231 protein-coding genes and 1 pseudogene (1 of these 232 cut by a window edge) are annotated in these 230,686 nt (G+C 37.8%); 118 read left to right on the top strand and 114 right to left on the bottom strand.

Features of this window, described 5'->3' with window-relative positions:
• The 4 genes in view from CH354_RS15110 to CH354_RS15095 are tightly spaced (at most 15 nt apart) and all read right to left on the bottom strand, a layout consistent with a single transcriptional unit that may run on beyond the window.
• On the bottom strand, positions 1–672 hold the 5' portion of the coding sequence (locus CH354_RS15110; protein ID WP_100727729.1) for a hypothetical protein. 615 nt of this gene lie to the left of the window's left edge; the window shows 672 of its 1,287 coding nt (coding positions 1–672); the start codon lies at positions 670–672; the stop codon falls past the left edge of the window.
• Between the two features lie 15 nt (positions 673–687).
• On the bottom strand, positions 688–1,275 hold the full coding sequence (locus CH354_RS15105; RefSeq protein ID WP_100727728.1) for an LIMLP_18675 family protein: 588 nt from the start codon (positions 1,273–1,275) through the stop codon (positions 688–690).
• Positions 1,272–2,366, bottom strand: coding sequence for a glycosyltransferase family 4 protein (locus CH354_RS15100; RefSeq protein ID WP_207762715.1), 1,095 nt, complete (start codon positions 2,364–2,366; stop codon positions 1,272–1,274). Before CH354_RS15100 ends, CH354_RS15105 begins: the two co-directional genes overlap by 4 nt.
• Positions 2,344–3,636, bottom strand: coding sequence for a glycosyltransferase family 87 protein (locus tag CH354_RS15095; RefSeq protein ID WP_100727727.1), 1,293 nt, complete (start codon positions 3,634–3,636; stop codon positions 2,344–2,346). The genes CH354_RS15100 and CH354_RS15095 overlap by 23 nt, the downstream gene beginning before the upstream one ends.
• Before the next feature lie 63 nt (positions 3,637–3,699).
• Between CH354_RS15095 and queA the strand changes: the two genes are divergently transcribed.
• From queA to pnuC, 7 genes are all read left to right on the top strand, one after another.
• The gene (gene queA / locus CH354_RS15090; protein ID WP_100721496.1) at positions 3,700–4,740 is read left to right on the top strand and encodes a tRNA preQ1(34) S-adenosylmethionine ribosyltransferase-isomerase QueA; all 1,041 of its coding nucleotides are present in this window, start codon (positions 3,700–3,702) and stop codon (positions 4,738–4,740) included.
• Between the two features lie 52 nt (positions 4,741–4,792).
• Entirely contained in the window at positions 4,793–5,812 is a 1,020-nt protein-coding gene (locus CH354_RS15085; RefSeq protein ID WP_100727726.1) for a hypothetical protein, read from the top strand.
• Positions 5,772–6,302: a FlgO family outer membrane protein gene (locus CH354_RS15080; RefSeq protein ID WP_100721499.1), complete on the top strand. Its 531-nt coding sequence runs from the start codon at positions 5,772–5,774 to the stop codon at positions 6,300–6,302. Before CH354_RS15085 ends, CH354_RS15080 begins: the two co-directional genes overlap by 41 nt.
• A 109-nt stretch (positions 6,303–6,411) precedes the next feature.
• Positions 6,412–8,667, top strand: a complete 2,256-nt coding sequence (locus CH354_RS15075) for an aconitate hydratase (protein ID WP_100727725.1) — start codon at positions 6,412–6,414, stop codon at positions 8,665–8,667.
• Between the two features lie 52 nt (positions 8,668–8,719).
• A complete protein-coding gene (locus tag CH354_RS15070) occupies positions 8,720–9,925 on the top strand; it encodes a hypothetical protein (protein ID WP_100727724.1) in 1,206 nt (401 codons plus the stop codon).
• Positions 9,925–10,602: a class I SAM-dependent methyltransferase gene (locus CH354_RS15065; protein WP_100727723.1), complete on the top strand. Its 678-nt coding sequence runs from the start codon at positions 9,925–9,927 to the stop codon at positions 10,600–10,602. The genes CH354_RS15070 and CH354_RS15065 overlap by 1 nt, the downstream gene beginning before the upstream one ends.
• Before the next feature lie 43 nt (positions 10,603–10,645).
• The gene (pnuC, locus tag CH354_RS15060; protein ID WP_100727722.1) at positions 10,646–11,323 is read left to right on the top strand and encodes a nicotinamide riboside transporter PnuC; all 678 of its coding nucleotides are present in this window, start codon (positions 10,646–10,648) and stop codon (positions 11,321–11,323) included.
• Between the two features lie 68 nt (positions 11,324–11,391).
• Here pnuC and CH354_RS15055 read toward each other — a convergent pair whose 3' ends face one another.
• The 9 genes from CH354_RS15055 to CH354_RS15015 all read right to left on the bottom strand — a co-directional run bounded on the left by CH354_RS15055 (position 11,392) and on the right by CH354_RS15015 (position 15,676).
• On the bottom strand, positions 11,392–11,769 hold the full coding sequence (locus CH354_RS15055; RefSeq protein WP_100727721.1) for a DoxX family protein: 378 nt from the start codon (positions 11,767–11,769) through the stop codon (positions 11,392–11,394).
• Positions 11,770–11,866: 97 nt separating this feature from the next.
• Positions 11,867–12,469, bottom strand: coding sequence for a YdeI/OmpD-associated family protein (locus CH354_RS15050; RefSeq protein ID WP_100727720.1), 603 nt, complete (start codon positions 12,467–12,469; stop codon positions 11,867–11,869).
• Positions 12,470–12,500: 31 nt separating this feature from the next.
• Positions 12,501–12,962: an SRPBCC family protein gene (locus CH354_RS15045; protein WP_100727719.1), complete on the bottom strand. Its 462-nt coding sequence runs from the start codon at positions 12,960–12,962 to the stop codon at positions 12,501–12,503.
• A 58-nt stretch (positions 12,963–13,020) separates the two neighbouring features.
• Positions 13,021–13,344: an ArsR/SmtB family transcription factor gene (locus tag CH354_RS15040; RefSeq protein ID WP_100727718.1), complete on the bottom strand. Its 324-nt coding sequence runs from the start codon at positions 13,342–13,344 to the stop codon at positions 13,021–13,023.
• Positions 13,345–13,697: 353 nt separating this feature from the next.
• Positions 13,698–14,027, bottom strand: coding sequence for a divalent-cation tolerance protein CutA (gene cutA, locus CH354_RS15035; RefSeq protein ID WP_100727716.1), 330 nt, complete (start codon positions 14,025–14,027; stop codon positions 13,698–13,700).
• A 46-nt stretch (positions 14,028–14,073) separates the two neighbouring features.
• The gene (locus tag CH354_RS15030; RefSeq protein WP_100727715.1) at positions 14,074–14,319 is read right to left on the bottom strand and encodes a hypothetical protein; all 246 of its coding nucleotides are present in this window, start codon (positions 14,317–14,319) and stop codon (positions 14,074–14,076) included.
• A gap of 5 nt (positions 14,320–14,324) precedes the next feature.
• The gene (locus tag CH354_RS15025) at positions 14,325–14,657 is read right to left on the bottom strand and encodes an LBF_4227 family protein (protein ID WP_100727714.1); all 333 of its coding nucleotides are present in this window, start codon (positions 14,655–14,657) and stop codon (positions 14,325–14,327) included.
• Positions 14,658–14,942, bottom strand: coding sequence for a DUF883 family protein (locus CH354_RS15020; RefSeq protein ID WP_100720452.1), 285 nt, complete (start codon positions 14,940–14,942; stop codon positions 14,658–14,660).
• A gap of 8 nt (positions 14,943–14,950) precedes the next feature.
• Positions 14,951–15,676, bottom strand: coding sequence for a response regulator transcription factor (locus tag CH354_RS15015; RefSeq protein ID WP_012476707.1), 726 nt, complete (start codon positions 15,674–15,676; stop codon positions 14,951–14,953).
• A gap of 58 nt (positions 15,677–15,734) precedes the next feature.
• Between CH354_RS15015 and CH354_RS15010 the strand changes: the two genes are divergently transcribed.
• Positions 15,735–16,151 (top strand): DUF4279 domain-containing protein, encoded by a 417-nt coding sequence (locus CH354_RS15010; protein WP_100727713.1) that lies wholly within the window; start codon positions 15,735–15,737, stop codon positions 16,149–16,151.
• Here CH354_RS15010 and CH354_RS15005 read toward each other — a convergent pair.
• The gene (locus CH354_RS15005; RefSeq protein WP_100727712.1) at positions 16,120–16,479 is read right to left on the bottom strand and encodes a hypothetical protein; all 360 of its coding nucleotides are present in this window, start codon (positions 16,477–16,479) and stop codon (positions 16,120–16,122) included. The genes CH354_RS15010 and CH354_RS15005 overlap by 32 nt on opposite strands.
• Positions 16,480–16,491: 12 nt before the next feature.
• Between CH354_RS15005 and CH354_RS15000 the strand changes: the two genes are divergently transcribed.
• Positions 16,492–17,463 carry an amino acid--tRNA ligase-related protein gene (locus CH354_RS15000; protein WP_100727711.1) on the top strand — a complete coding sequence of 324 codons (972 nt, stop codon included), beginning with the start codon at positions 16,492–16,494 and terminating at the stop codon, positions 17,461–17,463.
• Between the two features lie 5 nt (positions 17,464–17,468).
• On the opposite strand, the gene CH354_RS14995 is transcribed toward CH354_RS15000, so the two are convergent.
• Positions 17,469–17,861: an LA_2478/LA_2722/LA_4182 family protein gene (locus CH354_RS14995; RefSeq protein WP_100727710.1), complete on the bottom strand. Its 393-nt coding sequence runs from the start codon at positions 17,859–17,861 to the stop codon at positions 17,469–17,471.
• A 90-nt stretch (positions 17,862–17,951) separates the two neighbouring features.
• Between CH354_RS14995 and CH354_RS14990 the strand changes: the two genes are divergently transcribed.
• From CH354_RS14990 to CH354_RS14965, 6 genes are all read left to right on the top strand, one after another.
• Positions 17,952–18,536 carry a DUF6935 domain-containing protein gene (locus tag CH354_RS14990; protein ID WP_100727765.1) on the top strand — a complete coding sequence of 195 codons (585 nt, stop codon included), beginning with the start codon at positions 17,952–17,954 and terminating at the stop codon, positions 18,534–18,536.
• Entirely contained in the window at positions 18,537–19,349 is an 813-nt protein-coding gene (locus CH354_RS14985; protein ID WP_100727709.1) for a ZIP family metal transporter, read from the top strand.
• Positions 19,350–19,354: 5 nt separating this feature from the next.
• A complete protein-coding gene (locus CH354_RS14980) occupies positions 19,355–19,960 on the top strand; it encodes an LBF_2127 family putative lipoprotein (protein ID WP_125172476.1) in 606 nt (201 codons plus the stop codon).
• Positions 19,927–20,244, top strand: coding sequence for a hypothetical protein (locus tag CH354_RS18480; RefSeq protein ID WP_243396110.1), 318 nt, complete (start codon positions 19,927–19,929; stop codon positions 20,242–20,244). The genes CH354_RS14980 and CH354_RS18480 overlap by 34 nt, the downstream gene beginning before the upstream one ends.
• 306 nt (positions 20,245–20,550) lie before the next feature.
• On the top strand, positions 20,551–20,841 hold the full coding sequence (locus CH354_RS14970; RefSeq protein ID WP_243396109.1) for a hypothetical protein: 291 nt from the start codon (positions 20,551–20,553) through the stop codon (positions 20,839–20,841).
• Positions 20,841–21,245 carry a hypothetical protein gene (locus CH354_RS14965; RefSeq protein WP_100715837.1) on the top strand — a complete coding sequence of 135 codons (405 nt, stop codon included), beginning with the start codon at positions 20,841–20,843 and terminating at the stop codon, positions 21,243–21,245. The genes CH354_RS14970 and CH354_RS14965 overlap by 1 nt, the downstream gene beginning before the upstream one ends.
• A 146-nt stretch (positions 21,246–21,391) precedes the next feature.
• On the opposite strand, the gene CH354_RS14960 is transcribed toward CH354_RS14965, so the two are convergent.
• Both CH354_RS14960 and CH354_RS14955 read right to left on the bottom strand, forming a co-directional pair.
• The gene (locus tag CH354_RS14960; RefSeq protein ID WP_100727707.1) at positions 21,392–23,146 is read right to left on the bottom strand and encodes an alginate export family protein; all 1,755 of its coding nucleotides are present in this window, start codon (positions 23,144–23,146) and stop codon (positions 21,392–21,394) included.
• 399 nt (positions 23,147–23,545) lie between these two features.
• Positions 23,546–24,568 (bottom strand): zinc-dependent alcohol dehydrogenase family protein, encoded by a 1,023-nt coding sequence (locus tag CH354_RS14955; protein ID WP_100727706.1) that lies wholly within the window; start codon positions 24,566–24,568, stop codon positions 23,546–23,548.
• Positions 24,569–24,660: 92 nt separating this feature from the next.
• On the opposite strand from CH354_RS14955, the gene CH354_RS14950 reads away from it, so the two are divergent.
• From CH354_RS14950 to CH354_RS14940, 3 genes are read left to right on the top strand one after another with little or no spacing between them, the layout of a single operon-like run.
• Positions 24,661–25,470 (top strand): SDR family NAD(P)-dependent oxidoreductase, encoded by an 810-nt coding sequence (locus CH354_RS14950; RefSeq protein WP_100727705.1) that lies wholly within the window; start codon positions 24,661–24,663, stop codon positions 25,468–25,470.
• A 34-nt stretch (positions 25,471–25,504) separates the two neighbouring features.
• Positions 25,505–26,323, top strand: a complete 819-nt coding sequence (locus CH354_RS14945; protein WP_100727704.1) for a DUF1295 domain-containing protein — start codon at positions 25,505–25,507, stop codon at positions 26,321–26,323.
• 17 nt (positions 26,324–26,340) lie between these two features.
• Positions 26,341–27,411, top strand: coding sequence for an SAM-dependent methyltransferase (locus tag CH354_RS14940; RefSeq protein ID WP_100727703.1), 1,071 nt, complete (start codon positions 26,341–26,343; stop codon positions 27,409–27,411).
• On the opposite strand, the gene CH354_RS14935 is transcribed toward CH354_RS14940, so the two are convergent.
• Together CH354_RS14935 and CH354_RS14930 are read right to left on the bottom strand one after the other, a co-directional pair.
• Entirely contained in the window at positions 27,390–28,988 is a 1,599-nt protein-coding gene (locus CH354_RS14935) for a DEAD/DEAH box helicase (RefSeq protein WP_100716043.1), read from the bottom strand. The two genes, CH354_RS14940 and CH354_RS14935, sit on opposite strands and share 22 nt — an antisense overlap.
• 69 nt (positions 28,989–29,057) lie before the next feature.
• The gene (locus CH354_RS14930; RefSeq protein ID WP_100727702.1) at positions 29,058–30,719 is read right to left on the bottom strand and encodes a hybrid sensor histidine kinase/response regulator; all 1,662 of its coding nucleotides are present in this window, start codon (positions 30,717–30,719) and stop codon (positions 29,058–29,060) included.
• A gap of 68 nt (positions 30,720–30,787) precedes the next feature.
• Between CH354_RS14930 and msrB the strand changes: the two genes are divergently transcribed.
• Positions 30,788–31,315: a peptide-methionine (R)-S-oxide reductase MsrB gene (gene msrB / locus CH354_RS14925; RefSeq protein WP_100727701.1), complete on the top strand. Its 528-nt coding sequence runs from the start codon at positions 30,788–30,790 to the stop codon at positions 31,313–31,315.
• Between the two features lie 3 nt (positions 31,316–31,318).
• Here msrB and CH354_RS14920 read toward each other — a convergent pair whose 3' ends face one another.
• The 4 genes from CH354_RS14920 to CH354_RS14905 form a co-directional block, all read right to left on the bottom strand.
• Positions 31,319–32,104: a hypothetical protein gene (locus tag CH354_RS14920; protein ID WP_100715845.1), complete on the bottom strand. Its 786-nt coding sequence runs from the start codon at positions 32,102–32,104 to the stop codon at positions 31,319–31,321.
• A gap of 3 nt (positions 32,105–32,107) precedes the next feature.
• The gene (locus tag CH354_RS14915) at positions 32,108–32,314 is read right to left on the bottom strand and encodes a hypothetical protein (protein WP_004787999.1); all 207 of its coding nucleotides are present in this window, start codon (positions 32,312–32,314) and stop codon (positions 32,108–32,110) included.
• An 83-nt stretch (positions 32,315–32,397) separates the two neighbouring features.
• On the bottom strand, positions 32,398–32,955 hold the full coding sequence (locus CH354_RS14910; RefSeq protein ID WP_100727700.1) for a hypothetical protein: 558 nt from the start codon (positions 32,953–32,955) through the stop codon (positions 32,398–32,400).
• Positions 32,939–34,003 (bottom strand): KamA family radical SAM protein, encoded by a 1,065-nt coding sequence (locus CH354_RS14905; protein WP_100727699.1) that lies wholly within the window; start codon positions 34,001–34,003, stop codon positions 32,939–32,941. Before CH354_RS14905 ends, CH354_RS14910 begins: the two co-directional genes overlap by 17 nt.
• Positions 34,004–34,071: 68 nt before the next feature.
• Here CH354_RS14905 and efp point away from each other — a divergent pair, with 68 nt between their 5' ends.
• From efp to CH354_RS14880, 5 genes are read left to right on the top strand one after another with little or no spacing between them, the layout of a single operon-like run.
• The gene (efp, locus tag CH354_RS14900) at positions 34,072–34,638 is read left to right on the top strand and encodes an elongation factor P (RefSeq protein ID WP_100715848.1); all 567 of its coding nucleotides are present in this window, start codon (positions 34,072–34,074) and stop codon (positions 34,636–34,638) included.
• Between the two features lie 2 nt (positions 34,639–34,640).
• Positions 34,641–35,270 (top strand): methylthioribulose 1-phosphate dehydratase, encoded by a 630-nt coding sequence (gene mtnB, locus CH354_RS14895; protein ID WP_100727698.1) that lies wholly within the window; start codon positions 34,641–34,643, stop codon positions 35,268–35,270.
• Complete coding sequence (locus CH354_RS14890; protein WP_100727697.1) at positions 35,267–35,989, top strand: SDR family oxidoreductase; 723 nt, start codon at positions 35,267–35,269, stop codon at positions 35,987–35,989. The genes mtnB and CH354_RS14890 overlap by 4 nt, the downstream gene beginning before the upstream one ends.
• Before the next feature lie 5 nt (positions 35,990–35,994).
• A complete protein-coding gene (locus CH354_RS14885) occupies positions 35,995–36,732 on the top strand; it encodes an SDR family NAD(P)-dependent oxidoreductase (RefSeq protein WP_100715851.1) in 738 nt (245 codons plus the stop codon).
• 3 nt (positions 36,733–36,735) lie between these two features.
• Positions 36,736–38,550 carry a hypothetical protein gene (locus CH354_RS14880; RefSeq protein WP_100727696.1) on the top strand — a complete coding sequence of 605 codons (1,815 nt, stop codon included), beginning with the start codon at positions 36,736–36,738 and terminating at the stop codon, positions 38,548–38,550.
• Between the two features lie 3 nt (positions 38,551–38,553).
• On the opposite strand, the gene CH354_RS14875 is transcribed toward CH354_RS14880, so the two are convergent.
• The 4 genes from CH354_RS14875 to CH354_RS14860 form a co-directional block, all read right to left on the bottom strand.
• Positions 38,554–39,513, bottom strand: a complete 960-nt coding sequence (locus CH354_RS14875; RefSeq protein ID WP_100727695.1) for a magnesium transporter CorA family protein — start codon at positions 39,511–39,513, stop codon at positions 38,554–38,556.
• On the bottom strand, positions 39,513–41,294 hold the full coding sequence (locus tag CH354_RS14870) for a M61 family metallopeptidase (RefSeq protein ID WP_100727694.1): 1,782 nt from the start codon (positions 41,292–41,294) through the stop codon (positions 39,513–39,515). The genes CH354_RS14875 and CH354_RS14870 overlap by 1 nt, the downstream gene beginning before the upstream one ends.
• Before the next feature lie 268 nt (positions 41,295–41,562).
• Positions 41,563–43,638, bottom strand: coding sequence for a methyl-accepting chemotaxis protein (locus CH354_RS14865; protein ID WP_100727693.1), 2,076 nt, complete (start codon positions 43,636–43,638; stop codon positions 41,563–41,565).
• Between the two features lie 50 nt (positions 43,639–43,688).
• The gene (locus tag CH354_RS14860; protein ID WP_100727692.1) at positions 43,689–44,045 is read right to left on the bottom strand and encodes a VOC family protein; all 357 of its coding nucleotides are present in this window, start codon (positions 44,043–44,045) and stop codon (positions 43,689–43,691) included.
• 66 nt (positions 44,046–44,111) lie between these two features.
• On the opposite strand from CH354_RS14860, the gene CH354_RS14855 reads away from it, so the two are divergent.
• Complete coding sequence (locus CH354_RS14855) at positions 44,112–44,390, top strand: TIGR04454 family lipoprotein (RefSeq protein WP_012476661.1); 279 nt, start codon at positions 44,112–44,114, stop codon at positions 44,388–44,390.
• A gap of 37 nt (positions 44,391–44,427) precedes the next feature.
• Here the strand turns inward: CH354_RS14855 and CH354_RS14850 are convergent, their stop codons facing one another.
• A complete protein-coding gene (locus tag CH354_RS14850) occupies positions 44,428–44,703 on the bottom strand; it encodes a hypothetical protein (RefSeq protein ID WP_100727691.1) in 276 nt (91 codons plus the stop codon).
• Between the two features lie 44 nt (positions 44,704–44,747).
• Here CH354_RS14850 and CH354_RS14845 point away from each other — a divergent pair, with 44 nt between their 5' ends.
• The 11 genes from CH354_RS14845 to CH354_RS14795 all read left to right on the top strand — a co-directional run bounded on the left by CH354_RS14845 (position 44,748) and on the right by CH354_RS14795 (position 58,665).
• A complete protein-coding gene (locus CH354_RS14845) occupies positions 44,748–45,668 on the top strand; it encodes a DMT family transporter (protein WP_100715858.1) in 921 nt (306 codons plus the stop codon).
• Positions 45,669–45,721: 53 nt separating this feature from the next.
• The gene (locus CH354_RS14840) at positions 45,722–46,849 is read left to right on the top strand and encodes an Lsa36 family surface (lipo)protein (protein ID WP_100715859.1); all 1,128 of its coding nucleotides are present in this window, start codon (positions 45,722–45,724) and stop codon (positions 46,847–46,849) included.
• Positions 46,850–46,923: 74 nt separating this feature from the next.
• On the top strand, positions 46,924–49,464 hold the full coding sequence (locus CH354_RS14835; protein ID WP_100727690.1) for a methyl-accepting chemotaxis protein: 2,541 nt from the start codon (positions 46,924–46,926) through the stop codon (positions 49,462–49,464).
• Positions 49,465–49,561: 97 nt separating this feature from the next.
• Positions 49,562–50,524, top strand: a complete 963-nt coding sequence (locus CH354_RS14830; RefSeq protein WP_100727689.1) for an ArsR/SmtB family transcription factor — start codon at positions 49,562–49,564, stop codon at positions 50,522–50,524.
• Between the two features lie 9 nt (positions 50,525–50,533).
• Positions 50,534–51,853: an adenosylhomocysteinase gene (gene ahcY / locus CH354_RS14825; protein WP_100727688.1), complete on the top strand. Its 1,320-nt coding sequence runs from the start codon at positions 50,534–50,536 to the stop codon at positions 51,851–51,853.
• Between the two features lie 48 nt (positions 51,854–51,901).
• Entirely contained in the window at positions 51,902–52,201 is a 300-nt protein-coding gene (locus tag CH354_RS14820) for a ferredoxin family protein (protein ID WP_002980754.1), read from the top strand.
• A gap of 78 nt (positions 52,202–52,279) precedes the next feature.
• The gene (gene metH, locus CH354_RS14815) at positions 52,280–55,996 is read left to right on the top strand and encodes a methionine synthase (RefSeq protein WP_100727687.1); all 3,717 of its coding nucleotides are present in this window, start codon (positions 52,280–52,282) and stop codon (positions 55,994–55,996) included.
• 68 nt (positions 55,997–56,064) lie between these two features.
• Positions 56,065–56,457 carry a hypothetical protein gene (locus CH354_RS14810; protein WP_100727686.1) on the top strand — a complete coding sequence of 131 codons (393 nt, stop codon included), beginning with the start codon at positions 56,065–56,067 and terminating at the stop codon, positions 56,455–56,457.
• Between the two features lie 70 nt (positions 56,458–56,527).
• The gene (locus CH354_RS14805; RefSeq protein WP_100727685.1) at positions 56,528–56,908 is read left to right on the top strand and encodes a hypothetical protein; all 381 of its coding nucleotides are present in this window, start codon (positions 56,528–56,530) and stop codon (positions 56,906–56,908) included.
• A gap of 253 nt (positions 56,909–57,161) precedes the next feature.
• Positions 57,162–57,905 (top strand): methylenetetrahydrofolate reductase, encoded by a 744-nt coding sequence (locus tag CH354_RS14800; RefSeq protein WP_100727684.1) that lies wholly within the window; start codon positions 57,162–57,164, stop codon positions 57,903–57,905.
• A gap of 139 nt (positions 57,906–58,044) precedes the next feature.
• A complete protein-coding gene (locus tag CH354_RS14795) occupies positions 58,045–58,665 on the top strand; it encodes a hypothetical protein (RefSeq protein ID WP_100729037.1) in 621 nt (206 codons plus the stop codon).
• A 237-nt stretch (positions 58,666–58,902) separates the two neighbouring features.
• Here CH354_RS14795 and CH354_RS14790 read toward each other — a convergent pair whose 3' ends face one another.
• Positions 58,903–59,727 carry a hypothetical protein gene (locus CH354_RS14790; protein ID WP_100727949.1) on the bottom strand — a complete coding sequence of 275 codons (825 nt, stop codon included), beginning with the start codon at positions 59,725–59,727 and terminating at the stop codon, positions 58,903–58,905.
• A gap of 84 nt (positions 59,728–59,811) precedes the next feature.
• On the opposite strand from CH354_RS14790, the gene CH354_RS14785 reads away from it, so the two are divergent.
• Positions 59,812–61,119, top strand: a complete 1,308-nt coding sequence (locus CH354_RS14785) for an ATP-dependent 6-phosphofructokinase (protein WP_100727948.1) — start codon at positions 59,812–59,814, stop codon at positions 61,117–61,119.
• A 10-nt stretch (positions 61,120–61,129) separates the two neighbouring features.
• Here CH354_RS14785 and CH354_RS14780 read toward each other — a convergent pair whose 3' ends face one another.
• From CH354_RS14780 to argB, 3 genes are read right to left on the bottom strand one after another with little or no spacing between them, the layout of a single operon-like run.
• The gene (locus tag CH354_RS14780) at positions 61,130–61,720 is read right to left on the bottom strand and encodes a hypothetical protein (protein ID WP_100715872.1); all 591 of its coding nucleotides are present in this window, start codon (positions 61,718–61,720) and stop codon (positions 61,130–61,132) included.
• A 16-nt stretch (positions 61,721–61,736) separates the two neighbouring features.
• Positions 61,737–63,482 (bottom strand): SpoIIE family protein phosphatase, encoded by a 1,746-nt coding sequence (locus CH354_RS14775; RefSeq protein WP_100727947.1) that lies wholly within the window; start codon positions 63,480–63,482, stop codon positions 61,737–61,739.
• 6 nt (positions 63,483–63,488) lie between these two features.
• The gene (gene argB, locus CH354_RS14770) at positions 63,489–64,367 is read right to left on the bottom strand and encodes an acetylglutamate kinase (protein WP_100715874.1); all 879 of its coding nucleotides are present in this window, start codon (positions 64,365–64,367) and stop codon (positions 63,489–63,491) included.
• 20 nt (positions 64,368–64,387) lie between these two features.
• Here argB and CH354_RS14765 point away from each other — a divergent pair, with 20 nt between their 5' ends.
• Entirely contained in the window at positions 64,388–65,203 is an 816-nt protein-coding gene (locus CH354_RS14765) for a carbon-nitrogen hydrolase family protein (RefSeq protein ID WP_100727946.1), read from the top strand.
• On the opposite strand, the gene CH354_RS14760 is transcribed toward CH354_RS14765, so the two are convergent.
• A complete protein-coding gene (locus tag CH354_RS14760; RefSeq protein ID WP_100715876.1) occupies positions 65,200–66,093 on the bottom strand; it encodes an alpha/beta fold hydrolase in 894 nt (297 codons plus the stop codon). The genes CH354_RS14765 and CH354_RS14760 overlap by 4 nt on opposite strands.
• Before the next feature lie 8 nt (positions 66,094–66,101).
• Positions 66,102–67,232 carry an alanine racemase gene (gene alr, locus CH354_RS14755; RefSeq protein ID WP_100727945.1) on the bottom strand — a complete coding sequence of 377 codons (1,131 nt, stop codon included), beginning with the start codon at positions 67,230–67,232 and terminating at the stop codon, positions 66,102–66,104.
• Between the two features lie 55 nt (positions 67,233–67,287).
• Here alr and CH354_RS14750 point away from each other — a divergent pair, with 55 nt between their 5' ends.
• From CH354_RS14750 to CH354_RS14730, 5 genes are all read left to right on the top strand, one after another.
• Complete coding sequence (locus CH354_RS14750) at positions 67,288–68,487, top strand: aminotransferase class V-fold PLP-dependent enzyme (RefSeq protein ID WP_100715878.1); 1,200 nt, start codon at positions 67,288–67,290, stop codon at positions 68,485–68,487.
• Positions 68,488–68,496: 9 nt separating this feature from the next.
• A complete protein-coding gene (locus CH354_RS14745) occupies positions 68,497–69,441 on the top strand; it encodes a bile acid:sodium symporter family protein (RefSeq protein WP_100727944.1) in 945 nt (314 codons plus the stop codon).
• A gap of 34 nt (positions 69,442–69,475) precedes the next feature.
• Complete coding sequence (gene rpmG / locus CH354_RS14740; RefSeq protein ID WP_100715880.1) at positions 69,476–69,637, top strand: 50S ribosomal protein L33; 162 nt, start codon at positions 69,476–69,478, stop codon at positions 69,635–69,637.
• An 8-nt stretch (positions 69,638–69,645) separates the two neighbouring features.
• Positions 69,646–70,110, top strand: a complete 465-nt coding sequence (locus CH354_RS14735; RefSeq protein ID WP_012476636.1) for a TraR/DksA family transcriptional regulator — start codon at positions 69,646–69,648, stop codon at positions 70,108–70,110.
• Between the two features lie 143 nt (positions 70,111–70,253).
• A complete protein-coding gene (locus CH354_RS14730; RefSeq protein WP_100728848.1) occupies positions 70,254–72,332 on the top strand; it encodes a hypothetical protein in 2,079 nt (692 codons plus the stop codon).
• Positions 72,333–72,356: 24 nt separating this feature from the next.
• Here CH354_RS14730 and CH354_RS14725 read toward each other — a convergent pair whose 3' ends face one another.
• Together CH354_RS14725 and CH354_RS14720 are read right to left on the bottom strand one after the other, a co-directional pair.
• Entirely contained in the window at positions 72,357–72,851 is a 495-nt protein-coding gene (locus CH354_RS14725) for a DUF4442 domain-containing protein (RefSeq protein ID WP_100715882.1), read from the bottom strand.
• A gap of 42 nt (positions 72,852–72,893) precedes the next feature.
• Positions 72,894–74,129, bottom strand: coding sequence for a methyl-accepting chemotaxis protein (locus CH354_RS14720; RefSeq protein WP_100727942.1), 1,236 nt, complete (start codon positions 74,127–74,129; stop codon positions 72,894–72,896).
• A gap of 75 nt (positions 74,130–74,204) precedes the next feature.
• On the opposite strand from CH354_RS14720, the gene CH354_RS14715 reads away from it, so the two are divergent.
• Together CH354_RS14715 and CH354_RS14710 are read left to right on the top strand one after the other, a co-directional pair.
• Positions 74,205–74,609 carry a hypothetical protein gene (locus tag CH354_RS14715; protein WP_100715884.1) on the top strand — a complete coding sequence of 135 codons (405 nt, stop codon included), beginning with the start codon at positions 74,205–74,207 and terminating at the stop codon, positions 74,607–74,609.
• Between the two features lie 26 nt (positions 74,610–74,635).
• On the top strand, positions 74,636–75,007 hold the full coding sequence (locus CH354_RS14710) for a PAS domain-containing protein (RefSeq protein WP_100727941.1): 372 nt from the start codon (positions 74,636–74,638) through the stop codon (positions 75,005–75,007).
• A 59-nt stretch (positions 75,008–75,066) separates the two neighbouring features.
• Here CH354_RS14710 and CH354_RS14705 read toward each other — a convergent pair whose 3' ends face one another.
• The 3 genes from CH354_RS14705 to CH354_RS14695 all read right to left on the bottom strand — a co-directional run bounded on the left by CH354_RS14705 (position 75,067) and on the right by CH354_RS14695 (position 79,210).
• Positions 75,067–76,482, bottom strand: a complete 1,416-nt coding sequence (locus tag CH354_RS14705) for an AMP-binding protein (RefSeq protein ID WP_100727940.1) — start codon at positions 76,480–76,482, stop codon at positions 75,067–75,069.
• Between the two features lie 64 nt (positions 76,483–76,546).
• The gene (locus tag CH354_RS14700; RefSeq protein ID WP_100727939.1) at positions 76,547–78,310 is read right to left on the bottom strand and encodes an LruC domain-containing protein; all 1,764 of its coding nucleotides are present in this window, start codon (positions 78,308–78,310) and stop codon (positions 76,547–76,549) included.
• Positions 78,311–78,478: 168 nt separating this feature from the next.
• Positions 78,479–79,210, bottom strand: coding sequence for a ubiquinone/menaquinone biosynthesis methyltransferase (locus tag CH354_RS14695; protein WP_100727959.1), 732 nt, complete (start codon positions 79,208–79,210; stop codon positions 78,479–78,481).
• A 16-nt stretch (positions 79,211–79,226) separates the two neighbouring features.
• On the opposite strand from CH354_RS14695, the gene CH354_RS14690 reads away from it, so the two are divergent.
• Together CH354_RS14690 and CH354_RS14685 are read left to right on the top strand one after the other, a co-directional pair.
• Positions 79,227–79,691, top strand: coding sequence for a MotA/TolQ/ExbB proton channel family protein (locus tag CH354_RS14690; protein ID WP_100716044.1), 465 nt, complete (start codon positions 79,227–79,229; stop codon positions 79,689–79,691).
• Positions 79,688–80,083, top strand: a complete 396-nt coding sequence (locus CH354_RS14685; protein WP_100727938.1) for an ExbD/TolR family protein — start codon at positions 79,688–79,690, stop codon at positions 80,081–80,083. The genes CH354_RS14690 and CH354_RS14685 overlap by 4 nt, the downstream gene beginning before the upstream one ends.
• 3 nt (positions 80,084–80,086) lie before the next feature.
• Here the strand turns inward: CH354_RS14685 and CH354_RS14680 are convergent, their stop codons facing one another.
• Both CH354_RS14680 and CH354_RS14675 read right to left on the bottom strand, forming a co-directional pair.
• Positions 80,087–82,081, bottom strand: coding sequence for a PAS domain-containing sensor histidine kinase (locus CH354_RS14680; RefSeq protein ID WP_100727937.1), 1,995 nt, complete (start codon positions 82,079–82,081; stop codon positions 80,087–80,089).
• Complete coding sequence (locus tag CH354_RS14675; RefSeq protein WP_100727936.1) at positions 82,078–83,211, bottom strand: PP2C family protein-serine/threonine phosphatase; 1,134 nt, start codon at positions 83,209–83,211, stop codon at positions 82,078–82,080. Before CH354_RS14675 ends, CH354_RS14680 begins: the two co-directional genes overlap by 4 nt.
• 73 nt (positions 83,212–83,284) lie before the next feature.
• Between CH354_RS14675 and dinB the strand changes: the two genes are divergently transcribed.
• The 3 genes from dinB (at position 83,285) to CH354_RS14660 (ending at position 85,894) form a co-directional block, all read left to right on the top strand.
• A complete protein-coding gene (dinB, locus tag CH354_RS14670; RefSeq protein ID WP_100727935.1) occupies positions 83,285–84,361 on the top strand; it encodes a DNA polymerase IV in 1,077 nt (358 codons plus the stop codon).
• A 3-nt stretch (positions 84,362–84,364) separates the two neighbouring features.
• Positions 84,365–85,066: an alpha/beta hydrolase gene (locus tag CH354_RS14665; RefSeq protein ID WP_100766527.1), complete on the top strand. Its 702-nt coding sequence runs from the start codon at positions 84,365–84,367 to the stop codon at positions 85,064–85,066.
• A gap of 69 nt (positions 85,067–85,135) precedes the next feature.
• Positions 85,136–85,894 carry a DUF547 domain-containing protein gene (locus CH354_RS14660; RefSeq protein WP_100716045.1) on the top strand — a complete coding sequence of 253 codons (759 nt, stop codon included), beginning with the start codon at positions 85,136–85,138 and terminating at the stop codon, positions 85,892–85,894.
• A gap of 65 nt (positions 85,895–85,959) precedes the next feature.
• Here the strand turns inward: CH354_RS14660 and CH354_RS14655 are convergent, their stop codons facing one another.
• From CH354_RS14655 to CH354_RS14645, 3 genes are all read right to left on the bottom strand, one after another.
• The gene (locus CH354_RS14655) at positions 85,960–86,376 is read right to left on the bottom strand and encodes an OsmC family protein (RefSeq protein WP_100727933.1); all 417 of its coding nucleotides are present in this window, start codon (positions 86,374–86,376) and stop codon (positions 85,960–85,962) included.
• 45 nt (positions 86,377–86,421) lie between these two features.
• Complete coding sequence (locus CH354_RS14650; RefSeq protein WP_100715895.1) at positions 86,422–87,057, bottom strand: peroxiredoxin; 636 nt, start codon at positions 87,055–87,057, stop codon at positions 86,422–86,424.
• Between the two features lie 121 nt (positions 87,058–87,178).
• On the bottom strand, positions 87,179–89,950 hold the full coding sequence (locus CH354_RS14645; RefSeq protein WP_100727958.1) for an adenylate/guanylate cyclase domain-containing protein: 2,772 nt from the start codon (positions 89,948–89,950) through the stop codon (positions 87,179–87,181).
• Between the two features lie 177 nt (positions 89,951–90,127).
• On the opposite strand from CH354_RS14645, the gene sthA reads away from it, so the two are divergent.
• The 5 genes from sthA to CH354_RS14620 all read left to right on the top strand — a co-directional run bounded on the left by sthA (position 90,128) and on the right by CH354_RS14620 (position 94,532).
• Positions 90,128–91,531, top strand: coding sequence for a Si-specific NAD(P)(+) transhydrogenase (sthA, locus tag CH354_RS14640; RefSeq protein WP_100727932.1), 1,404 nt, complete (start codon positions 90,128–90,130; stop codon positions 91,529–91,531).
• Between the two features lie 123 nt (positions 91,532–91,654).
• Positions 91,655–92,152 carry an RNA polymerase sigma factor gene (locus CH354_RS14635; protein WP_100715897.1) on the top strand — a complete coding sequence of 166 codons (498 nt, stop codon included), beginning with the start codon at positions 91,655–91,657 and terminating at the stop codon, positions 92,150–92,152.
• Between the two features lie 5 nt (positions 92,153–92,157).
• A complete protein-coding gene (locus tag CH354_RS14630; RefSeq protein ID WP_100727931.1) occupies positions 92,158–93,198 on the top strand; it encodes a FecR family protein in 1,041 nt (346 codons plus the stop codon).
• 80 nt (positions 93,199–93,278) lie between these two features.
• Complete coding sequence (locus CH354_RS14625) at positions 93,279–93,830, top strand: methyl-accepting chemotaxis protein (RefSeq protein ID WP_100715899.1); 552 nt, start codon at positions 93,279–93,281, stop codon at positions 93,828–93,830.
• Between the two features lie 309 nt (positions 93,831–94,139).
• A complete protein-coding gene (locus CH354_RS14620; RefSeq protein ID WP_100727930.1) occupies positions 94,140–94,532 on the top strand; it encodes a TIGR04452 family lipoprotein in 393 nt (130 codons plus the stop codon).
• Positions 94,533–94,999: 467 nt separating this feature from the next.
• Here the strand turns inward: CH354_RS14620 and CH354_RS14615 are convergent, their stop codons facing one another.
• From CH354_RS14615 to CH354_RS14600, 4 genes are all read right to left on the bottom strand, one after another.
• The gene (locus CH354_RS14615; protein WP_100727929.1) at positions 95,000–95,272 is read right to left on the bottom strand and encodes a hypothetical protein; all 273 of its coding nucleotides are present in this window, start codon (positions 95,270–95,272) and stop codon (positions 95,000–95,002) included.
• A 24-nt stretch (positions 95,273–95,296) separates the two neighbouring features.
• Positions 95,297–95,596, bottom strand: a complete 300-nt coding sequence (locus CH354_RS14610) for a hypothetical protein (RefSeq protein ID WP_100727928.1) — start codon at positions 95,594–95,596, stop codon at positions 95,297–95,299.
• A 61-nt stretch (positions 95,597–95,657) separates the two neighbouring features.
• Positions 95,658–97,709 carry a S8 family serine peptidase gene (locus CH354_RS14605; protein ID WP_100727927.1) on the bottom strand — a complete coding sequence of 684 codons (2,052 nt, stop codon included), beginning with the start codon at positions 97,707–97,709 and terminating at the stop codon, positions 95,658–95,660.
• Between the two features lie 21 nt (positions 97,710–97,730).
• A complete protein-coding gene (locus CH354_RS14600) occupies positions 97,731–99,278 on the bottom strand; it encodes a choice-of-anchor D domain-containing protein (RefSeq protein WP_322113185.1) in 1,548 nt (515 codons plus the stop codon).
• A gap of 266 nt (positions 99,279–99,544) precedes the next feature.
• Between CH354_RS14600 and CH354_RS14595 the strand changes: the two genes are divergently transcribed.
• Entirely contained in the window at positions 99,545–100,285 is a 741-nt protein-coding gene (locus tag CH354_RS14595; protein WP_243396106.1) for a lysoplasmalogenase family protein, read from the top strand.
• On the opposite strand, the gene CH354_RS14590 is transcribed toward CH354_RS14595, so the two are convergent.
• Positions 100,282–101,148, bottom strand: a complete 867-nt coding sequence (locus CH354_RS14590; protein ID WP_100727925.1) for a methylated-DNA--[protein]-cysteine S-methyltransferase — start codon at positions 101,146–101,148, stop codon at positions 100,282–100,284. The two genes, CH354_RS14595 and CH354_RS14590, sit on opposite strands and share 4 nt — an antisense overlap.
• Before the next feature lie 122 nt (positions 101,149–101,270).
• On the opposite strand from CH354_RS14590, the gene hrpB reads away from it, so the two are divergent.
• A complete protein-coding gene (hrpB, locus tag CH354_RS14585; protein ID WP_100727956.1) occupies positions 101,271–103,736 on the top strand; it encodes an ATP-dependent helicase HrpB in 2,466 nt (821 codons plus the stop codon).
• On the opposite strand, the gene CH354_RS14580 is transcribed toward hrpB, so the two are convergent.
• A complete protein-coding gene (locus CH354_RS14580; protein ID WP_100727924.1) occupies positions 103,718–104,203 on the bottom strand; it encodes a hypothetical protein in 486 nt (161 codons plus the stop codon). The genes hrpB and CH354_RS14580 overlap by 19 nt on opposite strands.
• Positions 104,204–104,286: 83 nt before the next feature.
• Between CH354_RS14580 and CH354_RS14575 the strand changes: the two genes are divergently transcribed.
• The 5 genes from CH354_RS14575 (at position 104,287) to CH354_RS14555 (ending at position 109,843) form a co-directional block, all read left to right on the top strand.
• Positions 104,287–106,170, top strand: coding sequence for a polysaccharide biosynthesis protein (locus CH354_RS14575; RefSeq protein WP_207762726.1), 1,884 nt, complete (start codon positions 104,287–104,289; stop codon positions 106,168–106,170).
• A complete protein-coding gene (locus CH354_RS14570; protein ID WP_100715912.1) occupies positions 106,167–106,625 on the top strand; it encodes a ClpXP protease specificity-enhancing factor SspB in 459 nt (152 codons plus the stop codon). The genes CH354_RS14575 and CH354_RS14570 overlap by 4 nt, the downstream gene beginning before the upstream one ends.
• The gene (locus tag CH354_RS14565; RefSeq protein WP_100727923.1) at positions 106,622–108,238 is read left to right on the top strand and encodes a permease; all 1,617 of its coding nucleotides are present in this window, start codon (positions 106,622–106,624) and stop codon (positions 108,236–108,238) included. Before CH354_RS14570 ends, CH354_RS14565 begins: the two co-directional genes overlap by 4 nt.
• Before the next feature lie 87 nt (positions 108,239–108,325).
• Positions 108,326–109,216: a protease HtpX gene (gene htpX / locus CH354_RS14560; protein ID WP_100715914.1), complete on the top strand. Its 891-nt coding sequence runs from the start codon at positions 108,326–108,328 to the stop codon at positions 109,214–109,216.
• Between the two features lie 93 nt (positions 109,217–109,309).
• On the top strand, positions 109,310–109,843 hold the full coding sequence (locus tag CH354_RS14555) for an adenine phosphoribosyltransferase (RefSeq protein ID WP_100715915.1): 534 nt from the start codon (positions 109,310–109,312) through the stop codon (positions 109,841–109,843).
• A gap of 28 nt (positions 109,844–109,871) precedes the next feature.
• Here CH354_RS14555 and CH354_RS14550 read toward each other — a convergent pair whose 3' ends face one another.
• Entirely contained in the window at positions 109,872–110,909 is a 1,038-nt protein-coding gene (locus tag CH354_RS14550) for an ATP-binding protein (RefSeq protein ID WP_100716048.1), read from the bottom strand.
• Between the two features lie 31 nt (positions 110,910–110,940).
• Here CH354_RS14550 and CH354_RS14545 point away from each other — a divergent pair, with 31 nt between their 5' ends.
• Both CH354_RS14545 and CH354_RS14540 read left to right on the top strand, forming a co-directional pair.
• The gene (locus CH354_RS14545) at positions 110,941–112,488 is read left to right on the top strand and encodes a S1C family serine protease (RefSeq protein ID WP_100715916.1); all 1,548 of its coding nucleotides are present in this window, start codon (positions 110,941–110,943) and stop codon (positions 112,486–112,488) included.
• Complete coding sequence (locus CH354_RS14540; RefSeq protein ID WP_100727922.1) at positions 112,489–113,961, top strand: PDZ domain-containing protein; 1,473 nt, start codon at positions 112,489–112,491, stop codon at positions 113,959–113,961.
• On the opposite strand, the gene CH354_RS14535 is transcribed toward CH354_RS14540, so the two are convergent.
• From CH354_RS14535 to CH354_RS14510, 6 genes are read right to left on the bottom strand one after another with little or no spacing between them, the layout of a single operon-like run.
• Positions 113,958–115,172, bottom strand: a complete 1,215-nt coding sequence (locus CH354_RS14535) for an AZOBR_p60025 family cell surface glycopolymer formation protein (protein ID WP_100727921.1) — start codon at positions 115,170–115,172, stop codon at positions 113,958–113,960. The two genes, CH354_RS14540 and CH354_RS14535, sit on opposite strands and share 4 nt — an antisense overlap.
• A 21-nt stretch (positions 115,173–115,193) precedes the next feature.
• Positions 115,194–116,759, bottom strand: a complete 1,566-nt coding sequence (locus CH354_RS14530; RefSeq protein ID WP_243396105.1) for a hypothetical protein — start codon at positions 116,757–116,759, stop codon at positions 115,194–115,196.
• Entirely contained in the window at positions 116,732–117,454 is a 723-nt protein-coding gene (locus tag CH354_RS14525) for a glycosyltransferase (RefSeq protein ID WP_100727920.1), read from the bottom strand. Before CH354_RS14525 ends, CH354_RS14530 begins: the two co-directional genes overlap by 28 nt.
• 1 nt (position 117,455) lies before the next feature.
• Positions 117,456–118,496 carry an NAD-dependent epimerase/dehydratase family protein gene (locus CH354_RS14520; RefSeq protein ID WP_100715920.1) on the bottom strand — a complete coding sequence of 347 codons (1,041 nt, stop codon included), beginning with the start codon at positions 118,494–118,496 and terminating at the stop codon, positions 117,456–117,458.
• Positions 118,486–119,961: a sugar phosphate nucleotidyltransferase gene (locus CH354_RS14515; protein WP_100727919.1), complete on the bottom strand. Its 1,476-nt coding sequence runs from the start codon at positions 119,959–119,961 to the stop codon at positions 118,486–118,488. Before CH354_RS14515 ends, CH354_RS14520 begins: the two co-directional genes overlap by 11 nt.
• Positions 119,962–119,995: 34 nt before the next feature.
• Positions 119,996–120,646: a hypothetical protein gene (locus CH354_RS14510; protein ID WP_243396104.1), complete on the bottom strand. Its 651-nt coding sequence runs from the start codon at positions 120,644–120,646 to the stop codon at positions 119,996–119,998.
• Between CH354_RS14510 and CH354_RS14505 the strand changes: the two genes are divergently transcribed.
• Entirely contained in the window at positions 120,638–122,146 is a 1,509-nt protein-coding gene (locus CH354_RS14505) for a peptidase MA family protein (protein WP_207762725.1), read from the top strand. The two genes, CH354_RS14510 and CH354_RS14505, sit on opposite strands and share 9 nt — an antisense overlap.
• On the opposite strand, the gene CH354_RS14500 is transcribed toward CH354_RS14505, so the two are convergent.
• From CH354_RS14500 to speE, 11 genes are all read right to left on the bottom strand, one after another.
• A complete protein-coding gene (locus CH354_RS14500; protein ID WP_243396103.1) occupies positions 122,100–123,113 on the bottom strand; it encodes a DUF1574 domain-containing protein in 1,014 nt (337 codons plus the stop codon). The two genes, CH354_RS14505 and CH354_RS14500, sit on opposite strands and share 47 nt — an antisense overlap.
• Before the next feature lie 131 nt (positions 123,114–123,244).
• Complete coding sequence (locus CH354_RS14495; protein ID WP_100715923.1) at positions 123,245–123,607, bottom strand: protein kinase family protein; 363 nt, start codon at positions 123,605–123,607, stop codon at positions 123,245–123,247.
• 58 nt (positions 123,608–123,665) lie between these two features.
• Positions 123,666–124,112: an SRPBCC family protein gene (locus CH354_RS14490; RefSeq protein WP_100715924.1), complete on the bottom strand. Its 447-nt coding sequence runs from the start codon at positions 124,110–124,112 to the stop codon at positions 123,666–123,668.
• Between the two features lie 103 nt (positions 124,113–124,215).
• Positions 124,216–125,529, bottom strand: a complete 1,314-nt coding sequence (locus CH354_RS14485) for an SAM-dependent methyltransferase (protein WP_207762724.1) — start codon at positions 125,527–125,529, stop codon at positions 124,216–124,218.
• Positions 125,486–126,289: a DUF1365 domain-containing protein gene (locus CH354_RS14480; RefSeq protein ID WP_100727951.1), complete on the bottom strand. Its 804-nt coding sequence runs from the start codon at positions 126,287–126,289 to the stop codon at positions 125,486–125,488. The genes CH354_RS14485 and CH354_RS14480 overlap by 44 nt, the downstream gene beginning before the upstream one ends.
• A gap of 8 nt (positions 126,290–126,297) precedes the next feature.
• Complete coding sequence (locus CH354_RS14475) at positions 126,298–127,569, bottom strand: NAD(P)/FAD-dependent oxidoreductase (protein WP_100766526.1); 1,272 nt, start codon at positions 127,567–127,569, stop codon at positions 126,298–126,300.
• A 26-nt stretch (positions 127,570–127,595) separates the two neighbouring features.
• Positions 127,596–128,414: an orotidine-5'-phosphate decarboxylase gene (gene pyrF / locus CH354_RS14470; RefSeq protein ID WP_100766525.1), complete on the bottom strand. Its 819-nt coding sequence runs from the start codon at positions 128,412–128,414 to the stop codon at positions 127,596–127,598.
• Positions 128,411–129,289, bottom strand: coding sequence for a hypothetical protein (locus CH354_RS14465; protein WP_100766524.1), 879 nt, complete (start codon positions 129,287–129,289; stop codon positions 128,411–128,413). The genes pyrF and CH354_RS14465 overlap by 4 nt, the downstream gene beginning before the upstream one ends.
• Positions 129,286–130,011 carry a hypothetical protein gene (locus CH354_RS14460; protein ID WP_100727915.1) on the bottom strand — a complete coding sequence of 242 codons (726 nt, stop codon included), beginning with the start codon at positions 130,009–130,011 and terminating at the stop codon, positions 129,286–129,288. Before CH354_RS14460 ends, CH354_RS14465 begins: the two co-directional genes overlap by 4 nt.
• Complete coding sequence (locus tag CH354_RS14455) at positions 130,001–131,197, bottom strand: hypothetical protein (protein WP_243396102.1); 1,197 nt, start codon at positions 131,195–131,197, stop codon at positions 130,001–130,003. Before CH354_RS14455 ends, CH354_RS14460 begins: the two co-directional genes overlap by 11 nt.
• Positions 131,198–131,266: 69 nt before the next feature.
• Positions 131,267–132,112 carry a polyamine aminopropyltransferase gene (speE, locus tag CH354_RS14450; protein ID WP_100727913.1) on the bottom strand — a complete coding sequence of 282 codons (846 nt, stop codon included), beginning with the start codon at positions 132,110–132,112 and terminating at the stop codon, positions 131,267–131,269.
• A gap of 140 nt (positions 132,113–132,252) precedes the next feature.
• Between speE and CH354_RS14445 the strand changes: the two genes are divergently transcribed.
• Both CH354_RS14445 and CH354_RS14440 read left to right on the top strand, forming a co-directional pair.
• Entirely contained in the window at positions 132,253–132,702 is a 450-nt protein-coding gene (locus CH354_RS14445) for a hypothetical protein (RefSeq protein ID WP_100727912.1), read from the top strand.
• A gap of 71 nt (positions 132,703–132,773) precedes the next feature.
• Positions 132,774–133,163 (top strand): DUF302 domain-containing protein, encoded by a 390-nt coding sequence (locus CH354_RS14440; RefSeq protein ID WP_100727911.1) that lies wholly within the window; start codon positions 132,774–132,776, stop codon positions 133,161–133,163.
• Between the two features lie 21 nt (positions 133,164–133,184).
• Here the strand turns inward: CH354_RS14440 and CH354_RS14435 are convergent, their stop codons facing one another.
• The 8 genes from CH354_RS14435 to CH354_RS14400 all read right to left on the bottom strand — a co-directional run bounded on the left by CH354_RS14435 (position 133,185) and on the right by CH354_RS14400 (position 139,427).
• Positions 133,185–133,415: a hypothetical protein gene (locus CH354_RS14435; protein WP_100727910.1), complete on the bottom strand. Its 231-nt coding sequence runs from the start codon at positions 133,413–133,415 to the stop codon at positions 133,185–133,187.
• Positions 133,416–133,427: 12 nt separating this feature from the next.
• Entirely contained in the window at positions 133,428–134,096 is a 669-nt protein-coding gene (locus CH354_RS14430) for a YdcF family protein (protein WP_100727909.1), read from the bottom strand.
• A 628-nt stretch (positions 134,097–134,724) separates the two neighbouring features.
• Positions 134,725–135,366 (bottom strand): HAD family hydrolase, encoded by a 642-nt coding sequence (locus tag CH354_RS14425; RefSeq protein WP_100727908.1) that lies wholly within the window; start codon positions 135,364–135,366, stop codon positions 134,725–134,727.
• 216 nt (positions 135,367–135,582) lie between these two features.
• Complete coding sequence (locus CH354_RS14420) at positions 135,583–136,467, bottom strand: LA_2444/LA_4059 family outer membrane protein (protein WP_100728372.1); 885 nt, start codon at positions 136,465–136,467, stop codon at positions 135,583–135,585.
• Positions 136,468–136,561: 94 nt separating this feature from the next.
• Positions 136,562–137,464: a DMT family transporter gene (locus tag CH354_RS14415; RefSeq protein WP_338092391.1), complete on the bottom strand. Its 903-nt coding sequence runs from the start codon at positions 137,462–137,464 to the stop codon at positions 136,562–136,564.
• Between the two features lie 7 nt (positions 137,465–137,471).
• Positions 137,472–137,954: a DUF2505 family protein gene (locus CH354_RS14410; RefSeq protein ID WP_100727997.1), complete on the bottom strand. Its 483-nt coding sequence runs from the start codon at positions 137,952–137,954 to the stop codon at positions 137,472–137,474.
• A complete protein-coding gene (locus CH354_RS14405; protein WP_100727996.1) occupies positions 137,954–138,700 on the bottom strand; it encodes a ferritin-like domain-containing protein in 747 nt (248 codons plus the stop codon). The genes CH354_RS14410 and CH354_RS14405 overlap by 1 nt, the downstream gene beginning before the upstream one ends.
• A gap of 58 nt (positions 138,701–138,758) precedes the next feature.
• On the bottom strand, positions 138,759–139,427 hold the full coding sequence (locus CH354_RS14400; RefSeq protein WP_100727995.1) for a lysoplasmalogenase: 669 nt from the start codon (positions 139,425–139,427) through the stop codon (positions 138,759–138,761).
• A gap of 66 nt (positions 139,428–139,493) precedes the next feature.
• Here CH354_RS14400 and CH354_RS14395 point away from each other — a divergent pair, with 66 nt between their 5' ends.
• The 4 genes from CH354_RS14395 (at position 139,494) to meaB (ending at position 145,017) form a co-directional block, all read left to right on the top strand.
• The gene (locus CH354_RS14395) at positions 139,494–139,802 is read left to right on the top strand and encodes a hypothetical protein (RefSeq protein WP_238761418.1); all 309 of its coding nucleotides are present in this window, start codon (positions 139,494–139,496) and stop codon (positions 139,800–139,802) included.
• Between the two features lies 1 nt (position 139,803).
• Positions 139,804–141,624 (top strand): methylmalonyl-CoA mutase family protein, encoded by a 1,821-nt coding sequence (locus tag CH354_RS14390; protein WP_100727994.1) that lies wholly within the window; start codon positions 139,804–139,806, stop codon positions 141,622–141,624.
• Complete coding sequence (gene scpA / locus CH354_RS14385) at positions 141,617–143,755, top strand: methylmalonyl-CoA mutase (RefSeq protein WP_100715937.1); 2,139 nt, start codon at positions 141,617–141,619, stop codon at positions 143,753–143,755. The genes CH354_RS14390 and scpA overlap by 8 nt, the downstream gene beginning before the upstream one ends.
• 146 nt (positions 143,756–143,901) lie before the next feature.
• Complete coding sequence (meaB, locus tag CH354_RS14380) at positions 143,902–145,017, top strand: methylmalonyl Co-A mutase-associated GTPase MeaB (RefSeq protein WP_100727993.1); 1,116 nt, start codon at positions 143,902–143,904, stop codon at positions 145,015–145,017.
• 289 nt (positions 145,018–145,306) lie between these two features.
• On the opposite strand, the gene CH354_RS14375 is transcribed toward meaB, so the two are convergent.
• From CH354_RS14375 to CH354_RS14355, 5 genes are all read right to left on the bottom strand, one after another.
• Positions 145,307–145,969 (bottom strand): response regulator transcription factor, encoded by a 663-nt coding sequence (locus CH354_RS14375; RefSeq protein ID WP_100715939.1) that lies wholly within the window; start codon positions 145,967–145,969, stop codon positions 145,307–145,309.
• Positions 145,966–147,174: a sensor histidine kinase gene (locus CH354_RS14370; protein WP_243396101.1), complete on the bottom strand. Its 1,209-nt coding sequence runs from the start codon at positions 147,172–147,174 to the stop codon at positions 145,966–145,968. Before CH354_RS14370 ends, CH354_RS14375 begins: the two co-directional genes overlap by 4 nt.
• Positions 147,175–147,246: 72 nt before the next feature.
• Positions 147,247–147,609 carry a PilZ domain-containing protein gene (locus CH354_RS14365; RefSeq protein WP_100715941.1) on the bottom strand — a complete coding sequence of 121 codons (363 nt, stop codon included), beginning with the start codon at positions 147,607–147,609 and terminating at the stop codon, positions 147,247–147,249.
• Positions 147,610–147,689: 80 nt separating this feature from the next.
• Complete coding sequence (locus tag CH354_RS14360) at positions 147,690–150,893, bottom strand: efflux RND transporter permease subunit (protein ID WP_100715942.1); 3,204 nt, start codon at positions 150,891–150,893, stop codon at positions 147,690–147,692.
• A gap of 12 nt (positions 150,894–150,905) precedes the next feature.
• Positions 150,906–152,768: a hypothetical protein gene (locus CH354_RS14355; RefSeq protein WP_243396100.1), complete on the bottom strand. Its 1,863-nt coding sequence runs from the start codon at positions 152,766–152,768 to the stop codon at positions 150,906–150,908.
• Between the two features lie 124 nt (positions 152,769–152,892).
• Here CH354_RS14355 and CH354_RS14350 point away from each other — a divergent pair, with 124 nt between their 5' ends.
• The 3 genes from CH354_RS14350 to CH354_RS14340 are packed head-to-tail and all read left to right on the top strand — an operon-like array spanning position 152,893 to position 156,618.
• Positions 152,893–153,552: a MotA/TolQ/ExbB proton channel family protein gene (locus CH354_RS14350; protein ID WP_100727990.1), complete on the top strand. Its 660-nt coding sequence runs from the start codon at positions 152,893–152,895 to the stop codon at positions 153,550–153,552.
• An 11-nt stretch (positions 153,553–153,563) separates the two neighbouring features.
• Positions 153,564–154,205, top strand: coding sequence for an energy transducer TonB (locus CH354_RS14345; RefSeq protein WP_100727989.1), 642 nt, complete (start codon positions 153,564–153,566; stop codon positions 154,203–154,205).
• A 1-nt stretch (position 154,206) separates the two neighbouring features.
• On the top strand, positions 154,207–156,618 hold the full coding sequence (locus tag CH354_RS14340; RefSeq protein ID WP_100727988.1) for a fibronectin type III domain-containing protein: 2,412 nt from the start codon (positions 154,207–154,209) through the stop codon (positions 156,616–156,618).
• Positions 156,619–156,655: 37 nt separating this feature from the next.
• Here CH354_RS14340 and CH354_RS14335 read toward each other — a convergent pair whose 3' ends face one another.
• A complete protein-coding gene (locus tag CH354_RS14335) occupies positions 156,656–157,063 on the bottom strand; it encodes an acyl-CoA thioesterase (RefSeq protein WP_100728000.1) in 408 nt (135 codons plus the stop codon).
• Between the two features lie 122 nt (positions 157,064–157,185).
• Between CH354_RS14335 and CH354_RS14330 the strand changes: the two genes are divergently transcribed.
• Positions 157,186–157,776 carry a TetR/AcrR family transcriptional regulator gene (locus CH354_RS14330; protein ID WP_100727987.1) on the top strand — a complete coding sequence of 197 codons (591 nt, stop codon included), beginning with the start codon at positions 157,186–157,188 and terminating at the stop codon, positions 157,774–157,776.
• Here the strand turns inward: CH354_RS14330 and CH354_RS18550 are convergent.
• The 3 genes from CH354_RS18550 to CH354_RS14315 are packed head-to-tail and all read right to left on the bottom strand — an operon-like array spanning position 157,766 to position 159,799.
• On the bottom strand, positions 157,766–158,023 hold the full coding sequence (locus CH354_RS18550; protein WP_100727986.1) for an LA_0364 family Cys-rich lipoprotein: 258 nt from the start codon (positions 158,021–158,023) through the stop codon (positions 157,766–157,768). The two genes, CH354_RS14330 and CH354_RS18550, sit on opposite strands and share 11 nt — an antisense overlap.
• Positions 158,020–159,432 (bottom strand): UTP--glucose-1-phosphate uridylyltransferase, encoded by a 1,413-nt coding sequence (locus tag CH354_RS14320; RefSeq protein WP_100727985.1) that lies wholly within the window; start codon positions 159,430–159,432, stop codon positions 158,020–158,022. The genes CH354_RS18550 and CH354_RS14320 overlap by 4 nt, the downstream gene beginning before the upstream one ends.
• 1 nt (position 159,433) lies before the next feature.
• Positions 159,434–159,799 carry a hypothetical protein gene (locus CH354_RS14315; RefSeq protein WP_100727984.1) on the bottom strand — a complete coding sequence of 122 codons (366 nt, stop codon included), beginning with the start codon at positions 159,797–159,799 and terminating at the stop codon, positions 159,434–159,436.
• Positions 159,800–159,911: 112 nt separating this feature from the next.
• Between CH354_RS14315 and CH354_RS14310 the strand changes: the two genes are divergently transcribed.
• Positions 159,912–160,787: an esterase/lipase family protein gene (locus CH354_RS14310; RefSeq protein ID WP_100727983.1), complete on the top strand. Its 876-nt coding sequence runs from the start codon at positions 159,912–159,914 to the stop codon at positions 160,785–160,787.
• Between the two features lie 63 nt (positions 160,788–160,850).
• Here CH354_RS14310 and CH354_RS14305 read toward each other — a convergent pair whose 3' ends face one another.
• The 3 genes from CH354_RS14305 to CH354_RS14295 form a co-directional block, all read right to left on the bottom strand.
• Complete coding sequence (locus CH354_RS14305) at positions 160,851–161,294, bottom strand: four-helix bundle copper-binding protein (RefSeq protein WP_100727982.1); 444 nt, start codon at positions 161,292–161,294, stop codon at positions 160,851–160,853.
• A gap of 67 nt (positions 161,295–161,361) precedes the next feature.
• Positions 161,362–161,739, bottom strand: coding sequence for a hypothetical protein (locus CH354_RS14300; RefSeq protein WP_100727981.1), 378 nt, complete (start codon positions 161,737–161,739; stop codon positions 161,362–161,364).
• 50 nt (positions 161,740–161,789) lie between these two features.
• Positions 161,790–163,013: a TraB/GumN family protein gene (locus CH354_RS14295; protein WP_100727980.1), complete on the bottom strand. Its 1,224-nt coding sequence runs from the start codon at positions 163,011–163,013 to the stop codon at positions 161,790–161,792.
• A 60-nt stretch (positions 163,014–163,073) separates the two neighbouring features.
• On the opposite strand from CH354_RS14295, the gene CH354_RS14290 reads away from it, so the two are divergent.
• Genes CH354_RS14290 through CH354_RS14280 form a run of 3 tightly spaced genes read left to right on the top strand, consistent with a single transcriptional unit; the run spans position 163,074 to position 164,998 of the window.
• Positions 163,074–163,577 (top strand): chemotaxis protein CheD, encoded by a 504-nt coding sequence (locus tag CH354_RS14290; protein WP_100715954.1) that lies wholly within the window; start codon positions 163,074–163,076, stop codon positions 163,575–163,577.
• Positions 163,578–163,582: 5 nt separating this feature from the next.
• Positions 163,583–164,437, top strand: a complete 855-nt coding sequence (locus CH354_RS14285; protein WP_100715955.1) for an HDOD domain-containing protein — start codon at positions 163,583–163,585, stop codon at positions 164,435–164,437.
• 24 nt (positions 164,438–164,461) lie between these two features.
• On the top strand, positions 164,462–164,998 hold the full coding sequence (locus CH354_RS14280) for a shikimate kinase (RefSeq protein ID WP_100715956.1): 537 nt from the start codon (positions 164,462–164,464) through the stop codon (positions 164,996–164,998).
• A 145-nt stretch (positions 164,999–165,143) separates the two neighbouring features.
• Here the strand turns inward: CH354_RS14280 and CH354_RS14275 are convergent, their stop codons facing one another.
• Positions 165,144–166,094 carry a TPM domain-containing protein gene (locus CH354_RS14275; RefSeq protein WP_100727999.1) on the bottom strand — a complete coding sequence of 317 codons (951 nt, stop codon included), beginning with the start codon at positions 166,092–166,094 and terminating at the stop codon, positions 165,144–165,146.
• A 46-nt stretch (positions 166,095–166,140) separates the two neighbouring features.
• Between CH354_RS14275 and CH354_RS14270 the strand changes: the two genes are divergently transcribed.
• From CH354_RS14270 to CH354_RS14205, 13 genes are all read left to right on the top strand, one after another.
• Complete coding sequence (locus tag CH354_RS14270) at positions 166,141–167,328, top strand: hypothetical protein (protein WP_100727979.1); 1,188 nt, start codon at positions 166,141–166,143, stop codon at positions 167,326–167,328.
• Between the two features lie 175 nt (positions 167,329–167,503).
• Positions 167,504–172,081, top strand: a complete 4,578-nt coding sequence (gene gltB / locus CH354_RS14265) for a glutamate synthase large subunit (protein WP_100728365.1) — start codon at positions 167,504–167,506, stop codon at positions 172,079–172,081.
• Complete coding sequence (locus CH354_RS14260; protein ID WP_100727977.1) at positions 172,074–173,516, top strand: glutamate synthase subunit beta; 1,443 nt, start codon at positions 172,074–172,076, stop codon at positions 173,514–173,516. The genes gltB and CH354_RS14260 overlap by 8 nt, the downstream gene beginning before the upstream one ends.
• A 214-nt stretch (positions 173,517–173,730) precedes the next feature.
• Positions 173,731–174,699, top strand: a complete 969-nt coding sequence (locus CH354_RS14250) for an LA_0442/LA_0875 N-terminal domain-containing protein (RefSeq protein ID WP_100727975.1) — start codon at positions 173,731–173,733, stop codon at positions 174,697–174,699.
• Positions 174,700–174,888: 189 nt separating this feature from the next.
• Positions 174,889–176,319 carry a cytochrome-c oxidase, cbb3-type subunit I gene (gene ccoN / locus CH354_RS14245; protein WP_100715962.1) on the top strand — a complete coding sequence of 477 codons (1,431 nt, stop codon included), beginning with the start codon at positions 174,889–174,891 and terminating at the stop codon, positions 176,317–176,319.
• Positions 176,319–177,014: a cytochrome-c oxidase, cbb3-type subunit II gene (gene ccoO, locus CH354_RS14240; RefSeq protein ID WP_100715963.1), complete on the top strand. Its 696-nt coding sequence runs from the start codon at positions 176,319–176,321 to the stop codon at positions 177,012–177,014. The genes ccoN and ccoO overlap by 1 nt, the downstream gene beginning before the upstream one ends.
• Before the next feature lie 4 nt (positions 177,015–177,018).
• Complete coding sequence (locus tag CH354_RS14235; protein WP_100715964.1) at positions 177,019–177,168, top strand: CcoQ/FixQ family Cbb3-type cytochrome c oxidase assembly chaperone; 150 nt, start codon at positions 177,019–177,021, stop codon at positions 177,166–177,168.
• A 5-nt stretch (positions 177,169–177,173) separates the two neighbouring features.
• On the top strand, positions 177,174–177,704 hold the full coding sequence (locus CH354_RS14230; RefSeq protein WP_100715965.1) for a c-type cytochrome: 531 nt from the start codon (positions 177,174–177,176) through the stop codon (positions 177,702–177,704).
• Positions 177,705–177,706: 2 nt separating this feature from the next.
• The gene (gene ccoG, locus CH354_RS14225) at positions 177,707–179,026 is read left to right on the top strand and encodes a cytochrome c oxidase accessory protein CcoG (protein ID WP_100727974.1); all 1,320 of its coding nucleotides are present in this window, start codon (positions 177,707–177,709) and stop codon (positions 179,024–179,026) included.
• Positions 179,027–179,028: 2 nt separating this feature from the next.
• Positions 179,029–179,517, top strand: coding sequence for a FixH family protein (locus CH354_RS14220; protein WP_100727973.1), 489 nt, complete (start codon positions 179,029–179,031; stop codon positions 179,515–179,517).
• Positions 179,514–181,976: a heavy metal translocating P-type ATPase gene (locus tag CH354_RS14215; protein ID WP_100727972.1), complete on the top strand. Its 2,463-nt coding sequence runs from the start codon at positions 179,514–179,516 to the stop codon at positions 181,974–181,976. Before CH354_RS14220 ends, CH354_RS14215 begins: the two co-directional genes overlap by 4 nt.
• Positions 181,958–182,173, top strand: coding sequence for a cbb3-type cytochrome oxidase assembly protein (locus tag CH354_RS14210; RefSeq protein ID WP_100727971.1), 216 nt, complete (start codon positions 181,958–181,960; stop codon positions 182,171–182,173). Before CH354_RS14215 ends, CH354_RS14210 begins: the two co-directional genes overlap by 19 nt.
• On the top strand, positions 182,151–182,840 hold the full coding sequence (locus tag CH354_RS14205) for a sulfite exporter TauE/SafE family protein (protein ID WP_100727970.1): 690 nt from the start codon (positions 182,151–182,153) through the stop codon (positions 182,838–182,840). Before CH354_RS14210 ends, CH354_RS14205 begins: the two co-directional genes overlap by 23 nt.
• Before the next feature lie 3 nt (positions 182,841–182,843).
• Here CH354_RS14205 and CH354_RS14200 read toward each other — a convergent pair whose 3' ends face one another.
• From CH354_RS14200 to CH354_RS14170, 7 genes are all read right to left on the bottom strand, one after another.
• A complete protein-coding gene (locus CH354_RS14200) occupies positions 182,844–183,170 on the bottom strand; it encodes a hypothetical protein (RefSeq protein ID WP_243396099.1) in 327 nt (108 codons plus the stop codon).
• A 105-nt stretch (positions 183,171–183,275) separates the two neighbouring features.
• Positions 183,276–183,539, bottom strand: coding sequence for a hypothetical protein (locus CH354_RS14195; protein WP_100727969.1), 264 nt, complete (start codon positions 183,537–183,539; stop codon positions 183,276–183,278).
• Positions 183,520–184,044 (bottom strand): RNA polymerase sigma factor, encoded by a 525-nt coding sequence (locus CH354_RS14190; RefSeq protein ID WP_100727968.1) that lies wholly within the window; start codon positions 184,042–184,044, stop codon positions 183,520–183,522. Before CH354_RS14190 ends, CH354_RS14195 begins: the two co-directional genes overlap by 20 nt.
• A 3-nt stretch (positions 184,045–184,047) precedes the next feature.
• On the bottom strand, positions 184,048–184,500 hold the full coding sequence (locus tag CH354_RS14185) for a Spy/CpxP family protein refolding chaperone (protein ID WP_100727967.1): 453 nt from the start codon (positions 184,498–184,500) through the stop codon (positions 184,048–184,050).
• A 94-nt stretch (positions 184,501–184,594) separates the two neighbouring features.
• Positions 184,595–184,975 carry a TIGR04452 family lipoprotein gene (locus tag CH354_RS14180; protein WP_100727966.1) on the bottom strand — a complete coding sequence of 127 codons (381 nt, stop codon included), beginning with the start codon at positions 184,973–184,975 and terminating at the stop codon, positions 184,595–184,597.
• A gap of 91 nt (positions 184,976–185,066) precedes the next feature.
• The gene (locus tag CH354_RS14175; RefSeq protein WP_100727965.1) at positions 185,067–185,747 is read right to left on the bottom strand and encodes an SH3 domain-containing protein; all 681 of its coding nucleotides are present in this window, start codon (positions 185,745–185,747) and stop codon (positions 185,067–185,069) included.
• A 37-nt stretch (positions 185,748–185,784) separates the two neighbouring features.
• Positions 185,785–186,132: a hypothetical protein gene (locus CH354_RS14170; RefSeq protein WP_420843834.1), complete on the bottom strand. Its 348-nt coding sequence runs from the start codon at positions 186,130–186,132 to the stop codon at positions 185,785–185,787.
• Between the two features lie 71 nt (positions 186,133–186,203).
• On the opposite strand from CH354_RS14170, the gene CH354_RS14165 reads away from it, so the two are divergent.
• The 3 genes from CH354_RS14165 (at position 186,204) to CH354_RS14155 (ending at position 188,749) form a co-directional block, all read left to right on the top strand.
• Positions 186,204–187,610, top strand: a complete 1,407-nt coding sequence (locus CH354_RS14165) for an aspartate ammonia-lyase (RefSeq protein WP_100727963.1) — start codon at positions 186,204–186,206, stop codon at positions 187,608–187,610.
• Between the two features lie 74 nt (positions 187,611–187,684).
• On the top strand, positions 187,685–188,080 hold the full coding sequence (locus CH354_RS14160; RefSeq protein WP_165780374.1) for a response regulator: 396 nt from the start codon (positions 187,685–187,687) through the stop codon (positions 188,078–188,080).
• Between the two features lie 42 nt (positions 188,081–188,122).
• Positions 188,123–188,749, top strand: coding sequence for a lytic transglycosylase domain-containing protein (locus CH354_RS14155; protein WP_100727961.1), 627 nt, complete (start codon positions 188,123–188,125; stop codon positions 188,747–188,749).
• 9 nt (positions 188,750–188,758) lie between these two features.
• Here CH354_RS14155 and CH354_RS14150 read toward each other — a convergent pair whose 3' ends face one another.
• Entirely contained in the window at positions 188,759–190,090 is a 1,332-nt protein-coding gene (locus CH354_RS14150) for a hypothetical protein (protein ID WP_100727960.1), read from the bottom strand.
• Between the two features lie 101 nt (positions 190,091–190,191).
• On the opposite strand from CH354_RS14150, the gene CH354_RS14145 reads away from it, so the two are divergent.
• Complete coding sequence (locus tag CH354_RS14145; protein WP_100715980.1) at positions 190,192–192,210, top strand: protein meaA; 2,019 nt, start codon at positions 190,192–190,194, stop codon at positions 192,208–192,210.
• Between the two features lie 94 nt (positions 192,211–192,304).
• Positions 192,305–193,306, top strand: coding sequence for a P-loop NTPase family protein (locus CH354_RS14140; RefSeq protein WP_239671094.1), 1,002 nt, complete (start codon positions 192,305–192,307; stop codon positions 193,304–193,306).
• Here CH354_RS14140 and CH354_RS14135 read toward each other — a convergent pair.
• The 7 genes from CH354_RS14135 to CH354_RS14105 form a co-directional block, all read right to left on the bottom strand.
• Positions 193,303–193,737, bottom strand: coding sequence for an acyl-CoA thioesterase (locus CH354_RS14135; protein ID WP_100715981.1), 435 nt, complete (start codon positions 193,735–193,737; stop codon positions 193,303–193,305). The two genes, CH354_RS14140 and CH354_RS14135, sit on opposite strands and share 4 nt — an antisense overlap.
• On the bottom strand, positions 193,738–195,378 hold the full coding sequence (locus tag CH354_RS14130) for a glycerol-3-phosphate dehydrogenase/oxidase (protein WP_100715982.1): 1,641 nt from the start codon (positions 195,376–195,378) through the stop codon (positions 193,738–193,740).
• A gap of 4 nt (positions 195,379–195,382) precedes the next feature.
• Complete coding sequence (locus CH354_RS14125) at positions 195,383–196,312, bottom strand: diacylglycerol/lipid kinase family protein (RefSeq protein WP_239671095.1); 930 nt, start codon at positions 196,310–196,312, stop codon at positions 195,383–195,385.
• A complete protein-coding gene (locus CH354_RS14120; protein ID WP_100715984.1) occupies positions 196,309–196,950 on the bottom strand; it encodes a TetR/AcrR family transcriptional regulator in 642 nt (213 codons plus the stop codon). The genes CH354_RS14125 and CH354_RS14120 overlap by 4 nt, the downstream gene beginning before the upstream one ends.
• A complete protein-coding gene (locus tag CH354_RS14115; RefSeq protein WP_100715985.1) occupies positions 196,950–198,566 on the bottom strand; it encodes an FAD-binding oxidoreductase in 1,617 nt (538 codons plus the stop codon). Before CH354_RS14115 ends, CH354_RS14120 begins: the two co-directional genes overlap by 1 nt.
• Before the next feature lie 85 nt (positions 198,567–198,651).
• Positions 198,652–199,104 carry a VanZ family protein gene (locus CH354_RS14110; RefSeq protein WP_100715986.1) on the bottom strand — a complete coding sequence of 151 codons (453 nt, stop codon included), beginning with the start codon at positions 199,102–199,104 and terminating at the stop codon, positions 198,652–198,654.
• 41 nt (positions 199,105–199,145) lie between these two features.
• On the bottom strand, positions 199,146–199,451 hold the full coding sequence (locus tag CH354_RS14105) for an HU family DNA-binding protein (RefSeq protein ID WP_004788037.1): 306 nt from the start codon (positions 199,449–199,451) through the stop codon (positions 199,146–199,148).
• A gap of 177 nt (positions 199,452–199,628) precedes the next feature.
• Between CH354_RS14105 and CH354_RS14100 the strand changes: the two genes are divergently transcribed.
• Positions 199,629–200,906: an STAS domain-containing protein gene (locus CH354_RS14100; protein WP_100715987.1), complete on the top strand. Its 1,278-nt coding sequence runs from the start codon at positions 199,629–199,631 to the stop codon at positions 200,904–200,906.
• A 457-nt stretch (positions 200,907–201,363) separates the two neighbouring features.
• Here the strand turns inward: CH354_RS14100 and CH354_RS14090 are convergent, their stop codons facing one another.
• Positions 201,364–201,891, bottom strand: a complete 528-nt coding sequence (locus CH354_RS14090) for a hypothetical protein (RefSeq protein ID WP_100716060.1) — start codon at positions 201,889–201,891, stop codon at positions 201,364–201,366.
• A gap of 87 nt (positions 201,892–201,978) precedes the next feature.
• Between CH354_RS14090 and CH354_RS14085 the strand changes: the two genes are divergently transcribed.
• Positions 201,979–203,481, top strand: coding sequence for an HDOD domain-containing protein (locus CH354_RS14085; RefSeq protein ID WP_100715989.1), 1,503 nt, complete (start codon positions 201,979–201,981; stop codon positions 203,479–203,481).
• Positions 203,482–203,483: 2 nt separating this feature from the next.
• Positions 203,484–203,735: a hypothetical protein gene (locus CH354_RS14080; RefSeq protein WP_100715990.1), complete on the top strand. Its 252-nt coding sequence runs from the start codon at positions 203,484–203,486 to the stop codon at positions 203,733–203,735.
• Positions 203,736–203,746: 11 nt separating this feature from the next.
• Here the strand turns inward: CH354_RS14080 and CH354_RS14075 are convergent, their stop codons facing one another.
• Complete coding sequence (locus tag CH354_RS14075; RefSeq protein ID WP_100715991.1) at positions 203,747–204,175, bottom strand: Crp/Fnr family transcriptional regulator; 429 nt, start codon at positions 204,173–204,175, stop codon at positions 203,747–203,749.
• 80 nt (positions 204,176–204,255) lie between these two features.
• On the opposite strand from CH354_RS14075, the gene CH354_RS14070 reads away from it, so the two are divergent.
• A complete protein-coding gene (locus tag CH354_RS14070) occupies positions 204,256–205,356 on the top strand; it encodes an acyltransferase family protein (RefSeq protein WP_239671096.1) in 1,101 nt (366 codons plus the stop codon).
• Here CH354_RS14070 and CH354_RS14065 read toward each other — a convergent pair.
• The 4 genes from CH354_RS14065 to CH354_RS14050 are packed head-to-tail and all read right to left on the bottom strand — an operon-like array spanning position 205,307 to position 208,172.
• Entirely contained in the window at positions 205,307–205,909 is a 603-nt protein-coding gene (locus CH354_RS14065) for an NADPH-dependent FMN reductase (RefSeq protein WP_100715992.1), read from the bottom strand. The two genes, CH354_RS14070 and CH354_RS14065, sit on opposite strands and share 50 nt — an antisense overlap.
• Positions 205,906–206,553, bottom strand: coding sequence for a DUF1569 domain-containing protein (locus CH354_RS14060; RefSeq protein WP_100716062.1), 648 nt, complete (start codon positions 206,551–206,553; stop codon positions 205,906–205,908). Before CH354_RS14060 ends, CH354_RS14065 begins: the two co-directional genes overlap by 4 nt.
• A 7-nt stretch (positions 206,554–206,560) precedes the next feature.
• Complete coding sequence (locus CH354_RS14055) at positions 206,561–207,271, bottom strand: ParB/RepB/Spo0J family partition protein (protein ID WP_100715993.1); 711 nt, start codon at positions 207,269–207,271, stop codon at positions 206,561–206,563.
• Positions 207,255–208,172 carry a ParA family protein gene (locus CH354_RS14050; RefSeq protein ID WP_100715994.1) on the bottom strand — a complete coding sequence of 306 codons (918 nt, stop codon included), beginning with the start codon at positions 208,170–208,172 and terminating at the stop codon, positions 207,255–207,257. The genes CH354_RS14055 and CH354_RS14050 overlap by 17 nt, the downstream gene beginning before the upstream one ends.
• 190 nt (positions 208,173–208,362) lie before the next feature.
• On the opposite strand from CH354_RS14050, the gene CH354_RS14045 reads away from it, so the two are divergent.
• Genes CH354_RS14045 through CH354_RS14030 form a run of 4 tightly spaced genes read left to right on the top strand, consistent with a single transcriptional unit; the run spans position 208,363 to position 211,851 of the window.
• The gene (locus CH354_RS14045) at positions 208,363–209,442 is read left to right on the top strand and encodes a putative porin (RefSeq protein ID WP_100715995.1); all 1,080 of its coding nucleotides are present in this window, start codon (positions 208,363–208,365) and stop codon (positions 209,440–209,442) included.
• Positions 209,429–210,103 carry a M48 family metallopeptidase gene (locus CH354_RS14040; RefSeq protein ID WP_100715996.1) on the top strand — a complete coding sequence of 225 codons (675 nt, stop codon included), beginning with the start codon at positions 209,429–209,431 and terminating at the stop codon, positions 210,101–210,103. Before CH354_RS14045 ends, CH354_RS14040 begins: the two co-directional genes overlap by 14 nt.
• Entirely contained in the window at positions 210,104–210,577 is a 474-nt protein-coding gene (locus CH354_RS14035) for a low molecular weight protein-tyrosine-phosphatase (protein WP_100715997.1), read from the top strand.
• A gap of 2 nt (positions 210,578–210,579) precedes the next feature.
• Complete coding sequence (locus CH354_RS14030) at positions 210,580–211,851, top strand: NAD(P)/FAD-dependent oxidoreductase (protein WP_100727763.1); 1,272 nt, start codon at positions 210,580–210,582, stop codon at positions 211,849–211,851.
• Here CH354_RS14030 and CH354_RS18370 read toward each other — a convergent pair.
• Both CH354_RS18370 and CH354_RS14020 read right to left on the bottom strand, forming a co-directional pair.
• Entirely contained in the window at positions 211,837–211,977 is a 141-nt protein-coding gene (locus tag CH354_RS18370; protein ID WP_165780367.1) for a hypothetical protein, read from the bottom strand. The genes CH354_RS14030 and CH354_RS18370 overlap by 15 nt on opposite strands.
• Before the next feature lie 116 nt (positions 211,978–212,093).
• Positions 212,094–212,375 (bottom strand): hypothetical protein, encoded by a 282-nt coding sequence (locus tag CH354_RS14020; protein WP_243396098.1) that lies wholly within the window; start codon positions 212,373–212,375, stop codon positions 212,094–212,096.
• A gap of 238 nt (positions 212,376–212,613) precedes the next feature.
• Between CH354_RS14020 and CH354_RS14015 the strand changes: the two genes are divergently transcribed.
• From CH354_RS14015 to CH354_RS13965, 11 genes are read left to right on the top strand one after another with little or no spacing between them, the layout of a single operon-like run.
• Entirely contained in the window at positions 212,614–213,471 is an 858-nt protein-coding gene (locus CH354_RS14015) for an alpha/beta fold hydrolase (protein ID WP_165780366.1), read from the top strand.
• On the top strand, positions 213,471–214,013 hold the full coding sequence (locus CH354_RS14010; protein WP_100716001.1) for a PaaI family thioesterase: 543 nt from the start codon (positions 213,471–213,473) through the stop codon (positions 214,011–214,013). Before CH354_RS14015 ends, CH354_RS14010 begins: the two co-directional genes overlap by 1 nt.
• Positions 214,010–215,329: an LIC20035 family adhesin gene (locus CH354_RS14005; protein WP_100716002.1), complete on the top strand. Its 1,320-nt coding sequence runs from the start codon at positions 214,010–214,012 to the stop codon at positions 215,327–215,329. Before CH354_RS14010 ends, CH354_RS14005 begins: the two co-directional genes overlap by 4 nt.
• The gene (locus CH354_RS14000; protein ID WP_100727760.1) at positions 215,320–216,300 is read left to right on the top strand and encodes an AAA family ATPase; all 981 of its coding nucleotides are present in this window, start codon (positions 215,320–215,322) and stop codon (positions 216,298–216,300) included. Before CH354_RS14005 ends, CH354_RS14000 begins: the two co-directional genes overlap by 10 nt.
• A 1-nt stretch (position 216,301) precedes the next feature.
• Positions 216,302–217,120: a DUF58 domain-containing protein gene (locus tag CH354_RS13995; RefSeq protein ID WP_100727759.1), complete on the top strand. Its 819-nt coding sequence runs from the start codon at positions 216,302–216,304 to the stop codon at positions 217,118–217,120.
• Positions 217,113–217,955, top strand: coding sequence for an LB_053 family protein (locus CH354_RS13990; RefSeq protein WP_100727758.1), 843 nt, complete (start codon positions 217,113–217,115; stop codon positions 217,953–217,955). The genes CH354_RS13995 and CH354_RS13990 overlap by 8 nt, the downstream gene beginning before the upstream one ends.
• A gap of 1 nt (position 217,956) precedes the next feature.
• Complete coding sequence (gene batA / locus CH354_RS13985; RefSeq protein WP_100727757.1) at positions 217,957–218,910, top strand: VWA domain-containing protein BatA; 954 nt, start codon at positions 217,957–217,959, stop codon at positions 218,908–218,910.
• Positions 218,910–220,559, top strand: a complete 1,650-nt coding sequence (gene batB / locus CH354_RS13980; protein ID WP_100727756.1) for a VWA domain-containing protein BatB — start codon at positions 218,910–218,912, stop codon at positions 220,557–220,559. Before batA ends, batB begins: the two co-directional genes overlap by 1 nt.
• Positions 220,543–222,108 carry a BatD family protein gene (locus CH354_RS13975; protein ID WP_100727755.1) on the top strand — a complete coding sequence of 522 codons (1,566 nt, stop codon included), beginning with the start codon at positions 220,543–220,545 and terminating at the stop codon, positions 222,106–222,108. The genes batB and CH354_RS13975 overlap by 17 nt, the downstream gene beginning before the upstream one ends.
• Positions 222,109–222,111: 3 nt before the next feature.
• Complete coding sequence (gene htpG, locus CH354_RS13970; protein ID WP_100727754.1) at positions 222,112–223,944, top strand: molecular chaperone HtpG; 1,833 nt, start codon at positions 222,112–222,114, stop codon at positions 223,942–223,944.
• 57 nt (positions 223,945–224,001) lie between these two features.
• A complete protein-coding gene (locus tag CH354_RS13965) occupies positions 224,002–226,326 on the top strand; it encodes an ATP-binding protein (RefSeq protein ID WP_100727753.1) in 2,325 nt (774 codons plus the stop codon).
• On the opposite strand, the gene CH354_RS13960 is transcribed toward CH354_RS13965, so the two are convergent.
• Positions 226,310–227,116: a hypothetical protein gene (locus tag CH354_RS13960; RefSeq protein WP_207764245.1), complete on the bottom strand. Its 807-nt coding sequence runs from the start codon at positions 227,114–227,116 to the stop codon at positions 226,310–226,312. The genes CH354_RS13965 and CH354_RS13960 overlap by 17 nt on opposite strands.
• A gap of 91 nt (positions 227,117–227,207) precedes the next feature.
• Between CH354_RS13960 and CH354_RS13955 the strand changes: the two genes are divergently transcribed.
• Both CH354_RS13955 and CH354_RS13950 read left to right on the top strand, forming a co-directional pair.
• Positions 227,208–228,371: an AZOBR_p60025 family cell surface glycopolymer formation protein gene (locus CH354_RS13955; protein ID WP_100727751.1), complete on the top strand. Its 1,164-nt coding sequence runs from the start codon at positions 227,208–227,210 to the stop codon at positions 228,369–228,371.
• Complete coding sequence (locus CH354_RS13950) at positions 228,368–229,195, top strand: 1,4-dihydroxy-6-naphtoate synthase (protein ID WP_100716013.1); 828 nt, start codon at positions 228,368–228,370, stop codon at positions 229,193–229,195. The genes CH354_RS13955 and CH354_RS13950 overlap by 4 nt, the downstream gene beginning before the upstream one ends.
• On the opposite strand, the pseudogene CH354_RS13945 reads toward CH354_RS13950, so the two are convergent.
• Positions 229,181–230,686 (bottom strand): annotated as a pseudogene (locus CH354_RS13945) (discoidin domain-containing protein); the annotation flags it as partial. The gene CH354_RS13950 and the pseudogene CH354_RS13945 sit on opposite strands and share 15 nt — an antisense overlap.

Raw genomic sequence — 230,686 nt, 5'->3', positions numbered from 1 at the left:
ACGTTTTAAGATGATGAATCCCACAAATAAATAGGAAATGATGGTTGCAGCGCCTAAACAAGTTAAGTAGATGAAAATAATTCTTAATTTTTTGCCGAGACTTCGGTTGGGAGACAAAAAGATTGCCATTGGCACCATTCCAAAATGGATCACATTAGATTGGTGGAAGTAAATGGAAAAAAGTTGAATCAACCACAAAATGGCTAAGTGTTTTTGATTTAATCCCTTTCGTAAGAAGTAAATGGTAAATAAGAATAATAAAGCCATCAAACAAGAATGGATGAGTGGCGTATCGTTGTGCAAACTGTAAAACCAAAATGCTTGGCTCACTTGGATGACCATCGCAAGTACGACAGCAAGAAAAAAATCTTTGTATAATTTATAATAAATCCAAATGAAAACACCCAAGAAAAAAAGAGAAAATGTCAATATTCTCAATCTTAAAAAAAACATAATGTCTGTTGTTGGGTAAATGGATCGTATCATTTTCCAATACAATAAACCGGAGGATTCAAATCCGAGATGGTGTGGGTTAAAAAAGGCAGATTCAATCCTATCTTTTTGGATGTTGAGTGCGTATACACATGAATCCCAATCAAAGGCTCTCGATAAAAACCTAAGGTGGAATAAAAACAGTCCTAAAAGGAGTAGGATAATAAAAAGTTTTTTCAAACTGAGTTTGCCTTCTTATCTTTTTAACAATCGATTGATGATGGTTTTATTTTTTTTATATGGGAAAAAATAAGGCGATGAAAAGATCTCTTTCCCATCTTTTTTCCAAACCATTCGATTGAGTCCTAAAAAATCTATTAGTCCTCCATGTTCATATGATAACGATAGACCTTCTGCATTTAACTGGTATTGGTTGAGTTTTTTGCCAAGTCCAGAATGGCCGATTTGCCAAACTTCGTTTTTGACAATGACAGTGCGCACATTCCACTTTGAAAGCAATCGACTAATATCAATTAATAGAGAAATGGAAATATAAAAGTAAACGAAAGCAGATAAATAGTGGTAATACCTGAGTTCATCTAAAAATGGGATTTTTAAAACTTTTGTGATTTCTAATACCCCAACAAACCAAAAGAAAAAATTTCCAAGGTAATGGATGTAAGGTAGGCTGAAATAAAAGAAGAGTGAAACACCTACAATCAAAACAAGAGATGGGATTGGATTTGTATACAATTCATCATAAAGTGAAGTACCAAAATAGATTGATTCTTTTTTGGATTTGTATTCTTTCCATTTTGAAAATAATCGTAGGATGGGTTTCATAAAAATAGTACCTCTTCAATTTTTTTAGCGGTTTCTTGCCATGTCCACTTCTTTGTTGGGAATATTGGCATTCTTTCTTTGGTGTTACCAGACATGATATGAAATGCATTTGCCCAAGCATTTGTATCTTTAGTAGGTATATATAAATCACACTGATCAGATAAAATTTCTTTGAAGACAGGAATGTCAGACGCAACACAACGTTTGCCTTCTAACATTGCTTCTAGTAGTGGAAGGCCGAAACCTTCATGTAAAGATGGGAAAAAAAATGCCTTACATGATTGGAAAGCAGAAGCCAAAGTGTTTTCATCTGGTTTTTCTATGAATTGGATTCCTTTGGCTTTAATCTCTGGATCATTTAACTTTTGGTACAGCAAATCACCTTCTTCTCCCCAACCTTTTCTTCCCATGATCAGGAGAGAATTTTTATCTTTTGGATATTTGGTTTTGAATTGTATAAATGCATCCACCAATCGATTGATATTTTTTCTCGGTTCTAATGTTCCCACTGTTAGGAAAAAATCTTTTGGGAATTTGATTTTTAAATTAGATCGGTTGGTTTTGATTTTTGTCACGCCAGGGTAAACAACAATGCATTTGTCTTTGCAGTTGGGCCGAAATTGAATGATTTCTTCTTTCGTGTTTTTGGATAAACAAAAAATAATATCAGCATTTTTTAATGTGATAGGAGATAACAATTTATGTTGCCAATAATTCCATTTCGCCATGGTTTCTGGAGCGGAAATAAAATTGAGATCATGGTAGTTTACGTAACTAGGAATTGGTAATTTAAAGATTGGCAACATTTGAATGGTGCCCCAAAATACTTCGATTTTGTTTTGTTTCAGCCTCTTTGGTAAAATGAAATTTAAATAGAGTGGGCCTGGGATAGATTTTGGTTCAACCACCAAATGTACGTTTGGGTATATTAAATCATTAAAAACAACATGGATGGGTTTGTTGCTAAAAAAATAAAATTCTTTGTCTTTATGTTTTGGTATGATTACCTTTAGGACTTCCGCCAAATAACGAGAATTCCCGGTAATGCCATAAGCAAGTGGTCTGGCATCAATTCCGATTTTTGTTTTCATTGAGTGCAAACCTAACAATATAAAAATACAACAAACTTGTAGAATAAAAAAGAATGGAAAACATGGAAAGGAAGGATTCGACTTTTTGACCGACAAAGGTTCTATGACTGAAAATTGGTAAACATAATACCAAAATTAAAAAATACAATTCCTTCGTTTCCATCTGCGTTGAAAAAACTTTGTTAAGTATAAAATAAACTGGGACCAAACAAATGATATAACTATGGATCCAACTGATCCCGCTAAAAAGAGCAGAGATTAAAAATAACAAAGAGATGATTGTCCATTTTTGGTTTGGTTTTCTCCACAAAATCAGTAATGGAATTCCATAAACAAAAATGAAAACCAATTGGATCAGTTTGAGAACAGAAACGGAAAGGTTTAAAAAAGGTAATCCGTAAGTAGGTTGGTTGATGAAATCAGCACCTGAAACAAAATACTTCGCAAGTGTTGAACTCAATGATTGGTTGTTTTTCCAGGAACGTAGTAGTGGATTGTTTAAAGCATTCCCAAGAATTTCAGTCATCCATTCTTTGGACATCTGGATTGTATAATCCCAATGATAAACCAATGGAAGGACATTCCATAGAACCAAACCAATCAAAAACCAGAAAATCCGACTGTATTTTTTTTCATAAACAAAAACAAAAAGAAAAACAAGGGGAGTGATTTTGATGCTCACTGCTAGTGCAAGTAAGAACCCACCTAAAAAATGATTTTTAACCAAAATAGATACCAATACAAGTAGTATGAGAAGGATCCCAACTTGGTTGTTTTGGATATGACTCTCAATGAATCGAAAATTAAAAAGGATCGTGAGGATTAGAATTAAATAGGGGAACTTTGTTCTTTGGAGATTTAACTCTTTGTTTTGAAAAAGAAGGTATACTAAGATAAGTAACGAAATCCAACTTAAAATCTCAAATGTAAGAGCAGCATTTGGTTCTGATAAGTAAGTGATCGGGATGAGTAAAAAGGAAAAAACGGGAGGGTAAATGTAGGTTGCCGTTTCATTTTGAAGGGCTAAGAGTAGGGGAAGATTTTCAGGCCGAAATAAATCTTCTGCTGTTTTGATTTTGGATTGGAGGTCAAAAGCAACATCGAATCGGTATAAATTATCTCCTGTGGCCCATCGTTCACTCGCATGGTAATAGTCCAAAAAATCAGATTTTTGGTGGGAACGATTCACTGAGGTGACTAAAAGGAACAAAAAAAGAACAGTGAGGATCCATTTCCCCTGTCTTTCCATTGGTTCTAAAAATTTCCACATAGTTCTCCTACCATTCCCAATATTTCTGGTTAATTGACAAGGTTTTCCTAAGGTGATTCCAAGATGGATTTTTTAGAAGAATTTGATTTTCATTTACCAGAAGAACAAATTGCTCGTTTCCCTGCTAAAAATCGAGATGAATCGAGGTTACTCCTTGTGGATCAATCGAAGGAATCATTTTGGGAGGCACCACATTTTCGCAACATCGGACAATGGTTACTCCCTGGTGATGTTTTAGTATTTAATGATACAAAAGTTTCGTATCGAAGAGTTTTTTTACAAGTGGAATCAGGGAGAATTCACGAATCCATTTTTTTGGAAACAGTGGATGATTCTTCGTTCGTTTGGACATGTATACTCAAAAATAGGGCAAAATTAAAGTTAGGTGATATCTTATGTCCTGTGGGATTCCCAAATTTTCAATTTCGTTATGATGGGAAAGAGGAAGAATTATCGTTACTTGTATCCGACAAAGAAATTTCAGATTCAGACTTTGAGATTTTTGGAACAATTCCAATCCCTCCCTATTTAAAACGAAAGGTCATTGAAGAAGATAAAATACGATACCAAACCATCTTTGCAAAAAAATCAGGTTCTGTTGCAGCGCCAACTGCGGGCCTTCATTTTACAGATACCTTAAAAGAGGAACTTGTCAAACAGGGAATTGAATTTGTACCAGTGAATCTCCAAGTAGGTTATGGGACATTCCGTCCATTGACCGCCGAACAATGGCAAACTAAAACCTTACACAAAGAGAAATATGAGATCACGGAAGAAACAGCGAATCGATTGAACCGCGCAAAAAAAGAAGGCCGTCGTATCATTGCCATCGGAACTACGTCTCTTCGTGTACTCGAAACTGTATTTGATTCTCAACAACAGAAATATAAGGTAGGTTTGGGTCAAACTGACATATTTTTGTCGCCAGGTGACAACATTAAATCCGTACAAGGACTGATCACAAACTTTCATTTACCAAAATCGAGTTTGTTATTACTCGTAAGTGCCTTTGCAAATAGTCGACTCGTGATGAATGTTTACCGGTATGCATTACAGAACCATTTTCGTTTTTACTCATATGGTGACTCTATGTTCTTATTTTAAAAATAGGTTTACATTCACTTTGGATTAGGAAATATGTTGATACAGTTTCTTTATGAACTCCCCTCAAGCTTCTGTTTTTGTTTCACTCATTTCTGGCTTTGGTCTTCTTGCAGTGGTCACTTTGACACCCATCCAAGAAAACCAAGTCAAAAAATTGGAAAACGCAACAAAACTGTCGTTAGCTGAAAAAAAAACTCTAAATTCTCAGACTGAATCTAATCCAAGTTTTTCCTATGCAAAACAATCTGAATTTTCAAGAGTCCCACGTGAGACCCTAGTATCTTTTTCACTAGAAACTCCTGCTGTTTCCTTTCGTCGCGGGGTTAAACGTAGCAATTTTTCTTACTCTTATTCGCGAATCGATTCTGATTTTTCTCCTGCCTTGTATTCGGCACTGGATGCAAAACAAAGTGGAGAACCCTCTTTATCTCAATTCATTTTAAATGCGCCATTGAACCCATCTGCGAGTTTGATTTTCCGCCAACTGGAAGCAAACAAACGTACGTTATATGATCCAAAATTACTTTTTGAATACCAAGGAAATTTTTCTGCCTCTCCCTTTCTTAAAGTACAAACTTCAGTTTATAATGTAAAAACAGATAACCCAGTGGTCTCGAGTGGAATTGATGGTGGTAAATTTTCTTTTTTTTTCGGCAGTGACAAAATCCAACTGAACCTTCGTTATAATTATGTGAACCAAAGACCAAATGCGTCCAATGGCCAACTTAGTTTTATTCCAGCACAAGACATTGCTTCACTCGGATTCATTTTCTTTTTGGGACCGAGCAAGAATTATTCACTCTATGTTGGTAACCAAATTTTTAATGTTTTTAATGACCCCTTGTTACAAGTGAGAGACCAAAATGGTCGTTCCCCCGAAACATTTTCGGCATCGTTTCGTGGGAAACACCCAGGCAAACTCAAAACTACTTTTTTTCTCAATTTTCAAAATCAATTTTATAAAGACGGTATGCTAGTAGGGGTTCCAGGTGGATATATGGTTGGGAATGCATTTAATGGGAAATCGTTTTATGAATATGTTACCTCACTTGGAATGGAAGTTGCGTTTTAATTTTATCCTTGTTTGTTTGATTTTAATTCCACTTAGCTCTTGTTATCTGGGAGAGGAAAGGGAATCCAAACCAAAAAAACCAACCACTCCTCCATTAGAACAACTTGCCACTTCTTTATCAGAGAAAGGATTTTATTTCCAACCAGAAAGACTTGTTGTCCTGACATTCCTAGACAATGAAGGGAAAAAAAGTCCCTATGGAGAAATCCTAGCAGAAAAACTCACTACGGAACTCGTGAAAAGAGACCGCTTTCAAATTTTAGATCGTTTGGCAAACCAAAAGGTATTAAAAGAAGCTGGCCTTAGTTTGGATTCTCCCACTGACACTGCCACCTTGCGTAAAATAGGTGAGGTTCTGAAACTAGATGTCATCATCACAGGAATTGTTACTCCTTACCAAGACGGAGTTTTTGTGAATACAAGGCTTATTGAAATCAAAACAGGTCTCATCCTAAAAGCGGATGAAGTTTATGTCCGAATTGACGGTTGATGCCCTTTCATTTCCCTAAAAGAACCAATTTTACTGATTTTAGCTTCTGTAGTTTAATTTTCGATTGATTCCCTTTTTTCCTACGGTCTGATAGGTATAAGAGGTTCAGATGGCATTTGATATAGAAATGATCGCGGCTCGTTATTCCAAAATGGAAGCGGCCATCACACAAGCCAGGAAGATTGTGGGTCGACCCCTCACTCTCACAGAGAAGATTTTATACAACCACCTTTGGGACGGAAATCCTACCAAAAGTTTTGGACGTGGTGCGGATTATGTTGACTTTGCTCCAGACCGAGTGGCGATGCAAGATGCAACAGCACAGATGGCCCTTTTGCAGTTTATGCAAGCAGGCCGAAAAAAAGTGGCAGTGCCTTCAACAGTACACTGTGACCACTTAATTACAGCAAAAGAAGAATCAGGCAAAGACCTTGGCATTGCTGTTACAGAGAACAAAGAAGTTTATGATTTTTTATCTTCCGTTTCCAATAAATACGGAATTGGTTTTTGGAAACCAGGTGCTGGGATCATCCACCAAGTTGTTTTAGAAAACTACGCATTCCCTGGTGGGATGATGATTGGAACTGACTCCCATACAGTGAACGCTGGTGGACTTGGGATGGTTGCAATCGGAGTTGGTGGGGCTGACGCTTGTGATGTGATGGCTGGACTCCCTTGGGAGCTCAAATGGCCAAAAGCAATTGGTGTCAAACTTACAGGTAAACTCAATGGTTGGACTTCTGCAAAAGACGTTATCTTAAAAGTGGCAGGGATCCTCACAGTCAAAGGGGGAACAGGTGCCATCGTAGAATACTTTGGTCCAGGTGCAGAAGCTCTTTCTTGTACAGGGAAAGGTACAATTTGTAACATGGGTGCTGAAATTGGAGCAACCACTTCCACATTTGGATATGATGCTTCTATGGAACGTTACTTACGTTCTACGAACAGAGCTGATGTGGCAGATCTTGCCAACAAATACAAAGCACACTTAACCGCTGACCCAGAAGTGTATGCTGACCCGGCAAAGTACTTTGACCAAGTGATCGAAATTGACCTCGACACACTTGAGCCATACGTAAATGGTCCTTTCACTCCAGACCTTGCGACTCCGATTTCCAAAATGAAAGAAGAAGCAGCAAAGAATGGATGGCCACTCAAAGTAGAAGTGGGTCTTATCGGATCTTGTACAAACTCATCGTATGAAGACATCTCTCGTGCGGCTTCCCTTGCCAAACAAGTGGCTTCTAAAGGTCTCAAAACCAAAGCAGAATTTACCATCACACCAGGTTCGGAACTTGTACGTTACACGATTGCACGTGATGGATTTATCGATACCTTCCACAAAATTGGTGCAAAAGTATTTTCGAATGCTTGTGGACCTTGTATTGGGATGTGGTCACGAGTGGGAGCAGAGAAAAAAGAAAAGAACACCATTGTTCACTCTTTCAATCGTAACTTCCAAGCACGCCAAGACGGAAACCCAAATACTTATGCTTTTGTGGCATCTCCAGAAATCACAACAGCACTTGCCATTGCAGGAGATTTAGGTTTTAACCCACTCACTGACACCCTTGTGAATGAAAAAGGAGAGAAGGTAAAACTTGATCCTCCTACAGGAGAAGAACTTCCTAACAAAGGTTTTGCGGTTGAAGATGCAGGTTATGTAGCTCCAGCAGCTGATGGATCCGGTGTACAAGTGATTGTAGACCCAAGTTCCACTAGACTCCAACTCCTCGCTCCTTTCAAAGCTTGGGAAGGAACAGACCTAAAAGGATTAAAACTTCTCATCAAAGCCAAAGGGAAATGTACAACTGACCATATTTCCATGGCAGGTCCTTGGTTGAAATTCCGAGGTCACTTGGATAATATTTCCAATAACCTCCTCATTGGTGCGACAAACTTCTTCAATGGCAAAACCAATGAAGTGAAAAACCAAGTTTCCGGAAACTACGAACCTGTCCCTCAAACCCAAAGAGCTTACAAAGCACAAGGGATTGGGTCCATTGTGGTGGGAGATGAAAACTATGGGGAAGGTTCTTCCCGCGAACACGCAGCGATGGAACCAAGGCATTTAGGTGTAAGAGCAGTGCTTGTAAAATCGTTTGCTCGTATCCACGAAACAAACTTAAAAAAACAAGGGATGCTTGCACTTACGTTTGCCAACAAAGATGATTACGATAAAATCCAAGAAGACGATTCAATCGACATCATCGGTCTCACTTCTTTCCAAGAAGGAAAACCACTCAGTTTGGTTCTCAATCATAAAGATGGAAAAAAAGATGAGATCCAAGTGAACCATACTTACAATGCGCAACAAATCGAATGGTTCAAAGCAGGTGCTGCTTTGAATTTGATGAAAGCGTAAAAATCTCGATGAAACACTTGCCAGAGTCATTTCTGGCAAGTCCTTCCTTTTCATGCCAACTCCTAATTCCAAAAAACATATAAATTCAAATACCGAAACCAATCCAAAAAAATCGAAGGGCTCCGTTGTACAGGAGACAATAGACGAATCCATCGTATGGACAGGGGAAGCTTCCAACCAAACAAAAGCACAAAAAGAATTTAACGACGCTCTTCGCAAACACAAAGAAACTTTAGAACGTTCCAAAGAAATAGAACCTTTATTCCAATTGGTGAACGAAACGTACTTAAACGTGGTTTTACCAGAATTGAACAAACAGAAACAATTGGAGCGGGAACGATTTGAACTGATGTGTTCCATCTTAATTGAAGAAAAATTATCTTTTGGCAAAATGCAAAGAGAGTTTTTACGTCGGTATTTACTTGAGATGTGTAATGATAATTTGACAGAAGACCCAGAATTTTATACTCCATTTCGAGACCAGTTAGAAACCAAATTTGAAACATTAGAACGGATACGTTACAAAAAACAAATGGAATCCCGTATCAAACAAACCTTTGGAATGGATATTGATTTGGATGATTTTAATCGCACCCAATTTGATTCAGACGAGGAAAGGGAATCGCACGAAGAAAAGTACAGAGACTTTCGGGAGAAATACGAAGAATACAGAGCAGATTATTTTCGAAAATCAAAGTCAGGATTCAAAGACAAAAAAAAATCCAAAGCACAGATGGATAAAGAAAAAAAACAATTGGAAGCAGAACGGTTGTTAAGTACAGACATCAATACTTTGTTCAAAAATTTAGCGAAACTCATCCATCCCGACAAAGAACAAGATCCTATCTTACGCGAAAAAAAAGCGAAACTGATGACCAAACTCTCTGGTGCCAGGGATAATATGAATATTGCTGAAATTTTAGAAATCAAACTCCAAGTAGATGAACTCATTCCTAACCAACAAACAGATGTATCGTTCCATGATACATCGATCAAACGATTTGTTGGGATTATCAAATCAAAAATCCGTGAATTAGAAGATTCCATACGACAAAGATTTTTTTCTCATCCTCTCATGGCAGATTTCCCATCGAGTAAAATCACAAAAGAATCATTGGATGTATACTTAAAACGCGTGAAGTTAGACAACCAAATGGTGACAAAAGCCTACCAAAAAGAAGTGGATTTGTTATCCAAAGAACCAAAGTACATTAAAGAGATGATTAAGGAACTGCAGAGTTTAGGAGTTCAATTCTAATGAAAGGTTTTTTAAAACAGAAACAAGCAGGACTTGGTAAAAATGGGAAAGAATTTGGAAGTGAATACTGGTCCGAAATTTATGGGAATGGTCTAGATGTAGACGGCTCTTATAATGCCAGACAACATGCTGACTATCTAAAATCTCTTTTCCAACTCATGGAAATTCCTGTTTATAAAATGGCCGACTTTGGATTTGGGAAGGGGATTTTACTTCGTGAGATGGTAAAAACCTTTTCGCCTGTGAAAGTGTATGCAGTAGATGCATCAAAAGAGGCTTTTGAAGAACTCAAAAAAAAAGATTGGGTCAAACGTTCTGATAAATTTCATATTTACCATGAATCATTGGAAACATTGGTTTTACCAAAATTGGAGAAGGAACCAGTGGAACTTGGGATTTGTAATTCCGTGATCCAATACTTACCTGATAATCAAATTCCATCCGTTTTAGAAAAAATGGCAAAGTATTGTAATTATTTATATTTTACCGTTCCAACAAATGTTGATTATGCGGTAATGAAAGAAGAAATGTCATTTGTTGACCCATATGCTTTTTCTAGGACCAAACAAAAATATAGAAAGTGGATATCAAGAGACTTCGAAATAGTAGGTTACAATCTATTACAAAGCAAATGGCTTGGTGAAAAAGGTTTTAAAGAAGATTTTTTTCGGATCTAATCCGATTCTGATTTTGTGAAAGAGTGTTCCGGAATAAAATAGTATGACAGAAATTCATCTCTTGGAACAATATTTATCCTTAGATTATGCAATTTTTACCATCCTTGGTTATCCCTTATCGTTATTAGAATTTTTAGGTACAACATCGGGTCTTGTGTGTGTGTACTTAGCATCCAGGAATCATATCCTCACTTGGCCCATTGGAATATTTAATTCCATTTGTTTTCTCTTTTTATTTTTCCAAATTCAATTGTATTCGGATATGTTGTTACAGGTTTATTTTTTTGGATCCAGCATTTATGGTTGGATCATTTGGAGGAAACGAACAGGACAATTTACGAAGATTGTATCACTCGGGAGAAACAAAAACCTGTTTGTGATTTTCCTTTTGATTGTGGGGACCTTGGGTCTTGGTTTTTTTACAAAACACTTACCAGTTTGGTTCCCAAATTTGTTTGTCAAACCACCTGATTATTTGTATTGGGATGCGTTTACAACAGTCACAAGTATCATTGCCAATTTACTCTTAGCCCAAAGAAAATTAGAATCTTGGTTTTTATGGGTGTTAGTGGATATTGTTTGTATTGTTTTGTATTCTCTAAAGAATATTCCTTTTGTGACCATCGAATATGTGATTTTCCTACTCATTGCGTTTTATGGTTCGTGGCATTGGTACAAGGAGTACCGAGAGAATCAAAAATCGACTTCTCTATCGATATGATTCGAAAACGATCAAACAGATACTGTATCTAATTGTTTGATCGTTTAGTGGATTTGAATTCTTTTGGTTTAGACTTTGATTTTGCGATTTTCTGGTCGTAAGTACCATGAAATCACAGTTAAACTTAATAGTAACAAAGATGGTAGAACTTCCGTTATGGGATGACCACAAACGATGTGTGAAATTGCCGCCCCAGACATGGCAAAGAAAAATCCTGCATAGGCCCATTCTTTGAGAAGTAAAAATTTTGGAACCAGTACTGCGATGACTCCAAGTAATTTCCAAACCCCTAAAAGGGTAAGAAAGTAGGTTGGGTATCCCAATTGGTTTATTTTTTCCACTTCTTCAGGAAGTTTCAATAGTTGGACGATGGCTGTGGAACTCATACCCAGGGATAACCAAAGGGTAAAGAACCAATATAGAATTTTGTTTGTTTTCTCCGACATATATGGTCTCCTAAATAAAAAATATAATCTTCAATTTTGATGGTTTCGGTATCCCGAAACAAAACCTGGTCCATCTATGATGTCCATTGGTATCCCTTTAATCGTTTAATCCTTTTCCATTTAAGATATGTGGGATATGTTTTGTGATTCTTTCTTCTCTTGTTTCTTTTCGTTTTGCAGAATTAAAGAAGAGTAAGTACCCTCTTTGTCTACCTGGAGTTAACTCTGAAAATGCGGTCTGTAATTTTGGATTTTGTTCCAATATTCGTAAAAACTCTTCTGGCACTTCAAACTCAGAAGTTTTTTTCAAGATGGGTTTTTTCCCAGTTTTTTCCAACTCGATTGCATCTTTCATAAATGCCTTAATCGTATTTTTTGATTTTGTAATTTGTTCTGCTGATTGGAAACGCATTTGCCTCGCAGCTTGTACGTTTTTTGTTTGTTGGATGAGAATTTTTTTGGAGTCTTTTAATAATGCACCTTTGAAAAATAAAATCGCAACGTATTCTTTGAATCCATGTAATAAAAATACATTTTGACCATTCAATGTGTAACAAGGTTGCCCCCATTTGATTTCCTCAAGGAGTTTGCTTTCGAGTGCAATGGAACGTAGGATTTGGAATTCTTTTTTCCAAGATTTTACTCCATCAAAAAAAGAATTTGGGTTTTTGGTGTCAGTTTTTTTTGGTTTTGGTTCCATTTCGTATAACCTATATTATGAATTAATCCGTTTACTGTTTCGTAATTGCTTGCAATCGGTTGTGGGCCATATTGATCCCTTGGGCAAATGGCATCTTCAGTAGTTTGTCTCTTTGTTCCACCGATTGGAATACAATTTGCATTGTGAGTTTGGATTTGTTTTCGGAAATCTTTTGGAAGGTAAAAAATTCAAGTTGGATCGGAAATCCTGTATTTTCCATTTCAAAGGTTCTCACAAAACTTTGGTCCTCCACAAGTTTCAGTAACACTCCATTGGCTCGAAAGAGTACATTCCCTTCAGGAGATTTTGTTTCAAATACATAACTCCCGTGGTTTCGTTTTTCAAATTGGATTACCTTGTTTCCCATCCATTGTTCGATGAGTTCGGGTTCTGTATGTGCCTTAAAAACGAGAGAGGTTGGTAAATCAAACTCACGTTCAATCGTTAACTCTTGTTTGCCGTCTTCTGCGATCACTTTTGTTTTCAGTTCCATTCCTAGTTCCTTACTCCCAAACAATTTGAATTTTGCCCATTTTGATTCAACATGTGTACTATGCCTTTGGTTTAAAACCTTTCATTACGGATTCCAGTTTGTTAAACCTGTCGTCCCAGAGTTTACGGAAGGGTTCGATGAAATGGGCAATTTCTTTCATCTTATGTGGGTTTAGATGGTAGTACATCTCACGGCCAATGGGTTCACGTTGTAACAATTCACATTCGGTTAAAATGAGTAGGTGTTTGGAAATGGTAGGCCGTTTGGAATCAAATTGGGAAGCAATCGCTCCCGCAGTCATGGACTGGGTGGCCACAAGGAGGAGGATGGCCCGTCTTGTGGGATCTGCAATTGCCTGAAATACATCTCTTCGTAAATCCATTGTGTAGCCATTTGACTAATCAATTATATGTAGTCATTTGGCAACACAATTTTTGCCTGTTTCCAATGCTAAATTTGGAAAATACGTTTTATCTCTGCGCCAGGGAAACGGAGGGCTTGGTCAGAGGAGGCGAATGCCTCCGAGGACGGGAGCGAACGCGGACCCCGGAGTGGCCCGGTCGATTTTTGCGTAAAGTTGATTGTGAGAAAATTGAATCCGAGGCGCCCACAATAAAGAAAAAACATGTCGAGATTGTGAGCACCACAAAGGAACTGTCCCTCGTTTTCGAAAGAAAGAATTCAAAACGATAAAAGATGGGCTTAAATACGAAAGTACCCCCGTGGACTTTTTTGTTAGCTATTCTTTTTGATTTTGTCGGCAACAAACGCTTTGTAGGCGGAGCTACCAAAACTCACATCCATCCGAATGATTTCTGGTGCAATGTACGGATGGTGTTTCATGATATATGCTTCGATCGCATCATACTTGTCAGCTTTTGCTTTGAGTAAAATTTTGTTTTCGGTATCAACTGTGATTTTACCTTCCCAAAGGTAAACCAGTTCGACTTCAGGGAAAATGGTTCCTGAGACGATGATCCCTTGTTCCAACATTTCAGAGATTTGTTCTTCCGCCATGTCGCGGTCGCCTATTGTGGTAAATACTAAAATTTCTTCCGATGCCATGTTGTCCTACTGTTGGTACTAGGATCGGATGTGGAAGGGCAAATCCTTATTCTTTTGGTGTGTCCTTTTGCAAATAACTTTGGATTCCATCTTTGGCTTTGTCTAAAATGCCAGATTCACGAAGGCTACGAACCACTCTTTGCCAGAATTTAACTTTGCCTTCCAATTCGATCCAACCAAGTGTTAAGTCCATTCGTTTGATTTTGAGTAACATCCTTAATTCGGACAAAGTCATATCTTTTGGGTCTTTGTCGAGGTAACGGTTGTGGTCTTGGAAGGGGTTAAATACCATACAAATTATTTACGGAAGACAAAGGATAAAAAGAGGATTGCAAAAACTAAAAATCCAAATCCAGTTCCGAAACTGGCAAGGATGGGATCTCCAGCGGCTAAAAACTTTTGGATACTTAGGAATATTCCGTACGAAGTGTACAGTAGACCAAGAAAGATAAGAAAAAGAGCAGTGAATACCCAAACCGTTTTTTTAACAAATTTTTGTACATAAAATTGTACGTTTTTTTGTAAATATATCACCATCACTTCGACGTATGATACAAGTTTGGCGATGAATTCTTCGAAGGTGGCTTTTAAACCACCTTTTTTGCGTTGTTTAGAGTGTTTTTGATCCAATTATTTCTTCTTAAAAAACCAACCAAGGGCAAGGCCAAGACCAAGTCCAACTCCAAAACCAATGACAGCTGCTTTTTGTGGATTTTCTTTTACATAGGAACCCACATTATCGATCACTTCTTTGGCACGAATGGATGCTTCTTCGCTTGCTTTTCCTAACTTTTGTTTGATGTCACTTACTTGTTCCATATACTTCTCCTTGGCTCTTTGTTCAATTTCCTTGGCTTTTTTCTCATACAACTTAATTTCGTCGATGAGGGACTTTTCTTTTTTCACTTCTTCCATAACGTATGTTAGTCTGGTACAACTATGTTTTCAAAATTGTCTGTGAAACGATATCCAATTCCCCAAATGGTTTCGATCCATTCTGGTTGTGCAGAATTTTTTTCCAGTTTGGAACGAATGCGTTTGATATGGCTATCAATCATCCTTTCAAAACCATCCCATTCCACTCCCCAAACTGATTCCAAAATCATTTCACGAGAAAATACTTTTCCTGGTGAACCAGCGAGTAGTTGTAAAATGTCAAATTCTTTACGGGAGATGTTGATGATGTTTTCGTTTAACGTAACACGACGACGAATGGAATCAATTTTTAAAGCACCACGAATGATTTCACCCGCTTGGCCCACATTTGGTTTGATTCCAATTTTTTTATCCCAACGTCTAAAAAAAACGTCAACACGAGTTTTGAGTTCCCGAACGGAAAAAGGTTTTGTGATGTAATCATCAGCACCTAACTCGAGTCCCATGATCCTATCAATTTCTTCCGTTCTGGCAGAAAGGATAAAAATTGGAGTACTTTCGTCTGATTTCCGAATGCTACGGCAAATTTCCATACCATCGATGTCTGGAAGTGAAAGGTCAAGAATCACTAAATCAGGATGATTGGATTTATAAAATTTCAATCCATCTTCGCCATTTTCAAAAACGGAGGTGGTGTAGTGAGCAGAATCGAGAGATTTCCGGATTAGGTTCCCGATGTCCGGATCGTCCTCAATTACCAAAATATTTTTCATGTTTTTCCCTTGAGTTCTTTCTCAATTTGGTTCTTGTAGTAGAAAAAAAAAGTAAAAAATGGAATCGGGAACACAAAGAGAACTAAAATCGTGGGCAATGTTTGCCATCACAGGAACAAGGCTACGACCCTTGGAAGTGACGGAAAAATTAGGCCTAACTCCCGACTATTACCATGGTGGGGATGTAAAAGACATCGAAAATATGACAATTCCGAGTCATTGGCAGCTCAATTCTAAGTTAGGACCTGAGTTCTCTGCCCAAGATCATATTTGGGACATTCTAAAAACACTGGGACCCGTTCGTAAAGAACTGAAAGAGTTCACAGAAAACTTTACTTCTACGATTTACGTCTCGGTTGAGTTTGCTTCTGAGTTTACCAAAGGGATCACACTCGACAGAAGGACGATGCTTTTGTTAGGTGAAATGGGAGTCGAATTAGAAATTATCCCTTGGGAACTCGGTGGGACTCCCTGAGGATTGCCTCGCTTGGGAATACCAATCGGATGAGTCCAAATCGTTTGAGGTAATGGTAACTGGATAGGGTGAGACCATTCAAAACCAAAACTCGTTTTTTCAATCGAAGGTCCCTTGCCATATTTAAGAGTTTGGTGAGAAGGGTAATGGGTAGATAGGGTAAATTGGAAAGGTCCATTTGGATATGGGATCTGGTTTGGAAAAATAACATATGCATCACAGAGTCCAATTCTTCTTCCATCTCCGCATGTACTTCTTTGGTGGAGATGACAATTTCATAGGCATTTTGGATTTCCCTTACATTTAGGTATTTTGTTTTTTTTGCCATCGGAGGTTAGGTTTGCACGTTCTACCAAAAGAGACACTCATTTTTCGTTCGAGAGTTTTACAAACCGTAAGAGAGATTCTCTCACGAAATGAATTTTTGGAAGTGGATACTCCCACTCTGAAGCCCATCGTTGGTATGGAACCATACCTCGATCCATTTGAAGTGCGTTCTCCCTCTGGAAAAGAAAAGGGTTATCTCATCACTTCTCCCGAGTACAGCTTAAAACAAATGATGGCTACGGGCCTACCTCGAATCTTTGAGTTGGCACACACTTACAGGTCAGGGGAAGTGGGAAGTTCGTACCATACAAAAGAGTTTCTCATGTTAGAACTCTATGCAGAAGGAATGGATGATGAAGTGCTTCTACACTTTATCGAAACATTTTTACGAGAACTGATTTTTACAGTTGGGATACCAAAACTCCACAACCAATTGTCCAAACCAGGATTTATCCGACGTTTTTCAGTACAGTCCGTGTTTCTCATCCACCTGGGGCATGGATTTGAAAAAGAAAATTTGATTCCAACGATCATCAAACAAAAGTTAACCTCTGCTTCCTTTGAGGAATTACAAACTTGGCAGTATGAAGATTTGTTCTTTTTGGTGTTTTTAAATTGTATCGAACCGAAACTAGGGGAAGGGATTGTCTTTTTGTACGATTACCCACCGGAATGTGCCGCTCTTGCCCGAATTGAGAAGGGAGTTGCCAAACGATTTGAAATTTATTGGGATGGACTCGAACTTGCGAATGCCTTTTATGAATTGAATGACCCAAACGAACAACGAAAACGATTTGCAGACGAACAAACGTTACGTGCCAAACTCGGAAAAGAAGTATTCCCAATGGATGAGGATTTTTTAGAGGCACTCGGAAATGGATTTCCCAATTGTTCGGGGATTTCCATTGGGATGGACAGACTCATCTTAAAACTTTTGGGGAAAAACGGACTCAGAGAAGTGAGCCCGTATTGGATGGAATTGTAAAAGTTTTATTCTTCTTCGGATTGGAACTTCTCACACGCTGGTGGGATTTTTCCTTCTTCTAATTCAGCACAGGAAAACGCTGCCATTTCCTTTGTGCATTGTTTCATGTCTTCTATGTCTTGTTTGGTGAGTTTTCTGGTTGGTTTTTCGTTACTTGGTTTTTGGCCTTCTACTATGTATTGTTTGTAACGAGATTCACAGACATTGCCATTCACAAATTGGGATTCAACCATCTTCCTTTGTTCTGGTGGAAGGTCTTTTAATTTTTCTTTCATACATTCCGAAGTTTTGGCACACATTTTTTTGGAAAGGGCTTGGAATTCTTTTGCGTCCTTTAATGTTTGTGAGGTGATGATGAAGGGGAAACATAAAAATAGGAAAAGAGAAATTTTTTTCATAAAAATAACATATCCCTTTTCGGCCGCTGGTAAAGAAAAAATTTAGAAAAAGGATTGCATCCAAAGGAAATCAAAGGAAGATTTTCGCCCATGAAACGAATTGTAACATTACTTCTAGTCTCGTTTACCGTATCCCTTGTGGCTCAAAATTTGACAGAACGAACACCTGTCAGTTTTTCCTCAGAACCAAGCACAATTGAAGAATTCAAATCCATCCAAGCGACAACCGCCACAACTCCAGAAGGTGGAGTTGCCATTTTAGTCCTTGCCATTTCTCTCTACGGAAAAAATCCAGAATTAGGAAGAAAGGCGGTGGTACTTTCTGTCATTTCCAAAAACAGACAAAAATCGAACAAACCAACAGCGATTGATGGAGTGGATTTAGGAGGAAGTGATTCCTATCTGCTTGGGCAACTTGACAAATACAAAATGTTACCAAATGGGTATTGGAAAGGAGCAGAACCGTCTAACGGGTATACGCCGAATCTCCCACTCACTGTCGAAACTTACACCAATCCTTATTCAGGGGAAGAGTCTTCCGGAAGGATCAAACTCTTTGTTGCCACAAAAGGTGCTTCCAGTTACCGTCCTGTGACTGTGGAAAAAGATTCAGACGGACTTTGGCGTGCCAAAGAAATGAGTTCATTGTATGTAGGGATGATGCCCGCCAAATAGATGTTTATCGATCTACTTTCACTCCATCCAGTGGTTTTGGCACTTCTTGCCACTGGGTTTACTTGGTTTTGTACAGCTTTTGGGGCTGGGTTTGTGTTTTTCTTTCGTACAGTGCCAAGGCCTGTATTTAATGCGATGCTTGGTTTTGCTTCGGGCATTATGATTGCTGCCAGTTTTTGGTCACTCTTACTCCCTTCTATAGAACTTTCGGAAAACGCTGGCGGGCCTGCTTGGTTCCATGTAAGCCTTGGGTTTTTGTCTGGTGGACTTTCTTTGTTTGGTCTCCACAAACTCCTTCCCCATTTACACGTTGGTTTGGAAGAAAACCGACTCGAAGGGGGGAAGTCATCTTTCCAGAGGAGTTTGTTACTCATCCTTGCCATCACTTTGCATAATATCCCGGAAGGGCTTGCGGTAGGTGTCGCCTTTGGCGCCTTAGGTGATGGATTTGCTTACGAAGCTCTTATGGCGGCAGTGGTGGTTGCCTTTGGAATTGGGATCCAAAATATCCCCGAAGGAGCTGCTGTTTCCATACCACTCCTTCGAGAAGGGTATAGTGCCAAAAAAAGTTTTTGGTATGGCCAACTTTCTGGTTTTGTGGAACCCATTGGTGGACTTCTCGGAGCGGCCCTTGTGTTTTATGTGGAAAGTATCCTTCCGTTTGCTCTTTCTTTTGCGGCAGGAGCCATGATCTTTGTGGTGGTGGAAGAACTGATTCCAGAATCACACACAGAAAAAGAAACAGAAATGTCTACACTCGGTGCGATGTTTGGATTTGTGCTCATGATGGCTTTGGATGTCGGATTAGGGTGAAGGTGATGATACAAATGTTAAATGGTAATCAAATTACAAGTAACCTGGTTTTCTTTCTTTTTATTTCCTGTGCGATTGATATCAAACAAGTTCCGCAACCCAGAGAATCAGAAAATACCATTTATCCTTTTATAAACCAAGCAGTTTACATTGGCAAGTTTGAAGTTTTTACTTCTGATAGTGTCAATTATACAAAGGCTTGGAAGTATACTTTTAAATCTATCCTAAAGAACAATCGAGTTAGCAACCAAGTGTTAGATGTCTCTACCGATCGAAATGTGAATGAGGAAATGGACAAGTACCTGATTGATATTGAGGTGTATCCAAATTTTGAATCAAACTTTAATATGTGGAAAACTTGGCCTGCATTTTGGCCATTAACAGGATACTGGCCAATACAAGTGCGTAACGCCACATACGAGGTAAAACTTTTATGTAAAATTTCGGTGAACGGTGTCACACGCACCAATATGGAAATCATCGAAAATGTGAAAAAAACGATAGAAATTTATGGATTTTATCGCACCAGTGAAATCGAATCCATGATTGAAGTTGCCAATTTGAAAGTAATGGACCGATGCGCAAAAGAAATCATAAATCATTTACAATAAATTTACTTTTGTTATTCGGAGCTTGTATCTCCATACCTGAAACTCCAAAAAATGACAAGGAAGAATGTGTTGCTCAGTATTTTCATGCGAAACGTCAAATGCGAGAAATTCAAATTGAAAATAGGAATTTTACGACAGCGATTTCAGCTATATCGTTTGGTGTTGGTTTTTGGACAGGCCCAGTTGGATTCACACCAATGTTGGTATTGCCATACACGCAGTATCAAAATAAAAAGGCAGCGGATTTGATTCAAAGTGAATATGAGTCCAATTATTGCAATTGATCATGAGTTTACTGTATGAGAGTCATTTTAATTCAATGTCTACATGGAATCAATCAGTGATTTTATACAGTATGATTACCCTGTTCGATCTCTCTCCCTCCTAACAAAAGAACTTCTTTCGCAATTTTAGATAACGCTTGTCAATGGGAATGCATTTTTTTACAATTGCCCTCTAACGACAGTTCTGTACAATGAATCGTGATTGAGAGTTTTATGAAATCTAAAATCGTTTTGAGTCTTCTATTCCTTCTCCTACAATGTGCTAATACTTCGTATTACCAAACTTAGGGAAAACAAAAAGTCCGTTTGAATGGGTATACCAAAGAAGAAGGATACCAAAAAATCCATTCCTTCAATTTTACCTACACAAGAGTGTATTTATTTTGGGGACTGTCCAATGTGAGGGACCAAACTTTGGATGAATTTTTCTCCGAAATCTACTTAAAATATCCCAATGCCCATGTTGGAGATTTAAAAATCACTGAGGAATATGAATTTATGGATGGGATTTACGATTTGATTACAGTCGGAATTGTTAGGCCTTATTCAGTCCACATTCGTGGAAATCTTTATGCGTCAAACAAAGGTGGCAACTAATGAAGTTTTCCTTTCACAAAATCGCACTTTTTTTACTATTTTGTTTTTCTATTTTCCTTACTGGTTGTGCAACTTACCGGTATGAACTGACAGATACCAAAATCCCTGTTAGTTTTTCCAATGAGCTTGAACCAAACGAAAAGTACCGACCTTTCCACATCGAAGTAAAACTCTCCTGGTATTTGTTTGATACGCAAGCCATCGACACACTCCAGTTAGATGAAATATTCCGAGAAGAACTCCCAAATGCCAAAAAAATTGTGAACCTTCGGATAGAGTCGAAAGAAAATGTTGCCGACTCTGTGATCCGAACGCTCACAACAGGAGCACAAGTTTTGTTTGCTTCTAACAGAGCTTTGTACTCTCGCCGAACCATCATTATAGAAGGTTTGGTTGTGGAATAGGTGGGTAAAAAGGATTATAAAAGAGAAGGATTGTATTTCGATATTCTTTTACTTATCCACCTTCGGTTAATGACCATCTTACATCATAATCTATGTAAGATGGTGAGTAGTTTTTTATCCTTTCTCCCGCTACCTAGATTTCTTTTTTAAAACTGTGCCGTTACCATTAGATACGCAAACTGTGCAGTTTTTGAAAACTGATTTGTATATACATTAGCATTTACGGTTCGGTCATTCACTTTGTTTTGGATCGCATCTCCCGCAAAAATCATACTGTACCCGCCTTCGATCAGAATGTTTTTGAAAGGAAGATTGTATTTTACATCCACTTCACGAAAGAGGGAACGACCTAACATAGAAACTGGTCGATTGTTCCCAGTACCATTTTCTGTCAACACTTGGCTTACATCGTATTGGTTATTGGCAATGGATTCAGTACTCGCACCCGATTTGGCATTTCCAACTAAGTCATACCAACTATCTTGTAATTTGTGTTTTTCGATGGCAAAATAATCGATTCGGAATGTTCCATAAGATTCAGTGGCATAACTTATATTCACAGATTTTGATTTCATATTCACCCAACTGACTTGGTCAGCCATTCCATAGAAAAAATGGTTTGTGTGAAAAAGGTTTTGGAAGGATGCAATTGAACCATCTGTGCGATTGGGATCACCACTACCCACATCATAAGCGACTCCCATTCTTACTTTAGAGATCGTATAACCAATGTCAGCACCAAAGGCGAAGGTTTTATAACGTTCTTTTTCGCGGTATAAATTTTGTTGGTATGTTGTACTCGTGAGTGGATCAACCAAACTCACATTGGTTTGGAAACTGTCCCACTTGGGAGTAATATTCCTACCTGTAGTCCCTGTTTGGGTAGCATATTCAAAGGAATAGTCAATTGCTTGAAGTGCTTTTTTACTGGCTTGCGTTTTGTTGGTAACTCGGATTCCATATGTATGGAGTACATCCCATCGTCCCGCACGTGTATTTGGATTTCCCACCTCTCCTGTGGTAAGGACAAGGGAATTGTTTGTGCGAAGGTATTCTTTTTGTAATCCCAAATAATACAGATCAATATGCAAATAATCAGATGGTTTGAGTGTATTGTAAAAACCTGTGAAGTACGAATCACCTAACTCTTGTCTTTGTGCATCGATTTTTGGCGTACACACTTTTGTGCCGTTGTATGGACAATCAAGGTAAGTATTGTATTGAGATTTTACTCCAAAATTGGTTGTATTACCTGCAATATCCGAATGGCGTTCGCTTACTGAGGTGACAAAAAGATGTGAAGAAAAGAATTTGTCTTCCCATTTGAAACGAAGTCCATCAAAACTCCTCCCAACATTTGTCCAATCAAGAGAACCCACCAATCGTTCATCACCATAACGCAAAATTTGACGACCAGCTTGTACGTGTAAGGGGAGACCAAAATTATTTTTACTCTCTATATACGCTTCTCTTACATCTGTACTTTGCCTTGTCCCATCATTGGCAGTTGCTATTCCCGTTAATGATCCTTTTTCAGCACCCCATAACCGGCTATCTTGGAACGTGACTTTGGCAATGACATCTTTTGTGAATTCTTTTTGGACAAAGAACTGTATCTTTTGTCCTGTAAAATCGACATTGTCATTTGTATTCCGATTAAAATCAAAATTATACTTCATCTCTGGTCGAAAACGAACAAGTGCACCAGCACTAAATCCATCTGACCAAGTGGGCGGAGGACTTGGTTTTGGTTCTTGGATGGGTTGAATGGAAGGACTTGGATTCGGACTGGGAGCAGTTGGACTTGTCCCATTCGGTTCCGTTGTGGGTGTTGTGGTTTGAGCAGAGATTGGATACCCAGTTGCCAAAAGGATTAAAAATAAAAAGAAAGATCTTCGCATGATTCATTATCAAAAGACCACTTGGGGTCTTCTCCTATGCGATTAGCGAATGCAAGAATCGTACAGATTGGAGGAAAAAAGTTTAAAAAATCTTTTTATCTAATAATATATGGACATTATGTACGTTTCTTTGGAATCTTTGGATTGGTTTGTTAAAAAGAACTCCAACAAAGAGTCTTTTCGTTCATCAAAATGTTCTAATTCACTCAATTATGTGTATGTCTTGTACGGATTGTAATGGTAGAAAATCCATCTCTTCACCGATGGATTGGCGTCTCAGGTGAAGGCGGGGAAGTAGCTAGGAAGTCCTCCGACAATTCTCTAAAAACACACCAATCTATAAATAGTTTGGTGTCTTCCAAGGATATGCTATTTTCTTACCTCACTTAAAAAACCCTCTCATTCCCAATTCACCACCACCTTTCCAAAATGTTTTCCCGTTTGCAGATACTCTAACGCTTCCGGAACTTCTTTCCAACCGAACACTTTGTCCACTACAGGCTTCATTTTGTTTTGTTCGATGGCTCGGTTCATACGCGTAAAGTCACTACGGTTTCCCACAATCACCCCTTGTACTTTCACACCTTGCATGAGGATGGGATAGAGTGATAAACTCGACTCACCACCGGCAAGGACACCGATGAGAGCAATGGTCCCGTAGGGTTTCACACTCATCATCGACTTTTGCATGGTGCCAGCACCACCCACTTCAATGATAAGATCAGCCCCTGCCATTTTGGTGTGTTTTCGGACATCCCGTTCCCAATTGGTCTTCGTGGCATAATTGATGGTTTCATCAGCACCTAAGGTTTTGGCCCGAGCCAATTTTTCGTCACTAGAGGAAGTGATGATGACACGAGCTCCCATCATCTTGGCAAATTGTAGGGCAAATAAAGAAACACCACCCGTGCCAAGGCAAAGTACGTCACTCCCAGGTTCGATCCCACCAAAATTCACTACTGCATTATAAGCAGTAAGACCAGCACATCCCAGTGTGGCCGCTTCTTTGTCTGTTAGATGGCTTGGGGTTGCGACCAGTCCTTCTTCGGAAAATTTTCCATAATGCGCCAAACACCCGTCATTTGGTCCACCTAAGGTTGAACGCAGATTGTCCATATTGGGTGCTCCATCGAACCACTTTTGGGCAAAGATGGGAAGGACTCGGTCTCCTTTTTTCCAGAGTGTGACCTCAGATCCAACAGCTTCCACAACACCAGCACCATCCGAACAAGGGATGAGTGGGAGTTTTTGCCTAGGGTTGTAAGTCCCAATCACCATTAAATAATCACGATAATTCAGTGAAGTCGCTGTTAGGCGAACAAGTACTTCTTTGGGTGCAAGTGTTTCCGGTATTTCACGTTCTGTTTCTTTTAAATTTTGGATCCCAAAATTGCCTTGGATTTCCCATACTTTGTTTCCCATCAAAACTCTACCCACTCAAATTGAAAATTCACTCGTCAGATACTCACCGCAGGTTTTCCTTTGTCGAGTGGGAATTGAAGGGAAAGGGTAGTATGAAAAAAGAATTTTGGAACGATACTGTCGTAATGATCACTGGTGCATCCAGTGGAATCGGAAAGGCCTTACTCGAAGAACTCGCTGTTTTCCCATGCCAATTGGTGCTTTTGGCAAGGCGAGCAGGAGACATCCCCGAACCAACGGCAAAACACAAAGACACAATCCTCCACAGGGTCACATGTGACTTATCCGACCCAAGTTCTGTACAAGATGCCATTGATTGGATCTCCAAACGAATCGAACGTGTGGATGTCCTGTTTAATAACGCAGGTATCACAGCCCATGGTCGGTTTGATTCCCTCTCGATGGAAGTGTACCAGAAGACCTTCGCTACCAATTTTTTTGGTCCCGTCCAGTTCATCAAAGGTCTCCTTCCCTTGGTGACAAGAGCCAAAGGCAATATTGTTACCACCTCAACTGTCTCTGCTTTGTATGGAGTGCCTGGGCGCGCTGCTTACTCAGCTTCCAAGTCAGCACTGCATGCGGCACTCGAATCCCTTCGCATTGAAAGTCTCGATTTGGGAATTGGTGTTTCACTCGTTTGTGTCCCTTATACGGACACGGCACTCCGCACTTCTGGTCTTGCTTCCGATGGGAAACTTCTCACCGAAGCTCCTGCCAAAGGCAAACGAAAGTCGGCTAAAGAAGTGGCCCATGTTCTCATGGAGGTTGCAAAGGACAAAGAAGCAAGGCTTGTGACGTTCAATTTGAGCGGTAAGTTTTTAGAATGGATGCGATTTTTCTCTCCCAAGTTTTTAGAAAAAATTCTCTATAAAAAACTCTACGACGACTTCAAAACACATTGAACCCCGTCTAAACCAAGGTAGAGGAAAAACCCACTTGGACAATATTTTAGTTCCGTATCTAACAGCTGTTATTTTTACATTTTGTTTTATGACTCTTATGTGGTTTTGGGGAAAAACCCGAGACAATTACGCTGTCATTGATGTGGGTTGGGGACTTGTGATTGCGGGTATCGCCACTGTCCTTTCTTATTTTGGAAAAGGGACTCTCGCTGCAAAATTAGTTGTCCTCATCCCAGTGTGGGTTTGGGCGATTCGGTTATCGGGGTTTTTGTATTTCACAAGGATCCGCACAAACCACCCAGAAGACAAACGTTATGCTGGGTTTCGGAAAGACTATGGAGACAAAGTCCATAGTAAAATGTTTACCAATGTTTTTTTATTACAAGGGGCTTTAGCACTTCTCTTATCATTTCCCTTTTACTTTGCCTCTCAGTGGAATTTGTTTCCGAATGTAGGATTATTTGGTCCGAATGGAACTCTGATGGTTTGGATTGGTTGGATTTTGTTTGTGTTTGGAGTCGTGGGGGAAACCATCGCGGACAAAGACTTACACAAATTCTTATCCGTTCAGGCAAACAAAGGTAAGGTGTGTAATGTGGGACTTTGGAAGTACACAAGACACCCCAATTACTTTTTTGAATGGGTGATTTGGCTTGGGATTGGAGTGATTCCCATCCTTTCCACACCAGAAGCAATGGCTTCTCTTTTCACTCCTGTCTTTATGTTTGTGTTGTTACGATTTGTATCCGGTGTCCCATTTGCTGAAAAATATTCACTTCAGTCGAAAGGAGATTTATTTCGCGAGTACATGCGCACCACAAACGCATTTTTCCCTTGGTTTCCAAAACAATAAATAAAAAAGGATAAAACATGAATTTCACTGATTCTAACAAAAAGGAAGAGTCATCTTCGTTTAGTATCAACTCACTTTTAGAAAAGGATATTTTCCCGGATTGGCTCATTCGTTTCCGTATCCGGCAGTTACTTGATCTCCGCATCAAACAAGAGCGTAAAGAAAATGCCACCGCACAACTAACGCATAAAATGAATTATGTGAATTCACTTAAAAATTCACCCATTGCAGTGCATACAGATGCAGCAAACGAACAACATTACGAAGTTCCAAGTGAATTTTTTACCTATGTGATGGGGCCGAGGATGAAATATTCATCTGGGTATTGGCCAACACTGGATACTAGTTTTGCCGAATCGGAAGAAGAGATGTTACGCATCACTGTGGAACGAGCTGAGATAAAAAATGGGATGCGTGTCCTAGATCTCGGTTGTGGTTGGGGTAGTATCTCTCTTTATATTGCTGAAAAATTTCCAAAATGTAAAGTAACAGGTGTTTCCAATTCCCGTACCCAAAAAGAATTCATCGACAAACGTGCCAAAGAACGAGGATTAAAAAACCTCACCATCATCACCAAAGACATGAATGAGTTCACCACAAAAGACAAGTTCGATCGCATTGTGTCTGTGGAAATGTTAGAACACATGAAAAACTATGAGAAACTCTTTGAAAAATTATCCAAGTTTCTTGTGGCAGATGGAAAGTTTTTTGTACACATCTTCACACATAAAGAATTTGCATATCCCTTTGAAGTGATTGATGAAACGGACTGGATGGCGAAGTATTTTTTTACAGGTGGGCAGATGCCATCTGATGATTTGTTTTTGTACTTCCAAAAGGACTTTCTCATTGAAAACCACTGGGTGGTCAATGGAACCCATTATGCAAGAACATCTGAAGCTTGGTATGAAAACATGATCGAAAACAAGGATAAACTAATGCCTATCCTTGCGAGTACTTACGGCGAAAAAGAAAAAACCAAATGGTTTGTCTATTGGAAAGTTTTCTTTCTCGCCTGTGCAGAGTTATGGGGTTATCGAAACGGAGAAGAGTGGTTTGTGAGCCACTACTTGTTTCGAAAACGCTGAGTTTTTTTCCCAGCCGCTTTTACATACACTCCACCTTCTTTTTTGGAAGAGGATGAGGTACTGGAACGGCGGCTACTTTCTCCACCACGTTCTTTTCTTTCTCCGCGGTCACTTCTTTCGCCACGTTCGCTACGATCACTGTTAGACCTTCCACCACGGTAACCACCGCGACTTCCCGATCCACCACCATCGTCACGACGACGTCTGCCACCACCAGAACCACCACCAGGAGGCATTTCGCTCCATTCCGCTGGGGTTTTTCCGATTTTTTCAGGCCCACTGATTTTCGCTTTATCGAGCATGTTGGAAAGGAGTTTTAAAGCCACAGAACGTTTGTCGTCTAACTTCAAAAGTTTTTCCAATACTTCTTCAGCATCGGCATGGATTTCGGTTTCGACAATTTTGTTCAGGAAATCTTCTTCTCGTCTTGCAAGTACTTCTTTTTTAGTTGGAAGTGCCGCAATCGTAAGGTTTGTTCCCGAAGTTCCTTTGAGGCGAAGTAGGGCTCTTGATTCTCTTGTGGTCACAAGAGTCACAGCCTTTCCTGATTTTCCAGCACGGCCAGTACGACCAATTCGGTGCGTATAACTTTCACTATCAAATGGAAGGTGGTAGTTGATCACAAGAGACAAATCTTTTACGTCAAGACCACGTGCTGCAACGTCAGTTGCCACAAGGATTTTCACTCGGCCATCATGTAGGCTTTTTAAAACTTGTTCTCTCTGTTTTTGGTTTAAGTCTCCATGAAGAGCCTCAACTGGATATCCTTTGAAACTTAGGGTTGCTTTTAGATCATCAGCTTCTTTTTTCGTTTTTGTGAAAATGATTGCCTTATATGGGTTCTCATAATCCAAAATGCGCACAACAGCAATTTCACGTTCTGCTTCATCGATTATGTAGTACACTTGTTCGATGTTTTTAGAAGATTTCTCTGTAGGAGCGATCTTTACGTGAGCAGGGTGTGTTTGGTATTTACTCGCCAATTTTTTAATTGGTTCGGGCATTGTTGCAGAAAATAATAATGTTTGGCGTTTGGTGGGAAGTAAGTTAAAGATGGATTCGATATCATCCATAAATCCCATATCAAGCATTTCATCTGCTTCGTCTAAAATCACCATTGATGGTTTGAAATTTTTAAGTTCCTTACCTTTTAATAGGTCAAGGAGTCTGCCAGGAGTTGCGACAGCAACTTGGGCACCTTTTGCCACTTGAGTGATTTGTTTAGAATAGGAACTACCGCCGTAAATCGTGGTGGTTTTGATTCCTAAATGTTTTCCCAGTTTGTACAATTCATCTGATACTTGCAATGCAAGTTCCCGAGTGGGTGTAAGGACAAGCACTTGCATGCCTTCTTCCACATTGATTCGGTTCAAACAGGGGAGTCCGTAAGCTGCAGTTTTTCCGGTTCCGGTCTGCGCTTGTGCGATTAAATCTTTTCCTTCCAATACGAGCGGAATCGCTTGTTTTTGGATAGGGCTTGGTGATTCGAAGCCTGCTTCAGTGATTCCTTGTAGTATTTCAGGACGTAATCCGAAGGATTGGAAGTCATTTCCAACTTCGGTGTCATTCTTAGTCATGGAAATAGGATACAATAAAAAAACGGCCTAAAAAAGAAAGGGAAAAACTACCATACCTCCCAAGGAACGTTACGGGTGTTTTTTGGCGATTTCTGCCAAATGGGAGTACAATTCTTCTTTTAAATAGGGTTTGGGCATAAAGTACTCGAACCCAGAGTTTAAAATATGTTCTTTTTCTTCTGGCATACAGAGACCTGTACAAGCAAACAAAATGGGTCTCGTTTTTTCGGAGGAAAGAGCCTTCGCAATCTCTGTTCCATGTTTTCCAGGCATCTCGATGTCAAGAAAGGCAATGTCAAATTGATCCGATCCTAAAATCCTTTCCGTTTCGATCCCGTTATTTGCCTCTACAATATCAAAAGGCAGTGGTTTTAAGTAATTTTTCAAAACCTTTCGGTTCAGTTCATTGTCATCTGCGATGAGAACTTTTTTGCGAGAGCTAAACTGGGGGAGATAAGAATCATTATGGTTTGTAAGATTTTTTTGTCCAGGTGATAATTCTTCCCGTTTCCAAACGGTAGGAATTTTGACTTTGAATGTACTACCTTCACCAACTTTAGATTCTACATTGATTTCTCCATTCATCTCCTCTAACGACAGTTTGACGATTGACAAACCCAGGCCAGAACCCGAAATTTCACAACCTTCAGGAACAAATTCATTGTATTTTTGGAAGAGTCGGTCTTTGATCTCTGGTGAAATCCCAGGGCCTGTGTCTTTGATTTCTATGATTAAATTGGCATTTTCATCTGCTTTTGTTTCTAAGTAAACATGACAATCAACAGAACCATGGTGAGTGAATTTGACAGCATTCGCTGTTAGGTTCCAAATGATTTTTTCTAATTTTCGTTTGTCAGAGAGTAGGTATACCGTTTCTGAAATTTCATTTTTCAACTGGAATTCTATTTTTTTTCGTTTGGTTTCTTGTTTGAAAAAATTATGGTACACTTCCAAACATTGGCTTAGATGGAACCATTCGTTATTTAAGACTGAGGCATTTTCTTCTAATCGAGATAACTCAATCGTATCGTTTACTAAATTGAGGATCACTTCACCTGCATTTTTGATATGGTCCACATAATGATGAATGGATTCTGGAATGGGTTGTTCCCGGATCATTTCCGACATTCCAAGAAGGGAATTTAAAGGATTACGAATGTCATGGCTAATGGCTGCGATAAAATCTCGTTTGGCAGCGTTTGCTCGTTCTGCTGATCTTTTTTCAATTTCAAGTTTGTCGCGGTCTTTGCGCATTTGCAAAAGTCGAACCGTTTGTTTTCCAAGAAGGCGTAACATCTGTAATTGTTCTTCGTTCAGTTCTCTTGGTTTGTTATCAATGACACAAAGAGTTCCCAATTTGATTTGGTCATCTAAGGCAAGTGGGATCCCTGCATAAAAAATCACATTGGGATCCCCATTCACGAGGGGATTGTTTTTGAATCGATTGTCACGTTTTGCATTGGGAATCACAAACAGTTCATCTCCCAAAATGGCATGGGAACAAAAGGCTAGGGAACGTGGAGTTTCCCTGGCTTTTAATCCATGGTGGGATTTGAACCATTGTCTGGTTTCATCAATGAGACTCACAAGAGAGATCGGAGCATCACAGATCATCGAAGCAAGTTTGGTAATTTCATCGAACATTTCCTCTTCAGGAGTGTCGAGAATCTCAAGGCCTTTTAGGGCGGAGAGTCTTGCGGCCTCATTTTTTGGCAAGGGAGCGATCTGCATAATCGTTTAGACGAAAGGATTTTCATATAAATGAAAGTAAAAATTCAAAATCTCATAGTCTAACTTCCATGAAACGAAATGTAGTGGTTTCTTCCCTTTCTGTCCTGGTTTTGACATTGTTCACTTCGTTCTGTTGTTCTCCAAAGGCTACAGAAAAGGCAAAAAAACCAGAAAATCCCGAGTTACGTAAAAAACTGACCGACCTTCAATACCGTGTAACACAAGAAGACGAAACAGAACCCCCTTTTCAAAATGAATACTGGAACAATCATGAAGATGGGATCTATGTCGACATCGTCTCCAAAGAACCACTTTTTAGTTCCAAGGACAAATTTGAATCAGGAACAGGATGGCCAAGTTTTACCAAACCACTTGTGAAATCCAATGTTGTCGAAATTGAAGACAATTCCTATGGAATGATACGAACAGAAGTTAGGTCAAAATTAGGAGATTCGCATTTGGGGCATGTATTTGATGATGGTCCAAAACCCACTGGCAAACGGTATTGTATGAATTCGGCTTCGATGGAATTTATACCCAAATCAAAACTGAAAGAAAGAGGGTATGATTCTTTTTTAAAAGAATTTAATCCGTAAAAATTATGCCCAAAGGTTCATCATAAACTCTTCGTCATTTCGTAATGAGATGAGTTTGTATTTGGTTTCGTGGATGTCTTCTCTCGAAACATCACGTTTCCAACGAATGTCAACTTTTAGTTTCCGCACTTTGGTTTGTAATTCGAGTAATTCCCAAATGGGAGCTTCTAATTCCTTTCTGTACAAATTGGTAAAGAGGGGAACAAGTTGGTCAGGGGTGTCCATTTTCAAAAGTTCAATATGAGTGAGGTCTTCGATATTTTGTAAGGCCCAAATGTGTAATGTGAGGGTTGTGATTCGTTCCAATTGGGCAATTTCATCTTTTACATTGCGTGTCACTTGTTGTTTGAAAAACCGAATGCGTTTTTCTAAGTACTGGATGAGGTCTGACTTTGGGATCTCACGTTCCTTCCATTTGTCCCAATCGGCTTTTAGGTCTTCAAAAATCCCTTCCCCAAAAAATACGGAGGATGCTTCGAGTAGTTGTACCGATCCCGGTTCTGAAATTTTCAGTCGGTGGCGAAGGGAATCGGCGTCCCCTGCAATCATGTTCACAGGGGCCACATCTTCTAATTTTTGTAAGGCTCTGGAAATGGAATCAATGAATTGTGACTTCATTTGGTCGGTCGAATGGGCCACTAGGTAAAAATTTAAATCGGAGTCATGGTGGTAATCCCCACGTTCTCTGGATCCATAAAATAGAATTTGGTAGGGTTTTGTGGATGGGATGAGTTCAAGTTCATCCAAGACCTGTGCATAGAGATTGGGGTTTAGTGCTTCAAATTCCATATTTCATTCAAAGTATAATTTCATTCGAGATAGGTTTTCCAATATGGCTTTAAAAGCACGATCGCGTTCTTCTTTGCCTGGGAAAGGGAGTGACTTTACATTGTTTAAGTCTTGGTAAATGATTTCGATAGAAGGTTGGTTTGGATTTTTTTTGATCGATGCAACATAGTCCAAATTGATCACTTCCGATTCGCCAAGTTTTAACCACATAAAATTTCTCCTCAAAGCCTAACGGTGGCTTTCCATTTGCCTAATCTTTTTTTATCAAAATTCTCCTCTTTCGGAAAAATCGACTAGTACACTTCCAAGGACCCAAGGATCAGGTTGTGAAAAGATTTTGCTAATTCTTTGGGTGAATCTGTTTTTTTTGTGGAAGATTCAAAAACGAGTAAAAAACCATTGTGGATTCCTTCCCATCGGAGGTAAAACTCTCCCTCTGGCATATGATACACTTGGACACTACATTTTTTTGGACCCCAAACAAAATAAGATACTTCGGGATTTTGTGTTTCGTCTTTGAAAAAATAACGGAACTGGGATTGGTTTTCTCTGTCCGTGGAAGACAACCGTAACCATATAAATTCATTTGTCTCGGAAAATAAAATTTTGTATTGGTTCCCGGTTCCAAAAAGGGAAGTGGATTCTTTCAGTTCAAAATTTTCTTTGTTCACCCAGACGGCATGGTAGGTTAGTCGTAGTTCCTTTGTTAGTGGAAGATTTTGTTTTGGTTCTTTTAATGTTTGGTTCTGTTTATCTTCTTTCGGAATCACAACAGGACTTGTTGATTTGCAATCTCCAAACATAAGATGGATCAAAATCAAAAAGAAAAATGGTTTAATGGCCCACTTCATATTCATCTCCTAAATAATTTTGAAAGAGGTATCCATTCTCTGTTTTTTTTTGTAAATACTTCGGTGATAATAAAACTTTTCCACCACCACCAGTTAGGTCTTTTACATAATTAGGGATTGTGATCCCTGAGTGGTGGCCACGAAGTTTACGATAAATCTCTATCCCTTTTTCCATAGGTACAACAAAATCAGAACTTCCAAAAACTTCATCACATTGGTGGAGGTAATAAGGTTTGATTCCGATGGATATCAGTTTGTAATTTAAGTCAGATAAAATTTCAGCGTCATCATTAATTCCAGATAACAAAACGGATTGGTTAAAAACGGATACATGCCCTTCTTTAATCATTCGCATAACATAAAATTTCGTTTCTTCTGAAATTTCATTGGGATGGTTAAAATGAGTGACCATGTAAAGTGGGAAGTGTTTGGAAAACACAGAATTTAAACTTTCGGTGAGCCGCATGGGCATGGTCACTGGGTGACGAGTGTGGATTCGGATTTGGTTCAAATGAGGGATTTGTTTGAGTTCCGAAAGCAGTGTATCCAAAGTCGAATCAGAAAGGGTGAGTGGGTCACCTCCAGAGAGGATCACTTCCCGGAGTTTAGTTTGTGTGCGAAAGTAATCCAAAGCTTTTCCCCATTCCATACGATTGGGAGTTTCTTCTGGATCGGAGACCTTTCGTTTCCGTGTACAAAAACGGCAGTACACCGCACAAACATGAGAGATGTACCAGATCGCACGGTCAGGGTAACGGTGGGTCACACCTTTCACAGGCATATGTGTTTCCTCAGCTAGCGGGTCATCAGTTTCATTGGGTTTGCGAACTAGTTCCCCCGCCCGAGGTAGGATTTGTTTGCGGATAGGACAATGGGGGTTGTTTTTGTCCAATTGTTGTAAATAATAGGGAGTGACTGCAAATTGGAACCTTTCATAGGCGCGTGCAAAGGAATCCCTTTCTTCCTCTGTGAGAGTGATTTCTTTTTCCAAATCCGCTAAGGTAGTGATGCGGTTTTGCAATTGCCATTTCCAATCGGACCAAGTCATGACTTATGACCATACTTCGGTTGACACTATGCCAAGTCCCTCGGATTTTGTTTACGAGTAACGAAATTATGAACTTAGGCATTACAGAAGTAAAAAAAGGGATGATCCTCAAGATTGAGAATGAGCTTTATTCCGTCGTCAAAACAGAATTTGTGAACCCAGGAAAGGGTTCTGCTTTTATCCGCACCAAACTCAAAAACATTGTCCGTGATTCTTCCATTGAAAGAACCTTCAAAGCAGCAGAGAAATTGGAAAGTGTGGATTTGGAACGTCGTAAGATGCAGTATTGTTACGCAGACGGTGACCAAATCATTTTTATGGACGTCAACGATTACGAACAGATCCCTGTTTCAAAAGACTATGTGGAAGACATCCTTCCCTTTATGAAAGAAGAAACACCAGTGGAAGTTTCTTTTTATAATGACAAACCAATTGGAGTCACACCTCCGAACTTTGCTATTTTGGAAGTGACTTACGCAGAAGACGGATTAAAAGGTGACACCACTGGTCTAGCTCTCAAACGAGTGACTGTAGAAACGGGTGGCGAAGTCCAAGTACCGATCTTTATCAAACAAGGGGATACGGTGAAAATCGATCTTCGTGATTTGAGTTACGTGGAGCGCGTTAACAAATAGATTTGGATTTGATCACTTCTTTACAGGAAATCACCAATCTTTCCCATCTCTATTATTCACGGCAGTGGATGTTCGCCACTGCTGGGAATCTCTCTACCCGAGACAACCAAACCCACAACCAATTTTGGATCACGGCTTCTGGCAAACACAAAGGAGAACTAAAAGATTCCGATTTTGTTTGTGTATCGACAATAGATGGTAGTCTTGTCCAAGCAAACGATGGATTAAAACCATCAGCAGAAACATCCATCCACCAAGTATTGTATTCTCAGATGCCTGACGTTGGATCCTGTCTCCATGTCCACACGATTGATTCCAACTTACTGGAGTTTGGTGTTGGAAAAGAAGAAGGATTCAAAGAGATACCCCTTCCTCCCATCGAAATCATCAAGGCTTTTGGGATTTGGGACGAAAAACCGAACCTGACAATGCCCGTTTTTTATAACCACACACATGTTCCCACCATTGCAAATGAAATCAAACGATACTTTCAAAACCATGGGATTCCCAAAGTTCCCTTCCTTCTCATTGAAGGCCATGGCCCAACAGTTTGGGGGAAAACGATCGCAGAAGCCAACAAACACTTAGAAGCCGTTCATTTCCTTTTGCAGGTGATGGCACGTAGGATATGACAAATAAGACCCACGTTTTTATTTTCGGAATTGGTTCTGGAATTGGTGAGGGTCTTTACAATCGATTCCAAAAAGAAAAGGATCCAAACAGTCTTGTATTTGGATTTTCTAGAAAAGGGAAAAAAGAATTATCCACTTTTTCCTTGGAATCATCTGGAACCTATCAGTTTGATGCAAAAGACAACCAAACATTTGTTCAATTTGAATCATTGTTAAATGGTTTGTTTGATGGAAAACCCAAAAATTCTGTTTCAATACTCGTATACTTTGCATTAGGTGATGGAGTCTTTGGTCCAGTTTCGGAACTTTCCGATGTAGATTTACAGTCACATTTGGATTTAAATGTTGTTTCCCTTCTTAAACTTTCCCGCAGTTTTGCGAAACATTTACCAAAATGTTCCGAATCTACCTTTGTATTTTTAGGATCCACTGCTGGAAAACAAGGGTTCCCCGAATCTGCTCTTTATTGTGCTTCCAAACATGCTGTCCTTGGGATCTGCCGGGCCTTACGCGAAGAATGGAAACCATTTGGATCGAAGGTGGTCCATGTAAGCCTTGGGGCGGTCGCAACCGAGATTTGGGACACAAGACCAACATTTGACAAGAAAGACATGATTTCAGTTTCGGACATTTCCGAGTATTTGTGGTGTATTTCGCAGTTGCCAAAATCTATCTTTGTGGATGACTTATCCATTACCCCAAAGAAAGGAATTTTATAGGTCCGATGGAACTCAAGGAATCGATTGTTCTTGTGACAGGTGGCAGTGGCGGGATTGGACGTGAGATCGTGAGAACCTTAGTCCTTGCGGGGTTTTCCGTCTGGAATCTCGACAAAGTTCGTCCGAAAGAACCCATTTTACAAGAGACCTACCGAGAAGTGGACCTATCCGAAACACCTTTTGTGGTCGAAAGGAGTTTGTCCAAAATCCTTATGGAATCTTCCGATATGGGAGAGATTTATGGAATCGTTCATACAGCAGGTTTTGGTGGACCTTATCATCCAATCACGGAAGTATCCATTGAAGAGTGGGAATCCATTTTTCGTATCAATCTCACGAGTTTGTATCTGCTTTCTAAAATTGTACTTCCTATCTTTAAAAAATTAAAATTTGGAAGGATTGTCGCCATTGCATCTTCTTTGTCCATTGTAGGTTCTGGAAATTCGGTTGCTTATTCTGCCTCCAAACATGGATTAGTTGGATTTATCAAATCAATTGCAGATGAATGGGGTAAATTTGGAATCACTGCCAATGCGATTAGTCCAGGATATGTAGATACAAATATGGGTATCCAAGAAGACCAAGTTTCTGATCATAAATCAAAAATCATCAACCAAACACCTGTAAAACGAATCGCAGATCCTTCAGAAATCGCTCGTGTTGTAAATTTTCTTTTGCAAAAAGAATCTGGTTATATCACTGGAGCCAATTGGACCGTTGATGGTGGAATCACAGCCATTTAATTTATGAGAATTTCTCCTCCACACGATCATTTTTTACAACTCACTACCAAAGAAAATTTGGGAAGGTCTTCTGGTATCATCTTACAAAAAGAAGCACTTTCCATCATGAAGACTGTAGAAGCCCAAAGTTCCAGAGAAAATATTGAAGCGGGTCATTTGTTTCGTCCTACAGATTCAAATTTTGAAAAACTCAAAATGGATAGAGAAACGGCCCTCGACCAAATGTGGGAACTTATCGACTATGGGCTCACAACACAACTGTTTGAGATCAAATATGATGCTGATTTAGGTGAGTTACGTCTAGTTCCTTTTTTAGTTGGATTGCCTGGTGGTATGCCTCTTGAGGAACCTTATAAACTATTGATTGGACGTTCAACAGAACATCTATACGAATACATTCAAAACAAGCGGATTTTAACAGAAGATACCTGGCGTAATGTTTTAAACAAACTAGCTGATATTGATTACAAAGAAGAAGAAGGACCAGGCGACGAACTAGACCGTTTACTTGATCCCAAACAATTTCCTCTCCAACCTTCAGCAGAAATGTTAAAACGTTCTCGGGGTCTCATCATTGATGAATTGGCAAAAGAATCAAAGGTAATTGTATTACCTCATATTGGTTTTTATTTTTTACCCGAATCCGAAGCATCTAATTTTTTGAATATTGCAAATGAGTATTTGATGACAAAGGTCGAACCACTTGCCAAAGCATTTGATTCCGAAATTCGATTGGCTCTCGATCGATTGTTTGCACCAGGTTCCGGTGATGTGGAAATCAATGAAGTCGAAATCATTCGAGCCAAAGTTGATACTTTGTATGAATTCAAAGAGATCCTTAAAGAAAATGGATTTTATGCTTTTATTCATAACCTAAAAAAAGTAACAGAAATTGCAGTAAAATTTGCAGAGTTAGAAAAGAAGAAGGAAGTTGATCGATTATTAAAAGTCTACATGAAAATGTTAGACAGCCAATTTGATTTTGATTCAAGACTTCTTCGAATCAATTTAGAAAAAGATGATGAACACAATTTGGTGATCGTTGATTTACTTCGCAAAAACCCAAAAGTTTTATCAGCGGAATGGCATGATGCTGATTCTAAAATAGCTGTATTTGTTAATAATAACCAAAACAATATCAAAGAAATTAATACATTAATTTACCAAAATTATCGATTTACCACCGAACATATCTTATATTTAAAGGCAATTTTAGAATTAAATGAAAAGGAACTCAAACCCATCTTCAAAGATGAAGAGTTTGTGAAGACCTATGGTAAAAACCTACAGGCGGTTTATTTTAATTATATACCTTGGTTTTATAAATTATTCTATTTTTTAGGAATCACACCTATCGTAAACTCTGGTTATGCGAAAGCTAAATCAATTTTAACTTTTTTGCAAATGGACCGCCAGTTTTTATACCAAAAACGTAGGGAAAACTTCTTTAAGAAAAAACTAAGAGAAAGAGAAGAACGAATTGAGAAAGAGAAAAAACAACAGTTAAAAAAAGCTCTTGTGTCTGCGCTTTCAGATGCGTATTTTAATAAAAATTGTTTACCCTCTGTGGATTGGCTTGGAATGAACTATCCTGCTTTTTCTGCAGAAACATTGGAAAAAATGATTCCTGATTTTGCTTTTTTATCCACAACAGGGAAGTCCATTAAACCTCATTCTGTGATACTATTCCCGAATTCTCCTGAATTTGATTCTTTGAACAAAAAACTGAAAGATTTACTCAATCAATGGATCCGTGGCGAAATTGATTCACCACAGGAAGACCCAGAATTATTAGCTCAAATTCGAAGTTTGGTTTAAAAATTAATACCAACGTTTGATTCTAAAATAAACTAACATCAGTAAACCGAGAAGTCCCATTGCAGCAATGGCTGAGATAAAACCATATTCCCATTCCAATGTAGGCATATGTCTAAAATTCATTCCATAAATTCCAGCAACAAGAGACATCGGTAACATAATAGCAGTCATAATCGTTAGAATTTTCATGATTTCATTGGTTTTTCTTGTAGAGATGGCAATATGAGCTTCTAGTGCTGATGAAATAGATTCAATATTGCTATCCACAAGTTCTAAAATGCGAATCGAATGGTCACGTACGTCACGAAAAAAAGCATCTGCTTCATCACTAAAAAAACTATTTTTGATTTTTTCTAAATCTTCCAAAACTTCTTTGTTTTGTAACATTCCTTTTTTGATTGAAAGTAAACTTGATCGTAGACTATACACGTTACTGATATCCAAAGACTTTGCATTGCTAAAAATTTGATCTTCAAAATGTTCGATACGTTCTTCAATTTTTTGTGTGATTGCTAAAGTGTGATCCGTCTCTATATCCAATATTTTATGTACGATAAACTCATATCCTTTGGATAAAACTTTATTATTTGTTTTCCAGTCCTCAATCATATTCCCTATACTGTCTCGATAGTCCAAGGTGAGGGAAATGATTTGGTTTGGAGTTAGGATAAAGTTAAAATTTTTCTGTGTGAGTTGGTTCCGTTCGAAATGGAATCCTCGGAAAATAAAGAATATATAATTGGGAAATTTTTCTAATTTGATACGGCTATTTGGATTTAGAATGTCCTCAATTGTCAATTGGTGGATATTGTGTTTCTGGAATAAAAATGTGAGTTTTTCTTCGTTTTCGGCTGTTAAATGAATCCAATGTTTTGGATGTTTATGAGACAAGGGGAGTGGGGTATCTAATAATACTTCTTCCTTTGAAGAGGGAGTTAGGATGTAATTAAATATAGCAGGCATTAGACAATGTTCCTTAAAAAATATTCTCTGAGTTCTTTTTTTTCAGCACTACAATCTTCCGAGACCACGAATTTTCTTGTTTTGTACAAACCAGAAGCAGTCACCATCGTTTCTTTGATTTTTCCAGCTCTGGAAAGGATCAAATGGAACTTTTCACCTGGTCTTAGGTTTTTTTCCAATTTTTGCAGAATTGAATTATTTGCCCGTTTTCCATTTATCGCTAATATTTCATCATCTAACATTAAATCGATGGATTCGTTGTTTGATTTATGAAGAATTTTTTGAACATAAAGGTTCCCGTTTTTTTCTTTTGTTTTAAACCCAGTATCACCAATTAAATCAGTTTGAATCCGATGGATTCCGATATGGTCTAAATAAACATCTACTGGAATTGGTTTTGGGGTTTCAAGATATTCGTTAAATTCTAATTTTAAATCGACACCCGTAACTTCTTTTGCAACATCAAAAAACTCTTGTTTGGTGAATCCTCGTTGTTTTTCTTTTACAAAAATGTCGTTTAGTTTATGGAATAAATGTCTGATTGTTTTTTTTTCTTTAGATTCCTGTAATAAAAATAAATTCATACATAAAGCAAGGACTCCACCTTTTGTATAATAAGAAACGGTTATATTATGACTATTCCCATTCCTTTTATAATATTTTGTCCATGCTGTGAAAGAGGACTCTTCTAAACTCATCCAAAAATCAGCATCATTGTCCTCCAATGAAAAAATATCAGACTGTAGTTTGCTTAAATATTCCTCTAAATTTAAGAAACCTGCGTGGTATAAAAAATAAGCATCGTAAAAGCTTGTAAAACCTTCTGCAATCCAAAGTTCACGCGTTAAGTTTGGTTTCTGGTAATCAAATGGACCAAGAGCGATAGGACGAATACGTTTGATATTCCAAAGGTGAAAGTATTCGTGGGATAAGAGTTCTAATAATCGTTTGTATTCCTCATCATCATGAATGAGTTCAGGATTAAAATAATTGATACTGGATGCTTTGTGTTCTAATCCACCATAAGCTGGTAAACTTAAATTCAAAACAAATAAGTAGTACTGATTGGGGCTTTCCTGCATCCATTGGATTTGTGTTTCAGTGATTTTTTGTAAATCGTTAGAGAGTTTTGTTTTGAAGTCAAATGAGACGTCTCCTTCGATGAGTAATTCATGTTTGGTGGTGCCAGCTGTAAAAAATACTGAGTTTTTTTTGCTAAGATGGAATGGTGAATCAAAAAGTTCATCAAAATGATTGGAATAAAATTTATGAAAATTATTCTCATCTCTTGGTAAACTTGTGTAAATATTTGGGAAAATTTCAGAGACTTTAAACTCCACTGTGGTTGGTGTATCCAACCTACCTTCTGGGTACAAAAAAAGAGCAGGTGGGTTAATGAATCCAAATTCAGTTTCTAAGTAGTTGGTTCTGACAGTAAAATCTTCAAAAGCATAAATGATATAAGTGATTTCAAATTTTGGAGGGAGGTTGTTTAATTTCCATCGGTGTAAGTCCACCATTTCCCAATCAATGGGTTCATGGTTGTTAGGGTTTATGGCTTCAAATTTATGTAAGTGGGTAACATAATCGCGAATCATATAAGACCCAGGAGTCCAATTTGGCAAACAAAAACTAATTTGATTTAGATTGGTTTCAACGGTCAATCGCACTTGGTAATAATGTTTGTATAAGTCAAATACGCTAACTTCAAATTGTAATTGCAGTGATGGCTTAGACTCTATCTCCGAGGAGATTGTTTTCCCTTCTAACTCTTTTCCCATAGTACACTATCTTGTTTTATTTTAGTTTTAATCAAATGTTTTCTTGACCAAAAATCTGAAGAGTACTAGAAAAGGCTTAGCTAAGGTATAAGCAAAGGAGGTGGTCCATTTGGATAGTAGTTGTTACAACAAAAGATTTTTGACCCGCGAGGTGGCTGGGCAATAACGCCTGTGCTTTGTTGCAAAACCGACCAGACACAGTCTTTCCAAGTTCCGAATGGGTGGTCTCCTTCGGGCTATTTGCAGTCGCTTGGAAAGTACTTCTTCTTTACACTTCTTTTTCGATCCGAAAGGTTTTTAATAACTCATCTAAAGTATTTGTCACCTGTCCCAATCTTTCTGCATTTTCTGCCATAGAAGAAGATTGGTCTGAAAGTACCTGAGATCCATTTGAAATATTAATTGTCATATTGGCCAATTCGTTGGTTGCTCTTTGTTGTTCTTCTGTAGAAAGTTGGATCGACTTAACTTGTTCTGTGATTTCAACCACTTCTGTGTAAATACTTTCCGTGCGTGAACTTTGGTCTTCTATGAGAGGACCAATTTCATTGGAAGAGATGAAGATGAGTGACACTTCATCTGTGATTTTTTTTAATACTTCCACCAACCTTTCCACTTGTTGGTTCCCACGTTCAATAGAGTCCAATGCCTCTTCGGAAAGTGTATTAATTTGGGATACCGATTCTGCAGATTGGCTTGCTAACTTTGTGATCTCTTCTGCCACCACAGCAAATCCTTTCCCTGATTCACCTGCCCTTGCAGCTTCAATCGCAGCATTTAATGCAAGTAAACCTGTGCGTTTTGCAATATCTGAGATTACATTCGAAAAAGCAGTGATGGTTTTGGATTTTTCTTGGATTTCTCTGATTGCTAGAGATGTTTCCTTTGCCATCGAACGACCTTCTTCTGCATTCTGATTGGCTCGAACGGAAATTTCTCCAAACGTATTCACTTTTTCTAATATTTTTTTCATTAGGTTTTGGATGTCACCTAACGATTGGTGAATGGTTTCTGTATTTTCAACAGCACTTAATACATTGCTATGGATTGTTTCAGAAGAAGCATTTAACTCTTCTACTGTGGCACTTGCTTCTTCGGAAGAGGCTGCTTGGTTTTGGGCTAAATCAGTCAGTTCTGTGATTGTATTTTGAATTTTTTCAGTTGTTTCGCTAATTTTGCCAGATGATTTTTGTGCAATCCGAATTAGTTTTCGCAAGTGTTCGATCATTTGGTTTAAAGTAACCATGATACTACCCAATTCATCCATCTGGTCAATTTGGATGAGGTGCCTTAAATCCCCTGAAGCTACTTTTGTGGTAGATGCATTGATGGATTGGATACGTCGATCCACTAACTTTTGGAAACTAAAGTAAATTGATAAAATGGAAAGAGTGACTCCTAAGATCCCAAGTCCAATGGTCACAATGATGATGGAATTGAGAGTGGATTGGATTTGGGATTTGGGGACAGAAATACGGGCAAACCAAGGATCGTTTTTTTCTATAATGGAGATGGGAACTGCCACATGGAAGTAATCATTAAATTCGTAAATGTTTGTATCATTGTTTTTGATTCGATCATAAAAATAGGGATCTGCTGCTGATCGAAAATCTAATCCTTCTGAAAGGTGGGTAAACCCATCATATAAAACCAAATGATTGTCTGAGATCAGAGTGATTTTGCCTTCCCCATCCGCAAATTTTAGTGAATCTAAATAGGATTTAATAGTTGTTAGACTTATGTCAATTCCTGCAATCCCTATGAATTTCCCATTTCGTAAAATTGGTTCCATGATGGAAACAATGAACATGTCGGTTTTTCCAACCTTATATATGTAAGGTGATGTGATACTGGTTTGTAAGGTGGATTTTGGTTTTTGGTAAAATTCTCCCTGAATGGGATCATCAACATTCTTCAATGGTTCAGAGAATAGTTTATCTCCATCTCGGAAGATATAGGGAATGAATCTACCTGTTCCATCATGGTCTTTTGTGTTTTTATAAAGTGAATCTTTCCCATCAAATGCATTGGGTTCAAAACCACAATACGTCGCAAAAGCAATGTCGTTTTCTTTGTTTAATGATTTAAGATAATTGATTGCATCTGCCCTAGAAATGATATTCCCATTGTCGTAGGATTTACGAAAGGCGAATGTTTTTTTCATAGGTGACTTGAGAGTGTTCGATATGTCACTTGTAACTTTGGAGGAAATGTATTTTGTATCTTCTTCTAAATTATGTTGTAATGTAGATCTAACAACCATCGAAAGGACAATCATGATCCCTGCAATGATGATAGAGATGACAGCCAACGATATCAATATGATTTTCTTTTTGATCGACATAGTTTCCCTACAATCAGGTGACGATTAAAATAGTTTTGGAAATTGTTTTCTCAACTCATTTCTAAAGAAGGTGGAAATTTTTCTGGGTAGGTACTAACACCTAGTCCATTCCCATCGGGATCTTGAAAATACATTGTAAAGTCTGTACGCGAAACGATGGTGATGGATGCCAAAAATTCCCTCCATTCGGCTTCTTTTGAAATTCCCAATGCAAACACCAGGTTTTTGGGTGATTCCCTTTTCCCATCTTCCAACATCAAGAGAATGGAACCAAATTGGATCCAGACAGAACGAATGGATCCGGATTCATAAAAATGTTCTTTTATGAGCTTAGAACCTGGAACCTTCAGATAAAAGGCAGCCAAATGGCTTGGATGGGTTGTTCCTATGGCAATGTGATGGATCATTTTTTTGTTTTCAAATCCCTTTGTAAAAAAGAAACTATCAGGAAATCTATTTCATCGGAGTTTTTCATGAAAAAATCTCTTATCCTTGCGCTCGCTCTCGGGCTATTTTTGGCGAATTGTAAATCCAAAGTGTATACCCAAGAAGAGTGTGAATCTGCGCTTGCAAGTACTTTCACTCAAATTGAGGAAGAAGCTAAAAAGAACCCAGCAGCAGCTCCCGTTCTTGCAGGTTTACAACAAGGCAAACAAAAAATGATCGACCAGTGTATGGAAGGAAAATTTGATCCAAACTGCTTAAAAAATGCTCCAGGAATCGCTGGCATTATGGGCTGTGTCAAAAAATAATTCGCTACCATTACCGGGAGTTTCGATTCCCGGTACCTCACTTTTCTTCTAAAACTTCAAACCCTTTTTTATCCGTATAACAACCGTGAGTTCTGTACGGTCCATCTTCGAAAAAACGAATTTGTTGTGCATAACGTTTTCCTTCCCACAAACATCGTTTGCAAACAAAAGGCATAATGGCCCAATCCTCACATTCTTCTGGACGAAACGTTGGGAAGACACGTAACAATGGTTTGGATATTTCCTCATTTTGATCGGAAAAAACGGAAACACTTCCCAATAGAAAAATCAAAAAAACCAAATACCGGATCATCCATTTAAACTATCGGGATTTTCACAGATTTCCAGGATGGATTTGTGAAAGAAAATACAAATGTAGAATGGAAAGGGGTGGCGTTTGTTTTAATTGGAGCGTTACTTTTTAGCGCCAAAGCGGTAGTTGTTAAATTGACCTATCGTTATGAAATCTCTGCCATTGGATCCTTATTTTTTCGGATGTTATTTGCCTTCCCATTTCTTTTGTGGATGGCATGGTCCGCTGAGAAAGAAACCGATAAACCTTCCTTAACAAAAAAAGACTATTGGAATGTACTCCTTATGGGAGTGGTAGGTTATTATCTTGCTAGTTTGTTTGACTTTGTTGGACTCAAATTCATTAGCGCTGGTCTTGAACGAATCATTTTATTCATTTATCCAACTCTCGTTGTCATTTTATCTTTTTTGTTTTTGAAAAAGAAAATTCACGTTAGGGAAATTTTTTCACTCATTCTGACATATACAGGTGTATCATTGGCATTTGGTCAAGATGTACAATTGGGATCACCTAAGGACGTTAGTTTAGGTGCTTTTTTTATCTTACTTTCAGCGTTAACATATGCGATTTATCTTATGGGGAGTGGGTCCATCATACCTAGGTTAGGTGCAAAAAGATTTACGGCATGGGCACTTATCATTTCTTCCATCGTAGTGTTCCTTCACTTTCTAATTTTTGGAACGTACAAAGAACTCATCCAACCAATCTCATTTTATCTATTGGCCTTTTTTATGGGAACTGTGAACACCGTTGTTCCTGCCGTTTTTGTGTCAGAGGGGATCAAACGTGTGGGAAGTAAAACAGCAGCAATTGTTGGATCCATTGGACCAATGTCGACTTTATTTTTAGCGTATTGGTTATTGGATGAACCAATCACCATCCTACATAGTATTGGAACATTGTTTGTTCTTACAGGTGTTTTTTGGATTAGTACGGGAAAAAAACCAAAAGAAGTCTCTGTTTGAGAGAGAAAATTACTTTCCAATTGTTGATTCAGAGTAGAGAATAAAGGATCTATATGAAATTTAGAATCGTTTTCCTTTCCACAGTTTTGGTCACCTTGTTTGCACAAACGGAACTATCTGCCCAATTTACCTGCGAAGGAACAGCTTGTAGTTTTTTGCCTTCACAACTCACAGAAACAGGAAATGCCACACTTAAAAAATTCGAGAAGGGTTATCTCGACGAAGTATTAAAAACAAATTTAGAAGCAGGTTTTTTGGCCAATGTAGGAGCAAGTAACATTGGAACAGGTACTGTCCGCCGTATCCAAATTGGTGTGAGTGCATCTGCTGCTGGTTATAAAAAAGACGATATCCAAATCCAAGATGATTTAATCAAATACCCAAAACTTCCGAATGTTGGTGGAGCTGTCATACCGTCCATCCACTTGGACATCAACCCAGGTTGGTTACTCGGAACTGATGATGGTAGTTTCCTTCGTCGATTTGGAATTTTTTTGCATGGAATGAATGTTGCTGTCACACAAGACCAACTCCAAACTGCATCGAATAACAAAAATTATGAGGGAAGGATCGCCGTACGCTCGTATGGTGGTATGCTTCGTTACCAACTGGTCGAAAAAGAAGGGTTTTTAATGAACCTCATTACTTGGAATGGGATCAATGTGGGAGTGGGGCATCATGTGATGGAACAGAACATGAGTCTCAGTTATTTGGAAGGGAAAGCCGCTCAAATTGAATTCCAAGGTGTAAAGGGAAAATGGGGTGGTGACACGAATTTTCTTTTTAACACAAAGGTGCAAACAACCAATGTGGACTTACGTACTGGGATTGGACTCTTTTGGGTAGCAAACTTAATCGTGGGGGGAGGTTACAGTTGGAATTCTGGGCATAATTCTGCTTCTCTCTCTCGTAGAGGCCCTTTCATCATTTCAGCCAACCAAGATTTGCCATTGGAACTTCCTAGAGAATACCAGACAGTCCTTGACCAACAACTCCTTGCCCAAAATCCAAATGCCACTCTTGGTTTTCGTGCCAGTGGAGAATCCAATTCGAAACGAGGGATTGGGTATGGGATTGTGGGTTTGGAATTGGACTTGTTCATGCTCAAAGTCATCGCCGAGGGATTGTATGGTGGCAAAGACCTCTACTCAGCAAATTTAGGACTCAAACTCTCATTTTAGAAAACTTCGGGGAAAACCATAAAACCTTGCCGTACTTCGTATCCTATTTACGATATGCTAAGGTCTAAGTTTCAATGAATTTGTTCAAACGTTACAAACGTTCTTTCATCATGGCTTCCCAAGTATTTTCCTTGGGAGTCGTGGTTCCAATTGGGATTGCTCTCATTTTATTTTATGTCGATTTAAGTTCCACTCAGATTAAGACCTTCTTGGGGGCGTCTGTCTTAGCAGCCCTCATCACGTTACTGCTTCCTAGTTTTATTTTCCCGAAAAAACTAGAGTCCATCAAAAAAGGTTTACTCGAACTAGAGTCCCAGTCGGAAAAAAATCCAGAAACGTATACAAAAGTATGGGATACCATTGCGAGAATGCCAGTGATTGGTGCTGCTGTTGGTGCATCTCAGTGGGCACTTGCCATCCCCATCGTTTTTATTCCCGTATTGTACTTACCTGAAACAAGTAAATCGGATGGGTTTTATATTATATGCAGTTTGATTCTCACTGCACTTCTCAATATCATCATCTCATTTGTATTTTTAGAGAAAGCATCTCACATCGTACTCGATGATGATATCTTCCAATCAGAACTCAATGATCGAATCACTCCTTATTATCGTAATTTAAAAAATACCGTACCTGTTATGTTTTCCTTTATGGTAATGGTACTCTCCATATTCCTTTTGATTTATTCTTTTAATGTGAATGCAAAGGCATTGGAGAAAGCGTTTTCAAACCAATTGTATAATTTTAACCAAAGTAATGAAGCAGGGATTAATGTTTATTTTGAAGCAGTCGAAAATACGTTAAAAGACGTTGCTTCTTTGCCATCCATCAAACAGGCACTAGAAACACGAAATTATAAATTAGCGGTGCCTGCTTTGGAAAAAGCTTATGGTGATACGCAATTACTCCTTGAAAATGCTTTTATAGCATCATTTGAGGAAGGAATTCCAATTGTTGCTTCTGGACTTCCTGGCGGAGCAAGTGTTGGTTACAAACTTGTGGCCAATCCCGAAGTTGCCGAAAACATCAAAGCCTCCAAAGAAGGTAAGTCACATGTTGGGGTTGCTGTAAAATCACCATTTAACGGTCAGATTGTGATCATGATCACAACACCCGTAAAAAATGCAAATGGAACTGTTGTTGGATTTGTTGGAATGCCTTTTTTAGTTGGAAAGGCAATGGAATCTTTCTTGAAAAATGTAAAAATTGGGTCCACTGGTTATTCGTTTTTACTCGATCGAGATTCCACAATGGTTTACCATCCCAATCCAAAATACCTAATGAGTAGTTTTAAAGGTTCCGAATTTGAAAAGCTTGCTATGAATGCTGGAGAAACGGATTCCTTTCGTAACCCTTGGGAGGGTTCAACATTTTTACTCCGAAGAAAAGTCAGCACTAAGTATGGATTACAGTTTTTTTCTACCATAGATCTCAAAGAAATTGAAGTAGAAAGTTTGTCTTCTTTGCGTGGTTTAACTGTTATTAGTTTAATTGGATCGATAGTCATCGCACTTTCCATTTATATGTTGTTTTCTGCAAGGTTCCATCCGATGAAAACAATTGGGAAGGTTTTACAAAATGTAGAAGTGGGAGATTTACGAACCAAAGTAAAGTTGGAATCTTCCGATGAATTTGCTCGCCTTTCTCGTGGACTAAATGCAACACTCAAACAAATCATTGAAGTAGTTGGTTCCAACCAAGCATTCTCTGAAGATTTGGCTTCCTCCGCGGAACAAATGTCAGCATCGCTGAATATGTTGTCATCGAATGCGCAAACACAAGCTGCTTCTGCTGAAGAAATCTCTGCTTCCATTGAAGAAATTTCTGCTGCTGTTCAAAATGTTGATGCCCAAGCAGAAGACCAGTTCCGCAAAGTTGATTTTTTGAAAGCAAAAATGGCAGAACTTTCGAGTCTCATTGAAGCTACCGGCAAACAAGTGGGAAAGGCATCACAGGATGTGAATCAAATTTCCGAGGAAGCAAAATTAGGACAATCATCACTTGATTCGATGCGGAATTCCATTTCCAAAATCAGCAATAGTTCGGAAGAAATTGGAAGTGTGATCGAAATCATTAATAATATTTCAGAGCAAATCAACTTACTTGCGTTAAACGCTGCTATTGAAGCAGCAAGAGCGGGGGTATATGGTCGTGGCTTTGCTGTGGTTGCAGATGAAATTGGGAAACTCGCCGAAAAAACTGCCATTTCAATCAATGACATAGGTGAACTCATCCAAGCAAACGAAAAGGAAATTGAAAGTGGTCGAGACACGATTGAAACCACCATCTCTCTCATCCAAAGGATCATCCAGGGTGTGACTTCGTTTGATGAAATGACGGACACCATTGAAAAAAGCACCAAAGAACAGCTCATCATCAACCAAAAGGTAGGGGAAGAGGTGGACAAGGTGAACCAAATCAGCCAGGCGATCCGACTCTCCATGGAAGAACAAAAAAATGCGATTGGGGAGGTTGCCCAAGCTATTTTTAGCATCAATGACCTCACCCAAGGGACTGCCGCAGGCCTGGAAGAAATGACTGCGACTGCCAACGGGATCGCAAACTTAGCGGAAACCCTAAAAAGAAAGATCAACTTCTTTAAAATCTCTTAGATTCCCCCGAAAACTGTCCCCATTTTTGGGGGCAGTGCATTTTTTGGTTGCTTAGAATCTACATATCAAGATTTCTTGATATGTAGATATCTTGGAAATGGCAACAGAAACCCTTCAATCCATCCGCAGTGCCTCACAAATCCTTGCAGCCACGAAAGCGATTTCTGATGAAACGAGGATTCGGATCCTCCATATCTTAAGTTTTGGGGCATTTTCCGTGAATGAAGTGGTGGAAATTTTGGGTATGGGCCAATCACGGATCTCCCGCCATTTAAAAATCCTGACGGAAGCAGGGCTTATCGGTTCGAGGCGCGAAGGCAGTCTGGTTTACAGTTTTTTACCAGATGAAGAGGGATTTGGATTCAAATTCCCATTAGAGCTCACCAAATTATTGTTATCTTATAAAGAAGAACTTCCCTCCAGAGAAAAGGACCAAAAAATGGTTCATCAAATTTTAGAAGCTCGTGAAAAAAAATCGAAATCATTTTTTGATGGAGTTGCTGAGAGTTGGGAAAAATTACAGGAAGAAACCTTACACCCAAAACTCTATCGTTCATGGATTTTACAAGAGTTACCTGTTTGCGAAAACATTGTCGACTTGGGATGTGGGCCTGGGGGTCTTATTCCTTTTTTATTGAATAAAGCAAAACATGTTACGGGAGTTGATAACTCTTCCCGTATGATTGAAAATGCATCCATTCATTTTGCAAAAAATCCAAGTGTGAGTCTAATCCAAACACCTATGGAACATTTGCCACTTTCATCTAACTCCTGCGATGCGGTAGTAGCATCTATGGTTATGCATCATATTTCTCATCCACCTACAGTCTTAGAAGAGATTGTCCGTGTATTAAAACCTGGTGGCGTTTTGTGTATTGTCGATTTAGAGAGACACAATGCGGAATACATGAGAGATAATTTTGCGGATTTATGGCTTGGGTTTGAACCAGAATTATTTGAATCATGGTTATCGAATGCAGGTTTTAAAGTCGAATCCATTGGAGAAATCCAAACAGAATCAAGTTTTAAAATTTTAACAATCAAAGCAACAAAGGAATAAGGAAACAAAATGTCCACAGCAACTGAAACAAAATCGGAACGATTGCCATATAAAGTGAAGGATATCTCTCTTGCAGAATGGGGAAGAGAAGAAATCATTTTGGCAGAAAAAGAAATGCCAGGTCTTATGGCTCTTCGTAAAGAATTCGGAACTTCTAAACCACTCAAAGGTGCAAGAATTTGCGGATCTCTTCACATGACAATCCAAACAGCGGTTCTCATTGAAACCTTGAGCGCATTAGGTGCTGACATTCGTTGGTCCTCTTGTAACATTTTTTCAACACAAGACCATGCTGCAGCCGCTATTGCAAAAGCAGGTATCCCTGTATTCGCATGGAAAGGCGAAACGGAAGAAGAATACTGGTGGTGTATTGAACAAACACTATTTTTTGATGGTGGCAAAGGTCCAAACATGATCCTAGATGATGGACATGACCTAACACATTTTATCCATGAAAAATACCCACAACTACTTGCAGACATCAAGGGTGTTTCTGAAGAAACAACTACAGGTGTGATTGCACTTCATAAAAAATTAAAAGCGGGAACTTTAAAAATCCCTGCAATCAACGTAAACGACTCTGTCACAAAATCAAAGTTTGATAACCTTTATGGTTGCCGTGAGTCACTTGCTGATGGAATCAAACGTGCAACAGACGTGATGCTTGCTGGAAAAGTAGCTCTTGTTTGTGGATACGGAGACGTTGGAAAAGGTTCTGCAGCATCCCTTCGTAACTTTGGAGCACGTGTGATCGTTACTGAAATCGATCCTATTTGTGCACTCCAAGCAGTGATGGAAGGATACCAAGTGCTTCGCGTGGAAGATGTGATTGAAAACGCAGACATCGTTGTGACTGCAACTGGAAATGATGATATCATTACTCTTGAACATATGAAAGCGATGAAAGACGGAGCAATCCTTTGTAACATTGGTCACTTTGACACAGAAATTCAAATGTCACGTTTGAATTCTGAAAAAGGTGTTATTAAAAAAGAAATTAAACCCCAAGTAGACAAATACACTTTCCCAAATGGTAAATCCATCATCGTTCTTGCGGAAGGTCGTCTTGTGAACTTAGGTTGTGCAACAGGCCATCCATCATTTGTGATGTCTAGTTCCTTTACGAACCAAGTTTTGGCTCAAATTGAACTTTATACTACGAAATATGAGTTGGGTGTGTATCGCCTTCCAAAACACTTGGATGAAAAGGTAGCTGCACTTCATTTGGAGCAGTTGGGTGTTCGTTTGACAAAACTCACTCAAAAACAAGCTGATTACATCAGTGTTCCTTTAGAAGGTCCTTACAAACCGGACCATTACCGCTACTAAAAATATTGCCCTTTTTGGTGAATCTGAAAAGGGCTTTGGGAGTTTCTCATGGCGTATGTTGTAACTGAAATTTGCGTTGATTGTAAATACACGAGTTGTGCTGCAGTTTGTCCTGTTGAAGCTTTTCACGAAGCTCCGGACACTTTGTACATTGATCCAGATACTTGTATTGATTGTAATGCCTGCCAATACGAGTGCCCGATTGATGCGATTTTTCCGGACTATGATGTTCCTGAAAAACACAAACCGTCAATTGAAGTGAACGCAAAAGAAGCAAATAAATTCCCGGTAATCGTAACAACAAAACCACCACTCAAAGGTGCAAAATGTTCCGACCCGAGTAAATAATTAACCTTGTGGGTGGATTATGAAAGTAATCGCCCACTTTTATTTTAATCTACTGATCTAATTATATACATAAATATTATGAAATTTGAATATACCAATCCTTCTTCTAAAACCCTCTTAAAGTTACTCAAGGAAAAAATCTTAGTTTTAGATGGTGCCATGGGAACCATGATCCAAAGGCACTCACTTGAGGAGGATGATTTCCGTGGTGACAGGTTTAAGGATTGGCCTGTTTCGATTAAAGGAAATAATGATGTTCTTGCGATCACAAGACCAGATATCATTGAATCTGTCCACTTAGAGTATTTGGAAGCTGGTGCGGATATTATCGAAACCAATACCTTTAGTTCCAACATTGTCTCACAAGCAGACTACAAAATGGAATCTGCAGTAAGGGACTTAAACCTAGCAGCCGTTCAGTGCGCAAAAAATGCAGTCGAAAAATTCAAAGCAAAAACTGGGAAAACAGATGTTTTTATTGCAGGTTCGATTGGACCAACTGTCAAAACAGCATCTCTCTCTCCTGATGTAAATAACCCTGCATTTCGTGCTGTCACCTTTGATGAATTAGTTGATTGTTTCCATGAACAGGTATCTGCATTACTCGATGGTTGTGTGGATTTATTATTACCAGAAACCAATATCGATACTTTGAATCTAAAGGCATGTATCTATGCCATTGAAAAGGTATTTGAAGAACGAAACATTCGTATCCCAGTGGTCCTATCGGTTACCATTACCGATGCATCTGGTAGAACCCTTTCTGGTCAAACGGGTGAAGCGTTTTACATTTCCATCAAACATGCAAAACCACTTGCTGTTGGAATCAACTGTGCGCTCGGTGCAGGTGAGATGCGTCCTTATATTGAAGAAATATCTCGTGTTGCTGATTGTTATGTATCTTGTTACCCAAATGCAGGCCTTCCAAACGCATTTGGTGGGTATGACCAAACACCAGAAGAATTTGGTGGTTGGATGAAAAATTTCGGTGAAGCAGGATTTTTAAACATCGTTGGTGGTTGTTGTGGTACCACACCTGCTCACATCCGTGCTGCAAAAGAAGCCGTTAGTTCGATCAAACCTCGTTCCTTAAAAGAACAACCAAAACTCAGTGCCTTTGCGGGACTCGAACCTCTTAAGCTTACCAAAGACCAAGGGTTTATCAACGTTGGGGAAAGAAATAACGTCACAGGTTCTCCGAAGTTCAAAAAACTCATCTTAGATGGAAATTTTGAAGAAGCAGTACAGGTTGCCTTACAACAAGTACAAGCTGGTGCCAATATCATTGACATTAACTTTGATGAGGCGCTTCTCGATGGAGAAGCTTCGATGACAAAGTTTTTGAATTTAATCGCAGGGGAGCCGGACATTGCCCGTGTTCCTTTTATGGTTGATTCCTCCAAATGGTCAGTTCTCCTTGCAGGACTTAAGTGTATCCAAGGGAAACCCATCGTAAACTCAATCTCCCTTAAAGAAGGGGAAGAAGTATTTTTAAACCATGCACGCACTATCCAAAGATTTGGTGCGGCAGCAATTGTAATGGCTTTCGACGAACAAGGACAGGCGGCAACCAAAGATGACAAAGTCAGAATTTGTAAACGTGCTTATGACTTACTTGTTTCGAAGTTAGACTTTGAACCTACGGATATTATATTTGATCCAAACATCCTTACGGTTGCAACAGGGATTGAAGAACATAATAATTATGCTGTCGATTTTATCGAAGCGACTCGTGAGATTAAAAAGGTTTGCCCAGGTGCGAAGGTATCTGGTGGACTTAGTAATATTTCCTTTTCTTTCCGGGGGAATAACCCTGTTAGGGAAGCGATGCATTCCGCCTTTTTGTACCATGCTATCCAAGCAGGAATGGACATGGCAATTGTCAATGCAGGGATGTTAGAAGTTTACGAAGAAATTCCGAAAGACTTACTCGAGTTAGTGGAAGATGTTTTACTGAATCGAAGACCAGATGCGACTGAACGATTGATCGATGCTGCTGGAAGTTTCCATGGTGAAGCAAAAGTTCAAAAAAAGGATGATGTTTGGCGCAGTGGATCAGTAGAAGAAAGACTCACACATGCTCTAGTGAAAGGGATCGACGAATTTGTAACCCAAGATACAGAGGAAGCAAGGAAAAGTTTAGCAAAACCTCTTGATGTCATCGAAGGCCCTCTCATGAACGGGATGAAGGTGGTAGGGGAACTTTTTGGTGCTGGTAAAATGTTTTTGCCACAAGTGGTAAAAAGTGCGCGGGTAATGAAAAAGGCTGTCGCATACCTCATGCCATTTATGGAAGAGGAAAAACGAAATCAAAAAGACGAAAGTAAACAAGCAAAATTCCTCATCGCTACTGTAAAAGGTGATGTTCATGATATTGGGAAAAATATTGTGGGTGTGGTACTCGCATGTAACAATTATGAGGTGATTGATCTTGGTGTCATGGTACCTTGCGAAAAAATATTGGAAACTGCCAAAAAAGAAAATGTAGCAGCCATTGGCTTATCTGGTCTTATCACACCATCTCTAGATGAAATGGTTTATGTGGCAAAAGAAATGGAACGATTGGAGTTTAAGGTACCTCTTCTCATCGGTGGTGCTACCACTTCTCCTGCCCATACGGCGGTGAAAATTGCTGAACAATACTCACAACCTGTATTACATGTGATGGATGCGTCTCGTGTAGTGAATGTGATGAATAGTGTCTTAAATCCTCAAACATCAAAAGAGTATGCGAAAACCATCACGGAAGAACAAGCTCGGATTCGCGAAGAGTTTTATTCCAGAGAAAGTGAGCGTAATATCCTTCCAATTGCGGATGCCATCAAAAACAAATTTGTAGCAGATTGGGATTCTTACACTCCACCAAAGCCAAGTTTTACGGGCGTAAAGGTTATTGAAAATGTTACATTAAATGACTTGTTACCATTCATTGACTGGTCACCTTTCTTTTTGGCTTGGGAATTAAAAGGGCGTTTCCCTCAAATTTTGAAAGACCCAGTGATTGGTAAAGAAGCCACTTCCTTGTACAATGATGCCCAAAGTATCTTAAAAGAAATGTTGGAAAATCCAAACCTCAAACCGAGAGCTGTTGTCGGTATGTTCCCAGCTGTTTCCCATGGGGAGATGGTGGAAATTTTTGAAGATGAAACCAAACAAAAATCATTGGGATTTTACCCAATGTTACGCCAACAAACAACAAAAATGTCAAACCAGCCTAACTATAGTTTGGCGGATTTTATCGCTCCAAAAGAAACTAACAAAAATGATTATATTGGTTATTTTGCAGTCACAGCAGGCCACGGTATTGAAGAATTAGCAAAAACCTATGAAGTGAAACATGATGACTACAATTCGATTTTAGTGAAAGCATTAGCGGATCGTTTTGCAGAAGCTTTTGCGGAATACATGCACCATAAAATGCGAGAAGAGTGGGGTTTTGGAAAAGACGAAAATTTAACCACTGAAGATTTGATCCGTGAAAAGTATCGTGGGATTCGTCCTGCACCTGGTTATCCTGCTTGTCCAGACCATACAGAAAAACGCAAAATTTGGAAACTTTTGGATGTCGAAAAAAATGCAGGCATCAAACTCACTGAATCTTGTGCAATGTGGCCTGCAAGTAGTGTGAGTGGGTATTACTTTTCACACCCTGAAGCGCGTTATTTTGCAATTGGGAAAATCAACGAAGACCAAGTAGAACCTTACGCTAAAATGAAAGAAATGGAAAAATCTGAAGTGGAACGTTGGTTGTCTCCGATTCTAAACTACGACCCATCCAGGAAGTCTAAAGGATAAAACCTCATACAAATGATTGTTATATTCTAACAATCATTTGTGATGGATGGGCTAAAATGGAGATCACTATGGTAGATTCAAAATCTTCTCACGCGCATGGATGGAAATCAGTAACAAAAGGGAAACTTTCTTCAGGGTTTCCTTTTCATCCAAAACTTGCCGAGTGGCTTTCCACCTACACAACCATTCCCAAAGAGGCGGAATTGGAAATCTTAGAAGTCAGTTGTGGGGAAGTAAGTTGTCCGACTGAAGAAACCTTGATTGTATGGAAAGAACAGAGAGAACCATTCATTCCTTCTTCACTTCCACTTGGAACACAGAATGAAGAAGTTTCGTCTAACGAAGATTCTATGCCAATCTACCAAAGTCATCAATTTCGTATTTCACGTAAAAAAGAGAATATTTCCAAAATGGATGTGGATTTATCTTGGAAACGGTTTGTACAAAGTCCGAATTTCTGAAGAGATGACACTTTTTGCATTGACTTTCGATTTCAGAAATTAGTATAAAAACCAAAATAGGAGATTTAACTTGAAACAATTTACTTTTATAACCATTGGTATTTTAGCTCTATCAATCATGCACTGCGCCACAGCAAGAGTTGTTAATTCCAGGCCAGGTGAAGGTGGAACCGTGGCACTTACACAAGGGTTATTAAAATCAGCAGAAGCCAAAGAAGAGGCAAATCGATTCATGGCAACCAACTGCGGAACAAAACAAGTTAAAATTCTGCAAGAAGGTGAAGTTGTAGTAGGAAGTACAACGAATGTAAATCAAAATACAAATATGAATGCGCAACGAAATAATAATGGTTTTGCAAAATCAAATACAAATGTTGCGATTCATTCAACCCAAACATCGAACACTAGAAACGTTACGGAATGGCAGATTGAATATGCTTGCCAAGAATAATTCAATTTTTCATTTTAAGATTCTTTTTTGAAAAGGTATACGTAAGTGATCTCTCTAATTTTGAATATGATTGAAATTTTAGAGATTGAATGAAAAGTTCCTTTAATAGAATAGGATAGCAAGTGCGTATAACTTTAATTAACATTTTTGCTACCTATTTTAAGCTAATTTCGAGTTTTAGGAATGTAGATTTTTAAAATTTGTTTAGGATTAAGTAAAGAAGTCATTTTCTGAAATTCCCATAAGACATGTTATGAATCAAATCCTATTAGAAGTTGTTCCACGTGATGTATCTATTGTATTACAGGAAGTAGGATTTGTAAAAAATAACTTTCACCAAATCACAGGCATTAACATTCCCGATTTGTTACGTTTTGAAAATAGAAGTTGGGATGTTGCATCCGTGGTTCGACCAGTTTTCCCTAATGTCATTCCACACATTCGTGCGATTGATTTTGACTTAGACAATTGTGAATCTTTGGTAAAAACTCTCCAACAACTCCAAATTGCCTCAGTGGTTGTGATCAAAGGTGATCCACCGACTGATATGTCAAAACAAGTTTACCCAACAACATCGGTTAAACTCATTAAAAAACTAAAAAAAGAAATACAACACCTGAAAGTGTATGCCGCCATTGACCAGTACCGCGTTGGAATCAAAGACGAATTTGACTACATAGAAATGAAGAAAGATGCAGGAGCCGATGGATTTTTGACACAACCTTTTTTTGATATGAGACTTGTTGATATATTCTCTGAAAAACTGAAAGGGACAGAAGTATACATCGGTGTAAGTCCCGTGGTCACTGAAAAATCACAAAGTTATTGGGAATCAAGGAATCGTGCTTATTTTCCAAAAGAGTTTCGTCCGAGTTTGGAATGGAATGTGAAGTTTGCAAAGGACGTACTCACATATTGTTCAGCGAATGGAATGAATGCGTATCTCATGCCAATCCGTATCAATTTGGAAGAGTACTTACGTCGGATTTTTGATTGAGAAAGTCGAAGTGGATCTATTTTATGATTTTCCGTTAAAATATCACGGTAAGAAATACACTTACTTTTAATTTTATTGGACAAATCTGCAAAGGAAATTGAATATCATAAATTACCCGTAAAAAGCATCAGGAATTAAAATGAAAAAATTAAATATTCTTTTCTTTATCTTAATAACACTTGTTTTGAGTCACTGCATCACATATCCTAAAAATGATTTTCCGATTTACAACCCTGCAAAAATTGATAAGAAAATTTCTGGGATTAATTTCGTAGTTTCCTATAAACCTTATGATGCATTTGGTAATCTCTATAAGATAAATCAAAATGTTCACCTTGCTAATAGACAAGCTTTTACTCAAATTATTTCTAATTGTAATTGTATGAAAGATTTTAATTTATACATTGAAGGATTAGATGATCTTAGCGAATTAAAAGGCAAAAATTTAGTTAGAATTGAAATAACTACTAAACCAATCATCAATGCCAAATTTATAACTTCAACTTTTCTATTTGCAATAACTGCATTCCTTTTCCCTACAATCGATGACATTTATGCTAAGACCGAATTTATCGCATATAGCCAAGGTAAGGAAATTAAAAGATATACTTATGAAAATGAAATTGTTGAAATAAGAGGCCTTTTAATATTATTTGTTAGACCCTTTACAGAAAATAATTATATTACAAATTTAAATGTTCCTGATAATTTTTTGAACGACATTTATAGAGATAAACTCTACCCAATGGAATTAAAGTAAGATAATTAAATCGATCTTTAACTTTTTTCTAATGTTTTAATCAAAATCGCAAAACATTAGTTTAATGCCAACTCCCAGAAATATTGGCACTTCAGTTTATCAAAGTGTCAATAGATGCTGAAATCCTTCCCCTATAGGAAGTCGTTTCATTCTTACCAATCAATTTGGAAAGTTTGGAATTAAAGAAACGATTGAGTTCCGATAGATTTTTGGAAGGGGGGTTGGAATTTTGTCCCTTTACTGGTTCGTACGACTAGGAGTGACTGGCATATAGTACTTGAGGCCTAAGTTTCCTTGGATCTCTGGAGCCCAAAGTTCGTCGAGTGTGCGACCTGCTTCTCTCGCATTGATGGGAACTTTCACCATACCTTCAAACGTAATATTGCTATTGGAAATACTGATCCCTGGAGTCACATACACTTGCCTTCCTACGAAGTTTGTACGCGAAGGTTCCTGTGCACGGATAGAAGTGTTAAAACGATTGGTGTAATCAGATGATTCAAACCTGTGCAATTCAGAAAGTTGTAAAAACAATTCCCAACGTGAATTTTTAATAAAGGAAAATAGATTCCTGTTGAGTCGGTATTTGATTCGCACTTTTGACTCTGCTACATCTACATACCCATTGGATCCTTGGTTGAGTGACATACCAATGCTTAGTCCTAAATCAAGTGTGAATCCATTTCGATAGTACACATAAGTTACATTCGGTTGGTATGATAAAAGAGTCGCATTGGAACGTTCTGGCCTCACATCAAAATTCCCTTCAGGATTTCGGTAAGGGTTTGAGGTAGAAAAGGGGATCACGGGAGAAAAAATCTGAATCCCAGCCATAGGGTCATTCGATTTAGAAAAATCAGAATTGGATCCTAATTCGAGTTCCTTAGGGAAACGAAAGGGGATTAGTATCGCCAAATTTCCGTTATGTGAATTGCCAACTTGGAAAAGGGACGAACGAGGATCAGTAAAGGAATAACTAGAAAAAAACGGAAGTCCTTGTGCTAAAATGGTGACACTCGCCATACAGACGAGAAAGGAGATGAGAACTATCTTTTTTAGCATCTAAAAGCATTTCTGCCTGATTTTCCTTTGTTTGGCAATGAAATTTGCTTTCTTCTCTGTCTTTTTTTGTTATAAGTGAGACCGATGAATCAAAACGATACGAAAGTAGAACAATTTGGACCTTGCACCATCCCAAACCCAGCGGGTTATGATTATTGGACAGTGGACAATTCCGTTGTCCTGTTCCAAACCATCTTTTCTGGAGCAGAAGATGCCAAAAAAACGGTTGAGACAAGCCCTGTATTTTTTGAACAAGCTGGCCCAAAAGAAAAAATCTACTTTAAACCAGAAGAGGTCACAGCAGGCATCGTGACTTGTGGTGGGCTTTGCCCAGGCATCAATGATGTGATTCGTGCTCTTGTGATGGAATTACACTATCGTTACAAAGTTCCGAGGATCCTTGGATTTCCATTTGGGTATGAAGGTCTTGTGAAAAAGTTCGGTCACAGACCAATTGAACTCACACCTGATAAAGTGGCTCATATCATGAATTTTGGTGGATCCATACTAGGTTCGTCACGTGGGAACCAAAAGATCGAAGAGATGGTGGATACATTATTTTTATATGGAGTGAAGATGTTGTTTTGTATTGGTGGAGATGGGACTCTCAGAGGTGCCCAGGCCATCCAAGAAGAAGTAAGAAAACGAAAAGAAGACATCGCCATTGTTGGGATTCCAAAAACCATAGACAACGATATCAATTATGTCCAAAAAACGTTTGGGTTTTCGACTGCATTTAGTAAGGCGGTGGAAGCAGTCAACTGTGCACATGAAGAGGCCAAAGGGGCACCGAATGGAATTGGCCTTGTGAAACTGATGGGTCGACACTCTGGGTTCATTGCCGTGAACTCTGCTTTGGCTTCTAAAAATGTGAACTTCGTCCTGATCCCAGAACAAGATTTTGATTTAGAAGGTGAAGGTGCATTTTTACCTGTTTTGAAAGAGAGAGTGCAACGACGAGGGCATGCTGTTGTTATCATCGCTGAAGGAGCGGGACAAAAGTACTTTGAGGACAAAGGTGAAAAGGACCTATCAGGGAATAAAAAACTCGCGGACGTTGGTGTGTTTATGAAAGAGAAAATCACCGAGTACTTCAAAAAAGAAGGTGTGGCTCTCAATCTTAAGTACATCGATCCAAGTTATATCATTCGTTCTGTTCCTGCCAATGCTGAGGATTCCGTATTTTGTGGCTTCCTTGCACAAAACGCAGTGCATGCCGCTTTTGCAGGTCGTACTGGTTGTGTTGTGGGGATTTGGAACAATGTATTCACTGTGATGCCAATCTCACTTGCGATTGCAGAACGAAAGGTGTTACGACCGGAACGGAGTACATTATGGAGAGCACTCCTTGCTTCCACAGGGCAACCAAATACCATGAAGGCGAATGGCTGAAGGTATCCCTTCAGCTATTCTCTACTTTTTTTTGGAACTTGAGGATATTGTCCCTGATCTCTTCTTCTTTTTTGTGAAGTTCCTTTAGAAACTCGGTATCCAAAATCATTTCTGGTTTTTTGATGAACTTACTTTCATCATAATTGTCAATTTCGTATAACAGATCTTCAATGTTTGATTCCACTTTGACCAAACTTTGGATCGATTCCACTACCTTTTTATTCACAAATAGGATTTCTTTGAATCGTAATATATAATGTTGGAATCTGTTTTCGCGGATCATGGCTTGCCTTTGCATTTCCTTGACCACTTCGCGTTCTTTTAATACTTCTTTTTTTTCGACAAGGATTTGGTTTTTGAAGATACGGATTAAGTTTTCCGTCTCTAATTTATAATTTTCAAAACTACTATTGTGGTTGTTTTGAAGGTCTTCCATTTGTTTGCGAAATTCTTTTTCTCGCAATCTGTCTTGTTCTTTGCGTAATTTGTCAGATGTTTGGAGTGCGTTTTTAACTCGTGTTTCAATTACAGCATCTAACATCGCTTTGTGCAGTTTGTCCAATCGGAGAAACACTGCCATTGCATATAGAATGCGTCTCATAAATTCTCCTTTATCTTTAGTTTAGACGGATGATAAAGAGAGAAAGGTCATCATGTGGTTCCGCTTCTCCCACAAATTCACTTACTTTTTGTAAGATTGCTTGCCGAATGACTTCTGGTGGGTCGTTGATATGAGATAGAATCACAGACTCAAGTCTCTCTTCTGAAAAGAGTTCTTCTTTCATATTCATCGCTTCTGTCACACCATCGGTATATAGTACTAATAAATCACCAGGCATATAGCTCACTGTATGTTCCGAAAATTCGCATTTGCTAATTCCCATCGGTTGGCCTTTGCCTGATAAGTGTTGGATTTTATGGTGTTTTTTGCGATAGATGATTTGTAAATTATGACCAGCAGAGGAATAGGTTAATTCTTTTTTTGTCATGTTGATACGTACAAGCATCGCTGTGACAAACATTAGGAAACCAGATTTATCTTGTAAGACTTCATTTGCATTGAAAAGTGCCTCACTCGTAGAAGTTGTTTTCGAAACTTCCTGTTGTAACACTGTTTTGGAAAATTCCATGAAGAGTGCTGCTGGAGTTCCTTTTCCAGAAACATCTGCGATGATGACTGATACTTCTTCTTTTCCATGTACCACCATATCATAAAAGTCTCCACCAATTTCACGTGAGGCTTGGTAGTAAGTATCAAATTCGAGAAGTGAGTATTGCTTGGGAATGATTGGCAGTGAGTGTTTTTGGATCATGGCAGCGACTTGCATGTCACGATCGATGTTTTTCAAACGTTCACTTTGGATCTTCACTTGTAATGCTGTATAGGCTTCACCGACTTGATTTGTCAGAGTACGAAGGATTCGAATGTCCATTTCGTCAAAACGAGTACGAGATGTTTTGTCCGAAACAACAAGAGAACCTAACCATTCTTTGTTTTTTAGAATGGGAAGTAAAATCATACTGTGTTGGAAGAGACCCCTATGAGTGAGTTGCATCCCTTGTGGTGAATTGGCAGTAATGACCTTAAACCCTTTAAACATCCAATCTGATTTATCATTGAAGAGAAGTCCGACCACATCTTCGTCTTGGATTTGATCGGAAAACCCCTTGGACTTGGATCTTGGTAATCCTCGTTTTTCAATCTTTTCAAAGTTGAGACAAACTCGGTCTACTTGTAACACTTCGGAAATTGTTTTGACGGCAAGGTCCATAAATTCATCTGAACTTTGGATATTGGCAAGTGCTTGTGAAATTTGGAAAAGGCAATTGAGTTCGTTGGCTCTTAAATTTAAATTATCAATCAGAAGACGGTTTTTGACAGCAATGGCTGCTAAGTTTGAAAGGTAACGTAGGATTTTGATATCGGTTTGGGTGAAGTCACGATTGTCGAGTGAGTTGACTGCCTCGAGTACACCTTGTACTTCACCTTGAGCTATCATTGGCACACAAATTAAATTTCGAGTTACATAGCCAACTTTTTGGTCAATTGCTTTGAAGATCCTCGGGTCATTTGCTGCATCGTTTACGATTTCTGGTTGTAGTGTTTCGAGCACCATACCCGCAATACCCTTCCCCCTAGGAACTGTTAAGTGGGCAAGAGATTCTTCTTTTAAACCACTAGTTGTATTAAAGACAAGTTGGTCATTTTCTTTGTCGTAGAGGAGTAGGGAGGAACCTTCCGTATGTAACACATCACGAGTGATCCCCATAATTTCACTGAGAAGGGTGTTTAGATCTTCTTGTGAATTGATTCGACTCGTTATATCTGAAATCAGACTTAATGTTAAAAGTTTCGTAGGCATCCAAATCTATCCTTGTTCGATCAAACTTCCTATCCCTTGGTTAGTCAAAATTTCAATTAAGACGGAATGGGGCACTCGACCATCAATGATGTGGGCTCGTTTGACTCCAGAATCAATCGCACCCAAACAACACTCTACTTTTGGTATCATGCCACCAGAGATCTGTCCAGTTTTTATGTAACCATGAATGTCGACTTTTTTGAGTCCCGTTACCAATTGGCCATCAATCAAGATTCCAGGTGTGTCTGTGAGTAAAATGAGTTTGTCTGCATGGAGTGCCTGTGCAATTGCTCCCGCCATGGTGTCGGCATTGATGTTGAGAGTTTGGCCTTCTTTTGACATGGCAACTGGGGATATGATCGGAATAAAACCTTCACGTTGTAAGGTGAGAATGATATTGGGATCAACGGAAGTGATTTCTCCCACAAGACCTAGATCTACTTTTTGGGTTTTCCCATCTTCGGATTCCACTTCCATCAGGTATTTTTCTGCAATGGCAAGACCACCATCTTTCCCCGAAAGACCAACAGGTTTTCCTCCTTTTTCTTGGATGAGGGATACAATTTGTTTGTTTACTTTTCCCGTAAGAACCATCTCTACCACTTCCATAGTGGCCTCATCCGTCACACGATGGCCTCGGATGAATTGGGTATTGAGATTTAATGATTTGATGAGAGAATTGATTTCAGGGCCACCACCATGTACCACCACAGGATTAATGCCTAAATACTTGAGTAAAACAATGTCTTCTGCAAAGGAAGCTTTGAGTTCTTCCTCCACCATGGCTGCTCCACCATATTTGATGACGATGGTTTTTCCAGAATATTTGATCAAATAAGGAAGTGCTTCTAAGATATGATTGATTTTTTCTGATTGGTGGTCCATAAAAGTCCTCATTTATGATAATGAATTTTAAAGCCGCCGTTGTGCAAGTCACAAGTACAGCAAGAGTTTCAAATAACCTAACCAAGTGTAGGCAACTTGTGGAAGGTGCGGCTAAGGCCGGTGCCAAAGTCATAGGTCTTCCTGAAAATTTTTCCTTTATGGGAAGTGAATCGGAAAAACAAAACCTTCTTGGCCAAATTGAGGAAGAAACCTTTTCCTTTTTAAAAGATACCGCGATGGACCTTGGGATTTATCTTTTGGGAGGAGGATTCCCCACAAAAGCACCTACAGGAAAAGTGTTCAACACGGCGGTCATTGTAAATCCCAAAGGTGAGGAAGTGTTCCGTTACCATAAGGTGCATCTCTTTGATGCAGTTGTGGGGGATGGATTCCCATACAAAGAATCCAATCACACCGAAGCAGGAGAAAAAGTCCCCGAAGTGATTCCTACAGAATATGGCAACATCTCCTCTGCCATTTGTTACGACCTAAGGTTCCCCGAACTTTTCCGTGCCTTATCCAAACAAGGTGTTGATTTGTGTTTTTTACCAGCGGCATTTACAGTGCCAACAGGAGAAGCCCATTGGCATGTTCTCCTTCGGGCAAGGGCCATCGAAAACTTGATGTATGTTTTGGCTCCAGGCCAGACAGGAACACATGATCCTCATGGCAAACGAAAGACCTTTGGCCACTCACTCATCATCTCTCCATGGGGAGAGATTTTATCGGAGCTCGATTCCGAAGAAGGATTTGCCATCGCCGAGATCGAAATGGATCGATTGTCTGAGATCCGTTCTACTTTACCGAGTTTGCACCACCGAAGGTTTGGGATTTAGAAAAAAGATTTCTTTGTAGCAGAAGATTTTTTCATCAAAAGAAAGTCCTTCATCACTTTCTCAGCTGCTTTTTGTTTTTCCATGTGTACAAAGTGTCCGCATTCCGAAAACAGTACAGCTTTTACATGAGGTGTCGTTCTTTCTAATTCCATCACATCCTTACCTGGAATGATAGGATCTTCTTCCCCACGCATGATGAGTGTTGGCACTTGGTTCCCAAATACGATAGGTCGTATGTCTGTACGGTCGAGCATCTCTAGGATCATGAGGATTTGCCTTGGGTTCAAACATTCAAATTGTGGGTTGTATTCTTTTAAGAATTGTTTGATGTCTTCTCTTGCATGGAATGCACTTGAATCATATACCCCATAGGAAAAACCAATCTGTAAGGCTTTTGGTAATGATTTCCCAATCTTAAAACCAAGGTCAAAAAATGTACCTAAATTGGCACGTAGTCCCATCACTCCAATTTTTAAGATACCTGGCACAGGACCATGTACATAAGGAGCAATGGCGATCACTTGTTTGATGCGTTGTGGGAAAAGGGACGCAATGGCAAGGACTGCCATTCCACCTGTGGAATGGCCAACGAGTGTGATGTCTTTTTCTCCTGCAGACGCCCAAATCCCTTGTGCCTGTGTTTCTAAAAAATCCTGGAGCGTAAGGCCTTTTTTTTGGTCAAAAATTTCAGCTGGGTAATGACCAACTAAGTCGAGTTCAATGACATCGCCCAATTGGCGAAAAAAAGGAATATTGAGTCCCCAATACCCTGCGGCAGAACACCATCCTCCAACGAGGACAATGGTTTCCTTGGATTTTGGATTCAGGGATTTATGCCGAACGTATGTTAGTCTGTGGTTTTTCCAATTATATGTTTGTCTTTCTGACATATGGTCCTCTAGTCTTCAATGATACGAGGGAAGGATCCCAAAATTTTAGTCACTACTTCATAGTTGATGGTTCCAGTCCATGTGGCATGGTCATCTGCCGAGATCACTTCATTCCCTGACTTACCTAAAATCACAACGTCGTCTCCAATTTTTGCCTCTGGAATATGAGTGATGTCAAGCATACTCATGTTCATACAAATTCTACCTAAAATTTTAGCTCGTTCACCATGAATTAGCATGTAACCATGGTTAGATAATTTTCTGTCTAGACCTTCATAGTACCCAACAGGTACAACAGCAAGCCTTGTTTCATGAGTGGTTTTGAATGTGGATCCATACCCCACAAAGGTTCCTGGGTTTAGGTTTTGGATATGTTGGATTTGTGTTTTCCAACTGAGAGCCGGTTTTAACATCCCCACATCTTTTTTCATGAGAGATAGTGAAAGTTTGGTTTCAAGACTTGGCCAAAGTCCATAAAGAGAAATCCCAACTCTTACCAAGTCCATTCGTGCTTCTGAAAATAACATTGCGGATGCAGAAGAGGCACAGTGACAAATGAGATCGATAAACCCATGTTTTGCGAAAGTGTCAATTGTATCTTGAAACCTTCCCAGTTGCAACATGGAATAACTATGTTCAGTAAAATCTTCCGTACTCGCAAAATGGGTAGCAATCCCAGAAAGAGGGAGTTTTTTTTCTGCAATTTCTTTGGCGAGGACTTCCGCATTCTGGAAGGGGATTCCCAAACGGCTCATCCCGGTATCCACCTTTAAATGGATTTTGGGAGTGGGGGAAAGTTTGGCCAAAATTTCCATTTCTTCCACACGAGAAACCATCACCCAAAAGTTTTCATCTGCAAGTTCTGCTTTTCTTTCCTGTAAATTGGGAATACTTCCCATGATAAGGATGGTCGCTTTGGCAAACACTCGGCGAATGGAAATCGCTTCTTCCAGTGAATTAACACCCAAATAATCAGCACCTGCGTCAAGGGCAATGGATGCGGTAGCAAGTAACCCATGTCCGTATGCATTGGATTTTATAATGGCAGTGAATTTTGTTTTGGAACCAATGAGTTTGCGAAAAAGAGCAATGTTGTGGCTAAAGGCAGAACGAGAGAGGTAAATCCGAGAAGATTGCACGGTCCCATTTTTTTTTACTTTTCTCTTCTGTCGCTTCAGATATTTCTATTTTTACATGTCTGAATCTCCATCTGTTTTCCCTTCCTTCCCAAAATTTTCCAACTGGAAAGGTATTTCCGAGTATTTCCCTGTACAAAAAGAATCGGTTTGGTTGAACTATTGTGGTACCACCCCTGTTTCGACCTATGCCATTGAAATGATGAATGTGTACTTACAAGAGTATGCAAAAATGGGAATCTTCACTCCAAATTTTTCGGAACCTTATATCAAAAAAGAAATTCGAGGGTATCTTTCAGAAATTTTACACTGTGACCCCACAGAGATTGGTATTGTACATAACACCAGTGAGGGGATGAATTTTTATTCTCATAGCATCCAAATTCCTAAAGGGAATCGGATTTTGGTTTTGGAGAACGAATACCCAAGTAATGTGTATCCTTGGGAACATTGGCAAAACAAAGGTGTCACATTAGGTTTTGTCAAAGTAGGGAACACTCCCAATGAATTTTTAGAAAACCTAAAACTAGAACTCGAAAAAAAGGATGTTTATATCCTTAGTATATCACCTGTTCATTGGTGTACGGGAGTTGTGTTTGATATGGAAAGTGTTTCCGCCTTATGTGAAAGTTTCGGAACCAAACTTGTGATTGATGGAAGCCAAGCCGTTGGTCATATCCCACTCAATTTTTCCAAAATCAAAGTTTCCTTTTGTGCGTTTGCAGCGTGGAAATGGTTACTTGGTCCTTTGGGATTAGGTGTTATTTACATTTCAAAAGAAGAATCGAAAGGATTCCAATTGGTATTCAAAGGACAAGCAAGTGTTGTGAACGATTCTAATTATTTTCCGTACCGAGACGAATGGAAACCAGCTGCCGAACAATTTGAACAAAGTACCATCAATTTTAACGATTGGATTTATTTTTTTGCTTCCCTCAAAATGTTGTCCACTCTTGGGTTCTCACGTGTCCAGGAAAGAATTTATGAAGTAGCAGGGATGCTAAAAGACATGTTACACGAGTTAGGATTTACATTGGAATCTGATGCTTTCCCCGATGTGAAAACAGGAATCCTTGCCATCACGGGACACAAAGATCCTAAAAAATTCCAGCCAGAAGCCATCCAAGCCCATCTCAAACAAAATGGAATCATCACAGCAGTTCGCCTGGGTCGACTCAGAATGGCACCTCATATTGGAATTGAAGAAGAACATGTAAATCGAGTAAAAACCCATTTACAATCTTATTTGCAAAAGTAATCAGAACTTGTGTTAACGAATCTCTCAAAACAAATCGTAAATGCATTTCCAATAGTTTTACTTGGAATTGCAGGGATAGGGTTTCTGGAGCCAGAAAAAATTTCTTGGTTTAAGGGGCCTTGGATCACCTATAGTTTAGGCCTCATTATGCTTGGTATGGGACTTTCTTTGGAAGTGGATGATTTTCTAAGGATCTTCAAACAACCCAAACCAATTCTTATCGGGACTATCTTACAGTACACCATCATGCCTTTGTTAGGTTATTCTCTTGGATATTGGTTTCACTTACCTGAAGCTTTCGCTGTCGGACTGATCCTTGTATCGTGTTGCCCTGGCGGAACTGCATCCAATGTCATTACCTTTCTTGCCAAGGCCAATGTTCCACTCAGTGTCACTCTGACATCTGTGTCGACGATCCTTGGTATCGTATTCACTCCTATGTTGGTTGCCTTTTTTATCGGCAGTCGTTTGGAGATAGACCGCTTAGGACTTGTTCTCACTACCTTCCAAGTGATCCTTGTGCCTGTAGGCATTGGACTTTTTCTTAAATCTTTTTTCCCAAAAGCAACAGAGAAAACAAAAGATATTTTTCCCGTACTTTCTGTACTCCTCATTGCGATGATTGTTGCTTCCATCATCGCAAGTGGGAAGGAGACAATCATCACATCTGACTACCGAATTTTTTTAGCAGTGATTTGTTTGCATTTAGGTGGTTTTGGACTGGGTGGTTTCTTTGCTTGGATCCTAACTCGTGATGCAAAAATCTCCCAAACCATTTCCATCGAAGTGGGGATGCAAAATTCAGGGCTCGGGGCAGTCCTTGCCAAGACCCATTTTATCGATCCAAACACGGCAATTCCTAGTGCTCTTTCGAGTCTCACACATTCACTTCTCGGAAGTCTCTTTGCCAGCTATTTTCGGAAGGAATTGAAAAAACCCGCTATTGTCGATTGACTATATATGGGGTCGGTACGTCATGGCATAAATTATGAGAGAAATCATAAAACTAACCTGTGTCCCATGTGCGATACCTGGGCGGTCAAATTACTTCCAGACTAAAAACAAGAAGACAAAGTCGGAAAAACTTGTGACAAAAAAATATTGCAAATTTTGCAAAGCACACACGGATCACAAGGAATCCAAAGTCTAAGGAATAAGATGCCTAAACCAGCTGCAAAATCCTCCGCCGAGAAGGGAGTCGACAAGAAGTTCATCGAAGAGGTGCGAGAGCTCCTTCAAGAGAAAAAAGAATCTCTTCTCATCAAACTCAACCAGTGGGAAGATACAAGTTCTCCTTCTGGCCTCAAGGAAATGGGAGATATTGCAGACATCGCATCCGAACTCAATTCAGAAGCCCTCACTTCTGTTTTGACTGAAAACGAAATTGAGACTCTACGTGAGATCGAACTCGCTTTAGAGAAAATTGAAAACGGAACCTATGGTATCTGCGAAGGGACAAAGAAAAAAATCCCCCTTGCCAGACTCAAAGCCATCCCGTGGACACGATTCACTGTAGAATTCGCGGAACAAATGGCAAAAAGCCGTAACCGCGCCGGTGGTTACCGAATGGATTCCCTTTCGGCATACCCCACAACTGGAATGGATGTAGATTCTCTCGACTAGAGAGAATCCTCTGATTTTGTCCAACACCAATCTTAGAAGTTTTCCCTTAAAGCCTTCTTCCTTTTTGTTTCCCTAGATCGAATTCTCTTTTTCATCCGAAAATACAATTGATTCGCCATACCACTCCTTAAACTCTTTCTATCGTGAGTTTTTTAGAAAGGCTTCGTTCTTTACCAATCCTTGACTTAGTATTTTTTGTTGGTGCCAGTATTCTCGTTTGGAACTTACACCGGTATGTAGAGCCTGTCCCCCAAGTTCTCTTTTATCCTTCCTTTTTCTTTCAGTTTTCCTTTGGTTTTTTCCCACAATTGTACCAAAGGAAGTGGGGAAGGGTTTTGACAAGTTTATCGGCAATCACTCTTGTTAGACTTCCTTTCTTATCGGGAATACCAATGGTGGGTTCTTACCAATTAGTGGGTCTTCTCCTTGGTTCCATCCTTGGGATTTGGGTCCGAGAAACCTTGCTCGTGTTACTTGGTCGCAATGAAACAGCATTACCAAAACAATCAGAACAAATCATTACTGATTGGATGATTCGAAATCCAACGGGAAAATCAAATTTACCTATTTGGTATTCTACCTATTTTGGATTTTTATTTTTTATCTTCTGTTTAACTATTTTGTGTTTTTTAGAATACCAAGGAATGGGGATTTTTACAGGACTTGGTATCCAAGAATATTTGTATTATCCAAAACTTTCTTCAAGAGAAGCCATGGGGCTTTCATGTAAAATACTTGTTCCGCTAACACTTGTAATTTTGTATTTTTTTTCAGAAGAACGTTCTATGCCAACTCCATCAAAGGATAGTTTATCAGAACAAATTCGATTTGGACTTTTTTTAGGTTTTGGAATCAATCTTTTGGTGATGTGTATCCAGTCCATTTGGAGTTTGGAATTTTTTTCACAAGGAACCCATTTAAGTGTAAGTGCAGGTCGAACAACTGGTTTATTCCAAGACTCAGGATCTGCTTCTTGGCTTGTTCCAGTAATTGGTTTTTTATGGATGACAAAGTTAACTCATATTTGGCGAAAATCAAAAGAAAGGTTTAGTTTACTATTATTAATTCTATCATTTTTCCTTCTCACATTGCTCGGATTAAAACAAGGAAAGGCTTTTTGGGTGATTTGGAGTTTATTCGTTTCAGTTGGATTCATCCAACTCACAACAGATTTATGGATTGTATCATCTAAAACTAAAATTTTCACACGAATTGGATTGTATTTCGTTTTGCCAGTGTTAGGTAGTTTGGCATTATATGGTATTAGTCTCGTACCAAAACAATGGGATCTTGTCATTTTAGCAAAACGATTTATGTTATTTCTAAAATCATTCCCAAATTCTCCAACTTTAGCCTTCCAACAATTGGATTTAGTTCGGTATGAACTCATCAAAGTAGCGAATTTGGGAATTCAGGAAAACCTTTGGATGGGAAATGGAATTGGATCTTTTCCCTTGTATTTACTTTCCCCAGAACAAAATGGTTCCAATGCTAACATTCCCTTTGTTGACTTCCCACCTACATTTTACCATTGGATGTTGTATGAATTAGGCATCCTTGGTTCCATAGTCTTTCTTTTTTATATCGGGATTTTCCTTTGGGAAAGAGGGCTTTGGAAACAAGGAATTTTACTTCTGATCCCATTTTTATTTGGAGTCCAAATTCAAAATTCGGATGGTGCCTTTTTGTGTTTTTATCTCATTCTTTTAGGGGAAAAAGGAACTGGTTTTTCTCCCAGTTTTGATAAATTTAGGAAAACGATTTGGTTTTCTCCCTTACTCCTCATCTTGTCAATCGGTCTTCCTTTAAACTATAGTTTGTTCCATTCACAGAAATTTTTAACCTATGGAATTGGATCTGAATTTCGTAAAAATGAAATCAAAGACTATCAAATCGCATATACAATTCCTCCCGTATCACCTAACTATGAATATGAATTTCATGGAAAAATTTGGGAATGGAAATTGGTGGATGTAAATGTTTCCCGTAGTGGCCGAATCTTCTTGGAAACAAACTCCAAATCCTCTCTTGTTGGAATTAATTTTTTAAATGTAGAAAGAAATCAGATCAAACAGGAATTATTTACGGAGGCTAAGTCTGGTTATGTTTGGTCTGGAGATGCTCCTAAAGGTGCAACATACATTCAAATCCATACCAGATCTAAATTGGAATTTCGATTACCAAAATCCCAATTTGATGGTTTAGGTCGCTTTCAGTTCTAATGTAAGAAAATTCATTCACTGTGCTTAGGTGAGCCTGCGGATGTACAAATCCTTGGTAATTTTAGCCACAGTTTTTCCATCTTCACCCACAACGAGAGCCTCATAGGTTCGGATTGTTTTTTTCTCCTTTTGTAAGAGATTTTTGATTTCTGCAAATTCAGAGTCGGGTAAGTGAAACGTTGCAGTAACAGTGCCTTCACCTGGTTTGACAAAATCGATTTTGGCTCCTTTGTCCCATACCATATAGTCTTTTCCTAAATTCATCATCAGTAAGAACATAAAAAAAGGATCACACATAGAATATAAGGAACCACCAAAATGGGTTCCTACATAATTTGTATTGGAGAGGATGAGTGGCATGGAAACAACCATAGTGTTTCGATCAATGAGTTTTGGTAGAATGTTTGCCCCTTCATACGGTTTGAACATTCGGAATGCCTGTTCAAAACCATAGGTTTCTTCTAAAAATTTCCAAAGGGGATGAACTTTGTATTCGAGTAATATCTCTCTATTTCTCATTCACCCAGTATTCAAAATTTAGAACAATCGGTCTATCTATTTTCAAGTAGTTCCCATCATCATCTTATCTGTGACAGAATGGATGTCTTTGACTTGTGATTTTAAAATTTCAGTTGTTTTTAGGATCACTTGTTGCGCAGAACGTATCTCTTCACATTCATTTTGGATTGTATTGGATAAGGATTGGATTTCGTCTAGATTGGAGTTGATCGTAACAATCTCACCATAAACTTCACCAGAAGTATCTCGCACACGTTCTGCAACATCATCTAGAGTTTTTGCTTTGGAAAGGATAGCACCACCCCTTGACTTTAATTCTTGGATGGATTGTACAACTTCCGCGATTGTTCCATGAACAACATGAATTTCCGAAGCGATGAATTGAAAGGCATCTCCCGACTCTATCCCTAATTTTTCTGCCTTTTTGTAATCATTCACATTTTCGTTTAAGATTTTCGAAATCTGTTTTGCATTGTTTGCCGTCATTGTGGATAAATTTTTAATTTCATCGGCGATGACTGTAAATCCTTTCCCTTCGGAACCAGAGTGAGTTGCTTCAATGGCCGCATTGATAGCAAGTAAGTTCGTTTGTTTGGAAACTCCATTGATGAAGTCGATAAGTTTTAGAATATTCCCAGAAGACTCACTGATCTTTTGGATTGTAAAATTAGTATCATTTACTTTTTTTCTTCCATCCGTACTTAAGTTTACTAAATTTTCCATTGTTTCATTTCTGCTTTGGATCTCAGCGATGACAACATTCACAATATCAAACATGATATTGATTTCTTCGGATGTTTTACCCACTGCGTCCATGAGTTTTACTTCTTCTGAGGCAAGTTGGGAAACTATCTGATACACTCGATCAATATCACTTCCTGTCGTTTGGATTTTAGCGTTTAATTCAATGATATGATTTCCTATGGCATCCAGTCTTTTTTGTAAATCAGAACATGTGTCAGTTAAAGACTCGGAATATTCATGGATATCAATTCCATATCCGGAAAGCAAAAGAACAGGATCAGTCGCTAAATGATTTGAGACCAAATCTTTCTTTAGAATATTTTTATTTTGGATCATTCGAAAAATAGAAAATACGAATGTAACAAAAACTAACAAACCACCAAAAAATAGGCTTGGTATTGGGAGTAGTCCGTAAATGGATTGATACCCAAACATACCTGCAAGGAGGAGAAAAAGAGCTAAACTGATAGAATCATTCCAAACCAAACGAGAGTAGAGTCTCTCTTTTTCACTGAAGATATTCTGTTGTGGCATTGGTTTCCCTAATTTTTTGTTGGATTCATTTTTTTTGGCGCAATTTACCCAAAAAATACATCTAATGGTTAGACTATGATATTCACTAAAAGGGAAATTGAAGAACACTACCCGCTTTCGGAACGTTTGCGTTTGGAGAAAGCGAAATCACAAAATTCCGTCATTTATTGGATCAATGAATTGGTCCGTAGTCAAGTCAGAGGGGCTGAGGACGTGACAAGCCTCATCGAAGTCACAAAAGATTTGGTGATGCAAGTGGAAGACTTATATGCAGAAAAGGAAAATTCTGTGACGAATGCGACAGGGAATCCGTCAAATTCTATAGAGTCTGATTCCATTGAAGAACAGATCTCTGATTTATATGCGGAAAAGGAAATGTTGTTAAAGGAAACAAAAACCCATTCTATTTCTGAGGTGATTGCACTCATCCGAGGAATGGAAGAACAACTCAATTCGATGTATTCAGAATACGAAACATAAAACACATTCGGACAGGAACGAAATTAATGAGCAAATTTATAGACCCAAGTATTTTAGGTAAACTCGGAACCCTTAGCCAATCGGAAGCAGATGCATACCCATTTGGAATTGTGAAGGTAGATGAATCAGGTAAAATTTTACTCTACAATCAATATGAATCCCAACTTGCCAACGTTCCCATTCAAACAGCAGTAGGTAAAAACTTTTTCACTGAAGTTGCCATTTGTACCAATAACCGTATTTTTTACGGTAGATTCAAGGAAGGTATGATTTCGGGTGATTTGGACATCGCTTTTAATTATGTATTTACTTACAAAATGAAACCTACCAATGTGGTGATCCATCTGTATCATGACAACGCTACAAACTCAAATTGGATTTTTGTAAAACTAAGATAAATAAGAATCCAATCTTATTGGTAACGATCGGGGAGGGACAATTCTTTCCCCATTTGTTTTCATTCTAATAAATACAGTTTTTCCCTGACATATTCTTCTAACCCAGACAAACTGAAGAAATAACCAGTTTGTTTATCTTCTTCTGGGATCGGATGGCCAATTTTTTTTTCCAATTTTAAAACGAGTTCGCTGAAGAGGATGGAATCCATCCCACAGTCATAAATGAAGTGTTGGTCTGGTTTTGGAACTGATCCCAATATTGATTTGAGTATTTCAGGGATTGTTGTTTCCGAATTGATGGTTTGAATGTTTTTTCCTTTTTCTTTTAGTGATTGGAGCCTAAGGAATTCTTCAAAACACAAACTTGTGATTTTGGAATAGTCAGTTTTCCCGTTTGGTAATTTTGGAATTTCTTTTTGTTTCACAATCACCCTTGGCACATGACTACTTGGGAGTTCACTCCGTAATGTCTTGTAGATGGTATCGATGGGTAATGAAGAGTTCGTAAATAATCCAATTGTATCACCTGTTTCATGATTCACTGGCACACAAAAAAATTGACCTTCGAGTCCTAAACCAAGAATCTCTGATTCAATTCGGTCCAATGACACTCGTTTCCCTTTGTGTTTGATAATCCGATCTTTCCTTCCTAAAAGATAAAAACCAAGTTCTGAATATTCTCCTAAATCCCCTGTTGCATAATATGAATTAGGTGGTAAAGAAGATAATACCCATTCACTGGATTGTAAGGAATAATATTGTTTTGAAACAAATGGACTTTTTACGAAAAGTTCCTCGTTTTCCTCTGAGCTTTGGAATTGAAATTCTACATTTGGCAAAAATTGGAATCTGTTTTGCCTGAGTGGGTCACGGTAACCCATTCCACCTGTTTCAGTGGACCCATAGATCTCAAGGATCGAAATCTCTGATTTTTCTCTCAGTTCCCGAGCAAGAGGTACTGGAAATTTCATCCCAGATACGATGGCTCGTTTAGGAAGTTGGTGCCCTTGTGATAATGCTAATTGTAACTGGGGGGCAGATGTAATGCAGAGAGTTGATTGCGAAGTTGTGAATCTATCCCCAAATACAATGGGTAAACCCAATTGTTTTGGAAGTAAAAATCCCCAAAGGAGTCCGTAGAGATGGCAAAAGGGGACTTGGACTTGGATTTCCTTGATCCCATTTAATAAACTTTGGATGTCTCTTTCGTTTGCCCAAACTTCAAGTTCTGATTGGATTTCATCCCACTCTTTCCATACTATTTTTGGGACTCCAGTGGATCCGGATGTCACTAAGCTAAACGAACGGTGGTTTGGTGTCTCTAAGACGGGAAGGGGGAATTGTTGGAATTGAGTTTCTAATTTCGTTCCTTTCCAAAGAGGATCCACAAGGATCGGATGGTGGGAATCTAGGTCTTTGAAAAAATTGCCAGATAAAAAGTAATCTTTGTCAGCGAACCGTAAAAGAGAGGCCATAAAACAAAAATCCTCCCCCCGTGGTTTCGGAGGAAGGATTTCTTTTGTTTAGGTAGAATTGTTTTTAAGCGGCTTTTGGATTTCCCATTTTACGTTTCATGAGAAAACCTAACGCAGCTCCTACGACGATGAGACTTGCTGATACTTCAAACGCATTCTTACGTACCGCTTTGATGAGGTAAGCAGTAAATCCGTTGTCTGTATAAAAATCACTCACTCTTACTACATAGGATGGACGGTTTGGTGCAGGGATTTGGTCGATATGTAAGTACCAATCTTTGTGAGCAACACCATTGGAATTCATCCAAGAGTTAAAGAAGATGTAACCAGAAGTAGATGGTTTGCGAATGTCAGCACCTTCTGTTGGGTGGTTGAAGACACCTGGAACGATGATGGCCCAAGGGAAACCATTTTTATCGAGGAAGGAATCTTTTCCTTTTGCATCTTTGAAGTAACCTGGACGGAAAATTTGTCTGAAAACACCGTCAGTTTTTTGGTTGATCGCAAGGAAGTAGTTTAGGTGTCCCCCAACTAAGTTCTTAGTTGCATTCAAATCCACTGGTTCTTCGAAGGTAATGGTAACTTGAGCAGTGACTCCTCTTACAAAGTCATTGATGGTAAAAGTTGATCCAGCAGCAGGAGCATTTTTCTTTCCAAATAATGTTTTATCAGAACTTGGGAGGAGTAATACACCACGTTTGAGTTGTGCTGGAGTTAATGTTCCACCAGTACAATCACCTGCAGTATTAGCAGTGTACTTCGGAGCAGAAGCACAACCATTCCATGGGTTTCCACTTCCATCTAGGTAACTGATTTGAACCGTTGCATTTGTTGGAACATCAAGTGAAAGTCTCAATTCATGATTGTAACCTGCACCTTTTGCAACATGTGTATAAGTTCCGCGAATGATTTTGACTTTGTTAGTTGGTGTTTTGTCCATCTCAGTACTGAAAACAGTTGAGTGGTCATTTAAGTCCGCATCACCTGCAGAAGGGAACATGTCCTCAAATGCAATTGTATAACGTCCAGATCTTGCAATGGTTGCTAAACTTGGATCATCTGGGAATTCGTCAAAATTGTTGGCAATCCCATCACAATCAGAGTCAACTGCTTGCACACAACCATTCACAGGTTGGAAATTTGTTGTATCTACATTGATCACAGGTGCTACAACAACAGTTCCCTCAGAATTGGAACCAGTTGCTGGTTGTTGTACTGGAGCTGATCCCACGATTTCTACAACTTCACCAGTTGTTGGGTTCACACCGACAACACTGATATCAACAGATACCACTGTAGGAGGAACACTGATTGGAATGGTGACTGAACCATTTCCGTCGGTAGTTCCAACTCCTACAACATTTGGTTCCCCTGTTGTGATGGATTCCGTCACAGTGACAGGAGCGTTGGTCACTGGACCTGCCTCATTCACAATCACAACTGTGACAGGTACTGTGATGTTTGTTTCAAAATTAAAATTTCCACCATTGGTTTGGTCCACCACAGTCGTTGTTGTTTCATTATTAACGGTTGTGGGAGCGGGTGTTGGCGCCGCTGGAGTTGGTGTTGGAGTGACTACGGAAGGAGTCTCGGAATTACTTGGTTCACCAGTGTTCGTATTGGCATCAGGAGTTGTGACTTGGCTTGGATCTGTTGTTTCCAATCCTACCACAGTAAAAGTTCCATCACCATCATTTGCAGAAGCCGTTGTGGCCTGTGTGGTTCCGTCGCCGAGCCCTAAAAAGGGGAGTAATAACATTCCTTTTTTCTTATTGGAGCAATCCAGAAGAAAGAGTGGAAGCACCAAAAGAATGATCCATCGATTCATATTTTTTTCCTACCTGTATAGGGGATTAAACGACAAATATTGAAAATAATCAACGCTTTTGCAAAAAAATTTAGGGAAATCCATGGGATTTCTGGGTAGAAGTACGAACAAGGATCAAAAAAAAGGACAATTTTTGAAACTGATCAGACATAATTGCTTAAAAAAACATCATTTCCCTTTTTTAGCGATATGGGCAACTGCATTTCCAAAAACAAAATTCTGGAAACGGACATCGCTAAACCCAACTTCTTTTAGGATGAGAGAAAGTGATTCTTGGTCGGGGTAAACTTTGGAAGAATGAGGGAGGTAATCAAACATTTCGTTTTGTTTCCCATACAACAAATACCCAAATAATGGTACAATTTTGAAAAAGTAAAAATCGGCAAAGAATTTCAGGAATTTGGGTCTCACACGACCAACATCCAAATTGACATACACTCCATCTTTCTTTAACACACGTTTGATCTCAAAAAGGCATTTTTTTAAATCGGAAACGTTTCTAAGTCCAAAACCCATTGTTACAATATCAAAACTGCCTTCTGGAAATTGTTTGAGGTCCATGGCATCTCCTACAATGAGTTTGACTTGTGTTTTTCCTTCTACTTTCGGGAAGGCATAGGATAACATCTGTTCTGAAAAATCGAGTCCTACCACCGTTTTAAGATGGGAATCCAAGGATAACCGATAAGTGATATCACCTGTGCCACAACATAGATCCAGTGCCGATGTTGCGTGAGGGACCTCTTTTTTTGCTTCCTTGACAACCCAATCCTTCCAGATTCGGTGTAGGAAAAAACTATTCCAATCATTGAATCTGTCGTAAGCTCTCGCGATTCCATCAAAGTTCTTTCTTACATATTCGGGTTTCTTTTCTTGGGAAGGCAGTTTGTATTGGTTCATAGAGGTCGATACATCCATGAATTGGACATTTTCAATTCCCGCAATTTTGATTTTTATTCTTCTTTTGGCTTTTTCGATGATTTCTTTGGCTTCTTTTTTACGATTGTTCCTTGGATTTCGAAAATTGGAAAAAAAGGAAACAAGAATGGACTGTTTTCCGAAAGAACCATCCGCCGATGAGTTAGATTTGTTTTTTTCTCCCTTAGAACGAACAAGCCATTGGTTTCCAACCATTGCTTCCTTAGCCATGTTACTTGGTTTGCTTGGAACAGTGATTGGGATCAACACTGCTTTTGGTGAAATGGAAGCCCAAAAAAAAGTAAGTTTGGAAGTATTGGCAGGTGGAATCAAAGATGCATTGAATACGACAATAGCAGGGTTACTAGTCGCCATTCCTTCATTATTTTTCCATCGAATCATTGAGAATAAAATTCTATATGTATCGGAACTGATTGCAAAAGACCATACCAAAACAAAATGAAACTCAGAAAACCGAAACAAGAATCAAGTATTGATATAAGTAGTTTGATTGATGTTTTGTTTATCCTATTAATCTTTTTAATGTTAGCTGTTCGATTTTCAGAACCAACTTCTTCCCTATCGTTGGATTTACCTAAATCAAAAACAGAAAGTATTGGAAATGAAACCTATGCTTTCAAAATCCAAATTAAATCTAATGGTGAACTGTATAAGAATGATAGTAAAATGGATATGAATACATTTTTACAAACCTTAGAGATCAATTCTGATCCAAACAAAACTGTCAGTTTAGAAGTAGACCAACACATAGAATTTGGAACATTTGTGAAGGTCACAGACATTTTAAAACAGAACAATTATCAAAAAATAGAGATCAAAACAGAAAAACAATAATCTTTATAGGGAAGAAGATTGGACCAAATCGATTAAAAATTTGTATCGTTTGTTCTTAACTTTTTCCAGTAAAATTGTTTTCCCTTTTGCTTCTGAAGGAATTTTACCTAAAAGTTGTAATAATTGGCCAAAGTTTTGGATTTTGATCAATTGTAAAATCTCATTTCTAAACTGATTCTCTTCTGAATTTAAGAAGTCCTGTACAAATTCTTTTTCCTTCTCATCAACCTTCGTAATATGCCAAACTTCTTTAGAATTTGTTGGGCCAATTTTTGATTTCTGAATGAGATCATTTGGAATTTCAATCAATCGTAAAAGAGGTAATTCAAATACAAAAGTAGATCCTTGGTTCAACTCACTATCTACTTGTATGGTTCCTCCTAAAAAATCAACTAATTGATGTGAGATGGAGAGACCAAGCCCTGTTCCCTCTTGGTAGGAACTACCTTGTTCAGTTTGTTGGAAAGCTTCAAAAATAGAATGGAGTTGGTCTTTTGGGATTCCAATTCCAGAGTCTTTTACGGTAAAACAAACCAAATCAATATTAGGTTCCAATCCTTGTTTAATTTGGATTTCCAAATTCACAAATCCTTGGTTTGTAAATTTTAATGAATTGCCTAGTAAATTGACTAATATTTGTCTAATTTTTTGTAGGTCTGCTTCATAAAATCGATTTTCTATTGTTTCTGGTTTTAGCAGTTCGAAATGAATTTGTTTTTCTGCAAATCGATATGAAAACATTGAAAACAATGTGTCCCATAGTTGCACTAAAGAAAATTTTTCTCTAGTTTCTGTCATCTTACCAGCTTCAATTTTAGAAAGATCTAATATATCATTGATCATTCCTAATAAATGTACACCATTTTCGTATAAAGAATTTACATAACCTTTTAAGTGGTCAGGTAAATTTGGATCCTTTTCTAGGATTTGTGAAAACCCAATGACTGCATGTAATGGTGTACGAAGTTCATGTGTAATTTTAGAAAAAAATACAGATTTTGATTGGTTTGCTTTGATTGCTGCTTCGACTGCTTTTTGGAGTCGTTTATTTTGCAGTTGGATTTTTTGAGAATAATCATTTAATTTATCTTCCGCAAGTTTCCGGTCGGTGATATCAAACACAGTTGATTTGCTGATGACAAAATTTCCATTTTTATCATATGTCGGCATAGAGTTTAAACTCACAAAAAAAGTAGATTTATCTTTTCTAACAAACTCTAATTCAACCCCAGTTAATGTTTCATGAGGGAAGGAGTGAATGATTTGTTGGAATTTTTCGAAACTACTAGGTGTTAATAAATCATTAATTCGGAAGTTGCCAACAATTTCTTCTCTAGAATATCCTAACCAGTCCAATTCAGTATCATTGATTGACACTAAAATATTGTCTTTGTCGAGAGAGTGATAACCGCAAGGAGCATTGTTATATAAATCTAAAATCCGTTCATAGGATTTCATTAAGTTCTCTTCGGCGATTTTCCTGTTAGTGATATCGATCCCTATCGATAACACTTCGTGTGGATAACCAAATTCGTTTTTTAAAATTCGATTGGACCAAGTAACTGTACGTTTATCATCTAAACCCACATACACATCAAATTCTTGGCGAATGTTTTGTTCTGGACGATGAAAGATATTCCACAATAAAGATTTGATTTCATTTGATTTTTCAAATGGTATCCGAAACAAATCCAAGACTAAATCTTTTCCCTCAGCTTTGTCTTTTGCCATTTGGAAAAATTCTTCAGCGTAGGGATTTACAGAATGGATGCGAAAATCAGGACTCCAACGAATGATGATTGAATTTGCGGTATCGTATATATCTTGGTATTGTTTTTCTTTTTCGCGAATGACTCTTTCAATTTCTTCAGCATTGATTAAATTCTTTCGGAATAAAATTTTCCTTAGTTTTTTTTCCCTCCTGTATGCATTATGATAAAAGTATGCAAAATACAAAAGGGTAGAAGCAATTCCAATGGATATGATTTGTTCTATCATTTTACTTCAAGTAATAACATTGTCATATCATCTGCAACTTTTCCTTCGGAATACTTTAGCACTTCTTCCGAAATCGAATCTAAAAATTGTTGAGCTGGTAAATTGAGATTTTTTTCAACAAGTTCCGAAAATTTTTGGTCTCCTAAATATTCTTCTTTTTCATTTGGTACTTCAAACATACCATCTGAAAATAAAAACAATCGATCACCGGATTGTAGTATGATGTCTTCATTACTTGTATTCAACTGATCTGGGAACATCATTAGACAAAAACCTTTTGTACCCAATTTTTGAATATTTCCTTTTCGAAGTAAAAACATGTTATGGTGGCCTGCCATCGAATAAGAAAGTAAGTTTTCCTCTGCACGGTAACGAATATAGATAGCACTGATGAAATGTGTACTAATTAAGGGAGTGAGTGTGTTGTGAATCCAATATAAACATTCGCTAGGTGACAAAAATGATTTGTTCATTGTTTTGAATGTTATGATTGCCATTAGAGATACCATTGCCGCGGCGATGCCATGACCAGTTACATCACCAAATAATATATCCAAATCTCCTGAAGGAAGGACATCGTAGGTAATCAAATCCCCACCAACTAAATCCATAGGTTTATAGGATGTATAAATTTCATACAAGGGAGATGGAGGGAATTGAAATGTTACCAGTTTTTCTTGGTTTGTTTTTGCTAACTCCAAATCTTTTTGAATGGCATACAATAAATCAATCCGTTCCTTTTCTAACGTTTTGATTTTGAGATGGGTTCGAATCCTTGCTAAAATTTCTGATTCCTGGAATGGTTTTGTGATGTAGTCAACAGCTCCCGTTTCTAAACCATTAACAATATCACTTGTTTCATTTAAAGCTGAGAGAAAAAGGATAGGTGTATTTTTATGACGTTCCATCGTCAAAAGTCGTTTTGCCACTTCGAGTCCGCTAATTCCTGGCAATAATATGTCGAGTAATATCAGATCAAAATCCAAAACATCCGCAAGTTCTAAGGCATACTCTCCATCGTACGCAACAGCAACTTCATAACCTTGGCCTAGTAAAATATGGGTGATGATTTCCATATTGGTTTCATTATCATCAACGACTAAAATTTTTGCGGCTAATTTAGAATTCACTATGCAAAAAGGATGATTTACAAAAAACTTTTGGCAAGGTTTTTTTAGGAGATAAAAATTCTCTCCAAATCAAATGAGAAAGATCATCCACATTGATATGGATGCATTTTATGCATCAGTTGAACAACGTGATTTCCCCGAAATGAGAGGGAAACCAGTGGTTGTTGGTGGATCTCCTCATTCTAGGGGAGTGGTTTGTGCTGCCAGTTACGAAGCTAGAAAATTTGGAATCCGATCAGCGATTTCATGTTACCAAGCACACAAACTTTGTCCTGATGCAATTTTTACCCCTCCACGATTTGATGTATATAGATCAGTTTCAAAAGAAATTCGTAGGATCTTTATGGAATATACTGATTTAGTTGAACCATTGTCCTTAGATGAAGCATATTTAGATGTAACAACTAACAAACTAGAAATTCCACTTGCCAGTACAATTGCCAAAGAAATCCGAAAAAAGATTTGGGAAAACACTGGGCTCACTTGTTCTGCAGGAGTTGCAACAAACAAGTTTTTGGCGAAGATGGCTTCGGAAAAAAACAAACCAAATGGATTGTATGTTGTTTTACCAGGAGAAGAAATTTCTTTCTTAGATGAATTACCCCTTTATCAATTTTTTGGAATTGGGAAAAAAACTTTTGAAAAACTCCAACAATTAGGTTTTTCAAAAGGAAAGGATTTGAGAATGGCAGAGGAATCATTTCTTGTCCATGAATTTGGAAAAATGGGAGCTGTATTTTATCGAATGGCAAGGGGAATTGATGAAAGAGAAGTCATCCCTTTTCGTGATCCAAAATCCATTGGTGTGGAAACCACTTTCACTCATGATTCAGAGGATTTTTCTTATTTTTTACTCAAATTGGAATCTCTCGCAAAAGAACTTGAAATGAGGATGTTGAAAAAAAACAAAAAAGGTAAAACTCTTACCTTGAAAGTAAAATTTGAAGATTTTACAGTAAAACAAAAATCAATTACTTCTGACGTTGTTTTCTTCTTGGCAGACAACCTTTTCCAACAATCCTCGAACATGTTGGCAAATGTTTGGAAAGATAATTTTGATCCTCCTAAAAAAATTAGACTTTTGGGACTATCAGTTACCAATTTTTATGAAAAAGACACTTCGGAAGACCAACCTTCCTTATTCGGGTAATATATGTTAGATGATGAAAACGATTTAGAATCTTTAGGACCATTAAAGGTATTGAGAGTCAAAGGGGATCCTGATGCACCTACAGTAGTTTTATTTCATGGTTATGGTGCGAGTGCATTTGATTTATTCCCAATCCATGAAGTTCTTGTCACAGACCAAAAATTCAATTGGGTTTTTCCACATGGCCATTTGAGTATTCCACTAATGCCCGGGTATTCGGGACGTGCCTGGTTCCCCATTGATATGGCCGCCTTAGAAGAAGCGATACGCAAGAATGATTTTCGAAATTTTGCAGACAAAGACCCAGAAGGTATGGATATCCCGAGAGCTTCCGCCTATTTGATGTTAGAAGCATTGGGTGTCCCATGGAATCAATTGATCTTAGGTGGTTTTTCGCAAGGAGCAATGCTTGCTACTGATATTACACTCCGAAATGAACTAATGTCCAAAGGTTTAATGATCCTTTCTGGAGCCTTAGTCAATGAATCTCTTTGGAAAGATTTGGCACCTAAAAAATCTAACCTAAGGTTTTTCCAATCTCATGGTGAATACGATCCTATTTTAGGTTATGCCAATGCGAAAAAGTTGGAAAAATTACTTCGAGGTTCAGGTTTGTTAGGAGAGTTCATCTCTTTTCCTGGAGGACACGAGATTCCGGCTCCTGTGGTACAAGGAATTAGCCGTTATCTGAATAGTTTATCCTAATTCTAGGGCAAACTTAAAAATTGAAGTGTCAATGAGGGAACAGGTCTGTCTAAGTTCTGGATGGTTGATATGAAACATTATTTTGCACTCGTTTTCGTTCTGGGGATGTCCCAATCGTTAATTGCACAGAACTTTGATCACAAACATAGTGTTTGGGACTTGTTACTCAAAAAACATGTCAAAAACGGACTTGTCTCTTACAAAGGATTTATCTCTGACTCATCCCAATTGAATGGATACCTTGACCAACTAACAAAAGTTTCTGATAGTCAATACCAATCCTTCTCTGAAAAAGAAAAACTCAGTTTTTTGATCAACGCTTACAATGCTTTTACAGTAAAACTGATTGTGGACCATTACCCAGTGGACAGTATCACCGACATTGGATCGCCTATTTCTAAAATCAATTTGGCGAGAGGGATTCCTTGGAAAAAAGAATTTTTTAGCCTACTTGGGAAATCCAGACACCTAGATTGGATTGAACATGAAAAACTGAGAAAAGATTTTATGGAACCAAGGATCCATTTTGCGATTGTATGTGCTTCCATTGGATGCCCGATTTTACAATCCGAAGCTTACACACCTACTTATTTAGAAAAACAATTACAAACTGCAAAACTAACATTCTTAAAAAACCCTAAGAAAAATTCTTATGATAAGAATACAAATACCTTGTATCTAAGTAAGATATTCAACTGGTTCCAACCTGACTTCACCAAAAAAATGTCACTCATCCAATTTGTACAAGATGGATTTGAAGATACGATCAAACCTGATGCCAAAATCATTTACAATGAATACAATTGGGATCTGAACGAGTTAAAATAAAGTCCTAATTCGATCACTTAAGATTTAAGATCGAAAGTTTTGATGATGAATTGGTTCTGTAAATTTTATGAGACCAATTTTAGTTCGTAGGTGATCGTTGCGGTTTTCTCCAAGGTTTTAGCTACGGAACAATACTTTTCTAAACTCAAATCAATTGCTCGTTTCACTTGTGCTTCTTGGAATTCTCCTTTTACATAAAATTTCATATGAATTTTTTTAAAGAGACTGGCTTCTTCTACTTTTTCACGGTCTGCTTCCACATCCACTGAATAGTCTTTCACTTCAATGCGGTATTTGTTTAAGATCATGATGACATCAATGCTACTACAACCAGCAAGTCCCATGATGAGAAGTTCCATTGGCCTGGGACCAGAATTTTTACCACCAATTTCAGGTGAGGCGTCGATCCGAATGGAATTACCAGACTCGTTAGTAGCTTCTAAAACAAAGGGGGATTCAATACGTTTTAAATGAATGTGCATAAATCATGTACCACAAAGGCGGGGTTTTGCCCCGCCACTTTTCCACTATTTATTCGGTTGTGGTGTGTAACGTAAATAAGGTTTGATTGTGCGAAACCCTTTTGGGAATTTTTTCTTTGCATCCTCATCGGACACTGATGGAACGATGATTGTATCCTCTCCGTCTTTCCAGTTTGCAGGAGTTGCCACACTGAATTGAGAAGTGAGTTGTAAAGAATCAATAACCCGAAGTAACTCATCAAAATTTCTTCCAGTGGAAGCTGGGTATGTAAGAGTGAGTTTTACTTTTTTATCTGGTCCTACAACAAACACAGATCGAACGGTAGTTGTCTCACTAGCATTTGGGTGGATCATATCATATAAATTAGAAACTTTTTTATCAGCATCTGCAATGATTGGGTAATTTACTTTTGTATTTTGTGTTTCGTTGATATCAGAAATCCAACCTTTATGGCTGTCCACAGGGTCAACGGAAAGTGCAATTACTTTCACATTTCTTTTTTCAAACTCAGGTTTGATTTTCGCCACATAACCTAACTCAGTTGTACAAACTGGAGTGTAGTCTTTTGGATGAGAAAATAAAATCCCCCAACTTTGTCCTAAATATTCATGGAAGTCAATTTTACCTTCCGAAGTTTCCGCTTGGAAATTGGGTGCTTCATCGCCGAGTCTTAGTGCCATCTCGTGTTTCTCCTATATGGGTCAGATACTTCCCAATATTGAAACTGCACCTGCAAAAGCAAGAAAAATATACAATTTATTGGACGCTTTGTCTATTTTAGCAGAAAATTCTAGGTGTTTTCTACTTTTTAGTCCTTGTAAACGAACCGTCCCAATCCAATTCCGGAGGTGTTTCGATATAGTATTGGCATCGTTCCAAGAGAAGTTTACATGCTTCATCCTGAGAAGACTGATATAAAGTCTCAAACTGCCGTTTTGCTTCCGGAAATTTACGATTAAAATAAGAGAATAGAGCTGTTTCGTAGGCATTCACGAATTTTTTGTCTTCTTCTGTCTCTTCTCCCTTTTTGCATCTCACTTCATACAGAGTGACCGGTTTTGATTTTCCTTTCACACGCACTGTATCTAGTTTTCGGGTGAAAAAATGATCTTTGATTTCATCATGTACAAATTCTGAAACGAGGATACAGACCCCATAATCCTTACCAGCGGCTTCAAGCCTTGCTGCTAGGTTGACTGTGTCTCCCATCATGGTATAGGAAGCGAGAGCATCGGTCCCCATAAAACCCACTTTCGCATAACCCATGTTAAGTCCAATTCGGAATTTCATATCATGAGCTTCTGGAATATAAGCGTTATTTTGGATCCATTCCTTTTTGAGACCTTCTAATTTGTCTCTCATTTCCACACTAGCAGATACTGCTTTTAAACAGTGGTTTTCAACATCAAGTGGTGCATTAAAAATTCCAACGATGGCATCCCCAATGTACTTATCCAAAACTCCATCATGTTGTTTTAGAATCAGAGTCATTGCTGAAAGGTATTCATTGAGTAGGTCAGCAAGTTCCTTTGAATTTAGTTTTTCAGAAATGGTACTAAAACCTGCAATGTCAGAGAAAAAAGCTGTGATCACTTTTTCACTTCCTTGTTTTAATTTTTCCAAATCTTTTAATGCTTCTCCCACAACAACAGGGTCCACCATACTTCCTAAAACCCCTCGCATTTTTTCTCTTTCTTTGAGCCCTGAAACCATTTGGTTTAAAGCAACGGTAAGATTTCCAAATTCGTCATTCCCACCATCATCAAAATGTACATGTAAATTCCCTTGGCCTACATCTTCTGCACTTCGTATGATTTTACGTATCTTTTGTACAACAACACCAGAGATAAAAATCGCAAATAAAATCGCGACCATACAAATTGTGATCGCAGTGAATACAATTTGGTTTCGATTGTCTTTGATGGCACGGATACCATCTGTTCGGTCCACTAACGTTCGAATAAGTCCCGAAAAATTATCACGTAAGACCATCAACGGAACATTCTCAGCTTCTAATAAATGTGTTCCATCTAACTTCCACATAATTTCTTCAGATTCACTTCTGGAATGGCCAAAACTTCCATCCGGGAAGAGTTTCTTTAATTCTTTTGTGGGCGTTTCTTGTTCTGCAGTGATGATCCATTTCCGAATGGCTTTCCAACGATTGCGTTGTTCCTCTCTCGCTTCTGGGTCTTGGTAGTATTTTTCATACTCTAAAGGATCCGTTTTAAACTTTAAGAGTACCCAATCTTCTAAGGTTACATCACGTAAACTTCGAAGGGACTCGATTTTTTCCTCTAATTCATTGGGAATTGGATACCGCAATGAAACTTCGTCATATATTTTTTCTCTACCAGTTACCAGTTCATTGTACGATTTATAATAACTTGTAAATAATTTGTCTTTAGCAGGTGGAATAGGTGGCTTTGCATTTTTTAAGTATTGAATTCTTTCTCTTAATTTTGGGATGAGTTGGGAAAGTTCATTGGTGATTCGGTAATCTTCTTTGATCACCTCTCGATAGTCACCTAATTTTGATTTGATGCCAATTAGGTTAAAGGCACGTTTGGTAGAGTTTTGATGGCGGAATAGGGGAGAATGCAGTGCTTGGATTTCTCTATCTCTCCACTCATAAACATACTGTTTTTCGTTTTCTTCAACCGATGTGATATCATCAGAAAGTTTTTGGAAAGAATCGACCAAACTACTTTCCATTTGGTCAAAATGATCTATTTTTGCTAATGGAGATGTATTATCAATAATCTGAGTGTCAAATGAGGCAATAGAAGTTTCCCCTTGGATCATTGCTGAAATAGGGAATGTTTGGATTCGGAATAATTTTGTATCGAGACCTAATTCTTCTAATTTTCTCTTTTTGGAGTCCGCATAAAACTTTGCAATGAACAGATCCAGTTTGGATTTATGATTTCGAATTTCCTTCTTAATGTTTTTGATATCGAGTTCCCATTTTGATTTTGCTTCATTTTCCTCGGGAGTAGGTTGTTTGATGATATCTAAATACTTTTCTTCATTTTTTACATACGCTGCTGCAAGATTGACTAATGTATTCCAATCTCGTTCGCTGATATTACGATTGGATGCTTCTCTTAGTTGTTGTCGAATTTCTCTTTCTAACATTGTTACATCATCTTTGGTTAAGTAGACCGAAAAGAATGTATCAAATTTCTTAAGAACTTTGGATGAACCTAGGGAACCAAATAAATTGGTTTTGAATCCAAAAACGGAAACCGTTTTTTTCTTGGTAACAAGTTTTGCTGTTTGGTATTTTTTTAATTCTTCCTGCTGTTTTTCAATCCGCGATTTGAACTCTTCAATGCGGATTAAATTTTGAGAGATAGATTCAATCTCCATCACAAGTCCTGCGATAAAGTTCTTTGAAACAGCGGCTTGTTTCTCATAACTTTCGGAAAGGATCGCTGTTTGTTGGCGGACGGTGATGATGGACAAAAGTAAAATGGTTAAGGCTATCAGAGTTCCAGTAAACCAAGCAAGTTTTGCACGAATCCCTTCCGATAGGATCTTCCAAAGGGATAACAATCCCGACTGAATCATTTTTAAAAATTCCATAGGCTCTTCATAATAATAAAAAGGCAAAATGCAATTGCAAGATTTTTTGTCTTTCGACTCTAAGTTTGTTAGGTGAAGGAAACAAATGAATCCTACCCGAATCGATTCAATCAGCATTTTTGCTTGCTATTTTTCACTTTCTCGGTAGCGTTCTTTTATCCAATGTCTATCAATCGATTTGATTTAATCGCTATCGGGGGCGGTCCTGCCGCTCAAAAAGCTGCTATCCAAGCAAGTAAACTCGGCAAAAAGGCTGCTATCATTGAAAAAGATCCTTATTTAGGTGGTGGTTGTGTCCATTGGGGGACAATTCCCTCCAAATCTCTCCAGGAAACTAGCCGGTTTTACAGGAACTTAAAACTTTCCAATCTACACGGATTACAATCCCCTCAAACAACACAACTCACCCTCCAAGAGTTAATGTTTCGTGCCTCAACTGTCATCGAAAAAGAAGAAGATGTGACCAGGGAACAAATGATCCAAAACCGAGTCACAACTCTCACGGGTTGGGGGAAAATTGTAGATCCAAACCAAGTCGAAGTAACGGACTCGGCAGGTAGGAAAAAAGTTTACGAAACGGAAAACATTCTCATCGCAACTGGCAGTAGCCCAAGAAGACCGTCGAATGAAAACATTCCATTTGAAGAAGGATTAGTTTACGATAGCGATGGTTTGTTTGCGATGAAAAAGATGCCAAGCACATTAGCTGTGATTGGTGCAGGTATCATTGGTTCCGAGTATGCTACAATTTTTGCTCATATTGGAGTCAAAGTCCACCTATTTGATTCACAAAATCGAATCTTGGGTTTTTTAGATGAAGATATATCCAATGAAATGACTCGGATCATGCAAAATGCAGGTATCCAAATCCATGTCGATTCATCGATCACCAATTATAAAAAAATTTCCGATGAAGAAGGATTTGAGCTTACAACAAACAAAGGTGAGGTGGTGAGAGTCAACCAAGTCCTAATTTCACGTGGGAGACTTGGGAATGTTGATAACCTTGGACTGGAATCTGTAGGGATCATACCAAATGACAGAAAACAAATCCAAGTGAATGAAAATTACCAAACCAATGTACCTTCGATTTACGCTTGTGGAGATGTAATTGGATTTCCAAGTTTAGCATCAGTATCTATGTACCAAGGTGCTTATGTCGCAAAACATATGTTTGGTCACCCTTCAGTTCCTGTTGATGCAGAAGAATTCCCAATTGGAATTTATACACTACCAGAAATTGCAACCATTGGTCCCACAGAAGAAGCTTTGAAAAAACGAGGAGTTTCCTATGGAGTTGGTCTTGCAAAATTTGATACAATTACTAGGGCTCAAATTAGTGGTGACCAAGTTGGATTACTCAAAATCCTATTTGATAAACATTCGAGGCGAGTTCTTGGTGTTCATATCATTTCAGACAAAGCAACAGAACTCATAGCTCTTGGACAATGTGTTGTGAACCTGAAAGCACCCATTGAGTATTTCACCGAACATATTTTTAATTACCCAACAATGATTGGTGCCTATAAAAATGCTGCCAATGATGCCCTTTTGCGCGAAAAATAATCTGAGTTTTTGAGAATTGGAGGTCCCCCAATTGTTTTCTTTTACAGAGAGGAATGGGATTTTACTTGTCAGAGACTCGGTTTTACGAACACATACAAGATTGTGTCCGACAATTCTGTCTCTATGAGTCAAATCTACGAAAGAAGTCATAAACGAATTTTTGACTTTCTTTATAAGTACACTCAAAACGCGGACACAGCCATGGATTTGATGCAAGACAGCTTTTTAAGTTTCCATAAACATTATGGTAATGCTGGTCTCTCGGAAGAGAAGTCCATCATGGTTCTGTACACCATCGCTCGCAATTTATCCATTAATTATGCTAAAAAATTTTCCACATCTAGGGAAATTGCTTCTGATGAAATCGAATTTCACAGTCATAATCCAAAATTAGAAACAAAAGCAGAATACCAAGATTTGGAAGACCGCTTGTATTCGTTTTTAGGAGAACTTTCGGAGGATGAAAGGTCAGCGTTATTACTCAAAAACGTAGAAGGATTCCAACTCGTTCAAATCGCGGAGGTCTTAGGAGTTTCTGTTTCCACCGCCTCAAGGCTTGTCATCAAAGCCACTGAGAAAGTATTGGCCATAGCAAAAAGGGAAAATCTGGTTCCAGATTAAAACGAATGAGCGAATTAGAAGACCAAAAACACATAGAAGCGTTGGAAGCCCTTTTGCGAAAACCGTCCAAAGTGACGGAGCAGGCGGAGTTCCCAAATTGGGAAACATTGGTTACACGTTCCCCTCGCGAAGAATGGAATGGACCATCCTCTAGACCAAACAAAGTCCTCTCTTTTTTTCGGAAACCGGCAGGTCTTACCCTTGTGGGTGGGACTAGTTTTGCCATCGCAGCCGCCATATTGTTTGTTTTTCTCATCAAACCTAAAACCACTTCTACCGAAGTGTCTTCCTCGGCAGTGATGGAGAAAAAACGCGAGATTCTCTCTCCACTTTCTGTTTCTGTATCCCAAGTAAAGGGGAAGGTTTTTGTTTTTCCAGCTGGCAGTGCTACGAAAGTACCATTGGTAAATAAATACCAAATCACTTCGGGAGATGTCATCACAACGGAATTGGCATCCCAAGTAGACTTACAGTTTGAAACTGGTTCTTGGTTACGAATCAATCCCCAATCGGAAGTCATTGTTCAGTCGTTACAAAAATCTGATCTAGGATCATACTCACAAAAGTTCTCTGTGAAAAAAGGAAAACTTTTTGCTTCTGTTTCTAAACTTTCGAAAGACAGTGAGTTTATTGTCCAAGCAGGAGAACACCTTACGCAAGTTCGTGGAACTATTTTTAGTATTTCCTACGATGGACTTGTGGAAACAGTTGCGGTGCGAGAAGGATCTGTTGCTTTCGGGGATTTAATCCTAAATGCTAAACAACAAGCAGTTGTTAAACAAGGAGAGACATTCCCTGTCATTGCCTCTCAATTGAGTCCCAAAGAAGATAAAGAACTTAAAGCTTTTTATACCCAATCCATACTTGCCAAAGAGTCATTACTTTACCTTGAACATTCTCGTTTGGAATTGGTTCGTTTAGAGGATGGAACCGAATACCGAGGTGTGATTTTAGGACAATCGGAAACCCATCTCCACTTCCAAGGGATGGATGGAAAGATCGAAATCCCCATCAAAAACATTCTCGAAACCGAAAAAATCCGTTAAAATTCATAAGTTTTTTGACAAGATTTCCTTTTTCTGAAAGGCTCTTTACCGAATACCTCTAAGATCATATAAAGGAAATTATGCCAGAGAATCACAAAAAAAACTTTCGATTTCGTTATCTCATCGATAAAGAATTCCAATTAAAATTCTTAGCACATTATTCTCTTCTGTTTATTTCTGGGGTGATTGTCACTCTTTTGTTCTTATATTGGTTGAACCAATCCAAATATGATGGTGGGGCAGTGTTCCGCCTTCGTCAGGATGCACAAACAGTGTATTGGAAAGTGGAAAACGAAGATGCGGCTCCAGGTGAAGCCAAAGAAAAGTTTGTACCACGGGAAATTTATCTGCCCAATTACGACCACCAACTGAATTTATACACCATCCAATTTGATGCAGTGGTGACACTTTCTGTCTTATATTTATTGTTAATCACAGTTTTCTCCATTTTCAAATCACATAAAATGGCAGGTCCTGTCTTTAGCATCAAACGTTCCTTGCAGAGGATGGCTTCTGGAGACCCAATTGAAACCATTCGGATTCGAAAAGGGGATGAATTCCAAGAGTTAGTAGAAGTGTTGAATGAAGTGATCCAAAAGAGGATGAACGACCAAAACAAGAAGTCTACATAAGATTTCTATGTCACATGAAAGTAGGGGCGGCCCCCGCCCCGAATTGGGTGGTGGAGGTGGGCCTTGTGGGCTTTTTTCCCAAATCCAACCCTAACAGAATTTTCATAAAAAGTCCACTCCTACCTTCCCTTTTGAAAAAATTACAAACAAAAGTTCACCTTTAGAACCAATTCTCTGCTGGATTCGAGTACCATCCTCGATCTTTTCACGATTCCAAACCCAATTGAACTTATTTTCTAAAATGGGAACAAGTCCTTCATACGATTCCGATTGACTTTTCTACATACATTCGTATAAAATTTTTCCGATATGAAACAATCTGGAAAATCGATTATCGTAGGGATCATTCTTTTGGGGATGACTTTAGTGACAAACTGCAACCAACCAACTCTTGCTAAGCTCAATAAAGACAATATCTTGGGGGCAGATGCGAAAGAAGAACTCCTCCAAGCTTCCAAAAGAATAGATGGTGTCAAATTTGCCTCTCTGGGAGTCAACTCATCAGGAGCAGCGGCATCTTCAGAGCTTCTAAATGGCATTTTGATTCCAATCCTTGCCGAGATTAATCCAGATAAATATTATAAACGTGATGGTGTGGACGCTTGTGTAAAGAATATCTATATTCTTGGATTAGCACTTCCCAATTATGCTTCTGTCGAACTTTCCTGCAAAATTGAGGAAGTGAAAACTTTCGATTTTTAAGAAAACTGAAACCAATGAATGGAATCAAAATTTCCTTCATTGGTTTACTGAATCAACTGAAGCGATACACCAAATAATCAACTTCGAATACTTTTACTTTTGAAGCCTTATTTTGATTTGAGATACTATGAATTATGAAGCAATATGGTACTTCCCATAATCAATCTTATGTCACATAACATTTGTTACCGTCTGTATAGAAAGGCACATCGGTAACATATTAGATCATTCACATGGGTGGCATTGAATACGTATTGGGACTGTGACTAAGCCATCATAAGTTTGGTCGTTTGAATTGTTACAAACCAAACTGATGATGCTAATTTTAATGATAGACTATTGTTCCACGCAAAACAATTTCCAACTGTTGTTGCCACAACCGCCGTTACCAGTGGCAAAATTGACTGATGTAGAACCGATACGATTGGTTCTATATAAAACGAATGAATACAAATGCGAAACGAACTTTATTTTGTACCACAGGCTTTTTTCTTTAAGTCTTCACAAAGATAAGAACCTACCAACCTTTCTGCATCACATCGAAATTTTGCTGATGCTTTGATTTCGGTACTCCCTGTAACTGCCGAAGCGGATTCCGCACAGTAGGTATAGGATTGGTAAATCACAAGTGAACATGCTAAATAATCTAAATCGGCACGTTCACATTTTTCATAAGAATCGCTAGTCTTCGTACATTGGCTGAAGATGAGGAAAACTAGAACGAGGAAGGTTTGTCGCATGGTCACGTTGTTAGTTAGACAAAATTATGGATTTGAATTGGAATTTTTTTTCTCTAGGATAGCATTCGTTTCCACATACCGAACGGAAGGATTTTGTTTCAATTCCATTTTTAATTTTTCTAATCCAGGATCCACATCAAACTGAATTCTATAAGCAGGTTTGAATTGAATGTGGAGTACTAACTGATACGTACCGAAACCCTGGAGAAGTTGTTTCCATTCCTCCATTGATAACTCTTTTTCAGTACCTACAATGTAGTCACCACGATGTGAGCTTGGCTTCATTGGTATATGATTTAGTATAGGTTTTTTACGTTCTGCCATACTTTCCTTCACCCCTTGCGCACATGTAACGTAAGGGATGAGAAGAATAGAAAGTAAAAGTTTATTGAAGCGTTGCTGTAACACCTGTCACCTGATTGATGTGTTTCACAGAATCATTCGCATTAATAGCTTTGCCATATTTTGTATTGGAAGATATTGTTGCCGTCGCAGTTCCACCATCTATTAACTTTTGGATAACTTCCGAATACGTAAACAAAGGATTATAAGCTCTAATCAATGCGGCAACCCCTGCTACATTTGGTGTTGCCATTGATGTTCCATTGTAATTACCGTAAGAGTTATTAGATGCAATCCAAGCACTTAGATAAAAGTCTCCAAACATTACTCCACCATTTTGCACAGTGCTATCTGATTTGTATCTGTATCCTACTGTACAACTTGTCACTGCTGAATTCATACAATTTGTCAATGTAACTTCTTCAGATAGAATGAATGAATAACCAACTCCAGAAATTGTTTTTCTACACAATTTCTGAACATACATTGATCGATTGTAATCTGGGAGAGTTAGAAGTGTTCCACCAGAAAACGGACTTGAGGCATCATTTTTGTAATATACTTCAGTATAATCATAACATGTATCTCCAATTGATTCACCATCTGAAACAATTGTCTGAAACAAAGATACTTTCGTCGAATTGTTTGGAATGGTAAACGATTTATAAACAGTTCTATCAACACTTGCAGAGACAGATGTTGGGTTATTGTATGGAGGAGTAAAATTGAAGTTAATGACAGAACAATCATTGGGTAATGCTAAACCTTTTAGAGTGCCAGATCCAATTGCACAAGACTGATAAGCCCAAGTAACGGATCCACCAGACCCACCAGTTGTCCACCCAGTATAATTCGAAGTTCCTTCATTGTAGGTAGTTTCACTTCCAAAAATACTATAGATATTGGTTCCTGGAGCACCGAAGTCAACAGCACGATTTGCAGCAGTAGTGGTTGTATCAAAATTAGAAAAGCTCGCACGTTGGAAATTTTGATCTAGTGCAGCGATACAAATTTGATTCGCATTATTGTTTTTACAAGGGTAGGAATTTCCAGATGCGAGATCTGTGTTTTCATTCCCAGCTGCTACCACAACTAAAACATCATTGGCTTTTGCAAATTCTACCGCATCGTAAATCAACTGGCTGAATTGTGTTCCACCTAAACTCATGTTGATGATTTTAGCACCGTTTCTTACAGCAAAGTAAATTCCGTCGGTAACAGTAGCGTTACTTCCTCCACCTACTCCCAATACTCGAACTGACATGAGTTGAGCAGATTGGCAAACTCCAGAAATTCCTTTATTATTATTTCCTACTGCACCAATGGTTCCAGCTACGTGACTTCCATGGCCTTCCTCATCTTTTGGATCATTGTCGCCAGAGGCAAAATCCCATCCATGATTAGGGCATCCACCACCAATTGTAAATCCATCTTTATCTTTGCAACTTGCGGAACCATCCCACATATTTGCTGATAAGTCCTCATGGTTATAGTTGATACCTGTATCAAGCACAGCAATAATGATAGAACTGCAGTTCGAAGTCACATCCCAAGCACCTAATACGTTCATATCTTTCCCGATAGCAGACTCACCTGGTGGGTTATTCGTTGTATAAGATGGTGATGAAATGGTTTGATTTGTGTTATTTAAACCCCAAAGTTTTCCAAAGTCAGTGTCATTTGGAGCTGTAGCTTGCGCATAATAATAGTATTTTGGCTCAGCATATTCGACGGAAGGATCAAGTTTGGCACGAGTGACTGCATCAGCTACCGATTCATTACTAGCAATTTTTACTGTTGTAAAATTTGCTCTTTTACTCACATGTCCAACTTGAAAACCTAATGATCTCGAACGATTGAATATTTCATCACTTGAGACAGATGGTTTGAATTTAATTATAATTTCATCTGGTGCAAAATCAGGTCGATTTGTTGCTCCAGATTTTGAAAGTGAATTGGTAATACTACTTTCAAATCGGAACGGTTCAGTTAAAAAATTCCGTTGGTTTGGATTGGAAATAATAACTGTTGATGTAAGAGCTGTTATTAGACAAATGAGTTTTATTTTCGAAGCGTAACTTAGTTTAGTTTTCATATCTGTTATTTTCCTTTTGGATTAGGTAGAAGGTACATTTACTGATGTTTGAGTCGATGGTGTTCCACCGGTCGTATTGTATTTACCAAATGCAAAAACCTTTATATACCATGTCCCATAAGTATTCACTGTGATGATTTTGGTAGTAGGAGTTGTACCACCAGCATTTGGGACTGTGTCGCAAAATATAGTAGTCCCATTTACATCAGCAGGATTAAACCCACTTGTTTTACTATAACAAACCTTATAACCACCATCGGTATCATTCACCGCTTTTTCTTTTAATGCAGTCCATGAAACAGAGATACCTGCATTCGATTTTCCAGTCCCTTCTACTGTGATATCAGATGATGAGGATGAACCATTGTTTCCATTCGTACTTGTGACTCTAACGACTGCTGTTTTGGATCCACTTGTAGTCGGGGAGAAAGTAACTGTAAATGTTGTACTTTGTCCTGGAGTCAATGACGTAGAACCTGCAGCACTCGTTGTGAATTGATCTGTATTCCCACTGAATTCATTTACAGCAAGTCCTGTGAGTGTTGCCGTTCCGTTATTGGTGATCGTAACGGTTTTTGCCGTGGAAGATAAACCTGGCCATAAAATTCCAAACGTTGGCAGAGTTCCACCAGAAGTATACGAACTAGAGTTATGTGAAATGGCTATGGTTGGAACTGGTTTTACGGTTGCTGTACCGTTCACTGTAAATATAAAATTGGATGGTGTTGCATTCACTGTAATCGTTGATGATTTTGATGTTGGCGTTGTATTCGCTGGTGAAAACGTTACATTAAATGTAAATGTTCCATCTTGTGCTAATGTTGATCCATTCGCAACGGAAACTGCAGAAACCGTAAACTGTGCATTGGAACTCTCCACAACGGGAGTTCCTAAAGTGGAAGGTAAACTCCCTGTATTACTAATTGTGAACTGAACCGGTGTTCCAGAAGATTGTTCTTCTACACTTCCTACATTAAAACTACCATTGCCTACAATTTCAGTTGCTCCTTGAGAAACTGTCAACTTTGCTGCAGCTGGTCCGCCTGTACCAGTGAATGTTAATTGGAAGGCAGATAGTGCTGGATCCGAAGTGGATAACTTTACAATTGCAGTCTTAAGTCCTTCCGAAGTTGGTTTGAATCGCAAACTAAAGGTTACAGAAGCATTGGGTGCAAGTGTTGTTTGGTTCGGTTGTGTCAATTGGAAGTGTGAACTATCAGTTCCACTGATGGTGACAATTGGGGATCCTGGCAAAGTCAGGGATGAGGTACCTTTGTTTTGGATTGTGAGAGTCGCTAATTTTCCATTGGTCGTATTGATGGGTTCAGAACCTAAACTGATACTTGACCCACTTTCCCTAGCAACACCCGAATAAGTAACTTCTAACTTCGGTGCTCCGACATCCGTTCCCCCTCCCCCTCCACCGAGTCCTAACAGAGCAAATGCGGCTCCCCCTCCACCACCTCCGCCCGCACCCGGGCAAGATATAAACGTGAAAATAGAAAATAAGGGAATTAGAATGTACTTTTTTTGCATGTGTTTGGGACCAAAACGTTGATTTTCGACCACTATAATATCCCTAACAAAGAATCGCAAGTAGAGTGTAAATTGCTAGTGGGGTCATAAACCGTTAAAAACGGTGCAAGTCCATTTTTAGAACGTATTTTCTGGTTTGATTCCATTTTTTTACCAAAACCAAAGTTTCTTCACAGTTAACATTGGATCTGATAATGTTAAAATGGTTTGTTATTGGAAACAAAATCAATTTTGTAAAGATTACCACTACTAATCAATCAAAGCATTGCTTTTAATTCTGAAGCATGGTAATATCCATTATGGTATATTATTTCATTCTCACAGCCATTCCCTTTGCCATCGTTTCTGCTTTTTGTATCCATTGGATCACCCTAAGCGACGAATCGAATCCAGAAAAACGTTTAGAGATTTCCCGAGGGGTATATTTAGGATTTTCGTTCCAAGTGATTGTTTTTGCTTGGTTATTATTCCAATTAGGTCATTCACGTTTTGCCTTTCCAGTTGTTGCAATCGCCTTTTCTATGCTAGGTGACTGGTTCAATTTACAATTCCCATTGGCGAAAAAATATATGAAAGATCCTGTTTTAGGTGGCATCTTTAGTTTCGCCATTGCTCAAATCTTTTTTTTATTGGCCATTCGCCAATTGATCACTTGGGAAGAATTGTATTCTAGTCCGAGACCCTTCCTCATTACTTTACTTTTTATCATATTGCCCGCTTTGATTTTCTATTTTAGAGTGTACAATCCGAATCGTTCCAAATGGGTGATGGCTTCTGCGTTTATTTATGGAATCATTTTGTGTTTTTTTGTGTCCCTATGTATTAACGCCTATTTGTTGTATGGTGGTGTTTGGATTTATTTGGGAATTGGAGCAGGATTTTTCCTTCTCTCAGATGCTGTGATGGGTGAAACAACAATCAATGGTACAAGACATCCAAAATGGGAATTTCAAGTTCCATGGATTACCTATCTAATTGCTCAGTGTTTTTTACTCGTTGGTTTTTTTCTTGTTTCCCATACGAGACTACTTGCTCATTAAAATGAAAACTCTGAATCCATTTTAAGAGAGTGAGTTGCTTTCTCCCACAAAAGTAATGTTTGTTTGCGTTTGGGGTCCCAACGGTAACCACCAAATAAACCAGAAGATTGGATGACTCGGTGGCAAGGAATGAGTACTGCAATTGGATTTTTTCCAATGGCGGTACCCACTGCACGTTGTGCATTTTTTTTGCCAATGGATTCCGCAATTTCTCCATAAGTGGAAGTATCTCCTGAAGGGATCGACAAAAGTGATTGCCATACCTTTATTTGGAAAGGAGTCCCTAACACAGACAGATGGATAGGAGATTTTGGTAACGAAAACGTTTGTAAAAAATCCTTCACTGGATTGTGTATTTCTCTTTGTTCTTCAATCCAACTCGCATTTGGGAAACTTACTTTGATTGCAGACAAACTCTCTTCTTTGTCCTGACCTGGTTGTAAAAACTGTAAACTCTGAATCGATTTCTCAGACGATACAACTACCATTTCCCCTAGAATTGTAGGAAAAAACTCATAGTATAAGACTACCCCTTCTCCAAACGATTTATATTCACCTGGAGTCATTCCTTCTAATTTGATAAATAAATCGTGTAATCTACCTGTGCTGGATAATCCCAATCGGTATGTAGTATCAAGTATTGATGTTTTTTGGATGATTCGTTTAGCGTGTGTTACCGTTACAGAAGATAAAAATTGTTTGGGTGTGACACCAACATACTCTAAAAACAGTTTTTGGAAATGAGAAGGACTTAATTTGGCAATTTGAGCCAATGAATCTAAACTGGGTTGGGATTCAAAATTTTGGATCAAATATTCAATGACATTTTGAATGAGTTGGTAATGTTTTCCTTGCGATTCCACAATGAAAGTTTACTCAATCCTTTGGGATTCGAAAACCCGATTCTTGTGATTTTTCCAAAAAAATACATTTTGTTTGCATTTTTTTACGGGTCTTGGAAGTATTTTTTTATACTAAAAAGACTGTGAATCCCAACTTCGAAACATTCCCTGTTTTATCCGCCTTACAAAAGATAGTTGATTCTATCCAAAAAAATCCTGTAACGATTTTGGATGCACCACCGGGTTCTGGTAAAACGACTGCCCTACCTTTGGAACTTTTAAAATTCAATTTAACTGCAGGGAAAAAAACTTGTATCCTCGAACCAAGACGGATTGCAGCAAAAAATGCAGCCAAACGGATTTGCCAGACCATTGGAGAATCAGTTGGCGGAACTGTTGGATACCGTGTCCGTTTTGATTCTAAAATCAATCGAGATACAAAAATCGAATTTGTTACTGATGGGATTTTAACAAAATATCTACTGTCTGATCCTGAACTGTCTGAATATGGTTTACTTATCTTTGATGAATTTCATGAAAGAAGATTAGAATCGGATCTTTGTTTTGCTTTGGCTAGAAAATCCCAAGAGATCTTTCGAAGTGATTTAAAAATTCTCATCATGTCTGCTACTTTAGAAGGACAAAACTTTGTTAATCTTGGGATTACAAATCCTCCCATTGAAGTTTCAACTGTCACACATCCATTAGAAATTTTCTATATGGGCCAATCTCAAAAAAATATCATACAACGATTCATCGACCTAATACCCAAGGCAGTCGAACAGACAACAGGCGATATTTTGGTTTTTTTATCGGGGAAAAAAGAAATTTTAGATTTAAAATCCCAACTTGAGGTAAACCAAACAATCAAAGAGAACTCTATCGTTCTTCCTTTGTTTGGAGATATGAATTTATCTGACCAAGAAAAAATCTTCTTACCAGACTCTCGAGGCAGAAAGAAAATTATCTTATCCACAAATATTGCAGAATCATCTGTAACCATTCCTGGTGTGCGAGTCGTTTTTGATTCTGGTTATTTTAAACATACAATTTTTGATCCTGATTCGGGAATCACACACTTGGTCCGAGACCGAATTAGTCTCAGTAGTGCAAAACAAAGAGCAGGACGTGCATCGCGTGAAGGGAAAGGATTCGTTTACAAACTTTGGTCCAAAGAGGAAGAATCAGACTTTTATGATCGTACGAAACCAGAAATCCTCGAAGGTGATTTAGACCGCTTGGTTTTGGAAATCAAATCATTTGGTGAAGAAATAAATTCTCTTCCTTTCCTTGACCCACCAAACAAAGGTTCACTGGCACTTTCCATGGCACGTTTAAAATTATTAGGTTGTTTAGACAAAAAAAACCAACTTACAGATTTAGGGAAAGAAACGTTATTATACCCCCTTCCCATTCGATTAGGATGTGTGATCTCACGGTTGCCAAAAGAAAAAGAAACTATCATTGCAGACATTGTATCGATTTTGGGTAAAGAATCCACAGGAACAGAGACAAAGGAATTTCCGAATTCCATTTCACAGAATTCATTCTCACAAGAATTAAAACTCGTTTATGAGCAAATTTTGAGCATTTTTAAAGGGAAAAATGTTTATCCACAAAATAACAAAAGTGACCACAGAGACTTTTATTTTTGCAAAGGATTTCCAGATCGGATAGGAAAACGAAAAGAAAAAGAGGGGAAAGAGTATAAACTCTCCAATGGAAAAATAGGTACGTTTAATTCAAACTTACTCCACTTACCCGAATACATACTTGCACTCGATACAATTTCTTTTGGATCTACTTTATACATCACACAATACCTCCCCATTTCTATTGAACAAATCGAAGAAAGTCTTAACGAACACATTGAAACATTACAAAGCCCTGAAATGAAAACAAACCAAAGGGATGAATCTTTTCTAATTGTCAAAGAGGAAAGAAAAATTGGGGATCTGATTTTGGATTCTAAAGAACTCACAAAACCAAATCCAACCTCCATTCAAAATGCTCTGTTAGAATACTTATCTAGTTTGGATTGGGATTACGAATGGAAAAAAAGAGAAGACCTTTTGTATTATTATCATCGAGTACAATTTTTGGTCAAAAATGGTGTGTTAGGTGTCAATGTTTCCCTGGATCATTTGAAATCAACAGTAAAGGAGTGGCTGTTTCCATTTCTAAATTTTGAAGCACAAAAGTTTTCTTTAACAAATCTTCCATTTTTAGAAGCATTTAAATCTTATGTAGGATATGAAAACCAATCGATCATCCAAAAGGAGGCACCGACATCAATCCAAGTTCCTTCTGGTTCTACTTTACCCTTACAATACCATAACAATGAGCCCGAGTTACATGTCAAATTACAGGAGTTATTCGGACTTAAATCTTTACCAAATTTAGCAAATGGGAAAGTAAAAATCTTAGTCCATTTGTTATCACCCGCAAGAAGGCCAGTTCAAATTACAAAAGACTTAGAAAGTTTTTGGAATAACGGATATCATGAGGTAAAAAAAGAGTTAAAAGGACGTTATCCAAAACACCCTTGGCCAGACAAACCTTGGGAAGCGATTCCTACAAAACATTTAAATCACAACAAACGTTCGTAAGTTGAAACCCAACCTTTTTGGTTCACAAAAAATTTCGATTGGCAATTAGGACAAAGGTGATCTCCCATTTGTTTGAACCGAAGTAAAGTTTGGCACTCAGGACAATGGATCGTTTTCCCTTCCTGTGGAGATTTGGGAGTGAGTTCGTTTGCGGGAGTATCCCCGATATAAAAAGATTCTAAATAATGGATACACTCTGCTTCTTCGTCAAAAAACGAAAAGAAGGCATTTTGTTCAGATGGAACTTCCGATTTTAATCCAAAGCCTGCTAGTTTTGAACCAGTTTCTTTGCATCTCTCCGCCATTTTCCTTAAAAATTCCCAACCGACTTCCGTCACCTCTGTGACTTCTGTAAAATCAAGGCAAAAAAGCGAAGGCGAAAGAGTTTCTTCCTTTAGTTTTAAATAAAGTTCCGAGCCAATTTCTGCGGAAAAAATCCCCGCGAGGCGGAAAAGAAGTGATTTCAAACAGGTTTTTCCTCTTTTCTATTCTTCGGAACAGATTCTGTATTTACAAGGAATTTTGTTCCAAATACCTTTATTTATCAGATATGAAATCGATCCCAAGACGATACTGGGTTTTTCCTGTAGACATTCTCTTTATGTTTCTGTCCTATTTTCTCGCACACTTGGTGCGATTTGAAAATATTGGGTTTCTCGAGAATTACCCTGATTTTTGGGTCTGCGCCACAATCGTCGTGGTCACGAGAAGTATTGTATTTTTATTTTCAGGAATTTATCGTTCTTTGTGGTCCTATGCTTCGTTACACGACCTTTTGGCCATCATCAAAGCGACTATCCTTTCTTCCTTGGTTTCTACCTTAGCCCTTCTCTTTTATAATCGATTTTACCAATTATCACGAATGGTTCCTATTCTTGATACCCTCATCCTTTTAGGATTTTTGTGCCTACGAAGTTTGAGTTGGAGAATGATCAGAGAACAAATTTTTAGCCCTGACAAAACCAGGAAAGGAACTCCAATCCTCCTCGTTGGTGCAGGGAAATTAGGAAGTTCTTTTTTAACTGAAATTAGGCGAAACGTAGACTTAGATTATTTCCCAATCGGATTTTTGGATGATAATGTTTCCAAAAAAGGTGGTTACATCCAAGGAATTCCCATTCTCGGATCAACTGAAGAAATTGGAAAAGTTTTGAATCGTTATGCGGTCAAAAAAGTCATTATGACTGTTCCACAACCCGATGGACGTGTTGTGAGTAAACTGATGAAAGAATGCGAAGGTGCAGGTGTTGAGTTTAAAATCTTACCTACATTTGGCGAATACCTTGCAGAGAAACCCAATATCACACAACTTCGCGAAGTACAAGTGGAAGATTTGCTTGGTAGACCTACCGTTGATTTAGAAATTGAATCCATTCGATCTTACCTAGAAAAAAAAGTCATTCTCGTAACGGGTGCTGGTGGGTCGATTGGATCGGAAATTTGCCGTCAAGTAGCTCTTTTTAAACCAAGTGTACTTGTCATCTTAGATGCCGCCGAAACGCCGTTATACGAGATTGACTACGAACTTCGAAAAAACTTTTCTGAATTGAATATTGACATTCGACCTGTCATCGCTGATGTAAAAAATTTATCTAGAATCTCGGCTGTTTTTGAAGAACATAGGCCATCTGTTGTTTTCCACTCAGCTGCCTACAAACATGTCCCCATGATGGAGATTAATCCTTCGGAAGCGATTCTCAATAATGTGATGGGAACAAAAAACGTAGCCGATGTGTGTCGATTGATTGGAGTGGAACGTTTCGTACTCATTTCCACAGACAAAGCAGTAAACCCAGTCAATGTGATGGGTGCCTCAAAACGTGCTGCTGAAATTTACCTTCAACATATCTCTCAAAATTCTAGAACCAAATTCATCACAGTTCGATTTGGGAATGTACTTGGTTCCAACGGAAGTGTGATCCCAAGGTTCCGAGAACAAATCAAACGTGGTGGTCCTGTGACAGTGACTCACCCAGAAGTGATCCGATACTTTATGACAATCCCAGAAGCCACACAACTGGTTTTACAAGCAGGGAGTATGGGAGAACATGGGGAAATCTTTTTACTCGATATGGGTGAACCGGTTCGCATATTATCACTTGCCGAAGAGATGATACGCCTTTCTGGATACACACCTTACAAAGATATTAATATCGAATTTTCTGGACTTAGACCGGGGGAAAAACTTTACGAAGAACTTCTGTTAAATGCAGAAGGAATCAAAAAAACCCACCACCCAAAAATTCGAATTGCTGCTCCACTTGATCACTACAATTTATTACTCTTTCAAAATAAACTGAATCGGTTATTTTCCCTCGCAAAAGCCAATAAAAATAGGGAAATTTTTGCAGGATTAAAAGACATCATTCCAGAATATAAAATCCACGATGAATACATCGAATGGGAAACTTCACACGGTAAAAGGAATTTATGAGCCAAAACCTCACGCAGGAAGAAATCACAACATTACGTGAGTTCAAAAGAGACTTATTCAATTTATACTGGGAACGTTTTGGAGTTTTTTACCTCCATGTAATGCCTCATCCAAAATTGGAAATTGGGAAACGTGGACTTCTCAATGCAGAAAAAGAATCTGGCATCGTACTCGTGTTTGGTGATAAAGCAGTCAAAGTATTGGATAGTAAACCAGATTATTTATTCGCGGAACTACAATTTGGTTCTACCTGGGAACCAACCATGATCCCTTGGGATGCCGTTTTTAGAATTTACGACAAATTCCAAAATTCTGCTACCCAACTTCGGTTTTTACAAATCGAAACAAACACAAACCCAGAAGAATCATTATCAAAACCAAAATCCCAAAAACCAGAAGTCACTGGCGAAGGGAATGTCATTCGAGTTGATTTTGGAGGCAAACGAAACGAATGAATTTTTTTACCATCACACGCGGTGACCTGGATGGATTTTTTGGTCTTATGGTCGACAACCTCATCCAACTTCTTGTCTTATCAGCTTTATGTATGGGTGTCTGTGGATTCCCTTTACCATTTATCACTTCTGTCGTGTTACCTGGTGCGGCGATTTCCTTACTCATTGGGAATGTTTTTTATGCATGGCAAGCATGGAAATTGGGACAAAGGACAAATCGTACGGATGTAACGGCAATTCCATACGGTATCAATACTGTTTCTCTATTTGCATTTATCTTTTTTGTCATGTTCCCCACCTACCAAGCAACAGGTGATTATAAGGAAGCCTGGAAAGCTGGTTTACTCGTTTCCTTTGCGTCTGGACTCATTGAAGTTTTGGGATCTTTTGTTGCTGCAAAAATTAGGAAATACACTCCAAGAGCAGCTTTACTTTCCGCTTTAGCTGGCATTGCGCTTACGTTTATCTCAATGGACTTTCTACTACGAACGTTTGAAAGGCCTATGATAGCCTTTATTCCTTTTGGAATTATCCTCTTACAATATTTTGGGAAAGTACGATTCCCATTTGGGATTCCTGGTGGATTTTTATCGATTCTTGTTGGTGTACTTTTGTCTTATCTATCTGGTTTTTGGGGAGATCCAATTTATAAGGATGGTGGGATCCAAAATGGATTGGAAACATTGGGTTTTTATTTCCCACAATTATCGCTTACTTCTTTATTTGAAACCCTAACCTATTCAAATTTACAAGCTTACTTTTCGATCATTTTGCCCATGGGGATCTTCAATGTGATTGGTTCTTTACAAAACATCGAATCTGCGGAAGCTTCTGGTGATAGTTTTGATACAAAAACATCCTTACTAGTCAATGGAGTTGGTACACTCGCCGGAACCGCATTTGGATCACCCTTCCCAACAACCATTTACATCGGCCATCCAGGGTGGAAGGCGTTAGGTGCAAAACATAGTTATTCCATGTTATCTGGTGTGTTCATGACGATTGTTAGCCTTTTTGGTCTGATGGGTTTAATACAAGCCTTAATTCCAGTGGAAGCGGGGATGGCAATTGTTCTTTGGATTGGGATCATCATCACAAGCCAAGCATTCCAAGCAATCCCCAAACACCATTCCCCAGCTGTTGTTGTAGGTTTGTTACCAGCGTTTGCTGGTTGGGCGGTTCTTATCATCCAAAATGTTTTTTTATTTTTGGATGGGAAACTGCAGGGGATCTTGCAAGAGTTAGGTGCAAAACAAGCTTACCATTTTTCACTTTCTGATATTCCTCCTCACTTACCTTTCCTTCCCTATGCTCTCTCTGGGATCCTTTCTCTTTCGCAAGGATTTCTCATCACATCAATGATTTGGGCTGCGATGGTTGTCTTTATTTTGGAAAGGGAATGGTTAAAAGCAAGTGTTTGGGCAGTCATTGCCGCTTGTTTATCTATGTTTGGTTGGATCCATGCATACGAATTGAAAGGGAATGCCATTTTCAATCGGTTTACAGAAATTGCAAATTGGGACTTCCCGATTGCCTATATTTCTCTTGCGACCTTATTTTTACTCATCCAGTTCCTTGGTTCCAAAGAAAAAGGGGAAAATTTAGAACATTAAATTGCTTGTAATCTTTTGGCAAGAGAAGTAAAGTTTCAGTCTAATATGTAGGTTCTTGTTTAAGAACCGTAAGGAGAACAATTTCCTATGACTTGGATCAAACGAATCGGTTTTTTCCTGTTAACCAATATTTTGATTATGACAACAATCTCCATCGTGACTACCCTTATGGGATCGATGGGATTTAGCATCCGTGCCTTTGGTTTGGATCTAACACAACTCATTGTATTCTGTTTAATGTGGGGTATGGCGGGGTCTTTTATTTCGCTCTTACTTTCAAAGATGATGGCGAAATGGACGATGGGTGTCAAAGTCATCGACCCAAAACAAGCTTCCGCTCACGAGATGGATGTGTATCGAAGAGTGCAGTCTTTGGCACAACGTGCACACCTTCCTATGCCAGAAGTGGGAATATACGAATCTCCAGAAGTGAATGCTTTCGCTACTGGACCTAGTAAATCAAGTGCCCTTGTTGCCGTTTCCACTGGATTACTCAACCGAATGAACACGCAAGAGTTAGAAGGTGTGCTTGCACATGAATTGTCTCACGTAGCAAACGGAGATATGGTGACCTTAACTCTCATCCAAGGTGTTGTGAACTCGTTTGCAATGTTCATCTCTCGTATCATTGCTTATGTAGCTGCCAATGCAGTGAAAGAAGAGATGGCTCACATTGTCAGAATTGTTGTGACCATTGCTCTTGATATTGTATTCTCAATTTTAGGATCCATGGCAGTTGCTTATTTCTCTCGCCAAAGAGAATTCCGAGCAGATGCAGGTGGTGCTAAACTTGCGGGAAGAGAGTCGATGATCTCTGCTCTTGAATCCCTTAGACAAATGGTGGAGATGCCAGAAGATCCGAGAGGAGAAGCAATTGCTTCCTTTAAAATTTCTTCAAAGAAGGGAGGATTCTTATCTCTTTTTGCCACTCACCCGGCATTGGAAGATCGAATCCTTGCTCTCAAACAAATGAGATAATCGATACCAAAAGTTTAAAAACAATTCGAAAGGTCGGTCATTGCCGGCCTTTTTTTATTGCAAGACCCTTGACATCTTTGGTTTCATCCTTATATGTCCATTGTTAAATCTAAAATTCGAACGATTCCTGATTACCCAAAACCAGGGATTTTGTTTCGAGACATCACTTCCCTTCTCATCGACCCAGAGGGTTTCCAACTGACCATTGGGATGTTTGTAGAACGATACCAAAATGCAAAATTAAATAAAATTGCAGCGATTGATGCAAGGGGATTTATTCCAGGTGCTGCCCTCGCTTTTCAATTAGGTGTAGGATTTGTTCCCATTCGAAAAAAAGGGAAACTACCTGGTAATACGATTTCCGAGTCCTATGCATTGGAATATGGAGTTGACCATGTGGAAATTCATACTGATGCCATTGTTCCGGGAGACAAAGTTCTCATCATGGACGATTTAATTGCAACTGGTGGAACCTTGGAAGCATCCATCAAACTCATTCAAAATCTAAAAGGACAAGTGCATGAATGTTCTACCATCATCAACTTACCTGATTTAGGTGGCGCAAAAAGGATCAAAGATACTTACGGTATTGATGTTTATTCTATTTGTGAGTTTGAAGGACACTAAACAATTCATTCATAACAAAAAGTTTCGATTAAACGTTAGTTTTCCAATCGGAACTTTTTGTTTTATCCACTCTAATATTCACTTCATTCCCTAAAAAATTCCATCTTACTAAAAATAGTTTTTTAAGGATATGGATTCCACGTCCACCCGTTACCAATTTTCGATCAGATTCAATTGGGCTCGGGATTGACCTTGGGTTAAAACCTTTCCCACTATCAATTACGTAAACATCAATGTATTTTGATGACTCAAACACATGTACCGTGATGATATCATCTTCTCTTTTCCCACCGTGTTCAAGAGCATTGTCCAAGGTTTCATCTACCAAAATTTGAAACCAGAAACTATCCATTGTTTTACGCCAATTTTGTTTCTCATATAAATTCCAAAGTTTTTCTTTCACTAACCTTGAATTGGATCTGTTTGCAGGAATTTGTTCCTCAAAGATTTGTTTTGATCTTTCAAATAAAAAGGAAAATGGATGAGTTAGATAATCCTTTGTGAAGGAATAATGGAATAAAAATACAGTGAAGCAGAATAAAAACAATAAATTCAAAAATAAGAAAAAATGCAGAAAATAATTGGTAGAGATTGGGATAAGTAATGGGAAATTACAAATGATTAAGAATGTAAAACAAGCACCAAATGCTGCATAATAAATATATTCCATAAAAGTTTGAATCGCCGGGAAATTAAAACGCAATTTAGCAATGATCAAGTAAGAAAAAACAATGAATGTAATGATATAATATGCGTTATAGTAATATTTTAGTAGGATTAAACTAGCTTCTGGATATACATCGTTGAGAATTCCCAAATCAACCAGAAGTAACATGATTCCCATACCAAAAACAAAAGAAGAGATGATGAGAAGTTTTGGGAAGTTGCGGAAAAAAGTAGGAAAATGTAACCCAAAAAAAATGAGAACAAAGGATAAAAATACAAGAAATGTCGAAATGACATGAGGGTGATTTAAGATTTGGTTTTTTAAAAACAATGAATCAAGTAGGATTGTCAAATTACCAACACAGAAAAATCCAGCAAGAATTGAAAAACTTGTTTTCATTCCCGTGCGAGGGTTCTTTCTAAAGGAAACGATGCCTGTGATAAGAGAAAAAAAGGCTACCGATCCGAATAAAATGGATTCAAAAAAACTCATGCAGAATCAGAAAAAAATCTTAACCTCCCCACTTCCCTTTGCGAGTACTATTTTATTTTTTCTCACTTTATTCTCTTTTAGGATGAGTGCCGAATCCAACAGCCAATCCATTGACGAACTGAGGAAATCTGTAGTCCAAATCCGCGTATTTTCACAATCAAAAGATCCATATTCACCGTGGATGTCTTCTGGGATCTCTGCTTCCACAGGTTCGGGATTTATCATTTCAAAGAACAGGATTCTTACCAATGCTCATGTTGTTTCAAATGCTAAATTCATTGAAACCCAGAGAAACAACCAAACAGAATGGTTTGAAGTAAAGGTTCTTTACATTGCACATGATTGTGATTTAGCAATATTAGAAGTGCCAGATCAAAATTTTTACACAGATAGTATGGAATTAGAGTTAGGTGGTTTACCTGAACTAGCAAGCCCCGTAGATATCATCGGATATCCCATAGGAGGTAGTAAAATTTCAGTCAGCAGAGGAATTGTTTCACGTATTGAACAATCAAGTTATGCACATTCTCAAATTGATAGCCATTTAGTTGTGCAAGTTGATGCGGCTATCAATCCTGGAAATTCAGGTGGCCCTGCATTTCAAAATGGGAAAGTAGTTGGTGTAGCTTTCCAAGCATCAACCAAGGGCGAAAATATCGGATATATCATTCCTACCAATGTCATTCAACATTTTCTAAAAGACATAGAAGATGGAGAATACGACGGTTATGTGGAACTCGGGATCCAAACACAAAATTCATTTTCCGAATCACATCGAAACTTTTACGAAATACCAAATGGGGAGGAAGGTGTATTTGTCACCCGTGTGTACAAACAAGGTTCTGCAGATGGATTCCTTCAACCTGGTGATTATTTGACGACTATTGATGGTCGCAAAATTGGAAGGAATGGAAATCTAAAAGAAACAAACTCAATCGATTTTTTAGAAGTCATCGATAACAAATTTGCAGGAGAAGAAATCCAGTTTGATCTCATTCGAAAGAAGAAAAAAATTCGAGTGAGTTTTCCAGCGAAAAAAATGCCACAGATGGAAAACCAAAGGTCAAGGTATGGCACAGATTACCCCTATCTACTTTTGGGAGGTCTCGTATTCCAATCCGTAAATCGAGATCTCTTAGAATCTTGGAGTAAAATTGGACAAACACAAGGAGGCAGTTTACTTGTGTATCGATTTTATGAAGGTTCGAATTTATTAGATGGTGAGACAGAAGACATTGTATTATATCGTAAATTACCTCACCCCACAAACTCACATTCGGATTTTTATCTCAATATGGTTGTAGAATCATTTAACGGAACGAAGGTGCGAAATCTAAATCATTTCAAAAACTTAGTCCAATCTTCAAAAGATAAAACTTACAAAATATATTTTTATGGAATCCAAGTTCCGATGATTTTAGACCGAGAAGAATCTGAAAAAGCAGACGAACAAATCAAACGAACTAATCATATCAAAGGCAAATAAATGAAATTTTTATCAACCATCCAATCATTTTTGATTCTCGTTATTTGTTTTTCTAGTCCACTTACAAGTAAACCTGTGCCTGTGGGAAGCCAAGATCCCTCGATTTTACAAATCAAAGTCACAGTCTTGTATCCTAATTATATCCAACCTTGGAGATTTAAGAATCCAGAGATACGTCAGTCCACAGGAATTTATATCGGAGAAAATAGGATTCTTGTACCCGCACAAGCGATCTATTTTTATTCCAATATAGAAGTAAAAAAACCAGATACCTTAAAAGTATATACGGCAGAAGTAGAACGAATCGATGCAGATTTAGGTCTCGCCATACTTAAGTTAAATGATGCATCCTTTCAAAAAGATTTAAAAGCCGTCATCTTTCAAAGTGAAGTATTTTTACCAGGCACCGGTACGGTGATGGAAAGTAAGGACCAAAGGAATTTAGAAGAGAAAAAACTCAGAATGATTCGAATGGATATCGATTCCTATGCGAGTGGTTATGCGGAATATCCATACATTGAAATCCAATCCGAAGAAAAATTAGATGGTGTTGGTGAACTTGTTTTAGATGTCAATTCCCGAATCCCCCAAGGTATTTTATACCAATTCAAAGAAAATGGAATGGGTAAATTGATTCCTTCATTTTCAATCAAACATTTCATCGAAGGGAAATCATTTCCGTTTAAAGGATTTCGATTCAAACCTTTAGTTGATAGTGCTTCACGAAATGAGTATGGTCTAAGAAAAGACGATTTAGGTGTACTCGTTGCTGAAATTTACCCTGGTTCATCTGCAGATGGAATTTTAAAACTGGAAGATGTGATATTAGAAGTATCCAATTATAAAATAGATCCAAAAGGATACTTTGATCATCCAAAATTTGGAAAATTAAACATGTCCTATTTATTTCATAATACAAATGAATCAGATTCTGCTTTTGATAAAAAAATAAAGGTCAAAGTATTTCGAAATAAAAAACCAATCACACTAGAATTAGAATCCAAACCTTTAAACGAATCTGCAATTCGAATTCCACATGGGAATACTAGATCTCAGATGCCAAAGTACTTGATGTTAGCTGGGATACTATTTCAAGAACTTTCAGAATATTATTTAACAGAACATGGGAACCAATGGAGAAATCGGGTCAGCAAAGAATTATTATACTTAAATGATTTTTATCGAATCAAAAGGAATTCCAAAGAAGGAAAAGTGATTTTTTTATCACAAGTTGTCCCACTTTCAGGGAATAAGGCTTATCACATGACCCATCAATTGGTTTTAAAATCTGTAAACGGCCAAGAGGTATCATCATTAGAAGACTTACGCAATGTCGTGAATCAGAATGAGTCACCGTATATAAGATTTACAATGAATGATGGTTATGAACTGATTTTCAAAAAAGATGAAGTCAGTTCATTGAATGAGGAAGCCAAAAAAAGTTTTCAAATCCCATCAGATTCCAATTTTTAAAACCCAACTTGGAAATTCATTTGTTTCGATATCATTAATACTTTTAATAAAAAGAAAACAAGGATTAATAAGGTCATCAAAATATATTCCTGTTTTCTAATTTGTCGATCTTCATTTACCAAAAGAAGTAAAATTGGTATCGATAACGTAAACATTCGCGAAACATTTTCATATACCGACCAAAAATGGTAATACCCTGCCGTACCAACCATAAACATCACAAGAAGAAAAGAAATTCGAAACTCCCAACCTTTTTGCATTTTACCTGTAAACGGTAGGAACACTCCTAAAAAAAAGAGAATCACGAGAGGGAGACGAGACAACAATCTAGCTAAATCTTTTATACTTCCACCAGATGCTAATTGTCTCCATATCGATTCTGAGTATGAAATTAATCCCTCAAAAGGCAATATAAAGTCTGTAAGGCGGCCAGGTCGCCAATTTGGGAACTTAAAAGATAAATAAAGATGCCAACAAACGGGAATGACAAGTACTGACCCAACAACGATGACTCGTTTCCAATCCATTCGTAGAAGAGCAAGTAACCCAAGTGGGAACAAAAGAAATAAAGCAGGTTCTTTAGTTAATATTGCTAAACTCGATAAAAGTACAAATTGAATCCATTTTTCCTTCACGTAAAAATAATAGGCAATGATGAGTAAAGAAACCATAACGGAATCACTCACAAGCACGTAATAACTACCAAGTGCAAATGGACTAAGTAAATACAAAACCGAATATGGTTTTGTTTCTTCGTTTAATAATTTTCTAAGAAAAAAATAGGAGATTAAAATAAGAGAAATATTCCAAAAATACATCCCAAAAATAGCACAACTTTTACCAAAAACACCAAAAATAGCGATTAACAAAGGATAACCGATCCGAGGAGCACGGTAAGATTCATCAAATCCTCTTGGCCAATCCAAATTCAAATTGGCAAGTGGCCTTGAAAAATAGTAAAAAATCTGACCATCATAACCTGCACCTAAATCACCAGCTTCCCCTTTGAATAAAATGGCATTCTCTGGAGTTTCTGCTTCATTTTGTAAGGCAAATTCATGACCAAAATTAACCATAGAACTTGGATTCCATTGGTACTTTTTCCAATAGGAAAGTGTTGATATACCCCATAAAATTACAAACAAACAAACAGTTAACCACTGTTTTGTGTTTAAGTAATTAAAAATAGGATTAATTTTTTTTAATATCATTTGGATTCTCCTAAGGGAAGATTAATTCTCTTTGCTGATGATCGGATTTATGGAAGATTCAAAAATTGTATTGTATACTTTTGCGCCTTCATATGTTAGATGGTGGGGGTCGAAAAAATAACGAACATCTGAAATCACCTCTGTATGATCAATGACTGTTTGACCACGTTTGGCTAACTGCTCCTTCAAATGTGAGATCCACTCTTTTCTCCAGTTTGAATTTTTATAAAATGCAAATTCAATTGGATTTTCAGGAGATAAGACGATCACAAAAGGAATATGATTTTGATAGAAATATTCTGAAATTTCTAATATTCGATTGTATTCAGACCATGGTTTGAATTTTACAAAGTTTATATTTTTCTTTGCTTCACGGACAACATGTAATCGCCACAATTCCTGCCTGTTCCCAGCATCTTTAATCATTCGTTCAAAATATTCTTTTTGGAACTCGTCCACTGACATTTGAACAAATCGAGTATCATCCCAATAACTTGCTCTTGAATAAGAACGATTTTCAGTTTGGATACCATCACAAAAAAAATGTGATAACCGAATCCCCACCTCTTCATCTTTTCCATAACGAATTAAGTTTACTTGTTTTGCGGTTGGGAGTTGTGATAGAATTTGAATCTTTACGATACTCCAAGGTAAATTGGAAAGATTTAATTCTCCCCAGTGAATATCTAACCATCCTGATTTTTGAATATTGATGATTTGTGTATGAATCGGTGAATTGTTAATCAGTGAGTTTTGGTTTTCGAAAAAAAGGAATTGGAGTTTTGTATTTTTATTTTGAACAAAGATAGATTCAGTTTCTCTTTGTTCTTTACATTCTATCGTAGCATTTGTTTTAGTCCATCCCTTTGACCAAATTCCCTCTTTGGGAAGAACCCCTTGGTATAGATAGTATTTCCTACCACTTCGAAAATGATTATCAATAAAAACTACAATCGGATCCCAAAAGAAAATTCGATATCGACTAACATAGAATAAAGCTTTTGTTGCTAATTTCGATAATGATTTTCGATTAATCTCAGTCCAATAGTCTTTCAGAAAAGCTTTCGGATAAATGGTTTTCGTAGGATAACGATCTGCCAATTGATTCAACCAAATGTCTTTTTGAAACTGGAAGACCTCTCCGTCTTTCTTCATATACTCCCATTGTAAATCTGCAAAATTATGGAGGTACACTACCAAATTTGGTTTTGTTGAAAGTAAATTTTCTTTGTAGTAATAAAGGTCCGTTGGGGTCATTGCTACATGGGAAAAAAAGGAATACTTCGTATTTGGTTTTTCCTTTTTATTCAGTTCGTCAGGTAAAACCGAATATAAAGCAACGGAACTTCCTGTGACGACAGTTCTATGTTTGTCTTCAGATGATTGTAATTCTTTTGTTTTGTAGATGAAGTTATACCAAGGAGAGGAATCCCACTCAGTTTCATTAGGGAATAGAAAATATAGATCAAAAAAGAAAATGCGATCAAAAAGAAATATTGCACATAACAGCGCAATGGCGGACAAGAATACCTTCCATTTCATTCCGAGTGAATTTTGATTTAAGGGTACTCGGGAGTCAGTTTCCATTTTCTTAATAAAAGTTTTTTTGCAAATTGGATCGCAAGTTTTAATACTTTACGGTTAAAACTACTATTCGAAAAAACATATTTGATTGGGAGCTCTTTTATACTTCCACTATTTTTAGAAACGATGGATAGCGCTTCCATATGAAAATCAAATGCAACTGACTCTAATGGATAGGAAGCAATTTTTTCAAACATCAACTTTGAATAACGCCTATAGCCACTTGTACAATCACGAAGGTTGTTTCCGAATAAATTAAAAACTCCATTGGATAAACAATAATTCATTACTTTGGCGGCTAACCATGAAATGAATTTTCGATACAATGGAACATTCACTGTCGAAGTCCTAGATCCAATCACCAAATCACAATTTGGGAATTGGATAAAGTCTTTTAAATAGGTAGCATCATGTGATAAACCAGCATCCATTGTAACGACCCAATCATATTTTTTTTCGACAGCATACTTCATACCATCTTGAATCCCTTGGGGTATATGAGTATTTTTTTCATGTCGAATTACATTGAGTCGTGTTCCAAATTCTTTTTGGAGTTTCTTTAAGATAACTGGAGTTTCATCTTTACTAGCATCATCAGTGACAGATACATCAGCATAAACAATGGCCCCGCGAACCACCTCTTCAATGGTCGCAGCTTCATTATAAGCAGGAATGATCACTAATGTTTTGTTAGCCATTTTATTTACCAGCGATGTTGAATACGTCTTTATTTGCTTCTATCCATTTCAAAAGACGAGTGACCCCTTCCTTCGGCAGAATTTTTGGATTGAATCCAAACTTTTTTGCTTCCGAAATATCACAAATGAAATATCGCATATCACCAGGTCTTTCCACTTCAAAAAGAATTTCCTGTTTTTTCCCAAGAATTTCTCCTATTAAGGTAATACATTCTAGTAAGGAAATTTTATGTGGGCTTGCACCCCCGATATTGTATACACCAGGAATTGGATTTTTGAAAAATTCTAGATACGACTTTGCACCGTCTTCCGCATGCAGGATGTCTCGCGTTTGTTTACCGGTTCCAAAAATTCTAAGTGGTAATCCAAATACAGAACGAATTGCAAAATTAGCAACCCAACCATGATCTTCGCCACCAAACTGACGTTCACCGTAAATTCCAGTGAATCGAAAACTTGCAGCTTTTACTCCATACATATCGGTGTAAGATCGAACATAATGTTCCGCACTCATTTTTGATGCATGAAGAGGGGAAATTTGACCAACCATCGTAGGATGTGTAACAGGGATTTCAACTGGTTCACGAACATAAGAAGTTTTATCTTCTTTTAAACTATCGTTAATTGAGTTTCCATAAACGTGAATAGAAGAAGTATTTACCACAGGAATTTTATGTTTCCGTGCTGCTTCCATCACATTAAAAGTACCAATCACATTTGTTGAAAAATCAAGCTCAGGGTCTTCCCAAGAGATAGTCATTGCAGGTTGGGCAGCGGTGTGAATGATATAATCACAATCGGCACTTCGATCCATCAGATGTTCTAAATTGCGGATATCACCTTTCACCATTGTAACACCCAGTGATTTGAGATAATTCCAATTATAATCTCTTGTCGCATCTGATCCGTAACCAGTTCTTTTTAACTCATATTTTGTCATGTTATCGAAACTGACAACATCCCAACCTTCTTTACGAAATAATTCACAAACATGCGAACCTAAAAATCCGCATCCACCTGTAACCAATACTTTATTCGCCATCGCGACTTTCTCCTAGGAAAAACTTTTTTGATAATATCAATTTTAATATTTGGAATGAATCAGAAATCATATCTCGAAGACGATATTCGATTTGCCCTACTGGCTTAAAATAAGACACAGGAATTTCTATACATCGCATATGTGATCTTACGATATCGATCATCAGCTCAACGATAAACTTTCTATCTTCGACAACAAGTTGTGATCTGACTCGATCATAGGATTCTCGCCAAACAGAGAAAAATTGGCAGTCGACGTCTGTAAATCTAGGCTCTTGCCCCCACCAAAACACTTCGACAAGTTTTCCCATAAGTAAATTCACTAAACGATACAAGGGTTTTAGATTTGAGCCTTGTTCTATCATCTGCCTTGTAGTTCTTGTACCAATGACCATATCCGAATCCTTCATATATTCAAGAAGCTTCGGAAAATCTTTAGAACGAAAAGATCCATCGGGTGATACAACTACTAAAATATCTCCCGTTGCATATTCAATTCCCCTTCTCACTTGTTCACCTAATCGTGTAGAGTCTCCATCACCAGGGAAAGTATATGTTTTTACTTTTTCTTTTTTTGCGAGCGCGAGAGTATCATCCGTTGATTCATTGTCAATGACTATGATTTCATTAAATTTATCTTTAAAATCAACAATGACATCAGTAATCGAACGTTCATGATTATTCGTTGGAATGATAAGGCTTGTTTTAAACTTAGAAAACAAATCATTACGCACTTCATAAACAGCGTGGTAATAATCCTGCATTGAATTAATGTTAAAGTATTCACAATTCAACATAGTTGCAAATACACCACCCATTGACTCTTTTGCCATTTTATCGATAACATCTGTTATCTCAATGACACCTGATTTTGGCGAAGGTGGTGTTTTTTTGAAAAACTCAAAGTATTCAGGTGTAAAAAAATAACTTCCTAATCCCAATAGTTCGTTAGGTGGATTTTCTGGTTTTTCTACCAAATTCAAAATTTTGTCTTCTGACAAAACAACGGAATAGTTTTTACGAATACGAGAGAGAAGAGAAGTTTTGACAACACCGATGGACGCAGCCATTTTTGGATGTTTTTTCAAAACTTTTAAAAAGTTTTCATGGTCAGTTCGGTAATAAAACTCATCACCGAGAATGGTTAAAAATGGCTCGCGGATTGTTTTTTCAAGACTGGCCACGTCGGATGCCAGACCTCGTTCCGTCCATTCCACGGGTTCGATCACAACTTTGGGAAGTGCCAATCGAATTTGTTCTAATTCACTGATAATCTGTTCTTTGAGGTGCCCTACAAGGACATAGACCTTTTCGATGCCAAAGGTTTTGACCATTAACTCCACGTTCCGATGGAGGATGGTCTTACCTTCTATGACAAAAAGGGGTTTTGGTATAAAACTAGTGCGGGGGTAGGCTCTTGTGCCTTTTCCAGCTGCGGCTATCACCCCAATTCTGATCTTTTTCAATGTAAAAGGAAAGTCCCTGGAAGGAACGATTGGGTCAATTAGAAAAGGATCGTTTCCATTGGTAGAATTGCAGTTCCTGGTTCCGTTTGAACCCCGAAAAAGGCTCCCAATTCCCCTTGGAAGGGTTCCAAATTTTTGTTGGAGGTTTTCCCCCCAAACCATTCAAATGGAAGCCCCAAAACCCCTCCGTAACTTCAGGAGAGTCAGGGATTTGTACAGCGACAGGGTTCCCCGCGGTATGATCCAAGTAGAAACGAAAGGGAAGATTTTTTTCGGTTCCGAGTAAGGATTCGGAAATTACCCACTGGTCTTTTTCATTTTTAGTTAAGTGGAAAACCAAATGGTCACAATCAAACCTGCGTAAGAGGGCAAATTTGGCATCCCAAACCGTTTTGGCACGGATCTGGCAAGCTTCTGGAACTAAGATCCAATTGGCACCATCCTTCGTCATTTTCCCTACAAACAAGACTTCTTCCCAACCGAAGGTTTTTTTGTATCGAAGTTCTTGGGCATTGTAAAAAGACTTTCCCTTTTCAGAAAAAATTTCTATCCCTAAAAGTAAGTATCCGTTTTCAGTTGTTTGACGGTCTGAAAAATACAATCCTTCAATTGACTTTCCATAAAAAGGCTTCGTCCAAAGAATGGAGAGAGTAAGGAAAAGTAAAATCGCTAAATTATGATGCATTTTCGAAAAAAAATCTTACTCCCTTTGTTCTTTTTAATCACTTCATTCTCACATTGCAATCCGGTTAATTCTGAAATTGGGAAAAATGATGACCTCATTTTGTTACTCGGAGCGTATTCCTTACTGGGAGCCAATTGTTTTTCTGGCCCTGATTTATGGGCAAGAGATTTGCGAACACAAAGTAGTGTCTGTGTTCCCGTAGAACTTGTCAGTTCTGGCACCTACATTGAAGTGTACAAAGAAAAATCCTTATCTTTAAACTTTAACTTAGTTCAATTTGCTAAAGATTTTGATACCATCACCTACCCAAAATTAATTGAAACATTTGGAACACCGAGTGATGTTGATGGAGATGGGAAAGTGAAATTACTAGTGATGGATATCAAAGATGGAGCAACGGCTAACAGTGCTTATGTTGCAGGATATTTCGATCCTATCAATTATTTCCCAGATAATTTTCTTCTTCGAGTGAGATCAAATTTTGCAGAAGTTTTGTACTTAGATGGGAAAGAACTGATTGCAGCGAATTCCAAAGACCCAAATGCATTTGCATCAACAGCAGCACACGAATTCCAACACTTACTTAGATTTCCAAGAATGTATGAAGCAAATCAATCAGACGAATTGTGGATCAATGAAGGTACAAGCGAAGTTGCAAGTGATATCGCAGGTTATGGACCTCAAACAAGTCGATTGGATTGTTATTCAGGTGTAAACGATTCTAGATGTGATGATGGAATCAATGGGGTTTCCTTATTAGATTGGAATAGCAGTAGTTCAGATGTTCTAAAACAATATTCCTTTGCTTATGTATTTATGAGATACCTGTATGATAGTTCAGGAACAAATGATACACAACGGAAACAATTTTTTCGAAATACGGTGATTGGGGCAAGTGGCACAAGGGCCAATTCCTCTGGCAATCTTATGAATGTTTTCAAAACCAGTGAAAATTATGATTCAACCGTTTTAACCAATACAAATTCAGATATGTTTTTTCGAATGTTTGCTGTCCTCACAGCACAGAGTTTTGGGATTGGGAATGTATCCTCTGTCCAACAAGTCACAAGTGATGGACAAGGAGCATCGACAGTTGATTTGTCTGGAGTTTTGACAAAATACCCTCTTTCTTCCAGTTTGAATCGACTTGTTACAAACCCTGTGACGCCAACAACTGCCAAAACGACAATCAAACAAGGGGCTGCAAACTTTTATACTTCCGCAACCCCTACTTTTTCAGCACCTAATACTCGGAAAAACTATGGTCGACTAACAGGGATTTCACAAGGAATTGTTTTTTGGGCAGACTCACCTCAAGGATTCAATACAAGCCTAAAATACATCCCGGGAAAGGATGATTCACCCATTCAAACTCCGAACAAACCAAGATCATTAAAATCTGTCATTGAAAATTCAACGAATAGTGGGATGATTCCAATTTGTGGAATTGAATTTACAAACGATTTGGCTCATACCTACGAAAGTAATCCAATAAAATAGAACGCATTAAACTTCTATAACAATCTTTAGCAACGTGTCCACCATCAGCAAAGGCATTACAATTATAAGAAGGGTCATCTTTTAATTTTAAAATCGAAAAATTATGCTCTTTTGTGATTGAATCAATTTCCGTCTCCCAAGTTTTTACAAGAGATTCTTTTTCCATCAATGATTCAAAATCAGGAGATGACAAAGGCCATACAATCACTGCTTTGATTTTTTCCTCTTGTAAACGGTTGAGAATTTTTTCATAAAACCCAAATTGCATATTACTCCTTTGGTAAGATGCAAATAACCAATCAAGTGTTCTATGGCTTGTTAAGAGAAGTGCATTGGAATCTTTTTCCATATAATTATCAATGGGAGACAAACCATTTCCATTATGAGAAATTATATAATCATAAGTTGACTGATGCATTCCTAGAACATTATCTAAATATGGATTTTTGTAATTTTTCCACATTTGGTCTATATAAGGCTTATAAGTTCCAACTGCAAAAAGTTTGCGACCAAGATAAAAGGAAACATGGTCTTTCCCAAATAAAGATAAATTAGAAAGAACATATCCCAAATCAAAACTATAGGTTAAATTCGAACTTTTAAATACAGAATTTTGATTAAATTGGTTTGGATCGGTCTCCATGATCACAAGGTCAGGTTTGATTCCTGCATCTAATATTTTTGTGAGTTGGAAATCATAATAGGCTGGAGTTGTAACTGCCGATGATAAGTTGTAAATTTCCCAATCTGGATAAAAAGATACAAGTTCATCATAATCAAAATATAACAAACGAGAAGATCCTAAAATCAGCATGATTTTTTTCGTTTTAGGAGAGTTTACGCCAGGTTTCTCTTTTAATAATTTTTCTAAAAAATCTGATTTAGCTTTATAGTTAACAGCAGTTAAGTCAATCTTGGCGAGTGTTTGGATGTATGGGATCCTAAAAATAGAATCTACTAAAAACAAAAAAATCAAAAGGTAAACTGGATAAAAAAGGAACCGTGCCTTGAGCATATCTGAAAGGAGAAAGGAAACGGATTAAATTGTAAAGCGAATTGAGATAACTCCCTCAGACTTTCGAATGAGGGAGTAAGTGATTATGCTACTTGTGTACGAGCAAGTTTGCGTTTCTTTTTGAGACTTAGGAACCAATCATCAGCCTTACGAACGTGGCTTACTAACTTTTTCACGTGTTCTCTATTTTCTGGATTTAAGATTTCACGTGCTTCTTGGATGATTTCTTCCACTGTCTTCACATGGAATGTGAAATAACTAGTAAAGAGTTCATAATACTCTCTATCAGTGTTTTCCCAATCCTTTGATTGAATGTCATCAAACATTTCAAATAACTGTGGTATGTCGATCTCAGGTGTCGCATCAAAATGATTGTTCATCATTGCGATACGGTCTGTTATATCAGTTAATTTCTGGAAATAAGATTCCAATTCAGGATATTCCATCTTCCAACCCTCCTTAACAACCCTTACTTTTACCAGGATTTTAGAAAGGGTCGAGAGATCAAGTTTTTTTCATAAATTTGCTGATATCTGGATTCTGTTTTAAAAATTCTTTTAAGAGGACAGCTTGTCCATCCCACGCATCTTTTGCACTTTCCAACCAAACATTTGATGATTCGTTATCTGGGAATCCTCCATTAACAATCGTTAATCTGGAAGTATTGGCGCCGGTGCTTTCAAATAATAACTGTAAAAAAACATCTCCTGCTGGATGATCTTTCCATTCCATCACAAGTTCACGGAGAGGTTCTATTTTTTTATAGGTTCCGTGGGAAGTGAAATTTCCTTCCAGTCCAAGTTTCCATGTCCAAGAAAACTCCCCTCCTACTTTTGGCCTACCCCGCACTTCATCTGCTAACCAATGCACTAACACTTCATAAACGGTGACCGCTGACCATAAACGTTCAATTGGTTCATCAAATGTAAAAACAGACTTGGTTTCTCTCATAGACAGAGAAATACGTTTGGAAGCTTAGTTTGGCAAGATGTTTTTTAAGCAATAAAATCCCAATGGATGGAAATAATACCTTTCCATTGGGAGTAAATAGAATTTAGATATTTAAATTGTTGGGTCTTACATAGACAGATTGTACAACGCTGATGTTTCGCATTTGGAACGCTGCTGCACAATATGCTAGATAGTATCGCCATTTACGGATAAAGGTTTCGCTATATCCTTGGTTTCTCACTTCTGTTAGGTTTTCTTCAAACGCTTTTAACCACAATCTAAGAGTTTTTGCATAACTAAGTCCCATATCTTCTAAGTTATGAAGATACATGTCACCAGTACGGTTAATCGCTTGGTTCATTCGACCAATGGATGGCAGAAGTGATCCAGGGAAGATGTGTTTTTGGATAAAATCAATTCCCTTCTTAAAAGAAGTGAATCTAGAATCTGGACAAGTGATCACTTGTAATGCCATGATTCCATCTTGTGTGAGTAAATCTTGGCATTTTTGAAAGAAGGTTTCGTAATATGCATCCCCCACAGCTTCCAACATCTCTACCGATACTAGTTTTGTAAATTTACCTTCAATTTTGCGATAATCTTGGATTCGAATTTCAATTTTATCGGATAAACCTTCTTTTTCAATTCTTTCCTTTGCAAATTTGTATTGTTCCTCAGATAACGTAACAGTAGTTACCTTGCATCCATAGTTTTTTGCTGCATGAATGGATAAAAATCCCCATCCACTTCCGATTTCCAATAAATGATCTTTGGGATTTAGTTTTAACTTTTGACAGAGTTTATCAACTTTAATCGTTTGAGCTTCTTCCAGTGACTGGTCAAGAGATTCAAAATAGGCAGAACTATAGGTCATTGTAGGATCAAGAAATAACTTATAAAAACTATTTCCCAAATCATAATGTTCCACTATATTCTTCTTACTTCCAGTTAGGGTATTCCTTCGAAGGAAATGTAAGAACTTATTTCCCAAATTGAATAAATCCAAATGGAATAGTTTTTTCTTGGCTCCAGATAAATTAGGAGCTTCGTCCACATTTAGAATGAACCATGAAATTACATTCTCAATGGAATCTGTATCCCAATCTCCGGTTAAGTAAGATTCGGAAAATCCAATGTCACCATGTAACACTGATTTCTTGAAGAATACAGGATTTTTGACATGGATCAGTGCAGAGTGAAACTTTGGTTCAAACTTACTATTGGTATCACCCAATATCACTTGTTCTCCATTTGGGAGAATCATTCGAAGGGATCCACGTTTCATGGAACTCATCGCTTTAAAAAATATTTTCCTGTAAATAGGATATTGTTCGGTAACCGACTTATCCTTTAGTTCACTAAAAAGCTCTGAATCAATCGTTTCTTGTAAAAGGGACTGGTTCGCTGATTTTTCCAAGGGGAACTCCTGTTTGTTTCTCTAAGTTTTGGTGTTTTTTTATGTAAGGGATTTTTTTGATCCACAACTTGAATGCTTGCCAATGAATCAATGTTATTATTTTGACGGTAATAATTGGAAATTGGATGAAAAGTTTTAATAAGTATTTCGATCGAAAACGAATTTTTTTTCCTATAAAGGACGTAATCAATATTCGTTTCCCATCCTCATAAGAGTCGACTCCGATCTGTAATTTTTCATTGGGTACATTGAGTCGAAATTCAAATTCAGAATCTAATGGAATGAATGGAGAGACATAAAAGTTCTTTGGTTCTCGTATGTATACTTCAGGATCGGCAATGGTTCCCTTACTCTTTTGGAATGTCCCTATGTATGGTTTGATTTCCCCAAAGGTATTTCCTACTTCTGCAATCGCAACAAGTGGTTCTCCCGATGTATCAAAACAAAAGTAAAAACTAACAGGATTGAATACATAACCTAATACTCTTAGGTTGGTTAATAGGGAAATTTTACCAATCGGTCCTTTGACACCTGAGGCTTCTAAAAACGCTTTTACATTTTCATAAATGGATTCTTTTCCAAACTGTAAGTGGTCCTTGTCATAAAAGGAAAACAAATTCCACCGATTCCTGGAAAACAGTAAACTAGACTTTGCCAATTCATCAATTTCTTCCAAGTCCAAATAAAAATTAAATATTTTATACTGGAATTTGTTTTGTGTGGGAGCGGTACGCATATGAAATACGTCCGCTTCATACATACAGGAATTTAAGTCCATGGGTCTCGTTTTAAAATACTTTTTGATACATTCACTGCTGACAAAAATCCATCTTCATGGAATCCATATCTAAAATAAGCACCTGCATAATAAATTGGACCATCCTCATTTAACATGGGCAAACGATTCTGACCAAGAGACGCTTCGACCGAAAACAATGGATGTTCATAATCAATTTTTTTGATTGTATGGCTTTGTTTCACACGACCAGGATCATTGATGGTTACAAAATAATTCTTCTTTTTGGAAACATTTTGTAAACGATTCATCCAATAGATGGTATATGGTTCCAATTTTCCACTATTTGACTCTGTGATTTTATAATTCCAACTCGACCAACAAGATTTTATGGAAGGCATATCAGAATCATCTGTATGTAAGGTGGCTGTATTGTGTTGGTATTTGTAAAGAGGGAGTAATTCTTTTTCGAGTTTTGTTGGGTTTCCGAGTAATTTAGCGGAAATATGTCCATGTGTCGCAAGAAGGACTTTGTCAAAAACTTCCTTTTTCCCCTCAGGTAACACAAGTTCCACTTTCCCATTTGGCAATCGGTTTACCGCTAGTACTGGTGTATTCAATCGGAATCGGTCTTGGATGGGAGGAACGATTCGTTTTACATATTCTTTGGATCCTCCATCAACTGTATACCACTGGTGTTGTGTGCTTAAGCCCAAAAATCCATGGTTATAAAAAAATCGGATGAGTGATTTGGCAGGGAATTCCAACATCAAATCAGGTGGAGTGGACCAAACAGCGGAACTCATGGGAACCAGATAATAATTGAGAATGTCTTTTCCATACCCAAAACTTTCCATATAACGGCCCAAATTCCAATCATCGTAAGTTGGGTTATCTAAAATTTTCGGTGCTTCCGTATTAAATCGATTGATCTCGAGTAACATTTTTAAGTAACGAGGACGGAAGAGATTTTTTTTCTGAGCAAATAAACCAGAAAGCCCAGATCCACAAAACTCCAGTTTGGTGGGATCATATTGTACACTGAATGACATATCCGATTTTTTGGTCGGAACATTTAAAGTTTGGAATAAACGTAATAAATTTGGATACGTAACATGATTGAATACAATAAACCCAGTATCAATGGGAATTTGTATACCATCTTCTTCTACCATGACTGTATTGGTATGACCACCGATATAATCGGCATGATCAAAAATGGTTAATTCAAAATCGTTTTTTAAAAAGTAAGCAGAACCTAAACCTGCGATTCCAGTTCCAACAATTGCTAATGTTTCTTTCACTTGATTCCCTAATGGTGATTAGACCGTTAAGGGAAGAGTTGGTTCATTTGCAAATGTACTTCTTCTGATTTCTTTTTAGAAACTTCTCCAAAATTTTCAGCAACCGTACTCACGGTGATCCCACGAGATGAATTGATGATGGCATCCTTCCCACTTGCTTTGATAATGGATTCTAAATCTCCACCTTGTGCTCCAAAACCAGGAATGAGAAAACATAACTCAGGGTGGCGATTACGTAAGGATTCAATTTCAGAGGGATGGGTACCTCCAACCACTAAACCCAATTGTCCAGGATAGGATTCTGCAAGGCGTGCCATTTGGTCACTCACCTCTTCGTATAGGTACAAATCTCTGGACCCAATCCTTAATTTTTGAAAATCGGATGAACTCGGATTTGAGGTTAACCCTAAAACAAATAGATACCCGCCCAAATCCAAGTAAGGTACAAGGCTATCTCTCCCCATGTAAGGATTCACTGTGAGGGCATCCACCTTTAAGGTTTGGAAAAAATACTTAGCATACTCTTTTGCCGTATTCGCAAGGTCCCCACGTTTGGCATCCATCACAATGGGAACTTCTGGGGAAATTTCCTTCATTAAGTGGACTGTATGTTCTAATGCAAAATAACCTTCTGCACCAAGGCGTTCAAAAAAGGCAATATTGGGTTTCCAAGAGACTGCATAAGGATGGGTGTATCGAACGATGGTTTCTGCAAAAAATACAAGAGGTGATTTTGAATCCAAACAAGGTTTTGGTAATTTTTCCAATTCAGGATCCATTCCAATGCATAATAGGGATCGTAATGTATCTCTTCGGGAATGGAATTTGGTTAAAAATGAAGTCATGGATTGGATTTTGATTCCTTGATTTTTTTCTTTTGTTTTCGTTTTTCTAATTCGAGAGGGATATCTCTTTTTTTATAACGACCATAGATATGCCCTGGAATTACAGCGACAGCTGTTAATGGGTTCACTACCACATCTCCGATGGCTCCACCCACATATGTAGAGTAAGCAGGTGTTAACAATTCATAGGAAGAATCTAATTGAGTGAGATCCTCTTTTTCTGCAAAATAATTTAAAGCATCGTCAGAAGCTTTGGCCTCATGGTAAAGGGCCCCAACGACTGGAATGGCATAAACAACTGCATACAAAGTCCTTTTTTCTCTTTGCGAAAAATCCTTTGCATGTCCACCTTCGTGGATCACAACAGGTGGTAGATCAGAGTAGACGTTGATTGTATTGGTAAAAGAATTATAATGATCACCACCAATGGTACCAGCGAACAATCTACCTGGCAAAAAAGTATAGGCAAGGAGAGAAATGGATCCAAAAAAGTACCGGATCACCGGGTTAATGTTTTTGTTTTTGGAAAGTCTACGCCATTCCGATAGAGGAGCATACTGGTTAAACCTTACTTTTACATCCCTCAAATTGTTTTCTTTGATGTAACGAATTAAGTATTCTTTGGTTTCTTTCGAAATATAATGGTTATCCGCTTTTCGATTCCACAATACCAATTTGGAGGGAAGTGAAAAAACCCAATTCCCTGTTTGGTCCAAAATCCAAATGGGTTCCCCTTCTTCAAATTGAGGGTCATCTTCTGTAAATTCAGGGCTTGGGTGGTAAGGATTCCCATAATTATAAGGTTTTTCCAATGAATAACAATTGGAAAAAAATACCAAACCCCCCAATAGCAAAATGAATCCAAATCGTTTCATAAACTTTCCAAAATTTCCTTTAACTTAGGATCCACTGGTTCTTGTTTGGTGGGTGTTTGTTTCGGAATGATTTTTTGATCCTCTAACTTTTGTGACTCGGTAGATTTTTCAGAGTAACCCGAACGTATTTCTAATTGGGTGAAAAGTTCTGTCAACGCATTTCGGCCCAATTGGTTTAATTGGTCTTCACGGTTCCCACGAAATCCATTATAAGGCACATACCACAAAAGAGGTACCAAAGTGATGATACTCCCTGTTAAAAAACAATTGGTAACCTTTGAATCAATTTCATCATAATAATTAATTTCTTCTTCAGCATAACCTCTGATTTGGATTTTTGCCTTTAACCGAACATAGGTTAAATTTTTAGAACACCGATCCAAAGATACTAATTGGAATTCCTCAACAAATATCGACCCCCCTCTTTCTATAAGTAGTGGGTACCGGGACTCTCGGATGGAAAGTTCTTTTCGGATGAGATAGGACAATGGACCATATTCATTTTGTAAGGCTTCGGAATCAAAAAAATATGGATCATAGACAGCCATTTGCTTTCGATTTTCTTGTTTGACCTGGATGGCAATATGATCCATTTTTTTTACAAAATCATATTCCCTTTCATTTGGAAAAACTCTGTACACTCGTAAGGATATTCCACAATGCAAAAACCCAAATAAAAACAAACCCAAACTTGAAATAGAAAGGAATCGATTAATAAACATAAGTATACCCAAAGTACAAATTCGAAATACCGTAGGATCTCATAGGACGACCCTTCCCTCCATCTGCTTCATAATATGCAGAACTCACAAAATAATCCCTAACACCTGCTAGATAAGATTCTTGGTTTAAGGCACGAAGCCCTGGTGCTTGGGATTCATTGGCACGCCAATTATATTGGATGGCCTGTAAACCCAGATGGAATTTATGATTCGGGTAAGGAACCCAATTCAATTGAGCATTCAGATTCAACCCAACAATCGTCGTTAGAATTCGTTTTTCTGAGAATAAAGAATACACCTCATCAGTTGTGGTACGTTCACCCCCAAATCGGCTCACTCCCCCACTACTTATGAAACTATCCCTTCTGTACTTTAAATTCCCAACGGGGGTAAAAAACATATCACCGCCAAATTCATAGGAATAATTTTCAAAAAACTGATGCACAAATTTAAAACCAGTACTCGGAGCCACATATTGGATTGAATCTCGGAAAAGTCCTGTTTGGCCCAATGATTGTGAATTTTGGGAAGAATTTGAATTTAACGATCCCATTCGAAATCCGAATTCCCACACAAATCTCTTGTTATGCGAAACCTCATCATGAACTAATACCGATAATTTATGGTCTGCGCTATAAAATCGATCCGTTTGGAATCCTAATTGGAAACCTGCAATGTCTCCGATGGAGAAAAAATTTCTCATGGTAGAATACTGCATGTAAACATATTCAATGCCCCATTTTTTGGAACTATGTTGGTAGGCAATCCTTGGTGAGAGTGTACTCGAATTTTTTCTTGTATCTTCCCATTCCATTTGGTAAGGAAGGGAGCGGATATTTTGGTATCCCATAGGGGATCTTGGAAAATACGGAGAACCTGCTTGGAACGCAACTCTTCCATCATCTAACGCCCATTCTTTGCCCGAATTAAATACTGCATTTTGACTTAAAAAACGAAACCCAAATTCCCAATTCCCATTCATAAATTCGAGTGAGCCATTCTTCGTAGTTGGGAGATTTTGGTTAGGTGGGATATAATCTGGCTCGTTGTATTTAGAATGGAAATTTTCCTTTCGAATCCGTTTGATTTTTTCTCGGATGAGGTTAGCTTTTTTTTGAAATCCTCTATCTTCAAAGGATTCAGCTTCCAATTCCATCTCTGTTGCTTTTGTTTCTTGTGCAAACAATAGATTAGTATTTCCTAAAAGGAAAATACAGAAAATGAAATTGGAAACGAATCGCAGTTTCAAAATGATTTAACCTTTACGTTTGATATAAGCTTTTGCAAACTCAGGCAATACAAACGCAGCTTTGTGGATTTCAGGGCTATAGTATTTAAGTCCTTTTGGAACTCGTTTTGGATCTGGTGTGACCGAATACGGATCAATTGCATTCGATAAAAAAGTAAACCCAATGATACCAGAAGGGTAAGTGGGAATCGTTGTGTAATAGTATCCATACTCAGGGAAAATTTTGGGGATAAATTCAAAGAGTGACGTGATCACATCCCCATGGTACCAAAACGATTCTGCTTGTGTCGCAATGATCCCAGTAGGTTTTAAGGCACTTGCCATATCGCGAAAAAAAGGTTCCTTAAACAAAACCTCTGCGGGGCCCACAGGGTCACTCGAATCTACAAGGATCACATCAAAACGACCTTTGTTATCTCTTGCAAATTTTGCTCCATCATCATAGTGGTGAATGACTTTCGGGTCTTTCATTGCATCTGCACATTCAGGAAAGTATTTATAACTGATGTCGACTACGGCTTTGTCAATCTCACACAAAACAACTTCTTTGACAGACGGGTGTTTTAATACTTCACGAACCGTTCCCCCATCTCCTCCTCCAATCACAAGGACAGATTCTGGGTTGGGATGACTCATCATGGGGATATGCGCAATCATCTCATGATAAGAATGTTCGTCTTTGTTCGTAACCATTGTTACACCATCTAAAGTAAACATACGACCGAATGATTGTGTCTCAAATATATCAATTTTTTGGAACGGAGATTGTAGGCTTTCGATTGTCTTTGTTACTCGGTAACTGACAGCTCGCCCTTTTTCTAATTCCAATTTTTCTGTGTACCAAATCTCCATTAAATGCTCCTAAGGATTCTCTCTTTGAACCAGAATAGGAATGGGAAGAAGAAGGTGTAGTTTTTTTTAAAGATTTAGGAATGGGAAAGCTTAAAAATTGAACTTGGCGGGAATCGGTCAGTACCATTCCATAGATTTGTATGCAGAAATATTCTCGCGTTTTTTACCTCGTCGGTTTTTTAGCGATGCCACTCTTTATTTTACTTTTGGTTTTTGGCTACATCAAAATCAACCAAATGGCAAGTGAAGAAATCCATTGGGGCCATAATAAATCATTTGCGATTGGACAAGCTTCTAGAGAAGGAAAACTCATTTTATTATCCGTCACAAAGTCTCGTTGTGAGATGTTAAAGGGATTGGAATGTGGGGAAGGAAAACCAGACCTTGGAACCTACGTCCTACTCAATTTCACTCCTCGTGACAACGAATTCCAAACCCTCATTTTGGATGATCGTTTTGCCTCACTGAAAACGGACTCACTCCCGCAATACTTTCTTTTGAACGCATCAGGTGAAATTAGGCATACTTCGAACCAACTTCCCAGTGTAGAAGAAATGCAAAAACTTCCGAAAAAAGAAACTTCTCCTTAAAAAAGTAAAAAAAGCTCTTGCAACTTCTAATCTTTCCTATACCCTGCGGGGTATAGGAACTCGGAGGATATATGTTAGGGTTAACCGTTCACAGAAAAAAAAGTTTTGAAGAAACCATAAACGATACCACAGAAGCGTTAAAAAAAGAAGGTTTTGGCGTTTTGACAACCATTGATGTCAAACAAACCTTAAAAGACAAAATTAACGTTGATTTCAAACGTTATACCATCCTTGGCGCATGTAACCCTAGTTTTGCGCATAGAGCCTTACAAACTACAGACGAAATTGGAATGTTATTACCATGTAATGTGGTAGTGACAGAAGAAAAAAATGGAGAAATCAAAGTTTCCATTTTTGATCCTATGACTATGACAAAACTCGTCCAAAACTCCGAACTGGAAACCATCGCCAAAGAAGTGCAGGACAAACTTGTAAGAGTGATCCACCACCTCCACGAATAAGGTACTTTCTGAAATTGTTCGTCAATTAAGGGGGCGCCTCGCCAATGGATTTAAGATTCGCATTTCGTCCATTAGGCGATCCCGCTGTCCGCTCCAATCTTTCGCCTTGCGAAAGGATTTCCGCTTCCATCGGTGGCGCATGAGACCATCAAAATGGGAAATGGACCATTTGTAACTGGTAGATGGATTTTGATTGAGAACGTCGAGTAGTTTAAGAGTTTCAGCAATCGCTTTAGGTTCATCTTGTTTCATTTGTGTTTTTAATTATTTTAATAGATGCAAATCATATTCTCTCGAAACTAAAGATTGGAATGCAATTTCAACATCCTCAGGAATTTGCGTTTTTACCTGGAATCCCAATTTAGGATATTCCATGATCCTCTGCAAATCACCCACAATTTCATTCAAGATCAGAAAAAGATTTATGTGCGAATGTGGAGCTTCCAGAAGTTTATAATTTGGTGAAGAAATATAAAAATGAGTATCATTCCATTGTTTTTCTAAAGCCAATTTAAGCCTTAAAGTCATAGAAGGTTTCTGTATTGCAATCACATTGGATACGTGAAAATTCATAGAACTGAGCATTTTTTTAGAAAACAATATATTTTCACCAGTGTTCGTTGATTTGTCTTCGATCCATATATTTTCTTTCGGAATAGCAAGTGAGATTATATGATTTGCAAAAGCCAATGCTTCGGACTTCGGGAAAATATGTTTCGTAAAAAAATTCAATCCCCCGGAAAAAAGAATGTATTCCGCATAACCTGAACGATACAGTTCCGCTGCATATTCAGCGATTCGTAGGTCATGACTACAAGGAACAAAAATTAAATCTGCTTTCTGAATTGGATCATTCAATGTTAGGAAATTCCAGATAGTGGAAGCCAAACTTAATTCCTCATCTGTTACTTTTTTTTCAAATAGATGTTTCATTTAGATAATAAAGGATAACGAACTAAATTTACCGATGTTTCCCGACCAGTTAGCAGAGTAATACACTTGCACTGAAGCAGGGTCGCCATGCTGGCGTTATGGGAATAGAATCGGGAATCCATCATTATAAAATTTTCTCCCGTATTTCTATCAATCACATTATTCTATGAAATCTTCATCAATGTTTTTTTGAACCTAGAGATTCAACTGTTAAAATTGCTATATTAGATTTAGTATTGAAATATTTAATTCCTTTATTTCTGCATTAGATAATATTTCAGTCTCAAATCTAACAAGTATTCGATGAATTTCATTTGCTCATTGGCTTCAAATTTGCTCTCGTTTTCATCGGTGGCGAGACACTAGCATTTACATTTGAGATTAGGATTCAAAAGATTAGTTAATAAAACTTAATATATCATAAAGGAATCCAACTCCAAACCAAACCACTGAGTACATATTGTTGATTTTGATCCAACCATAGCAAAAACCATTTTGGAAACGATTGATTCTATGGAATGAAAACTCTTTTCATTTTTGATGCAGCAACATAATACCTAAAGCGATGGTTTAGAGATGAAACGTAGCGGTACGTCTCTGTTATGCGCCTTATAAAATATACAAATCACTATAATTCGTAAATTTTTTTATCTTTAAAATTATCAATAACGATATCAGCTAGGGATAGATCTTGATTTCCTGAATTTGGATTTAAAAAACCAATACAAAACATATTCGCAGCTTTTGCAGCTTTAATTCCGTTTGTACTATCTTCTATAACAACACAATTATTAATGTCACAATTAAAAAATTGAGAAACTTTTAAGAAGATCTCAGGATTGGGTTTTCCTAAGGCGACTTCTTCGCCACTAATAATGAAATCGAAATAATCTGTGATGTTAAGTTTATTTAAAATCAAGTTAATATTTTTACGTAAAGATGATGAAGCAAGAGCGATTTTATAATTTTTACTTTTTAAGAAATTTAAGTATTCTACAAGGTAGATGGTAGGCTTTAATTCTAAACTGGAAAGTGTATTAAATTTCATATCCTTTTCTAGTTGAATGTAATGATCAACTTCTTCAGGGAGTTTGAATTCTGTTTTTAAAAAATTCCAAAATATTTTTGCGGAAATACCCACAAATTTCTGATGAATATGAATCGGTAAATTAAATCCCATCTCATGAAACCATTTTTGATTCATGTCTAAATAAATTTTTTCGCTATCTAGGATAACTCCATCCATATCAAAGATAAATACATTTTTCATAATTTAATTCAGAAATCCCCTCTGTTTTTAGGAAAGTATTTTTGTTATGACGCATAACGAACTAATTATAATGAGGTAGGCTGACTCTAAGTTTCAGAATGGGACGTTAGGGACTAGCATGAAGTTTCCCGATGCTAATCCTGTGACAGAATGGGAATTTGCCACAGGCTAAGTGAGGCCTAGTGCCGAATCGAAGTGGTAATGTTATACGCCGTTTTAAAATTTATAAGTAATAGAGGCAAAAGTAGATCCTGAATATTCACTTCTTGCGTTCGCTTCAATAGCGGATCTTACGAGTAAGTTGTAATATAAGTCACTTGCAATGATATTGCTTCTATTAAGTTTTACATTAGCAAATTGGTCAATAAAACCAAATGATAAAACAATTGAATCATTTAATTCGTAACCAAGAACTACTTTTATTTCACGAAGGAAATATTTGGTAGCAGGATTATCTTGTATATCTAAAGTTTCCGCTCTCCTTCCAGAACTTACAATTGAATAGTCAATATTTGAAATACCATTCAAAACAGAATATCTATAGCCAGATGAAATATAGAATCCATAAAATCTCGGAGATTCAAGTAAGAAACCAACTCCAATTCCTTTGAAGTTTTGTGAAAAATTGTAATTATAGTAACCGTAACTTCCATCACTGAGATCACTTTGCAATCTCTGGAATCCAACATTGAGTATGATTCTATTTTCTATAAAATGGTAGTTCAAAAATAAATTTTGTTCGGATCTGTAAAAAGTACCAAGATTACCTTTACTATAAAAACCGGAATTTGGATTAATTCTTTCAAATGTTGAATTTGTTTTTTTATATTCGTAGAAATTACCTTCAATACTAAACTTTGAATCACCTAAGAATTTTATGAATCCAAATGTATTATACTGAATGGAAGGTAATTCATAAGCTAAAGCGAATGGGAAAATGCAGTTGTAAATGTTTAATTCATTTGGAGCTACGTATCCATTATTTCTTCTTAAATAAATTTGGTTTGATTTTTTTTCTTTTTGTTTGTTGTCTATTTCTTCTTCTGCATAGATGCTGATATTTAAAATTAAGAACACAATTAGAATTAATTTATTTTTCATATTTTCCTTAAGATTTTTTTTTCAAATGGCGCATAACTTACAGTTATTTGAATCATCAATAACACTCAAACCAATCCCTAAAAAGAAGAAAACTCTACACCAATTTCTCTTTTTCCCGTATCCGAGATTCGTTCTGTTTCCGATACACTTCCATCACTGCACAGAACAAAATTACACCACCACCTAACCATAACCTGTCGGGAGGGACTTCTCCGAGGAAGTACCAAGCCGCCAAACTTCCGTATATTGGACTCAGTGTAGACAAAGTGCCTGCCGTTGTCACAGATAAATTTGACAAACTGCGAATCCATATGGTATGAGCAAGGGAGGTAAAAATTCCCGCAAGGATCACTTGGAAGAGAAGATACTTTGGCTCTGCGAGCATCGGGATAAGCCCGTCAGCAAAAGGCAGTAGAACCAATGATGTTGCAAAGAGTTGGGTGAATAAAATTTGAGAACTGGGGTAATGTACATGCATCTCTTTTGTGAGTAGGTTACGGATCGCATACAAAACAGCTGACACCACTCCCCATACCACTCCTTGGAACATTTGGTTGTCCCAGGACAAATCAGGTACAATGAGAAATAAACCAAAAAGAGAAAAGGAAGCCAAAAACAAGGCAAAAGGTTTCGGTTTATTTCCACCTAATACAGGTTCAAGGATTGCAGAAAACACAGGGTAAGTAAATAGAGACAACATCCCAACGGCCACTGTGGATACTTGGATGGAGTGGAAATAGGTTACCCAATGTAATGCGAACAAAATGCCGATTCCAAATACATAACAAAAATGACGAAAGCTCTCGTAAACGATGGATTTACGACGCAGGAGAAAAAAAAGACCTAAGATGAGGACTGAAAATAAGGCCCGACCTGAGATAATCGTGACAGCAGGGAAAGGGAGGAGTTTGGCAAACAGAGTGACGTTCCCCATAATGAGGATCGTCAAATTGAGTTCTAATACAGAACGTAGGAAAGATGGGGAAGAAGTTTTCACTTCTTCCTTAGGATTCAACCCCTAGAAATTTGGCGATGGATTTTCTGTCCTTCTCCAAACTATGTTTGTGAATTTCTTCGATCGCTTTTTCCACAATGGGAGAAACAAAGAGCAAACTCGAAACTACGTCCACATCATACGAACGTCTCGACTCAGATCCACTTGCTTCGTATTTACTTTTCCCTTTGATCACAAACACATTGTCTTTGCCTGGAGGAGAAATTTTAAACTCATGAGTATTGGTTGTGATGTCAAAGGTAGATTCCTCTAGTAAGGAAAGATCGTTGAGTGCCGCTGATAAAACGGCAGGCATTGATCCTTCTAAACTCACCTTTCGTTTTTGGTGGATGAGGTTCCCTTCTTTTTTTTCTTCGAGTAACGTCACATTCTTTAGATCAGGAAACTGGTCTAGGTGTTTGTACCTCTCCTCTCTTGCATGCAAAAGTTTATCTAAAGGAACTGGGAATGTATGGGTGACTTGGTATTTCACTATTTTTTCTTACCTTTTTTCTTTGCGGGTTTTGCCTTTGGTTTGGCTTTTTTAGGGGAAGGTTTTGCGGCCTTTTTGACTGCTTTTTTCGCCTTCACTTTGTTTTGTGGTTTTGCGACAGGTTTTGCAGAAACCTTTGCCTTGGACGCTGGTTTTGGTTTCGCACTTGGTTTTGATTTCCCTTGTGACTTCGAAGGTTGGTTTACCTGTGCGAGTAAATCTTCATCTTCCCAATAAAAAACTTGGTCTGCTGGAGTGGATTGTTCCATTGCCATTGCTTGGGCTTCCAAAAGAGAATTATTGGATTCATTAAAATTTGCTAATTTTTGAAACAATAAATTGATTTTTGGATCTTGGAATTTCCCTCGGATGGTCGCATAAAAATTGCGGGCATCTTCCCCTTCTCGGATAGCAAGTTCGATTGCTTTTTTTTCGTCGGCTTTTACCTCTGCATTTTTGTTTCGGTCCAAACGGTCCATAATCTTTTGGATCGTAGAAGAATGGAATTTTTCGATTTCCGAAAGTTGTTTGAGGTTTGGAAGTTCTTTCCCTTCAGCACTTTTATAAATATCTTTGATGTATTTGATGTGCTCATCACCATCTAACGCAAGTTGGCTGAAGAGTTCTCTAATTTGACCTTCAGGCAAACTTTCAGATAGTTTAAGATAAAAATTGAAACATTGAACCTCATGTTCAATCGCAGCCGCAACTGCTTCAATAAAGGATGTTTTTTTTAGTGATTTCATAATCCCTTTCCCTGGTTTTGTAAAACCATAAATACGATACTCGTTTGAGCCAAGTGAATCAAGTATTTTTCACTGATTGAACATCTAACTCTTCTGTCTTTGTGGCAGCATAAATCAGCAATTGCGCAAAATAATAGGTGATCATGATACCGAGTGAGGCAACCGAACGATCCATCTCACGGTTGAGAAACATTGAATAGGCGATGATAGAATCCGATAAGATAAAAACAAGCGCCCCAAGCAGACCTAAATAAAATGGTTTTGTAATGGAATTTCTAGCTGCCGCCCTCCATCCCATAAGACAAATTGCTGAAATATAAAATCCAACAGGAATGGTAAGGGCTCCGAGTTTCGGAACTAATACCATAAAAAACGATGACCCAAATAACAAAAAGGGAATCGCAAGAAGTGGTTTGATTTTGGAATCAATGGTGAAGGCATAGGAATAAATCAATTGGGCAATGAGAAAGGATCCAAGCCCAGGGACGAAGTAACCTTCTTTTGGAATGGCCAAAAAACTATCTCCAAATAGAGAAAAAACAAGCCCCACCGCAACCAATTTCCCTCGTTTTTCCAAAGTGGGAAACGAACGAAACAAAGCGACAATCAAGATTAAGATTGGGATAATTTTAGAGGGAAGATAAAACACATCTTCTTTTGTGATCGTAACGATCGCAAGCAGATGTACAATAGAAAAGAGAACAAACAAAACAATTTCTTTAGCCATATTTCTTACTTTACACAGATATCATTCTCGAGATTTCATCAGATGGAAAGCCCGAGTGATCAGCCTATGAAACAAACACGACCCTTGTCTATCCTTTTCTTAATCTGTCTTTTGTGGACACAAACCTTATCTGCAAGAGAAGTCCCATCTGGCGGTGAAATGTTGATAGACCTCATCGTTGCTCGTCCCATGGGACTTGCAGGAACGGTATTAGGAACAGCTGCCTTCATTGTTGCGTCCCCATTCACTCTTCTCTCTGGAACTTTTTTGCAATCTGGAAGAAGATTGGTTGTATACCCTGCAAAATTCACCTTCACACGAGGGTTAGGCGACTTCCCTGGTTATATGGAAGATTACCAAATCGTAGAGGAATAAATTGAACGAATTTTTATTTTCAGATTTCCCTGAAGTATCCACTGAGGATTGGAAAAACCAAATCCTCAAAGACCTCAAAGGCAGTCCTTGGGACAAAGTGACCTGGGAAACCGAAGAAGGTTTTAAAATAGAACCGTTTTATCGCAAAGAAGACCTTCCTGTTCTGCCTAGAGTTTTCAAACGGAACCCAGGATGGAAAGTAACGGAATCAATCACATCTGAATCCGAAACAAAATCTGTAACAGAGAAAGGTGTTGATGCAGCCATCCTCATTTCGCACGAAGAAGCTGGAAAACAATATGGATGTAAAATCTCCTCAACATCTGACTTAGAATCCCTAGCAAAATCTGTGGGTGAGATTCCCCTCATTGTTTCTCTTGCCACTCGAACTCCAAAATTCAGCGACAGTTTCAAAAAACTGACATCTTCGCATAACACGGTACTCGGCGACTTTGATCCGTATGGAACGGCTCTTCTTTGCGGAGAACTTGGTTGTGAAGAAAATAACATTGAAAAAACCTTCCAATCCCTATCAGGAACCAAAGGTTTTTCTGGAGTGGGAATTCATAGTTTATATTTGCGAGATTCTGGAGCATCGATTGGCCAAGAACTTGCTTATTCTCTTTCTTGGGGTGTGGATTACCTAAACCAACATTTGGATGCGGGAGTTTCGATCGAAGAGGCAGCGTCAAACCTTTGGTTTTGGATGGGGATTGGTTCTGATTACTTTACAGAGATCGCCAAATTCCGCGCTATGCGAATCCTTTGGACAGAAATTTTAAATGCTTATAAGCCAGGTCTTGGAGAAACTCTTCCTGCTCTGATTCTAGCACAAACTTCTAGTTTTCAATACACTGCATATGATCCTTATGTGAACATGTTACGTGGGACAACGGCCGCTATGTCTGCCGTGATTGGAGGAGCTGATTTTATCACAGTATCTCCTTTTGATTCTGAATATACCACAAAACAAGAGTTAGGCAAACGAATTGCAAGGAATGCACAACTTTTACTTCGTTATGAATCTTTCCTCGACAAAGTGGAAGACCCAGCGTCTGGTTCGTACTATTTAGAAGTTCTTACGAAAAAACTGGCAGAAACCGCCTGGGAAAAATTCCAAACTGTTGAAAAAGAGGGTGGATTTGGTGCGGCTCTGAAAAAGGGAACCATCCAAAAGGAAATCACAGCAAGAGCTTCCAAAAAACGTGAAACCCTTGCTGCAAAAAAAGAAATATTACTGGGAACAAACCAATACCCACTCCCAACAGAACGGCATGCGGAACTAAAAGAATCAATGGCCGAAACAGAAAAACGTCTTTCTTACACAGACAAGTCAACTTACGAACGTTTGGTGCCACTCAGACTTTCTTACGAATTTGACAAATGGAGGAACAAAACAGACCTCCATGTGGCTTCTGGGAAAAAAGTACCAACGGTATTTTTACTGACCATTGGGGACCTAACGATGCGAAAAGCACGTGCTGGTTTTAGTTCCAACTTCATTGGTTGCCTAGGATACGAAATCATCGACAACCTTGGATTTTCCTCTGTAAAAGAAGGAGTGGCCAAAGCAAAAGAATCGGGAGCTGAGATCGTAGTCCTTTGTTCGTCTGACGAAGAGTATGTGACCTACCTTCCTGAATTTGCAAAGGAAATGGCAGCCCAACTTCCAAACGCTTGGAAACTGCTTGCAGGTTACCCAAAAGACCTGATAAGCCAAGCGGAATCCCTCGGTATCGATGACTTCATCCACATGAAACGTAACCTCGTCGAGTTTATGGAAAAGGCCCAAACCAAATGGATCGGGAAAACAAATGAATAAACCTAATTTTGCCAATACCCCACTTTCTTTTAGCTCCCCAAAACCGGACCCAAAGTCTATCTCACTTTGGCAAACGGCAGAAGGGATCTCCATCCAATCTCGTTACCAATCTAGCGATTTGGAAGGAATGGAACATTTAAACTATGCAGCAGGAATCCCACCTTACCTACGTGGGCCTTATTCCACTATGTATGTAAACAAACCTTGGACCATCCGCCAATACGCAGGATTTTCCACGGCAGAAGAATCAAATGCCTTTTATCGTAGAAACTTAGCGGCAGGACAAAAGGGACTTTCTGTTGCCTTTGACCTTGCCACACACAGAGGGTATGATTCCGACCACGAACGAGTGGTGGGAGACGTGGGAAAAGCGGGAGTTGCGATTGACTCTGTCCTTGACATGAAGATCCTCTTTGACCAAATCCCTCTCGACCAGATGTCGGTTTCCATGACCATGAATGGTGCTGTGATCCCTGTCCTTGCTTTCTACATCGTAGCAGCAGAAGAACAAGGGGTAACAAAGGACAAACTTTCCGGAACCATCCAAAATGATATTCTGAAAGAGTTTATGGTGCGGAACACTTACATCTACCCACCCAAACATTCGATGAAAATCATCGCTGACATTTTTGGTTACACCTCCAAGTACATGCCAAAGTTTAACTCCATCTCAATCTCCGGATACCATATGCAAGAAGCGGGTGCCACTGCCGATTTGGAACTTGCCTATACACTTGCGGATGGTTGGGAATACATCAAAACAGGGATTGCTTCTGGCCTTTCCGTGGATGAATTTGCGCCTCGCCTCTCTTTCTTTTGGGCGATTGGGATGAACCATTTTATGGAAATTGCCAAGATGCGAGCAGGGCGTCTCCTTTGGGCAAAAATCGTTAACCAATTCCAACCCAAGTCGACGAAGTCTCTTGCACTTCGAACCCACTGCCAAACATCGGGTTGGTCTCTCACAGAACAAGACCCATTCAATAACGTGGGAAGGACATGTATTGAAGCCATGGCAGCAGCTCTTGGCCACACACAGTCCCTTCATACGAATGCACTCGATGAAGCAATTGCCCTTCCGACTGACTTTTCAGCACGGATTGCTCGTAACACACAGATTTACTTACAAGAAGAAACCAACATCCACCGAGTCATCGACCCTTGGGGTGGATCCTTTTATGTGGAAAAACTCACAAATGATTTAGTCCACAAAGCATGGGATCTCATCACCGAAGTACAAAAATTAGGTGGTATGGCAGAGGCAATCGAAACGGGAATTCCAAAGATGCGCATCGAAGAAGCATCCGCAAGAAAACAAGCTCGTATCGATTCAGGGAAGGATGTGATTGTGGGAGTCAACCGTTTCCGTTTGGATAAGGAAGCTCCACTTGATATTTTAGACATCGATAACACTGCGGTTCGACTCGCTCAAATCAAAAGACTCGAACAAATGAAAAAAGACCGTGACAACACAGCCGTAGAAGCTGCGTTAAACGCCATTACGAAATGCGCTGAAACTGGGAATGGAAACTTACTCGAACTCGCAGTGGATGCTGCACGCAAACGCGCTTCTCTCGGTGAAATTTCATACGCAATGGAAAAAGTATTCGGGAGGTATAAAGCTGTGATCAGGTCCATCTCGGGAGTGTACTCCTCAGAAATTTCGGAAGACAAAGGTTATATCGAAGCAAGATCTCTAGCAGACGAATTTGCCAAACTCGAAGGCCGTCGCCCAAGGATCATGGTTGCCAAAATGGGACAAGATGGTCATGACCGTGGTGCCAAGGTGATCTCCACCAGTTTTGCCGATATGGGGTTTGACGTTGATATCGGGCCTCTTTTCCAAACCCCTGCGGAAGTCGCCAAACAAGTGGTAGAAAACGACTGCCACATCCTTGGGGTATCTTCGCTTGCAGCAGGGCATAAAACTTTAGTTCCACAAGTGATTGAAGAATTGAAAAAACTCGGCGCAGAAGATGTGCTCGTAGTTGTGGGTGGGGTCATCCCAGCACAAGACTACGACTTCCTCTACAAATCGGGTGCCACAGCGATTTTTGGACCAGGAACCGTGATTTCGGAAGCCGCAAAACAAATCCTCAATTTGTTACTGGGTGAACGAAGAGCTGCCTAACGCTTAATAGCGAAGTTCCGGTAAAAAACTCCGAAGCAAACAACAGACACCGACTGGTCAAACTGGCAGTCGGTGTTCGTTTGGTGTCTTAACAAAACAGGATTCAAAATACAACCGAGACGTTTTTACGCTTCATAGAAAATCAAATGGACCAGGAAAACAAAGACCCACAGAAACCAAATCGTTCGACTGACAAAGGAGTGGCGAAGTCTGCTCTTTCTGTCAATCCTGGTGTTGCGGACGCTCCTGCCATCTCTCCTTATATCAAAGAACAACGAAAATCCTTATCCAAAAAAGAGACCTCGCCAGAATCTCTCGCAGAAGGAATTGTAACGGGAAACCGAACTGCCCTCTCCAAAGCCATCACCCTTGTGGAAAGTAATTTGGAAGAACACAATGACAAAGCCCAAGCCATCTTGGAGCTTGTGATGCCAAAAGTAGGAAACTCCATTCGCATTGGGATTACAGGGGTTCCTGGAGTGGGAAAATCCACTTTCATTGAAAGTTTTGGAAGTTACATCCTCGAACAAAACCGAAAACTCGCAGTACTCGCCATTGACCCGAGTAGCCAGCGCACAAGAGGTTCCATCCTTGGGGATAAAACAAGAATGGAAGTTTTGTCGAAAGCCGAACATGCATTCATACGACCTTCACCTAGCAGTGGTTCGCTTGGGGGAGTCGCGAGGAAAACTCGCGAAAGTATGTATCTTTGTGAGGCTGCTGGATTTGATACCATCATCATTGAAACTGTGGGTGTCGGCCAATCGGAAACCCAAGTCCACTCCATGGTGGATTTCTTTTTGTTACTGATGCTTGCAGGTGCAGGAGACGAACTCCAAGGGATCAAACGGGGGATTATGGAGATGGCAGATCTCATTGCCATCAACAAAGCCGATGGTCCCAATGAAGCGTATGCCTCTCGTGCCCGCGCCGAATATGAATCGGCTCTCCACCTCTTCCCTGCCCCTGAATCCAAATGGACACCTCGTGCCACCACTTGCAGTGGGTTAGGTGGAAAAGGGATCGACGAAATTTGGAAACTCATCCTAGACTACATCTCCACCACAAAATCAAACGGATATTATGTGAAAAATCGCGAAGACCAAACCAAAACTTGGTTTGAAGAATCCTTACGGGAAGCCGTGTTGGATCAGTTTTTTGCAACAGACGGGAAAAAAGAAGCCATAAGCCTGTCTGAATCCAAATTGATGAGTGGGAAATCCACACTCCTTCGAGAAATCAAATCTCTCCTCGGGAAGTAAAAAAAACACCACCGTGACTGATCACGATGGTGTATTATAAAGTTATCATTCATTTAAAGGAAAAGTCCAATGCAAAAGAGGGTGAATTAAAGGATAAAATTCACAAAAAATAGGATGGTGAAATAAACACCGAACCAAAGGAAAAATCGAAAGTAAGTAACAAAAAAGAAGACCAAATCGTTTAAAAAATCCTAAAAGAGAAAAATGCTCTGAATTCGGGTTCTATTATAAGGGAGAATGATAGATTCGTCTATCTACCAAATGGGATAAAAAGAATACCACAAACCAATCAGAAGATACCAAATACCCTCGCCTTTTTTAACATTTGGACCCTGGTATTCACTTGGAGTTTTTTGTAGATGGTTTTGATTTGTTGCCTGACAGTCCCGATGGTTGTTCCAAACAATTGGGCAATTTGTTGGGGAGTATCTCCTTCAATGATGAGTTCTAAAATTTGCCTTTCTCTAGGTGATAAAACTTCTAAACCCAATTCTTTTTCTTTTTTTGGATTGGAACCCAAGGTTGGACTAGTTTCTGGTTTTCGAAATGCTAACAATACTTTTGTGGCGATGGAAGGAGAAATCACACTCCCCCCCTCCAAAATTGTTTGGATGGTTTCCCAAAGGGATTCCAATTCTGACTTCCAGATATAACCTGATGCACCGAGTTTGATCGCGGCAAAGATCACATCATCTGTTTGTAAAGAAGAGATCACAAGACTTTTCCTCACATCAACAGTATGGTATTTTTTTAAAACATCGATACCACTGGCACCTGGAAGACCAATATCAAGAATCAATAAATGTAATTCTTCCTTCGGAGGATTTGAATCGAATGTTTCTGCAGAATTCCAAGTTGTGATAGAAAGTGTATCTCTTGTTTTTAATACAGCAACTAACGATTCTAAATAATCAGGATTGTCTTCAATGATGCCAATATTGATTAGAGTCATAATAGAAATAATGTTTTAGGGATTTCCATTTTGATAGAGTAAGGAGAAGGATGAATCTCTAATTGACCATTGAGGAATTGGATTCTTTGTTCAATCCCTTTTTCTCCGATCCCCAAATTCCAAAATGATTCAGGATTACCAATATTTAGATTCGGAGACTCTGCTTGTGTTTTTTTGTTCTCTGTGGCAAATTCAATGGAGATGGAATTTTCAGTTTCCTCTAAACAACAAATTGTTTTTCCACTGCCATGCCTTAAATCATTGGTACTAATTTCATTAAAGATTTGTAATATATGATGCGCAGTTTCTGGTTCTTTGATTGATACCAAACGGTCCATAAGGGTTTCGCTTTGGATTAAAATTTCCCTACCTAACATTTTATATCTTTTTTTAACAAGGAGTTGGAGACCATCGATTAGAGATTCCTGTAAAATTTCTCTTTGGTCTTCTTCTTTTACTTGGTTCCGTAAGGATTCCAGTGCATCGGAAGAAAGTTCTTTGATTTTATGGATCAAAACAGTTGTAGTTTCTACTGAATGGGACTCCAATGTTTGGCAGAGTAAGACTAAGTCTGTGAGTTTAGAACCCAAACTATCATGGATGTCTTGGAAAAATGTTCTACGTTTTTCTTCGAGTAACATACCACGATACGCTGCGATGTAACGAGTTTGGAACCACCAATGGTTTAAGAAAAAAGAAACTAAAAATAATGGAACCGTTGTAGACATCTCTCTCCATGTTTCTTCAGGTATCAAAGAATCATTTTGGATGAAAACTCGTAATAAATAAATGAAAAACACAAGGGTCCATTCAAAAATAAACTGCCAAACAAGTCCTGGATAAAAAAATGAATTTGTGCCAATGAGAGCGATGATGGTTAACCAATTCCTTGGATCAAAGTAAGGGATTGATGGATCATGAAAGCCAGTTTCGATTTCGATTAAGACTAAGGAAAAAAACAAAATTCGAACGAGTTTAGTAATATTGGCATTCACTGTTCGATAAAACAAAGAGATACCAACTAAACTTAAACTGATGATGAGTTGTGAAAACGAAAGATAACAATTTGTAAGGTCAACTTTGCCCCACTCCAAATAAACGCTATGAGCATACGCAAGGGTATAGGCGAATCCTAAAAAATACAGTTTGTTTAAGATTTCGGAATAAACGGCAATTAATGAAATTGGGTCAAATTGTTTGCCCAAAAGTTTGTGATAGAAAACTCGAATGTTAATAAATCTACCAATTCTTTGTTTGGTAGGGAATGAAGATTTTCATCATACTTCTAGTTTTTTGATATGTTCCAATAGAAGTTTTTTATCATCATCGAAGATTTGGTTGAATTCAAGTCCTACTTCGTAAAAAGCACCTTCACCAAATTCTTCTAATCGAACTACCTTTGCCTTTGGGTACAAAACATATTTTACATCAGGGAATCGTAATTCCAATTCAAGCCTTGTTCCCAATGGCATTGGTTCCTTCGTACGAAAGAGTAACCCACCTTCTGAGATATCTTGTGAGTCCCCTTCCCCTTTGTCACTAGGCAAAAACTGAGCCGAACCAGCACCCGATTGGATCACCCGGTAGGTGAGATGGACTTTTTCAGAGATACGATTGTAAATGCGGCGTTCGCTAGACATGAATGCTAGAGAACACCAAATTCAATGTTTGGGCAAGTTTAAAATGAAAATCTCACCCGTATCTAAGGGTGAGATTTCAGTTATCCCTCTAAATCCTCAGGTCGGATTTCGTAGTCTGGTCGGAAGGCACCTTCAATTTTCTCTCTGAGTCGATCAATGTATCCAAAAACGGCAGGTACCACGATGAGTGTGATGAGTGTCGATAGGATGAGTCCACCAATGATGGCAATCCCCATTGCCGTTCTCGATTTAGAGGCTTCACCAATCCCAAGTGCAATTGGCAATGTCCCTGCAATCATCGCAAGGGATGTCATAAGGATTGGTCTCAATCGTTTTGCACCCGCATCAAAGATAGCATCGTTTCTAGACATACCATGTTCTTTCATGGCAAGCATCGCATGGTCAACAAGTAAGATGGAGTTTTTAGCAACAAGACCCATTAGTAGGATGAGTCCAATCATACTAAATAAGTTTAACATTTCACCAGTTAAAGCGAGTGCAAAAAAGGCACCCGAAATTGCGGGAGGAATGGCAAACAAAATCGTGATCGGTGTGATAAAAGACTCATATAGAGAAGCTAACACAAGATAAATGAAGATAAGCGCCATTCCAAAGGCAAGTACGATGTTTTGTAACAATTCTTTGAAGTCTTCTGATTGTCCCACAAACGAATACGTGATACCAGGAGGTGGTGGCAATTTTTCCTTTAGGATTTTGACTGCAGATTCAGAAGCGGAAGCAATGGCACCACCGGGTGCAAGGTTTGCATTGATAGGAACAACCCTAGATCTGTCTTCACGAATGATCCTTGCTGGGGATGTACTTTCTTTACCATCTGCAATTGCACTTAGTGGAATGAGTTTGTTTTGAATGTTTGGCACTCTTGTTTCATAGAAAGACTTACGTAAATTTCGTTGTTCTTCCTTCAGACGCAACCTAACATCATATTCAATTCCATTTTCAAGGTATTTGGCAACTTCTCCCCCTTCGATGTGGTAACGAAGTTCTGCTCCCATGACACCTGCCACCACACCAACGGTTTGCATTTTTGCACGATCTGGTACCACTTGGAATTCTGGTTTTCCTGTTCTGTACGTTGTGTCCACATCAGTTAAGTCTGGAATTTTCCTAAGTTCATCCATTACCTTAAATGAATAGGTTTCCAAATCTTTTAGATTTTCCCCTTTTAAATTAAGGTTAAATGGATATTGTACCCCACCACCTATCGCAGAATAGTCGTTAACCTTTGGTCTTGCATGTGGATATGCTTTTAGAAAATCTCTGATTTGGTCTTTTACATCTGCTGTTGTACGTTTGCGGTATTCAGAGGGAAGTAAGGCAACACCAATCGTAGCGATATTGGATTCTCCATCACTATTTCCTACTACTGTTGCCAATAATTCTAATTCGGGAACGTTTTTGATGATCTCATTTTGGATTTGTTCTACCACTTCAGAAGTCCCCGTTAAGGAAGTCCCTGGTGCCATCTCCACATTCACCATAAATTCTCCCTGATCGTTTGCAGGAAGGAAGGTCTTTTTCACAAAGGCAAGAGAAAAGATACTTGTGATGAGTGTAAGAATTGTGAGTAAAATGACAGCCCAAGGTTTTTTTAGGGCAAACTTCATAATCACAGCGTACATTCTGTCTAGGAAATCTTGGAACTTATCAAAATAGCGGAGAACAAAATTCTTCTCTTTGTGAATGTCAGTTTTGCCCGCAAAATAAGCAGATAACATTGGTGCAACAGTCAGACCATCAAAAAGAGAAATGATCATGGCAAAGACTACTGTGAGTCCAAACTGTTTGAAAAACTGACCCACAATTCCTGATAAAAATCCAATGGGAAGGAAAACCGCAATCACTGTGAGAGAGGTTCCAATCACCGCCAACGTCACTTCTTCAGTTCCTTTACGGGCGGCAACAATGACCGATTCTCCTTCTTCCAGTTTACGGAAAATATTTTCCCTAACCACAATCGCATCATCCACAAGGAGTCCTACCGCAAGTGATAAGGCAAGAAGTGTCATCACATTCATGGTAAATCCCATGGCATACATGATGATAAAAGCACCTAACATTGAGTTGGGGAGTGCCATACCAGTGATAATGGTAGAACGAACGTTCCCTAGGAAGAGATACACAACTAAAACGGCGAGAAAAATTCCTAAAATAATAGCAAGAGTTACATCTTCAATATTAGCGCGGATCCATTTAGAGCCATCTCGTATGAGGATGACTTTTGGAGTGCCTTTCATATCTTTGATTTGGTCATTGATGGTATTAATTTTTGTTAAGATACCATCGGCTACTTCAACGGTGTTTGCTCCCGATTGTTTGTAAACATCTAAGAAAAGAGCTGTTTTTTGAACTCGCTCTTTTTTCGGTGCTTCGTATTTGAATAATAATTTTCCAATAATAGAAGGTTCTTCGTGTTCTTCTGTTTTGATGGGAGCATACAAAAGACCACGGGTTTGTCGGTCCTGTAATGTATCTTTGACTTGGCCAAGGTCTTTGACAAGTACCCCTCTACCAAATTCACCACCAAACGAAACAACGGTGTTCTCAATTTGGGATAATGATTCGTATTTTGCAACCGTACGGAAAGAAGTTTCTTTTTCTCCACCTTCTACTTTTCCGGCAGGGATGTTCACACCAGAATTTTTGATTTGGTTCCCAATGGCAATGGCAGGTACTTGGTAAGCGTTGATTTTGTTTCGATCAAGTTCGATATGAATCTCACGGCGAGCTCCACCGATAATCTTCACCGCACCAACGTTATTTACCTGTTCTAATTTGGTTTTGATTTTTTCTTTTGCTAAATCGTACAATTCACCTTCTGGTAAATCCGCAAATAAAGAGATTCGCATAATCGGCTGGTCTGAGGGATCAAACCTTTGAACGAGAGGTTCTTTCGATGATTCTGGGAACAGTGGTTTGACCCTTGCTGTTTTATCCCGTACTTGTTGTTCGGCATATTTGATATCGGTGGTCAAACTAAACTCAGCGAATACAAGAGAGATCCCTTCTTGGTTTCGCGAAGTGATCCTTTTGAGTCCTGAGATGGAACTGAGTTCCTCTTCCAAGGGTTTGGAGATGGAAGTCTCAATTTCTTCCGGGCCAGCTCCTGGGTACACAGTGGACACCACAACAAATGGAATGTTAATATCTGGGAATAAATCCACACCGATTCGTTTTAAGGAAATGTATCCTGTGATCACCATGATGATCACGAGGGATGAAATGAAAATGGGGCGTTTGATCGAAAAAGAAGCAATACTCATGAATTTTTATCTCTATTTAAGCAGTTTGTATTCTTGTAAACAAGCGGTACCAGAGCTCTCTCTGTAAGTAGACAGCAATGTTGACTTACTGTTCAACATTTTTGTGCGATTTTCAAATTTTTCTTCAACAAAACTATCAGGGCAAACATCACTTAATAAGAGAACGGAATCAAAATTTGTCCAATCTTTCCATCGGTATTTGTTGTCATTCCGTACCATTCCTACTTTGTAAGTGCGAAGTTTCATCGCTAAGTCAAAATCGGAGGCTAAAACTCGACCATTTGCCTCATATTTTTCCGTAAAATGGAAGGCATTGATGAGGATGTATTTTTTATTAGGAGCCACATGTTCGGCTATTTCTCTTGCTGGTTGGAAATCACTCGCATTCATCCCTCGGTAACAGAACATTTTGGTCTCGTAAAATTTTCCAGAAAGAATCCCTTGTTCATACACAGAATTATAAAATACAAAACTAGTTGTGAGAAGGATCACCGATACGGAAGTAATCCTTTGAAAATTGTGATCAGCTAAATGATAAAGCCTTAAGATCCACAAAAAACCCACAAGTCCAATCGCAGGGATAAACTGGAGAACATGCCTTGGTTGTTTGTTTCCAGTGGTAAGTTCCAAAATTAAAAGTTCTAAGAAGAGAATAAAAGTTCCTGCCACAAGTGGGTCTTTGATTTTATTCCATATTGTTTCTTTGGTACGAACAAAAAAATATAACAAAGACAAGGTGGAAAATAATACCAAAGTTCGAAATCCCCAAATGAAATCAAAAACTCCAGGAACGGATGGATCTTTCCCAGGTTCTGTCCAAAGGGTAAGGAAAAAACTTCTGGTATATGCATTCACAATCATTTGAGCATCGATAAGAGCATTCACTCGATCTGGATTTAAAAATAACCATAAAAATGCAGGGAAAATAGCATAAGCCCAAAGTACAACTGCTGTTTTTGGGAATATTTTTTTCATGGCATCGCGGTTTCGGAATAAATAAAGCGATAGATCAACAAACAATACCAAGGTGATCCCAAACATAAACTGTTTGAAACCCTTTTGATTCAGATTGATTTTGGTGACAACTCGTAACACTGGTAAAGAAAATACCATCAGCACAACAAATACTAAGTATAAAAGTCGAATTCCTTTTGCGTATTGTTTTAAGAGATAGAGGATTACTTCTTTGTATTTGCCCGGGGATCGAATCAGTTCATAAGCAAAACAAGCCATAAAGAATAAAATCCCATAAGGATATTTAGTGAAATAAAAACCAAATAAGGAAACAAAGATCATCCATTTGGTACTGCCATCAATTTCACGTTCTCGGTTGTCTGTATCATACAAACGGTAAATGGCATAAACAGAAAGTAGAAGAAAAAACATCGATTGGGTTTCCAACATAGAAGACAAGGAATATGCAGGCACTTCTACAGTTTGGATGGTAAGGATAAAGATGAGGGATGAAAAAAGTCCTGACCAAAAAAGAGATTTTGACATCCGAAACGATGTATACACCAAACCTGGATACACTAAGATCAAAAAAAATAGTCCAAGAAAACTATCTCGATAGGTTTCATATGCATCAATCGGTAAATACAATGTAACAAATGTTAGCATTGATCGTAATGGAGGCCAGGTGGGGCTTTCCAAAAACGGCATGATACCATAAAACCAATTTCCATTTCGAAAATCGACATATTGGTCAAGGACTTGGTTCAGTCGTATATTTTCATCCCAAGACAAAAAATCTTTGTTGGGACAAATTTGGAGGAAGGCCTCCCAAGATTTTGTAGCATAGAACACGACGAGAAAAACGCCGAAACCGATGAAAAGAACCCCAAAACTGTTCAGAAGAATGTTTTTTGCCTTCATACCAATCCTTGGAATCATTCTTTCTTTGGGGTGGAATTGGGATCAACCGAAGTATTTTTTACGCAAATTTTCTCTTTGATTGTTGTCCAAGGGATTGGATTCTGTCCGTTAGAAGGTTCAAAAAATGCAAGATTTCGTAGACATTGGTGAAAAAATCATCTTTCTCGTGATGTTATTCGCGAGTATCCTCGCCATTGCTGTTTTCATCGAAAGGTTAATTGTTTATAAACGCAATTTTAACAAAGAATCTGAATCACTTCTCGATTCACTCACACTTCTGATTCGCCACCGTGATCTAAAAGGTACGGAAAAATTACTCGAAAGCCATCCTATGGAAAATTCTTACACACGTTTCATTCATTTTGTTTTGGAACGCGAAAAAGAAAACCACAAAGGATTATCGGAACTCATGGAAGGAAAAATTCTAAAAGAACGACTCAGTTTAGAGGAACGACTTCCGATTCTCAACACACTTGGGAACAATACTCCTTTTATCGGGCTTTTGGGAACTGTGCTTGGGGTGATCAAAGCATTCTATGGTTTAGGAACTTTAGGGAATTCTGGTGCAGAAGTGGTGATGCGTAGTATTTCCACTGCCCTACTTGCCACTGCTGCTGGTCTTGCCGTTGCGATTCCAGTTGTAATGGCAAATAACTACTTCACTCGTAAGATGAAATTGGTATTAGGACAATTGGAAATCCTTTCTAAAGAAATCCATGCTAGTTTCATCACTAGCGGAAAACACAACCAATCTTCTAGTTCTACACCTAACATCCACCATTAAATAAGAGTTATATGAAATCATTTACATTGTTTTTACAATACAAACTCAGGCGGTTCGGTCTTTTCCGAGCAAGTTTGTTTGTTTCTGTGAGTTTACATGTAATGTGTTATTTGATATATTTTGTTCTAACTTTGCCAAGTGAAGCTGCCTTTCAAGAAACTTCATTGGAAGATGTGGATGTCTCCTTTGAAGAAATTCCACCAGAACTCATTGGTGGCACATCAAGCCCCGCTCCTGTCGAAAAACAAGAATGGGTGGAAGGATCGAACAAAGATGCCGAAGACAAACCTGATAATTCTGACTTAAACCCAAACCAACTTTCAGGGAATGGTACAGACAAAGATGGATTTTTGTTTTCATTTAATGGTGACAGGCCTCCCACACCCATCATTGATTTTGATTTAAAAGCATATTTCCCTGAAGCAGCCAAATCGGCAAACATTAGCCAAAAGACAGTTGTTGTCATGGTGCAAGTTGACGAACAAGGTGTACTCCAAGGAGTCAAAATTGTTTCGGGACGAGCAGGGTATGGATTCGATGAAGCTGCCATTAGAATCATCCAACGTGCAAGGTTTACACCTGGCTATGACAAAGGAAAACCAACTCGGATGGCACATAGATTGCCCATCAGTTTTGATTTAGAAGAGGATTAAGATGTTTCGGAATACAAAACAAAAAATTGCAATTGGTACTATATTATTTATCATTGGACTAATCGTTGTTAGTTTCCAAACAAAACCGATTACTGGTAAAACAGAAACTAAATCTTCTCTTAAAAAACCAGGACTGACTCCAGACCCATTTGCCTTATACCAAAGTATTCCACCTTACAGTTCTCAGGTTTCCCATTCAGATTTACCTTCCAATATCGACCTAAGTGTCGACTTTCCGGTTCCGATGGACCAAGGTACAGGAAAAGATAACGTAGGTTTTACAGTCGGTTATGGTCTAATTTCGTATTTAGAAGCTCAGAAAAAAGGGATTCGTAATTTATCTGCGATTGGTCCAAATTCTGCCAATGGTCAAAAACTTCTTTATTCAGCAAATTTCATTTATAACCAATTGAACAGTGGGAAAGACCAAGCAGTTTCCTTACTCGATGCCTTGGTTCTTGCAACGAGTAGAGGTTCTGTCCCCATTGAGCTAATGAATGAATCCAGTAATAATCTAAGGGTTCGACCAAAAGCAAACATTGTGGAAATAGGCCGAAAAGCGAGGCTTGGTCGAATTTATAAAATTGAACCTCACGATCTTTCCTCCATAAAACTTGCATTAGCTGAAAAAAAACCAGTTTTGATTGGTTATTTAGTCTATGAAAATTTTCTAAATCCAAAACCAGATGCCGTTTTCCAACAAGGAAGTGGAGAAGTTATAGGAGCCCAATCCCTTGTGATTTTGGGTTATAATGACAAAAAGAAAGCGTTTAAAGTTTGGAATACTTGGGGAACAAATTGGGGGGACCAAGGGTATCTTTGGATTTCTTATGAAAGTTTCCCCAAACACACCAAATCGATTTATGTTGCGAATCCCTCAGAGGGGAACCAACTACTCACAGAATCCAAATTGATGAATGAATTAGAGTCATTGGAATTTGGTGAACATAATTTATTCCCACCAAAAGAAGTGTATGCATCTAGAGGTGATTATTCTGATCGGATTCGAATCTCATGGTCGAGTGAAAAACGAGCCATTGGGTACGAAGTGTACAGAAAACGTAAAATTGATACAAAATACCAACTTGTTGGACTTTCCAAACAACCCTACTTTGATGATTTTGGTGTTCAAAAGAATACTGCCTATCATTACAAAGTAGCAAGCTTAGATGAAAATTATTTATCCAAACCTTCCATTGACTCAAACGATGGATATGCGTCAGAGCCGACAAAACCTGCAGGAATTTTACCTGTTACTAATTTAAGAGCATCTGTTGCACCAACAAATGACCGTATCTTGTTAGAATGGGAAAACCAATCCATCCCAACTACATATGTTGTTTACAAATGGAATGCAATGGCACGGATTTTCCGCTTTTTAGGAAAAACTGAAAAAAATTCTTACACAGATTTAAAAGCTAGTCGTAATGGTGATAACGAAATTTACCAAGTTGTTCCAGAAAGAAACCAACTAGAAGGAGAATCTAGTTATTACGTATCAGCGCATTTAGATCCTTCTGAAGTTTTAAAACCAAGACCTGAACATTTCACCGCTTCCAAAGGTTTGTATCCTGGAGTGACCGTCTTACAATGGGAAGGTTCTCCAAGTGCAACTGCATACCATATCTTTCGAAAAACAAATGGTTCCTGGAAACGCATTGCAAAAACCACAGACCTACTTTACAAAGACGAGGAAACTTCTGGAAAAGAATCTTTTTATGCAGTCACAGCAGAATTCGAAGGGGATTTGTATAGTTTCCCATCTGAACCAGATATCGGATATGCATCACTCATTGCAGGAAGGTCTTTAATTGTAAAGGCTCCGGAACTAACCATTACAGAAAATCGAAAATCGGGAGAACTCTGGTTTAGTTGGAATTTGATTCCAAAGGTCACTTCTTATAAAATTCTCATGAGAAAAAAGAATGAAGAAGATTGGAGTTTGGTTAAAGAAACTTCAGAATCTAATTTTAAATTACAGAATCTTTCCAAAAACGAATTTTACTTTTTTGTAATTCAATCTGTTCAAAAAGGAGTTGGGGAAAGTTTGTATTCTTCACCAGTCACCGCTGTTTTATCGGAAACTGTTCCCGATATTAAAAAAGTAAAAACATTTGGTGAATCCGCCATACAGAAGTTTATCGGGCCTTGGACTGCAATGTATTGGGATGGCAAAAACAAAGTGAAACCAGTTCGATTGACCATCGAAGCCGAAGATGCGGAAGGAAACATTGTTATGAAATGGAATGAAAATCCAATCTTTCGTGGCAAAAATATTGTAGATTCCGATCTAATTGAAGAAAAAGGAAAATGGAAAATTAAACTTTCTCCAAATTATGAATCCTTATCAGGTGAATTTGAAGATAAAGGTTTAGTCCCAGAAAAAAGCCAACTATCATTCATTCGCGAATAAACGATAGACCTTCATATATTTTTGAAAAAAGTTTTCGTTAGGCAGTTGTTAGTTGGTCAAAAAAATGTTTTGGAATTTTCCAAGGTCTTTTTTTGGCAAAATCAAAAAATAATGCGGAAAAGATAGCTTCGCAGACTAGAACACCATCGGAAACTCGATACATATTTTGTAAGACAGTTCCCCTCACAACAGTCATATCCCGAAATCCAGTTTCAATTCGAACCGAATCGGGATGATTCAATGGCTTGTGGTAATTTAACTCGGCTTTTAAGACCACAGGACCGACAAGATTCTCTCTCATCTCTCGAATTGAAAACCCAATCTTCTCTAAAGCCTGCATCCTTGCTTCATCCAAGTAGGCTTGGTACACTCCATTATTGACATGCCCATTGGCATCCAAATGGCTCCATAATACGGGAATTTCAGTTGTATGAGTCACTATCATGATCTTTTCTTTCCTCAGTGTTTCCAAATTTAGACAGAACGATCTGTCTGCCAACAAAAAAACAGACAATTCTGTCTAATTTATGATTCCCAAAATTGCAATTTGAACTCTAGTGGAGACGAATGAAACGTTCGCCTAAAATTAGGATTCTCGAAATTGCCAAAAACAGATTTTACAGGCAAGGGTATCACCACACGGGTATCAACCAAATCATCCGAGAATCTGCGACAGCCAAAGCAAGTTTTTATGATCATTTCCCCTCCAAACAAACTTTAGGTGTTCAAGTCATTAGAGCCTATGGTGTTGATGTGCTTGTATGGTTTCGCAAAATCCTTCGTAATTCCTCTACACCCAATGACTTTATATCGGAAATGTCAAAAGCAATGTTAGACCAAGTCAGAACGAATGATTCCTATTACCAAGGTTGCCCCATTGCCATTTTTTCTAGCCAATTCCCTGTAGGCGAAAAACCATTTAGTGATGAATTCAAGAGGATTGTCATTCGTTGGGAGTCAATTTTAACGTCAGCCATTCAGAAATGGAAATCAAAAGGATGGCTACAAAAAAATACAAAAGAATTAGAATTAGCAAGGGATCTGATCAATCTCTACGAAGGATCTCTTATGAACTGGCGAATTTCTATGAATGAAGATTACATCCTCCGCGCAATGTTACAAATCAAAGAAAGATTCAAAACAGAAATCAAAAAATAGTCCCACTTTCGCAGTTTTTTCGGCAAACTTTTTCTAATCCGAGGCAACTGCTAACGATGGCCGCAAAATCGGCGTTACTATAAGTAGACGCCCCAGTTGATACTCGATAAATTGCATCGTTACGTAAAAAACATTCACCTTCAATTGTGGAACATTTATTCCGCTCATAACATGCGGAACGAAACGAAAATGGTGAACCACAACTGAATAAAAATACGAAAATGAGAGAACCAATCAATCCTTTCATAATGAAATGATTTGATTTTCAAATTCAGTTTTTGATAAAGATGATATTTTTTGAAGAGAACCAGAAACGTTTTGGAATTTTACTTTTCCTTTTATTTTTACTGGAACATCAAACAAAATTTCACCTTCCACAACCAACTCTTCACATTCAACTAAAGATGGTAAGGCGACAAATAAGGCATCAAATTGTTGGATTTTTTTATAGAATTTTTCATCCAAAGAAACAAGAACTTCCCCAAGTCCTTTTTCCTTTCTTTCTTTTGTCATTGTTAACGAATAATCTTCGTTTAACACATAGGCATCCGAACGACGAATCAAATAGTCTTCTGTTTTTTTGACAGGTGCAAATCGATCTCTTGGAATGATGATCCCTTTAAACTTTGAAAAATTACCAACAGCACTTCCCATTGCTGTTTCCAGTTGGATGACATCCTTTCCAGACACTTGTTTTGGATTCACAATGAGAGATAATGAAAAGTTTCCTTTTTGAAATCTTTCTTTGAGTGCACGTAAATTGATCCAAAGATTATTGGTAGAAAAAGTTCTGAATTTTCCAAGCCCACTAAATTCGTGTTCGTGTTCTTTTGGAACTTGAGCAGTCTCCAATAATTCGTATTGAATCATTTTGCCGCCAACTAACTTACGATAAATGGCTCCGCCTTTTTTATCAGCTAATGTTTTTGGTGTCATTTCCATTGCAAAATGGATATCTTCTTTGAGTAAGTAGGATACGATTTGAGGGTCAACTGTTGCGCCCAAATTATCTCCATTGGAAAGGAAGGCAATTTCAAATCCTTTGGAAAGAAGTTCATCTAAAATCCCCTCTTCCATCATGGTAAAATAAATATCTCCATGCCCAGGTGGGCACCAATTTTCCTTTTCTACATTGGTTTTGATAGGAACAAAGGTCTTTGCATCTAATCTTGGAACCTTATGTTGTAAAAAACTGGAACGTAACGATTGTTTGAATCCACTTTGAATTAATTCTTTTTGAGAATCTTCTTGGGTATTATAGGAATCCATAAAAAGTAAAGGAACATCGATACCATATTTGCTTCGAAGGTATTCGATTTGTTTTGCCATCACAGATAAAAAAGACAAATTTCCTTTAATCGGGATAAGAGACTTCGCTTTGTCGAGTCCCATACTTGTCCCAAGACCCCCATTCAACTTGATGACAACAAGTTTCGAAAGAAGAGTGGTATCGAGAGGATAGGAGTCATGGATTGACTCAAGGGAAATTTCATCAGATTTGGGGTCTAAATCTCCTACCTCTTCCCAACGTACGATCCCAGTTTCGCCATTACGGACCGCGTCTACTTTGCTAATAAAGTCAACAATGAACGCATCTGAAAGACCTGCCTGTTTCATGGTCTCGCGGATCAGTTGGTCTACGGTTTCTTTCTCCATTTCATTTCCCTTCGTGTGGTTCCCCTAATTCAATCCGGTGGGGTTCATCAATGATTCCCGGATTCCAGAAAAAAAAGACATGAATATTACGACCTTCCTGTTTTGGAACCGGTGTCGTTTCTTTCCTTTCATACTTTGGCATAAATACTTCGAAATTGTACACCCAATACTTTCCTTTTTTACGTGAAATCTGGCGGATCCCCTGATTCAGAGGGTCCTTCCTTGTGAGTTTTCCATAAGGAAGTGGGTATTTTGTCTCCCAAATTTCTGGGAGTAATTTGGCTGCATCCTCATAGGTCCCAGGATTTGCCGAGAGATAGGAGGGCAAAACCAAAAGGAACAAAAAAAAGCGCACCAAATGTAACATAGCTTACTAAAAGGCAATGCTATGTGGAGTCGGTTAGAGGTCAATTCAGGAATTCTTCCCCTGGAATTGATTTTCCTAGACAAGAATTGTGTCTGATTGAATCATCAAATTCATGTTTCGATTCATGGAATATCTGGAACGATTTTGGGCTCTTGTGTCATTTTACCTGCCTAGTCATTTGTCGATTGATAACAATCAAGATAAAAATATTCTCATTGTGCCTGGGTTTAGAGCTGGTCGTTTTTTTTATGCAAGACTAAAGTCAAATTTAGACAATTTAGGTTTCAAAGTTGGGATTTTGTCTACTTTACGAAACCCCTCTTCATTAGAAGAAGCAATCCAATACTTAGCGAAACAAATTTTAACAGCACCTAACGAAGTCACTTTGATCGCTCATAATACTGGTGGATTATTGGTTTTAATTTTACCTGATGAAGCAAGACGAAAAGTAAAAAGGTTGATCACTCTTGGAACTCCTTTTCATGGATCTGATCGTTTTACCAATACTAGATTTTCGTATTGGGGTTTTGAATCGGATTGGGTAAAAACGAATTATAAAAACGCATTATTTTTTCCACTTTTCCAACCACTCTCTGCCATTGAAGATTTTAGTTTTCCCCCTCAAGAAAGTACTGAGTTTGGACAAGGTCGTGATTTATGGTTTGATATTCCAGGGAATTACAATCTTGTACGCAGGAATGAAAACATCAGAACCTTACGTGAATTTTTAGGAACACCAAAAGATAATATCAATATCACCCCAAGTCCAAAAGCAAATCCTGACTTTGCAGTCCCTAAAAAAATCGAAGTTGATTTTTCTAAATACGAACCTGCTGTTTACAAAAAGAATAAAGAATCCTTAGCGAAAAAGAAATCCTCTTCTAACAAAGAGTTGTCGAAACCGACACCAAAAAAAGCAAAACCAAATCAGAAAGTGAAACAGACTCCAAAACCAAAGGCAAAACCGAAGAAGAAATCCAAACGGTAATCCATAAAAAAAGCTGTCCACCAAACGATGGACAGCCTCTAAAATTAAAGTTCTAATCTAAACTTAGACTTTTTTTAATTCTTTTGCACAAGCAAGACAACTGTCTCTACATTCTTTGCAAACTGCATGGTGATTGGCATGTTTGTCACATTCTTTTGCACACGCTTCACAGACTTCCACACATAAATTTGCTAGTTTCTTCGTAAATGATGAGTTTTGGCTTGCAAGTTTCACAAACGAGTCACAAAGGCTAATCACTTCACGAGTAGAAGTCGCACATGCTGCCATCGCTTTATCACCTTTTCCAAGTTCGGTGATACAATGGCTGAGGCATACTTCCGCTGATAGTTGGCAATGGATTGCCGCCATCATTGCTTTTGCATATTTGGATTTTCCAGCTGTGGGCATAGCACCTGAATGGTCATGGTCTTCTGCGGAAAGTGTTGATAAAATTCCAGAAACAGCCACTGCCATTCCAGCTTTTTGTAATAATTCTTTGCGATTCATATTCTTATCCTTCTAAATTGATTTTTAAACATTCGAAATTGGTTCACCCCATCAAGGTGTGCCTATCTCAAATCAGAAGGTGGATAGTGCGTGTAGGAGTATGAGGAGGGAGTTTGTGTTGTGATCCAGCAATCCAACTCTCCGTTGGATTTGGTTTTAATAAGGAAATAAAAGACCCACGGAAATTTGACCAATCAACAAATGTGACAATGGGTTTACCAAGAGAAAGATCCGAATCAGGAGAAAATTGGAGTGATTCGAATACAATGGGACAATCACAATTGTCTTTTTTGCTAGTTTCACCTGTTTGTGTTTGGTGGCAAGGAGGGAGAGATGATTTTTGAACGATGGATTCAGGGGATAAACAAACCCCAAATAGGGATGATTTGCACCCTAAATAGAGTAAAAACAGCAAAATGAACCCTAAACTTGCCTTCCGTTTCATTGTTGTTTCCTTGTCTTTAGACGAAGAAGCCTTCTGATCAGATTACCAGTTTAAAATAAATTCTTCAAGCCTTTTCCTGCGACAATAAAGGTTCCAATTGTGGATCCAAATTGGGGGAGGAAAAAAACCAAAAAGATATGCAAAACTCGATTTTTCCAAAACCCTTGAAAACTTTCTGAATCTTCTGCAATTCTTTCAAAATCTTCTACAAGTGGTTTTCGTAAATAGGACTCGGATAAGGCACTCACCCAACCTGCTTTAAAAATAGGAACAAAGGTTCCGATAGGTGCCGTAATAAAAGCAAGTAAAATAGAAATGGGATGAGCCCATGCGATGAGTGCTCCGAGAGCAGCAAGTCCGCCTTTGATGTAGATGAGTTTAGAAAACAAATCCAAACCCGCTTCTCCACCTTGGCTCCAAGTGGTATAACCGATTAGACCTGCAAAAAACACGGGGTAAATGATAAGACTCAGACTATCCCAAAGTTTTCGTTTCGGTACTTCATCTAACACAGATAAGTCGTTTTGTAAATCAATATTCCTTTCGATCCCAGCTAGGTGGCCTGCTCCCACAACTGCTACTACTTTTTTTACCTTTTTATCTAGGGTAGAAACGCGGATTTTTTCAGCTAAGTATACATCTCTTTCATCAATGATTACATTTTTGATAGATTCATATTTTTTAGGAATTTGTGAGAACAAGTCTTTTAGGATATCATCCGATTTCATCTCTTCAATTTTTTCGTCACTTACATCTTCTCTGACAAGTAATGACGCAAGTAAGGCACTAAAGAGATACATCTTAGAAAAAAATCCAACATTGCCCCACGAACGTTTGAGAGTGGTTTGGATTTCTCGGTCAACAGGAAGGACTGGTTTTTTAAGAGAACGTCCAAGAGTGATGGCTTTACGCATTTCATCTCCTGGTTTGATGTCTTGGTTTCCCATTTTTTTCTGAAACGAGGAAAGGATGAGGCTCGAAAGTAATAACCACATCTTTCTTTCTTTGAAGACTTTAAAAATATCTAATTTTTTAAGATAATCTGGGTCTTCCACAGACTTCATCCGTGATTCACATAACTCTACACAAATGACATCTGGTTTGATACTTTGGATGAGTTTTTCAACCTCTTCCACACTTTGTTTGGATATGTGGGCAGTTCCTAAAATATGGACTTCTGTTTTGTCAATGTTTTTAAACAGGTAAGGTTCTTTTGTTTTGAAACCTTTTTTGGTAGATTTTCTTGGTGGGGTAGTTTTTTTGATTGAACGCATACTGAGAAGTGACTATCTATTATACCTAAATAACGGTTCCTCTCTCTAGAAACAAGTAGAATGTCTATAAAATCCAAAATCATCAATGTGGGAATTGCTGACATTAAGGTCGGAAAAGATACGGATGTACTCCGGACTACATTGGGTTCCTGCATTGGAATCGTCTTGTATGATCCCGACCAAAAAATTGGTGCCATTTCACACATCATGCTCGCAAAAGATCCAACAGGAAAAGACATGAGTAAGTTTCCTCACAAATACGGAGAAACAGCACTTCCAATTCTCATCGAAATGATGAAAAAGGAAGGATCAAACATTGGGCAATACTCGTGCCGAATTTTTGGTGGTGCTTCCATGTTCAAAGGAATCAATTCCCAATTCTTACAAAATATTGGGGAACAGAATATTCTCATCGTCAAAAAGTTCATGGAAGAGAAAAAAATCCCAATCATTGTGGAAGATGTAGCTGGTAATGAGGGAAGAACCATCAGTCTCTACTGCGATGACGGTCGCGTTTTGCTAAAAAAAGCTGGTATGGAAAAATACCTTTATAAGGTGCGTTAGGCGATATGCTAAAATCAAAAGTTGATGAAGTATTACAAGACGTAAATAAATTACCGGCCATTTCATCGGTTGTTTCTAAAGTACTCGAAAAATTACAAAAACCCGATGTCAATATTGCTGACTTAGCACAAGAAATTTCTAAAGACCCAGCCATTACAGCCAATGTAATCAAACTTTCCAATTCGGCTTATTACCGTGCTTCCAAACCGATTCGAACTGTACAAGAAGCTTTGATGACATTAGGGATCAAGACGGTAAAAGAAATTGTACTGCTTACTGCAGCAAAAGGAATCTTAGCGCAAGACTTAAACAGTTACCAATTGGAAGCAGCACAATTATGGACTGCGTCCTTACTTGTTGCGGAACTTTCCAGTAAAATTGTCCAACATAAGAAGTTAAAAATCGATAAAGACTTAGCCTTTACTTCAGGTCTTCTGTGTAGTGTTGGTAAAATTGTTCTCGCTCAGTTTTTTAGTCCTGTGATGATGCAAATCAAAACAGACCTCAAGGACAACCAGGAACCATTCCCTACATTAGAAAAAAAATACTTCGGTTACACACACATGGAAGTTTCGGAAACACTTTTAAAACGATGGAACTTCCCTGTTGACCTTACAGATGTGGTGGCAAACTACCTCTCTCCTGAAAATTCTAAAGTAAATCCACTACTGACTTCAGTGGTTCACATTGCCAGTATCCTCATAGTCGTATCGGGTATCGGGATAGACATTGGTGGAGAATCCGTTCCAATTTCACCATTTGCACTCAGCCAAACTGGGGTAACCGATGCGGATATCGAAACATACTTTGTTCACATTCCTGACTTACAAGCAGGTCTTGCCGATTTGTTAAATGTTTAAAACAAACTAAGGATTCACTCTTAGATGAATATCATTTTCATAGGGGCAAGAGGCGCTGGGAAATCAAAGGTTTCACGTACTTTATCAAAACAAACAGAAATTCCAGCAGTTTCAACAGATTCCATAGCAGTTTATGAAGCTGGTGGGTTACCCATCCCTAAGTTTGTAGAAAAAAACGGCTGGAAAGCTTTTCGCGAATTAGAATATTCTATTTTACAAAAACTGCAAAATGCAAATGGAATCATTTTAGATTGTGGTGGTGGAATTTTATTTGATTTAGATGATGTTGGCAATGAAATTGTGAGCCAAAGAAAGTTGGATCTATTACGTAAAATTGGTCGGATTGTCTACTTAGAACGTGGCATTGAAGAACTTGTAGAAAAAGTAAAAGGGGATCAGACTAGACCCGACCTATCCAAAGTAACATCATATCGTACCATTTTAGAAAAACGTCTTCCTATTTACCAAGAAGCAGCACACTTTAAATTGAACTTATCCAAACTTTCGAAAGAGGAAGCAGTGGAACGGATCTTAGACTGGCTCGGACTCAAATCCAAATAAAGGAAAGAGGTGTTGTCGGTGATAAACATTGCGCTTATCAGGTTAAAAATTTTTAGTCGTCCGAATGACAGATAACTTTTGGTACGGTTCGGTAATCGCAAAAAAAAATTGATTCCAAGATTCAGGTAAGCCGAGCTTACTTTCATTACCAACTTCCACTTGATCCCCCACCTCCAAAACTTCCACCTCCTCCACTGAATCCACCACCCGAACCTCCTGATGACCCACTCCCACTACTTCCAGAAAATCCACCAGATGAAAAAAATACATTGTCTGTTACCTTCGATGCAATGTGTTTTACCCATTTCACTTTATCCCTTGTGAGTCGTACAAAAACAAAACCGAATCCATAAACCAAATTACAAAATAGCCAAGCAGAATAACCAAAGAACATAGTTGGAACCCATTGGAAGAATACCAATATGAAAAAGAACATACCAATTCCTTCCGCTTCATAATGAAAGGCCGAAATAAAAGCGAATAAAAACAAAACACCTATAAACAAACAACCTAGTGGGTATAAAAACCAATTTCCTTGGAAATCAAAACCTCGAAAGGATTTGAATTTTTGAAATAAGGATGGTTCTTCTGGAGTGACTCCAACTGTTGCGGTTTGTAACAACTGTTCCAATCCCAATCGTATCCCTGTTGGGTAATCTCCTTTTCTGAAATGAGGGATCATCGTATCATAGATGATTCGTTTGCAATATACATCAGTGAGAACACCTTCTAAACCATAACCAACTTCAATCCGTACTTTTCTGTCATCAGTCGCAAGTAAAACTAGGACTCCATTATCCAAACCTTCCCTACCAAGTTTCCAGTTTTCCGCCACTTTTAAGCTATACTCTTCTAAGATCTCACCTTCGAGAGAATGTACGACAAGGATCGCCACTTGGTTTGAAGTTTGTTTTTCGTGTTCGGCAAGGATTATTTCCCACTCCAAAGCCACATCTTTAGGGATTGTTCCTTCTTCAAAAGTAACTCTCGATTCTAATTTAGGAATCTCTTTTGCGAGTAATCTGGAATGATAAGGAAGGAGGTACAAAGATCCGAGTACGATCCAGACGGATATAAATCTGATTTTCATTGGCATAAGGTTAGTTGACAAATTCAAAAAAATCAAAGAGATTTTTTCGCACGTGGAAACAACATTTTTACAAAACTCAATTCTCATCCAAGGGGCAAATGTACATCCTTACGTACTATTATTGGGAGCGATTGTTTGGGGGATTCTCTCTTTACTCGGAATCCTTTTTTGGAAACACCCCATGATCGGTAAAAAAGGGATTCTCTTTTCCCTTCTCACGTTTACCCCACTCAGTTTGGTTTGCGTGAAATCGTATCAGGAAACCAATTCGTTTTCCTACCATGTACAAGTGGACGGAGAATCGAAACAGGTTCGGTTTGGAGATACTCAAGGAATGAATGATTTGGAAATTCCTTTTTCCGATTGGGTTTCATACCAAATCCATTCTGATGCAGAATCCAAAAAAGATGGTTGGAAATACACGGATACTATTTATCTCAAACATAGGTTAGGTTTACTGATTCCGGTTTCGACCATTACAGTTAGAAAATACACGGACAAATCAAAAGAGTTTAGCCGTTACCTAGATTTAAACCGGGAACTAAAAAAATTCTTCCGATTTATGCCACTCCCCATTGAAGATGAGTTAGGTGACTCATTTTCTGGGCTACCCATCCCCTTAGATCCACCAAAGGCATTGGATTCGAATACATCACCTAACTTAGAATTTCTCCGTCCAAATTCGCTTTTCCCAATCCAATGGGAACATTCCATTTCGAATGCGAATTGGTTTTTTTCGTTTTGTTTACTTGCCGTTGGACATTTGGGACTTCTCATTTTACTTGCCAATCTTACGAACAAAGAGATGAGCAATATAAAAATGGGAGTTGTGATCCTTCTTGTGGGGTATTTATCCTTCGGAATCCAGTTTTACTTTTGGATTGGAAAAAAAATGGGAATGTCTTATCAAATCGAACGTTTGTCGGATGGTTATGCGTTATATGGAATCACAAAGAAGGGAAAAGAGAAATTACAAGAATGGAAACAAACCGAAGATTTGATGGTTCACCTAGAACTGCCCTCAAAATACATATGGGTCCAATCCCGAAAAAGTTACGAATCCACACGGTCGCTAGCAAAATCCCTTCTCGACCCGAATTCAGAACTAACTTCCACATTGAACCATACGAAGGATCTGTTCACCTCTTCACAAGCACAGCGCTGGGATTTAAGCGATCTTCCTATGGAAGTTGCAGTTCGCTTCTTTCTTGTACTATGCCAAAGATTAGACTCAATATAATATTGCTATTTATATAATCTGATTTAATATATAGTACGCTAATCGATCAAATAATAAGCATTTTTATGCCTTTGGTTTTGCCTAAAAATAAATCATTTTGCTGAAAACAAATTAATTGGACAGTACACCCAAATTCTAAAACAAGGTACAGTAATTGCTTTAGAGTAGGGTACGTATGTCAAAATCCAACCAACCACCCATCCTTCCGCCACTCGGCCCACAGGCCCAAGGTATGTATGATCCTGCCATGGACAAAGACTCCTGTGGTGTTGGTTTTATCGCAAATTATAAGGGCAAACGTTCCCGTGACATAGTAGACAAAGGGATCCGCCTCATGTGTAACCTTGAACACCGAGGTGCCGAAGGTGCTGATCCGAAAACGGGAGACGGCGCAGGAATTATGATCAACCTGCCTGATGCTTTTTTCCGCAAAAACCTACCATTCACCCTTCCGAAAGAAGGTGATTATGCAGTTGGATTTTTATTCTTACCTCAAAATGCGGAAGTAAGAGCGGCTGTTGAAAACGTAATTGAAAAAATCATCATCGACGAAGGGGAAGAATTCCTTGGTTTTCGAGATGTTCCAGTAAACAAAGAATATGCGGGAGTCGTTGCTTCCAAAACCATTCCAGTCTTCAAACAAGTGTTTATCGGGAAAAAATCCAAAAAAATCAAAACATCCGATGATTTTGAAAGAAAATTATTCCTAATCAGACGACTCATTGACAGACGAATTCGTGCGGAACTCAAACTCGATCGTTCGCAATACTATGTACCAAGTTTTTCATCGAGGACCATTGTATACAAAGGGATGTTACTGGGAGACCAAGTTAAAAAATTCTACGAAGACTTAAAGTCACCTGACCTCACTTCGGCGTTCTGTTTAACACACACTCGGTTTTCCACAAACACCTTCCCTACTTGGGATTTGGCTCACCCTTACCGACAAATTGCTCACAATGGTGAGATCAATACGTTACGTGGGAACATGAACTGGATGGCAGCTCGCCAAATGGTCATGCAATCTCCGTTATACGGTGACGAACTCAAAAGGATGCTTCCTATCGTCATGGAAGGCCAATCAGATACTGCAACTTTTGATACAGTCCTTGAACTACTTGTGATGGGTGGAAGGTCATTGCCACACTCAGTGATGATGATGATCCCAGAAGCTTGGTCAAAAAACAAAGCGATGGACGCCGACAGACGTGCGTTCTACGAATACCACGCTACGTTTATGGAACCATGGGATGGTCCTGCTGCCATTGCCTTTACGGATGGAAGGATCATTGGTGCCACTCTTGATCGAAATGGTTTAAGACCTGCTCGTTATATCGTGACCAAAGATGATGAAGTGATCATGTCTTCCGAAGCAGGTGTTCTCAACTTACCACCGGAAGAAGTCCTTGTCCAAGATAGACTTCGTCCAGGTAGAATGCTCCTCATCGATATGGAAAAAGGACAAATCCTTGACGATGAAGAAATCAAAAAACAAATCTCTACCCAAAAACCATATCGCAAATGGGTAGAAGACAATATGATTCGATTGGGATCTCTTCCTGACCCTGAGAACGTAAAACAACCGCAACACGAAACAATTTTAGAAAGGCAAAGAGCATTTGGATACACACACGAAGATGTGTTTACCTTAATCAAACCGATGGGAGTTTCGGGGGAAGAACCAGTGGGTTCCATGGGAGTGGATTCCTCTCTTGCTGTCCTCAGTGAAAAACCACAACCGCTCTATCGTTATTTCAAACAAAACTTTGCACAGGTCACAAACCCACCGATTGACCCAATCCGTGAAGAATTGGTGATGGAACTCACAACCTACATTGGTCCTGAAGGGAACCTCCTTTCGGAAGAACCAGAACATGCTCATAGGCTTGAGTTGGAACACCCTATCCTCACAAATGAAGATTTTGAAAAGATCAAACAAATCAGTGAAGGGCATTTTAAAGCAAAAACCTTTGATATCCTTTTTGATCCTTCCAAAAAACATGATATGCGTAACTCACTCGATAGAGTTTGTGCAGATGCAGCAAAAGCTATCAGGGAACAAGGAGTAAACCTCATCATCCTTACTGACCATGCAGTGGGAGAAAAAAAGGCCGCCATTCCTTCCCTACTCGCAGTTGCTGGACTCCACCACTACCTCATCCGTGAAGGCCTTCGCACAAAAGCAGGGATTGTTTTGGAATCTGGGGAACCAAGAGAAGTTGCCCACTTCGCATTGTTATGCGGATATGGAGCAAATGCGATCAACCCATACTTAGCGTTTGAAACGATTGCGGATTTGTCTCTCCAAGGACTTTTACCTGAAGTACCAAACTACAAAGATGCAAAGAAAAAATACATCAAATCAATTGGGAAAGGACTCTTCAAAGTATTCTCTAAAATGGGGATCTCCACATTACAATCGTACTGCGGAGCACAAATCTTTGAAGCTGTAGGACTTGATTCCGAACTTGTGAACACGTATTTTGCGGGAACACAATCCAGAATTGAAGGACTTTCTCTCGAGATGTTGGAAGAAGAAACCGTACGCCGCCACAAAGCAGCTTATGACCCAACTTATTTCCCAAACAACTTAGAACCAGGTGGAGTACATTATTACCGTAAAAATGGAGATAGCCATCTTTACACTCCGATCACAGTTCATAAATTACAAAAAGCAACACAAGAAAACGATTACAAAACATTCAAAGAGTTTTCTGCTCTCATCGACAACCAAAACGAAAGAGCGATCACACTTAGAAGTTTGTTCCAGTTGGACTTTGAGGGATCAAAGGCTATTCCAATCGAAGAAGTGGAATCAGTAAAATCGATTCTCAAACGTTTCCAAACAGGAGCGATGAGCCATGGTTCCATTTCTTGGGAAGCACATACAACTCTTGCCATTGCCATGAACCGAATTGGTGCAAAATCCAATACGGGAGAAGGTGGAGAAGACCCAGTTCGTTTCAAAACCCTCCCAAATGGAGATAGCATGCGTTCGGCGATCAAACAGGTGGCATCTGCAAGGTTTGGTGTGACAATGGAATACCTCACAAACGCTGATGACATCCAAATCAAAATGGCACAGGGCGCAAAACCAGGAGAAGGTGGACAGTTACCAGGACACAAGGTAGACAAATACATTGGATGGTTACGTTACTCCACACCTGGTGTAACACTCATCTCCCCTCCTCCTCACCATGATATTTATTCAATTGAAGATTTAAAACAGCTCATCTTCGATTTAAAAAATTCAAACCCAAGAGCTCGTATTTCCGTAAAACTAGTTTCGGAATCAGGTGTAGGAACAGTAGCGGCAGGAGTTGCAAAAGCACATGCCGACCATATCCTCATCGCAGGTCACGAAGGGGGAACAGGAGCAAGTCCGATTTCTTCCATCCACCATGCAGGAACACCTTGGGAACTTGGACTTTCAGAAACCCACCAAACACTTGTTGCAAACGGCTTACGCGACCGCGTGTATCTAGCAGTAGACGGTAAACTCCTCACTGGAAAGGACGTTGTGGTAGGAGCTCTCCTCGGTGCGGAAGAGTTTGGATTCTCCACATCAGCTCTTGTTTCTGTGGGTTGTATCATGATGCGTAAATGCCATCTCAATACATGCCCCGTTGGTGTTGCGACCCAAGATGAATTTTTAAGAAGTAAGTTCACAGGAAAACCTGAGTATGTTGTGAACTTCATGACCTTTGTTGCGGAAGAAGTACGTGAGATCATGGCAAAACTTGGTTTCAGAACTTTCGAAGAAATGATTGGCCAAGTGGAAAAAATCAAATTCAAACGACCTCACCACCATTGGAAAGCTCGTGGACTTGATTTTAGCAAAGTGCTCCATAGACCAAACCCTGTATTCCCTACAGGACTCTATCGTGCCAAAGAACAAAACCACCACTTGGATGAACAAATTGACAACGAGCTCATTCGTAAGTCTTTAGCAGCGATTGACCACAAACAACCTGTCAAAATCCAAACATCCATCGTGAACTTAAACCGTTCAGTTGGAACCATGCTCAGCCATGAAGTCACTAAAAAATACGGTGTGGATGGTCTTTCTGAAGATACAATTGACATTGAGTTTACTGGAACCGCAGGACAGTCGTTTGGTGCCTTTGTGACCAAAGGGATGACACTTCGCCTGGTGGGTGAAGGAAATGACTATGTAGGAAAAGGACTTTGTGGTGGAAAACTCATCTTTCAAACTCCTAAAAATGCTCCTTACAAAGCGGAGGAAAACATCGTTATTGGTAACACATGTTTCATTGGTGCCACGAGTGGGTATGCCTATGTAAACGGTATGGCCGGTGAACGTTTCTGTGTGAGAAACTCTGGAGCCCATGTCATCGTGGAAGGAACTGGTGACCATGGTTGTGAATACATGACCGGTGGACGAGTCATCATCTTAGGTGAGATTGGTCGTAACTTTGCTGCGGGTATGTCAGGTGGAATTGCTTACCTTTGGGATCCAAAGAAAAACAAAGAAGTACTCATCAACAAAGAAATGGTCGACTTAGATCCGTTAACTGATGCATCAGAGATAGCAGAAGTTAAAAAAATGGTAGAAGACCATAAAAAATACACTGGGTCCAAACGTGCAGAAGAAGTTCTAAACAATTGGGATGAAGTAATCAAACAAATGATCAAAGTAATTCCGAGAGATTACAAAAAAGCCTTAGAAAAAATGGCTTCTGAAAATGGATCGGAAAAACAAAAAACAGAGGGGGTAACAACTCGTGGGTAAACCAACAGGATTTTTAGAATTTAAAAAAGAATACCTTCAAAAGATTGATCCGAAGGAAAGAGTTAAAAACTATAAAGAGTTTGAAAAACCTTTTCCTGAGGCTGTTGCCAAAGACCAAGGAGCTCGTTGTATGGACTGCGGGATTCCGTTTTGCCATGGCGACACTGGTTGCCCTGTAGACAACCTCATCCCTGAATTTAATGACTTTGTTTACCGAGGTCGATGGAAGGAAGCTTGGGAAAATCTTTCGAAAACGAATAACTTCCCAGAGTTTACAGGAAGGTTATGCCCTGCTCCATGTGAGTCGGCTTGTACCCTTGGGATCATTGAACCACCAGTATCCATCAAGTCAATTGAACGAACTATCATTGACCGTGCTTGGGAAGAAGGATGGGTCATCCCACAAACTCCTGTTTCTAAATCAGGCAAAAAAGTAGCAGTTGTCGGATCGGGACCAGCTGGTCTTGCCGCAGGACAACAGTTAGCTCGTGCAGGTCATACAGTCACTATCTTCGAAAAAAATGATCGGATTGGTGGCCTACTCCGTTACGGAATTCCTGATTTTAAAATGGAAAAAAGACACATCGACCGCCGAATGAAACAAATGGAAGCGGAAGGTGTTACTTTCAAAACCAATGTGAATGTTGGGGTTGATATTACCGCAAAACAATTATTAGCTGAATTTGATGCAGTTGTCCTTGCTTGTGGATCAGAAGTCCCAAGAGACCTTCCTGTAGAAGGTAGAAATCACAAAGGAATCCATTTTGCGATGGAGTTTTTGACTAAAAACAACAAACACGTTGCAGGTGATGCGATTGATATCATCAATGCAAAAGACAAACATGTGATTGTGATTGGTGGTGGTGATACAGGATCTGACTGTGTTGGAACATCCAACAGGCACGGTGCAAAGTCCGTCACACAAATTGAATTATTCCCTGAACCTCCAAAGGAAAGAGACAAGTCTACTCCTTGGCCTTTGTATCCAAAAATGTACCGAACATCCACTTCTCATGAAGAAGGTGTGAATCGCAAATGGGCAGTTTCGACAATGGGATTCAAAGCCAATGAAAAAGGTGAAGTCACTGCCATTTACGGATCGGAAGTCAAAGAAGAAAACGGAAAGTTCGTACCAGTACCTGGAACCGAATTCGAATGGCCTGCTGACCTTGTTTTTTTAGCCATGGGTTTTGTGAACCCTGTGAAAGAGGGTTTGCTTGCTGATCTACAAAAAGAAGGGTTAGAACTGGATAACAGAGGGAATGTAAAAGCAGATTTCGGTACAAAAGCTGGGTCCTTTGCAACTTCAGTTCCAAAAGTCTATGCTTGCGGAGACGTAAGACGCGGACAATCCCTGATTGTTTGGGCGATTTCGGAAGGAAGAAAGTGTGCAGACCAAGTGCACCATTTTTTGACTACTGAAGTAGAAGCTTAAATTTTCAACAATCTAACTCAAGAACCACATTTGGAGCAAACTTTCTCGTAACAGGGATAATTTGTTTCCAATTGTGGATTCTGATTCATCTTCTCTTTTACAAAAAAATTCTTGCCTAACTTCCAAATCGATAAAATCATAGGAGAGATTAATTGGAACGTAGCAAGTAACACTATAAAAATTGTTAAGTAATATTCCAACATTCGAGACTCCCTTGAAACTAATTGTAAAACAAATCTTAAAAATCGCAACACTTTTGGTACTCCTTTCAACCAACGTTTCTGCAGAAAACATTCTCCTCAAAAAAGGGGGAACTATCAAAGGGAAAGTTGTAGAACAAGACCAATACAAACTTAAAATCAGAAAAGAAGATGGAACCACCGTTGTTCTCAATAAAACTGAAATTTTAAAGGTCGTTTATAAAGACCAACTAACAGCTGCAGAAGAAGATAAACTCAGAAAAGCAGAAGAAGAAAAAGAACGTATCAAACGAGAAAAAGAAGAAGCAGCAAGACTCAAAAAAGAGCAGGAAGAAGCAGCTCGTTTGGAAAAAGAAAACGCTAAAAACAATGCGATCCTAGAAGCAGAAGCAAAACGAAAACAAGAAGAAGACGCAAGACTTGCAGAAGCAGAAAAGAAAAATCTAACACGAGCAGGGGCAACATGGCGATCTGCTGTTCTCCCAGGATGGGGACAGTGGAAACAAGGAAGAAAGGTGCAAGCAATTGTTTACCCTTCCATCATTGCCATTGGACTCTTTTTTACGTATGACAAACACCGCATGTATCTCAATGCAAAAAGAGATTATAATAATTTAGATAATCCTTATACAACAAACGGACTCATCCGTGCTGCTTTCACACCACAAACCGCTGCTGTTTCACCTGGAGAGGCGGTGGTTGCAAGCCAACTTGGACCGTTTAAGGGCCAAAGAGAATCTGTAGAAAGACACTACCAAGAAATGCAGTACATTGGGATTGCCACCTTACTTGCGTATGCTTGGAACATCTTTGATGCGTATTACTTCCACCCCACAGGTTCTGGACTCAGTATGGATGATACAAGGAAAGAAAAGTTTTTCCTCCATTCAACGGTAGACAGAGTTGGATACCACCCAACAGCCATTGCTGGGGACAGAGGCATAGAACATCGTACACAATTAGGTTACGAAGTCACCTTCTAACCAGAATTATACTAACTTTAACCTTCCTTAAATTTTAGATCAATTCTAAATCTCAAGTCCATCCTTGACAAAAATCAAGGGTGGAACATAGTCTCTCTTTCCTGTTTTTCTTTCTTTTCTTCGTCTTCTTTGTATAAAGGATTAAGTTCTCTAAAGATATAGAACTGATAAAGATTAAGGAGAGAAACATTGGCTACGGAAAAAACTCAATATGACGATTTTATCGTAAAAGGGTTTATCATTTCAGCGTTAGTCTGGGGCGTTGCATCAATGACATTTGGTGTCATCATTGCCTTCCAACTTGTGTATCCACAGCTGAATTTGGAATTACCTTGGACGAGCTTCGGAAGGTTACGACCATTACATACCAATGCTGCCATTTTTGGTTTTGCATTGAGTGTAATCTTCGCCACTGCTTATCATACAGTACAAAGACTTTGTCGTACAAGAATGTGGAACGACACTCTTTCCAAACTGCATTTGGCATTATACAACCTATCAATTGTTTTAGCTGCGATCACATTACCACTCGGTTACAGCCAATCAAAAGAATATGCTGAATTAGAATGGCCTATCGACTTACTTATAGTTGTATGGTATGTTATCTTTTTTGCAAACTACCTCATGACGGTACTCAAACGAAAAGAAGAACAAATGTATGTTGCCATTTGGTTTTACATTGCTTCCTTCGTAACAGTTCCCCTACTCTTCATTGTGAATAACATCGTAATCCCTGCAGGACTCTTAAAATCATATTCGGTTTATGCGGGAGTATTTGATGCAAACATCCAATGGTGGTATGGTCATAATGCGGTGGCGTTTGTTCTCACAACTCCATTTTTGGGACTTATGTACTACTACCTCCCAAAACACATCAAACAACCAATTTACTCACATAGACTCTCCATCATTCACTTTTGGTCTCTCATCTTTATCTACATTTGGGCAGGTCCTCACCACTTATTGTATTCACCAATTCCTGAGTGGTTACAAACAACTGGTATGGTATTTTCCATCATGTTATGGATGCCGTCTTGGGGTGGTATGTTAAATGGATTTTTAACACTCACACAAGCCAAAGACAAAATCAAAGTGGATGCAACCCTCAAAATGATGTTAGCTGCCGTAACGTTTTATGGTATGTCAACATTCGAAGGACCTCTTCTTTCCATCCGTGCTGTTTCTGCTTTAGGTCACAACACAGACTGGATTATTGGTCACGTTCACTCAGGAACTCTAGGATGGGTTGGATTTATGTCTGCCGCTGCATTATATTACTTAGTTCCTAGACTCTGGAATGCAAACCTCTATAGTGAAAAACTGGCAAATGCACATTTTTGGCTCGGAACTCTTGGGATCCTACTCTACATCATTTCCATGTGGGTATCTGGGATCACTGAAGGATCTATGTGGAGAGCCGTTGGTGAAAACGGAGAACTCGTATACAAAGATTGGGTTGAGATCGTTGAGTTCTTAAAACCATTCCGTTTGTTCCGAGCGATTGGGGGAACACTCTATCTAACAGGGATTATCCTTATGGTGTATAACTTTATCAAAACCATTCAAAACAAAGACAGTGGTTTTGTGGAACAAGACTTACGTATAGGAGTGAAATCATAATGTTTGGTTTTAACAAATTCTTAGATTGGTTTTCAGAAATTGCTGACCGTTGGGATACAAAAGGTGTCAAGTTTACAATTTATACAACAATTGCGGTTGTGATTGGTGGACTTTTCGAACTCATCCCTCCGTTTTTCTTAACCAAAACGGTAACTCCGATTTCTACTGTAAAACCTTACTCAGCATTGGAGTTGGCAGGTCGTGATACATACCAAAGAGAAGGTTGTATTGGTTGTCATACACAAATGGTTCGCCCCTTTAAATGGGAAGTGGATCGTTTTGACCCAACTAAGTCTTACGGACGAAATGGTTATTCCAAAGGTGGTGAGTTTGTTTACGACCATCCATTCCTTTGGGGTTCAAAACGTACTGGTCCAGACTTAGCACACGAATCTCAAATGTTACGATCAAATGAGTGGCATAAAAACCACCTCATCAATCCAAGAACAGTGGGCGGTGTACCAAACTCAATCATGCCAGCCTATCCATGGTTATTCGAAGAGTCACACAAAGTAGATGTAGAACAAGTGGTAACAAATATGAAAGCATTACGATCCATCGGAGTACCATATACCGAAGAGGATTTGGCAAATGCTCCATCACTTCTCAAAGACAAAACTGAGGGAGATGCACTTGTTGCTTATTTGCAAAAACTAGGGCGTGACTCTGCAGAGTTACAAAAAGGGATGAAGTAAAGTCATGAATGACGCCGACCTTCTCTTAATTTATAAAAGTTTGCGATTGCCGATCCTTGTGATCGCAATTGCATACATCACCTACTACGTTTATAAAAAACGCAGTAAAGAAGAAATGGAAAAACCCAAGTATCGAATGCTTGAGGAGGATTAATACGAATGAAAGAACCAAAAGAAGTAGACGGAATCTTCCAAGCCGACAATCCAATGCCACCTTGGTGGAAATTAGTATGGCTCATCAGTATCATCGTATCCATCGGTTATGTTGTATACTTTCACTGGTACTCAGATTGGCCACAAGATGTTGCTTTCGAAAAAGAAGTAGCGGAACACGAAACTAAGTTTCCAACAAAACAAGTTGTTGTAGCAAATCCAGAAGATGGTTCCAACCCATACCGGGATGATGCTGTTGCAATTAAAGAAGGTGAAAGCACTTACAAACAAATTTGCTCAGCTTGTCATGGCCCAACAGCAGAAGGTGCAGTAGGACCAAGTTTGGTTGATAAAGATTGGATTCATGGAAATACTGATAAAGAAGTATTTAATAACATCATGAAAGGAATTGGACCAGATAGACAAAAACTCAACCGAGGTGGTATGCCAGCTTGGGAAGGTTTAGGTGCTGAGAAAGTATATGCTGTTATGGCATGGCTTGCGACAAAGAATAGTAGTTTGGTAAAGGCAAAATAAAGATGATCATATCAAGACCCCAATCAGGAAAAGTAAGGACACGTAGAAATATCGTTATGAGTTTTCTCGTGGGATTATTTTTAGTCGCACCTTGGGTGGTGTTACCAGAAGGTAGCCCTCTCATCCGACTTGACATTCCCAAAAGGATGTTTCACTTGTTTGGTGGTCTTTTTATCCCGCAAGAAGGACTGATTTTATGGTTTTTCCTTCTGACTATGGGATTATCACTTTTCTTTTTTACATCCGTCATTGGACGTGTCTGGTGCGGATGGGGTTGCCCCCAAACCATTTATACCGACTTATTCGATCGAATTGGTCGGTTTGTTTTAGATTCTAAATATGGGAAAAAAGACGCATCCATTCTGGGAAAATACACTGTGTATTTTTTATGGATCATAGTTTCCTTTATTGCTTCTTTTCACTGGATTGGTTATTTTGTTAGCCCCTATGAAATGTTAGCTGATTATAAAAGTTTCGCTGCTTTCTCAGAAACTTATTTTTATTTTACCTTATTTTTTACTGCAGCAATGTTCATTGATATCGGCTTTATCAGAGAACAATTTTGTCGTTATGCTTGCCCTTATGCAAGATTCCAAACCCTTCTCATGGATGAACATTCTTGGAATGTAACATATGATTTCAAACGTGGGGAACCACGCCGTGATGGCAAAACCAAAATAGGAGACTGCATTGCTTGTAATATGTGTGTGGTCGTCTGCCCAACAGGAATTGATATCCGTGATGGCCTACAAGTAGGTTGTGTTGCTTGCGGAAAATGTGTGGATGCATGTACATCCATCATGGCAAAAGAAAACAAAAAAACTTTAATCGGTTATTTTTCCCTTAAACAAATTGAAACTGGCGATAAAATCAAATGGGTTCGACCACGGACAGTGGTGTATGCGATTCTATTATCAGTGGTTCTAGTTGGGGCAAGTATCCAACTTCTCACAAGAATTCCAATGTCCATGATTGCCGCCTCCAATAAATCAATGCCGCCTATTCTCATTCCTGACAATAAAATTAGAGCCTTCGTAGCACTCAGAATTCAGAATATTGCACCAGTCGAAAAAGAATTCCAACTCACAGCTTTTGATACAAGGCATGGGAAACAAATCCTCATTCGCTCAGGTGAAGAAAATAATCAATTCACTTTAGGTTCAGGAGAAATTAAAAGTATTTCTGTTGTATTGGAGACACAAACCCTCTCCGAACAGGAATTAAACGAAGGTTATTTACCTGGTTCCATCGTTTTAAGAAATACACAAGATCCAGATGAGAAATTAGAGAAAAAACTGTCACTCTCTTTACCAAGGAAATAATTATGTTCAAAGATTTACACCCTAGTTTACGCAATGCAATGTATGTGGTTTTGTTTAGTTTTACTGGCCTTGTGGCCGCAACATTTTATACGATACGACTTACATACAAACATTTTGAACCAGTTATGGACAAAAACTATTATGAAATCGGTTTGAATTATGAAAAAGCAATCGAGAATCAAAAAGAACTGATCAAACAAGGATACAAATTATCCACCAATTGGGACAAAACTACAATTCTACCTCTAGGGGAGTTAGACTTAACAGTCACTTTAAATCAAAACGAATCATTTGTGAAAGCAGATTCAATGTATGTCATACTGGAACGAAATGCAACTACCAAAAATACAACTCGATATGATTTAAAACCATCAGATCTAAATTTTATAGGGAAAATTCCGTTAAAAGAATCGGGCACTTGGAACATGAGACTGATTGCAATCATCAGTGGAAAATCCTTTGAACGAGAAGGTAAAATCACAGTTAAATGAAGGAAACAACATCGCAAAACACAACAACAGAATGTGACCATTGTGGTAATACCATTCGTTTGGTTCGGATTGAATCTAAATTGGGAAACGAAATAAAGGTATTCTGTTGTGAAGGTTGTGAAACTGTTTATTCCATCATACATTCCCTAGGTGGCAGTTATTATTATAGCCTTAAAGGAAATACAAAACTCAGTCCTGTTGAAATCGAAGAGAACGAAACAGAGATTGAAAATGAATTGGTATACCAAAAGTTTGTAAGGCCTTCTGGAGAATTTTCGGAAGTTTCGATCCAAATCACAAACATCCATTGTTCTGCTTGTGTTTGGATCAATGAAAAAGTTTTGAATGAAGAAGAAGGGATCCTATCTGCTCAAATCAATTTTGCTTCAGGCCGTGCAAGAATCCGATTTGATAAATCTAAGATAAAAATTTCACGTATCCTTTCTTTGATTCGTGCAATTGGATATAAACCGATTTTATTCTCTCCTACCGAAGGAAATTTACAAAAGTCAAAACAACTTAAGAATTTATTACTTAGAATTGGTGTGGCAGGTTTTTGTTTTGGGAATATCATGATTCTCAGTGTTGCATTGTACTCTGGATACTTCACTGGAATTGATCTCAATCTCAAACGTATGTTTCATTATGCCTCTTGGGTTTTTGCGACCCCTGCTTATTTGTATTCTGGGTTTCCTTTTATGTCTGGTTTTTTAACAAGCATTAGAAGGCGAACTCTCTCTATGGATTTCCTATTATTTTTAGGAATTTCGATGGCATATTTTTATTCTGTCTTTGTCACATTAACCGACAAAGGAGAAGTGTATTTTGATTCCGTAGCGATGATTTATTTCTTTATTTTAATAGGGAAATACTTTGAAGAAAAGGCAAGAGTATTTGCTTCCGATAAATTAGAATCCATCCTTTGTAAACTTCCAGAAACTTCACTTCGTATCAGCGAAAATGCAGAAACAACAATCCCAAGTAGCGAAATTAAGTTAGGTGATAAAATCCAAGTGGCTCCTGGTAAACGAATCCCTGTGGATGCAATTTTATTGTCTAAGGAAACTTATGTTGACGAATCATTTTTAACTGGGGAATCGGTTCCGATTCGAAAACAAACTGGAGATTCCATTCTTGCTGGTTCCCTCACAATGGACAATCCAGCTCTTATCCTTGCCAATTCCGATTACCATGCCTCTACCTTATCTTCATTAAAACTTCGTTTAGAAGAAGCACTTCACTTAAAACCAAAAATCCAAATCCTAACAGAAAGAATTGCATCCTATTTTATTTCTGTCGTTTTCCTATTGGCATTTGTTTGTTTTGGAGTTTGGATGTTTGTCACTCATGGAAATTTAGAACAGAGTTTGGTCACAACGATTTCTGTTCTGATTGTTGCCTGTCCCTGTGCATTAGGGATATCTGTGCCCACTGCCCTCGTCACTAATCATATTTTAAATGCAGAAAAAGGTGTACTTTTAAAAAATCCATCCGTAGTAGAAACTTTAGCAAAGGCAAATACTATCTTCCTTGATAAAACGGGAACTCTCACGGAAGGGAAATTCCTTGTTCGTTTGGTTACCGTTTCAGAGGAACACCTACCATTTGTTTATCGAATCGAAAAGGAAATTAACCATCCCTTAGCAAAATCACTCGTTAAGTATCTTTCTCCCTACCATTTAGTGAAAGAAAAAGCAAAGGAAATGGAACTGACCCACGTACAGAATATCCCAGGACAAGGTGCTAAAGGAACCATCGTTTGGCTTGGTAAGGAACATTCTGTTCTCATTGGGAACCAAACTCTTTTAAAAGAACAAAACATAAAGATAGATTCCCATACTGATAAAGAAGGATCTGTCATCTACGTTGCCATTGATGGCAAAATGTTAGGGCAATTTGTACTGGCAGACGAAGTGAGACAAGGTGCTCATTCATTTGTGACCTTACTAAAACAAATGATACCAAAAATAGCCATCCTTTCTGGTGATCGTTTCCCAGCGGTAAAATCCATAGCCAATACATTGGGTATCCAACAATTTTATTCAGATCTTTCTCCTGAAGAAAAAGCAAATATCATCCAAGATTCACAAAACAAAGGTAATGTAGTCATTATGGTGGGTGATGGAATCAACGACAGTTTGTCTTTGGCTAGGGCAAATGTATCCATTTCTCATACAGAAGCTGAGGATATGTCACTCGAAAAATCGGATGTCGTACTTACTTCTGGAAATTTAAACGGACTCATTCATTCGCTTCTATCAGCAAAAAAAACAAAAGAAGTCATATTACAAAACATTATCATTTCTTTCTGTTACAATTCGATCATGTTACCACTTGCTATGTTTGGTATGATGTTACCCGTAATCTGTGCCGTATTTATGGCTTGTTCTAGTTTGACAGTTCTCATTAATTCATTATCAATACGCATAAGGATCCCCAAATGGAAGCCCTCTATTTAACAATTCCCATGGCAATGTGTATTGCTGGTTTCTTTTTATATGTTTTTGTTTTGGCATTCCGAAAAGGACAATTCGAAGACATTGAGTCACCCAAATATAGAATGTTTTTTGAAGAAGAGTACCCTGTTCAATCAAAAGAGAAACCTTCTTTAACAAAAGCAGAAGACAAAAAAAATGGACCAACTGACAAACCTTAGCTTTTTTGCTTCTATTATTTTATATGGTTTACTCAGTAGTTTTCACTGTGCATTGATGTGTGGACCTTTTATTTCTCTTCTGCAAACATCAAATCCATCCAAACAAATCCCTGTGATACTCTATCATTTAGGTCGAATGGTATCATATTCTGCTTTAGGAATCATTTTAGGATTGATAGGTAAAGGAGCAAACGCATTAGGAGAACTCAATTCCATTCAAAGTATTGCAGGAATATTCACGTTTATCCTATTACTCTTTTTTTTGATACGGATGTTTTTCCTTCCTACAAATTCCAAATTTGGAACTTTACCAAAAGGGATTTCTAATGTGTTACAAAAAATCCGTGAAAAAACAAATCTGAATGGTTTAGGGTTTGGAATTGGAATTCTCAGCGCTCTCCTACCCTGTGGTGTCTTATACCCGGCATACGCTGCATCGTTTGCAACAGGAAGTGCAATCACAGGAGGGTTAGTGATGTTTTGTTTTTATCTTGGCACAATCCCAATGCTTACAGGCTTAAGTGTTGTTATGGGGAAAATTCGAAAATACATTCAACCCAAGTGGATTCCAGTTTTTGGTACCGTGATCATACTCACTTCACTTGGGTTTTTACTCTTCCGATTGTTCTTTCATGCACATTCGGAGTCTTGCGATCATTTGATCTAAAAGTTAAGCCCTTCCTCGAAAGTATTTTTCTTTGAAGTGACTAACGACACTTGGATTGATTTTTGTTTCGATCGTACTTCCAATCACTGCAATGAGTTTTTTGGCTAAAACACGGTCATGGTTGGCTAACCATCGGCGGTATTCCATATTCAGACCCGATTCGCCCACAAGGATCACTTCATTTGGTGAATCTAAAGTTTTGGTGATCTCCGCAAAATCCCATTTGTCGGTTTCTTTCAATTTTTCCCAGTACTTTGATTCCATGTGATCTGATTCTAACTTGATCATCTCAATTCGTTTTTTGTTTAGGTAGAGAATGCAAGCGTTCATTTTATATTGTTCCTTGCCAAATTATGACGAAACAATTGAAAAAAATATACCTAATTCTTCAGTAAGATGCCTCCAATTTGTACTGATATTTATCAATGACAAATATCAATCAAAACTCAAACTCACAATCGATTCCGAACTGAGTTCCTCAACCAAATAACTCATGTTACTGATCATTTCATTGGGTTCAATCACCCATTGGTGGAACGTAAACGATACCAAAATGAGAAAACTTAACCCAAATGAGACAACTAGGTTTCGATTCTTACGTTGTGTTCTCACCTTAGTTTCAATTTTACGAACAATACGAGATTCAAAATCAGAATCATTCAATAATTCTTCCCATCTTTTATGATTCTTGGAATTCATTTTTCACTCCTGGTAACGATTTTCGAATCCATTCTTTAGTGCGAAACAATCTAGATTTTACGGTGCCCTCTTTGATGTTGAGTTCGTTTGCAATTTCATCCATTGTTTTGCCTGACAAATACAACCTTACTGTCTTTTGGTAGACTTCTGGGATCTTTAATAAGGTAGATTCAATCCATTCTTGTTTTAATAGGGCATGATTCTCATCTGATTGGAATAAGTTCGATTTGTTTTTTTGTAAATATCGTTTTGCTTTCTCTTCTTCTCGCAAACGTTTTTCGTTCATACGTAAGGACTCATTTTTTGCGATTGTGAAGATCCAAGTAGAAAGTTTAGATCGTCCATCAAATCCACCTTTTTCGAGAGACTTAAAAACTCGAAAGTACACTTCCTGAACTACATCCTCAGTGGCGTCGTCAAAACGATCGATGAGTGTTTCACCGATCGTTTTTAAAACCAAGTATTTGGTTTCTTTGACTACAGATTCGAAGTCAAAATTTGCCATGTTTTACTCTTCAGGTGATTGGTGACGAGATGCAAATTTTTCAACGAGTTCTGCAAATTTTTCCCTTTGTTCTGGTTTTAGAACTGCATGGAACTCAACAAGTTTTGTTTGGAAAAACTTACGCATTTCTTGGTGGCGTGTTTCTCTTTCTACACTCATTTTGTCGAGATACTTGGTATCAATTTTTTCAGAACGAATCTGCGATGCCAATTCTTTGGCCCAAGATTCATGTTTTGGTTTCATCTCCTTGTGTTTGGCGATGAGTTCTGCTTTGATACTTTCTAGTTTTGCTTTCTGAGCATCATCCAGATCTAATTTTGATGTTAGTTTGGATGTCACCCATTCGATTCGTTTTTCAAAGTCTTTGTGTCCACGGCAATTTCCGAAGGCAAACGCCATAACCGATACAAGACCAAGTGTCGTTGTGATTTTGAGAGCTTTTTTAAGAGAGATCATAAAACCTTCCTTTTTTGTTTTGAGAATATGACCCGGAAGATTTTGAATTGGTTCCCTGCTCTAAAAAAAAGAGCAGGGAACCAATAAGCAGTTTTTAGAAACTTGGGAATGGATCTCCAGTGACATATCCATCAGTTTTTAAATCCTGGCAGGAAATAATATTTGTGATCAAAGATCCAAGTACAAACCCTTTAAAACCAGTAATATCATTGATACACTGATCAACATCTGCTTTTATATAATATTTTTCTGATTCAATTTTTGCAATATCGGAAGCGAGTAATGTGATTAGCGAAATCGCAGGTCTTCCAGCAAGTAGAGTAGAATTAACCAAATCTGTTTGGATAGCTGCATCCGTGATTCTACCCGCTACGACAGAACCTTTTTCCCTATCAATTGTTGCACCAAGTGGATTTAAAACCAAACAGTTGGTGAAAGAAAGTGCAATGGCACCTAAAAGCAATTTTTTTAACATATTGAATCCTTTTACGATTGTTTGTTCTCATTTGAAAATCTAGCTTTCGAATATCAAGAAAAAACTATTTGAATTGATAATTTAACAGCTATCAATCGCCAACAATGAATGTTGTTAGATACCACTGCCCATTCTTTTTTTCGAAAAAAGCTCTGTAGTCGAGAGGACTACGGATAAATCGATCACATACAAATCCGGCTTTTCCCTGAGGTGTACAAATCTTTTTCCAATTACAATTACTTTCCTTCTCCAATCGCCTTCCATCCAAATCATCAGCTTCGGACTTCACAATTTGGTAACTGAGTTGGGCAATCACCTTTGATTCTTTTGATGCATCCTCTCTTACATTTACGTTTTTTCCAATGATGAGGTAATGCGAAAAGGGATCATAATCACTTGGGAATGTTTCAAAAAAATAAGGAGCAACCATTTGGCCTTCTGCATTTTGACGCAAACCCAATTGGATTGTATCGTTCATTAAATTCCAAAAATCAGAATCATTTGGCTTTTCTGTCAGTTGGAATGATTTTAAAAATTCTTTTTTGCCAGTTTCTGGACCAAATGTAAAATGAATGTCTTTGTCCAAAAAAGATTCTAAGGATTTTCGATCTTTTGATTTTAAGGTTTTTAAAAATTTGACTTTGAATTCCGAAAAACTTTTGTCTTTCGATGAATGGTCGATAGGTGACAAAACTTTTGTAACAAAAGGTTCACATGGCAGAAGGACCATAGGAAAAAGGAAAAAACAGAAAATGGGAATGTACTTCAACATATACTTGGCAATAAATTTACTAGATTGAGACGAAGAATCAATTCTTTTTCGTAACAGATTGGTAGGAATTACATTGTTTGGAAAGACCCAAATTGTCACGGATTTCTTCTAATGTACGTTTTTTGCGTTTTAACTCACACACTTTCAAAAACAATTCTTGGTATTCTTTATCCAATTTTTCGCCTTCTTCATCTTCTTCTGTGAGAACAAGTTTAGCAATCTCAGGACAACTACGTTCTGAATCAGGTAAAAGTTGAAATATCGTTTTGATTGTTTCTTCTTTTTGTTTGCAGGTTACTTCCAGATTTGTCTTTTCAATACCAAATAAAAAGATCGTAGAAAATGGAAGGCTAAAGTAAATAAATAGGAATGTGAATTTCTTCATGCAGAACATAAATCTTCTTCCCATTTCTTTTTGGTCTAGTATCTTTCGTTCTCAACTGGAGAAATTCTGAAATGACAGAAACAAATTTTCGGATGGAACATGATCTACTTGGTGAACGAGAAATTCCTAAGGATGTTTATTGGGGGATCCACACATTAAGGGCCCTTGAAAATTATCCCATCACGGGGAAGTCCATTGGTACGTATCCTGATTTGGTATGTGCCCTTGCCCATATCAAAAAAGCCTCTGCTCTAGCAAATTTGCAATTAGGACTACTCCCTTCCGAAAAATCAAAATGGATCGTGGAAGCTTGTGATCAAATTTTAAACGGCAAATTCCATTCTGAATTTGTAGTGGATGTCATCCAAGGTGGTGCAGGAACTTCCACCAATATGAATGCGAACGAAGTGATTACAAACATTGCTTTAGAATTAGCAGGCCATCCCAAGGGTGCTTATACCGTGATCCATCCTTTGAATGATGTCAACATGTCACAAAGTACAAATGATGTTTATCCTTCCTCTATCAAATTGGCTGCAGTGTTTTCCATCATCGGGCTGCTTTCTGCTCTCGAGAGTTTACAGGTTTCGTTTCGAAAAAAATCAGATGAATTCAAAGATATATTAAAAATTGGAAGAACACAATTACAAGATGCTGTACCAATGACTTTAGGCCAGGAATTCTCAACTTACGATGTTATGTTAGGTGAGGACATTTCCCGTTTAAAAGAAGCAACATCCCTTATAGGTGAAATTAATTTGGGGGCTACTGCAATCGGCACAGGAATCAATACTGACATTCGTTATTCGAAGATTGTAACCGAAATACTGGCAAAACAAACTGGATTTGATTTAAATGCAGCACCAAATTTGATAGAGGCAACTCAAGATACAGGTGCATTTGTACAATTATCTGGTGTGTTAAAACGGATTGCCACAAAACTTTCAAAGGTATGTAATGATTTACGTTTACTCTCAAGTGGGCCACAAGGTGGCTTTAACGAAATCAATTTGCCGGCAAAGGCTGCCGGTTCTTCCATCATGCCAGGCAAAGTAAATCCCATCATCCCGGAAGTGGTCAATCAAATTGCCTATGAAGTGATTGGGAACGATATCACGATCACAATGGCAGCAGAAGCAGGACAATTACAATTGAATGCATTTGAGCCAATCATTGCCCATAGTTTATTCAAAAGTATTGAGCACCTAACAGCTGGTTGCAAAACTTTGGAAACCAATTGTGTTTCAGGAATCACAGCAAACCGAAAAATTCTTGAATCCAGAGTCAAAACATCAGCAGGCCTTGCGACTGCTCTCAATCCTTACATTGGATATGAAAATGCAACCTTAGTCGCCAAACGAGCTCTTGCCGAAAATCGTTCAGTAGAATCCATAGTCCTTGAACTTGGATTATTAGAAGAACACAAACTAAAAGAAATACTAAGGCCGGATGTTTTGACCTCTCCCCATTCCTTATAAAGAGGGATTCTTTCTTTTTATTGGTTGCTTCTTTTTCAGAAATCGATAGTTTCTGAGAGAAGTTTTCCAGAATCATGAGCCAAATTTCCAAAGTATTTTTGATTGAAGATGATGTTGTAACTACTTTCCTCATCAAAACTCTAATGGAGAAACTATCGTTTGCGTCTGAAATTTTAACTTACCCGAATGGATCCGAGGCGCTCACAGCATTACGATCATCGGAGCAACTTCCCGAACTTTTGTTTTTGGACTTGAATATGCCAGTCATGGATGGTTGGCAGTTTTTAGATACAATCCAAACGATCACACCCATCTCACACATCCCGATTTACATTCTCACTTCTTCCATTGATCCTTCCGACCAATCCAAAAGTTTGTCCTTCCCCAATGTGAAAGGGTACCTTGTGAAACCACTGGGTCCAAAAGACCTACACCAAATCCAAACTTCGAGAATTCAGAAAGAGACATAATTTTTTACTTCAGTTTTCTAAAATCTGACCGAAAGGAATGGTGTGAAACTCACTGATATCCCGTCTGTTTCTTCTGTCTTAGGCAGAATGGAATCTTTGTCCCAAATGGCAAAGAACCCTAGTTCCCTTGTCTCCTTCCCTGATCTGTTAGAAAAGGAATGGAACAAACAAAATGGGGCAAAACAAACGAGTGAGTCAAATCCTGTCTCGAATGATTCCATCAGGCTTCCTTTTCCTGAAACAGCGAAGTCTTTAGGACCTTCTCTCTCACGAGGGCCCAAACAAACTGGGGATCTCATCGGTACCATCGAATCCATAGCAGAAGCACAAGGGATGGATCCAAATTTAGTAAAAGCTATGGTGAAGGCAGAATCTGGGTTTAAAACGAAAGCGGTTTCTCCCAAAGGGGCAATGGGCCTCATGCAACTGATGCCTGAAACGGCAGAAAGTTTGGGTGTAAAAGACCCTTTTGATCCAGAAGAAAACATTACTGGTGGTGTAAAATTCTTAAAAGGTCTGATGAAAGAATTTAAGGATCCAGAAAAGGCAATTGCTGCTTACAATGCAGGTCCTGGTGCTGTGAAACGATACAAAGGCATTCCTCCATATGAAGAAACAAAACAATATGTTTCCAAAGTGAAACGTTTTTATAAAGATTTTAGTTCTTAATCTGAAGTTTTAGTAAAAACTCAAATAACCAAACTTTTTTTGTAATCCTGCCGTATATTCATCAAACGGGCGCTTTGCGGGGATACTTGTCCACGCTTCTTCTATTTTCTTAGAGATAAAACTTAGGTTTTTTTCATTTTTAATTTTATCGAATGTGACTTTTTGGATGAGGACATCGTCTTCACTCAATGGAACAATCCCAATCGACCGATTCGATCTTCGAAACAATCCAGATTTTTGCACCAATTGGATGTCTTGGTTCCAAATCCCTTCTACATATAGGAAGGATTTATCAGGAATTACTGTTTCTTTTAAATATTTTGTTTTGGTACCCGTTTGGAAATACAAAGCAAAGGAAAACTCTTTTGGTAAATAAATAGGATCTGATTTTAGAACAAGTGCTTGTCCAAAAGATTTGGTTAAATTTTTGGTTTGAGTGTCCCAAGGTTCCTTGGCTGTTGAACGTAAATCCTTAAAGATAAAATACACGGATACAAGGATGGAAATACCTAACACAACTGAGGCTGTGATTGTATTCAGTTCCTTTTCTGTTTTTAATAATATATGTCCAATCCCTATGGTCAACATAGGAAGCAAAATCATAAGTGATATTTGGTACCAAGTTTTGAAAAGAAAACTGATCGATTTTTCTCCAAAAAAATTGGAGTAAGAGAAAAAGATAAGTGAGATCAGAAAAAAAGCTAAGTATCCAAGTAGAAATAAAAACGGAACATTTTTTTTCTTATAAAATACTGATGTTTTTTGTGCTGCTTTTCTCGAACCACGAATCCCAGTGAAGATCACAAAGAATGTGAAACCCAAATAGAACATGATAAAACTAGAGAAAAAGGCAAGAAGTGTGAACGTAGGGAAAACCAGTAAGTCTGTCATTTTTTCCAAACGAAATGTCAAAAAAACAAGTAACAAAAATACCAAACAAAGTGTTTCTGTGAAATAAGAAGTCGGGAACCCATAGGAGAATGGTAAAAAGGCAGCAAGATAAACCACAAAATAGTGATTTCGTTTCCATTCTACATTTCTGAGTAATAATAAAAATAGATGTAAAAACAAACTATAAAATAAACCAGCTAACGCAATGAAGGATGGAATGTAATTACTACCAAATATTTTTTTCCAAGTGACTACAAACCAAAATGCAAGAGGTTCTCGGGCAGAAATGAGTCCCCCCTCCTCCGTTGCAGCTTTGGCATTTGCCAAAAATTCCCATTCTGTTTCTGTCGTGGGGAATGGTCTAAAATATGAGAACAACGCATAACCCAAACTTAAGAGTAAGATGCTAAAAATGAATGGAATTGGTGAAAAAGGTTTAGGTTCGCGCATCTTGGAAAAGGCTTAAATTGCCTAGTCCTGTATAAATTTTTAGGTGAAAATATTCCAGAAGATTTTCAATTATACATAGAAATTATAAAACGAGGCAAAGAATGTCCGCCGAAAAAAAAGATTACCTTCTCGTTGACGAGAATGGACAGGGAAAACCTGACAAACCATGGATTTTTAGGACCTATGCAGGGCACACCAACGCAAAAGCCTCCAATGAGTTGTACAGAAAGAACCTTTCTAAAGGCCAAACAGGGCTTTCCATTGCATTTGATCTACCCACTCAATGTGGTTATAGCTCCGACCACGAAGTCTCAAGGCCTGAAATTGGAAAAGTGGGAGTTCCAATCAACTCACTTGAAGATTTCCGCATTTTATTTGACCAGATCCCAATCGAAGAGATGAACACATCGATGACCATCAATGGTACCTCTATGTGGTTACTTTCGCTATATGTAGCCCTTGCGGAAGAACGTGGAGTTCCTCTCGAAAAACTGAATGGAACCACTCAAAATGATCTCATCAAAGAATACCTTGCCCGTGGAACTTATATTTATCCACCAAAAGACTCGATGAAAATCATCGTGGATATGTATGAATACTGTCTGCACAATATTCCAAAGTGGAACCCCTCTAACATCTGTTCTTATCACTTACAAGAAGCAGGTGCAACACCTGTTCAGGAACTTTCTTTTGCTCTCGCAACTGCAATTGCAGTGTTAGATGCCATCAAAGAAAGAAACTGTTTTACTGCAGATGAATTCGAACAGTGTGTAGGAAGGATTTCCTTTTTTGTCAACGCAGGGATTCGTTTTGTAGAAGAGATGTGCAAAATGCGTGCCTTTACAGAAATGTGGGAAGAGATCACAAAAGAACGTTACGGTGTGAAAAATGCAAAGTACCGAGTGTTCCGTTATGGAGTCCAAGTAAACTCATTAGGTCTCACAGAAGAACAACCAGAAAACAATGCTTGGAGAATCCTCATTGAAGCATTGGGTGTGACCTTATCTCGAAATGCAAGATGCCGTGCCTTACAATTACCAGCATGGAACGAGGCACTTTCCCTACCAAGACCTTGGGACCAACAATGGTCACTTCGTTTACAACAAGTTTTGGCGTATGAAACAGACCTATTAGAATATCCTGATATCTTTGAAGGATCAAAAGTCATTGAATCAAAAGTAAAAGCGCTCAAAGAACAAGCCAAATTGGAAATCCAAAAAATTCTCGATATGGGTGGAGCTCTTGTTGCCATCGAAAACGGTTACATGAAATCACAACTAGTGAAGTCACAAACCGAAAGGCTTTCTAAAATCAATTCCAATGAACTTGTAATCGTGGGTAAAAACAAATGGACTGACGGTATCAAGTCACCACTCATGACTGACTCTGATGGTGGTATTTTCAAAGTTGACCCTAAATCCGCTGAACAAACGCTAGGTGTTCTAGCGGAAGCAAAAACCCGCCGAAATGCAGAACTTGCTAAAAAATCTTTAGAAGAACTCAAACAAGCAGCAAAAGATGGAAAAAATCTTATGCCATATTCCATCGCATGTGCAAAAGCACTTGTGACAACAGGAGAATGGGCAGACGCTCTTCGCGAAGTGTATGGTGAATACAACCCACCAACTGGTGTAGACGGACAAAAACTGTTCCTCTCTGACGATAAAGTAGCAACTGTTCGTGGGAAAGTGGATGCCTTCACAAAAGCCCATGGCCATAGACCAAAGATTGTAGTGGGAAAACCTGGGCTTGATGGCCATTCGAATGGGGCAGAAATGATTGCTGTATCGGCAAAACACAGTGGATTTGATGTGATTTACTCAGGAATACGACTTTCTCCAGAGGAGATTGTACAATCTGCAGTGGAAGAAAATGCAAATGTCATTGGACTTTCCATTCTTTCTGGTTCTCATAAAGAAATCGCAAAACAACTATTTGATGAACTTGCTCATTACAAAGCAAACATCCCAGTTGTGATTGGTGGGATCATCCCTGAATCCGATTTTGAAGAACTGAAAAAAATGGGAATCCGAGAAATCTTTACCCCAAAAGATTATGATTTGATGTCGATCATGAACAAAATCATTGATATCATTTCAGTTGAACCAGCCCTCGTTTAAACACGAGTTCCAACTACCTCCACTACACTTCGATGAGAATGTAAGTGGAGGTTTCAGTCCAAATATAACTCGTTTTACAATGGCAAACTCTTTGATGGATTCCACAGAAACACTATCGCAATTGGTTTCAGAAGCACTTCTTGGTGAGAAGTTCCCTATTGCAAAAATTATCTCAAAAATCGAAACAGAAAACAATTTAACATTTCGAGAAAGTTTGTTCAGCGAAATCCAATCTCAAAAACCAAACGCAAAAGATGGTCTTACCATTGGAATCACAGGAACACCTGGTGCTGGCAAATCATCGTTACTCGGAGAACTTTGTCGTTTATTTCTGGAATTTGCACCCGATAAAAAAATGGCAATCGTGGCAATTGACCCCTCTTCCAATATCAGTGGTGGTTCCATTCTTGGAGACCGTACAAGAGTCACTCTTCCCAGAAGGGACACCAGGATTTATTTTCGTTCTCAACCTTCCCAACTTGAATTAGGTGGCCTCAATCCATATACCTATCATGTAATCCGCTTTTTAAGAAAGATTTTTGATTATGTATTCATTGAAACAGTTGGGATTGGACAAAACGAAATTTCAGTATCACTCATTTCCGATATTTCTTTTCTTGTGATGCAACCCTTGGGTGGCGACCAAGTACAGTTTATGAAATCTGGGATTATGGAAGTTCCAGAAGCTTTCATCATCAACAAATGTGATGAAGAGTCCTTAGCAAATTCAAGTTATTATATGTTAGAGTCAACACTTGAATTTATCAAAGACATTCTCCCTGACCAGTCACTTCCGCCTATTTTTAAAACATCCGTTGTCAAAAAGAAAGGGATCGAAGAACTATTAAATTTTATTCTCACATATCCGAAACGGAAAGATAAAAATATAGAAACCATAACGCAACTTATGCAGTGGATTCGAAATGAATATGGTCGATTTGGAATTGGAATTTGGAAAAAAATTGAATCTAACACATGGAATCAAGCTGTACGGCTCAATCCCTTAGGCGGAATCCATAAGATCAATTATGAATCAGAAGAAACAAAATTTCTCTCTCTCATTCGAAACAATATAGTTCAAAATAATAATAATTAATTCTTAGATTCTTTTTTGAGAACACTTAAAAACACTGCTGGGATTGGACAAGGTTTGCGTTCCGAATAATCAAAAAAGACAATTGCAGTTTTAGCACGGGCAATTTCTTTTCCATCCTTATGTGTGATCACATACAACATATCCAATGATTTTGTTGAAATTTGATCTACATACAATTGTATATTTAGATCATCTGGAAAAAAAGCTTCTGATTTATAAACAATAGCCACGTCAGAAACAACTATCCCCTTGCCTTCTACATCGATCTCAGTCCACCCATGGGAATGGAAAAATCTTGCTCTACATTCATGTGTTAGGGTCAAAATTGCATCATGTGCCAAATGGCCGGCAAAATTGATATCTGATATTCGAACTGATAAGGATGTTTCAAATATTTTATGATTTGGAATATCGATTTTTATTCTTGGCACTTAATCAACAAACCACTGATAACGTTCATCAACTTTTTTGGATTCTTCTTTCAAGCGTTCCGCACTCCACCCAAGTAACTTAGCTATTTTTTTATCTAAACGAGTTCGTTCCGAAGTTTCTAATTTCCCCACTGTTCCAACACCAGACCTTCTGAAATAAAAATCCGTCAAATGATGTATGTCTTCATTTAAAACAATGTATTCAACTTCATCTTCAAAATATTGCTCACCATTAGGAATTCGATATGTATCCAAACCTTTTAATGATAATATTTTCCAAGTTAAACTTCCATATCGCCTAACTAAAGTATCAATTTTGTTACCAGGAACGTGTGGGAACTTAAACTGAATTTCCGTCACTAATTCTTTTAAATTTTGGTATCTACCACCGAGTAATGGAGTGAACTTTGTGACACAAGAAACAAGTTTCCCTTTTGTATATGTATCAATTGCATTCACCAAACTTTCTGCAACGGCTCTACTTGTTGTGTATTTACCACCCAATGCTGAAAAAAAGCCAGGGAACCCTTCTTTTTCATAATGGAAAATTTCTGATTTCCTTGATGCAGAGTATGTTCCTTCTGTACTTCCTGGATCTTCGACAAGTGGTCTTAAGCCACCGTAATAATAATCGACATCTTTTAATGTTAATTTTGCAAAACCAAAACTAAAATTTACTTCATCAATCAAATCAACAAGTTCAGATTGTTTGACTTTAAATTTGTCTGGGTCATCCTCATAAGCTGTATCAGTGGTTCCAATGATTGTTTTTCCACGCCATGGGATCACAAATAAATGTGAACCGTCTCGTTTTGACAATACAACACATTCATTCCCACAAATATTGCGAACAACTGCATGTATCCCTTTGGATCGTACTAATTTTTTTTCAGCTGAGATCCCTGCCATAGCTTCGATTAAATCCGCCCAAGGTCCTGCAGAATTGACAACTACCTTAGCAGATACTAAATACTTTTTGCCCGTGATTTCATCAGTCAATCCAACCGTATAACCACCGCTATTTTGTTTTTTTAAAGCAGAAACAGATAAATAATTAAAGGCATGTGCCCCTTTTTCTTTTGCTGAAATTATAAATTCGGTTGTATGTTTCTCTGGATTTGGGTTTGCATAGTCGTAGTATTGGAAACTTCCTTTGAGTGATTTTCTACCAAGACCCATCACCTTATATATTGTTTCCGCTGCTGAATTCCATCTGTACTTGGGAAGTTGAACATCTGGGTCAATTTCTTTGTTCCTATCAAAAGATAATAAATTGTATAACTCCATTCCTAGTAATAACTGAATCCTTTGAAAGAGAGATCGTATTGGAATGATAAAACCCATTGGACGAACTGCATGCGGAGTGATTTTTGCTAAATACCTTCTTTCCGATAAAGATTCACGCACAAGCCCTAGTTCAAAATTTTTTAAATAACGAAGCCCGCCGTGGATTAGTTTGGAAGTTGCTTGGCTTGTACCAGATGCATAATCATTTTTTTCCACAAGAAGGCAATTATACCCTCTAAGTGTTGCATCCCATAAAACATTGGCACCCGTTATTCCACCTCCGATGACAAGAATATCGTATTCTTTTTTTAAATGGTCTAATCTCGAATTTTCTTGTTTGGTGCTATTTTTCATAATTTTAACATTTGATCGGTAATACTTTGGGAAGAACTTTAAACTGAGCAGGAAGTTGCCCCATATTTTCTCCATCTACATCAATAAAAACATCTTCTTCGGACTCTGCTGTCAGTTCAGTAATTTGTTTCGAAATCACTTTTGCATCATCAGATAATTTCCCTTGGTAAAGATTTCCAAATTTTCGAAGTGTTTCAAAAACTGATACGTCTTGGATTGCTAATAAATCCATTTTTCCATCATCTAATTTTGCTTTCGGAGCAAACCACATTCCTCCTCCAGCAAATTCGCCATTCGCACAAACAATTAACCTACATTTATTTGTAATTTTCTCAAATTTGGAAAGTGTGAGTGTGATTTTTTTATTTGTATAGGAAAACAAACAAACTACGGTATAAAAAAGAAATACACCTTTTCCCCCTATAAACCTACCAAGTTTTGATTGGTTTACCCGATATACAACTTCTCCTCCCATTCCAAAATCAGCCAAGTTCAAACATAAATATTTGCCTTTGGATTTATCGGCTTTTGTGTATGTAACATCGATTAAGTCAATATGTCTTTCAACACCATTTAACACTTGTTCCAATGCTTTTACTGGGTTTTTAGGAACTTTTACTGTTTTGATAAAATCATTGCCCCGGCCAGCAGGGATTGGACTAAATACAACATTCTTATTGATCAATTTTCCATTTTCAAAAAGTCCATTGATGATATTAGAGAATGTACCATCTCCTCCAATACCTAAAATCCAATGATACCCTTGTTTTACAGATTCTTTTGCAATATCTTTTGCAGCTTTTTCTTTGGTGGTCGCTTCATAGGAATATGAGATCCCTTTTTGGATGAGAATAGGTTCAATTTTTTGCCAAACTTTTGCAGAAAGGCCTCCACCCGAAACTGGATTTAAAATTACCTTTATCTTTCTCATCATGTTTCTCCTTTGTTGCCACCTGAAAATAATCCAAAAAATAAAACATGTTCTATCGTTTCTAAATAAGCTTTTTCACTTTTGATTTCATTTTGAAAATGCCCATCAAGAATCACTTCTACTGCACCACGGATCATGCCCCATGCAACTGCAACATTTGGATAAGTTCCACGTGAGTTAATGAGATTTTCATTCTTTGCTTGTTTGTAAATTTTTTCTAATAAAGAAAGCCGATTTGATCTTTCATCCGTGAGCATTTTTCTCATATCTTCAGAAACATTATCAATGTTTAGATTAACGCCACATTGTTTTGCAACGAGGTACATATGTTTATCACCTAAACAATGATCTATGTAAGCTCGAATAGCACGCCTAGACATATCAATTGCAGTTTTTTCTTCGAAAGCTTTTTCAAGTCTTTCCCGCAGACGAACATAATCTTCATATTGAATACGAGCCATCAAATCATCTTTACTTTTAAAGTGTAGATAAATTGTCCCTCGTCCAATTTCTAAATGTTTTGCGATATCATCCATCTTCACAAGAGATGGATGTTTTGTTCGAAAAAGTTCAATCGCGCAATTTAGAATGTCCGTTTCTCTTTGTGCAAATTCTCTTTTTTTCCTTTCAGAAACACCCATTATTTTAATCCTAACAATCCACCTGGATTCATAATTCCCTTTGGATCAAAAGTTTTTTTGAGAGAAGAAAGGATACGAAGCCCTTCTTTCCCTACTTCTTTTTCCATCCAAGGAGATAACATTCTTCCGATCCCATGATGATGTGAAAGTGATCCACCATTTTCATGGATACTATCGATAATTCCCTTATGAAATTTTACAAAAGAGGAAACTTCATTTTGTTTGTCCATAGGGCTTATAAAAATGAAGTATAAATTTGCTCCATTTTCATAAGCATGGGATATATGAACCATACAAGATGTATTTTCAAAACTTTTGATATAGGCTCTTGTGTTTTCCCATAAGGTATGAAGATTGGACCAGCTAACCGCCGTTTCTAGCGTATCAATCCGAATTCCTTCATCCATTAAATAATCACGCAAGTAGGCACTAGAATACCTTTGGTGTAACCATTTGTTAACAGGTGATTCTCCAGTGGAAAACCCACCTTTTGATTTTGCTATTTTTTTGATTTTCTTTAAAACTTCTTTTGTATAAGAAGGTTCTCCATCAATAATGATATGCATAAGGGACCTTTGCATTGGTTTGTATCCAATGAACCTGAGAAATAGATCCTCTTTGCCTCCATGTAATCCACTCATATGAAAAGAAATATCAGTTTCTTCTGGATCTTGGATTCGGAAAAAATGTGGTTTCCCAAATCCTCCTTGCATCACTTCACGCATTGTCTCAACTGCACTTTCAAAATTTTTGAAAATAAAAGATCCTTTTGCGGAATTTTGAGCATGGTATTTGCGAATTTTTAAAGTAGCTTTTGTGATAACACCAAAACTTCCTTCCGTTCCGAGAAACAAACGAAACATATCTGGACCAATGGAAGCTGCAGGATAAGCTTTCGATTCAAATTTACCTGAAGGAGTAATGGCTGTTAATCCAAGAAGAATATCTTCTATCTTACCATACCCTGTGGATGCTTGCCCTGCTCCTTTTGCAGCAATCCAACCACCCACTGTTGAAAATTCAAATGATTGTGGGAAATGGCCACAGGTATACCCTCTGTCATTTAAATGTTTCTCTAATTCTGGTCCATACACACCAGCTTCAACAGTTACTGTTGAATCAATCGCATTAAATTCAATGATACGATTAAGTCGAGATAAATCAAGGGAGATTCCCCCTTTGGGAGCTTGTAAAGCTTTTGTGACAGTGGATCCCGCACCAAAAGGAATAACCGGAATTTTATTTGCATTCGCAAGAGCGAGAATCTCTTCAATTTCCTTTTCATTTTTAGGAGAGACCACTACATCAACAACATCCGAAACTTCGCCAAACCGAGCTTTATAAATTTCGGTATAAAACTTTCCTATTGAATGTTTAGCGCGGCTTACATCGTCGAGCGTAACATTCGAATTCCCTACGATTTTTTTCAGTTTTGAAATCACTGCAGGAGTTAACTTAGATTTCTTTAATGGTTTTAAAGGAAGTTCACCTTTAGGAAGATTAGATTTAAATTCTTTTGAAACTGGGAATTGTTGATTTAAAAAATCCAATGTATGTGAGGGAAGTTTTTCTTCCACTTCTTGTGATCCCCATTTATAGATGTTTCGAGTTTGCATAGAAGATACCATAAATCCTTATTTGCTCCAAATTTTGAACCAAATTCATAAATTGACAATCAAAAAACTTTTTTGTTCGCTTTATTTAACCGCGTAACTCTTTAAAATACTCAGCTCGAACAGATGTTAAAAATTCAATTGATAATGTGATTCCAAATAATAATGATAAAGTTTCTCTTAAAACTTCATCCAAATCAAATCCGGTTAACAACCATTCAATGAGTTCAAAACAAATATCTAATGCTGGTAACGAATTTGAAGGAGTATTACCTTTTGCAATCGCTATTAGTAATTTAGGAATTTCATTCGTTTGATTGTTTGTTATTAAATTCCTGATTTCAGTGGGATATGAAACCATTAACTTTTGTTTGATTGCGTTTGGAGTAAAGACTAACTGATCTTCTCTTAAATCCAAAGCCATGAGTAGATGGTCTTTTAAATTTTTTTCAGAGTGATGGCTATCTTGCCAAACAAGTAGAGTTTTTTCCCCTACGAGAGAGTCTTCAAACGGTGAGAATGGATATGGTTTTTTTTCCATAAAATTCCCAGGTAGGTTTCCACCTGGGAGAATTGATGACTTTATTTTTTAGGTGGGACAACCGCGTCTTTACAAGTTTTAGAAAGTGTGAATTTCACAACTGTTTTTGCAGGGATAACAATCGCTTCACCAGTTGCAGGGTTTCTACCTTTTCTTTTTGGACGATTACGTTTAACAAGTTTACCTAGACCAGGAATGACAAATGCACCATTCTTCTTAGTTTCTTTGTAAGCGAGTTCAACGAAAGAGTCCAAAAATGCTGCTACATTTTTTTTGGTCATTCCAGTTGTTTCAGCAAGTTCGCTGAGCATTTCGGACTTTTTCATTGGGGTAGGAGTTGTTGCCATACTTTGATTTTCCTCTAAACCATTTAACGGTTACACATTATTTACAAAACTACCTGTTTTGGTACAAGATTAAAATCATTTTGGATACAATTTTTCTTAAAATTCCCTAAGAAAATCGTAGTTTTTGTAAAAAAACCTTTATTTTCCTAAGGAAAATGGGAATTTCTTCCAAAACTCATGACTTCCATCAAATACAAGAAGATCGTTGTCGTTTTCAAACGAACCAAATATGAGTTGGATTTGGAAACTTATGGTTCCATCCAAGCCTATAAGGAAGTCACAAAACAAAATCCAGATGTATTCCAACGCACATATGAATCCCACGAAAGGCAAATTCGTTCCCGCGAATATCTAAAAACACATGTATTTCCTAAGGCAGATTTTGTTTTCCGGGAACACTTTGACCCTGATTCGGGATCGAATTATGATTTAGTAGTCGCACATGGTGGTGATAATCATTTCACATATGTTGCTCATTTGGTCGGCAATTCACATTTGATTGGATGTAATTCGGATCCAGATTCTTCAGTGGGTGCACTCCTTGGGTTTACGGCAGAAGAACTTGGTGAAGCCGTAAAACATAATTTTAAACAAACAAAAGTAGAGTCTTGGTCACTATTAGAAACGGAAATTGTGTACCCAAATGGTACAAAACTTAAAACCGTTCCAGCTGTTTGTGAACTTTCCATCCGAAACAATAGCCCAGATCTAACTTCAAGGTTTTGGATCTCCTATTTGGACAAAAAGGAAGAACAAAAATGTTCTGGATTACTTGTTTACACGGGTGCAGGATCAACAGGTTGGATCAGTTCCTGTTTCCCTAAAAAATTCCCACCATTTTCGAAACATGAGCCATTTTTCCATGTATATTCCAGAGAAATCCGAGTCAAATCACGAGAAACAGAGTTTTCCTTGGCAGATTTTAGGGCTTTGGATCAAGTGGAAGTTATTTCCGAAATGAATGGTGGTTTGGCAGTGGATTCTCTCACAGAGAGACACTACCCTTTTCCACCGTATGCAAAAGCGGTAATCAAATTATCGCCTGAGAAATTATTTGTAGTTGTTCCACTAAAGAGAGGGGAATCCATGCAGGACTTACCATACGAAATCGAACAAAAGCGCATCAATGGAACTGTCATTGTTCAAATTAAAGGACGGATGGAATCTGGTCCGTTAGACCGAATCACTCAAACCATACTTGATGAAATGGTGGGAGCCGATAGAAAACATTTGATATTAGATTTTTCTGAATTACGTTACATTTCTAGTTTAGGAATACGAATGATATTAGATGTCAAAATGAACTTACAAAAACGAAACAAGGAAATGGCTCTCGTTGGTGTAACAAGTTCCATTTTACAAGTGTTTCATCTTTTAGGTTTATCAAATGCATTCCAGTTTTTTTCTGATCGAGAAGATGCTTTGAAGTCTTTTGAGGAGCCATCTAAGTCCTAGATGACTCCACGAATTTCCGTTTGGATCTCCAATTCGGTTTTCGTTTCCTTTTTCGTGATTTCTATATTCTATTCCCTCATTTATTACGAAAACTCCTTCTTAAAAGAGGAGTCTACTTCACTCATCAATGAAAAAAACAGAAGTTTTGCGAGAGTGCAAGAATTGTCTCGAATCAAAAATCAATTCCCAATCGCTTACCAATGCCATTATAATTTCGGTTTATCTGATGGATCTTTGTATGAATCTACCGAAAGAATCCCTTATTCCATTTACAAAAGGTTAAGGTTAGGTGATTCAATTGAAATTTACAAAAAGGAATTGAGGATTTTAGGAAAACCTACTGCAATTTCGAGAATTATGGGGAATGAAGAGCCACTCCCCCTTTTAGAGAACTTAGAAAAATATTTTAAATTTAGTTTTTACTATTTCCTTGCTTTAACAGCTGTTTTTTTAACTATTAGGGTTTCGGAATTGTTACTTCGAACTTATCCTTCCCGGAAAAAACCAAATGAGACTGACGTGATTGTTGTAAGTAATTCTCAGGATTTACATCAAAAGTAACAAAACACATATATTTATCGTATTTCACAACATACATATATTCCATATAATTGAGATGTGTATTTTGAGTCATAAACCCACGTAACCATTTGCTATCTCGGTATACCCTTTCGTATTGGATGTTAGTTGCATCTATTTTTTTGATTGATTCTGCTGACTCTTTTGAATAATCACGACTCATAATTTCTTTTTTGAGCGTCTTTATCAGGTTATATTCGAGTTTTGCTTTATTAGGTGGTAAATTTTCTGGACGTGTTTTATAGTAGTACTCGAACAACTCTTTGTCTTGGCCTTCTTTGGCATCGTGATTTTCTTGATTCACGTCGGTTGGTGTTGTTTGTGGTTTAGTGTCCTGTGCAGAAATTGAAACAACTGCTAGACTGAACAAAATGGTAAAGAGAAGGCTTTTTTTCGAGAGTTCCATAGTTACTATTATCGGATTTTCTAGGTAAATTTCAAAATAAAATTTTCGGTTTTCAAAAAGAGAAACAAGGTTCAAAACAGTTTTAACATGTCGATTCCGCCACTCATGACATTCCAGGAGGACTTTCTCTCTGGGAAATTGATCACCAAAGAATATGTCCATTTTTCGGAAATCGACTGTCCGGAATTGGACATTTGGATTGGTCGAGTGGTTAGGAGTATTTCCCTGGAATTCCTACATGAGATCTTATTCACCATCCTAAGCGAACTTTTAGTGAATGGTTGTAAGGCCAATGGGAAACGTGTTTTTTTCTCAGAACAAGGGTTAGACTTATGGAATGAAAAAGATTATGCTCGAGGGATAAGTCTTTATAAGGACGAATTTGGACACCATCGTAAACGAGTATTTTCATCATTAGAAAAATCAAATTATTCTATTTCTCTGAGTACGATGTACAAGGAAGATTTTATAGAGTTCCGAGTTTGCAATAATGCCAAAATACTACCAGAAGAAAAAAATCGAATCGTAAGAAGGGTCCAAGCATCAACAAAATACAAAAACATAAATGATGCTTATAGAGAATCCGTAGACAATGAGGAAAGTTCTGGATTAGGCATTGTATTGATTCATATCCTACTTCGTAATTCAGGAATACCAAATCAATTTTTCGAATTGGTAACAGGCGAGGACTATACAGAAGTCATCATTCGTATTCCTAAACAATTGATTCCAAAAGATAGCCAATCACGTATTAAAGACCTTTTGATCCGAGAAGTAAATTCACTTCCTCCTTTGCCTGCTCAAATTAATAAATTGATCATGATTGCAAAGAAAAAGGATGTTACATTCCAAGAAATTGCGACAGAAGCTGAAAAAGACCCGGCAATCTCAGCTGAAATTATCAAAATTGCAAATTCACCATTATTTGGAGTTCATAAATCCATTGTTTCTGTTTTTGAAGGAGTGAAAAGGATAGGTCTAAAAAACCTCGAGTCAATTTTTTTGACCTTGGGAGCTAAAAAAATACTTAACTCTCGTTATGCGAAACAAGTGTTAGTTTGGACACATTCTTTCAAAACTTCTATGTATGTGAAATTTCTCTTGGAAGAAAAGCGAAAACACATCCAACTCTTAGAAACTGCAACTATCGCTGCCCTACTACATGATTTAGGAAGGATGGTTCTACTATCCCTTGATTTAAGCCAAGTGAATCAAATCCGAGTTTTAAGAAGTGACGATAATACGGAAATTTCTGAATGGGTAGAAGAATACACCGTTGGAACAACACATTCAGAAATTGGTTATTTAATTTCTGACAAATGGCATTTCCCCGATGAAATTTTAGATGTAATTCGTTTTCATCACAAACCTTGGCAGTGTAAATCGAGAAATAATATTTTATGCCAAATCATATACTTAGCAGACATCTTGGCAAATATAGGCAAAGGAAAAGGGAATTACTTTACTGTAGAACCAGAAGTTTTGGATTATTTTGAAATTCACTCAGAAAAAGAATTTCGAGAAATGCAAGATCGTTTTAAAGTAAAATTTGAGGAACATAGAGAAGAATACCAAAATCTCTTTATATAAAAATGGATTGGAAATTATTACTTACACTTGAAGAAAAAGATTTAGAAGACCCGAATTTGGCTGACGAACTCAATTTAGTTGGTCATCCAGAATACCCTTTTATCTCAAGTTTACCACCTGAAGAAACATTGGAAATTTTAAAAGAATTTGTCCTAGCGGAAGGTCACAAGGTCAATTTGAAGAATTTACTCAGTTATGCGCCTATATTAGAGATCACTTTGGTCAAAAAAAACTTACCATCTATTTATGGATAGAAGGTTTGAAGCTATACACTTCCCAGATCTTCTTTTAAATCTTTCCCTAATTCAGTACTAAATTCAATTTTCTTAGCAACGGATTTTTCCATACTGCTAATCAACAATTCATTTGTTTTTGCTAATCGATCCGCCATAATGGAAACCATCTTCGCGGCAAATTTCGGATTTTTAACTAGGAAATTTTCTAACTGTTGTTTACTCTCAATCACTGCTAATTCACAGTTTGTAATTGTCCTTGCAGTCGCACTCCTTGGATTGGAACTAAACAAAGCCATTTCTCCAAAAAAATCCCCAGGTTTCATGAGTGCTAATCGAGTTTGACTATTATTAACAGTAAAAAAAATTTCAACGTTCCCTTGCAAAATGATGTACATAGCATTATTCAACTCCCCTTCTTTGAAGATCCTTTGGTTCGGCGGAATGTTGAGTTTGCTCATAAAATGGTGACTCCTATATCTATTTTTGGCTATTTTGGCTAAAATCTGAATTCATTTTCCTTTCCAGCCTGAAATATAAAATGAAAATGTTCGAAAAGGACAAATACACTATGGAATGGGAATTATTAGGGATCATACTAGCCGGGATGTTGGCACTTACATTTTACACCTTTTGCATCCCATTATTATTTCCTGTGCCAATCCAAACAAAAAATAGCAGAGAATCACGTTTTGATGTACTGCGAGGGTTTGCAATGATAGGTATTGTGATGATTCATATCCATTCTTACTTTCAGTTTTTTCATCCTGCTGATACATTTATCATTCACAATACTTTGATGTTATCAAATTTTGCACGATTTTCAGTTCCAATATTTATCCTAACATCAGCTATTTTTCTAAAAATAAAGGAAGGTTATTGGATATCAAAATTTAAGCACCTTGTACTTCCATATACGATTTTCTCAATTCTTGGATATTGGATTAAATACAATCATTATACTCTGAATGAATTTCTTATCTTTTATGTTTTAGGAAAAGTATTCACTCCCTTTTATTTTGTGCCTTTGTTATTACAATTTTACCTTTTATTCTATATTTTAAATCCAATCATGAAGGCAGGAAGTGGCAGGAATATAATCCTCTTGGCTTCTTTCTTAATCAATGTGATCTCAAATTTAGGATTTTTTGATACTTATTTGCCATCCGAATATCATTCAATTTCAATCTTCAATTATATTTTTTTCTTTGTATTAGGAATTAACATCGGGAAAACAAATCAATCTAGCTCTGATATCAATCAGAACTCAAAATTTATATTATCAATTTATTTTGTTTTATCCTTAATTTTGATCCTAATTTTTAGTCATTTATTCGGTTCAGACTTAAAAAATCACCACACAATATATCCGGTTCTTTTTCTGTTATTTATTTGGCAATTCTTGAATGATTTCAATGGAAAAGTTTCCAAGGTCCTTAGTTACATAGGGAATCAAAGTTTATTTATCTTCCTACTACATCCATTTATCATTCATTTTATGCACAGTGTAGATCCGTATACGTTTGCAGGCCCATTTTTTGGTTATCTATTTACACTTATACTCAATGTTGGAATTCCAATATTAATATCGATTATAATCCAAAAGGGTAAGTTTTTATATCAATCACACCGCTTGACCTAATGCTTGTAAACGCTTTTGCATATTCTACTAACACATTCAATACATAGTTTAGTCTACCGCGGATATATGTATCTTCTTTTGATTCCGGTGTGTCTGAATTTAGAAGTGTTTCTACATGTCTTACAATAACATGGTCTGGTATATAAACAATTCTTGTGTTTTTATAACTAGACATTCTCAGCTCGGCATTTGGGTAACTTCCACCCATTCCACTTGATACTGTTATAATTAGTCCTGGTTTATGAGAAATGTCTCCACCAGATAGATATAGAAAAAAGTTTTTCATCGCCGGACTTGCCATACCAGCATATTCTGGAGTAATAAATACATATGCATCGGATTCAGACAATCCCTGGTTGTATTCGTTCCAAAATTTTTTTATCTCCGAATCTTTTTCCCACATTCCAGGCTCCCAAATAGGTAATGGTGAAGTACCTAAGTCTAGAATATGAATTTCAATACCTTTATCTTTTAATATTGATGCTAAATAATTTGTTACTTTTAATGATTGTGAATTTTTTCTATGACTTCCGCTTACTAACGTAATCCTCATTTATGTCCTCCTCCTCCTTGGTTTTTATTTCCCTTATAATGGGATTTCTTTTTATTTTTCCATTTTCTATTATTGTGTCCGCTTGGTTTCGATTCACCCTTGTCCTCATTTTTTCTTTGGTGGTGATTTTGCTTTTTTTCAGAAAAATTTCGTTCTTTTTTGTTCTCTCTATCTTTTACAAATCTAAGTTTTTCATCACCAAACAACTGTATGTATCCGAATAAAAAAGAAGAGAGAATCCCATGAATTTTCTCCCATTGTTTTTTATCAAGTTCACCAAAAACAGGATGATCAGCAAAGGGCCCAGAGTGTAATTTAAAAGCAGTTAAAGATGTTTTTAATCTTAATTGTGCAGATTCAGGATCACCTAAATCTCTAGGTGGGAAACCGGGGATTTGATTTGCCTTTGTATAATGGCCAGTTGATATTAGTTTTGCGAATTTGTATTTACCTAAAAGCTTATTTACAGTTGTTCTTTTGGTAGTATAACCAACTCCTTGAATCGATAATTCAATGGACTCAGCCAAAAAATCAAAAATCTGAGATAATGTAACGTCTGATTTTTGTTTTTTTTCGCAAGTGATTATAATTGATAATTCTTTTTCGATATCATCTATTGTTTTTAATTTTAAAGTTGATTTCATTTTTCCTCTATTCACTGATACCGTATTTTTTTTTGAGCGAGTTTAATTCCTTTAAAAAACTCTCGCGTAATTTACTATTTAGTTTTCCGACATTAATACTAATTTTAGTTTGCGATAAACCAACGCGGGGTGAAATGATTTCACCCCCTCTATTTTCTTTTCTTTTAAGTAAATCTTCTAAATTTTTGACTGACAAAGGTTTGCCACTAATGATCAGTTCCATTACTGATTTCTGATCTAATCTCGCTATACTGCTAAGTTGTTTAACATACCTTTCACTGTAACCCAAAAGAATTGAAACTTCATCGGCAGTTTTTTTCTTTTCTTTCCTTAGATATTGGATTGCTTTACCTACTTCCCAGGGATTTAAATTTTTTCGTTTCTCATTTTCTGCTAATGACATTTCATAACAAACATCTTCGTTTGCATCTGTAATAATGGCTGGAATTTCTTTCCATCCAAGCTTTAATGCTGCTCTGTATCTACGTTCACCCGCAACAATTAAATACTTTCCTTTTTCTTTTCGAACCAATATAGGCTCAATCAAACCTAGTCGTTCCATTGAAGGGAGTAAATCAGAAGTATCTTCTCTACCAATAAGACGAGGTTGTGTTGGATTTGGGAATATTTGGCTTAACTCAAGATGAGAAGGATTCTTTTTTTTCTCAGAATAAGCAGAAATTAAATCTAATGCTTGGAATTCAGTTTTTTTGGACATTAATTTTATCTTTCACCTCAGTTGCCAATTCTCGGAAATTTTTCATAGTAGCTAAGTCGATTTTTGATAAAAAACTCATCTTAGCTTGAGCTTGTGGAATGGATTCACGTCTTTGTATAACAGTCTCAAATACAGGGAAATATTTTTTAACACCTTCAGCCAAACCTGCCAAAGCTTTTTGTCCTTCAAATTGATTTAAAACAGCTCCTAATAATTTTAATCGTTGGTTAGCTTTTCTTTGAATTTTTTGGATCGTCTCGTACAAATCTCGAATCCCTTGCAAACTAAATGCCCTAGTTTGAATTGGAACAAGAATATAATCTGCGCATATCAATGCATTTTCTAAAATTAATCCTAACGAAGGCGGACAATCAATGATGATATATTCATAATTTGATCTTAATGGTAAAATTGCCTCTTTTAATAATTCGAAGTCATCTCTCTCATAAGGAGTCGTCAGATTTGCAAGTTCCAATGTAGAAGGCAATAAATCAAAATTCTTCGCTACTGTTTTAATGAGGGGTTCAATGTTCCTTGGTTTTTTTCCACGATAACCTAAATAATCCATAATCGAAGTAACATCGTCATTTAGAAATAACTGAGTTGCATTTGCTTGGGGATCCCAATCAATTAATAATACTTTATGATTCTCCGAAAGTGCTTCTGCTAAGTATAAGCTGATAGTTGTTTTCCCCTCCCCTCCTTTTTGATTAGAGATTGCTATAACGTTACTATCAAATCCTTCCGAATGATTGATTTCAAAATATTTTGAAAGTACCGACTTCTTAAATTCACCAGTTTTCCAACCAGGGACTTTTAATGCCGTTACTCTCTGCAAAAAATCATCGAGATGTAGCCCAAGAAATTTTGCAGCTTCTTCAGAATCAAACACTGTTTCCACGTTACCTTACCTACTCTAACCATTGTATCTTGATGACTATTGTCAATTTAATTATGTCTCCTAGGGGTGAAATCATTTCACCCCTAGGAGAGAACTTTTATTTAAAGATGACCACTCTCCTGGTTTCCTTAAAACACCTAGAGGAAACCAATTTACGAATTTACAACATTGAGGTAATTTTCATTCTAAGTTGGTGCTAAATTTTTTCAAATTTTTCCTAATTTTTACCTGCCTTCTAGTAATTACTTCTCCAACTAATTCTGAAGTTATCTGGGGACCATCTATTGAAAGATCCGGAGGTGAGTATATCTTTGAAACAGGCAATAAATACCCTAATTTGTCTGGCATTCGTGGTGGCTCTAGAATATCCTTCCCGCGAACTTTCACATTATTTGGAATCCAGGGAATTTATACAAAAGATAGATGGGAAATTAACGGAAAATTAAAAACAACCGGTTGGAATCAGAAATCAGGTGAAGCTAGGGATGAAGATTTTTTTCTAGGTGCAGTTTCAACTGAAAATTCAACAAACATTGCGACCAGAGAATGGAGTTACCGAGACTCAGCTACAGTATATTCAGGAAGCAGAAATTTTGCCGATGGGAAGGGTAAGTCAACAGTCGTAGAAAATAGAATCGAACTTTTTGGTCGTTATTATTTTCAAGACGCGAATCCAGACTATTGGAAAGAAGGTTCTGGTTTATTCTTATCAACAGGCGCCCGTTATTCCTACTTCAAATATCTCTTTTATGACGTGAATCAATACATAGAAACTACTCCAGTTTTTTATGCTCCAATTGGATTAGGATTAAGTTACTCAAATGATCTATGGGAAGTTTTTTATGGAGGAGGTTACCGTTATTCTAAAAACAATTTATACTTCGATTTTAGTTTTATGCCTTCTATCGGAAGGATCAAAACCAGAGATTTTCATGTACAAAGATCAATTAACTTTTTCTCTGAAAATTATGGATTCGGATGGAACTCAAAAATTGAAATAGGTTACCAATTTAATCCCACATGGTTAAGTTATTTTAGATTAAATCATAGACGTTTTTTCTCTGAAGGGAGATTCACCTCACAAGGTGGGTTGACTGTAGCCGATTTGACATCTAATCTGGTATCAGGATTTAAATCTCATATCAATATCAAAGATTTTTCAATCGAAATAGGAGTTCTTAACAAAATAGAATGGAACAACGGAATCGATAAAACTGAAAAACAGGAATCAGAAACTAAAGAAAAAATCGAAACGAATGAAACAAATTGAAATTGAAAGGAAAATTACAAAAAGCAAAAATATATCTCTAACTGTTTATCAAAACGGTAGAGTTGTTCTAAAACACCCAGCAAAAATTTCAAAAATTCAATTAGAAAACTTTATAGCCGAAAAACAAAACTGGATCTTAAACAAACTACAAAAGATCCCTAAAGACATTCCGAAAAAACTCAAATTTGAAAATGGCGAGACAACTCATATCTTTGGGGAAATTGTAAAAATTTATCTCAATGACAAAAAAATTTCCTATGATCCTGGGAATGGTTTTTATATCAAAAAGGAGAAGAATGAAATCCTGAGACAGAAAAAAGCAAAACATTATTTAAAATCACTGTTGTTTTCCAAAATTGAACCCTTGGTACAAAAATTTGAATCTAATTTAAAAACGAAGGTAAACAAAATCAGTATAAGGACAATGCGATCGTTATGGGGAAGTTGTAATTCTAAAAATGATATATCAATAAACTTAAGTTTGGTACATTGTCCAGATTATATTATAGATTACATTATCCTACATGAAATTTCACATACAATTGAACACAATCACTCGCAAAAATTTTGGAATATTGTGAAAAGCCAAAATCCAAATTTTAAAATCGCTGAAAAATGGCTAAAACAATACGGTAAAAATTATATTTACTATTTAAATTAAATGAAAGATAAAATAAAAGTTTTGTTTATATGTTTGGGTAATATTTGTCGATCCCCAGCAGCCCAAGGTGCATTCGAAAATTTAATCAAAAAAAGAAACTTAGATCATATGTTCGAAGTTGATTCTTGTGGTACGTCTGGTTATCACGATGGAGAACTACCTGACCCTCGGACACGAAAAGTAGCACTTCAACATGGAATCCAACTCACACATCGATCTAGAAAACTACAATCAAAGGATCTTCAATATTTTGACTATTTAATTGTAATGGATAATAACAATTACAACGATGTTTTGAGTCTAATGAATGACGAAACTCTAAAAAATAAGATTTTTAAATTTGGAAAATTTCGTACTGATGCAGGACCTGATATTGTTCCTGACCCATATTATGGAAGCGAAAAGGACTTTGAAAAAGTACAAGACTTAGTAGAGAATTGTTCTACTGGTTTCTTAGATTACTTAGGAGTATAAATGTGTCCCATTTAAAGAAAAAAGTTATCATCATAGGTGCTGGTTTTGGTGGACTACAGGTTATCAAATCACTAGGAAATAATAGTAACTTTGAAATTTTAGTGATCGATAAAAAAAATCATCATCTTTTCCAACCTTTACTATACCAAGTTGCAACAGCTGTCTTATCTCCAGCTGATATAGCGATTCCAACTCGATCCATCACAACCAATTTTAAAAATGTGAAAATTTTATATGGGGAAGTAACTGGTATCAATTTCAATTCAAGAGAAGTGTCATTTCAAAACCGTAACGAAAAATATGATTATTTGGTGATAGCGACAGGAGCAAAAACCAGTTATTTCGGAAATTCTCAATGGCAATCAAAAACCTTAGGATTAAAAAATTTAAAAGATGCGTTAGCAATTCGAAAACAGATATTATTATCATTCGAACAAGCCGAATTAATCGGCGATTACGAAAAAGCAAAAAGTTTAATGCATTATGTAATCATTGGAGGTGGTCCTACTGGCGTTGAGTTAGCAGGTTCGATTGCTGAATTGTCACATAACATTATACGAAAAGATTTTCGAAGTATCGATTCCGGGATGACAAAAGTAACTTTAATTGAAGCTGGCCCACGCTTATTAAATGCATTCAGTGAAAATTCCAGCACATTTACTAAAGAAAAATTAGAAAGTAGGGGAGTTGAAGTATTAACTAACTCCCCTGTCTTGGATATAACCGACACAGGAGTTGTTCTAAAAGATAGAACGATTGTATCTAATACTATCATTTGGGCTGCAGGAGTAGAGGGGTCAGAACTATCAAAAAAACTTTCAATTAACAAAGATAAGGCGAACAGAATCATTGTAGATGAATATTGCAGATCAACAGAATATCAAAATGTATTCGTTATTGGAGATGCTGCCAATTTTAGCAAAGGTTTAAACAGGCCCCTACCAGGAGTTTCTCCTGTTGCGATGCAACAAGGACGATATGTTGCAAAAATCATTCAATCAATTGAAAAAAATAAAACCTTAACACCATTTCAATATTTTGACAAAGGGAATATGGCGACAATCGGAAGGACAGATGCAGTTGCCGAATTTGGCGGAATACGACTAAAGGGCCTAATGGGTTGGCTTGGTTGGTTGTTCGTACACCTTGTATACCAAGTTGGTTTCAAAAATAAAATGAGCACACTCATCAGTTGGGTTTGGAGTTATTTAACTTTTAGAGCAGGTTCAAGACTGATCCAAGAAGAAGCAAATGATATATCAATTGGATCGTAAATTGAACTCATTTTTCTTTGCTTCTGAAATACACTTTCTATAAGCCAATTCTGTATTGCCGACCCAATAGGTAACATTGGTATCGGAAACACCAGTTGTTGTGTGTCTTTGAAGGATCGGTATCATATACAAATATCCATTTTTTCGAGTTGTATCACATTCATCATGTAATTGTTCCTCTCTAGATAGTTGACTGCAACTTGTGGTCAATAGAATCAAAAATAAAGGATAAAAAAAACGACTCATTTTGAATTTTGCAAAATTCCCTTTAATTCATTAAAATCTTTTAACTGTTCTTGCGAACAGTTGGATAAATGATTCTCTATGTAGGAAAGATCCTCTTCCGCTTTTTTTAGTTGGACCTGTTTGTATTCAGGTTTATGAGTAACCTTTAATACAACTTCTCCCGAGTATCCAGTATCTCCATTCGCTTCAAGAAGAATCGATCTGGCTCTTTTTAAATAAATTGGGATGAGTGATTGAGTTGTGGCATCTTTTGAAAACTCATTTATGCCGGTAGACAAAAGCGTTATTTTTTTTCTATGAATGGAAGTGAGATCTGCCTTTTTTTCACAATCAACTAAAGAGGTACACTGATTCAAAGTTTTGTTTTGTCCCAATATTGTGGATACAAAAGATAAAAAAACTATACACAGCCGAACTAATAACATACCACAAATACCATCAGAGCAAAATAAAGAATCAAGTCTAATTCACCAGATAAATGTTTACAATCCGAAGGTGCCGAGAAACCATATATTTATGTTGCCGATTTCAATTCGCACCAAATTTCACTCGATCGAGGGATTAGAGTGGGGGAATCCACAAGGCATTCCTATTTTGTGTTTTCATGGTTGGCTCGATAATGCAAATAGTTTTGCTCCTCTTGCCCCTTATTTCCCAGAATATAGATTTATCTCAATTGATTTTCCTGGTCATGGCAAATCAAGTCACAAACCCGAAAACACAGTGTATTACTTCGCAGAGTATGCATTAGAAATTGTATCCATCGTACAAACTTTGGGGTTAGAAGATTTTATATTAATGGCTCATTCTATGGGAGCCGCAATTTCTACGTTAGTTGCTGGGACAAATTTATTAAAAATTAAAAAATTAATTCTGATTGAGGCCCTAGGCCCACTAACAAATGTTTCACAATCTGCACCTGACATTATTTCGGAAGCAATCAAACAAATTCTCCACCCGAGAGGTAAAAAAGAAACATATTTCCCTGATATGGAATCTGCGATCACGATTCGCCTCAGAGCAGGGGACATGAATGAAAATTCTGCTTCACTCCTAATGGAAAGAGGAATTGAAAAAACTCCACGGGGACTAAAACCAAGGCGAGATATTCGATTACATTTTAATTCTTTTTTTCGTTATACGGAAGAACAGGTAGTTTCGTTTTGCGAAAGAATAGAGTGTCCAACCTTACTCATACTAGGTGACAAGTCTAATTTCCCAATTGCGAATGCATTCCCCAATAGAAAGTCTGCAATCAAAAACCTTTCCGAAGTGATTTTAAGCGGTGGACATCATTTACATATGGATCACCCCGAAAAAGTTGCGCACGTCATCCACCAATTTTTAAATGAAGATACTCCAAAGGATACCTAATGAATTCACCTATCGAAAATCCATCCAGACATGGTTACGAAATCCACCATGACACTTGTTTTGGTTGCGGAAAAGAAAACCCACTTGGACTTGTAGCAGATTTTACTTTCCACGACGAAACGGGAGAGGTAAATTTCACCTACAATTTCAAAAAACTTTATAATGGTGCACCTGGATTTGTCCACGGTGGTATTTTGTCGACTGTGTTAGACGAAGCTATGGGAGGTTTGTGTTTTCATTTGGGTTACATTGTCATGACTGACACAATGAGTTTCAAATTTCATAAAGCAACTCCCGTCGAAACAGAATTATTAATTCGTGCATGGCCCATTAAAAAAGCCAAAAGGAAGGTTCTTCTCGAATGTGAACTAACTTCTTTGAATGGGGAAATTTTATATGTAAAAGGGGAGGGTGCATTTCATATACTACCTCCAAGATTTTTCTCAGAAAAATTGACAGGCGGGAAAATAGCGATTGCGAATGAATTATTATCTGTTAATAAATTGAAACGAGCACATCTCTTTGACAGGATAGAAACATGAATCGAAAATTTTATGCATTAATGATCACAACATTGCTAATCCAATGTTCCGGTGCATCAGTAAAAGACGGAACAGGAGACCAGGAATTTGAACTCAAATTATCAAAGGGTAAATGGATCCGCACCGAACGATTCAAAAATTCAGGTGGAATTCGAGCTGTTGGAGAAGTGAAAGCAGAATGTGGTGGAACAAAATGTACAGAAGACCAAGTTTCAAAATTTGCAGCACCAAAAATTAAATCACTCCCTAAACATGGTTTTTGGGAAGAATACATTCAATTCGAACAACCAGGGTCAACTCCAGAAAATCCAAAGTATAAATCCACACTTGACCAAATTGGAGAATACGTAGATGGCAAAAAAACCGGGATTTGGAAAAAACCTGATCCTGAAAATCCTCAAAAATTCATTGCTGAAACTCCATGGGTCGATGGCAAAAAAGAAGGAATCTCCAAAACCTTTGATAAACAAGGAAACGTTTCTTCAGAAACAACTTATGTTGATGACAAAAAGAATGGTCCTTACTTCCGAAAAAATAACAAAGGTGAATGGGTTGAAAAAGGTGCATTCAAGGAGAATGAAGAAGATGGAGAATGGTTATATTATTTTGTAGGTTCTGATGGCAATGGAATCAAAACAAAAGTTTCTTATTCAAATGGTTTAAAAAACGGATTAGAAATTAATTATTATAAAGATGGTGCCGTTGAGTCTCAGGGAAATTATTCTGCAGATGTCAGAACAGGCCTTTGGAAAATGTTCGGAAACAAAGGAAATATCTTAGCAGAAGGAAATTATTCAAAAAAGGAAAACTCTGAAAATTTAGATATCAAGTACGAAAGGACAGGGATTTGGAAAGAATACTATCCTGATGGAAATTTATTTGGTACAGGCCCAAGAAAACATACAAGAACTGGTGAGTGGAAGTTTTATTATAAAAACGGGCAAGTCGCCTACCATGGTAATATGGCCAATGAGAGTATGTTAGAATCTGCTAAAGTTTACGACCAATCAGGTAAAATTTTGGGTGAAGGGAAATTGTTTTTTTCACTAGTTAAAATTGATGAGGAACTCCAAGACCTAAAGTTAAATTATAAACCGAGCATACCCTATACTTACTTCTATCCATCTGGAAAAAAAAGAATGGTGATTCGTTCTACCGAAGATGCGACGGAATATTCTGAGGATGGAAAAGAATTAGGAAGAGGGCCTGTAGAACCACAAGGTAGAAAAATGGGATGTTGGACAATCGGTGGGAAAACAGAGTATTACATGATTGATAAACCAATGCCAAAGATGACTGCTTCTCAATGCAAATAGACAAAGAACAAATCAAAGAAATCTCCGACCAAATGAAACTCATTCGGTCGGAACTGGCAGAATCGATATCAGGGATGGATGAAGTGATTCAATCCCTATTTGTAGCACTTGTTGCAAATGGACATATTTTATTAGAAGGTATGCCAGGCCTCGCAAAAACATTGGTAGCTAAAAACTTAGCATCCATTATCGATGCTAAGTTTTCTCGAGTTCAATTCACTCCAGATTTGTTACCAGCTGATTTGATCGGAACAAATATATTCAACCCCAAAACATCTTCATTTGAAATTAGAAAAGGACCTATCTTCACCAACGTATTATTAGCTGATGAGATTAATCGTGCACCTGCTAAAGTACAATCTGCACTATTACAATGTATGGAAGAAAGACAAGTTTCGATCGCAGATCAAACTTTTGATTTGACCCCTCCATTTTTTGTAATCGCAACTCAAAACCCAATCGACCAAGAAGGAACTTACCCCCTTCCTGAAGCACAATTAGACCGGTTTCTTTTTAAAGTAAATGTTGCCTATCCCAGCTTTGAAGATGAAGTTTCAATCCTTCACCAACATGGGAATGTAAATTTTGAAAAAAGATCACTAAAAAAAGTGATGAAACCCAAGGAAATTCAAAGAATTTCAGAAATTTCAAACCATGTTTTTGTAGATCCAAAACTATTTGCATATATTGTTCAATTAACACGCAATACACGACCTGAATCCACATCAGACAAAGACCTAAAAATTTTCCTTTCACATGGAGTGAGCCCAAGAGCAAGTATTGCCTTACTCAAAGTAAGTAGGATCAATGCCTTATTAGAGGGAAGAACGTTTGTCATACCTGAAGACATACAAAGGTATTTTCCTGAAATTGTCAAACATCGACTCCACTTAACAATTGACGCAATCAGTGAAGATGTAAGTACAACTTCCATTATCAAAAGGATTTTAACAGTTACGGAAGTTCCATAAAATGCTTGATCCCGAATTAAAAAGGTTACTCCAAGTATTACAATGGGAATCAAAGAAAAAATTCAATTCAAATAGACGTGGACTTATTTTTACAAATGATAAGGGAAGGGGACTTGATTTTAAAGAAGTAAGAAATTACCAATATGGCGATGACATACGTTATATTGATTGGAATGTAACTTCTCGGACAGGTGAACTCCACACAAAAGAATTTTTCGAGGAAAAAGATGCCACAATTCTTATCTTCATAGATATAAGCCAATCGATGGAAGGTATAAAAGGAAAAACTGCCTTTCAAATCGCTCTATTTTTATCTTTATTTCACATCAAAATTGGGAACCGAATTTTTTTAATCAGTTTTTCGAATCATACGATTTCATCGAACAAATGGTTAAAAACAGAAACGGAAGTACTTACTTATTTCGAAAATCTAAATAAACAGAAACATGGGAACCAAACAAACTATACAGTAGCAAACCAATATGCCTTTAAAATCCATCCAAAGTATGCAGTTACATATTGGATCAGCGATTTCAATCATCTAGAAGAATGGACAAAAACATTTACGATTCCAAAAGTATGGGACCAATATGGAATATGGATTTCGGATCCAATCGATGAATTGAATTTTCCATTTTGGTTAAAGTGGTTCCAACCGATTTCCCAGGAAAGCGTTACATTAAAAAGTTCAAACACAACTTACGATTTAGATAAGACCGCAGCGAAAAATCTATTTGGGAACAAATTGATCAAAATAAATCCAAGTTTGAAATTGAACAACCAAATCTTACCTCTGTTTAAAACACAACAACATGGCTAAACTAGTTTATATTTTTATCCTCTCTGCTTTTCTTTTTTCGATTTTCGCGACACCAAAGGAAACCATACCATCGGGAGAAATATTTGTAGGAGATACAATTCAATATAATATTGAATGGGATATGAGTGTATCGGACGTTAGTTTAGAGGAAGGTAAGTTTTATGAAGATCATACTTTACCTACCTTCGAAATCCAAACTGTAAAAAAAGACAAAAACAAAATCTCTGCATCTATTATCTTTTTTGTACCTGGTGATTATTACTTACCTGTAAAATGGAAGGAGGATGGTAAAGAAACTAATTCAAAACTAAAAATTTCAGTTCTTAGCAACTTAACAGGTGCTGAAACGGAAATTGAAGACATAGAACCACCAATTCAATTTTCAGGTCCTTATGTTTTAAGACTCATTGGTCTCATCGCCTTTACAATTTTAAATTTATACATACTTTATGCTTTATATTTATATTGGAAATCAAAACCGAAGATCATCGATGCACTCTGGGAAAAACCTCCCAAATTATTAGAATCTACCAAAAGATTACATTTGTTGGAACAATACCTCAATTCAGAAACTATAAATGAAAAAGAACTTACATTTCGAATTAGTAATTACTTAAAAGAAGTATACTCGGAAAAATTTGAAGAGAATCTATTGGGCACAACTGACTCTGAATTTTTAGCAATTTTACATGATAAAACTCATATACCTGACTCTTCCATTCGCGACTTAAGACTTTATTTCAGAGACCTAAAATACAATCTAAATACAAATTCAATTTCAAAAGAAGACGCTACCATCATTTGGAATCGTATCAAGAAGGATTTTCTTTTATAATATGGATTACTTCCAAAGACCATATTTATTATTACTCCTAATCCCAATCATAATTGTACTTATTTACCAGTGGAAAACAAACCCGTATGGTCCTATTTCTTTTGTTCAATCCGACAGATTCAAAGAGCATAAATTATCTATTTGGCTAGGATTCAAAAAACATTTTTACATTCTGAATGAGATATTAATTTATCTTGCGATGATATCTCTGGTTTTTGCTTCCGCAGGACCTGGTGCAAAATACAACCTAATGCCAGATAACACAAAAGGTGTCGATATTATGATCGCACTTGATATTTCGGGTTCTATGGTAAATTCTTATGATTTTTTACCAAAAAATCGTCTCTCTGTGTCAAAAGATTTATTAAGAGCATTCATTCAAAAAAGAATTTATGATCGAATTGGGATTGTAGTCTTTGCTGGGGCTGCTTACCTACAGTCACCACTCTCAAGCGACCGAACCGCCTTGGATGAGTTAATTGAAGATACTTCGAATGAAGATATAGAAGAACAAGGTACAGCGATTGGAGATGCACTGGTATTATCTACCTATCGATTGAAAAATTCTGAAGCGAAATCGAAATTGATCATCCTATTAACGGATGGAGTATCAAATACTGGAAAATTAGATCCAGAAACAGCAGCATATACATCTAAATCTTTAGGGATCAAAGTATATTGCATCGGAATTGGTAAAGAAGAAGGCCAATACGAAGTAAATTATGAATCATTACAAAAAATTTCATCGGACACCAGTGGAAAATTTTTTAGAGCAGAATCTCCTGAAGTATTGGGAGAAGTATTAAACGAAATAGATAGGTTAGAAGTTGTCGAATTACCTTCAAAACCTCTTGAAATCCAAGAAACAAAATTCCCTTCCTTTGTATTTTTTGTTTTTGTATTCCTTTTCTTAAATTTAATTCTTAAAATTTATCCCTTAAAAGAGAAACTCTAATGGAATTGAAAACAGTCGTTTTATTAGGATCTTTCACAATTTTTTTGGGAATTCTCGTAACAAGCATCAAGATCTATATCAATTTCAAAGCAACACAACTTATAAATAGACAGCCAGTACTAAAAACAAGAATTAGCACTTCGAATCAGTTTTTATTATTCTTACGTTATTTATCTCTTTTGTGTGCACTCATCTTGTGTTTATTGTCTTTGTATAAAATTAAATCAATTGATGTGGAATCTACAAAGGAATTTGAATCTACAGACATCTTATTTGTAGTTGATGTTAGTTTATCTATGAATGCAATTGATGTAAAACCAAATCGCCTTAAACGTTTTCAAGATCTTATCTTAAGAACACTACCTGAATTAAAGGGGAATCGAATTGGTATTATCGTATTTGCAGGACAATCATTTTCGTTTTGTCCAATGACCACCGACTTATCAGCCGTTTCAGATTATATACAATCGTTAGGCGTAGAGATGGTAGGAACAAAAGGTACAAATTTAGCAGTTGCTCTAGAAAGAGTCGGTAAGGTTCGAAAAAAAAACCAAGGAATCCAATCATCAGTCACTGTCATTGTTACTGACGGAGAGGACCACGAAAAACAATCTTTACCTGATCTAGAAAAGGAAGTCATCGTTTGGGGGATTGGCACAGAGGAAGGTGGACCCATTGAATTTAGGGATCCCAGCACTGGGAAAGGTGGATTTGTTACGTATGACTCCAATTTGGTGGACTCACCTTATGGAGACAATGTTATTGTTTCCAAATTAAATAAGGAATATTTAGAATTCCTAGCAGAAAAATATAATGGAGAATATTCCAACATATCCTTTTATCCAGATGGGAGTTCCATACTCATTGACAAAGTGAAGATGATGAAAAAAAACAAAATCCAACGATTGGAAAAATTTAAAAATGAAGATGGAGCACATCCATACTTGTTACTCTCATTATTGTTTTTTTTATTCGAAAGAATTTTCTCCATCGGAATTCAGAAAAAATCCCCACTTAAAATGATTGCTCTCTTATTCTTTCTCCTGCTTTTCCAAAATCGAATCGAAGCATGGGAGTTAGATCCTGGAGGAAACGCTGTCGAAAGGGGAGTTAAATCTTACCAAAACCAAAATTTTAGTGAGAGCCAAAAAGAATTTTCAAACGCTAAAGAATACATCCAAGATGATCCAAGATTGTTATACAATGAATCAGCAAGTGCTTACCAATTAGGCAAATATAAAGAAGCAAAAGAACTCTCAGAAAAGATCCTTTCCCATCCAAAAGCAAATTCAAATCTCAAATCCAAAGCAAATCTAACACTAGGAAACATTTTTAGTAAATTGGGGCAAAAAGAAAATGCCCTCAATTCATACGTGGAAAGTTTAAAACAAAATCCAAATCAACTCGCGGCTAAAAAAAACATAGAGCACCTAACTAAAAAAAACCAATCCAATCTAAATCCATCAGAAAACCAAAAACAAGGGAATGGAGAAAATTCGAATCCATCCGAATCCAAACCACAAAATGACAAAACTAATCCCTCTAAACAGAAACAATCCGATATCGATAGGATGTTTGAACCTTTCTCCAATGACTCCATTTTAAAAAATAAACGGGGAGGGCCAATTGATAATGAGAAATTTTGGTAAATTGATTCCACTTGTTTGTTTCATTTTCTTTGCTACTATAACAAACATATACTCTGCGGATGTAGAATTTTTTTTTCATCCAAACGAATTTTCTTTAGGAGAGTTTGCAAAATTAGAAGTAAAAGCTTACGGAGACAAACCCTTTCGAACCTTACAAACTAACGTTAAACGAAATGGTGTCAGAATTCGATATGTTGGAAGTGGAACTGAAACTCAAATCGTAAATTTCAAAGTTTCCAAATCTCAAATCATTAACTTTTATGTTGATACAGAACAAGAAGGAAATTTCCAATTACCAGAAATAACAGTTGAATATGCGGGCAAACAATATTCATCACCACCCTTTGAATTTAAAGTCAGCAAAAAAACAAAAAACCCACCAAATAGTTTTTTTAAGTCTTTTCCTTTTGATTTAGATGAACCAACTACCGAAGAAAATCCAGAAGTATCTTTTCATACCAACAAGTCAGTATTTTATAAAGGAGAACCAATTGTTGGCTATTTTGTTTTGTACTATGATCAATATAGGCAACCTTTCTTAGAAAGAGATCCGAACCAATCCATCTCCTTTCCATTTTTTCTTTCGGAAACGTTGAGGCAAGTGACTGTTCAAATCGAACCAGAAGTAGTCAGGAATAATGTACCTAAAAAAACTCTAGTCTTTGCAAAAGAAATTTATGGGTTAACAGCACTTAGATCAGGGAGTTTCCTGTTAGGTAAAACTAAATTTATAACAGGCGACAGCTTACGTTTCAACTCACTCCAACAAACGATTGATACAAAACCTGCCAAAGTCATTGTTTTAGACCTACCAAAAAACTCACCTCTTGATTTTAGTGGCGCGATTGGAAATTTTAAAATGTACATTCTCAATTCACCTAAACAGGTGTACGTTGGTGAAACTGCATACATAGAGATTATGATAGAAGGAGAAGGTGGATTAGAAGGAATTTCACCAATGGTATTTTCTAATCCAAAAATCAAATGCATCAACCAATCAAAGATAAAAAATTTCCAACAATTAGAATCTGAAGAGTATGGTTTCCATTCAAAAGTAAAATTTCTATATGGTTATCAAATCGAAAAAATATCAAAAGAAAATGTGGAACCTATTAAGTTTAGTTTTTTCTCTTTAGCTGAAAAAAAATACAAAACTATCTCTATCAATTTTCCAGAATTCCAAATATTACCGAAAAGAAAAATTGACAATTTGATTCCCCCGAAAAAGGAAAAATTACAGTTAGAATTACCTTTCTTCTCTTTAGTTTTACTTGCAGTTTTAGGAATCTTTGGTTATGTAGCACTTAAAAAGTATAAACTAAATGTGGAGACCAATTCTTTTGTTCGTATGGTTGAAAGTTTTGGCAGAAAACGAGATTTTTTCTTATTAGAACATTTAGAGAATCGAGGTGTGTCAAAATCCGATTCCATATGGCTCACCGAATTGATCAGTGACCACACTGACCCCTCCCATTTATATAAACAATTATCCAAAAAAGATCAAATGAAGGCATTAAATATTGCCAATACTTTAAAACCAAAGGAGTAACGTATGTCAGCTGAAGAAAAAGGCAAAATCAGTGTCGAAACAGAAAACATTTTCCCAATCATTAAAAAATGGCTCTATTCCGAAAAGGATATTTTCCTAAGAGAACTTGTTTCTAACGCAAGTGACGCAATCACCAAACTAAAAAAAGTTGCTTTGACCGAAGAATTCGAAGGCGGTAGTGATTACCGAATTGATTTAAATTTTGATGTCGAAAAAAGAATTTTATCCATTGAAGACAATGGGATTGGGATGACCATTGATGAAGTAAAAAAATATATCAATCAAATTGCTTTTTCTGGTGCAACAGACTTCGCCAAACAATACCAAAATGCTGATAATAAAGCAGAGATCATCGGACATTTTGGTCTGGGTTTTTATTCAAGTTTTATGGTTTCTAAACAAGTAACCATTGAGACTAAATCATACAAATCTGGTCAAGCGGCGGTTATGTGGTCGAGTGAATCAGGTACTGACTTCTCTATCACACCCATTGAAAAAAATTCAAGAGGTACAAAAATTTCTTTGTACTTGGATAGTGAATCAGGTGAGTATCTTGATAAATGGAAATTAAAGGAACTGATCAAAAAATACTGTGACTTTTTACCAGTTTCAATCTTTGTTCAAGGAGAAAAGGCAAATAGAGAAAAACCACTTTGGTCGGAAGAACCTTCAAAACTATCACCTGAGGATTATAAAGATTTTTATTCTTATTTGTTTCCGTTTTCTGGAGAATCTCTATTTCACATCCACCTCAACGTCGATTATCCATTCCGCTTACAAGGGATCTTATATTTTCCAAAACTTACACATGAATTGGAAGCTTCAAAAAATGGGATAAAACTTTTCTGCAATCATGTGTTTGTGAGTGATAACGCAAGTGAGTTAATCCCTCAATTTTTAACCATTCTCAAAGGCACAATTGACATACCTGACTTACCATTGAATGTCTCACGTTCCTATTTACAAAATGATCCCCTTGTCAAAAAAATCTCCAACCATATCATTAAAAAAGTAGCAGACCGACTCATTGATGATTTTAAAAAGAATCGTCAAAAGTATGAAGAAAATTGGAACGATATCTCTATCTTTGTCAAATATGGTGTTTTAACAGATGAAAAATTTTATGATGCAATGAAGGATCATATCATCTTTAAAAATTCCGAAAACGGTTTCTCAACAGTTTCCGAATATTGGGAAAAGAACAAAGAAAAGAACCAAAACAAAATCTTTTATGCAAATGAAACAGAAATGGGTTCTGTTTATATGGAACTTCTTAAATCACAAGGACTAGAAGCCCTCTTAGTTGATTCCAAAATTGATTCACATCTCATCCAACATTTGGAAGGTAAAAATCCAGATTGGAAATTCCAAAGGGTGGATTCAGAAATCGCTGATCAAATTTTAGACAAAGATTCTAAGGCTGAAATAGTCAACGAATCAAATGAAACGGAATCCAATCGAATCACAAAACTGTTTGAAGTATCATTGCCAAAAGAAGGAGTTCAAGTCAAAGTAGAAGCACTAAAATCAGTAGATGTCCCAGGTGTTATTTTACTCCCTGAATTTATGCGTAGAATGACGGAAATGAATTCTATGTTTAACAAAGAAGACACAAAATCAATGCTTAAGTCTCACACTTTGATGGTAAACTCAAAATCTCCTCTTGTAAAATCCGCCTTACAGGCGTTTGAGGGAGTTAACCCAGAGAAAGGTAAAAAATTGGCACGAGTCATCTACGATTTATCTTTACTGTCTGCCAAGGTAATGGACGAAAAAGAAGTCTCAGAGTATACAAAAAGGACGACAGAATTTCTTCAGGAGATTTTTTCTACTTAAGGTAAATTCCTCTCATAAAGATTTGGCAACGATTCCTATCAATGGAATTGTTGCCAAGTGATCCAAATTTGTATTACAAGTCGACTCAGCTCCTTACCCATCGTGGTTGCCTACAAAAAAGGTTACTTCGAAGAATTTGGAGTCAAAGTTACACTTCACCTCAATACTCACCACAAAGCAATTTTACCTTTACTAGATGCTGGTCGAGTGGAAGCAGGTGAGGTGCCAACCATTGCATACTTACAAGACAGTTTTTTAAAGAAATCAAAACTCAAAAGAATTTATAGAGGAATTTATCTTTATCATTCGCCTCTATCTTTTTATTCAAGATTTCAATTCAAACCGGAAGACTTAACTAGAAACAAAGCCTATATCCTACCTGTTCCCCATATCAATTCCGTCGAAAGACTGTTTGCTGAAAAATTCCTAGAAGAATATGCACCAAAAAATCCTGTCAAAGTGCGTTATATAGACACACCAGGCTTTTTAGAAGAAAAAGAATTTTTAAAACCTAACTGTTTAGGACTCGTATCTGATCCATTTTCAAGTCCATTCCTCCGAAACTTCCAAGACTTTGGTAATTCCTTAGAACTACCCATCCTTAAAAAAGATACCTTTTATCCATCCACCTTACTTGCATTTAGTGGAGATGCCATCTTAAAAACCGGAAGAGAGGTATCAGGAGTATTATTAGCTGTTAAAAAAGCCATTGATTTTCTTCAAAATGCAAACAAAAACTACCATGGAAATTTATGGGAAGACCTACAACTTTCTCATTTTTACCCACACTTAAGAGTTGGAGAAACCAAAAACCTTCTCACCGAACATCCATTAATCCAAAAAGGAGTTTTCTCTTACCATGGTGATGAAACTACACTATTCCCGTTACTCAAAGATGTTTATTTTCGCCTAATCCGAAGGGTCATACAACCAGAAGCAGTACAATCTGCCCTAAACTTTGAAGAAATTTTATCTGCATTGGAACCTAAAAAGGTATTCGACGTTAGAAAATTATCAAGTTTCCAAGAACCAACTAATGTAAAATTGCATGCGCCTTCACAAATCAATTACCGAAAACTTAACGCAGTTAGACACTTAATTGTTGATGTCAACTCATTGGTATTGGATATGCTCCAAGGGAATTACAACTCACGCCTGAATACCGATGAAACACTTCAATTGGACAACAGAGTCAAAGTACTCGTAAATTCAATGTTAGACTCTTTTAACGCGAAAATCGAGTTACAAAGGGAAGAGATTACGGAATTAGAAAATTTAATATCGATTTTGGAAATTAAATTAGATAGATCCGCTGTTGACTTACAATACTCGGAAGAAAAATACCGTTACCTTTTTGAATTTTCAAGAGAGGCAATTGCATTAGTTGATGCTGATACGGGAAGTATCCTTGAAGCAAATAACCAATTCCGATCTTTAACTGGATACACCAGAGGTGATATCACAAAAATGAATATCGAAGATATCATTATCGGAAACCAAGTATCCAATCAATTACGTTTTGGATCCGATTTATCTTCCGATACTATGTTATCACTTCCTGATGTTGAAATTTTAGTAAAGGATGGTACCAAGCTGGAAGTTGATATCAGTTTTACCTCCATACTTCTATCTCCTAAAAAGAGATACCAAGTTCAATTCCGACCCAACTCCGAAAGAAAAGAACAAGAAAGACTCCAACATGAATTTATCTCCAATGTAAGCCACGAATTACGTAGTCCAATGACAAATATTCGTGGGTACTTGGAATTTTTTAAATCGGACTCCTCTTTACCATTCAACAAAGAACATATCAATATGTTGGAAGTAATCGATAAAAATGCAAAAAGGCTAAGTTTTCTAATCGAAAACTTACTAAAATTAACAACCTCACGCGAAAAAGATAAAGAAGCCGAAGTGATTGAAATCTTTGACCCAGTCCCTGTGATTGAAGATGTCATTCACATGAATTCACATCTTGCAAAAGGTAAACCAATTGAATGGGAACTTTCTTTAAAAAAAGGTCTTCTGATTCGTGGAATCAAATTCGAATTTTCGCAAATTATAACAAACTTATATGTCAATGCCCTCAAATATACCTTCAAAGGAAAAATTGGAATATCGTTACGCGACGCAAATGGTAAAGTCGAAATCATAGTTGAAGACACTGGAATTGGAATTGACCCCAATTATAAAAATCAAATCTTCGATCGATTTTTCCGAATCCCATCTACAGATAATAAAAAAATAGGTGGAACAGGACTTGGACTTTCCATTGTCAAATCACTGGTAGAAAAAATGTCTGGAGAAATATTCGTTGAAAGTACGATGGGTGAGGGAAGTAAATTTACCATTCACTTCCCAATCATCAATGGGAACGTTTAACCACTTTCTTCTTTTTGGGTGCTACTTTTTTCTTAGGTGGTATTTTTGATTTTTGTTTTTCCGAAACAATGGGTTTGGAATGTAAATTGGATGGGATGTTCTGTAGGTCTAAATTCATTTTAGACAAAAGAACCGACAATTCCATCATTTCCCTCGTGCCCAAAAGTTGCATCATTGCCAATGCTTGGTTCATGCCCAATTTTTTAAAAATTTCCAATACATTCGCAACACCAAAAAATTTTAGAAGGATTGGCAATTCTTCTAATCCTCTTTGTTTGATCCATTTTTTACAATCTGCAACGGAAAGTTCATTCACCAATTGAATGATTGGCTGTAGTTGGATTTTATCAACTAACCATAAAAAATCTCGCATCGGAATTTCTTTTAGTAAAGAGATTGACTTTTGTATTCCTAAGGATTTCAAAACTTCAACACTTGCTTCAGGACCTAATGTTTTTGCTAATAGACCTACATCATGCGGGGGGATACTTTTAGATACAATGGCAAGATCTGCAATGGATAAGGAATGAATAAAATAAACCAAATCATCATCATCATTTTCGCGGATCATCTCCACTAAAATTTTTTCAGGGATTTGATTTACTAACTCAACGACAGTTTCTTCACTCAATTTTTGTGTTAAAACAATGAGTCGCTCTTTTGGTACTTTTCCAGTTAGGGAAAGCAGTTTTTCGTATCCCAAATTTTTCAATATTTGAAAGGACTTTTTTGGACCCAATTTTTCCAAATAATGATACACCGTTTGAATGGTAACGAGAACTTCTTTCATTTGCCCCAACTTTGGATACAAACTGTCAGAATCTTGTTAAAATTCCAGAGAAATTCCTTTCAAAATCTATTAATTTTTACAAAATGGGAGTGTGAAACCGCGGCAACTCTGGATTACCATGTTCTTTTTCATTGTGGGAGTATTGGGGATTATTCAATTTAAAATCTCGCCCTACAACCACTCACTGTCTGCTTTAATTGGAATTTGGGAAGGATTTTATGAAATTAACCCAAACTTAGTGGATCCAAATTTTGTCGTATACAAATCCGGTGGATATGATGGACAATTTTTTTACTTACTCGCAAAAGATTTGTTTAACGACTCCGATTGGAACTTAATCGTAGATAGTTTTTATTTTCGTTACCATAGAATAGGGTTATCGCTTTTTTCTGGATTTGTTTCTCATTTATTAGGAAGCGAACTTTACCCACTGATAACACTTACGATTTTATTTTCTACATTCCTATTTTCTGTTTATTGTTTATACGATCTACTTCCTGAAAAATCAAAATGGTTAGTTCTCTTTTATATCCTTTCTCCATATTCATTAAATTCCAATTTATTATTAGTCGCTGATTCTTTTTTTGTGAGTTTAGCAATTATCAGTTATTATTTTTTTACAAAAAAAAATCTAACTCTTTCGTTTTTATTTTTCCTGATCACAGTTTTCACAAGGGAATTGGGAGTTTTATTTTTAGCACCAATTGTTTTGGGAGCTCTATACCAAAGACAATGGAAACAAGTGATTCTATTTTCCTTACCAGGTATTTTATTTTTGGGTTTTTTATATTTCGGATGGAAAAACTCCCCAAATCATTTAGGAACAAACCCTCTAGGATTCAAAGATATGACTGATTTTCCTTTATTTGGTTTTGTAAAAAGTTTTTTTGATCAAAACCAATTCCAATTCAAACTAAAGGAATTCCCCAAACTACTTTTTCTAGTTTCGTTTTTAAGTATGATTATGATTTCTATTTCATCGATCAAAAACTCATTGCAAAAAGACTTAAACTTACTTGTTCCAATCCTTGGAAGTTTATTAGTCATTGCCATAGCAGAAGAAGGGTATTGGAGGTCTTTTGATAATTTGAGTAGGATGTTTACACTCATTTTACCTTTCAGTTTACTTCTGGAAGGAGTAACGAAAAAACCGAGTTTTAAAATCTTTCTGATTACCTCTCTTACATTATTTTTCTTTCTATTAGTTCGAATTTTTTTCATTACACCAACAAAGGAATATTTTTTAGCCTTATGATTTCACTTGCTTATTCACCCTGCCCAAATGACACTTTTCTCTTTTATCACCTGATTCGTAATACAGACTACCCAGTCAAAGAAGAACTTTACGATGTCGAAAACTTGAATGAATTTGCATTTGAAGGCAAATTCCCTGTAACCAAACTTTCGTTTGCTGCTTTTTTCCACATCATTGATAAATACATTTTATTGGAAACGGGTTCTGCTTTAGGACGTGGTTGTGGCCCACTTCTCGTCAGAAAAAAAAATACAAATACCAACTTAGAAAATTGCCAATCTCTGTATATCCCAGGACAACTGACTACTGCCAATTTACTATTATCCCTTTATACAAATGGGACACATAAACCAACAGCACTTCGTTATGATGAAATCATTCCTAAACTGTTAACAGAAAAAAATAGTTTAGGAGTGATCATTCACGAAGAACGGTTCACATACGAAGAAAGAGGTCTTGAGAAGGTGGTTGATCTTGGTGAATGGTGGGAATCATCTACAGGATACCCAATTCCTCTCGGTGCCATTGCCATCAGACGGGACATCCCAAGAGAAGAAGCACTCAAATTCCAATCGGAACTTCAAAAAAGCCTAAAAGATGCTTACCAAGAACCAAAAGAAATGATGGATTACATCAAGGAAAATTCGCAGAATAAAGAAGATTCTGTGATCAAGGCTCATATCAATTTATATGTAAACGAATTTACGAAATCATTGGGAAAAGAAGGACATGATGCTGTGGCTTACCTTTTCCAAAGAGCGATTGAGGCAGGATTTATCAAAAAACCTACCTCAAATCTATCGTTGTTTTTAGGAGAAAGTTAAAAGACAAAGGATATGGCCTTTATCTCGTTTACATGCTTCCATTGCCTTGGCTACCAACATTCCTGGTTTTAATTTTGACGGATCTGCTTTAATCGCATGACCAGAAGTGAGTCCTGATACCAAAAGATCTCCAGGGTAAATGGGCACTTGTGTTGCGTCCACGTGAAGTTTCGCCATACCAAGTAGCGCAACTAACACATACTCTACGCCCTTTTCCTTTTTCCCGAAAACTACATTAGCATTGGTAACGGCAACACCAATCACATTGGTAGAGTAGGGGTGTTTACTCCTTCCCAGTACTCCCGTTTCTTCTGTAGCTACGAGTAAATCACCAGAAGTGATCACATCTTTCCCATCGAGTCTAAAGTAACGAGCAATACATTCTTCGCCACCATCTTTCGTTATGCGAAGGTTCCCTTCGAAAACTGATTCTCCATTGGCATAAATTGCTTTCCCAGAACCAATCAATTCATATTCAGGAATTCCTTTCCCATCAACAACAATGGCATATTCAGACTGTGAAACAAACCGACCACCTGGTGACGTTGTGCCGGCACCTAAAATTCCAGCTGACCGAGTTGTTTCTTTCCCTTTGGATATCCCGTAAACTCCGATGGAATCTCCAAATCCAACAACACCCGAACCAGAAGAAACCCCTACAAGTCCTGAACCATTTTTCGTATTTTTTCCGTAAATGATTGCATCGTTTGATTGTGGTGGGACAAATCCTTTCGAGATAGATTCGGCTTCGCCTGTAATCTTTAATAATCCTGTATGTGAGTTAAAATCATGTTCCTTTTCAGCGTATGGATGCGTGTGTGGTTTTGGTTCTCTTTTATCTGACAATCTTGGATCATCGGACAAAACAACTTTCCCAGGCACTGCTTCCCCATGATTTGCCAAAACAACAATACCAGCATCGTCAAACCCTGCTTTGGCGAGACGTTTGTCGTTTCCTTGCACTACAACACCGGCCTTATTTTCACCTGAATGTGCGAGTTGGACAATTCCATGTGCTTCCGTATTAGCAAGTTTTAGGCGTTTATCATTCCCCTGCACGACAGTATTTGTTTCCTCACCACCATTAGGCGCTAACTGTACAATCCCTTTTGCAGTTGTTGTGGCATCCTTTAGTCTAGGATCATCGCCAGTTACCACTTTATCAATCGCAGTTTCACCAGCTTCTGCTAGTTGCACAAGGCCTACTGATTTTTTTGTCGCAATTTTTAATCGAGAATCATTACCTTGGACGGCAACACCTGGACGTGTTTCGCCATCTAATGCGAGTTCCACGATTCCAGGGTGATCTGTAGAAGCATTTCGTAACCTCTCATCATCCGATTGGACTACGAGGCCCGGTCTTGCTTCACCACTCCTAGCAAGTCTCACGAGACCATGAGTGAGTTCGGTGGCGATTTTTAGGCGTTTATCATTCCCTTGCACAACAACACCTGGTTTTTCTTCTCCGTCGGATGCAAGTTCCACAATTCC

It is taken from the genome of Leptospira levettii, assembly GCF_002812085.1.
Classification (GTDB): domain Bacteria; phylum Spirochaetota; class Leptospiria; order Leptospirales; family Leptospiraceae; genus Leptospira_A; species Leptospira_A levettii.
Note: the sequence above shows the minus strand (reverse complement) of the source record. Positions and strands in the feature narration are given on the sequence as shown.

Coding starts and splice junctions, on each gene's coding strand:
- CH354_RS15105 (WP_100727728.1), bottom strand. CDS start 1,275: ATGAAACCCATCCTACGATTATTTTCAAAATGGAAAGAATACAAATCC.
- CH354_RS15100 (WP_207762715.1), bottom strand. CDS start 2,366: ATGAAAACAAAAATCGGAATTGATGCCAGACCACTTGCTTATGGCATT.
- CH354_RS15095 (WP_100727727.1), bottom strand. CDS start 3,636: ATGTGGAAATTTTTAGAACCAATGGAAAGACAGGGGAAATGGATCCTC.
- queA (WP_100721496.1), top strand. CDS start 3,700: ATGGATTTTTTAGAAGAATTTGATTTTCATTTACCAGAAGAACAAATT.
- CH354_RS15085 (WP_100727726.1), top strand. CDS start 4,793: ATGAACTCCCCTCAAGCTTCTGTTTTTGTTTCACTCATTTCTGGCTTT.
- CH354_RS15080 (WP_100721499.1), top strand. CDS start 5,772: ATGAATATGTTACCTCACTTGGAATGGAAGTTGCGTTTTAATTTTATC.
- CH354_RS15075 (WP_100727725.1), top strand. CDS start 6,412: ATGGCATTTGATATAGAAATGATCGCGGCTCGTTATTCCAAAATGGAA.
- CH354_RS15070 (WP_100727724.1), top strand. CDS start 8,720: ATGCCAACTCCTAATTCCAAAAAACATATAAATTCAAATACCGAAACC.
- CH354_RS15065 (WP_100727723.1), top strand. CDS start 9,925: ATGAAAGGTTTTTTAAAACAGAAACAAGCAGGACTTGGTAAAAATGGG.
- pnuC (WP_100727722.1), top strand. CDS start 10,646: ATGACAGAAATTCATCTCTTGGAACAATATTTATCCTTAGATTATGCA.
- CH354_RS15055 (WP_100727721.1), bottom strand. CDS start 11,769: ATGTCGGAGAAAACAAACAAAATTCTATATTGGTTCTTTACCCTTTGG.
- CH354_RS15050 (WP_100727720.1), bottom strand. CDS start 12,469: ATGGAACCAAAACCAAAAAAAACTGACACCAAAAACCCAAATTCTTTT.
- CH354_RS15045 (WP_100727719.1), bottom strand. CDS start 12,962: ATGGAACTGAAAACAAAAGTGATCGCAGAAGACGGCAAACAAGAGTTA.
- CH354_RS15040 (WP_100727718.1), bottom strand. CDS start 13,344: ATGGATTTACGAAGAGATGTATTTCAGGCAATTGCAGATCCCACAAGA.
- cutA (WP_100727716.1), bottom strand. CDS start 14,027: ATGGCATCGGAAGAAATTTTAGTATTTACCACAATAGGCGACCGCGAC.
- CH354_RS15030 (WP_100727715.1), bottom strand. CDS start 14,319: ATGGTATTTAACCCCTTCCAAGACCACAACCGTTACCTCGACAAAGAC.
- CH354_RS15020 (WP_100720452.1), bottom strand. CDS start 14,942: ATGGAAGAAGTGAAAAAAGAAAAGTCCCTCATCGACGAAATTAAGTTG.
- CH354_RS15015 (WP_012476707.1), bottom strand. CDS start 15,676: ATGAAAAATATTTTGGTAATTGAGGACGATCCGGACATCGGGAACCTA.
- CH354_RS15010 (WP_100727713.1), top strand. CDS start 15,735: ATGGAATCGGGAACACAAAGAGAACTAAAATCGTGGGCAATGTTTGCC.
- CH354_RS15005 (WP_100727712.1), bottom strand. CDS start 16,479: ATGGCAAAAAAAACAAAATACCTAAATGTAAGGGAAATCCAAAATGCC.
- CH354_RS14995 (WP_100727710.1), bottom strand. CDS start 17,861: ATGAAAAAAATTTCTCTTTTCCTATTTTTATGTTTCCCCTTCATCATC.
- CH354_RS14990 (WP_100727765.1), top strand. CDS start 17,952: ATGAAACGAATTGTAACATTACTTCTAGTCTCGTTTACCGTATCCCTT.
- CH354_RS14985 (WP_100727709.1), top strand. CDS start 18,537: ATGTTTATCGATCTACTTTCACTCCATCCAGTGGTTTTGGCACTTCTT.
- CH354_RS14980 (WP_125172476.1), top strand. CDS start 19,355: ATGATACAAATGTTAAATGGTAATCAAATTACAAGTAACCTGGTTTTC.
- CH354_RS18480 (WP_243396110.1), top strand. CDS start 19,927: ATGCGCAAAAGAAATCATAAATCATTTACAATAAATTTACTTTTGTTA.
- CH354_RS14965 (WP_100715837.1), top strand. CDS start 20,841: ATGAAGTTTTCCTTTCACAAAATCGCACTTTTTTTACTATTTTGTTTT.
- CH354_RS14960 (WP_100727707.1), bottom strand. CDS start 23,146: ATGCGAAGATCTTTCTTTTTATTTTTAATCCTTTTGGCAACTGGGTAT.
- CH354_RS14955 (WP_100727706.1), bottom strand. CDS start 24,568: ATGGGAAACAAAGTATGGGAAATCCAAGGCAATTTTGGGATCCAAAAT.
- CH354_RS14950 (WP_100727705.1), top strand. CDS start 24,661: ATGAAAAAAGAATTTTGGAACGATACTGTCGTAATGATCACTGGTGCA.
- CH354_RS14940 (WP_100727703.1), top strand. CDS start 26,341: ATGAATTTCACTGATTCTAACAAAAAGGAAGAGTCATCTTCGTTTAGT.
- CH354_RS14935 (WP_100716043.1), bottom strand. CDS start 28,988: ATGACTAAGAATGACACCGAAGTTGGAAATGACTTCCAATCCTTCGGA.
- CH354_RS14930 (WP_100727702.1), bottom strand. CDS start 30,719: ATGCAGATCGCTCCCTTGCCAAAAAATGAGGCCGCAAGACTCTCCGCC.
- msrB (WP_100727701.1), top strand. CDS start 30,788: ATGAAACGAAATGTAGTGGTTTCTTCCCTTTCTGTCCTGGTTTTGACA.
- CH354_RS14920 (WP_100715845.1), bottom strand. CDS start 32,104: ATGGAATTTGAAGCACTAAACCCCAATCTCTATGCACAGGTCTTGGAT.
- CH354_RS14915 (WP_004787999.1), bottom strand. CDS start 32,314: ATGTGGTTAAAACTTGGCGAATCGGAAGTGATCAATTTGGACTATGTT.
- CH354_RS14910 (WP_100727700.1), bottom strand. CDS start 32,955: ATGAAGTGGGCCATTAAACCATTTTTCTTTTTGATTTTGATCCATCTT.
- CH354_RS14905 (WP_100727699.1), bottom strand. CDS start 34,003: ATGACTTGGTCCGATTGGAAATGGCAATTGCAAAACCGCATCACTACC.
- efp (WP_100715848.1), top strand. CDS start 34,072: ATGAACTTAGGCATTACAGAAGTAAAAAAAGGGATGATCCTCAAGATT.
- CH354_RS14890 (WP_100727697.1), top strand. CDS start 35,267: ATGACAAATAAGACCCACGTTTTTATTTTCGGAATTGGTTCTGGAATT.
- CH354_RS14885 (WP_100715851.1), top strand. CDS start 35,995: ATGGAACTCAAGGAATCGATTGTTCTTGTGACAGGTGGCAGTGGCGGG.
- CH354_RS14880 (WP_100727696.1), top strand. CDS start 36,736: ATGAGAATTTCTCCTCCACACGATCATTTTTTACAACTCACTACCAAA.
- CH354_RS14875 (WP_100727695.1), bottom strand. CDS start 39,513: ATGCCTGCTATATTTAATTACATCCTAACTCCCTCTTCAAAGGAAGAA.
- CH354_RS14870 (WP_100727694.1), bottom strand. CDS start 41,294: ATGGGAAAAGAGTTAGAAGGGAAAACAATCTCCTCGGAGATAGAGTCT.
- CH354_RS14865 (WP_100727693.1), bottom strand. CDS start 43,638: ATGTCGATCAAAAAGAAAATCATATTGATATCGTTGGCTGTCATCTCT.
- CH354_RS14860 (WP_100727692.1), bottom strand. CDS start 44,045: ATGATCCATCACATTGCCATAGGAACAACCCATCCAAGCCATTTGGCT.
- CH354_RS14855 (WP_012476661.1), top strand. CDS start 44,112: ATGAAAAAATCTCTTATCCTTGCGCTCGCTCTCGGGCTATTTTTGGCG.
- CH354_RS14850 (WP_100727691.1), bottom strand. CDS start 44,703: ATGATCCGGTATTTGGTTTTTTTGATTTTTCTATTGGGAAGTGTTTCC.
- CH354_RS14840 (WP_100715859.1), top strand. CDS start 45,722: ATGAAATTTAGAATCGTTTTCCTTTCCACAGTTTTGGTCACCTTGTTT.
- CH354_RS14835 (WP_100727690.1), top strand. CDS start 46,924: ATGAATTTGTTCAAACGTTACAAACGTTCTTTCATCATGGCTTCCCAA.
- CH354_RS14830 (WP_100727689.1), top strand. CDS start 49,562: ATGGCAACAGAAACCCTTCAATCCATCCGCAGTGCCTCACAAATCCTT.
- ahcY (WP_100727688.1), top strand. CDS start 50,534: ATGTCCACAGCAACTGAAACAAAATCGGAACGATTGCCATATAAAGTG.
- CH354_RS14820 (WP_002980754.1), top strand. CDS start 51,902: ATGGCGTATGTTGTAACTGAAATTTGCGTTGATTGTAAATACACGAGT.
- metH (WP_100727687.1), top strand. CDS start 52,280: ATGAAATTTGAATATACCAATCCTTCTTCTAAAACCCTCTTAAAGTTA.
- CH354_RS14810 (WP_100727686.1), top strand. CDS start 56,065: ATGGTAGATTCAAAATCTTCTCACGCGCATGGATGGAAATCAGTAACA.
- CH354_RS14800 (WP_100727684.1), top strand. CDS start 57,162: ATGAATCAAATCCTATTAGAAGTTGTTCCACGTGATGTATCTATTGTA.
- CH354_RS14795 (WP_100729037.1), top strand. CDS start 58,045: ATGAAAAAATTAAATATTCTTTTCTTTATCTTAATAACACTTGTTTTG.
- CH354_RS14790 (WP_100727949.1), bottom strand. CDS start 59,727: ATGCTAAAAAAGATAGTTCTCATCTCCTTTCTCGTCTGTATGGCGAGT.
- CH354_RS14785 (WP_100727948.1), top strand. CDS start 59,812: ATGAATCAAAACGATACGAAAGTAGAACAATTTGGACCTTGCACCATC.
- CH354_RS14780 (WP_100715872.1), bottom strand. CDS start 61,720: ATGAGACGCATTCTATATGCAATGGCAGTGTTTCTCCGATTGGACAAA.
- CH354_RS14775 (WP_100727947.1), bottom strand. CDS start 63,482: ATGCCTACGAAACTTTTAACATTAAGTCTGATTTCAGATATAACGAGT.
- argB (WP_100715874.1), bottom strand. CDS start 64,367: ATGGACCACCAATCAGAAAAAATCAATCATATCTTAGAAGCACTTCCT.
- CH354_RS14765 (WP_100727946.1), top strand. CDS start 64,388: ATGAATTTTAAAGCCGCCGTTGTGCAAGTCACAAGTACAGCAAGAGTT.
- CH354_RS14760 (WP_100715876.1), bottom strand. CDS start 66,093: ATGTCAGAAAGACAAACATATAATTGGAAAAACCACAGACTAACATAC.
- CH354_RS14750 (WP_100715878.1), top strand. CDS start 67,288: ATGTCTGAATCTCCATCTGTTTTCCCTTCCTTCCCAAAATTTTCCAAC.
- rpmG (WP_100715880.1), top strand. CDS start 69,476: ATGAGAGAAATCATAAAACTAACCTGTGTCCCATGTGCGATACCTGGG.
- CH354_RS14735 (WP_012476636.1), top strand. CDS start 69,646: ATGCCTAAACCAGCTGCAAAATCCTCCGCCGAGAAGGGAGTCGACAAG.
- CH354_RS14725 (WP_100715882.1), bottom strand. CDS start 72,851: ATGAGAAATAGAGAGATATTACTCGAATACAAAGTTCATCCCCTTTGG.
- CH354_RS14720 (WP_100727942.1), bottom strand. CDS start 74,129: ATGCCACAACAGAATATCTTCAGTGAAAAAGAGAGACTCTACTCTCGT.
- CH354_RS14715 (WP_100715884.1), top strand. CDS start 74,205: ATGATATTCACTAAAAGGGAAATTGAAGAACACTACCCGCTTTCGGAA.
- CH354_RS14710 (WP_100727941.1), top strand. CDS start 74,636: ATGAGCAAATTTATAGACCCAAGTATTTTAGGTAAACTCGGAACCCTT.
- CH354_RS14705 (WP_100727940.1), bottom strand. CDS start 76,482: ATGGCCTCTCTTTTACGGTTCGCTGACAAAGATTACTTTTTATCTGGC.
- CH354_RS14700 (WP_100727939.1), bottom strand. CDS start 78,310: ATGAATCGATGGATCATTCTTTTGGTGCTTCCACTCTTTCTTCTGGAT.
- CH354_RS14695 (WP_100727959.1), bottom strand. CDS start 79,210: ATGAACCAATACAAACTGCCTTCCCAAGAAAAGAAACCCGAATATGTA.
- CH354_RS14690 (WP_100716044.1), top strand. CDS start 79,227: ATGAATTGGACATTTTCAATTCCCGCAATTTTGATTTTTATTCTTCTT.
- CH354_RS14685 (WP_100727938.1), top strand. CDS start 79,688: ATGAAACTCAGAAAACCGAAACAAGAATCAAGTATTGATATAAGTAGT.
- CH354_RS14680 (WP_100727937.1), bottom strand. CDS start 82,081: ATGATAGAACAAATCATATCCATTGGAATTGCTTCTACCCTTTTGTAT.
- dinB (WP_100727935.1), top strand. CDS start 83,285: ATGAGAAAGATCATCCACATTGATATGGATGCATTTTATGCATCAGTT.
- CH354_RS14665 (WP_100766527.1), top strand. CDS start 84,365: ATGTTAGATGATGAAAACGATTTAGAATCTTTAGGACCATTAAAGGTA.
- CH354_RS14660 (WP_100716045.1), top strand. CDS start 85,136: ATGAAACATTATTTTGCACTCGTTTTCGTTCTGGGGATGTCCCAATCG.
- CH354_RS14655 (WP_100727933.1), bottom strand. CDS start 86,376: ATGCACATTCATTTAAAACGTATTGAATCCCCCTTTGTTTTAGAAGCT.
- CH354_RS14650 (WP_100715895.1), bottom strand. CDS start 87,057: ATGGCACTAAGACTCGGCGATGAAGCACCCAATTTCCAAGCGGAAACT.
- CH354_RS14645 (WP_100727958.1), bottom strand. CDS start 89,950: ATGATTCAGTCGGGATTGTTATCCCTTTGGAAGATCCTATCGGAAGGG.
- sthA (WP_100727932.1), top strand. CDS start 90,128: ATGTCTATCAATCGATTTGATTTAATCGCTATCGGGGGCGGTCCTGCC.
- CH354_RS14635 (WP_100715897.1), top strand. CDS start 91,655: ATGAGTCAAATCTACGAAAGAAGTCATAAACGAATTTTTGACTTTCTT.
- CH354_RS14630 (WP_100727931.1), top strand. CDS start 92,158: ATGAGCGAATTAGAAGACCAAAAACACATAGAAGCGTTGGAAGCCCTT.
- CH354_RS14625 (WP_100715899.1), top strand. CDS start 93,279: ATGCCAGAGAATCACAAAAAAAACTTTCGATTTCGTTATCTCATCGAT.
- CH354_RS14620 (WP_100727930.1), top strand. CDS start 94,140: ATGAAACAATCTGGAAAATCGATTATCGTAGGGATCATTCTTTTGGGG.
- CH354_RS14615 (WP_100727929.1), bottom strand. CDS start 95,272: ATGCGACAAACCTTCCTCGTTCTAGTTTTCCTCATCTTCAGCCAATGT.
- CH354_RS14610 (WP_100727928.1), bottom strand. CDS start 95,596: ATGGCAGAACGTAAAAAACCTATACTAAATCATATACCAATGAAGCCA.
- CH354_RS14605 (WP_100727927.1), bottom strand. CDS start 97,709: ATGAAAACTAAACTAAGTTACGCTTCGAAAATAAAACTCATTTGTCTA.
- CH354_RS14595 (WP_243396106.1), top strand. CDS start 99,545: ATGGTATATTATTTCATTCTCACAGCCATTCCCTTTGCCATCGTTTCT.
- CH354_RS14575 (WP_207762726.1), top strand. CDS start 104,287: ATGAAATCGATCCCAAGACGATACTGGGTTTTTCCTGTAGACATTCTC.
- CH354_RS14570 (WP_100715912.1), top strand. CDS start 106,167: ATGAGCCAAAACCTCACGCAGGAAGAAATCACAACATTACGTGAGTTC.
- CH354_RS14565 (WP_100727923.1), top strand. CDS start 106,622: ATGAATTTTTTTACCATCACACGCGGTGACCTGGATGGATTTTTTGGT.
- htpX (WP_100715914.1), top strand. CDS start 108,326: ATGACTTGGATCAAACGAATCGGTTTTTTCCTGTTAACCAATATTTTG.
- CH354_RS14555 (WP_100715915.1), top strand. CDS start 109,310: ATGTCCATTGTTAAATCTAAAATTCGAACGATTCCTGATTACCCAAAA.
- CH354_RS14550 (WP_100716048.1), bottom strand. CDS start 110,909: ATGAAAACAAGTTTTTCAATTCTTGCTGGATTTTTCTGTGTTGGTAAT.
- CH354_RS14545 (WP_100715916.1), top strand. CDS start 110,941: ATGCCTGTGATAAGAGAAAAAAAGGCTACCGATCCGAATAAAATGGAT.
- CH354_RS14540 (WP_100727922.1), top strand. CDS start 112,489: ATGAAATTTTTATCAACCATCCAATCATTTTTGATTCTCGTTATTTGT.
- CH354_RS14535 (WP_100727921.1), bottom strand. CDS start 115,172: ATGATATTAAAAAAAATTAATCCTATTTTTAATTACTTAAACACAAAA.
- CH354_RS14530 (WP_243396105.1), bottom strand. CDS start 116,759: ATGGAAACTGACTCCCGAGTACCCTTAAATCAAAATTCACTCGGAATG.
- CH354_RS14525 (WP_100727920.1), bottom strand. CDS start 117,454: ATGGCTAACAAAACATTAGTGATCATTCCTGCTTATAATGAAGCTGCG.
- CH354_RS14520 (WP_100715920.1), bottom strand. CDS start 118,496: ATGGCGAATAAAGTATTGGTTACAGGTGGATGCGGATTTTTAGGTTCG.
- CH354_RS14505 (WP_207762725.1), top strand. CDS start 120,638: ATGATGCATTTTCGAAAAAAAATCTTACTCCCTTTGTTCTTTTTAATC.
- CH354_RS14510 (WP_243396104.1), bottom strand. CDS start 120,646: ATGCATCATAATTTAGCGATTTTACTTTTCCTTACTCTCTCCATTCTT.
- CH354_RS14495 (WP_100715923.1), bottom strand. CDS start 123,607: ATGGAATATCCTGAATTGGAATCTTATTTCCAGAAATTAACTGATATA.
- CH354_RS14490 (WP_100715924.1), bottom strand. CDS start 124,112: ATGAGAGAAACCAAGTCTGTTTTTACATTTGATGAACCAATTGAACGT.
- CH354_RS14480 (WP_100727951.1), bottom strand. CDS start 126,289: ATGTATGAAGCGGACGTATTTCATATGCGTACCGCTCCCACACAAAAC.
- pyrF (WP_100766525.1), bottom strand. CDS start 128,414: ATGACTTCATTTTTAACCAAATTCCATTCCCGAAGAGATACATTACGA.
- CH354_RS14465 (WP_100766524.1), bottom strand. CDS start 129,289: ATGAAACGATTTGGATTCATTTTGCTATTGGGGGGTTTGGTATTTTTT.
- CH354_RS14460 (WP_100727915.1), bottom strand. CDS start 130,011: ATGTTTATTAATCGATTCCTTTCTATTTCAAGTTTGGGTTTGTTTTTA.
- speE (WP_100727913.1), bottom strand. CDS start 132,112: ATGGAGATTTGGTACACAGAAAAATTGGAATTAGAAAAAGGGCGAGCT.
- CH354_RS14445 (WP_100727912.1), top strand. CDS start 132,253: ATGCAGAAATATTCTCGCGTTTTTTACCTCGTCGGTTTTTTAGCGATG.
- CH354_RS14440 (WP_100727911.1), top strand. CDS start 132,774: ATGTTAGGGTTAACCGTTCACAGAAAAAAAAGTTTTGAAGAAACCATA.
- CH354_RS14435 (WP_100727910.1), bottom strand. CDS start 133,415: ATGAAACAAGATGAACCTAAAGCGATTGCTGAAACTCTTAAACTACTC.
- CH354_RS14430 (WP_100727909.1), bottom strand. CDS start 134,096: ATGAAACATCTATTTGAAAAAAAAGTAACAGATGAGGAATTAAGTTTG.
- CH354_RS14425 (WP_100727908.1), bottom strand. CDS start 135,366: ATGAAAAATGTATTTATCTTTGATATGGATGGAGTTATCCTAGATAGC.
- CH354_RS14420 (WP_100728372.1), bottom strand. CDS start 136,467: ATGAAAAATAAATTAATTCTAATTGTGTTCTTAATTTTAAATATCAGC.
- CH354_RS14405 (WP_100727996.1), bottom strand. CDS start 138,700: ATGAAATCACTAAAAAAAACATCCTTTATTGAAGCAGTTGCGGCTGCG.
- CH354_RS14400 (WP_100727995.1), bottom strand. CDS start 139,427: ATGGCTAAAGAAATTGTTTTGTTTGTTCTCTTTTCTATTGTACATCTG.
- CH354_RS14395 (WP_238761418.1), top strand. CDS start 139,494: ATGAAACAAACACGACCCTTGTCTATCCTTTTCTTAATCTGTCTTTTG.
- scpA (WP_100715937.1), top strand. CDS start 141,617: ATGAATAAACCTAATTTTGCCAATACCCCACTTTCTTTTAGCTCCCCA.
- meaB (WP_100727993.1), top strand. CDS start 143,902: ATGGACCAGGAAAACAAAGACCCACAGAAACCAAATCGTTCGACTGAC.
- CH354_RS14375 (WP_100715939.1), bottom strand. CDS start 145,969: ATGACTCTAATCAATATTGGCATCATTGAAGACAATCCTGATTATTTA.
- CH354_RS14365 (WP_100715941.1), bottom strand. CDS start 147,609: ATGTCTAGCGAACGCCGCATTTACAATCGTATCTCTGAAAAAGTCCAT.
- CH354_RS14360 (WP_100715942.1), bottom strand. CDS start 150,893: ATGAGTATTGCTTCTTTTTCGATCAAACGCCCCATTTTCATTTCATCC.
- CH354_RS14355 (WP_243396100.1), bottom strand. CDS start 152,768: ATGAAGGCAAAAAACATTCTTCTGAACAGTTTTGGGGTTCTTTTCATC.
- CH354_RS14350 (WP_100727990.1), top strand. CDS start 152,893: ATGCAAGATTTCGTAGACATTGGTGAAAAAATCATCTTTCTCGTGATG.
- CH354_RS14345 (WP_100727989.1), top strand. CDS start 153,564: ATGAAATCATTTACATTGTTTTTACAATACAAACTCAGGCGGTTCGGT.
- CH354_RS14340 (WP_100727988.1), top strand. CDS start 154,207: ATGTTTCGGAATACAAAACAAAAAATTGCAATTGGTACTATATTATTT.
- CH354_RS14335 (WP_100728000.1), bottom strand. CDS start 157,063: ATGATAGTGACTCATACAACTGAAATTCCCGTATTATGGAGCCATTTG.
- CH354_RS14330 (WP_100727987.1), top strand. CDS start 157,186: ATGAAACGTTCGCCTAAAATTAGGATTCTCGAAATTGCCAAAAACAGA.
- CH354_RS18550 (WP_100727986.1), bottom strand. CDS start 158,023: ATGAAAGGATTGATTGGTTCTCTCATTTTCGTATTTTTATTCAGTTGT.
- CH354_RS14320 (WP_100727985.1), bottom strand. CDS start 159,432: ATGGAGAAAGAAACCGTAGACCAACTGATCCGCGAGACCATGAAACAG.
- CH354_RS14315 (WP_100727984.1), bottom strand. CDS start 159,799: ATGTTACATTTGGTGCGCTTTTTTTTGTTCCTTTTGGTTTTGCCCTCC.
- CH354_RS14310 (WP_100727983.1), top strand. CDS start 159,912: ATGTTTCGATTCATGGAATATCTGGAACGATTTTGGGCTCTTGTGTCA.
- CH354_RS14305 (WP_100727982.1), bottom strand. CDS start 161,294: ATGAATCGCAAAGAATTATTACAAAAAGCTGGAATGGCAGTGGCTGTT.
- CH354_RS14300 (WP_100727981.1), bottom strand. CDS start 161,739: ATGAAACGGAAGGCAAGTTTAGGGTTCATTTTGCTGTTTTTACTCTAT.
- CH354_RS14295 (WP_100727980.1), bottom strand. CDS start 163,013: ATGCGTTCAATCAAAAAAACTACCCCACCAAGAAAATCTACCAAAAAA.
- CH354_RS14290 (WP_100715954.1), top strand. CDS start 163,074: ATGTCTATAAAATCCAAAATCATCAATGTGGGAATTGCTGACATTAAG.
- CH354_RS14285 (WP_100715955.1), top strand. CDS start 163,583: ATGCTAAAATCAAAAGTTGATGAAGTATTACAAGACGTAAATAAATTA.
- CH354_RS14280 (WP_100715956.1), top strand. CDS start 164,462: ATGAATATCATTTTCATAGGGGCAAGAGGCGCTGGGAAATCAAAGGTT.
- CH354_RS14275 (WP_100727999.1), bottom strand. CDS start 166,094: ATGCCAATGAAAATCAGATTTATATCCGTCTGGATCGTACTCGGATCT.
- gltB (WP_100728365.1), top strand. CDS start 167,504: ATGTCAAAATCCAACCAACCACCCATCCTTCCGCCACTCGGCCCACAG.
- ccoO (WP_100715963.1), top strand. CDS start 176,319: ATGTTTGGTTTTAACAAATTCTTAGATTGGTTTTCAGAAATTGCTGAC.
- CH354_RS14235 (WP_100715964.1), top strand. CDS start 177,019: ATGAATGACGCCGACCTTCTCTTAATTTATAAAAGTTTGCGATTGCCG.
- CH354_RS14230 (WP_100715965.1), top strand. CDS start 177,174: ATGAAAGAACCAAAAGAAGTAGACGGAATCTTCCAAGCCGACAATCCA.
- ccoG (WP_100727974.1), top strand. CDS start 177,707: ATGATCATATCAAGACCCCAATCAGGAAAAGTAAGGACACGTAGAAAT.
- CH354_RS14220 (WP_100727973.1), top strand. CDS start 179,029: ATGTTCAAAGATTTACACCCTAGTTTACGCAATGCAATGTATGTGGTT.
- CH354_RS14215 (WP_100727972.1), top strand. CDS start 179,514: ATGAAGGAAACAACATCGCAAAACACAACAACAGAATGTGACCATTGT.
- CH354_RS14210 (WP_100727971.1), top strand. CDS start 181,958: ATGGAAGCCCTCTATTTAACAATTCCCATGGCAATGTGTATTGCTGGT.
- CH354_RS14205 (WP_100727970.1), top strand. CDS start 182,151: ATGGACCAACTGACAAACCTTAGCTTTTTTGCTTCTATTATTTTATAT.
- CH354_RS14200 (WP_243396099.1), bottom strand. CDS start 183,170: ATGAACGCTTGCATTCTCTACCTAAACAAAAAACGAATTGAGATGATC.
- CH354_RS14195 (WP_100727969.1), bottom strand. CDS start 183,539: ATGAATTCCAAGAATCATAAAAGATGGGAAGAATTATTGAATGATTCT.
- CH354_RS14190 (WP_100727968.1), bottom strand. CDS start 184,044: ATGGCAAATTTTGACTTCGAATCTGTAGTCAAAGAAACCAAATACTTG.
- CH354_RS14185 (WP_100727967.1), bottom strand. CDS start 184,500: ATGATCTCTCTTAAAAAAGCTCTCAAAATCACAACGACACTTGGTCTT.
- CH354_RS14180 (WP_100727966.1), bottom strand. CDS start 184,975: ATGTTAAAAAAATTGCTTTTAGGTGCCATTGCACTTTCTTTCACCAAC.
- CH354_RS14175 (WP_100727965.1), bottom strand. CDS start 185,747: ATGTTGAAGTACATTCCCATTTTCTGTTTTTTCCTTTTTCCTATGGTC.
- CH354_RS14170 (WP_420843834.1), bottom strand. CDS start 186,132: ATGAAGAAATTCACATTCCTATTTATTTACTTTAGCCTTCCATTTTCT.
- CH354_RS14165 (WP_100727963.1), top strand. CDS start 186,204: ATGACAGAAACAAATTTTCGGATGGAACATGATCTACTTGGTGAACGA.
- CH354_RS14160 (WP_165780374.1), top strand. CDS start 187,685: ATGAGCCAAATTTCCAAAGTATTTTTGATTGAAGATGATGTTGTAACT.
- CH354_RS14150 (WP_100727960.1), bottom strand. CDS start 190,090: ATGCGCGAACCTAAACCTTTTTCACCAATTCCATTCATTTTTAGCATC.
- CH354_RS14145 (WP_100715980.1), top strand. CDS start 190,192: ATGTCCGCCGAAAAAAAAGATTACCTTCTCGTTGACGAGAATGGACAG.
- CH354_RS14140 (WP_239671094.1), top strand. CDS start 192,305: ATGGATTCCACAGAAACACTATCGCAATTGGTTTCAGAAGCACTTCTT.
- CH354_RS14130 (WP_100715982.1), bottom strand. CDS start 195,378: ATGAAAAATAGCACCAAACAAGAAAATTCGAGATTAGACCATTTAAAA.
- CH354_RS14125 (WP_239671095.1), bottom strand. CDS start 196,312: ATGATGAGAAAGATAAAGGTAATTTTAAATCCAGTTTCGGGTGGAGGC.
- CH354_RS14120 (WP_100715984.1), bottom strand. CDS start 196,950: ATGGGTGTTTCTGAAAGGAAAAAAAGAGAATTTGCACAAAGAGAAACG.
- CH354_RS14115 (WP_100715985.1), bottom strand. CDS start 198,566: ATGCAAACTCGAAACATCTATAAATGGGGATCACAAGAAGTGGAAGAA.
- CH354_RS14110 (WP_100715986.1), bottom strand. CDS start 199,104: ATGGAAAAAAAACCATATCCATTCTCACCGTTTGAAGACTCTCTCGTA.
- CH354_RS14105 (WP_004788037.1), bottom strand. CDS start 199,451: ATGGCAACAACTCCTACCCCAATGAAAAAGTCCGAAATGCTCAGCGAA.
- CH354_RS14100 (WP_100715987.1), top strand. CDS start 199,629: ATGACTTCCATCAAATACAAGAAGATCGTTGTCGTTTTCAAACGAACC.
- CH354_RS14090 (WP_100716060.1), bottom strand. CDS start 201,891: ATGGAACTCTCGAAAAAAAGCCTTCTCTTTACCATTTTGTTCAGTCTA.
- CH354_RS14085 (WP_100715989.1), top strand. CDS start 201,979: ATGTCGATTCCGCCACTCATGACATTCCAGGAGGACTTTCTCTCTGGG.
- CH354_RS14080 (WP_100715990.1), top strand. CDS start 203,484: ATGGATTGGAAATTATTACTTACACTTGAAGAAAAAGATTTAGAAGAC.
- CH354_RS14075 (WP_100715991.1), bottom strand. CDS start 204,175: ATGAGCAAACTCAACATTCCGCCGAACCAAAGGATCTTCAAAGAAGGG.
- CH354_RS14070 (WP_239671096.1), top strand. CDS start 204,256: ATGAAAATGTTCGAAAAGGACAAATACACTATGGAATGGGAATTATTA.
- CH354_RS14065 (WP_100715992.1), bottom strand. CDS start 205,909: ATGAGGATTACGTTAGTAAGCGGAAGTCATAGAAAAAATTCACAATCA.
- CH354_RS14060 (WP_100716062.1), bottom strand. CDS start 206,553: ATGAAATCAACTTTAAAATTAAAAACAATAGATGATATCGAAAAAGAA.
- CH354_RS14055 (WP_100715993.1), bottom strand. CDS start 207,271: ATGTCCAAAAAAACTGAATTCCAAGCATTAGATTTAATTTCTGCTTAT.
- CH354_RS14040 (WP_100715996.1), top strand. CDS start 209,429: ATGAAACAAATTGAAATTGAAAGGAAAATTACAAAAAGCAAAAATATA.
- CH354_RS14035 (WP_100715997.1), top strand. CDS start 210,104: ATGAAAGATAAAATAAAAGTTTTGTTTATATGTTTGGGTAATATTTGT.
- CH354_RS18370 (WP_165780367.1), bottom strand. CDS start 211,977: ATGATACCGATCCTTCAAAGACACACAACAACTGGTGTTTCCGATACC.
- CH354_RS14015 (WP_165780366.1), top strand. CDS start 212,614: ATGTTGCCGATTTCAATTCGCACCAAATTTCACTCGATCGAGGGATTA.
- CH354_RS14010 (WP_100716001.1), top strand. CDS start 213,471: ATGAATTCACCTATCGAAAATCCATCCAGACATGGTTACGAAATCCAC.
- CH354_RS14005 (WP_100716002.1), top strand. CDS start 214,010: ATGAATCGAAAATTTTATGCATTAATGATCACAACATTGCTAATCCAA.
- CH354_RS14000 (WP_100727760.1), top strand. CDS start 215,320: ATGCAAATAGACAAAGAACAAATCAAAGAAATCTCCGACCAAATGAAA.
- CH354_RS13995 (WP_100727759.1), top strand. CDS start 216,302: ATGCTTGATCCCGAATTAAAAAGGTTACTCCAAGTATTACAATGGGAA.
- CH354_RS13990 (WP_100727758.1), top strand. CDS start 217,113: ATGGCTAAACTAGTTTATATTTTTATCCTCTCTGCTTTTCTTTTTTCG.
- batA (WP_100727757.1), top strand. CDS start 217,957: ATGGATTACTTCCAAAGACCATATTTATTATTACTCCTAATCCCAATC.
- batB (WP_100727756.1), top strand. CDS start 218,910: ATGGAATTGAAAACAGTCGTTTTATTAGGATCTTTCACAATTTTTTTG.
- CH354_RS13975 (WP_100727755.1), top strand. CDS start 220,543: ATGAGAAATTTTGGTAAATTGATTCCACTTGTTTGTTTCATTTTCTTT.
- htpG (WP_100727754.1), top strand. CDS start 222,112: ATGTCAGCTGAAGAAAAAGGCAAAATCAGTGTCGAAACAGAAAACATT.
- CH354_RS13960 (WP_207764245.1), bottom strand. CDS start 227,116: ATGAAAGAAGTTCTCGTTACCATTCAAACGGTGTATCATTATTTGGAA.
- CH354_RS13950 (WP_100716013.1), top strand. CDS start 228,368: ATGATTTCACTTGCTTATTCACCCTGCCCAAATGACACTTTTCTCTTT.